Source organism: Sorangium sp. So ce385, assembly GCF_051474135.1.
In the GTDB taxonomy this organism is placed as follows: domain Bacteria; phylum Myxococcota_A; class Polyangia; order Polyangiales; family Polyangiaceae; genus Sorangium; species Sorangium cellulosum_D.
Map to the genome: position 1 here is coordinate 13244460 of NZ_CP150337.1, position 230686 is coordinate 13475145.

The window sequence follows — 230686 nt, forward strand, 5'->3', positions numbered from 1 at the left end:
CGCGAGGTGATGCACGACTTCGACAACCGGCACGAGACGGGCGTGCTCATGCGCAAGGGCCTGGGGCGCTTCGTCATGCCGAAGCCGAACCGGCTCGTGCTCGTCGGCGCGGGGAATCCGCACATGGTCGCCAAGATCTCGCCGGCGGCCGGCGACAACGTGCGCGCGTCGTTCGCGGGCTTCTTCATGAAGCCCAAGGGCGTCGAGCAGCTCCTCAGTCCGCTGCGCCGCCCATGAGCGCCGGGCTAGGCCGCATTTCTGCGGCGGGATGCGATGGGGAGATTCTTTTTTTTGATCCGCAATTGAAAAGGACTTTCAAGTTCGACGAGGAGTGACGATGAGCTGGGATGACGAGGAGGCGACCTTCAAGGTCGTCGTCAATCACGAGGAGCAGTACTCGATCTGGCCGGAGTCGATGGACCTGCCGAGGGGCTGGCGAGCGGCCGGCAAGGCGGGCAAGAAGCAGGAGTGCCTCGCTTACATCAAGGAGCGCTGGACGGACATGCGACCCTTGAGCCTGCGCGAGCACCTGGAGCGCGCGCGCTCGTAGCGCGGCCGGAGGAGAGCGCTGGGGGCTCTCGGCCGCCGCCGTGAGGCGCTGGCGCCCCCTGTTCTGCCGCGTCGGCCGGCAGACGTCCTCGGGAGCTCGATGCTCCGGGGCGATTCACATCTTTTTTTGATGAGGTGAGCCATGCGTCCTGGTGTCGAGATGGACTCTTCCAAGATTGTTGCGTTTGAGGCGAAGCCCTTCGCCCTGTCTGCCAACTACGCCCTCGGCGAGAACGAGCTCCTGGCGAGCCAGAGCCGGAGGGAGTCGAACGCGCGGAGCTACCCGCGGCGGATCCCGATCGCCTTGCGGCGCGCGCGGGGGATCTACGTCGAGGATGTCGAGGGCCGGGTGTTCATCGATTGCCTGGCCGGCGCCGGGACCCTGATCCTGGGCCACAACCATCCCGTCGTCATCGAGGCGATCCAGCGGGCGCTCCGCGAGGAGCTGCCCATGCAGACGCTGGATCTCACGACGCCCGTCAAGGAGCAGTTCATCGACGATCTGTTCTCGATGCTGCCTGACGAGCTCGCGCGCCACGCGAAGATCCAGTTCTGCGGCCCGACGGGCACGGACGCTGTCGAGGCCGCGCTGAAGCTCGTGAGGACGGCGACGGGCCGCGGCACGATGCTCGCCTTCCACGGGGCGTATCACGGGATGTCGCTCGGAGCGCTGAGCCTCATGGGCAACCTCGGCCCGAAGGCGGGGCTGGGCGGCGCGCAGACAGGGGTCCAGTTCCTCCCGTACCCGTACGATTACCGCTGCCCGTTCGGGCTCGGCGGCGAGGCGGGGGAGGCCGCCGGACTCCACTACATCCGGAACATGCTCCACGATCCCGAGAGCGGGGTGCTGCCGCCGGCGGGGTTGATCCTCGAGGCGGTGCAGGGCGAAGGTGGGGTGATCCCCGCCTCCGCGTCATGGCTGCAGGGGATCCGGCAGGTGACGCGCGAGGCCGAGGTGCCGCTCATCCTCGACGAGGTCCAGACCGGCCTCGGCCGGACCGGGAAGTTCTTCGCCTTCCAGCACGCGGACATCGTGCCGGACGTGCTGGTGCTGTCCAAGGCCATCGGCGGGAGCCTTCCGCTCTCGGTCGTGGTCTATCACGAGTCGCTCGATCGCTGGAGGCCGGGCGCGCATGCGGGCACGTTCCGGGGCAATCAGCTCGCCATGGCGGCCGGCTCGGCGACGATGCGCCTCGTCAAGAAGGAGCGCCTCGATCTGCACGCGGACGCGATGGGCCGCAGGCTGAAAGGCCACCTCCAGCAGCTGCAGCAGCAGCTCCCGTGCATCGGCGAGGTGCGCGGCCGAGGGCTGATGCTGGGCGCGGAGATCGTGGACCCCAGCGGCCGGACCGACGCGCGGGGGAAGCGCCCCGCGCACGCGAAGCTCGCGTCCGCCATCCAGTCGGCGTGCTTGAAGCGCGGGCTGATCCTGGAGCTCGGAGGGCGCTTCGGGAGCACGATACGGCTCCTCCCGCCGCTGATCATCACCGAGCCCGAGGTCGACCGGGTCGCGGAGATCCTCGCGGCGGCGATCCGGGCTGCGGTGGAGTCGATCGATCGCGTGGCGTGAGCCGCCGAAGACGAGCGCGATGAGACGGATCGGCAAAGCCCTGCTCGCGCTCCTCCTGGTGGTGGCGCTCGCCGCCGGAGGAGCGCTCCTGTTCGTCCGCAGGTCTCTCCCGGCGTTGTCCGGTGAGGTCGCGGTGATCGGCGCCTCGCAGCCCATCGAGATCTTCCGCGATCGCCACGCGATCCCCCATATCTACGCCCGGAGCAGGGAGGACGCGTATTTCGGGCTCGGTTACGTCCACGCGCAGGACCGCCTGTGGCAGATGGAGGTCAACCGGCGGCTCGGCTCGGGCACGCTGTCCGAGGTCTTCGGGGAGGACGCGCTCCCGCAAGATCGGCTGTTCAGGACCGTGGGCCTCCGCCGCGTCGCCGAGGAGAACGTCAATCACCTCTCCCCCGAGACGCGCGCCGTGCTCGAGGCGTACGTGCGCGGCGTCAACGCCTTCCTGTCCGAGGATCCCCCGCTCCCGCCCGAGTTCCTGCTCTTCGGCGTGGAGCCGCGCCCGTGGACGCCGGTCGATTCTCTCGTGTGGCTGAAGGTGATGGCCTGGAACCTCTCGGGCAACTGGGAGCGCGAGCTGTTCCGGGTGCGGCTCCGGGACCGGCTCTCGCCGCAACAGGCGGCCGAGTTCCTGGCGCCGTACCCCGGCGACGAGCCCCTCGTCGCGCCCGCGCCCCCGGAGCAGCACGGGGCGCTCGAGGCGCCGGCGAAGGCGCTCCGGGCGGCGGTGCCCGCGCCGATCGATCGCGCGATCGGCTCGAACAACTGGGCGGTCGACGGCACGCGGACCGAGAGCGGCAAGCCGCTGCTCGCCAACGATCCGCACCTGGAGCTCTTCGCGCCGTCGCTCTGGTACTTCGCGCACCTCAGCGCCCCTGGGCTCGACGTCATCGGAGCGACGCTGCCGAGCCTTCCCGCCGTGCTGCTCGGGCGCAACGGCCGCGTGGCCTGGGCGTTCACGAACACGAGGTCCGACACGCAGGACATCTTCATCGAGCAGCTCGTCCCCTCGGATCCCTCGCGCTACCTGGCGCCTTCCGGGCCGCTGCCGTTCACGACCGTCCGCGAGACGATCAAGGTGAAGGGGCGGAGCGACGAGGTGCTCGAGGTCCGCATCAGCCGGCACGGGCCGGTCATCTCGGACGTGAGCGACGTCGCGAAGCGATCGATGCCCGGCGGACAGGTCCTGTCGCTGGCCTGGACGTCGCTGCGCGCCGATGATCGCACGCTGGAGTTCCCGGTGAGGGCGGCGGAGGCCCGGACCGCCGACGACCTCCTGTCGGCGACGCGCGATTTCCACTCTCCTCAGCAGAACATCGTGTATGCCGACGCGTCCGGCGCCATCGGGTTCATCGCCGCCGGTCGCGTCCCGATGCGACGGCCCGAGAACGACGTGAGGGGGCTCGTCCCCGTGCCGGGGTGGGTGGAGAAGTACGACTGGCTCGGGTTCGTGCCCTGGGAGGAGTTGCCGCAGTCCCGCGCGCCGGCCTCGGGGCGCATCGTGACCGCGAACCAGAGGATCACGCCGCCCGAGTATCCTCACTGGATCTCCGCCGACTGGGATCACCCCTCTCGGGCCGAGCGCATCGAGGCGCTGCTCGACGGGAGCCCCGCGCACTCGGTGCGTCGCTTCGCGGAGATCCAGATGGACGTCCGGAGCGGCGCGGCGGCGCTGCTCTTGCCCGGGCTGCTCCGGGCCGCCACGGCGAGCGACGAGGAGCGGCGCGTCGTCGAGCGGCTGCGCGCGTGGGACCTGGAGATGAGGGCAGACGCCGCAGAGCCGCTGATCTTCGCGACGTGGGTGCGGGAGCTCTCGCGGCAGATCTACGAGGACGAGCTCGGAGAGCTGTTCCGCGAGGGCTTCAGCGAGCGGATCGCCTTCCTGCGCGGCGTCCTGTCGGACACGGGCGGCGAGGGGCGCTGGTGCGATGATACCCGGACACCGGACAGCGAGTCGTGCGACGCGGTATCCGGGCTGGCGCTCCGGCGGGCCCTCGCGTACCTCAAGGCGGAGTACGGCGACGACCCGTCCCGCTGGTCGTGGGGCGAGGCGCACCCCGCGATCTCGCAGCATGCGGTGCTGGGCGGGATTCCGGTGCTGTCACGCTGGTTCGACGTCACCGTGCGGAGCCCGGGCGACAATCACACGGTGAACCTGGGCGGCTACTGGATCAACCAGGAGGACGACCCGTTCGTCAGCCGCGATGGGCCGGGCTTCCGGGCGATTTACGACCTTGGCGACCCCGAGCGCTCGGTGTTCGTGCTGAGCACGGGCCAGTCCGGGCACCCGCTGTCGCCGCATTACAGGGACCAGAGCGAGCTGTGGGCCGCCGGCGGCTACGCGCCCATGACCACGCAGCGGAGCGCCGTCGAGAGGGACGCCATCGGCAAGCTTGTGTTGATTCCCCGCTGAGGGCGGGCAGAGACGAAAGGACCATGGGTCATGAATGTCGTTTGTGCGAATTCTCAGTTCGCCGTCCTCGACGACTTCCTGCCGCAGGACGAGTTCGAGAAGTTCTGGGCCATGTACCGGAGCAGTGAGCTCAAGAGCGTCCATGTCCAGCCCCTGCGCGCCGGCTACCGGGCGAGCGACGGCAACCCGTACGTCGGAGAGGACGTGGTGTGGACGCGGAGCGCGATCGAGCCGCTGCTGCCGCCCGGCGTGCCCGCGAGCGCCTTGCCGGCCCGCTTTTGCCCGACGGGGAAGGCGTACGACATCCTAATCGAGCGGATCCGCGGGCTCGCGCTGCCGGCGTGCGAGGGCCTCATCGGCCGAGAGGGGCGCGACTGGGCGGGCATCCACGGTCGACTGTACGCCCACCCTGCCGGGAGCAGCGTCACCTGGCACAGCGATCCGCTCGAGGTCGCCGGCTCGTTCCTCTTCTCCGCCCACCCCGAGTGGGACGTGCAGTGGGGCGGAGATCTGTACGTGGCCGACGAGTCCACGCGCGGACAGATGATCGACGACCCCACGACGATCCGCTTCGACACCCGGCGCGAGACGGAGGTGCTTTTGCGCGCGGGGACGGGCCATTACATCATGCCGAAGCCAAACCGGCTCGTGCTCCTCGGGGCCGGCAACCCGCAGAAGGTGTCCAAGGTGTCTGCGGCGGCCGGAGATCAGATGCGCGCGTCGTTCGCCGGGCACTTCCTCACGGAGCTCGGCGTGGGGCAGCTCATCGATCAGTTGCGCCCCACGTGAGCGCTGGCAGGGAGGGCCCGTAGGATGAGGCGCAAACCGCGCCCAAGTGCCTGGAAAGCAAGGCTTCGCGCGATCGAATCGTCAGGGCGAAGTGTCAGCGCATCGCGCGGCTGAGCTCTATCGAGGTCGAGGGCGCCATGCTGAGGGGCTCCGCCGACCACGACGAGGGCGCCGAGGTCGAGGGCGACGTCGCGATCCAGCACGCGGCGATCGGCAGGCGCATCCGCCCTGAGCCAGCACGGCCAGGTGGTCGACGGACACCAGCGCCAGCCCGACCGCCAGGCCCGATGCCAGGGCGGCCGGCGAGCTGCGGTAGAGCGAAGCATCCCCGGCCCATTCGCGCGCCGAAACTCAAGCCAGCGAACTCCACATAAATTCAACACCGGGTTCGATTCCCGGCGCCTCCACCACGAAGACACGGCGAGAGCCGTGTCTTCTGCTTTTTGTGTGACCTGCGTGTGACATGACAAATTTCGGCGACGCTGGATCGCTGCGCGGCCGGATGTCGGCGGGACCACCGGAGGCGGGCGCGGCGGGTGACGCCAGGGTACGGGGCTCCACGAGGCTCCGCGACAGGCGAGCGGCTGACACCGGGCCGGCGGGCAGATCCCGGGTCCGGGCCCGCGTGTTGGCGTACTGGCGCAGCCCGGAGCCGGGCGAGCGGATGCCGCATCAATTCCGCCCCAATGGGAACACCAGCGGGGTAGCCATCGGTCTCCGCCGAACCGACGCCCTCAGACCACTGCGCCAGGTATGATGGCGACATGGTACGCCGCCAGATCCCACACGCACTCGTCCCTGGCCTCGCCCTCCTCCTGACCGGGTGCAGCGGGACCGACGAGGACTCAAGCTCTTCAGGCACACAAGCCAACGTAGCCATCGCTTGTGATGCCGTTACCTGCGAGCAGATCTGCTGCCCTTCATCGGGGAGTTGCGCAGAAGAGGTTGTTGAGAGTCAAACTGGTTGATGCTCTCTCGCTCGGGCTGGCTGATGGCCATCGCGACGGTGAGCGGGCCTCGGTCACGGGCGTGATGGTCGGCCCATCGAGTCCTGAGCGTGCCGGGGTGCTCGGACGCGTCAAGGGTTCCCTCGCAGGGCTCGGCGGCTGCGCCGCCCTTGACGCGCCCTGCGCGCCCCGGCGGCCGCGTCGCGCGGGCGATGGGCGGACGGAGCCTCCGGCGGGAACTCCGCGCACCGGATGGGTCGGCGATCACCATCGCGCGCGTGAGCGAGCCATCATCCTGCGTGAGCGAAAAGCGGCCCTCACCCATCATCTACCGCGAGCGCCAACAGCCACCCGCAGCAAGCAGCGCCGCACCAAGAAGCACTGAGCGGCTCTTCACCGGTGAACTTCACCGGCACCGGGCGCGGACTTCACCGGTGAAATTCACCGGCATCCGGCGTGCTCTTCACCGGCATCGGGCGCGGATTTCACCGGTGAAATTCACCGGAATCCCGCGGGTTGCCGCGATCATCTACACGAGGAGTTCCCGGGCGTCACTGACGACGGCGAACCGGCGGCTCCAGCGCTCCAACTCGGCGAGGTCGGTACTGGCGAGGACGCGCTCCCGCGCCGCCGCGGGCCGGAGGTCTCGGCCCGTGCCCCCGGGCAACGCGGTGCAGGCCGGTCCCCCTGCCCAAGGCTGGTCGTTACAGCCGAGCGAGCCGGCCGTCTTCGAGCAGCACCCAGGGGGCCGAAGCTGAGTACGCCTCGGTTCCGGCGACGGGCAAGCGTGGCGCCTCCGAGAGTTGATCGAGCCCCTTGTCCCGGAGCCGCATCCCACGCTGGGTGAGGCGGTAGACGCTCGAAAGCATCGGGTAGCCAGCGCCAGGCGGCTTTGGGCCAGGCCCGCGCTCCACAGCCGCACTCGAGTCGTGGTCTGCCCAGTGCTCCAGCCGGCGCGGCAGGAACAGGTCGCCCGTACAGAAGAGGAGGTGCCACATGTCTACCAGCGTCTCCGACTTCTGGGCGGCCACGTCCGCCGGAGTCTGCCAGTCGGACGACAGGCGAGAAAGCGTTATCTCGTCGAATCGACTCAAGCGCAAGGCGCCTTCCGTGGTCCTTCTTGGAAAGAAGGAAGAGAGGAACGCCCACAGGGGAGCAAGCTCTGGAAAGCCTTCGACACCAGCAGAGCAGCTCTCTACGAACAGCAAGGGGTCCTCGTCGACGTAGCTGTTCCAGAGGCGAACGGCGCGAGCGTAGCGTTCGGGCGGCCAGGGGCTCGCCTTCTTGATACGCGCGAGAAGGGCGTCGTCAGGATGGTCGGACACCGATTGACTGCAATCAAACGGACGCTTCGCTCCCTCGTGACTTCTTGCCCTTGAACGGGTGACGGGCTCAAGCTCGAGGATGAGAATGTCGTCGCAGGCGAGCCCCACGTCGCGCAACCAGCTACAGGTCCGCCAGAGGTTCACCCGCTCGTGGAGGCTCGATGATACCCACGTTATGACAGGCAACTCCCACCGGGTCTCCGACGAGTAGAGGTCATCCCATAGCTCGTCCGAGTTCCACCAGATCTTACGCTGCCGAACATGCTCGAGAGGACTCGGGTGGCTCGGTCCGGTAAGAAGGCGGTCGGAAGCGAGCACGATACTGGTCGCGCCGATGCGCAGCAGTTGTTCTGCGGTCGGCGCGTCAAAGGTAACGTGCGTTGCCGTGCGGATGTCAGCGAGGGGTGCCATGCTCAGCGAAACCCACAACGATAACACTCTCTGAACTTGTAATCATTTTCCTGCCAGCAGTTGTCCTGACAAATGGAGCAAAGGGTGTAACCCGCATTGACGTATCGGTTACACGGATGGCCCTTTGCGACGCAAGCCTCATACATCTCGGTGCATTTGTTAATTGGTGAGCACCCCCCCGCCATCTCAAGCTGTGCGCTACCCACTTCTTCGTCTTCCGGCTCGTCATCCGCGCCGTTGCTTGGATAATCTCCCGCCCCTACGGATCCTGTCGGATATTCATCACCCGCACCTCCCGGCTCCACCGTGTCGCAGGTGTAGGTCAAGTCGCATGCCGACGCGAGCACCATCGCGAGCCCGCCGCACAGCACGAGGGCGCTCGCCTCCACCTTCAGGCCGTGTCCCATATCCTCTCCCCGTTCCTGATGCGCGCGTCTGATCTCCCAGCAGAGAGGCGGCGTCAACAGGTGATCCAGACCACATTGCGTACGTGCGGTCCTTGCTCATGTTGGCCGGGCGCGACCTGTCGAGGCGATGGATCAGGGCGCGCAGCAGCGAGCTCGGCGGCATCTCGTCCACCCGCTGGCTCGCTACGTCCACAGCGGATCGATCAGCGGCTCCGGCCCTGGTTACCGGCAGCCCTCAGGATTCGCCACGCCGTGTGACCTCCGTGTGCCCCGACTCCAGGGCACGGGGCTCCACGAGAGGGCACTCGGGTATACGAGAGGAATCGAGACATCGATGGCCTCTGACACCGCTCCGACGCGTCCGACGCGGCGTCTGCCGCATCTCTCGCGCATCCACCCCTCAGATTCAGCTCCGGGTTCGATTCCCGGCGCCTCCACTCAGAAGACACGGCGAGAGCCGTGTCTTCTTGCTTTTGTGTGACCTGCGTGTGACCTTACAAATTTCGGCAGCGGTGGATTACTTCGCGGTCGTTCCAGGCGTCGCACGTGGATGCGACCGGCGTGCGGCTCGTGCTCTTCAACGGGGTGGCGGTGCTGGAGGGCGCCCGCCACACGGGCGCCCCGCCCGTTCGCCCCGTCCCGGGACCGGTCTAACCGCTCTAAGAGAGCAGGTCGCCGCGGCCCCGCTCAGGTCGCCGCCGGCTCCGCGGATCCGGCCTTGCGCCGCTCCTGTCCCCGTGCCCTCGCCGGGTCGCGGCCGAGCAGCACGAGCGCCGCAATCAGCGCGAGCGCCCCGTGCGCGACAAGGATCCCGGCGCCCGGCGCGACCCGCGCGAGGACCTGCCTCGCGTCCTCTTCGCGGAAGCGAAAGCGAGGGACGGCGGCGAAATCCGCCGGGCGCAGCGACTCGCCCTGCAGGACGCGCGGAAAGAAGAACGCCCGCATCTCGCCCAGGAACGCATACGCCTGTTCGGTGAAGCGGTCGTGCCGCTCCTGGCCGCTGCCCGCGAGGTCCTGGAGCGCGCCGTGGACGACGATCGCCGGCGACAGCAGCTGGTACCGGCTCACCACCGCGTTCTGGCGCGCGAGCGCGGCCTTGTACTCCGCCTGCACGGGCAGCGTGCGGGCGTCGATCGCGTCCTCCACCGCGAGGTAGCCGGCGATCCAGGACGGCACGTCCTTGGCCTGCGCGTTCGGGCGGAGCTCCGGGTGGTCGTGGAGGTAATCGGCCAGGATCTTCGCGCCGCGCTGCTCGGCGTCGTTCGCGGCCGCGCGCATCTCCTGGGTGAAGAGGAGCCGCGAGGGCGCCGGATGCGCGAGCGAGGCGGCCAGGTTGGTCGACGCGGGGACGACGACGACCATGCCGAGCCACAGGCACGCGAGCACGATGGCGTTGGCGGCGGAGCTGAGGCCGAAGCCGTTGACGACCGCGGCGAGCGCGACCCAGAACGCGCCGTAGAGGGCGACCACGAGCAACCACAGCGCGAGCCGCCCCGCGCCCTCCGCGCTCGCGAAGGCGCCCCCGGCGAGCGCGGCGCCGGCGACGGACGCCAGCACGGCGAGGCCGATCACCACGGCGCCGCGGAAGATCGCCTTGCCCGCGATGAGCCGCCGCAGCGAGATCGGCTGGCAAAGGACCATGGCGAGCGTCCCTTGCTCCCGCTCCCGGGAGACGAGATCGAAGGTCAGCGCGAGGGCGACCAGCGGCAAGAGATAGATGATCACGAACGCGAGATCAAAGCGGCCGGCGAGCAGGTTCAGCGGATTCTGCACCTCGCGGTTCCTGAGCAGCGTCCGCGCGTTCGACCACAGGTTCGTGGTGGCCCGCGACGTCAAGAGATCGCTCTGCCCGATGGCCAGCGCGGTGAGCGGGCCCGGCGGCAGCAGCATCTCCTGGTACTGGCGCCCCACGTACAGCGCGCTGCTCGGGTTGCCGTAAGGATCTCCGCCCTTCGCCGGCCCCTCCTCGGCCTTCGCCTTCAGCGGGGCCAGGGTCTGCTCGTACGACGCGCTGGCGTTCCGGACATCGGCGTCGAGCGCCCTCGTCCAGGCGATCCCGTTGCCAATGGCGTAGACCGAGATGACCAGGAAGAGCCCAATCACCCAGAACAGGGTGCGATCGGCGGCCATCTGCCGGAAGTCATGGTGGATGAGGCGGGTCAATCGAACAGGTCGCATACGGTTCACACCACTTTCATCTGGCTGGCCGAGCGGGCAGCGGCAGCCACGGCGACGAGGAGCCAGGCGGCGAGCACCGCGAAGGGGAGGAGCTGGCGCCGCGCGACGTCGGCGAGGCCAGGAGCGCTGTAGGCGAACACCGGGGCCTGCTCCCACAGGCCGCGCCCGGCCATGTAGCTGGGGTCCCGGTTGCGGGCGAGATCCGCGTTGAGGAAGCGCTGGAGGTCGCGCCGGTGCTCCTCGGCGGCGGTCGCGAAGTGCACGTGGTGGTGGACGTCGGTCCCGGCGAGCCCCATCGACGCGCTGCGCACCGCGAGCAGCGGCGCCGCGATCGACCCGAGGAGCTGGAGATGCGCCTGGCGCTCGTAGGCGCCCCACAGCCGGCCGAACTCGCGATCGAGCACCTGATTGCCGTGCTCCTCCCCGGCCTGGAGCTTGAGCCCGGCGAAGTTGACCGGCAGATCCTCGACCCGCTCCACTCCATACTTCGCGAGGACCTGGGCCTTGAACTTCAGCACCTCAGGATCGTTCGGGTTGTGGCTGCCGAGCCCCGTGGCGAGCTGCTCGCGGACCGGCACCCAGAAGGCGCTCGCCGACGGCGTCGGCTCGATCCGCTCCGAGAGATCCGCGAAGACCCGCGGCAGCATCAGCCCGTTGCCGATCCAGAAGGCGAGCAGCACGACGAGCGCGGTCCGCGACGACGGCGCCCTCGCGGACACGGCGAGCGTCACGGCGACGAACGCCGAGAGATAGAGGACGTAGGCGAGCATCATCAGCGCCATCCGCGCCGCGAGGTCGGACGGCGCGGCGTCGCCACGGACGAGCAGCAGCGCCGCGCCGCCGAGGACGGCGGCGGGCACGAGCACGAGCGCGAGCGCCAGCGCCACGCCGAGCGCCTTGCCGAGGGCGAGCCTCCCCGGGGGGACGCCCAGGCTGGCGAGCTGCCGCAGCGTGCCGCGCTCGCGCTCGCCGACCAGCGCGTCGGCCGCGAGGAACACGATGAGCAGCGGCAGCAGCAGCTGGAGGACGGCCGCGGCGGTGAGCTCGCCGAAGCGCTGGAGCGCCGTCCGGTCCTCGGCGGGCCGATCGTGCGCGAGGTTCTGGGTGTGCGCCTCGAGCCAGACGGCCTGGCCCGCGTACGCGTCGACCCCGCGATCCGCGAAGGCGAGCGGCGAGCTCGGCCGCGTCGCGTAGACGCCGTAGTGCGCGGCGGTGTGCGGGTCCTTCTCGCCCTGCTCGACCCAGGTCTGCCGGTCGAGCCGCTCGGCGAGATCGCGCTCGGCGGCGTACCGGCGCTGATGGACGATGCCGGTGACGAGCGCGGCGAAGAGGAGCACGAGGCAGACGCCCGAGCACCAGCGGAATCGCCGGTCGCGGACCATCTCTCGGAGCTCCTTGCGAGCGACGGTGAGGATGAGGTCCATGTCAGTCCTTCATGTGCTCGAGGTACGCGCGCTCGAGATCGGCGTGGCCGATCTCGCGCGGATTCAGCATCTGCACCATCCGGCCTTGCCGCATGATCCCGATCCGCGTGCCGGTCTCCTTGGCGCGGAAGAGATCGTGGGTCGCCATGAGGACCGCCACGCCGCGCGCGCTCAGCTTGAGGAGCAGCTCGGAGAACTCGTTCGACGCCTTGGGATCCAGCCCCGAGGTGGGCTCGTCGAGGAGCAGCGCCTCGGCGTCCTTGGCGATCGCGACGGCGATGCCGACCTTCTGGCGCATCCCCTTCGAGTACGTCGACACGCGGCGGTCGATCGCCCCCTCCGGCAGGCCCGCCTCGAGGAGGTGGGCCCGGAGCGCCGCGCGGTCCTTCTCGACGCCGGCCAGCGCGCAGAAGAACTCGAGGTTCTCGAGGCCGGTCAGGCTGCCGTAGAGCATGACCTGCTCCGGGATGTACGCGAGGTGGCGCTTCGACTCGAGGGGCGCTTGGCCGACGTCGACCCCCTTGACGAAGGCGTGCCCCGAGGTCGGGGCGATGAAGGAGAGGAAGAGGTTGATCGTGGTGGTCTTGCCGGCGCCGTTCGCGCCGAGCATGCAGAACACCTCGCCTGGCGCGATCGCCAGATCCAGGGAGCTCAGCGCGAGCACCTCCCCGTAGCGCTTGGTGAGGCCTCTGGCCTCGAGCACGGCGGCCGTCGGCTCGGCGCGCTCCCGCCGGCCGGCGGCGCCGCCCCTGCTTTGCTGGTGTTCTGCGGTGTGATCCATGCTCGTCACGGTAGCTCCCATGTTGGGGTGAACGGTCCTTGGCTCGTGCGTCGCGCGAGGCGCCGGGCGCGGGCTGCGCGCTCGCCTTCAGGCTCAGGCGAGGATGCGCCGCAGCGCCGGGATGCGGTCGACCAGCAGGTGATCGAGCGCCAGCACGGCGATCAGCGAGAGCCCCATCAGCGGAAACACCGCTCCGAGCACGATCATGATGGCCGCCGCGCCGCGCCACAGCGGCATGTCCCTGGGCGCGGCGGGCGCGCCGATCCGCCCTTTGGGCCGTCGAATCCACCACATGACCACCCCCGTGAACGAGAGCAGCACCACCGCGGCGCACGCGCCCAGCATCAGCAGCTGGTTGGCGAGGCCGAAATACCGGCCTTCGTGGAGCGCGAGCCCGAGCTCGACGGCCTTGGGCAGCACGCCATAGTCTTCCCAGCGGACGTCCGCGAGGACATCGCCGCTGTACTGGTCGATGTGCAGCATCGCCTCGTTCGCCGGATCGTCGGGGAATACCGAGACGGTATAGACCCCCTCGGGCCCCTGGGGCAGGCTGACGCTGTACCCCGGCACGACGCCGCGCCGCTCCGCCGTCGCGACCACGGCGTCGAGCGTCGCGCGCGCGGCGGCGGGGGCGCTGCGCGGGCCCTCGCGATCGGCCCGGCCGCCCTCGGACGGCGGCGCCGTCGACTTTGGCACGTCGTCCCACATCTGCTCTGGAAAGTGGTGCCAGACGCCGACGAACTGCTCACCCCAGAAGCCCGTCGCGGGCAATCCGGTGATCAGCATGAAGAGCAGGAGGAGCGCGCCCCAGAAGCCGGGGACGGCGTGCAGATCGCGGTAGAAGACGCGCCTGTTGCTCGGATCGAGCCGCGGCAGGAGCGTGCCCCACACCTTGAAGCCGCGGCGCGGCCACCACAGGTAAAGGCCGGAGATCACAAGGACGATCGCCCAGCACGCCGCGAGCTCGATCGCGCGGTCGCCCAGGTCGCCGGCGAGCAGCTCGGTGTGCAGCTTGAGGGCGTAGTGCTGGAGGTTGTTCTTCTCGTCGCGCTCGCCGAGCACCCGCGCCGTGTACGGGTCGACGAACACGGTCAGATCGCGGCCCGCCTCGCTGGTGAGCATCACCTCCGCGCTCCGGTCGGCGGCAGGCGCAGGCTTGAACTTTGTGACGGTCGCGCCGGGATAGGCCGCCTGCGCCGCGGCGACCTGCTGGCTCGGGAGCAGCGCTGTCGCCGCGGGCGCGACCGTCTGCGGATACATCCACCGATCGAGCTGCGGCTTGAACAGGTAGACGCCGCCGCTCAGCGCCAGCACCACCAGGAAGGGAACCACGAAGAGGCCGGCATACAGGTGCCAGCGCCACGCGACGCGATAGAGGTGGGTCGCCGGCACCGCCGCCCGCGCCGCCTCCGGACGACGTCCGATGTCGGGCGCAACGGTCGCTTCGTTCGAGGTGAATGACATGACGGCGTTCCCTTTCGCAACGCAGGCGCACGCGGCGAAGCCATGCCGGCCCCAAACCCGTCGAGGATGTGAAGTTGAAAGTTATTTTCTTTATCAATACGCACATCGTGAGCTGGCTGTCAATCGCATTCGTCGGCGATCTGCGCTGCCGCGGGGGCCCAGGGGTCGCCGGAGGCCGTCTGCAACGGATTTCGGGGTGTTGGCGGCGTTACGGGGGCCGGGGGAGGCCGCCGCGTCGTGCGGCTCGACGGCGAGCCGCAGGGGGCTGCACGTCCAGCTCTGCTTCGCGCTCCGCGGGCGCAGCTGCGGGCCTAGGCGCGATTCGTGACGTGCCCTGGCGTAGGGGCGCACGCGGGTCACACGGCGTGACGACGCGAGGGAGGTACCCGGAACTGAAGAGGTGGAGACGGCTGCTCCGGCCCCTGCGGCCCGTACGCCCAGGGCCCGGCACCGCTGCCCGACGTGGCTGCTGATCGTGACGATCGACGCGGAGATCGCGCGGTGGTGCTCGCGGCCGATCGACGCGGGCCACCCCGGCTTGACGCTGACGCCGCTGGTTCTCGGGCCCGCGGGCGTCCCGGTCGTCACCGATGCCGAGCAGGCGAAGGCGGCGCCCGAGGTGGTCGTGCTCTCGGCCATGGCGCACGGGCAGGGCGACGTGGGGGAGGCGATCGGCGTGGCGTTCCTGGGGGCGGCCGCCGGGCTCGATGAGGAGCGCCGCGCCGTGTACGGGGACCTGGTGCTATCCTCGCTGAACGCAGCGGCGAGGCGGACGTTGGAGGCGATGATGAAGAGCGGATACGAGTTTCAGAGTGAATTCGCGCGCAGCTACGTGGCCAAGGGCGTGGAGCAGGGCCGGGAGCAGGGCCGGCAGCAGGGGATCCTCGAAGCCAAGGCGCAGGCCGTGCTCGCCTTCCTCGAGGCCCGCGGGCTGGAGATCCCTGCCGAGGTCCGGGAGCGCGTCCTCGCGAGCACCGACTTGGCCGAGCTGGACCGGTGGATCCGCCGCGCTGCCGCCGTCAGCGACGCCCGGGAGCTGCTCGCGACGGCCGGCTCCTGAGCGCGCACGGCCCCGGCGCGGTAGGAACGCGCGCGAGCGAGCTGGATGCTGGAGGTCGAGTAGCCCACGGCCGGACCGCCCGCGATCGGCACGCGGCCATGGGCCTGCTTTCCAGTCGCGCCAGCTGCCGAACCCACTCGGCCGCCAGGCTGCGCGAGCCATAAGAACGGCGTCACGGCGGCTCAGCGCCCACCCTCCGAACGAGTCGATCGCCGTTCACCCTTGCCGGACCGATCAAAGCGACTTCAGGTATTCCACGAGATCGCGCTTCTCGTTGGGATCGAGCCCGAGCGCGAAGCGCTCGTTGTAGCTCCGCACGACGTCCAGCAGCGTCGCGAAGCGGCCATCGTGGTAGAAGCGGCCCTTGTTCTCCCGCTTCATGAACAGCCCTCGCTCCCGGACGAAGAGCGCCGCCAGGTTCATCGTCTTGTACGAGTTGCCGGGCGCTCGGTCCGCCTGGAAATCGTCGATCCTCATCTCTTCGGGCGTGTGCAGGTTCCAGCCGGCGTCGGTCCAGAGCGGCTTGTTGTGGCAGCCCGTGCACTTCGCCTTGCCGACGAACAGCCTCTTGCCGCGCTCGGCGGCCTCCTCGTGGAAATCGACGCCGGGCACCGGCCTCGGCGCCGGGAGCGCGAGCTGGTAGAAGTGAAGCGCGGGGAGCTTCGACGTGACGAGATCGTCCTCGGGTTTGACGACCACGTTCCAGATCCCGGTGGCCGCCGCGTTCGGGTACTTCTCGGGGTCGCTGAGCCGTGGATCGAAGAAATTCCCGATTCCATGCATCTGGGTCACGGCGACGTACGCGTTCCAGTAGGGGACCGAGCCCCAGTTGCCGGTCCAGGTGTGCTCGTTGATTCCACCCATGTCGAACGCGTTGGGGAGCAGGGTCGCCCCGGACATCCCGTCAGGCCGGAACGCCTTGCCATCGAGGAGCAGCTCGGCGTCGTACTTGCCCGGACCCCAGCTAAGGAGGACCCTCCTCACGCCCTCCTCGGTGATGCCCGCGGGCACCCTCGGCAGCAGGTCGACGATCGGCTGCAGCGTCGGGGCCGAAGCGACGATGGCGCCGACGTTCAGATCGCGGTTGGCCCAGCCGTCGAGGCGCGTGCCGATGCCCGGGGCCACGGAGTCGTTGACCGTGGAGTGGCAGAAGGCGCACTGGAGGCCGATCGAGGTGAGCTCACCGCGGCGGTCGAAGAAGCCCGTCACTCCGAGGATCGCGTCGAGCCGCAAGAGGCTCCGCGTGACGGCGGGGTCGCCGAGGTCCACCTGGCCGCGCTCGATCTGGCCCCGCAGCCCCGGCGGGAGGGCGTCCGCGTCGACCTTGAGCCCGAGCGCCAGCGCCTGCGCCGGCGTCACGTTGGCGATGCTCTCGTGAAGCCGGAGCTTGCCGCCCCAGAACTGCTCGTCGCCGAAGGTGTCGAATCGAAAGATCTCCCGGCCCCGCCGGAGCAGCTGGTCCGTGTTGCGCTCCGTGAGGGCGTCGAAGTTGCTGAACCGCGGGCCGCGGGGCAGATCGTCCTCGGCGGAGGCGATGTGCTCCGTCCCTTCGCTCCGGTCGGCCGAGCTGCAAGAGAGCGCGGTCGCGCCGAGCGGAATCGCCGCTCCGACGAGCACGAACACCGTGGTGAGATGTGTCATCATGGCAAGCCCTTTCGAACTCCTCGCGTCATGCGGTGAATCCAAACGTGATGGGTGCCTGCGTTGCTGGGCAAGTAAGAGATTTCATGATCGTCTCATCGGGTGAGCGTCTCACGCGCGGATCGCTGGCGGCGACAGGCGTCGTGCGCCCGAGATGCCATCGCGCTCGTGGGCGAGGATTCATGCTCATGCCGACTGCGGATTTGCCGGGATCCGGAGCCCGCGACGACGCCGCGGGCGATGGCGCGCCTTGCGCCTCGCACACACGGGCCCGTGCTCGATTCGACCTCGACGGCCTCGTGGTCTGAAAGAAAGATATCTTACGTCGATGCGCCGCCGCGTGGCGATTGCCCTCGGCCCACGGCGGTCGACAGCACCGAGTTGTTAGCCGGGTCCTTCCCGCCGTCGTCGAACTGGAAGAATCCTGACCCGTGAGGATGCTCCATCGAGCGAAACGATCGCGCCGCGGTCGAGCTCCTCGGCATACTGGCGTAGGAGGCCCACGACATCGGCGCCGATGGCGCTCGGGAGTAAATCCAGCGTTCGGACTTGCAGGACGCTGGGACCGTCAGCGCCCGTGGTGGCGATAAGGATGCTGAAGTCGAGATCGTGTGTAAAGACGACATAGCCGCGCTCGCGCGCCCACGCCATCAGCTCTCGATCCGGCGCTCGAGGGTCACCTACTTCAGACCAGTGGACGGACTCGAACCCAGCGTCAACAAGGAATGACACCCAGGTCGGCGACAGGTTCATGTCCACCAGCAGCTTCATGACGCTTTCAGTGGGAGCTCGACCTCCTCCGTGCGCCAGGCTGCATACGAGAGCGCCGCCAGCACATCCTCCTTCTCGAGATACGGGTAGAGCTCGAGAACCTTCTCCATCGAATGTCCGGCTGCCAGCAGTCCTACGATGGTGCCCACCGTGACCCTCATCCCCCGGATGCACGGGCGGCCTCCCATCACGGCAGCGTCCTGAGTGATTCTTGCGAGCAGCTCCGTCGCCATGCGCTTGAGCATACCCCATCCTCGGCCATCTGGCACCGATCCGGCTGGTTCCCTCGGAGAGACGCGTGATTCACCGGACCGCCGAGCCGGGCGGCCTTTCGTGCGGGCTTGGCTGCCAGGATGCCGCGCGAGCCCTCCGGTCCGCCGGCAGCCGCCAGTGGCCGGCGCACTCGGCGCAATCGTCGCGCATGGCTATCTCCGCATTCTCGCGAGTAGGCCACGAATCGTTGCGACATCTCTTCATGTTCCAGCAGGTCGGTCGGTCATCACCGACGCCGAGCAGGCGAAGGCGGCGCCCGAGGTGGTCGTGCTCGCGGCCATGGCGCACGGGAGCGCGTGCTCGGTCGCTACGCCGGGTCGGGCGAGCTCCGCCAGCGGCTCGTGACGAGCCACCTGCTCCGGTCCCATCGCACCCGGTGAGCTCGAAATGACCTCCGCAGCCGCCCCCCGGACCGCGAACCGTGGTGTAATGGCCGCGCTCACCCCCGGGCAGCGACATCTGCCTTCCGGGGACGACCCGCGGTGCCCCCCTTGAGCGATTCAGCCCCGAAAGCGACCATCGCCGTGCTCGAGCGGAACCGGGTCGTCGGCCAGCGGATCGCGCGCGTCATGTCGGCGGCGGCCGGCATGCAGGACGTGCCCGTCGCCGGCGATCCGGCCGAGCTGCGCGCGCGGCTCTCCGAGCGGCCCCTGCTGCTCGGCTGCGACGCCGCCGACCTCGACCTCGCCCTCGAGTGGGCGGCCGAGCGCTACCCGAGCCTGCACCTCGTCGTGTGGACCTCCGGCAGCACCGACGCGGTCCTCCGCGCCGCCCTCAAGGAGCCGCGGCTCTCCAGCATCGTCGGCTGGCCGAGCTTCGCCTCCATGCCCCGGCCGTGGGAGATCTCGCTCGCCGTCCGCCGCATCCTCAAGCCGCTCGCGCTCCCGCCCCGCCTCGCCGACCTGCTCTCCTGGGGCGCCACCATCGTGAAATGGCGCCCCCGCACCAGCGAGGACCGCGACCGCACCGTCGGCGAGGTGGCGCACTGGGCCGAGCGCGCCGGCGCCCCCGCGCGCGTCGCCGAGCGGCTCGCCGCGCTCGCCCACGAGCTGCTCATGAACGCGATGTACGACGCGCCCGTCGATGCCCACGGCCGCCCGCGCTACACGCACGACCGGCGGTCCGACATCGTGCTCGAGGAGAACGAGATCCCCACGCTGCGGCTCGGCACCGACGGCGCCCACATCGCGCTCCAGGCCCACGATCCGTTCGGCGGCCTAAGGCGCCACCACGTCTTCGAGGGCATCACGCGCGGCCTGAGCGCCCGCGGCGCGGACGCGGCGCGCGCCGCCGTGCTCGACACCTCGCGCGGCGGCGCCGGCCTCGGCATGCTCAAGATCTACGCGGCCGGCGCGGTGCTCGTCATCGACGTCTCGCCCACCTCCTCGACCCTGGTCACGTCGTTCTGGGACCTCGACGTGAACCCGCGCGAGTTCCGCTCCCTGCCGGCGTCCGTCCACTTCTTCGAGCGCTCCACCACCCCGGCGGTGGAGACGCTGGAGCCGGCCGGGTGGTAGCGCGCCGGCCCGCCGCGCGCCCAGCGCTGCCCCGCCGAGGCGGACGCCATGGCTGAGATCGATCCGCTCCTCGCGCGGCAGCTCCGGCGCCTCGGCCTGGAGGACCTGAGCGAGCCGCCCGACCGGGAGACCTGGCACAAGGTCGTCGCGCGCATCAGCGAGCACTACCGCCACGTCGCCGACGACCGGAGCCTGCTCACCCGCTCGCTCGACCTCTCCACGAACGAGATGGGCGCGCTCCACCGCAAGCTGCAGGCGGAGCGGGACCGCCTCCGCAGCGTCGTCGTCGCGATCGGGGACGCGCTGACCATCTTCCACGACGCCGCGAGCTCGCAGGTCGAGCCGGCGCGGCCGCTCGACGTCGACTCGACCATCTCGATGGCCAAGCGCCGCTTCGCGTCGAAGCTCGGCGATCTCCTCTCCCTGAGCGGCGCGGCGCCGGGCGGCGAGGCCCCGGGCGCGCCCCCGGCGAGCGACGCGGACGAGGCGATCCACGAGGTCCGCGTCCAGCTCGTCGCGCTCGGCGACCGGCTGGTGCAGCTGCTCCACGACACCGCCGAGCGGGCGTCGCTGAAGAAGCAGCTCGAGGTGGCGCGCGCCGTCCAGCAGATGCTCGTGCCGAGCGAGGACGTGATCGAGCGGCGCTCGCTGCGGCTCGCCAGCCACTTCCAGCCCGCGGCGGAGTGCGGCGGCGACTGGTGGACCTTCCACGACCTGCCGGACGGCAAGCTGCTCACGGTCATCGGCGACGTGACCGGGCACGGCATCTCCTCGGCGATCATCACCGGGGCGGCGAAGGCCGCGTGCGACGTCGCGCGCACGTTCACGCGGGAGGAGCTCAGCGCCGCGCAGCTGCTCCGGCTGATGAACTGCTCGATCGTCGAGGCGGGGAAGCAGAAGTACCTGATGACCTGCGCGGCGTGCATCTTCGATCCCGAGGCGCGCACGCTGACGCTCGCGAACGCCGGCCACCCGTTCCCGTACCTCGTGAGGAACAACACCGTCCGCCAGCTCGCCGCGCAGGGCTCGCCGCTCGGGGCGGCGAGCTCGGCCGAGTACGCGTCGAGCACCGTGCACCTGGAGGGCGGCGACGCCCTCCTCTGGTTCACCGACGGCGTGACCGAGTGCGAGAACGCGTCGAGCGAGCAGTTCACCGAGAAGCGGCTGCGCGCGCTGTTCCAGAGCGTCGCCACGTACGCGCCCGAGGAGGCGCGGGACGCGATCGTCGCGGCGGTCTCGAGGTTCCGCGGCGAGCGATCCCTCGACGACGACATGACGCTCGTCGTGGCCCGCGTGCTGTAGCCTGGGGGCGGCGAGCCCCATGATCCTCGAGACGTTCCACTACGATCGGGACACCCAGAAGTGGTCGGTCCGGGTGCTGCCCGTGCTCGACAGCGACCGGACGCTGGTGCTTGTGTTCGGCGCGCCCGAGTTCCTCGATGACCCGGGGGCGATCCGCGAGCTGCGGCGTGCGTACCCGCGGTCGCACATGGTGGGGTGCTCGAGCGCGGGGGAGATCGCGGGCACGGCGGTGCGCGACGGCACGCTGTCGGTGGCGGTGGCGCGGTTCGAGCGCACGACGCTGTCGGCGGCGCAGGTGGAGGTGGCGAGCGCGTCGGAGTCGTTCGCGGCGGGGCAGGCGCTCGCGCGCAAGCTGGACCGGCCGGGGCTGCGCGGGGTGCTCGTGCTGTCGGAGGGGCTCGGGGTGAACGGCAGCCAGCTTGTGGCGGGGCTGAACGCGGTGCTGCCCGAGTCGGTGGTGGTGACCGGGGGGCTGTCGGGGGACGGGACGCGGTTTCAGCGGACGTGGGTGTGCGTCGGGGACACGGTGCGCAGCGGGCTGGTGGCGGCGGTGGGGCTGTACGGCGAGCACGTGGTGATCCAGCACGGGTCGAAGGGGGGATGGGACAAGTTCGGTCCGGAGCGGGTGGTGACGCGCTCGGCGGGGAACGTGCTGTACGAGGTCGACGGCAAGCCGGCGCTGTCGCTGTACAAGGAGTACCTCGGGGACAAGGCGGCGGAGCTGCCCGCGTCGGCGCTGCTGTTCCCGCTGGCGCTGCGAGCGACGGCGCGTGACGAGAAGTTCCTGGTCCGCACGGTGCTTGCGGTGGACCACGAGCAGCAGTCGATGACGTTCGCGGGGGATGTGCCGGAGGGCCACCTCGTGCAGCTGATGAAGGCGGACTTCGAGCGGCTGATCGGGGGCGCGGAGGATGCGGCGCGGGCGGCGAGCGAGGCGGCGGCGGCGGGCGAGGGGGCGCTGGCGATCGCGATCAGCTGCGTGGGGCGGCGGATCGTGCTGGGCGACCGGACCGAGGAGGAGGTCGAGGCGGTGCTGGACGTGCTGCCGCGGGGCACGCAGGTGACGGGGTTCTACTCGTACGGGGAGATCTCGCCCTACGCCTCCGGCCACTGCGACCTGCACAACCAGACCATGACCCTCACCGTCCTCTCCGAGTCCCTCACCCCGCTGCTCGTGCGGAGCGAGGGCCCGCGGGAGCGGAGGCCGCGCCCCGCGAAGGGGACGCCGGCCGTGGCGGCGCGCGTCGTGGCGCAGCCGGCCGGCGGGATGGCGGAGTTCGAGGAGATCGAGATCGCGTCCGACACGGGTTTCGACCCGCAGTCGCCGGCGTCGAGCGCGGCGCTCGGGATGCGGCTCGCGACGTTCTCGTTCTCACGCGCGACGGGCAAGTGGTCGGTGCGGGCGCTGCCCGCGCTCGACGGCGACCGGACGCTGGTGCTTGTGTTCGGCGCGCCCGAGTTCCTCGATGACCCGGGCGCGATCCGCGAGCTGCGGCGTGCGTACCCGCGGTCGCACATGGTGGGGTGCTCGAGCGCGGGGGAGATCGCGGGCACGGCGGTGCGCGACGGGACGCTGTCGGTGGCGGTGGCGCGGTTCGAGCGCACGACGCTGTCGGCGGCGCAGGTGGAGGTGGCGAGCGCGTCGGAGTCGTTCGCGGCGGGGCAGGCGCTCGCGCGCAAGCTGGACCGGCCGGGGCTGCGCGGGGTGCTCGTGCTGTCGGAGGGGCTCGGGGTGAACGGCAGCCAGCTTGTGGCGGGGCTGAACGCGGTGCTGCCCGAGTCGGTGGTGGTGACGGGCGGGCTGTCGGGGGACGGGACGCGGTTCCAGCGGACGTGGGTGTGCGTCGGGGACACGGTGCGCAGCGGGCTCGTGGCGGCGGTGGGGCTGTACGGCGAGCACGTGGTGATCCAGCACGGGTCGAAGGGGGGATGGGACAAGTTCGGGCCGGAGCGGGTGGTGACGCGCTCGGCGGGGAACGTGCTGTACGAGGTCGACGGCAAGCCGGCGCTGTCGCTGTACAAGGAGTACCTCGGGGACAAGGCGGCGGAGCTGCCCGCGTCGGCGCTGCTGTTTCCGCTGGCGCTGCGAGCGACGGCGCGTGACGAGAAGTTCCTGGTCCGCACGGTGCTTGCGGTGGACCACGAGCAGCAGTCGATGACGTTCGCGGGGGACGTGCCGGAGGGCCACCTCGTGCAGCTGATGAAGGCGGACTTCGAGCGGCTGATCGGGGGCGCGGAGGATGCGGCGCGGGCGGCGAGCGAGGCGGCGGCGGCGGGCGAGGGGGCGCTGGCGATCGCGATCAGCTGCGTGGGGCGGCGGATCGTGCTGGGCGACCGGACGGAGGAGGAGGTCGAGGCGGTGCTGGACGTGCTGCCGCGGGGCACGCAGGTGACGGGGTTCTACTCGTACGGGGAGATCTCGCCCTACGCCTCCGGCCACTGCGACCTGCACAACCAGACCATGACCCTCACCGTCCTCTCCGAGTCCCTCACCCCGGTGCCGCGGAGCCACGGCGCCGCGCCGGGGACGCTGCGCGCGGCGCGCGGCGACGGGGAGGAGGCGCGGCCGCTCGGCGACGCGGCGCGGCCGCTCGGCGAGGAGGCGCGGCCGCTCGGCGAGGAGGCGCGGCCGACCGTCCGCGTGCCGCCGAACGGCCAGCGGGCGGCGCGCCCGCGCATCCCCGGGCCGCCGTCGGGGCCGCTGCTCGCCGGGCCGCGCTCGGGGCCGCTGCTCGCCGGGCCGCGCTCGGGGCCGGTCTCGTCGGGGCGCCTGCCCACCACGGTGGACCGGCCGTCGCTCTCCTCCTGGTCGCAGCGCGCCGCGCCGGCGCGGATCGTTCCGCCCGCCGGCGCCGCCGGCCGCCTCGACGGCCTCGCGTTCGACCGGCGCAGGATCGGCGACGTCGTCGTCGTCCGGCTCGCCGGGCGCATGACCGAGTCGTTCAAGGGGGCGGCGCTCGCCCGGGAGCTCGACGGCAAGGTCCTGCTCGACCTCGCCGGCGTCGAGCGGATCACGTCGTTCGGCGTGCGCGAGTGGCTCCAGATGATCCAGGCGGCCCAGCCCCGCCTCCGCGCCCTCTACCTCGCGCGCTGCTCCGAGCCGGTCGTCAACCAGCTCAGCATGATCCGCAGGTTCGCCGGGAGCGGGCAGGTCGTCTCGTTCTACGCGCCCTACTGCTGCGAGTCGTGCGGCGCCCAGTTCGAGCGGCTCGTCGACTGCGTCCACGACGCGGCCTCGCTCGCCGAGGGCAAGGCCCCCGAGGCGGTGTGCCCGCGCTGCCGCGGCGCCGGCGCCTTCGACGACGACGCGGCGACCTACTTCGGGTTCGTCGCCCAGCACGGCGCCGGCGCCATCCCGCCGGAGGTGCGGGAGATCCTCCTCGAGCTCGAGAAGGGCGACGAGCCGGCCGCCGGCGACGCGGTGGAGAAGTCCGTCGAGGGGCGCGTCACGCGGGTCAAGGTGGGGAGCAAGCTGACCGCCTCGCTCCGCTGGAGCCGCATCATCGACGGCCTCGAGGGCCAGGTCGTCTTCGACCTGAGCAGCGCCCCCGGCGTCACCGCCGACGGCGCGGCGCGCTTCGAGTCGGCGCTCCGCAAGCTCGACGGCGCCGTCGAGGCGGTCCGCATCGAGGGCTGTCCCCGGCTGCTCGCCGAGCGCATGGCGAGCCCCTCGTGGCCCGAGCTCGCGCGGCTCGCCTCCGCGGTCGTCGAGGGCCGCTGCGCGTCCTGCGGCGCGGTCCGCGCCGCGCTCATCGAGGTCGACAAGCACGATGCCCTGCTCCGCGGCGGCCACGATCCGCGCGTCGCCTGCAAGCGCTGCAACACGCCGCTCGCCTTCGACGACGGCGCCCGCGCGCTGCTCTCGCTGCTCGGCGCCCGCGCGACGCGCCCGCCCTCGGCCCCGCCGCCGGCGGGCGCCCTGCCGCCGGCGAGCGCCTCGCCGCCGCCGGGCGCCCCGCCGCCGGCGAGCGCCTCGCCGCCGCGGTCGGCCTCCCCCGCGGCGGCGCAGCCCGGCGCGGGCGCCAGCGCGGCCTTCGTCGGGCTGCTCGCCGGGGTGGCGGTCGTGGCCGCCGGCTTCGCAATCTGGCGCATCGGCGCGCGCCCCGCCGAGGCGCCGCCGGCCCCGGCGCCCGCGGCCTCGGCAGCGCCCGCGGCCTCGGTACAGCCCGCGGCCCCGGCGGCGCCCGCGGCGGACGCGCGCGCGCCGGCGCCCTCGGCCAGCGCCCGGGCGCGGGCGGGCTGGTCGGCCATCGACGATCTCCCGCCCGCGTGGGTGGAGCGGCCGTTCGTCATCGAGGGCGACAGCGTCTTCGTCGTCGGCCGCGGCGGCCCCGCGGCCAGCGACGCGGACGCGCTCGCGGAGGCGCGCAGCAGCGCGATCGAGCGCCTCGCGTCCGGCCTCGCCGCCGAGCTCGCGAGCTCCCCCGTGGCCCACCTGCTCGCCGCGCACCCGCGCGAGGTCGACGAGGCCCGGCCGGAGCAGCGCGCGGAGGTCGTCGAGCGCGTCGCCCGTCGGTTCCTCGCCCAGGTCGGGTCGCTCGCCACGCCCGAGCGCGTCGACGCCGTGGTGCGGCGCGAGGGCGGACGCGTCCTCGCCTTCGCGCGCTACCGGCTGACGCGGCCGAGCTTCGAGGCGGCCGCGGCGAGCTACCGCCAGACGGCCACGTTCCAGGGGATCACCGTCGCGCGCTTCTTCCCGCTGCTCGAGGCGAGCGCGCGCACCTCCGGCGAGCTCGTCGTCGTCGCGGTGGAGCGCCCGCAGCGCGGCGCGGATCCGGGCATTGCCGCGGGGGACGTCGTCCTCTCGGTCGACGAGCGCCCGGTCCACTCGGTCGAGGCCTTCGGCAAGGCCGCGGCGGACGCGTGGGCGCGCACCCCGCCCGGTGGTACGATGGCCCTCCAGATCGAGTCGCGCGGTGAGCGCCGCAGCGTCAGCTTCGCGAAGCCCCACGCCGAAGGCCCTCGATGAGCACCCTGATCGCCCGCCGCGCTCCCTCCGAACCGACGGTGCCGGCCCGCACGGCGGAGGCGAGCGCATGACCGAGCGCCCCGCCGCGGGCCCCCTGAGCGCCGCGTCGCGCCGCCCTACCGCGCTCGGCAAGTACCGCCTGCTCAAGAAGATCGGCATGGGCGGGATGGCCGAGATCTGGGTGGCCTCCGTCGCGGGCATCTCGGGCGTGAGGAAGATCTGCGTCGTCAAGCGGATCCTCCCGCACCTCGCCGACAGCCCCGAGTTCGTGCGGATGTTCCTCGACGAGGCGCGCATCGCCGCCACCCTGGACCACCCCAACCTGGTCCAGATGTACGACATCGAGGAGGTCGACGGCGTGCCGGTGATCGCCATGGAGTACCTCCACGGCGAGGACCTCAGGACGATCAAGAAGTCGCTCCGCTCGGCGAACCGGCGGATGCCGGTCGAGCACGCGATCACCATCGCGGCCTCGGTCGCGGCCGGGCTCCACTACGCGCACGAGAAGGTCGGCTTCGACGGCAAGCCGCTCGACATCGTCCACCGCGACGTGTCCCCGCACAACGTGTTCGTCACGTACGACGGCGCCGTGAAGATCCTCGACTTCGGGATCGCGAAGGCGGCGAACCGCGTCAACGAGACGCGCGACGGCGCGCTCAAGGGCAAGGTCCCGTACATGTCGCCCGAGCAGTGCACGAGCGAGAAGCTCGATCGCCGGAGCGACATCTACTCGGTGGGCATCCTGCTCTACGAGATGTCGACGGGCAGCCGGCTGTTCCGGCGCGGCGCCACCGAGTTCGAGCTGATGCGGGCGATCGTCGAGGATCCGGTGATGCCGCCGAGCCAGGTGTGCGACGACTACCCGCCGGAGCTCGAGCGGATCGTGCTCAAGTGCCTGGAGCGGGACCGGGAGAAGCGGTACGCGACCGCGCGGGACCTCCAGATCGACCTCGAGGCGTTCGCCCGGGAGGAGCGGCTCGCCACCTCGTCGCTCGCGCTGTCGTCGTTCATGGCGGAGCTGTTCGGCCAGCGGGTCGAGGCGTGGCGGGGCGCGGTCGCCTCGGAGGCGGAGCTCCTGTCGCACATCGTCCAGAAGCAGGAGTCGACCCAGAGCGACGACTCGTCCGCGGGCGATCTCGACGTCGTGGGCGCTGCGCCGCAGGGCGCGCTCAGCACCCAGCGCCCCGGCGGGGTCGCGACGAAGCTGTCGGCGCCGCTCTTCTCATCAGCGTCGCGGATCGAGGCCGCGCACGACCCGGATCCGCCGCCGCCGCGCTCGAGGAGGCTCCCGTCGCTCGTGGACGCCGGCCCCGGGGCCGAGCCCGAGGGGGCGCACGGGCCCCGGGCCCTCACGGTGACCAAGCGCCGGCTGGGCAGCCTGCTCATCGTCTCGATGTCGGGGCGGATGACCGAGGAGCTCCATGGCCTCGCGGTCGCGCGGGGCATCGCTGGCCGCGTGCTCTTCGACCTGGGCGGGGTGCAGCGGGTCACGTCGTTCGGCGTGCGCGAGTGGATGGCGATGCTGGCCGAGGTGTCGCTGCACGCGCCCGAGATCTACGTCGGCCGCTGCACCGAGCCGATCGTGAACCAGGTCAGCATGATCCGCCGCTTCTTCGGCGACGGGCGCATCGTGTCGTTCTACGGCCCGTACCGGTGCGAGCGCTGCGGCGCCACGTTCGATCGGCTGTTCGACTGCGACCGGGACGCGCACCTCGTCAGGACGCACGATCCGCCCGTGAGCCCCTGCCCGCGCTGCGGCGGGGCGGCGGTGTTCGACGACGACGCCGAGAGCTACTTCGCGTTCGCGGCCGCGCACGCGGGGATCCAGCTGCCCGAGGACGTGCGGGCCGCGCTCGACGAGCTCGCGCGGCTCGACGCCGGGACCCACGAGGCGATCGAGAAGACCGTGGACGAGCGCGGGACGCGCATCCGCGTGCGCGGGAGGCTCGACGCGCACGTCCGGTGGAAGCGCGCGCTCGACGGGATCGAGGGGGATCTCGTCCTCGATCTCACGGCGGCGGCGGGGGTGACGCCCGAGGGGGCGCAGGCGCTCACGCTCTCGCTGCGCGCGCTGGGCGACGAGGTGACGTCGATCCAGATCGAGGGCTGTCCCGTCGCGTTGCTCGAGCACCTCGCCGCGGCGAGCCCCCCGCTCGGGGCGGCGGTGGTCTCGGCGCTCGTCGACGGCGCCTGCGAGCGGTGCAGCGCGCCCCGGCAGACGCTGCTCGACGTGCGGGAGGCGGCCCAGGCGGCGCTCGAGGACCGGGAGCCGTACATGCCGTGCAAGCGGTGCAACGCGCCGCTCTCGTTCGCGGCGCTCCTGCCGGTGCTGAAGCGGCTCGGCGGCGCGCTGGAGCCGGCGCGCGCGCCCTCCGGCGCGCCCGGGCCGGCCGCGACGAGGCGCTCCGCCGAGATGGCGCCGGCGGCGGGGGCGCCGACGGCGGCGGCGGGGGCGTCGGGAGCGCCGGTGGGGGCGCCGGCTTCCGGGGCAGCGGGGGCGCTGGCCGCGAAGGCGCCGGCCTCCGCGCCGGCGGCGAGGGCGCCGGCTTCCGGGGCGTCCGGGGCGCCAGCGTCGAGGGGGCCGGCGTCGGGCGTGTCCGGGGTACCGTCGTCGGAGGCGGCGACGGCGCGCCGGCGGGCGCGGTCTGCTGCCGCGGCCGGCGGTCCTGGGTCGCGCTGGGCGTTCGCGGCGGTCGGGGCGGCGGCGGCGCTGCTGGTCCTCAGCGTGGGCTACGCGTACCTGGGCTGGGGCCGCCCGCGCCCCGCCGCCGGCCCGGGCGCCGCGCCCGCGGCGAGCGCGAGGTGGCGCCCGGCGCCGTCGGCCGACGAGGTGCCTGCCTGGATGCAGCAGCCGTTCGCCGCCGAGGGCGACGCGATCTTCGTGGTCGGCGAGGGCGCCGGCGAGACCCGCGAGGCGGCGCTGTCGGTCGCGCGCGCCGACGCGATCTCCCGGCTCGCGAGCAACGTCGTGCCCGCGCTCGCGGGGTCGCAGGCGTACGCCTTCCTCGAGGCGCGCGGCGGCGGCGCGCGGCGGCCCGGCATGGCGGAGGCCGAGGCGAACCGCTACCTGAAGCAGGTCGGCGCGTTCGCCACCCCCGAGCGCGTCGACGCGCGCTTCCAGGAGCGCGACGGGGCCGTGATGGCGGTGGCGCGCTACCGCATGCGCAAGGAGAGCTTCGACGCGGCGGTGCAGAGCTACCGGCGCACGGCGAGCGCCTTCGGCCTGACCGCGGCGCCCGTCTTCCCCCTGCTCGAAGGCGAGCTGAAGACGAGCGGCGACGCCGTCGTCGTGGCCGTGGACGAGCGCAGCCCCGCCCAAACCGCGGGCGTCCGCGTCGGCGACGTGGTGGTCGCCGTCAACGGCCGTCCGCTCGCCAACTTTGATGCGTTGCGTTATTCGCTGTCGAGCCTGCCGGAGGGCGCCGCGGTCGAGCTCACGGTCGAGTCGGGCGGCGCGCGGCGGACGATCGCGATCAAGACGGCGAGCGGGGCGCGCAAGGGCGGCTGAGCCGGCCATTGCGACGAGCGCCGCAATGGCGGCGCGGCGAATACGGCGGCGGCGCGGGAGTGAATCGTCGGCGCCCCGCGGCGGCGGTGTCGCTCTATGGCGTCGCTGAATTTGAGGCTGTCGGCCCATCGGTCGCCGCGCCGCGGATCGACTGCGGTATGCTGGGCACTGCGGCGCGGTGCTCTCGGTCGGAGGCTTCGGACATGCGCGGCCTGGAAGAGATCCAAGGGCTGGAGATCGGGGCGCTGATCGCCGGCAAGTACCGCGTGGATCGCCTGCTGGACAAGGGCGCGATGGGCGCGGTGATCGCCGCGACCCACATGGATCTCGGCGAGCTCCGGGCGATCAAGCTGCTGCTCCCGGCCACCGCGGCCGATCCCGAGATGTGCGAGCGTTTCCTCCGGGAGGCGCGGATCGCGGCGCGGCTGAAGAGCGAGCATGCGGTCAAGGTGCACGACGTCGGGCGGCTTCCGAGCGGGCTGCCCTTCATGGTGATGGAGTTCCTCGACGGCCGTGATCTCCGGGTCATCCGCAAGAAGCGGGGCCCGCTGCCGGTCGAGGAGGCGACGCTCTACGTGATCCAGGCCTGCGACGCGCTCGCGGAGGCGCACGCGCTGGGGCTCGTGCACCGCGACGTGAAGCCGGCCAACCTCTTCTTGACGCACACCCGCGAGGGCGCGCCGTGCATCAAGGTGCTCGACTTCGGGATCTCCAAGGTCTCGGAGGCGGCGTCGCTGGGGGTCTCCGAGATGCGGACGAGCACGGGTCAGATGCTCGGGACGCCGCACTACATGCCTCCGGAGCAGATGCGCGGGCAGCGCGACGTCGACGCGCGCGCGGACATCTGGGCGGTGGGGTCGCTGCTGTATGTCCTGCTCACGGGCCGGTATCCGATGCACGCCCGCTCGGTGCAGACGGTCTCGCTGGTGCTCGGCGGCAAGTTCGTGCCGCCGCTGCCGTCGCAGGTCCGCCGCGGGCTCACGCCGGAGATCGATCCGATCATCATGCGGTGCCTCGAGCGGGATCGCGACCGGCGCTGGCCCGATCTGGCGGAGCTCACGCTGGCGCTCCGCCCGTTCGCGCCGCCCGCGGCCGAGCCGCTCGTCGAGCGCATCCAGCGCGTCCTCCGCGGGGGCCTGCGCGACTCGACGTCGGGCGCGCGCGCCGGCGTGGACGGCGGGGGCGAGGGGGAGCGCGGCTCGAGCTCGGCGGCCACGGGCTCCGGTCCGCCTTCGGGCGGCGCGGCGTGCGCGCGGCCCGCGGGGGGGCTGCCTGCGCCGGTCCCGCCCCCGTCGGCGCCTGGGGACGAGGTCGATCCGGTGGAGCAGAGCGAGGTCGCCACCTTGCCGGATACGCCGCGCGCGCGGGCGGAGGCGGCGCAGGCGGCGGAGGGCGAGGCGGCGCTGGCGGCGGGGGGCGAGGCGGCGCTGGCGGCGGGAGGCGAGGCCGCGGGGGGCGAGGCGGCGGGCGAGGCGGCCCCGGCGGCGGGCGATGCGGCCCCGGTGACCGCCGCGTCGTGCGCGCAGGCGGCCGACCCCATGGCGCCAAGCGAGGCGGTCACCGTTCCGGCCCTGACGCGGGTCGATGTCGACGAGGACGTCGAGATGGCGCTCGCCGACGCGAGCTGGCGCGACAGGGACTCCTCGGCGACCTGGGAGCGGCGGTTGCGCTCGCCCTCCCGGGCGAGCTTCGTCGTGGCGGCGCTGGCGGCGGTGATTGTCGCCGCGCTGCTCGTGAGCGGCGCTCAGCCCGGGGAGCCGCCGCCGGGTCCTCGCGCTTCCGGTGCGACGCCCGCGGTCGCCCCTGCGCACGAGGCGCGCGGCGCCGCTGCTGCGGGTCAGGCCCTCCCGTCCGCCGTGGCGTCCTCGGCGCCCCTGCCACCTCCGTCCGGGCCGGTGGCGGACCTCCAGCGCGAGGCGCTCCGGGATCCGATCGGGCGCATGCCTCGCGAACCCTCCGGGCGCACCGCGGCGGTGCCGGGGCTTCCCGCGAGCCGGAGCCTTCCGGTTCCGGCGTCGTCCCCGCGGAAACAGGGGATACCGGTCAGCGCTCCTCCTCGATGACGCGGGAGAGGGCGACTCCCGTGCTGCTGGGAGGCGCTCTCGAGGCGCGGGGGATGAGCCGCCAAGAGCGGTGAGAGAGAAAGAGGAAAGGACCAGAGCGGTTTCAGCTGGGGCTGATGCGCCGTCTTCCGTCCCTCGTCCCTCGTCTCCCGTCTCCCGTCTCCCGTCTCCCGTCTCCCGTCTCCCGTCTCCCGTCTCCCGTCTCCCGTCTCCCGTCTCCCGTCTTCCCTCTTCCGTGCGCGTGCGCGTGCGCGTGCGCGATTTCCCGGAGCCAGCGCGCACGCGCACGCGCACGCGCACGAAGGACGAGCACGAAGACGGGAGAGGGGAGAGGGAAGACGGGAGAGGGAAGACGGGAGAGGGAAGACGGGAGAGGGAAGACGGGGGAGGTCTGCATGACGCCCGATCGAAAACCGCTCTAGCGCACCAAACCCCCAGAGAGAAACGGCATACCGGCAGTCCTCCCGACGTCCTTGGCGCCTCCGCTTCGGGCGAAGAGGACTCAACGCATCCTGAGCGCGCCGCGGCGGCCGCTCACTTGCTCTGCCCGATGACGCCGCAACCGATGCGCCCACCCGCGTTCCCGGCAGGCTGGCTGCCATCGTCCTGCTTCTCGTGGACGATGATGGCGCGCCCGAGGAAGGAGTTCGGCGCGCCCTGCTTGAGGTTCGCCCCCTTGGCGACGATCTCGTGGGTCCCGGTCCCGTCGGCCTTGACCTCGATGTTGCCGAGATCGCCGAGGTGGCGCGCCGCGCCGTCAGGCAGGCCGTGCGGGTGGTTCTCGGGGTTGTAGTGCGCGCCCGCGCTCTTCGCGTCCGGCGCGCTGCAATCGCCGGTCTCGTGCACGTGCACGGCGATCTTGCCCTTCGGCGCGCCCGAGACCTGGACGGCGACCTTCACGCCGCCCTCGACCTCGGTGAAGGTCGCGGAGCCCTTCAGCTTCGACTTGCTCCGCGCCTCGATGGGCACCTCCACGGTCACAGGCGCCGCGGGCGCAGGCGCCGCGCTGCCGCCCTCCGGGGCGGCCGCGGCCTCGGGGGCCGCCGGCTCGGGCGCAGGCGCCGGGGTCGTCTCCGGCGCGGGCTGCGGCTGGGCGGGCACGTCGGGGACCGCAGGGGCCGGCTCGGGCGAGCCGCCGCAAGCGGCAGCGACCAGGACGAACGAGGCGAGCAGCGAGAGACGATGGGCCGGTTTCATCACAGCGGAGACCTCCAGGTTCGTGAGGCGTTGGACCTCCGCCGTCTCGTAGGCCGGACCCGACGAGCGATCAACCGGCGAGCCCAACAATCGTCCGCCGCCGCCGGCGCCCTGGCCCCGCGTAGACCCGAGGACTCAGGGCCCGCCCGACGCCGGCCCCGGCCCCCGAAATGAACGAGGCGCGGAGTCCACCTCCGCGCCTCCGGCGAGCTCAGCGGCGCGAGCTCGAGATCACTTCTCGGCCGGGCAGCCGATGGGCGCGGTGCCGATCACGACGTCATCGATCCACATCGCGCGGGGCGCGTCGGACTGGTACGACTCCCAGCCGAAGCCGATGCTGGTGAACTCCGGCGCGGTCCACTCGTAGTTCGCGATGTCGTTGGCGCAGCCCTGGCCGGTCCCGGACATCGTGAGCTCGGGGATCTCCGTGCCGTCCAACGAGAAGCGCATCTCGTTGTTCGGCCCGTCGAACGTGAACTCGACGCACGTCCACTTGCCCACCGGGACCACCTTCCCCTCGGCGTGGTGCCAGCAATCCGTCTTCGGCCCGGTCGGAGGAGTGGTCCACTGCCCGGGCGTATCGTAGTTCGCCATGAGCTGGTTGCCGCCCTCGATCGCATACTGGCCGCCGTAGCGGTACACCGCCGTGTAGGGCATCCCCTCGAAATCCTTCCCCGGAACGGTGCCCGCGCCATCGATGATGGTCCAGTGCACGTCCGTGTCAGGCGCGGACTCGAGGAAGAACATCATGCGTCCATGGATGACGTTCCCATCGACGGGCAGGGCCGCCGCGTCCTTGAACTGGATCATCGCGGACTTGTAGTTGTCCTGCCCCGAGCTCTCGGGCGTGCTCACCTTGACGGACTTGGTGCCGCTGTACGCCATCGCCGTGTCGACGGTCACCGCGGACCCCGTCATGGCCTTGTAAACCGTCCACTTGCCGCTCGGCTCGCCCTGGGCCTCGTACGACTCGAAGTCGTCGCAGATCAGCGCCCCGTCGGCACAGGCCGAGTCGCTGCCGCCCTCGCCGCCCGCGCCGCCGGTGCCCGTGGTGGCGCCGCCGGTGCCCGTACCGCCGCCGGCCGTGCCGGTGCCGCCGCCGCCCGTGCCTGTAGCGCCGCCGCCCGTGCCGGTGCCGGTCGAGGTCGTCGCCGTCGTCCCGTCGCCATCGTCATCCGAGCACGCGCCTGCGCCCACTCCAGACGTCACGAGCAGGCCCAGCAAGATAATGCCATGTCGAAGCTTCATGTCGGTTCTGTCCTCCGCGGCGACTATTGCACGAGCGCCTCGCGTGGTTCAAGACCGAACGTTTTTTGCAGATCTGGCAGATCGACCGATCCACGGGCTCGATCCCGCGCGGCCCCGCGGGCGCGGTGACGCCCGAAACACCCTTCTCGTACCGGCCTTTGCGCGGCTCCCAGCGAGCGAGAGCCCTCAGGCGCCGTCGGCCCCGCCCCCGGAACGCCCCATGTTAACGTTCACCAAGATCGCCTCCGGCGCCATCGCATAGAGCTTCTCCTCTCCCTGCTTGCCCCGGATCCGGACGAGCGCGGGCATCGCCCCTGTCGGGCTCCCGGCCGCGGCGAACGTCGCCTCATCCATCAGCAGGCCACCGGCCTTCGCCTGCGACTGAATCCGAAACGCGGTGTTCACACGATCGCCGATGATCGTGAACTCCCGCCTGCCGCTCGACCCGATGCTCGCGAGCAGGACCGGCCCTGTCGCGAGCCCGAGCCGCGTCGGGAACGCGGGCCGGCCCTGCGAGCGCTGGTGTTCGTTGAAGGCCGCGATGCTCCGCTGGATCCGCTGCGCCGCCGCGAGCGCGTCCGGCGCGCTCCGGAAGAACGCGAGCATGCCGTCGCCCACGTACTTGTCGACCTCGCCGTCGTGGTCGTAGACGACCTGCGCCACCGTCGCCATGTACAGGCTGAGATCCGCGAGCAGCGGCCCCGGGTCCTCCTGCTCCGAGAGCCGCACGAACTCCTCGATGTCGCTGACCAGCACCGTCAGCACCTCGCGCGCCGGCGCGCTCGGCCGGTTCGACGACACGCTCTCCTCGATGCTCTCCCACGCCCGGTCCGAGAGGTACCCGCGCAGCGCCGCGTGCATCTGGCGGACCTGCGCGTAGCGGTCCTCGAGCTCCTTGCGCTGCCGCTCGAGCTCCCGGCGCTGCCGGTGCAGGAGCAGCTGCGTCCCCACCCGCGCCAGCACCTCGCGCAGCTCGAACGGCTTCGTCACGTAATCGACGCCGCCCGCGTCGAACGCCATCACCTTGTCGCCGATGCCGGTCATCGCGCTCAGGAAGATGACCGGGATGTCCGCCGTCCGCGCGTCCGCCTTGAGCCGCCGGCACACCTCGTAGCCGTCCATGTGGGGCATGCTCACGTCGAGCAGGATGAGGTCCGGCGGCACCGCCGACGCCGACATCAGCGCCATCGCGCCGCTGATCGCCGCCCGCACCTCGTACCCCTGCGCCGTCAGCATCGACGTGAGGAGCGACAGGTTCGCCGGCATGTCGTCCACGATCAGGATGTTCGCGGGCTCCTCCCTGGGGCGCTCCGGCCGCGCGCCCGAGGCCGCCCCGCGAGCGAGCGGCTTTGCGTCCGTGTCCGTCATGACGGCTCCTCCTCGTCGGCGCTCGATAGCGCCAAGATGCTGTCGAAGCGATACCCCCGCGCGAGCTCGGCCACCGCGCCCGCGAGCTCCGCGTCCTCCGGCCGGAACCGGTCGATCGCCGCCTGGACCGCCTTGGCGTCGAGCCGCGTCGCCGCCCGCCGGAGGTCCTTGCGCAGCGACGCCGGCAGCCCCGCGGCCGCGCGCGCGAGGTCGACCGCCGGCGGCCCCGCCGCCCGCCGCTCCGCGGGGCCCTCCTCGACCTCGAAGCGGGCCCCGAGGTGCTTCGTCAGGAGGTTGAAGATGTCGGCGTCGCGGAACGGCTTGCTCAGGAAATCGTCGCACCCGGCCTCCGCCGCGAGCGACCGGTTCTGCTCGAACGCGCTCGCGGTCATCGCGACGACGACGGTCTCCCGCCCGCGCGGGCTCGACTTGATGCGGGTCGCCGCCTCGTAGCCGTCGAGCAGCGGCATGCGGAGGTCGAGCAGGACGAGGTGCGGCGACCACGTCTCCCACTGCGCCACCGCGCCGAGCCCGTTGGTCGCGCTGCGCACCTCGACGCCCACCGAGTCGAGGAGCTTGAGCACGCAGTGGCGCACGTCCCACCGGTCGTCGACCACGAGCACGCGGTACCTCGGCTGCCCCGGCGAGAGCCCCACGATCCGCCGCGCGCGCGCCGCGCCGCCCGGTCGCGCGTCGCCCGCGTCGGCCAGCGTGAGGCGCACGTCGAAGCGGAGCGTCGTCCCGCGGCCGGGCTGGCTCTCGACCTGCATGTCGCCCCCCATCATCCGCACGATGCGCCGGCTGATGTGCAGCCCGAGGCCGGTGCCCTCGCCGGACCTCCGCCCGGTCGCGGTCTGCCCGAACGCCTCGAAGAGCTCCTCGATCTCCTCCTTGACCATGCCCCGGCCGGTGTCGACCACCTCGAACGACACCCGCACCCGCGCCGCCGCCGCGCCGTCGTGCGCGCCGCCCTCACGCACGCCTGTAGAGCGCCGCGCCCAGGCGCGCAGCGTCACCGACCCCCGGGGCGTGAACTTGAGCGCGTTGCCGAGCAGGTTGATCAGCACCTGACGGAGCTTCCCCTCGTCGCCGTGGACGTGCTGCGGCACGTCCTGCTCCCGCTCGATCGCGAGCGTGAGCCCCCGCTTCTGCGCCTCGACCGAGAACATCTCCGACAGCCCCGAGAGCATGGCGTGGAGGTCGAAGTCGGCGTCGACGAGCGTCATCCTGCCGGCCTCGATCTTCGCCATCTCGAGGATGTCGTTCACGAGGCCGAGCAGGTGCTCGCCGCTCTTGCAGATGACCATGAGGTTCTCGCGGTGGCGGTGGCCGAGCGAGAGGTCGCGCTCCATGAGCTGCGCGAAGCCGAGGATCGAGTTGAGCGGCGTCCTGAGCTCGTGGCTCATGTTGGCGAGGAACGTGCTCTTCGCCCGGCTCGCCGCCTCGGCCTCCGCCCGCGCCCTGCGCGACTCCTCCTCGGCCCGCCGCGCCTCGACGAGCTCCTCGCCGAGCCGCTGCTCCGCGGCGCGGCTGACCGCGAGCTCCTGCTCCTTGCGCTCGAGGGCGCGCTCGGAGGCGAGGAGCCGCCGGCGGAGCGCCCAGAGGACGACCATAAGGAGGGTCCCGACGACCACCAAGGCGGAGATCCCGACCAGCTGCATGCGATAAGCCCCCCACCCACCTGCTGGACTGCGGGATGGACCGGAGCGCCGATCCCGCTCGAAGGCAGAGATCAGCGTACAGGAGTTCGGGACAGCGCGTGCGGCCCGCGTTCGGCCGCGCCGGGCGGCTCCGTCACGGAAGCGGCGCGCTCGTCAGGCGGACCACGGAACCGCCCCGCCGCAGCGCGGCGCGGCGGCCGCTGTCCTGCGACCCGGGTGCATCGCTGCGCGCGTTGCCGGCATCACGGCGCGCCGGCGTCGTCCGGCTTCGACCGCGTCCGGGGCGTGATGATCGCGTCGGGCGGCGGCGCGCCGGCGTCCCCGCGCGGCGCGGCGCCCTCGCGCGGCGCGGCGTCCCCGCGCGGCGCGGCGCCCTCGCGCGGCGCGGCGTCCCCGCGCGGCGCGGCGCCCTCGCGCGGCGCGGCGGTGCCCCCGAGCGCGGGCGGCTCCGCCGGCGCGGGCGGCTCCGCCGGCGCGGGCGGCTCCCTGGGCGCGAGCGACGGCTGGCGGAGGCCGCGCAGCGAGGCGAGCCGCTCGACGAGGGCGCCGGCCTCCTCGGCCGACAGCTTGACGCGGGCGTGGAGCGCCTTGCCGTCGGCCGCGATCGCGACGCGCTCGAGCACGGCCCCGAGGCCGATGAGCCGCGTCGCGAGGTCGCCCGCGCGCGCGTCGCGGGCGGCGCGCAGCTGGGCGCCGAGCTCGGCGCAGGGGGCCTCGGCGTCGCAGAGGACGGCGCCGTGGACGGCGATCTCGGGGCCGAGCGCGACCGCGGCGCCGCCGGCGACGATCGACGCCGCGGGCGCCCGGCCGGCGCCGCTCGGCGCGAGCTCGCGCCCGAGCTCGGCGCGCTGCTCGGGCGTGAGGACCACGGTGACGCGCGCCGCGCCCTCGCCGACCGCGCGGGCGATGTCGTCGTGCGCGCCGCTCGCGCCGACCGCCGGCGCGCGCCCCTCGGCGGCGTCGACCATGGCGCGCAGGTACGCGCCGCCGCCGAGCAGGATCGGCCCGCCGGGGCGCACGGCGATCTCGCCGCGGCCCTCGGCGCTCGAGTCCCGCACCGCGCGGAAGCTGCCGAGCCCGGCGACGACGGGCTTGCCGCCGCGGGCCTCGATGACCTTCGAGGCGCACGCGAGCAGCGCCTGATCCTGGACGGCGCCGGCCGCGACAAGCCCGAAGTCGCCGCTCTCGCCCGCCGCCGGGATCGCGATGGCCACCTCGGTGAGCCCGGCCAACGGGTCGAAGCCGCACACGTCGCGCACCTTGCCGAGCCCCGGGATCTCGCGCTCCTCGCGCAGGAACGAGGCGAACGCGGGAGAGGCGCGCAGCGCCGGCAGGTCGAGCGTCGCGACGAGCAGCGCGCCCGCCGGCACGGCGTCGAGGGCGCGGGGCGCGGCGGGGGGGCTCTCCCGCCGCCGGCCGAGCAGCCAGGCGAGCCCGCCGCCCAGCAGGACCCCGACGAGCAGGAGCACGAGGCCGTCTCTGGTCCGCGTCTGCACGCGCGACCCGTTAGCACACGGGCGCGGCGGGCGCCCCGTGCGCGGCCCCTACGCCCCGGTGCGCGGCGGCGGCGACCAGCGCGTCCCGTGGACGACGTCGAACACGGGCACGGTCACGTTGAAGTTCCAGCGCTTCATGAGCCGCGGATCGTGGTGCCGCCGGTGGTGCTCGCGGAGCCGCGCGAGCCCCGGGACGCGGTACACAGGGCTCTCCGCCGGCAGGTGATACGCGAGGTGCAGCCACTCGTAGCCGACGAAGAACGCCATCGCCGTCGCGAGCCCGAGCAGCGCCGCGTCCCGCGAGACCAGGAGCCCCGCGCCCGCGGCGAGCGGCAGCAGCAGGGCGAGCACCAGGAGCGCCGAGTAGGGCGGCGTCAGCACCAGCCAGAGCTCGCGGGCGCTCCGCAGCGCCATGTCGTCGGCGGTGAAGGCGAGGTGGTGCTCGCGCTCGTGCCGCTCGCACAGCGCGCCGAGCAGCGGCGCCCGGCGGTGCAGCACCGACCGGTGCGCCCACCACTCGAAGGCGAAGGCGAGCAGCAGCGTCGCCGGCACCGCGAGGAGCTCGACGGCCTCGACGGCGTCGAGGAGCCACACCGCCGCCGCGAGCACGAGCGCGCCGAGCGCCGTGGGCGCCGCGAGGTGGAGCGCCGGGGAATACCCGCGCGGGATCCGCGCCGCGATCGCCGCGCGCCGCGGCCGCCGCGACGGAGCGCGCTCGTTGACAGCCATCAAAAAACTATGAATTTCAAAAAAACAGAACGCAAGCGCAGGCGGGGGCGCCGGCGCGGCGGCGCGCTCAGCTTTCCTGGCGCTCTTCCTGACGATCCGCACGATCCGCACGATCCGCGCCGTCCTCGGGCGCGTCTCCGTCCGCCGCGGGCGCGTTCCGCTCGAACAGCGCGCCGATGGCCTCGCCGATGCGGCCGATCTTCGCGGCGAGCAGCACCACGATGAGCAGGAAGGCCGCCAGGGCGATCTCGTTCTGGGAAGCGCCGAGCACCATGTGGCGAGGTCTACCACGCGATGGGCGCGCCGCGGGGCCGGAGCGGCGCCCGCCGCGCTCGGCGAGACGGCGCCCGCCGCGCTCGGCGAGGTCGCGCCCGCGCGCCGCGAGCGCCCGGCCAAGCGCCCGCGCGCCCGCGCCCGCGCGCCGCGAGCGCCCGGCCGCGCGGCGGCGATCTTCGGCGGAAGCGCCGCTGCGCGGCGGGAACCCCCGAGAGGCCGCGAACCCGTTTGACAGCCCGCCTGCGACCGTTGAGAGTCCAGGCGATACGGGGGCCTGGGTGCTGCTCCGCTGGGCCGCCGCCACGAGATGACCGCCGTGTCCGAGCTCCGCGACGACCACGAAGCCGTGCAGGCGCGCCTGCGCGCGGGCGCCATCGTCCTGGCCGACGCCTCGGCGGAAGGGGCGGCGATCGGCGCGGCGCTGCGCGCCCGGGGCTTCGAGGTGATCGCGGCGCCGATCGACGCGCTCGAGGCGCGCCTCGCGAGCGACGCGCCGCGCGTCGTGATCGTCGACATCGACGAGCCCGGCGCGATCGAGGCGCTCGAGCGCCTCTACCTCCGGGCGGGCGGCGTCGCCGCGTCCGTGCTCCTCGTGGGCGATCCGGTCCGCTCGGCGGAGCTCGATCCGCAGCTGTTCGGGCAGGTGTTCGAGCGGCCGGTCGACATCGCCGAGCTCGCCGCGCACGTGAGCGCGGTCGCGGAGCCGGGCCGCTTCCGCGGGGATCAGGCCGCCGCGGCGCGCATGCCGTCGGGCTACTCGAGCCCGATCGACAACGAGGTCCCGTCGAACCCGGACTTCGCCAGCGATCTCGACCCCCTCGACGTCGGCTCGGTGCTGCCGCCGCCCGAGGACGGCGAGGCGGTCGGCCCGCGGCTCCTGCCGGCGCGGATCAGCCCGGAGCTCGAGGAGATCCTCGTCGCCGCCGAGCAGCGGGTCACGGCGAAGGCGCACCCGTCGAGCATCCCGGCGGCCGAGGAGGACGTCGACCTGATGCTGTCGCCGGAGCTGCTCTCGGCGCTCGACGAGCCGCTCGATCCGGAGGACGACGAGCAGCACACCGGCGCGAGCGCGGGCCAGGCGCCGCTCGGCGCCGGCGCGGCGTCGCAGCCGAGGACCAGCTCCGATCCGCACGGCGCCGCGGCCGCCCTGCACCCGCCGGGCACGCGCGCCGAGCACACCGGGCCCGGCGACTTCCTCGCCGAGCTCGCCGAGCCGGGCGAGGACGAGCGCGACGGCGAGCTCCACGCCGATCCGTCGCTCGACGCGCCGTTCGCGACGAAGCGCGCCGGGCTCGAGCTCGCGGCGTTCTCGATCGACCTGCCGGGCAGGGAAGAGCGCGATCACGGCGCCCCGGCGCGCTGGAGCGGCGGGCGCGACGCCGCGCCGCCGACCCCGCGCGAGGCGGGCCGGCCCTACGGCTTCGGGTCGCCGCCGCCGCGCGCCGAGACCCCGTGGGAGCGCTCGCCCGCGCCTTCGCCGGCCCCGCGCGAGGAGCCCGCGTGGGACCGCGCGCTGCCCTCCGCCGCGCGCGGCGAGGACCTCGACTGGCGCGCCCCGTCGGCGCGCCTCGAGCCGAGCGTGCGCCAGCGTTACACCGAGCCGCCGCCGACCCGGTCGCGCGGCGCCCGCGACCCGCGCGCGCCCGGCTTTCCGCCGCCGCCCCCGCCGCCGCCGCCCCCGCCGGGCGTCGCGTTCGTGTCGCCGCCCTCGGTCGAGGTGAGGACCGCGCTGCTGCCGCCCAGCGGCGGGGCCGAGCCCGAGCCGCTGCCGCCCGCGCCGGTCCGCTCCGCCGCGGGGGCGCGCGCGCCGGCGCCCCCGGGCGGGCCCGCCACGCTGGGCGCCGGGACGCTCGGGCGCGGCCTCCTCCCGCCCATCCCGCCGAGCACGCCGGGGGCGCTCGGCCGCATGCCGCTGCCGGCGCCGCCCTCCCTGGCGATCTCCGGCGCGGGCTTCCGCGGGCCGGCGCCCTCGCCGCCGATGCCGCCCGCGCCCGCGCCGCCGATGCCGCCGATGCCGCCGGTGCCCTCCGCGCCCGCCACGGTCAGCACGGGCGCGCTCGGCCACGCGCCGCCGCCGCAGATCGTCGAGGAGGCGCCGATCTCGAGCGACGCCTCGTCGACCACGGTGCTCGGCCCGGGCGACGCGCCGCGCGCGCTCGCCCGCGCGGTGGGCAGCCGCGCCTCCGGCTCCCTCGCGATCACGACCGAGGAGGGCGCGCGGCGGATCGTCCTGCACGAGGGCGATCTCGTCACGGCCGGCTCGAGCGTCCCGGAGGAGACGCTGCTCGCCTTCCTGGTCGGGCGCGGCGACATCGAGCGCGAGGTCGCGGCGCGGCTCGCGGGCAAGCTCCCCGCGTCGGGCCGGCACGCCGGCGCGGCGCTCATCGCGCACGGCCACCTCGGCCAGGACGACCTCTGGCCGGTCCTGCGCGCGCACGCCGAGTGGGTCATCGGCCACGTCGTGCTCGTCGAGGCCGGCACGTGCGACCTGGAGGCCGAGCCGCCGGGCCGCCTCAAGGCCGAGCCCAACGTCTTCGGCGGCGCGACCGGCGCCGAGGTCTTCGTCGAGACCATCCGCCGCGTGATCGCCCCCGAGGTCGCCCTGCGCCGGCTGGGCGGCCCCGGCGCGCGCCTCGACGACGGGGCCCGGCGCAACCTGCTCGGCGAGTGCGCGCTCCGGCGCGAGGAGGAGGAGCTCGTGCGCACCGCGCGCGGCCGGAGCGTCGGCGAGCTCGTGAACGCGGCGGAGCCCGAGAACGCCAGCGTGCTCTACGCGCTCGTCTGCCTGGAGGTGCTCGACGTCCTCATCCCGCCGTCGATCACCGAGGCGCCGCCCCCGCCGGTCGAGGATCCGCTCGACGAGGAGGCGATCCGGCAGCGCGTCCGGGCGCGGCTCGCGCTGGTGGAGGACGGGGACTACTTCTCGATCCTGGGCATCCCGCGCGACGCGACGAACTACGAGATCCGCCGCGCGTACCTCGCGCTCCGGAAGGCGTTCGAGCCGTCGACCCTGCTGACCGCCGCGACCGTGGACCTGCTCGACGACGTGCGGCTGGTCATCGAGGTGCTCGACGAGGCCTACGAGATCCTGCGCGAGCCGCACCGGCGGGAGCGGTACCGGCGGGCGATCGAGGCGGGTCCGCCGTAGCGGGCGATCGAGGCAGCACCGCCGCGGCGGGCGATCGAGGCGGGGCCGCCGTAGCGGGCGATCGAGGCGGGGCCGCCGTAGCGGGCGATCGAGGCAGCGCCGGCGCTCGTCGAGCGGGCCGAGGTCCGCCCCTTGCAAGCGCCCGCGCTGCAGGAGGCATCATGTCCAAGGCGAGCGCATTCATCGAAGCCCTGCGCCGACTCGAAGAGAGCGGCGACGTCGAGCCCATGGCGCGGCTGTTCGCGCCCGACGCCGAGCTCAGCAACTCGACGATCTCGAGGCCGCTCCACGGCCCCGACGGAGCCCGCGAGTTCTGGCGCGGCTACCGCCACACCTTCGGGGAGGTGCGGTCCGAGTTCCGGTGCATCGCCGAGTCCGACAGGGCCTCTCTCCTCGAGTGGAAGAGCCACGGAACGCTGGCCCATGGAGCGGTGTTCTCGTACGAGGGCGTGAGCGTCATCGAGCACCCGGCCGGTCTCATCAAACGGTTCAAGGCGTACTTCGATCCGAGGGCCCTCGGGCTCCAGCTGGGGCGCGCGGCATAACGCCTCGCTTCCGCGGGAGCGCGCCGCGGAATGCCATGGCGCGGCGGCGATCGCCGTCCGCGGCCGCCCGGCTCGCCGCCGAGAGCGGGCCGCTGGGCGCGGCGGCATGGCGTCACTTCTGGAGCGCGGCGGCGATGAGCCTCGGGTTCAGCCGCGCCTCCGCGGGAGCCGGGGTGTTCTCGAGCATCTTCGCCTTGTTCATCGCCTGGGCCGTCGCGTCGTAGGCGGCCCAGAGCGACGGCCCCCCGGCGGATCGGTCGAAGAGCTGCCGATTGCGCGCGAGGTCGAGGAGGCTCAGGCCGGTCATGCTGCTCTCGAACTCGTCGACCTTCATGCCCTGGGCGCGCGCCATGAGGCCGAGCGCCTCCGACGGCCGGGCCCGCCAGAACTCGAGCGCCCGATCCCATCCGCGCAGAAATGCGACGGTGTCCTGTCCGCGCCGCGCGGCGGCCTCCCGGGTCATGAGGAGCACGTCCGTGATCTCGTTCGGGAGCTCGGCGCTCGAGAAGATCTTCTTGGCCCCGTCGGCGACGGCCTGGGAGAGGAAGGGCTCCCAGCTGACGGCGGCGTCGACGTTCCCCGCCCGGAGCGCGTCGGTGGTCTGCTCGAGCGTGAGGTTGACGATCTCGACGTCGGACGTCGACATCCCCGACCTGTCCAGCGCCCGGATCAGCACGAGGTGGCTGATGGTGGCCAGGTCGGCGGCCACGCGCTTGCCCTTCAGGTCGCGCATGCTCGCGATCCCGTCGCGGGCGACGATGCCGTCGGCGCCGTCCGAGGTGTCGAGCGCCATGACCGTCTGTAGATCGATCCCCTGGTCTGCCAGCCGCAGCGCGCCGAACAGGGTCGACGCGATGATGTCGAGCTTCCCGTCGATGAACGCGCGCTCCATGTCCACGCCGGTGCTGAAGGTGATGATCTCCGCCTCGACGGGGGCATTCATCTTGTGCTCCGCCGCGATGTAGAGCGGCGAGTATCCCACCCAGACGAGCAGCCCCACGCGGAGCGGCGCGGGCGCTGGCTCGCTGCACGCCGCCGCGAGGAGCGCGAGCAGGGCGAGGCAGGCGAGGAGGCGAGGAGCGTGCATGGGCGTCTCTGATGCTCGTGAACCGCCAAGAGCGCCAAGGACGCCAAGAAGAGAAAGACGAGCACGGACGACGAACAACGTTTGCATGAAACCCATGCGAAAACCGCTCTAGGACAAGGGCGGAGGGGGCCGGGGCTCGCCGCGGCGCTCCTCCAGCGGACCGAGGATCGCCTCGCGCTCCTCGGCCCTGTCGTCGAGCGACCTCGGGGGCGGCTCGATCTCGTCGCCTCGCGGCGTCCCGCGCCGCCGGCCGCGCGAGCTCGCCGGGGCGAGGAGCGCGATCGAGGGGCGCACGAGCGTGGCGCGCAGCACGAGGAGCACGGCCGCGAACAGGCCGAGCGACGCGGCGCCCGCGATCGCGAGCATCCGGAGCGCGGCGGCGGTCGCGATCGCGTCGACGTCCCGCCGCTGCATGACGAGCTCGATGGCCCCGACCACGTGCTGGGCGGTGATGCCCCCCGCCGGGCTATGGTACATGGGCCGGACGATCGTCAGCTCGCTCCGCTCGTCCAGCAGCTGGACCATCGGCCTGCTGGCGCCCTCGTCGAGGAAGCTGCGCAGCAGCGGCGAGGCGCTCGACGTCCCGACCTCGGGGCGATAGCTGCTCGCGAGGATCTTGCCGGAGAGATCGGTGAGGCGCACCCGGCGCACGCTGGTGACGAGCGCGCAGTTCGCCAGCACGCGCTGCATCGCGTGCGGCGCCCCCTGCTCCAGGAGCGCCCGCGCGCTGTAGTTGAGGAGGTCGGCGATGGCGTCCCCGTGCCGCGCCAGCGCGGCCGCCTCCTCCTGTCGCGCCTGATGGTACGCCGCCCCGGCGACGACGAGCGGGAAGGCGACGAAGAGCACGCCGACGCGCAGCGCGACCCTGGACAGGAGCCCGGCGCGCTGCCCGATGGCCGCGCGTCCCCGCTCCTCTCCCGCGCGCGTGGGCTCCCCCATGCGCGGCATGATACACGAGCGCGGCCGAGGGGGACCGGCTCCCCGGGCGAGGCCTCGAGGCGGGCGGAGCAGGCCGCGGGCGCGGGAGCTCAGGGCGCGCGGCGCTCGGCGGCGGTGAGCGCATCCGAGAGCTCGCGGCTGACGATCCTCGCGCGGAGCGGCGCCTCGGCCGGGAACGTGACGGCGGTGCCCGTCTGCGACGGCGCGACGTCGGCTCCCAGCCGATCGAGGAGCTCCTGGAGCGCCTTGTCGTCGAGCCCGGCGCCGCTCACCCTGGCCCGGAGCGCGCGGACCCGCAGCGAGGTGAGGGCGGCGAACGCCGACGGCGCCGGCTCGGCGCGCATCTCCATGTGATAGAGCAGCGCGGCGGCGGCGCCGCTCGCGTCGCGGCCGCGGAACCAGACGCCCAGGTCCGGCACCTCGAGCGCGGCGCAGCGGGCGTAGAGCGCGCCGAGCTCCGCGCCGGCGGCCTGGTAGAGGCGCTCGGCGACGGCGATGAACCTGGGCCGGACCTGCGCGTCGAAGAAGGCGCGGCCATAGCCGTCGCCGAAGGTCACGGTGATGTGGCTGAAGGCGCGGGAGCTCGGGGGGCCGCCCTCCTTGACCGTGACGGTCCCGTCGGTCACGCGGCTCAGCGCCGCGTCGAGCGCGGGCGTGAGCCGCCGGCCGGCCGCGATGTCGCCCAGGGACGCGGCGGAGAGCGGCGGGGCGTCCGCGCCGAGCGCCGGGGCGGCGTCGCCGCCGCGCTCGCGCGCCGGCGCCTCTGCAGCGCCGTCCGGCGAGGGACGCTCCTCGGCGCCCGGCCCGCCGCCGCGGGCGAGCCAGAGATCGACCTCCCAGCCGACGCCTTCCAGGGGGCCCAGCGCCGCGCCGCTCTGGAGGCGTACGCGGCTCTGCTTGCACGCCTCGCTGACGAGCTGGCGCTGCTGCTCCCGGTGGTGCGGCTCGCTCTTCATATTCGGCTCGCGCTCACCCGACCTCCGGAGCGCGAGGACGCCGAGCCCCGCGAGCGCGACGGCGGCGGCTCCGAGGAGGACGTGGCGCGCGCCCACGGACGGGCGCCTGCTCCGCGTCGTCGCCCTCGCCCGGTCCTCGTCGCCGCCGAGGTCCTCGGGCGCGCGCCGCGCCGGCGTCGCGCTCTCCCAGAGCTTCGCCGTGCTCACCGTCGTCGCGTATCGCCGCGCCGGCGCGCCCCCCGCGGCCGCCCCCCGCGGCGGGTCCGGCTCCGCCGCGTCGCGCGCCGGCTCGGCCCGCGGCTCCGGGAGCGGCGCCGAGGGCGGGGTGATCCCGGCCGCCTCCCGTCGCTCGGCGAGCTCCATCGTGAGCGTGGGGCCCTCGACGTTGACGGGCTCGTGGGCTCTGGCGGGGACCGTCCGCGCGGTCGGGACGCCCGGGCCGCTGCAGAGGATCCGCTCCAGGGGCGCGCGGGCGCGCTCCGGCGCGAGGGGCGCGAGCGACCGCGCGAGATCGGCGACGGTCTGAGGGCGCAGGTACGGGCGCTTCTCCAGGCAGCTCAGGATGACGCGCTCCAGCTCGTCCGGGATGTCCGCGCGGTGGCGGCGCGGCGGCGTGGGCGGATCGGCCACGATGCTCGCGAAGATCGCGGACGCCGCCTCGGCCTCGAACGGCCGCCTGGCCGTGAGCATCTCGTAGAGGATCACGCCGATGGCCCAGATGTCGGTCCGGGTGTCGACGTTCCGCGCGCTGCGGACGTGCTCGGGCGACATGTACGGCGGAGAGCCGAGGACCATCCTCGTCGCGGTCAGCTTGCTGTCGGCGCCGAGCGCGCCCGCGTCCAGGGTCTTCGAGATCCCGAAGTCGATCACCTTGATGTGGCTCGATCCGTCCTCCCGCTCGGCGAGGAAGATGTTGCTCGGCTTCAGGTCGCGGTGGACGATGCCGAGCGCGTGCGCCTCGGCGATCGCCTCGCACACCTCGAGGACGTAGCCCACGGCGTCCTCGATCGAGAGCGGCCCGCGCTGCTCGATGAGCTCGGCGAGGTTGATCCCGCGCAGGAGCTCCATGACGAAGTACGGCACGCCCGCGTCGGTCGTGCCGACGTCGATGACGTGGGCGACGTGCTGGCTCGTGATGGCCGCCGCCGCCTGCGCCTCGCGGAGGAAGCGCGTCACGTCCTGCGCATCGCGGTTCTCCTCGGGGAGCAGGAATTTCAGCGCGACGCGCCGCTTCAGGGTGGTGTGGCGCGCCGCGACGACGACCCCCATGCCTCCCTGGCCGATGACGTGCTCGATGCGGTACTTGCCCCCGACGATCTCGCCGGGTCTCGGGAGCCCCCGCAGCGAGCCCGGTCGGTGGGGGCCGCCTCCCGCGCTGCTCATCGACGGGCAGCTTACACGAGCGATCGGCCGGGGGAGACCCTTTCGCGCGCGCGGAGCGTGCTTCGCGCGGCGCTTCGACGCGCGGATCTCCGCCGGATCTCTGCTTCAGCTCGAACACGCGGCGTAGCGCCGCTCGCCGGCCCGCGCGATCGCGTCCACCACGATCTCGCCCTGCTCGACGCCGATGAGCGCCGCGGACCCTTCCTCCAGCTGGCCGCGCAGGATGAGCTCGGCGAGCGGCGCCTCGATGAGCCGCGCGATCGTGCGCTTCATCGGCCGGGCGCCGAGCTCGGGATCGAACCCGCCGGCGTCGAGCAGCGCGTCGATCGCCGCCGGCTCGACCTCGAGCTCCACGCCGCGCGCCTCGAGCTCGCGCTCGAGGCCGCCCAGCAGGCGGCGCGTGATCTCGGCGACGTCCGCCCGCGTGAGCGGCGCGAAGCAGAGGACCTCGTCGATGCGGTTGTAGAGCTCGGGCGGGAGCGCGGCGCGGGCGGCGGAGAGCATCGCCTCGCCGAGGCGCTCGGGCGACACGGCCGCGGAGGCGCGCGCGAAGCCGACGGCGCGCTCGGACCGGAGCGCGCCGGCCTCGGCCGCGCCGAGGTTCGAGGTCATCACGAGGACGGTGTTCGTGAAGTCGACCCGCCGGCCTCGGCCGTCGGTCAGGCGGCCCTCGTCGAAGACCTGCAGGAACGCCTCGAGCACGTCGCGGTGCGCCTTCTCGATCTCGTCGAGCAGCACCACCTGGTACGGCCGCCGCCGCACCGCCTCGGTGAGCTGGCCGCCCGCCTCGTGGCCGACGTAGCCGGGCGGCGCGCCGACCAGGCGCGCGACCGCGTGCGACTCGGCGTACTCGGAGAAGTCGAGCCGCGTCATGGCGTCCGGCGAGTGGAACAGCGCCTCGGCGATCGCCTTCGCCGTCTCGGTCTTGCCCACGCCGGTCGGGCCGAGCAGGAGGAACGATCCGATCGGGCGGCGCGCGCGCAGGCCGGCCGCGTTCCGGCGCAGCACCCGGGCGATGCGCGCGAGCGCCTCGCCGTGGCCGACGACCTTGTCGGCGAGCAGCGTCTCCAGCGCGAGCATCCGCTCGCGGTCGGTCTCGAGCAGCCGCTCGACCGGCAGATCGGCGAGCTCGGCGACCACCTCGGCGACCTCGGCGGGCCCGACCTGCCGCGCGGGGTCGCGGAGCTCGGCGCGGGCGCTCTCGGGCGGGCGCGCGCGCCGGCGCGTGCGGGCGCCGGCGAGGTCGAGGATCGAGAGCGCCTTGTCGGGCAGCGCGCGCCCGGGCAGGTAGCGCACCGACCAGGCGACGGCCGAGGCGAGCGCCTCGTCGGTGAAGGCGAGCCCGTGGTGCGCGCCGAGCCCGACGGCGACGCTCTGGAGCAGCAGGAACGCCTCGTCCTCCTCGGGCTCGTCGATCTCGACGACGGTGAAGCGCCGCGCGAGCGCGGGGTCGACCTCGATGCTCTTCCGGTACTCCTCGGGCGTGGCGGTGCCGATCAGCGTGAGCTCGCCGCGGGCGAGGGCGAGCTTGATCTCGGCCATCGCCTCGTCGAGCGCGCCGCTGCCGAAGAGCTCCGACATGCCGTCGATGAACAGGATGACCCGTCCGCCCGCCTCGCGGAGCTCCGCCCGCAGCGCGGACAGGCGCTCGCTCAGCGCGCCGCGGGCGCCGGTGCCGGCGAGCAGCTCCGACGGCACGAGCTCGACGACGATGCGCGGCTCTCGCTCCTCGAACGCGAGCCGGTGCGCGATGCCGCGCGCGACGGAGGTCTTCCCCACGCCGGCCGGGCCGAGGAGGCAGGGGTTGTTCGCGTGGCGCTTGGCGAGGACGTCGAGCGCCTGCTCGATCTCGCGCTCGCGCCCGACGATCGGCTCGAGCTCGCCCTGGGCGGCGGCGAGCGAGAGGTTGTGGCCGAGCGAGGTGAGGGCCGGGAAGCGCGCGCGGTCGAGGGTGAAGCGCGCCGCGACGGAGCTCGCGGCGGCCGGGAGCCCCGCGAGCGGCCGCGCCACGGAGGGCGGGACGGGCGAGGCGGCCGCGTCGTCCGCCGTGAGGGCGCGCCGGGGGGCGGGCGTGAGGGCGGCGGCCGGCTCGGCGGGGAAGGGGGCCTCGCCGGCGCCCGGGGCCGCGACGGGCCGGCGCGGCGGCGGGAACAGCGGCACGGTGACGCCCGGGCCGGCCGCCTTCGAGGGGCGCGGCTCCGGCGCGGCGACGCCGGCGGCCTTCGAGGGCCGCAGGTCCGGCAGGGCGACGCCGGTGGCCTTCGAGGGCCGCAGGTCCGGCACGGCGATGCCTGTGGCCTTGGACGGCCGCAGCTCGGCGGAGGGGCGCGGCGTGCGTTCCGGATCGACGCCTTCGCCGCGGGCGCGGCGCGCGGGCGCGGCCTTGGCGGGCGCGGCGGGCTTCTCCGGCGGGCCGCCGTCGTGGACCACGCGGATCGGCGTCCGCCGCGCCTGGACCACGCCGAGGGCGATCTGGAGCGCGGCGGTCCTGAGGCGCGCGAGGTCGACGCCCGACTGCGTGAGGGCCCGGTGCGCGGCGGAGCTGCGGTCGGAGAGGAGCGCGAGCAGCAGGTGGAGCGCGGCGGGCTCCTTGGCCGTCGCGCGCTTGGCGACGTCGCGGGCGCCGCCCATGGCCCGGCCGATCGGGTCGGGGCCCTCGTCGTCGACCGAGCGGCTCGCCTTGAGCAGGGCCTCGTCGTCGAGCCGCCGATCGCGGAGCAGCTCCGCGGCGGGGCCTCCGCTCAGGGCGATGGCGGCGAGGAGGTGCACGCTCGACAGGCGCTCCTTGCGCTGGGCGGCGAGGTCCTGCGCGAGCTTGCGCAGCGTGACGAGCTCGGCGTGGGAGCGAGGGCTGGTCATCCTTGCAGAGGTCTCCAGGCCCCGGGTTCGCATGCCGGGGGCGGGAGGGCCAAATTTCGGATCGGAGGTTCCGTCCCGCCGGGGGGAGGGGGCGACGGCGGCTCGGCGAGGTGGCCGCCGGTGTTGGGCATCCCTCAGCGAGCGAGCGGCAGACGTGCCAGACGAGGTGTCTGCCGAGCCGGATGGTGCCACGCCGACGGCTCCGCCGCGCCCGGGACGCCGGAAGCCCAGCCCGACGTTAGATCCGTAGATCCGGCCGTTTCGAGAGCTTGCTGCAAGCATTGAAAAGATCACTCGGGCGTCGGGCCGGTGATTTCAACGCTTGGAGAAGAGCCGACTCAGCGCGCGAGCGTGGGCTGAAGCCTGGGATGCTGGCCTCCGCTGACGGCCCGCTCGTCAAACTCGCCGGAGCCGGCGTCAGAAAAGGGATGCCGGCCCTGGCCCGTGGCGATGATACCGCTCCCGCTGCGGCGAATGCATAACCCGCAGAGGATCGGTTGGCCATGCGTTGAGCCACGATTGAAGAGGAATCGGCCGATGGTCAGCCGAAACCGATTGAATCACATTTGCTTCCGGTGCTCATGCGCGGGTTGCCAAGGAAGAGGCGCAAGGAGGAATTGCGGCGGCGAACCAGGGCGATTCGTACTTTCCGACGGAATCTCGAAAATGTGTGACGATGGATCGCAGCGCCTCGAAATGCATGTATCCAACACGGGCCCAACCGGCGAGCCCCGAGGCTGGAGAGAGCGCGATGGCCGCCCCGTCGCCTCGCCGCGGTTGCCGAACTTGCAGGCATCCTTGAGCGGCGCAGTCGCGCTCGGACATGTGGGGCGCGTGCTGCCGGCTCACTTCGATAATCATTGTTGCTTGGTGCTTGAAGATACTAACGTGGTTGTTCGTGCTGATTGAAGCACGTGAACGGCTTTCCGTGCGTCACGATCCTTATGGTTGAGAAAGAGAATAAACTCGGCAATGCCGCGCAATTGGTTCAGGCGGTCCTCGCAAAGAGAGGGGCGTCGATTCTCATGGCCTGCGAGACCAAATCGCTCGATGAAATGCACTTCTTGCCTTAAGGTGCGCCGAAGTTTTCGAGGGGCTTGTAATCGCTGATTGACGACGACCCCAGTCACTTCCTGTCGTTCGTGTGGTAGCATCAAGCGCGTTTTAGCTTCGTTCAAGGCGAGGTTGTTGTCGCCAAGCACTTTGCGAACGGTGTCGATCACACGCCCAGGCTTGAACCAGCCAGAAAATGTCATGTCGTCTGCGTAGCGTGAGTAGCGGATAGAAAGGCTGGTCGCATAGCGAGAAAGTCTTTCATCGGCTTTGACCATCACCAGGTTGGAGAGCCCCGGGCTCGTGGGCGCCCCTTGCGGCAAACCATGGTTGAGCACGGTCAGATCCTTGAGCGCACTTGCCACATCTTCCGCATAGCCGAGGCTCCTAAAAAACGCCATGACATGCGCGCCGCCGATGGATGGAAAGAAGTCTCTCACATCGAGCGAAAGCACCATTGGTTGTGCCAGGTGTGGCTCCGCATTTTGCTTGATCGAATGCCCCCTGAAGAACGCCGTCGCTGCGTCGTGTGGACGGCACTTGTTTAGGATTCGGTCTTTGATCCAGTCCTGAATTTGCCTCAATGACGGCACTGGCTCATGGATCTGCCGATAACCCGCCGCCCGCTTCGGAATAAAATACGATACATATAAAGAGGCTGACTCCTGTAGGGCAGCACGAAGCGCCAGCTCGTCGAAGCCGAGGAGTTCACACAAGTGGGAGAAATCATATATGATTGGAAGCCCAGCCTTCACCAAAGGTTCGGCATACGCAAGGGACTTAGTCACAAACGATGCCGGTTGTCCCTGCTGATGCGCCAACTGTTCGAAATTGCGCCGATAGTCATCCCAATCCATATTGTTAAACGTGTGGTCGCCCCGCTACGTACCGTACTGTCTTGTCCGAACGTCCGATGTCCATATTGCCGAGAAGCGAGCCCAGCGGAGTCGTACTCTGCCAATCTGTGACGTGCTCGTTTTCCCTCGCGGCAATCTCGCTCAAACACTAAAAGTGCTTCCCAGGGCGGCGACTCGCCGCCCCCACAGCGTAGGCCTGTGTGGGGCTAGCGAGGCGACCACCCGGTTAGCCTACCACGCCTCGTGGTAGATGTACAACGTCCGGCTCCTTGCTCTGAGCTCGAGCTGCTTGCAGTCGGTCTGGGGTAAGTGCGACTGCTGCCGGACCCTTGGGATTTGGCGGATCTGACATTGCCTCTTGTCCAGCTTGGGTCAGCAGGAGCATTGTCCCATCGTATACGACTAGTCTTTCATCCAGGACGGATCGAAGAAGTGCAAGAATCTGCGAATACTGCATCGGCAGATTCACGAGCTCGTCGATGTCCCGTCCGGCGTTGATCAGACGTAGTAGTCTATGGCGATCGAGATCAACGGCCACGATTAAACCTAAGTTCGCTGACTCTGGTAAACGGAGAATCCCATACCTTGCCGCCAACCTTTCTGTCTGTCCAGTACACTGGAAATGTGTTGTTTGGGGTGCGAGTTAGGGTGGCGAGGGCTTCTGTATGACTATATCCGAACCGATCGGCTTTCTTTACACCAATCCGTTTTCCGATGCTGTCCATTATTTGCATTGCATTAGGGATTGCGCTGGCCAGAATTTGATTGTCTGAGATCCCTCGATTTAACATTTGGTCGGCAACCAACAGGCAGCCCTGGGCCGCGAGCGGAGCGATGGCCTCTGTTTGTGCAGCTAGGGCCAGTACAATCGTTATGGCCGGGTTGGTATTTGGAAAGTCTTTCCGAAGTTGTGCGAGTGCCTTGATGGCGGTGTCGCCCGATCCAACGTAATCATCGACAAGCACGAGTGCTGCGTTGTTTGCGTTGCCGCACTTTTTTGCGAATGTCGACGTTGATTTGCAAAATTTTAATTGGCGCGGTTTGATGGTGGAGTCAAGGTTGGCGTGGTGCCCCTGGGCTATGTAATAGATACTATCGGAGCTCTTGGGTCGTGTGCTTGCGGGTTTTAGTAGTGGCGTCACTACTATGAATTGTGCCGATGGGGGCAGTTGCGTAATCATCTTTTTCCACGCTGTGATGAATACTGAAGGTGTTGCCTGTGGCTTGATCCAAGTGTAAGATTTGGTGAGTTCTAGCAAGAGCGCGCGTTGTTGCTGGTCTAGCCTGCTGAACATTCGGCAGAATCGCTCGAAAAGGTCGGGGAATTGGCTGTGCTCGTCTACCTCTGTCGGCCATCCGAGTGAGTTGAAAAGCTGACCGATAAGCAGTAATTCTTCGGCTTTCATGGGCGCATGATACCATGGGTGCCTGTGCCAATTCAAGATCCGGGCGTTGTGCAACATCTGGAATACCGCGGATGACGGAGGATGAGAGCAGCCCGTTCTCCGACCTAGACGCCTGTGAGCACGGTCCCGACCTTCCCCCCGGCCACGCACACAGCCTGCTCGTCGATCGGAAGCAGGCAGCCGACCTCGCCGTCCCCGCGCCGGAGCGAAGAGCGGCGGATGGCGATCGCGTCGCGTGGCGTTGAGCTTCAGGGCGTTGCGGTATTGAAAGACTCAGCCGGCAGAGACGAGGGCGGTGTCGAGGGTCTCCGGACGGCGTCTTCCGGGCGCGGCATGAGGCCAATTCGGGAGAGTTGCGGCGCGACCACCGTCACTCCGCGATGCGGCTCCGCCGGCCGCCGGCAGGCGCTTGGCTTTCCGCCGCGGACCTCTGAATTCGCGGTCCCACCGTAGACACACGTCCGCTCTCGTGAAAGGCAACTCGATCCGCGCCGCTGGTAGGATGGCTGGTCGATGTCGACAGGGGAACCGTGATGGCCCTGGCGCTGCGCTTCGGCGAGGCCGGCGGAGCTCGGGATCGTGGAGGGAAGCGGGCAAACGGCGGCGCGCCGGCGCACCTCCGTTTGCCCGCGGCATTATCTCCGGCTCATGCGCCTCGCGCGAAAGATCCGGCGGCTACGAGCCGGGATGAAGGGGGCCCGTGGTCCCGACTCGGAGACGGTCCCCGCCCAGCGGAGAGGAGCGGGTGATTCGGGACCGCCGACGACCCGGCCTCAGATGATCAGGATCACATCGATATCGCCGTCGCCCGGGAGCGCCGCCCCCGCGGGCACGTGAGGCGCGTTGGCCGGCGCCAGGCGGAGCGCGCCGCACGACCGCGGCGCCGAGCTCTCGGGCGGAGCCCCGACGGCGTCGGCGTGGCCGCCGTGCGCGCGCTCCGCGCAGCCGGCGATCGCGGCGCGGACCGCGCGGAAGACGCTCTCCGCGTCGAGCCCGCCGAGCTCCCGAGCCGCCGTGGCGAGGCGCTCGTCGACGCACCGGGCGCACGGCGTGGAGCTCGCCGCGAGCCGCACGATGAGCGTCGCCTCCGGACCGGCGAGCTCTGCCTTGTCGAACGGCACCGCGAGCGACGAGCCCCTGCCGACATCGACGCTGACGAGGAGAGTGTCGCCGTCGCGTACCACCACGGTTTCGCGCGGATGTCGGCCGCTCACGCGTTCTGGAGCTGACTCACGATGACTTGTGTTGACGAGGATCCACAGGCGATCCGAGCTCGCCTGCCCGCTCTTCTCCACAGCGTCGCTGGTGCGGCTCTCTGCCATTCGCACGCCCTCCGAGGAGGCGAACCTATCGCCGCCGGAGGCGGACGGCGATGGGTCCACCGGACAGACAATGTCCCGACCATCAGGTCCGCCGGGGACGCTGCTGCCCCCGGGCGAACGCGCGAGAGCAGCCAGGGCTCGCTGCGTCCGTTGCGCCTTCCGGCGCGAGGCGGTAAGCACAACCACCGACTGGAGGCTGAAGCGTGGATGAGCCGGAGCGACGCGACGAGGACCCGGAGCAGGGCGCGGGCGAAGGCGGAACGGACCGCGCGTCGCTCGGCATCTTGTTCCTCGCAGCGGCGTTCGCGCTGGCGCTGCTGCTGACGGTGGTGGGCCTCCTGGCCTTCGCGGCGATGAGCCCGCGGTCGCCGCCCGCGCTGCGCGGCGAGCGGGACGGCGCCGATGCCGCGCTGCTCGGCGATCGGGTCTGCGCCGCGCCCCTCCTGCGCGGCGGCGGTTCACGGGCCGCCTGAGGGCGCGCGGGCGCAGCGCCGAGCTCGGCTGCTGCACGGGAGCACGACGCCGCGCGAGCTGGCCGCCGCGCGGGAGCGTGAGCGCCGCGCGCGCTCGGCTGCTGGGTGTGCTCGGTTGCTGCGAGGGGCGCGAACGCCGCGCGCGCTTGGCTGCTGGGTGTGCTCGGCTGCTGCGGGGGTAGCGAACGCCGCGCGCGCTTGGCTGCTGTGTGGAAGCGTGACCGCCGCGCGCGCTCGGCTGCTGGGTGCGCTCGGCTGCTGGGTGCGCTCGGCTGCCGCGCGGGCTAGCCGCAGGTCTTCTGGACGACGGCGAGCAACGCCCCGAAGTCGACAGGCTTCTTCAGGTAGGCCGTGCCCTCGGGCGGGCCGTCGTGGCCGGAGACGATGGTCACCGGAATGGCCGCGAGCGCGTGCACCTGCTTCAACGCGGCGAGCATCTCCTCGCCGGTCATCACCGGCATCATCAAATCGAGCAGGATGAGCCCGGGCGGCGGATCTGCCTCGTGCAGCAGATCGAGCGCCTCCCTGCCGTTGCTGGCGCAGTAGACATCGTAGCCCGAGGCTTCGAGCATCTCGCGGAGCATCTCGCGGAGCTCGGCGTCGTCGTCGACCAGGAGGACGGGGGCGCGCGGATTCGGGGGAATCGGCGTCAGGCGCGGCGCGCCGGGCCCGTCGGTTGGCCGTGGTTCACTCATTTCTGTCACCTCTCCCAGCCTGCGCGAGCATGTCGAAGCGATAGCAGGCGCAGGCCGCGCACGCATTGCATGGTCTCAGCATCTTCGGATCTTCTCCGGATCCATGGTCCCGGGCTGCGCGAGGCGGCTCCGGCTCCACGCCCCATCGGAGGGCAAGGGGCGTGGCGGGAGCGCGGGCGCCGCGAGCGAAGCCATGCGAAGCGCCGAGGGTTACGGGAGTTGCGCCGCGGGTCAAGCTTCTCGGCTCGCCGAGAGCGACACGGCGCCCGCCGCGCCGCTTTCGCCGGCGCCGCCGCGCTCGCTGCCGCCGCCACCGCCGCCGCTTTCGCCGGCGCCGCCGCGCTCGCCGCCCTCGCCAGCGCCGCCGCTCCGGCCGGCGCCGCGGCGCCCGCTGCCCTCGCCAGCGCCGTCGCTTTGGCCAGCGCCGCGGCGCCCGCTGCCCTCGCTGCCCCCGCCGCTCGCGCCCTCACCGGAGCCGGACCGGAACCCGAGCGCGCGCGCCTGGGCGGGGCGCGTGTGGCGACGGCGCCATATCACCGCGTCGAGCATGTAATGGGTCGCCTGCGGGAGCGCGAGCAGCGGCACGAGCAGCGCGCGCGCGCGCGGGCCGAGGAGCGGCTCGTCCACGGCGCCGCCGAAGAGCTCCGGCCGGTCGTGCCAGACGAGCCGATCCCAGAGCATCTCCTCGACGAACGCGAGCGCCAGCGCGAGCCCGAGGAAGGCGAGGAGCCCGCCGGCGAGGACCCGCGCGAGCAGCGAGCGCGGCGCCTCGCGGGCCCGCTCCCGCGCGTACGCGAACACGAGCGCCATGTACGGCACCCCGTGGACGATCACGTTGGTGACCGTGAACTGGAAGTCGCTGTCGGTCGCGACGATGCCGACGTACCAGGTCGCCGCGGTCGTGCCCACGACCACGTGCTTGCCGAGGTTGAGCGGCGCGCGGGCGACGCAGGCCCTCTGGATCGCGCGGGCGACGTACGCGACGGCGAGCGCGGCGTACACCGCGCCGAGCGGGCCCACCGCGGCCGCGAGCCGCGGCGAGCTCACGAAGTCGCCGTCCACGAACCACGTGAACGCGCGCGGCGGGTGCGCGTGCCAGTAGAGGAGCGGCCACCCCGTCGCCGCGTAGACGAGGGCGTCGTCGAGGAGGCGATCGACGCGCGAGCGCTCGCCCGCGAGCGCGCGGTAGATCGCGACCCACCCGATCTGCTGGCGCACGAAGTGGAGCACGGCGGCGTAGGCGAGCGCGCGCCAGAACGAGAGCTCGGAGGCGAGGTGCAGCGCGACGCCGGCGGCGTAGCAGGCGAGCGGCACGGCGGCGTAGAGCGCGGGGTGGCGGCGGAGCTCCTCGGGATCGAGGTAGGTGCGGAAGAGCGTCGTGTGCACGTGGGCCACGTCGACGCCGACCACGAACAGCAGGAAGCCCCACGCCGGGAGCGCGCCGCCCGAGGAGAGCGCCGCGAGGGCGAGCGCGACCGCCGCGGAGCCGCCGAAGACCGCGAGGTCGACGCCGCGGCCCCACAGGAAGCCGCCGCGGGCCGCGGCGGCAGGCGCGGCCGGCAGCGCGCCGAGGAGGTCGGGCCCGGCCGTGGCCAACGCCGAGACCCGCGCGTCAGCCGTGGATGGCCGCGGAGATGATCCAGGCGAGGCCCAGGATCACCGATCCGATCACGATCGCGAGCGCCGTGTTCTGGTCCTCCTCGATCTCCTTGCGGATGGAGAACGGGGTCAGCTTCGTGATCAGCACGAACGCCAGCAGGAAGACGAGCAGCCCCAGGGCGACGAAGATCAGCGTTCCGACTACGGCTTTCATCAGGTTTTGGGCGTCGGGCATCGGCGGTTCTCTCTGAGCGCGGGGCGGCGCGCGGCGCGCGCTCGCGACCTCGGAAGCTGCGGCGTGAGCCTACGCGAGACCGCCGGCAGCGTGAAGCGCGGTCGCCGCGTCGCGCGGCGGGCGCGCCCGGCCGGCGACGTGCTATCGCCCTGCCGTGTCCACGACCGCGAGCCGAACCCTGCTCCGCGGCGCCCTCACGGCCGGGCTCGCGGCGCTCGGCCTGCTGAGCGCAGGCGCGCCGTGTCCCGCCGCCGCGGCGCCGCCCGCCGACAAGCCCGCGCCGGCCGCGGCGAAGCCCGCTGACAAGCCCGCGCCGGCCGCGGCAAAGCCCGCCGACAAGCCCGCGCCGGCCGCGGCGAAGCCCGCCGACAAGCCCGCGCCGGCCGCGGCGGCGAAGCCCGCTGACAAGCCCGCGTCGGCCGAGGCGAAGCCCGCTGACAAGCCCGCGCCGGCCGCGGCGAAGCCCGAGCCAGCCGCCGCGGCGAAGCCCGCCGACAAGCCCGCGGCGGCTGCCGCGACGAAGCCCGCCGACAAGGCCGCGGCGAAGGCCGCCGACAAGCCCGCGCCGGCCGCCGCGGCGCCGCCCGCCGACAAGCCCGCGCCCATCGCCGCAACACCGCCCGCCAGCAAGCCCGCGCCCGCGCGCCCGCCGCGCGCCGCCGCCGCCTCGCCGAAGGGCGCCGCGGCGGCGCCCTCGGACGCGCCGATCGAGCTCGCGATCCCCGTCGAGCGCGCCACGCTCCAGAACGGCCTGCGCGTCGTGATGAGCCCCGACAAGAGCTCGCCCACGGTCGCCGTGGCCGTCACCTACGACGCCGGCTCGCGCGACGAACCGAACGGCAGGAGCGGCCTCGCGCGCCTCGTGATGGGGATGATGGCCCGCGGCAGCCGCAACGTGGCCGCCGGCGAGCACCTGCGCCTCGTGGCCGAGCGCGGCGGCGAGCTCCACGCCGAGACGGAGGTCGACCGCACCACCTACGCGGAGACCCTGCCCGCGAACGAGCTCGCGCTGGCCCTGTGGCTCGAGGCCGATCGCATGAGGTCGCTCGACCTGAGCGCGCAGGCCTTCGAGGCGCAGCGCAGGGACGCGCAGGAGCGCCGCGGCGCGATCCTCGGCGCCGCCTACGGCTCGGGCGGCACCCGGCTGCGCGAGCTCGTCTTCCAGGGGTACTGGCCCCACGAGCACCCCGCGCTCGGCGACGCGGACGACCTCGCCGGCGCCGAGCTCTCCTGGGCCCGCGACTTCCACGCCGCCCACTACGGCCCGAACCGCGCGGTGCTCGCGATCGCCGGCGGCTTCGACCCCGGCGAGGCGATGGAGCTCGTGCACCGGTACTTCGACGGCATCCCCGCCGTCGCCGCCGCGCCCTTCAAGGACGTCCCGTTCCCCGAGCAGACGAGCCAGCGCACCGGCGTCGTGAGGGACCCGGCCGCCCGCGCTCCGGCCATCCTCTACGGCTGGGCCGTGCCGCCGCTCGGGCACCCGGATCACCACGCGCTCTCGCTCGCGGCCTTCGTGCTCGGCGGCGGCGAGAGCTCGCGCCTCGAGGCGCTCCTCGTCGGCGACAAGGCGGTCGCGCAGTCGGTGCGGGTCGCCATCGACGGCCACCGCGGGCCCGACCTCTTCTCCATCGACGTGCGGCTCGCCGACGGCGCCCGCGTCGGCGACGTCGAGAAGCTCATCGAGGGCGAGATCCGGACGCTCGCGACGGCGGGGCCGCCGGCGGCCGAGCTGGCACGGGCGCGCCGGCAGCTCCAGTCGGCGTTCGTGGCGGGCCTCGCGGGCGCGAGCGCGCGGGCGCGGGCGCTCGCCGAGCACGAGCTCCTCTTCGGGGACGCGAGCCGCCTGAACGGGGAGCTCGCCCGCTACTTCGCGGTGACCCGGGAGGACGTGCAGCGCGCCGCGCGCGATCACCTCGGCCCGACGCGCCGGACCATCGTGGAGACCTACCCGCCGGCGACCCCGGGAGCCGCCCCGCCGCCGCGCGCGTCGGCCGGCGCGCCGCGGGCCGCGACCCCGGCCGCGCCGGGCAAGGACCAGGACAAGGCCACCCCGGCGAAGGCGCGCGGCGCGGCGGCCCGCCCCGCGCCGAAGAAGAAGCCGGCGAAGACGGCGAAACCCAGGAAGAAGTGACGGCATGAGCGAGGGAATCCACCGACGCGGACGGCGCGCGCGACGGACAGCGCGCCCCTTTCTCTCCTGGGCCGCGGCGCTCGCCGCGGCCGTGGCGTGCGGCTGCGCGCCGGCCGCGCGCGCCCCGCGCACGCCCGCGCACGCGGCCGCGCAGGCCAAGGGCGCGGCGGAGGCGCCGCCCCCCGACGTCGCGCGCCGGGAGCAGCCCCCGCCGTCCGGCCCCGCGCGGCCCGCGCGCATGCCCCCGATCGCGTGGGCCGAGCTCCCGAGCGGCCTGAGCGTCGCCACCGCGGTGAACCGCGCGCTGCCGCTCGTGGAGGTCCGGGTCGTCGTCCACGGCGGGTCCGCGGCCGACGGCGAGCGCACGGGGCTCGCCGCGCTCACCGGCCAGCTCCTGCTGCGCGGCGGCGCCGGCCACCTCCCCGGCCGCGAGCTGCTCGCGCGCCTCGAGTCGCTCGGCGCCTCCGTGTCGGTGGACACCGGCCTCGACGCCACGGTGATCCGCCTGCGCACGACCAGCGATCGCCTCGCCGAGGCGATCGAGCTGCTCGGGCTCCTCGTGCAGCGGCCGCGCCTCGACGCCGCGGAGCTCGCCAAGCTGAAGGCCCGCGCGGCCGAGGAGGCGCGGGACCGCGCGCACGCGGACGGCCGCTGGGGCGCGATGATGATCCTCTTCCGCGACCTCTACGCGCTCCCGACCGAGCTGCACCCGTACGCCTCGTTCGGCGCGACCACGGCGGAGCTCGCGAAGATCACCGCCGCCGACTGCCGCGCGTTCCACACGGCGTGGTACGTCCCGAAGAACACCGTGGTCGTGGTGGCGGGCGACACGACGCCCGAGGCCGCGCGCGCCGCCGTCGAGAAGGCGTTCACCGACCGGAGGGCCGACGAGCCGCCGGCGCTCTCGTTCACCGATCCCATGCCCCGGGGGTCGCTCAAGCTCACGGTCGTCGATCGCCCGAAGAGCGCGGAGACGGAGCTCTTCCTCGGCGTCCTCGGCCCCGAGCGCGGCGCCCGGGACTTCCCTGCGCTCGCGGTCGCGAGCGAGGTGCTCGGCGGCCCCTCGGGGCGCTTCTCGCAGGATCTCCTCGAGCCGCGCGGCGCGGCGCGCGCGGCGTCCGCGACGACGCTCGACGTCGCGCACGGCCCGGTCCCGCTCCTGGCCCACGCGAGCGTCCCTGCGGCGCGCACGGGCGCCGCCGCGCAGGCGATGCTCGAGCACATCGAGCGGCTCGCGACCACGGCGCCGTCGCAGGAGGAGGTCGACGCGGCGGCGCGGCGGCTCGCGGTCGGCCTCGGGCTCGGCGTCGAGACGGCCGCGGGGCTCGCGGACGAGATCGCGCGGCTCTCGGTGCTCGATCTGCCGGACGACCACCACGACGGCTACCGCAAGGAGCTCCGCGACATCACGCCGGCCCTCGCCGGCAAGGTCGCGGCCGACCACGTGCAGCCGGCGCGCGCCGTGGTCGTCGCGGTGGGCGACGCGCAGGTGATCGGCCCGATGCTGAGCCGCTTCGGCGACGTGAAGGTGGTCGACCCGACGCGCGCCTTCGAGCGGAAGCGCACGATCCCGCGGGACGCGAGCGCCTCGCCCGCAGCGGGGCAGGGGTCGGCGCTCGACGCGGGCCGCGACGCGCCGGCGCAGGAGCAGCCGTGACGGCCGCCGGGCGCCGCGGGCGGGCGCGCGCGCTGCGGGCGGCGCGCGGAGTCGCGCTGCGGGCCGCGCGCGCCCTCGCGCTCGCGGCCGGGCTCGCGGCCGCGTCCTCTCCGGCGCGCGCGGACGCGCAGCCGAGGCCCGCGCCGGTGGCCGCCGCGAAGGCGGCGCCGGGCCTGCGCGCGGGGCCGCTCGACGGCGCGACCTACGACTACGAGCGCCCGCCGGCGAGCGGCGCGGCCGAGCAGGGCGCGGCGCAGGCCGGGGCTCCTGCGGGCGCGGTGCCGCCGGAGCAGCGCTGGCTGGGCCGCGCGTTCGTGCACCGCCTGGCGGCCGCCGAGCCCGCGCGGCCGCTGCCGATCCTCGTGTTCCTGCACGGCACCAACGCCGCGCAGATCAAGTACCGCTGGATGGGGGGCGGCCAGGAGGGCGACGTCCGCCGGATCGCGGCGCAGCTCATGGAGGCGGGCCAGATCCCGCCGCTCCTCGTCGCCGCGCCGAGCGCCGTGCTCCCGGCGGCCGTGGCCGTGGCGCGGACGAGCTGGCCTGCCTTCGACCTGGACGCGTTCCTCGACGCCACCGCCGCCCGGCTGCGCGGCGTCGCCACGATCGACCGCACGCGCGTCATCGTCGCGGGCCACTCCGGCGGCGGCTGCAACCGGGAGGGCGGCGTCGCGACCGCCCTGCGCGCATCCATTCCCGTGCACGCGGCGCTCGTGATCGACACGTGCATGGACGTCGACATCGCGCTCCCGCTTTCGCAGTCGCCTCCGGCCACGCACGTCGTCGTGTCGTGGCAGACGATGAGCTGGGCGAAGCGCCCCATCGCCGACTTCCGCCGCGCCTTCCAGCGCGGCGTCGAGGCGCACCCTGCCGCGCCCGGCGTGCTCCGCGAGCTGGAGCAGCTCCAGCCGACGGAGCCCATGCCGCACGACGCCATGGTGCCCCTGGTGCTGCGGCGGTGGTTGCCGCCGCTGCTCTCGCCGGACGCCGCGCCGGGCGTGCCCTGCGTCTCGCCGTGACCGCCGCGGGACGCGGCGCTCCGGCGCCGCACCCGCGCGCGGCGGTCCGAGGCCGCGACGCGCACAAAAAAAAAGAGCGCCTGTCCGACGGTTGGGGGGGGGAAACCGTCCCTCAGGCGCTCGCCGTCCTGTAGAAGCAGGAGCTGGGCCAGGGCCCTCCTGACGAGATATCGTGCGTTTGCGCAGGCTTCTTGGGGCTTCGGCTTTCGTTTTGGCCGGGGCGGGTTTCGCCGGTGAAGTCTGGCCGCGCCCGCTCGCTCGAAGCTGCTCCCCGGTGGCGCCGCCGCGGAGCCCCTGGATGGCGGCGGCGCTGCCTCGGGGCTCTGCCGCGGCGGCGCTCGCCTGGGCGCCTCGCGCCGGGGGCTAGGCCGGGCGGTGGGGCGTGCCGGCGACGGCCCCCACGCGGCGCGTCTTGGCCACGCGCCTCGCCTGCTGCCGGATGTGCTCCACGGCCTTCTCGAAGAACGGCTCGGGGGCGGCCTTGCTGACGGTGATCTGCTCGCCGCCGACGAGGACGACGAGGAGGCCCCGGTCGGTCCTGCCCACCGCGAAGAAGTCGACGGTGAACGGCAGCTCTTCCTCGACGGTGAGCGACAGCTGGCACTTCAACACCTCGCCGACGCCGGGGTGATTCTCGACGACGAACCGCTGCAGCAGCCCGTTGGTGTGGACATCACCGGCGATCCGGTTGAGCGCCCACTTGTCCCGCGGCCAGGCCATGTGGTCCCGCAGCTCGTATATCCAGTGCAGGAGCTCCTCCGCGACCTGGCCGATCGCCGCCTTCGACGCCTCATAGGACAGCTTGATCTGCTCGTATTTCGTCATCGGGACTCCATCGCACTCCGGCGCGCCCCCTCGAGGCTACCAGAACGCCGCGCCCCGCCGCACGCAGATCGGGGCTGTCGACCCCGCCCGCGCCGCAGGATCCGAGGGCGCGGCTCGCCCCGCCCGGCGGTCATCGAGGCGCGGCGCGCCCGGGGCGGCGCCGGAGCTCGCTCACCGTCCACACCGGCGGCGCTCCACGCCCACGGCGCGGGCGGTTCGTCCACGCCTCACCCCCGGGCTGCGCACCGCTCTGTGCTCGAGTCCGCCGGGTTGCCCCAGCGCGACGCGCGGGCGCGAGCGCGTCGACCGCATCGAGCGGCCGGCGTCGGAGATCGTCTCCGACCGAGGCGACGGGTTCTACCGGTCTTCTGCCCCGCGGGCCCACGTGGAGGAGCAGCGGACGACCCACTCGGGGAACGGCAGCGTGGGCTTCTGGCGATGCCAGAGCATCGGCGCGAGCGCGTCGAGCTGTTGTTGTGGAAGCGCCTCGATCCCTTCGGACGGCGCGTCGCGCTCGAAGCACAAGCCGCCCGAGAGATGGTCTTCCGATTTGGCGTTCAGAGAGACGAACCCCCTCATCGGGTTGTTTATCCAACGAAACCAACACGACATCCCAACGCCGACGCACTTGATGTGCGTGCCCCGGAGAGGCCGAATACGCCTTGCGACCAGACCGTGCGGTCAGCGTCGTAGTCCAGCCCGAGCTGGATGTGCTCGGCGACGCGGAGCCCTTCCACCGATGAGCCGCCGCGCGCGCTCAGGCGTATTGCTGCAGCAGCGCGCCGCGCATCGGGTTGTCGCACGCGCTCACGGCCGCGCGGACGGCGTCCCGGTCGACCGGCACCCGGTGCAGGCTGACGCTCACCGCGCCGCCGCGCGCCTCCACGATCGCGTACTCGGCGTGGTGCAGCAGCGTCGGCGGCCCGCCGTTCGCGTACTCCTTGAACGGGAGCCCGACGCTCCCCGGGTTCACGAGGAGCGCGCCGCGGTGCTGGCGGAGCATCTGGAGGTGCGTGTGCCCCCCGGCCATCACCGTCGCCGCGTGGCCGTCGAGGCGGCGATCCAGCTCCTCGGCCGGCGTGCTCGAGAGGAGATCCTCCATGTGAGACCGGGGCGAGCCGTGAAACAGGAGGAGCGTCGCGCGATCGTCGAGCGGGATCGTGAGGCGCGCCTGGAACGTGCGCAGGAAGTCGAGGTCGTCCGCGGACAGCTGATCACGGCACCAGTCCACCGCGTCGATCACGATGGGCGCCTCGGTGTAGGTGCGGATCAGCCCCCGATCCAGCATGAACTCATCGTGGTTGCCGAGGATGCACGGACACCCGAGCTCCCGCAGCATGTCGAGGATGGCCCGGGGCCGCGGCCCCAGCGTCGCGACGTCCCCGAGGCAGATCACCTGATCGACGCCGGCCGCCTGGATGCTGGCCAGCACGGCCCTGAGCGCCACTTCATTGCCGTGAATGTCGGATATCAGGGCGACGCGCATGGGAGGACCTCTTCGCGGGCGGCCGTCGGGGCGCTGGAGCGGCCCTCGGCGCCGCGGTGGTGCGGCGGTTGGTCGAGCGACAATACGACAGGCTAGACCATGTCCGGCGTCGCCTCCAGCCCCTCGCGGCCGCCCGAGCGGGGCGTGCGGTCCCGCGTGGCGATCTCGGCTCGGGTCGACGGAACCAGTCGACGTCTCGCTCACCGGGCGCGCTCGCGCTTCGGGCGAGAGGGCCGGTGCCGGCCCGCTCGCCCGCCCTTGACATCCTTACAAGAAGAGGGTCTTGGTGTCCGTGAACACGAGGACGAAGCGCGCGTCCGCCGCCGCGCCGCTCGCGTCGAAGCAGGCGACGTAGGCCTGCGTCTCCGCCCCGTCGCCGGACCAGCTGACGACCTTGCAGTGCTCCGAGCCGGTGCCGTAGGCCGTGACCTGCACGTTCGAGCCGGTCGCCGCCATGCCGGGGAGGTTGACGACATAGCGGCCTGCGGACGTGCGCCCGGCGGTGATGTCGGTTGTGACGTCGCCCACGTCGCCCGCGATGTAGCCTTTCTGATAGGAGAGGCTCGGCGTGTACGCCGCGGCCGTGGCGTCGTGCGCCCAGGCGTAGCTGTACGACATCGCGCCGTTGACCTGCGTCGAGCGCGCGAAGTTGAGGGTGAAACGCCCATCCGCCGCGGCGCCCGAGCTGTCGAAGCAGCGCACGTACACCACCGTGTCGTCTCCGGACTGCGCCCAGCTGCCGACCTTGCAGTGCTCGCTGCCCGGGCCGTAGGCGGTGACCTCCACCGTCCCGCCGGCCGCGGTCTGCGACGGCAGGGTGACGGCATAGCGACCCACGCCCTGGCGCTCGATCGTGTTGCTGTCGCCGCTCGAGTTGAACTGGTACGTCAGGTTCGGCGTGTACGCCGGCGCCGTCGGGTTGTCCGCCCAGACGTACGCTTCGTGCGAGGGCCCTGTGCCCGACTTGCGGACATACGCGATGCTGAAGAGGGTGTCGACCGGCGCGCCGCCGGCGGTGAAGCAATTGACGCGGACGTCGACGGCGCTGCCGCTTGCGTTCCAGCCCTCGACCTTGCAGCGCTCGGAGCCCGGACCGTAGGCCGTGACCTGGACATTGCCGCCGGCATCCGCGCCGATGCCTGGAAACCGCACGCGATACCGCCCGGTGCCGAGCTGCGTGACGGTGTTGTCCACCCCCTCCCCGAAGAGGTCTCCGGAGGAGCTCCGCGAGTAGCTCGCGCTCGCGGTGAACGAGCCCGTCGCCTGCTGCGCCCAGGCATACGCCCAGGTGCGAGAGATGAGCGCCTGCTGGGCGGAGTCCACCCCGTCCTCCTCGGTCCCATCGTGGGCTTCACCGCAACCTGCGTTCATGATGCCAGCGACGAGAGAGCCCACGAGCAGAGCCTTGCTTTTCATGACCAGTCCCCTTCCTCGATTCCGATGTTGACAGCGATCGTGGTGTGATCGCGGAAGGGCGACTGCAACGCGCATGCCGCGGGCGCGGTACGGCGAGACCCGCTCTGGCCAAGCCTCGTGTCCGGCGTCGCGAGAGGCGCTGATCGAGGGCGATCTGGCCTTGCGCGCCAGGCCGCGGCGTCGAGCGGCCCGGCTTGTCACGAAGAGGGGAGACCCAGCGGCGCTGTCGCGCGCGCGTGACAGCTCGCGTCGCGGGCGTGTGACACTGTCGTGGACCCGTTCCGCGGCGACCGGCCGCGGTGGCGCGCGGACTGCGAGGAATCGCGCACGCGCACGCGCACGCGCACGAGGGACGAGCACGGGAGAGGGGAGAGGGGAGACGGGAGAGGGGAGACGGGAGAGGGGAGAGGGGAGACGTCTGCCTGAAGGCCGAGCGAAGGCTGCGTTACGCCTTGGGGGCTCGGGGCGTGAACTCCCAGACGAACTTCCCCTTGCCCTTGTTCTCATCCGCCGGCGTCAGGACGAGCCCCTCGATCGAGTCGACGACGCAGCTCGCCACCTCCTTCGAGGCGGTGGTGCCCTCCGGCTCGACGACGATGTCCACGAGGCGGCCGCTGTCCTCGAGCACGAGGAAGCTGACGGTGACCTTGCCCTCCGCGCCGGGATTCCGCGCGAGCTCCGCGTCGTAGCACGCGCGGATCTGCTCCTCTCTCGTCGCGAGCAGCGCGGCCGTGTCGTCTCGGTACATCTCCGGGCTCCGCAGCGCGAAGGAGCACCCCGTGGACGCGCCCGACGAGGCCAGAACGACAACACCCAAGAGCCAGTGCTTCATGCGCGCCTCCTTGCCGGGAGCAGCGTTCGTGGATCGACCCCGGATCAGCATCTACTGCCCCTCCGCCGCGGGCTTCGCGGTGTCCTGCTCGACGATGTTGAACTCGACCCGGCGGTTCTTCTCACGCCCCTCCTCCGACTCGTTGTCCGCGATGGGCTTGGTCTCGCCGAAGCCCTTCGCGGTGAGCATGCCCTGAGGGATCCCGTGCTGGACGAGGTACTCCATCACGGCCTTCGCGCGCCGATCCGAGAGCTTCAGGTTGTGCTCGTCCGCGCCATCGGAGCTCGCGTGCCCCTCGATGGCGATCTTCTTGATGTGCGGGTGCTTCTTGATCGTGTCGACGACCTCGTTGAGCAGGCTGTGCGACTCCGTCCGGATCACCGCCTTGTCGTGCTCGAAGAGGATCTTCTCGTTGATGACGATCTGCTTCTCCGTCACCTCCACGCGCTTCTTCTCGGGCGGGGGCGGGGGCGGGGGCGGGGGCGGCGTGCCCGCGATGGTGAAGGCCCGCCCCCCTTCGAACGCGGTGACGCCGCCGCAGGCCGCCGAGCCGAGGCTCACGCCCACGAGCAAGGCAAGGGCGAGTCGAGGCCCGAGGCCCGCGGGGCGCCGCGACACGCGATGGGCGCCGGGCCAGGAACGAGGGCCCGGACGGCGCCTCGCGCTTTGGTTGTCGGAGAGTTCGTTCATGGTCGAGACTCCATGGGCCGCTGTCACGGGCCCAGGTCGCTGGGAGGCGCGCCCAGCGCGAGCACGACGAACACCCCGGAGACGGGTGGGGCCGGCTCGCAGGCGAGCTCCATGCGTCGCACCCTAGCCCAGATCAGGCGCGGCGAGCTAGCCCGGATTTTCACCAAACTGGCCCCGCTCCAGGGCGCTCGCGGCGCCATCGCCGGACCCGGGGCCCCGGCGGGGAGGTGCTTCGCTTCAGGTCGCATCCCTTCGAGCGGTGCCCAGGTCGGCGCTGCGTCCGCCGATCTCCTCCTGTGAAAATCCAGTCTGACCGCGCGGAGCCGCCGCAGGATGCAGCATGCTGCACCCTGCGGCGCGATACGCTGTTCAGGCCGACAGGCGCGTCAAGGGCAGGAGGGGGCGCCCTGCCGGACGAACACGCGGCCTTGCTGGGGCGGGATGACGCAATCGTTCGGCAGCGGGGGCGCGCTGCTGCAGTCCACGGGCGCGTCGTACGCCTCCGAGATCGGGTTCCACTTGGTGAACGTGCCCGCCGGGAGAGGGACCGTGACGCTGTCCGCAGCGGGCACGGTCGGGGTCGGGCGGAAGTTGACGGCCGCAAACCCGCGCGAGAACCGCCGCGTGACCCCGACCCTCGTGCCCGCCGGCGCCTCGATGAAGTCTGGAGCGCCGCACGCGGCGCCGAGCTGGGCCTCGAGATGCGGGAAGTCCGACGCGCCCGAGGCGTCGGTCCAGGGCGTGACGTACAGGCTCGCGAGCCCCGCCTCGGACACCAGATAGTTCGCGATCGCCCATTCGATATGCGCATCCCTCTCCGCGCCGACGCTCAGGTCAGGGATGGACGTCTTGAGATAGAAAGGCTTCGAGCGGCTCTGCACGCCGAGCATGTAGCCGTGCATGTTGCTCCAGTAGTTGACCGCCGCGCCGCTCCAGCAGGCCGGGGACGCGTCGAACGAGAAGTTGTTGCACAGGCCGAAGTTGAACCCCGCCTCGGTGAGGACGCCGTCGAGCGTGTCGAAGACCCCGCCGGGCCCGGCGAGCGTCGGGTTGCTGGCCGGGATCGTGTAGATGGGCGCGATCGAACCGGTGAAACCGAGGTTCGCGGTGATGCGCTTGCCGTCCTTGTGCATCTCGTCTCGCATGCGCTTCACCCACCTGGTCACGTCGCGCGTGAACTTCCAGTCGCAGAAGCCCTCCCGCGCAGCACACTCCGGGTCCTCCGGGGCGCACGTCCCGGCGCAGGCCACGGGATCATATTTCTGATTGCCGTTGTACTTGGGGACCCACGTCGTCCCGTTCGCATAGACGCCGCACGCCCCGGCGTAGTTGGGCAGCTTCACCATGTCGAACGCCAGCGCGCCGTACCGGCGCCCCGTCGCCCACCGGCCGCGGATCTGCGCGAGCATCGCGCTGATCACCTCGGGATTCGTGAAATCGAAGGCCGGGTTCTCGGATGTCCACCGCACCACGTTATCGAGCTGTCGCTTCGTCGGATCGGCGATGTTCTCGCGCCCGTCCTTCGGCTCGCCGTGCTGGTCGCAGCGCCGGAGGAGCCAGTCCGGATGGGTCGCGTCCCAGTACCTGGTGTTGATCACGCCCCTGAGCGGGGTCGAGTAGAAGCACTTGTAGGGAGCGTTCGCGGCGCTGCTGATCTTGTTGCACACGCCGGCGATCGATTGGCCGTACATCGTGATGTCCGGGTTCGCCTTGCAGGATTCGTCCTGATACCTGCCGTTGAAGGTGTCGGGCGTCGTGCCATCGAGCCCGGCGTCCGGCACGCAATCGCGCATCGTGGCGTAGGTGTGGTCGCACACGGTCGCGCCCTTGTAGTAGTCGTACGTCACGTCGTTCGCGTACCTCGAGGCCTCGAACGGGACGCAGCTGTATCCTTCCAGGACGCAGTCGCTGCTCGTCTGGCAGCGCGCCAGGCGGCCGTCGTCGACCCCCGACAGCGGCATGTAATGACCGACGATGGCGTCGGGGTTCGCGTCCGGATCGGTCCACCTGTTCGTGTGGCGGTCGCCGACCCACACGAAGGTGCTCTCCTGCGCGGCGGCCGGGACCGAGGCGGACGTCATCCTGTTGTCCCAGATGACGAACCGAGGCACGCCGGAGGTCATCTCCGCCGTGGGGATCGGCTCCTTCAGACGGAAGAGCGCCACGTGGGTCGCCGCCTGGCCGGTCGCGTCCGCCTCGAGGTCCCCCGCGTCGGCGCCGGTGAAGTGCTGGGAGGAGCAGTCGAAGCCCGAGCAGGAGCCGTCGTACAGCAGGCCGCCCCAGTCGGGATCGCCGGGCGGCAGGTTGACGAAGACGCTCTTGACGTCCCCGTCCCAGCGGTTGCCGGAGGTCCCGAGCGGGATGTCCGCGAGGTCCAGCGTACCCGTCCCGTGGAGACAGAGCTTGTTCGGGGTGACGTAGCCGGCGGGCACGTCGTAAAGCACCACGGTGGGGGAGCCGCAGCCGCCGACCGAGAGCTTGTCCGGTCCCAGATCGACCACGGGGAGCAGCGCGCCCATCTCGCCCGGCTCGTCGCCGCAGTGGGGTGACGAGCCAGAGCAGCCGGGGAAACCCAGCGCGCCGCCGGTGGAGTCACCCCAGCACTTGATCTCATCGGTGTTCAGGAGCGCGCACGTGAAATAGGCGCCGGCGGCGATCGCCTTGGCGGTGAGGCCGGGACCCAGATCGACCGCCGCGAGGCCCGCGATCTCGCCGGGATCGTCGCCGCGGTTGTCCCAGTCTCCGAGGCCCAGCTGGCCGAACATGTTGTCGCCCCAGCACTTGACCGTGTCGTCGCCGAGGATGGCGCAGGTGTGGAATGTGCCGGCAGAGAGCGCCTTCACCGGGCCGCCGAGCGGGATGGGCGTGAAGGTCTCCGGCGTGGTCGACGGGGTGCCGCCGAGGTTGCTCGTGTGACCCTGGCCGAGCTGGCCGAGCTCGTTGTTGCCCCAGCACTTGACCGTGTCGTCGCCGAGGATGGCGCAGGTGTGATAGCCGCCCGCGACGATCGCCTTGGCCTTGTCGTCGAGGTCGTCCAGCGGGACCGTGGAGACGAGCGCCGGCTTGGTGCCGGCGGTCCCGCCGCGCGGGGTCAGGTCGCCGAGCCCGAGCTGACCGGCGTTGTTCTGCCCCCAGCACTTGACCCTGTCGTCGTCGAGCAGCACGCAGGTATGCTGTGACCCGGCAGCGACGGACTTGGCGGTGTGGCCGCCGCCGAGCGGGATCGCGGGGACGATGTACATCTCGGTCTCCGCGTCGCCGCGGTTGTTCAGGTCGCCGAGCCCGAGCTGACCGGCGTTGTTCTGCCCCCAGCACTTGAGCTGGCCGCCGTTCAGCACGGCGCACGTGTGGTTCGCGCCCGCGTCCGCGGACGCGACGGTGGCTCCCTCGCCCAGGTAGCTGTAGAAGAGCCCCAGCATCTCGTCGGGGTCATCGCCGCGGTGCTCCGGCAGCTCCGGCTGGCCGAGCTGACCGAGGTCGTTGCGCCCCCAGCACTTGAGGCCCACGTCGGGCGAAGAGGGCTCGCGGAGCAGCGCGCAGGTATGCTCGTGCCCGGCGGTGACCGCGGAGATCCCCTGTCCGAAGCTCGCCGGAAGCGCGGCCCCCATCTCGCCGGCGCCGTCGCCCCGGCTGGCGACATCGCCGAGGCCGAGCTGGCCGCGCGCGTTGAGGCCCCAGCACTTGAGGGCACCGGTCTTCAGGACGGCGCAGGCGTGGCGCAGGCCCGCGCCGAGCCCTTGCGCCTTGTGGAGCGGGGGATCGAGGGCGCTCGGCGCGGAGCCGAGCGCCTCCGTCTCCTCGGGGGCCCCCTGCGGCGCGGCGCCCTCGTCGGCGCTGCAGGCGGAGAGGAGGATCGCGGCGAGCGCGGTCGCGGCGTGCAAAGGAGAAACGCGTAAACGACGTGCCATCACCATGAAGTTCACCTATCGCAGCCGCTCGGGCTGCCAGAGCGCGAGACGCACGCCGCCGCTCCGGCGCCGAGGCGTGACGGGGCGTCACGGCGATCGCTCGCGAAGATCAAGCACCGGAGCGGAGCGGCGCTGCCTTTCGCAGCGACGCTCCGCTCCTGTTCCTGTCGGCCCGATGGACATCACGGACCGTGCCAGACTCGTGGCAGCAGCGCGGTTGCGCGCTCGAAGGCCGGGAGCATCGCGGCATGGCCGCTGGCCACGTGCGCGGCAACGCCTCCGGCGTGAGCCTTCCAGCGTGACATGTCACGCCCCGGAGCGAGACATGTCACGCCCCGCAGCGAGACATGTCTCGCCCCTGGAGCGTGACATGTCACGCCCCGCAGCGTGACGATCGCGGTCCCCTCACCCAGCGTGATCCAGCGCGGTGGTGAGCGAGCTGGAGCTCGTCCGCCGCGTCACGCGTCACGAGCGCCTCCAGTTTAGCAAAATAAAGCAAAAATAATGCCACCGTCTCGCCGGGGGTGGACGCTCTTTCGACCAGCGCGCCGATGAGATCCGCGCGCTCCGGCAGTCCATGCTCCGAGCCCGTCCCCGGGCACCGCCCGCACCGGGCGAGGCCCATTCCCGATCACCCAGGAGACGTACCCATGACCCGGATCGAACTACCGCGCGTCGTCTCGCGCGCCGAGTGGCTGGAGGCGCGCAAGGCGCTGCTTACCCGCGAGAAGGAGCTGACGCGAGCGCGCGACCAGCTCAACGCGGATCGGCGGCGCCTGCCGATGGTCGAGGTGACCGAGCCCTACGAGTTCTCGGGGCAGCACGGCAGGCTGCGCCTGCTCGATCTGTTCGAGGGCCGGCAGCAGCTCATCGTTTATCACTTCATGTGGCTGTTCGAGGACGGCAAACCCAAGGACCGCGGCTGCCCGAGCTGCTCGGGCTACGCCGATCAGATCTCGAAGGGCCACCTGCGGCACTGGCACGCGGTCGACACCACGTTCGCGTTCATCTCGCGCGCTCCGTGGGAGAAGATCGCGCCGTTCAAGGCGCGCATGGGCTGGCCCGTGCCCTGGTACTCGTCGGAGGGCAGCCGCTTCAACTACGACTACCACGTCACGCTCGACGAGTCGGTCGCGCCGGTGGAGTACAACTACCGTACGCCCGCCGAGCACGAGCAGGCGGGCTCCGCGTATTATCTGGGCGGCAAGCAGCCCTTCGACCTGCACGGGCTGAGCTGCTTCCTGCGCGACGGCGAGCGCGTGTACCACACCTACTCGACCTACGGGCGCGGCACGGAGTCGACGGGCGGCTCGTACTACTTCCTCGACCTGACCGCGCTCGGGCGCCAGGAGGACTGGGAAGAGCCCAAGGGGCGGAGCGCCGGGCAGGGCGCCAAGGCCGGCGACGAGCGCATCCGCTACCCCGACGAGCAGGAGGATCTGTCCGACTCGAGCGGCGCGCGGCCCGCGCTCACCGCCCCCGAGGCCGACGACTGCTGCTCGCGGCTGCGGCGCTGAACCGCGCCGGATGACCCCTCACCGCGCGCCGAACCTCACGTCCAGGTCCGGGTACTTGCGCGCGAGGTACTCCAGCGCCAGCGACGTGTGACAGCGCCGAACGTCGGGCTGGCGCGCCGTGGGGCAGTTGCAGCCGAGGAAGACGTCGCCCTCCCGGGCCTCCTGCGCCAGCGCGTCGAAGCGCGACGCTTGCTCCGCAAACCGCTGATCGAGCACCGCGATGTAGGCGGCGCGAAACCGCTCGAAGCTCGCTTGCGAGGGGTCGGACAGGAGCGCTTCGACGATCTCCGGGGTGGGCCTCAGGACGTGCTGCGTGTGCTTGCGCGTGTCGTACCGTCTGCCCTCTGGCAACGGATCGCCGTCCCGACGGCGCCCGCGGACGATCTGGTAGCGTGCGATCATGCGCCCGATCCTACGCTCGTAGGCGCTGTACGGTCCGCGCGCGCGTCACGGAGCTCGCCCTCCGTTCTCGCGCGCCACGAGCGCCTTCAGCTCGTCCAGGCCGTGAAGGGTGTACGTCGCGCCCTCGCCTCGAGGCACGCCCGGCCGCAGGAGCTGCGCCGTCCTGATCCCGAGCCGGTTTCCCGCCTCGATCTCCGACGCCAGGTTGTCGCCGACCACGAGCGCCTCTCTGGGGTCGAGGCGGTGAGCGCGCAAGATCTCCTCGAAGATCCCCTGCTTTCCCTTCCTGCCCGGCTCATCGATGGCGTCGACGTGGATCTCCACGAAGAGGCGCGCGAGCCCGAGCGCCCTGATCTTGCTCTCCTGGAGCCGTCGAAAGCCGGACGTCACCAGGAAGCGCAGGGTGGGCAGCTCCGCGAGCGCGCCGAGGTCGGGGTAGCCGCGCATCGGCGCCGTCACCTCCAGCTGGGCGCACGCCGCCCAGCCGGCGGCGAGCATCTCCGCGGAGAAGCCGTGCTCCCGGGCGACGAAATCGAGCGCGTGGCGCCAGCAGTCGGAGAACGCCCGTTCGAGCGCCTCCTCGGACAGCTTGCCCCGGTTCGCCCGCCGGATCGCCGCGAAGACCGGATCGAGGAGCTCTCTCCCCACCTCGTCCGCTGCGCTCAGGCAGTTGTCCAGATCGAAGAGGATGGCTTGGATCATCCCGCAGGTTCCCTCGCGCGCGAGCGTAGGCGAGCGGCGCCGCCGGCCGCAACGGCGAGCCCGGCCGCCCGTCCGGCGGAGCCGCGCTCCGCGGCGGTGCGCCGCCCTCATGGCGCGCGCGCCGCGCGATGGGGGCGCGGCGCGCGCGCCACGCGGCCGCCCACGACCACCATCTCGATCGGCGTGTCGACGAGCGAGCGATCGGGCGAGAGATCCCGGCCGAGGACCGTCAGATCGGCCACGTAGCCCGGCGCGATCCGGCCCCGCTGGCCCTCGGCCCAGGCGGCGTACGCGGGCGCCGCGGTGAAGGCCACGAGCGCCTCGTCGAGGTCGAGCCGCTCCTCGGGCATCCACCCGCCCGGGGGCTGCCCCGAGAGATCCTGCCGGGTCACGGCCGCGTAGATGCCGAGCAGCGGCGAGGGCTCCTCCACCGGGAAATCCGAGCCGAACACGACGCGCGCGCCCGACGCGAGCAGCGAATGCCAGGCGTACGCGCCCTTCAGGCGGTGGGCGCCGAGCCGCGCGGGCACCCACGGCATGTCGCTCGTCGCGTGGGTCGGCTGCATCGACGCGATCGCGCCGAGCGCCGCGAAGCGCGGCAGATCGTCGGGCGAGACGATCTGCGCGTGCTCCACCCGGAACCGGAGCGCCGCCGCTCGCCCCGGGCCGAGCGCCTCGAACGCGTCGAGCACGGCGCGGTTCGCGCGGTCGCCGATCGCGTGCACCGCGAGCTGGAAACCGGCGTCGGCGACGAGCCGCGCCGCGCGCGCGAGCGCCTCGCGATCCATCAGCAGGAGGCCGCTCGTCGAGGGCTCGTCCGCGTACGGCGCGAGGAGCGCCGCGCCGCGCGAGCCGAGCGCGCCATCGGCGAAGAGCTTGACCCCGCGCAGCACGAACATCGCCGTGCCCGCCGCGTCCGCGTCGGGCGCGCGCGCACTCAGCCCCTCGAGCCGCCCCGCGCCCGCGAGGTATGCGTGGACGCGGATCGGCAGCCGCCCGGCGGCGGCGAGCGCGCGGTAGACCGCCACGGTCTCGTCGTCGATGCCCATCTCGTGCACGCCCGTGAGCCCGGACGAGAGCGCCTCCTCGGCGGCCCGCAGGATGCGCCGCTCGCGCACGGCGGGCGGATCGGCGGGGATCTTGGCCTCGACGAGGTCCATCGCGTTATCGATGAAGACGCCCGTCGGCTCGCCCGCCGCGTCGCGCAGGATGCGCCCGCCCGGCGGATCCTGCGCGCCCCTGCCGACCCCGGCCGCGCGCATCGCCGCCGCGTTCGCCCAGAGCGCGTGCCCGTCGACGCGGCGCAACGCCACCGGGTGCTCCGGCGCCGCGGCGTCGAGCGGGGCGTGCGTGGGGAACGCCGCGCCCGGCCAGAGGTTCTGGTCCCAGCCGCGCCCGGTGATCCACTCGCCCCTCGGGCGGGCCTTCGCCGCCTCGGCCACGACCGCGGCCGCCGCCTCCGCGCTCCTCGCGCCGCGCACGCTCGGCGTCTCCAGCGCGACGCCGAGCCCGTAGAGGTGGGCGTGCCCGTCGACGAGCCCGGGCACGACCGCGCGCCCCGGCAGCTCCACGACGCGCGTCGCCGGCCCGACGAAGGCCTTGGCGCCTGCCGCGCTGCCCACGAAGACGATCCGCTCGCCGCGCACGGCGACCGCCTCGGCGCGCGGGCTCCCGGGGGCCATGGTCCGGACGACACCGGCCCTGATCACGAGATCTGCGGGCGCTGGGGGCTCTGCGGGCGCCCCGGGCGCCGGCGCGGCGGCGGGCGGGCCAGGGGAGGCACAGCCGAGGGCGAGGCTGCCGAAGAGGCTCAGGAGCGCCGCTCGGAGCACGTTCGACATGAGCGCCACCCTAGCACCCGCGCGGGGCGCGCAACGGCGGTCAGGGCGTCGGCCTCCCCTCGGCCGAGCCAGCGCCGCAGGAAGGGGATGGGGAGTCCCTGAGGAGCGGGTTGCGCTCCCCAGAGGCATTCCGGCGGCTCATCGCGCAGGGAGGCGTCTCGCCCCGGCAAGCGGGTGGGGCGCGCTCAGTCGCACAGGACCTCCTCCGGGGCACACGTACCGTTCACGCAAACCTGGCCACCGCGCTCCGGATCCGCGCACTGGATATCCGGGCAGTCCTCTGCCGTCGTGCACGGTATGCCGTCTTCCTCCGGCTCCCCCATGATGGCGCCCTCTTGGGCGGCCATCATGGACAACGCGTAAGCGAAGGCGCAGCCCTCCGCCTTCTCGGGATCCCGCTTCTTCGCCTCATCCAGGGCCTTCGTGGCGCGCTCGTACTCCTCGAAGCACGGTTGACCCTTCGAGGGGCCGCCTTCTTCGGAGGTGGCGCTGTCGAGCTCCTCACAGGACATCTCTTGCGACAAGCAGGCCATGGCCGTCTGGTACTGTTGGACCAGAGGACCGCAGACGTTGTCGTTCTGCATGGCGTCGTAGACTTCGTCGAGCGTGGTCGCGCACAGCTGAACGGTCTGGCCCTCGCCCAGCTCCCCACACGCGTCGAACTTGGCGCAGATGGCCTGCGCTTGCTCCGCCGGCGTTTGCTCCACAGGCGCTTCGCTCTCGCCTGGACACCCAGGCATGGCCATCACGACGAGGCCGAGGAAGGAGGCATGGAGGAGGACGTTCTGGATCTTGTTCATGGCTTATTCTCTCTCTGTCATCACCGGCGAGCCCGGCTGGCAGAGCTTCATGGCAACCGACGTGCCGCCCTGCCGAGCGCGTGGCCCATCGAGGAGAACGGGCGGCGCGGCGCACCGATCGCGCCGCACGGAGCGGTTGGCGCGCCAGCGAGCCCGCCTGCGGGTCCAGCGTGCGCATGGCAAACTTTGCCGTACTGGCAACGATTGCCCCCACGTCTGGGCAACAAGCAGCAAGGATTGCCATCGTGCGCGCCGAGGAAGGAATCCCGCGCCGAAGGCGTAGTTCCTGGGGAGTATACGATGACGTAGTTCCTGGGGAGTATACGATGACGTGTGCCCAGCATCGACGGCGAACGCTGTCGATGGATCCCCGCGCCGCACGCCCGTGGCGCCCTCGCGGCGGCCTGTGCCGCGCGCCGATCAATCAGCGGGGCACGCGGCTATTTCAGGTAAGCGCCGCAGCGCCCATCGCCGCTCTCGACGTCGTTCGCCGTCGCCTTTCCTGGAGGGAACGCCCCGCGATCGCAGAGAGCGGCCAGGATATCGAGGATCTCCTGCGCCATCTCCTTGCCTGTGCTCCCGCGGACCTGACGCTCCATGGGCGAGCCCGGCTGTTCGTTCAGGCGCAGCCCAAGGGGCGCAACACCGGGCGGGGCGCCAAGGCCGGCAACGAGCGCATCCGCTACCCCGACGAGCAGGAGGATCTGTCCGACTCGAGCGGCGCGCGGCCCGCGAGCTACACCTACCTTCGTATGGAATCTACCAAGAGGCTGGCCGGAGGCTGGTGGTCCTTGCACGCCGTCCCGGATCACCTCGTATCGCGGCTGCCGAACGTGAAGGGCATGACTCCACAGACGTGGGTTCGCCAGCGGTCGAAGCACGTGTTTCCTGCCTGGGTGGAGGATTGGTTCCGCAAGACCTGATCGGCCCCGGCGCGCCACCATGGGTTCATTGCTTCCCACCATCGCACAACGTGCTTGCCGGCTCTCGGCGGGGCTGCGCGTGGGGTGCACGAGCACCGCGGGACACACGGGGGAGATCGCGCAAGACGCCGGGGTCGGAGCGCGCCTCAGCGACGACAGCCGATGCGCTCGGTCGCGACGACGACGTCGTCGTACAGGATGGTGCGCGCGTCGGAGACCGCCAGCCCGCGCGCCTCCATCTCCGCCCGCCGGCGCGCGTCCGAGTCGCGCTCGTAGTACGCGTCGAGCACGAAGCTCTTGAAGCGCACGTCGCCGCTCGAGCGGAACTCGAAGCCCTCGAACGGGCCGGGCGGCGTGCACGCGCTGAAATCGCACCCTCCCGTGTGGAACTCGGCGCGGAGCCAGGTGCCCTCGGGGTGGCCAGGGCGATAGTCGCCGATCGCCACGCCGTCGATCCAGAACGCGAGCGCGCCGTCGCTCGCGCCGACCGTGTTCGCGCGCGCGTGCATCTCGACGCAGAACCAGCGGTCGCGCGGGAACGGCGCCTGACCCGGCGGCTGGAAGACGTTGCCGTAGTAGTACGTGCTGCCTTGATCGCCCGCGCAGCCGGGCGTGGCGGTCCCGTCGTTGCAGCGGCCGGAGCGCATCTTGTACCAGTAGACGTAGAAGTTGAAGACGTCGTCGGTGTTCGTGTCGAAGTCGAACCAGAACCCCTCGTCTCCGGGCGGCACCGTATTCGCGAGGCCGCTCGCGTCCCACCCCTCGACGCCCGCCGCCATGCGCACCCAGTGGTGCGGGTTCGGGGCGAGCTCGGGGAAGCGCACGTGGAAGCGCCAGTAGATCGCGTCGGCGCGCTCGTGGGTGACCCACGTGGAGGAGGAGACGTACGTCTCCTCCTCCAGCTCGGCGGTCGTCACGGTCGAGCGGAGATAGCCCCGTCCACCATGAGCCGTGGCCGGGTCGGCCTCGATGTGCAGGGTGCGCGTGTCGGCGGTGGGCCCGTCCCAGCGCCCCCACCCTGCCTCGAAGTCGTCGTGGAAGAGCACGGCCGGGTCGCCCCCGATCCCCACGTCGTCCGGATAGCGCGCGCTCAGCGTGTCGCCGGGCGGCGGCGCCGATGCGTCCTCGCCGGTTCCGCCGCCGTCCTCGCTGCCGCCGTCCGCCGGCGGGGGGGACGCGTCCGCCGGTGCGCCTGCGCCGCCGGCGGCGTTCGGCGGGTCGTCGCAGCCGGCGAGGATGAGGGCGACCGTCAGCGTCAATTTCAGAGGGTTCGTCATCCTTCCATGCTACCCGCACCTCACGCGCAGGCGGTCGCTCGGAGCGCCGGCCGACAGCGCTTCAATGACATCGCGTAGGCCACGTGGCTCTGTCACGCGATGTGCGCGGCGGCGGGCCTCGGGCTCCCGGACGCGATCGGCGACGCTCCCGCGCATGCAGGCGGACTCGCGGCGCGGCTCGGGCTGCACGGCCCGTCGCTCTATCGCATGCTCCGGGCGAGGCCGACGATTGTTGCTCCCGGCTGCGGCGCTGAACCGGGCGCCTCGCGCCGCGCCCTTATTTCAGATAAGCGCCGCAGCGCCCGTCGCCGTCCGCGACGTCCTTCGCCGTCGCCTTCCCGGGAGGGAACGCCCCGCGATCGCAGAGGGCGGCCAGGATATCGAGGATCTCCTGCGCCATCTCCTTGCCTGTGCTCCCGCGGACCTGACGCTCCATGGGCGAGCCCGGCTGTCCGTTCAAGATCTTGAACCAGTCCTCGTACGCCTTCTGCCGCGCGTGCGAGCCGAGCGAGTAGGCGCCGTCGTCGAAGAGCACCTTCGTCCCGTCGTCGCCGTGGCACGACGTGCAGCGCTCCTTGATGTGAGCCTTCCCACGGGCGGCGTCGCCGCCCGGCAGGAGCGCGTAATGCCCTTGAGCCGGCGGCTTGACCGTGAAGATCTGGTCGGGGTGCGGGAGCGCGCCGTCGCGGACGCCGGTCACGAACGCGGCCATGGCCTCGATCTGAGGGGGCGTGAGCACGTCGCCGTACGCGGGGATCTCGCGATCCCCCTTCGTGAACAGGAGGACGAGCTCCTCTTGCGTCTCGCGTCCCCCGAGGAGGTTCCTCGAGACGGCGTACCCCTTCGCCATCGCGCTCGGCCCATAGATGCCCTCGCGCCCTTTGAGATCCCAGCCGAAGAAGTTCTTGAGCCGATAGTCATGGCCAGCGTCGTTGCTCATCGTCTCCCCGGATCCGAGCTTCAGCGTCCCATTGCCCGAGGGACCGCCTTGGCCGTCCAGGGCCCCTTTGGTCTTCGAGCTATCGGGGACGAAGGCCGAGAACGGGGGCTCTTTCCCATAAAACTTGTCGAAGAGCCGGCCGCCGAGCGCCGTGTCGACAGCGGGCGTCGCCGGCGCAGGCTGCGTGGGGACAGCGGCGGGTGCGGGGTTCGCGGAATCCGAGGACGGTTGGGGCGGCTCGTTCGCCGGCGCGGCCGGGCCGCAGGCCGCTGCGCAGGCGAGGAGCGCGGCGAGCGAAGTCGAGAGGGCAGCGCGACCTGGAGCGAGCGCGCGCGAGGGGGCACGGTTGAACAAGACAGCCTGCTGACGAGGGGGGATCACGCGGGCACTGTATTCACCTCCGGCCTGGCGCCGCAACGGCGGCGCAGCTCCGTCGACTCACGAGCGGACGAGCGGCTCGCGCAGATCTCCCGTCGCAGGCCAGCGGCGCGGCCCGGCTTGGAGGGCCTCTGCGGCCAGGCCGCCGGCGGCCCTCGTCAAGGCAGCCTGCACACGTAGGGCAGCTCGGCGTCGCAGGGCATGTCGTTCCACAGCCCGCTGGCCCAGCTCGCGATCTCCACGCAGTTCTCCCCGTCGCCGGCGTTGTTCGGCTCGCCGCCGGCCCAGCGCTCGTCGTCGTACGGTGTGCCGTCGGTCCACGCGAAGTCTCCCTCGGACTCGGCGTCGGTGAGCCCGATCCAGTAGTCGCCCGGCTGGATCGCGTCGGTGCGCGAGACCACGAGATCCTGCGTCTCCGCGTCGTGGATGGACACGAGGTGCCCGCCCTGCGCGACGCAGTCGAGCTCCGCGTCCTCCCATGTCGCGGGCGCGAAGCAGAGCGCCAGGGAGCCGCCCTCCGGGAGCGCCAGCAGGCCGCAAGGCGGGCACGACGGGTCGTCGTCCACGCGCCCATCGCAGTTGTTGTCGATCAGGTCGCACAGCTCGGGGGCGCCCGGGTGCACCGAGGCATCGCCGTCGTCGCAGTCGTCCCCGCAGCCGGACGAGCCGTCGCCGTCCGCGTCGACCCCGGCAGGGTCCGCGCAGGCGAGCGACGCCCGCACGTCGGCCGGGCGGTCGTTCAGGAAGGCGATGGTGGCGTCGATCTGCGACGCGACGACATCGGCGCTCACCTCCCGGCGCGGATCCGCGAGCACGTCGGCCCAGATGAGGTCGCGCGCCGCCTCGGCGTCGCTCACGAGGTCGAGCGCCGACGCGCGCTCGAGGACGCGCTCGAACGTCGCGGCGAGCGCCTGCAGGCACGGCGGTGAGGCGGTGCACATCCGCTGGAGTCGGGCCTCGCCGCCGAAGGGATAGAGAGGGTCCACGAAGGTCTGGTCGACGCCCCACGGCAAGAAGGTCCAGCGGCCATCGTCCGGGCGCCGCGCGATGAAGTAGTTGTTGCGATACCAGGCATAACCGTCCCAGTGGCCGATGAAGGTCTCCGCGGCCGCGAACGCGAGGTACCGCTCCATGTCGATGCGCCGCGACGCCTCGGCGAGGAACGTGTCCGGGCTCTCCATCTCGTCGAGCGCCTCCACAAGCTCCACCAGATCGGCGAACCCGACGTCGTCGCCGTTGTCCTGGTCGAAGGTCGCGATGCTCGAGCGCTCGAGATCGCTCCCGTAAGCCCCCTCGTACAGGCTGCCCTTGTGGCCGCCGAACCATCGATCGAGGAAGCGAGGGTTATCCGCGGTCTCGACGGTGGCATACAGGCCGTAGAGCGAGCCGTTCACCCAGACCGTCGCGTGGGCCGAGCGCGGCGCGGGCACGTCCATCGCGCGGAACAGCGCATAGGCCAGGCGCTCGTGGATCATGCTCGGGTCCTGAACCATGTTGTTGAGCGCGAGCTTCTCCACCCCGAGCAGGGTCTGGTCGTCGGTGAACTCGTCGAATTTCAGCAGGAATGCGGCCTTCTGGTCCAGGGTCCGGAACGAGCCGTGGACGCCCTTGAGCCGCACGCCGACGTCGGCGAGCTCGATCACCTCGCCGTCGACGGTCACCGTGAGCTCCCCGGGGACGTAGTCCTCGGGCTCGGCGTTGAGCCGATCGATCGACACCTGCGACAGCGCGATCTCGAACCGCGGGACGCTCGTTCCAGCGAAGAGCGGCGCCGCAGGATCGGGCGGCGGCTCCTCCCCGCCGGTGCCGCCGGAGCCGCCGGTACCGCCGGAGCCGCCGGCGCCCGTCCCACCGCCCGCGCCGCCCAGCCCGCCGGAGCCGGCGGCCCCTGCGTCGCCGCCGGAGCCGCCCGCGCCCGAGCTGACCGCGCTGCTGCCGTCCGGCCGGGGATCCTCCGCGGCGTCGCCGCAGGCGACGAGCAGCGCAATGGACATCGCGAGCGGACCGGGCCGGCTCCAGGAGGGCGAAAAGGACTTTCTCACGGTCATTCTCTTTTACATGGGTTGCCCGCTCCTTGCACGTCTCCTCGAGTCAGCACGCATCGCGGAGCTCGCGCCCGCCTTCGCGCGACATCCGGAGAGGCGCCGGCGGGGAGCCCGGGTGCGAGGGCTTCATCGTCCACGCCGACCTACACCGGCACAGACGGATAAGGCGATGGTCCCGGCCCGCCGCGCGTCGATCCCGCGTCCACGAGCCTCCACGCGCGGTGCCCCGCGCCCTCGATCTGCGCTCGCCGTGCGAGGAGCACGAAATCGGCGGGGAGAGGAGCCAATCGGCGGAGGTCCACGGCTTCTTCTTCCTCCATCGAGGTGTTCGAATGGACCTTGCCAGATCCCTTGTCCGCCCGGGGGCGCGCCTCGCCGCCATCCTCCTGGCGGCGCTCGCGGCCGCGTGCTCCGGCGCCGATCCCGTCGCTCCAGGGCAATCGCCGCCCGACGACACGCAGCAGCCGCCGCCCGACACCGGGCCGCCCGAGCCCGAGCCGCCGGCGGGCGCGGCGATCGACGTCCAGCGCTACGAGGTGACGGGAGAGTTCGACTGGAGCCGGGAGCGGCTCGTCGCGACGGTCGCGGTGACGCTCCTGCCGGGCGACGACGGCCTGCGCTCTCTGCGCCTCGACAGCGCGGTGGCCGAGGTCAAGGCGGTCCGGCTGGCCGGGGGCGCCGACCTGCCCTACGCGGTCGACGCCGAGCCCGGGGCGCTCCGCATCGACGTCTCGCGCGTGCCCGGCATCGCGGCGGACCAGGCGATCACGCTCGAGATCGACTACGAGGCCGCCGGGAGCGCGGCGCTCCGCGCGATCCCCGCCCGCTGGGGGGACCCCGCCGCGTCGCGCGCGGTCTACACGATCTCGGAGCCGCTCAACGCCGCGCTCTGGATGCCGTGCCACAACACGCCCGAGGACCGCGCCGTCTTCTCCATCGACCTCGCGATGGACGCGCACGAGACGATGATCGCCAACGGCACGCTCGTCTCCGACGAGCGGGGCGCGTCGGGCCGTCGCATGAAGTACGCGACGGACTACACGGTGCCGATCTACCTCATGGCCTTCGCCATCGGCGACTTCGAGGTGGAGGGCACGATGAAGGGGAGCCTCCCCGTCTCGGTCTGGCACCGGCGCGGCGTCCCGGGCGACTACGGCCGCCTGCTCGACGAGGTGGTTCGCTCGATCGGCCTCTTCGAGGAGCTGCTCGTGCCCTATCCCTTCGAGAAGTACGCGGTGGTGCTCGTGCCGGAGTTCGGCGGGGGCATCGAGAACCTCGGCATCAGCTTCCAGGGGGAGCTCGGGAGCACCGCTCCGACGATCTCCGAAGACCTGATGCTCACGATCCACGAGATCGGCCACCAGTGGTTCGGCGACCTCGTGACGGTCGAGAGCTGGGACGATCTGTGGATCAAGGAGGGCATGGCGACGTTGCTCGCCAGCGAGGGCGCGCGCGTCTACCTGGATGAGAGCGGCGAGGGAACGCTGAACGGCGACTCCTTCTCGGCCGGGTCGCACAACCCCATCGTGGATCCGGACCGCGCTCCCGCCGATAAGTACACGTCCGGGCCCTACGGCCGCGCTGCGTGGCTGCTCACCCAGATCCGGAGCCTCGTCGGGGAGGAGGCTTTCTGGGGCACGCTGCGCGACGTCCTCGACGACCACCGCTTCGGCGCCATCGGTACGGACGAGTTCCTCGACGCCTTCGCGGGGCCCCTCGGCCCCGACGCGGCCGCCCGCGCGCGGCGGGCGGTCCGGGCCAGCGCGCTCCCGCACCTCGATCTCGGGCGGTCGCCCTCCGGCGGCGTGCTCGTGACGTTGCGCGATCCGGATGGGGCGCTGGTTGCGCCGATCGATCTCCTCTGGATCGCGGACGACGGCGCGACGCGCTCGCAGGTGCTCGAAGTCGACCAGGGCGTGGACGTCGCCCCGCAGCGGGAGGGCGAGCTGCTGATCCTCGACCCGCTCGACCGCCACGTCTCCTGGCACCACCTGGTCGATTTCAGCCTGCAACCGGACGACCTCCCGGCGCGCCTCGCCTCGTTTCGCCTTCCCACGAGCCCCTCGCAGGTCGCGCGCCTCCTCGAGGCCGGCGGCGTCCACCAGACGGCCGTCGTCGGCGCCGGCTTGCCGGAGCCCGTGACCCCGGACGCGTTCGCGGCCTTCCTCGCCGGCCTCGACGCTGAGGACGCCAAGGCCATGGCGGTCTGGGTGGCGTGCATTCGGGCCGCGGATCCGGCGCTGGATCCAGCGCTGCGGGCGGCGTGGTCGAGCGCGCTCGCGCGGCTGCTCGCGGGGCCTCCCTACGCGCGGTGGACCGAGTTCACGCCGTGGCTGGAGTACGGGGCGTGCGGCGAGGTCGTCGACGTGCTGGCGCTCTACGCGGACGAGTGGTCAGCGCTCGCGGCGGGGCCCCCGGCCGGCGATCTCTCCGACGCGCACCTGAGGTTCCTGTACAACTTCGACCTGCCGCTCGAAACGGTGCTGTCGTCCTGGGGGAACGTCGCCAGGCAGTCCAGCTCGCTGCGCGCGCGCTCGCTCGCCACGACCCGGATCCGCACCGAGGCCGATCGCGCTCCGCCGGAGGATTTCCCCGCCTTCCGCGCCTTTTTCTCCGAGATCGTCGCGTCCACGGAGGTGCCCGATCTCCTCTCCGAGGCGCTCACAGGGCTGAGCCGCACGATGGCGCCCACCGCGGCGGAGAACGCGGAGGCCCTGGCCGCCCTGAGCCAGCAGCTGCGCACGGCGTCGACGACGCCGTTCGATGGATGGGTGGTGTGCGTCGCCTTCGCGCTGACGCAGGGCGACGCCGCCGCGTGGAGCGAGTTCGTCAGCGGCCTCGACGGCGTGGAGCTCTCCGCCGAAGCCGCCGAGATGCTCGAGGACCTCGCCCGCTGCTGAGGGCGACTCCGCGCCTCGGCAACTCCGATCTATCCGCCGTCCTTCTTCCTCAGCTCGCCCTTGAACCGCCACTCCACCGCCGCCTTCACGGCCAGCGTGATCACCGACACGCCGGCGAGGAGGCTGGCGACGGCGAACGCGGGCACGACGCGGACCATGTTGGCATAATAGACGCGCTCGACGTGGAGCGGCAGCGTCACCTGATCCGACGAGCCCGCGGAGACCACGTACACGGCGCCGAACTCGCCCATCGCCCGGGCGGTGCAGAGGATGACGCCATAAAGGAGGCCCCACCGGATGTTGGGCAGCGTGACGCGCCAGAAGATCTGCCACCCGTTCGCGCCGAGGACGCGGGCCACCTGCTCCTCCTCGCTCCCCTGGGCCTGCATCAGCGGGATGAGCTCGCGCGCGACGAACGGGAAGGTGATGAACACCGTGGCGAGCACGATGCCGGGCAAGGCGAAGATGACCCGGGTGGAGACGTCGAGGCTCGTGAACCCGAGGCTCACCGTGTAGGTCCGGTTCACGAACGCCCCGAAGAACCCGTTGGCCCCGAAGAGCAGGACGAAGCACAGCCCGGCGACCACCGGCGAGATCGAGAACGGCAGATCGATCAGGGTGACGAGCAGGCTCCTGCCCCGGAACTCGAACTTGGTGATGGCCCACGCCGCCGCGACGCCGAACAGCGTGTTGAGCGGCACCGCGACGGCCGTGGTGAGGAGCGTGAGCGCCGCCGCGCGGAACGTCGCGCGATCGAAGACCGCCTGTCCATAGGCGCGCAGGCCCTCGCTGAAGGCGTGCCAGAACACCACCCCGAGCGGCAGGACGAGGAACACGCCGACGAGCAGCACGCACAGGCCGATCAGCAGCCGGCGCGCCCCGCGGCCACCGGCGGTGTCGTCGCGGCCTGCCTGGGAGCGGGGGGCGAGCATCGCTCGACTCGGGTCCACCGGCCGCGGGCGTCAGCCCGCCGCCCTGCCCGTGTGGGCGCGCGCGGCGGCGCGCTGGAGCAGGTTGATCGCGAGGAGGAGCGCGAACGACGCCCCGAGCAAGAGGACCGCGACCGCCGTCGCGTCGGCGTAGGTGCCCGTCTCGTTCACCTCGATCATCTTGATGATCACCTGAGACGCGATCTCGGTGTCCGGCCGGTTGCCCGAGATGAAGATCACCGACCCGTACTCGCCGAGGCCGCGCGCGAGCGCCAGCGCGAACCCGGTGAGGAGCGCCGGCGCGAGCTCGGGCAGGACCACGGCGCGGAAGATCTTGAATCGGCTGGCGCCGAGCGTCGCCGCCGCCTCCTCGACGTCGCGGCTCAGGTCCTCGATCACCGGCTGCACCGTGCGCACGACGAACGGCAGGCCGACGAAGGCCATCGCGATCACCACGCCGAGCGGCGCTAGGGAGATCCGGTCGTACACCGTCCACGCGATCGGCGATTCGCGCCACCCGGCCGCGAACCCCCGCCAGACGGGCCACGGGTACCGGAATCCCACGCTGGAGAGCGCCCTGCCGAGCAAACCGCCCTCGGCGTACAGCGTGGAGAGCGCGATCCCGGCCACGGCCGTGGGGAGCGCGAACGGCAGGTCGATCACCGCGTCGATGAGGCGCGCGAACGGGAAGGTGTACCGGCCGAGCACCCACGCGATGAGCAGGCCGACGACGACGTTGATGAGCGCCGCGGCGACCGAGGCGCCCAGCGTGAACCGGACCGCCGCGGTGACCCAGCCGCTCGTGATCACCGCGAAGAAGCGACCCCAGCCGAGCTCCGCCGTCTTCAGGAACAGGGCAGAGAGCGGCAGGAGGACGACGAGGCTCAGGTAGAGCACCGCGACGCCCAGGGAGAGCGAGAACCCGGGGAGCACGCGCGCGCCGCGCGACATCACTTCTTCCGCATCTTGTCGAGCTCGGCCCCCTGGCCGAAATGGACGCTCATCACGGTCGGCCAGTCGGTGAAATGGTCCTTGAACCGGAACAGCGTGAGGGGCCTCAGCCGATCCGCGTGCTTCTTCGCGATCGCCTCGCTGTACGGGCGGTTGTAGCGCTTCGCGATGAGCTCCTGGCCCTCGTCGGAGAAGTGGAACTCCACGTACGCCTCGGCGATGTCCTTGACGCCGTGCCGCTCGGCGACCTTGTCGACGACCGCGAGGGGGACCTCGATCGTGATCGAGTCCGAGGGGACCACGACCTCGAACTGGTCGGCCGTCGCCGGATCGGCCGCGATCTGGAGGATCTCGTTCTCCCAGCCGAAGAGGACGTCGCCCGTGCGCTGCACGATGAAGCGCGTCGACGAGCCGCGCATGGCCGGGTCGAGGATGGCGTCGTCGTAGACCTTGGCCGTGAACTCGCGCGCCGCGGCCTCCGCCTCGGCGTCGTTCCGGCCCTCGGCCTTCGCCTTGCGCGCGGCGTGCGCCCAGGTCGACAGGTAGATCCACCGCGCCCCGCCGCCGGTCTTCGGATCCGGGCACAGCGACACCACCTCGGGCCGCGCGAGGTCCTCCCAGGCCTTCACCTGCTTGGGGTTGCCCTTGCGGACCAGGAAGATGACGGCCGACGTGTACGGCACCGAGCCGTTCGGCAGCCGATCGCGCCAGGTCGCGGGCAGCAGGCCCGCCTTGGCGATGGTGTCGACGTCGAAGTCGACCGACAGGGCGGCCACGTCGGTCTCCTTGCCGGCGGCGATGTCGCGCGCCTGCTTGCCCGACGGGCCGTGATCGGTCTCCACGTCGACGTCCCTGCCGGTCTTCTGCTTGTACCACCGCTCGAACGCCGGATTGAGCTCCTGGTAGAGCTCGCGGGTGGGGTCGTACGACGCGACCGAGAGCTTCGCGACCTGGCCCTCCGCGCTCCCCTCGGCCGCGGTCGTCGTCTTCTTCTCCTCGCACCCGGCGGCGGAGAGGAGCAGGGCGCCCAGCGCGAGCGCGAAACGGAGCGAGGTTGTCTTCATCGTCTCATCCTGGGTGGAAAGGGCGGCAACTCTACCGCCGGACACGGCCCTTGTCGCGAGGAGAGCCCCGCGCTCTCCGGCGGAACGGCGCGGCGGCCGCGGGCGCTCGCGCTCAGGGCGGCGCGAGCCGGACCGCGACCGGCGACGGCTGCTCCGCGACGTCCAGGCCGACGCCGAGCTGCCCCTCGTTGTTGTACCCCCAGCAGAGGACCTCGCCGGTCGTCTTCAGCGCGCACGTGTGATGATGGCCGACGGCGAGCTGCGCTACCCCGTCGATGTCCGCGTAGACGGGCTGCGGAGAGCGCATCGAGCTGCCGTCGCCGAGGTGCGGAGCCCCCCACATCGCGAGCCGCCGCGCTTCGCCGGTCACCGCGCCGCTCCGCTCGAGGCCCGCGCCGATGTGCAACGCCTGCGGCAGCACGACGAGCTTGGGCACCGGCACGGGCTCGAAGTAGCCGATGCCCACCGCGCCGTTGGCGTCGTTGCCGAAGCAGTGGACCTCCACCCCCTTGCGCGCGCAGGTGTGCCGGTCGCCCGCGGCCACCTCGTCGACGCCCGCGCCGAGGGGCGGGTCCACGTCCACCGGGGAGTGCACGTCGTCCTGCGACCCGATGCCGAGCTGTCCGTCGGAGTTCCGGCCCCAGCAGAGGAGGCCTCCGTCAGAGGCCCTGATGGCGCAGGTGTGTTCCTGGCCGGCCGCGACCCGCCGGACGTCGCTCCGGATCAGGACCGGTTCGGGATAGACCGTCTGCATCACGTCGCTCCCGTTGCCGAGCTGGCCCTGGTCGTCGGCGCCCCAGCAGTAGAGCTCGTCGCCCGTCTTCACCGCGCACGAGTGCGCCGCGCCGAGCGAGAGCTGCACGACGTCGATCAGGCCGTTCACCCACACCGGCGCGCTGGCCGGGTGGAAGCCGTTGTCGCCGAGCTGCCCCACCGTGCCGCTCCCCCAGCAGGTGACCGTCGTGTCCTCCAGGATCGCGCACGTGTGCGCGGGGTTCACGCCGAGCTCGGTCGCGCTCGAGTTCCCGCCGCCCGCCGCCACGTGGAGGGCCTTGCCCGGAAGGGGGACCTGCGCTGGCAGGGGGACGACCGGCTCGCTCTCCGACCTCCCCGATTCGCCGAACGTGTTCCTGCCCCAGCACCACACGCTGCCGTCCCGCCGGAGCGCGCAGGTGTGGGCGAACCCGGCCGAGATCTCGACCGGGTCGTTGCAGAAGGCGCCCTCGTCGCCCGCCGCGCACGCCGTCGCGCAGCGGGTGCCGCAGGCGCCGCAGTGCTCGTGGGCGCTCGCGCTCGTCTCGCAGCCCGGGGCCGCGGCGTCGCAGTCCAGGAAGCCGTCGTCGCAGGCGACGCCGCAGCGGCCCGCCTCGCACGTCGCCGTCTGGTGCTCCGCGGCGGGGCAGTCCTCCGGCGAGGAGCACGCCTCGCCCTGGCCGCCCGCGCCGCCGCCGGCACCCGCGCCGCCCTGGCCGGCGCCGCCGACCGCGCCGCCCGCGCCCGCCGCGAAGTTCCGCTCGGAGGGCGAGCAGCCGGCGCAGAGCGCGAGGGTGAGGAGCGCCAGCGAGGTCGTCATCGAGCGGGGCGTGGGCGTCATCGAAGCTCCTGAAGCGGTAGGTTCCCGGAGCAGCAGGTCGCTCCTGGATCGGCCTTGTACGTCGCCGCTCCCCGCACGGAAAGCGGGGCCGGTCGGGAAGACCCTTACGCCGCGCTCGCGCTCAGGGCGCGAGCCTGACCGCGACCGGCGACAGCTGCTCCTCGACGACGTCGACGCCCACGCCGAGCTGTCCGTGGACGTTCTCGCCCCAGCAGAGCACCTCGCCGGTCGTCCGCAGCACGCACGTGTGGTGATAGCCGGCGGCGAGCTGCGCCACGCCGTCGATGGGCACGTCGACCGGCTGCGACGACAGCCCTGGCTTCCCGTGGCCGAGGGCGCCGACGCCCCACATCTTGAGGCCCCGCGCGGCGCCGGACACCGCGCCGCTCCGCTCGCGGCCGACGTCGATGGTCGCGGCCTGAGGCACGGCGACGAGCGTGGGCTCTGGCACGGGCCCGTAGCGGTCGGCGCCCACCGCGCCGTTGTAGTCGTTGCCGAAGCAGTAGACCTCCACGCCCTTGCGCGCGCAGGTGTGCCTGTCGCCCGCGGCCACCTCGTCGACCCCCGCGGTGAGCGGCGCCGCGACCTCCACCGCAGAGGTGGCGTTCTCGCGGGCCCCGCCGAAGCCGAGCTGCCCGTCGAAGTTCCGGCCCCAGCAGAGCAGGCCTCCGTCGGACGCCTTGATGGCGCAGGTGTGCTCCTGGCCGGCGGCGACCTGCCGGATGTCGCTCCGGATGAACACCGGGGTGGCGGTCTGCGGCAGCTCCCCGTTGCCGAGCTGGCCCTCGTCGTCGGCGCCCCAGCAGTAGAGCTCGTCGCCCGTCTTCACCGCGCACGAGTGCGCCGTGCCGAGCGAGAGCTGCACGATGTTGATCAGGCTCGGCACCCGCGTCGGCTCGCGCGACGCGTGGAAGGAGCCGTTGCCGAGCTGTCCCAGCGTGCCGCGCCCCCAGCAGGTGACCGTCGTGTCCTCCATGATCGCGCACGAGTGGGCAGGGAGCGACTCGTCATCGCGCGAGAACCCGCCGCCCGCCGCCACGTGCAGGGCCTTGCCGGGGAGGGCGACCTGCGCCGGCACGGGGACGACCGGCTCGCTGTCCGGCTTCCCCGACTCGGAGAACGAATTCCTGCCCCAGCACCAGACGCTGCCGTCCCGCCGGAGCACGCACGTGTGGGCGAACCCGGCCGAGATCTCGACCGGGTCGTTGCAGAAGGCGCCCTCGTCGGCCTCCACGCACGAGGTCGCGCAGCGGTTGCCGCAGGCGCCGCAGTGCTCGATGTCGTTCGCGCGCGTCTCGCAGCCCGGGGCCGCGACGTCGCAGTCCAGGAAGCCGGCGTCGCAGGTGACGCCGCAGACGCCCGCCTTGCACGTCGGCGTCTGGTTCTCCGCCGCGGGGCAGTCGTCCGGCGAGGCGCACGCGTCGCCCTTGCCGCCCGTACCGCCCGCGCCGCCTCCGGCGCCCGCGCCGCCCGCGCCGCCGTGGCCGGCGTCGCCGCCTTGACCGCCCGTGCCCGTCGCGAAGTTCCGCTCGGAGGGCGAGCAACCGGCGCAGAGCGCGAGGGTGAAGAGCGCCAGCGAGTTCGTCAGCAAGCGAGGCATGTACGTCATCGAAGCTCCTGAAGCGGCAGGTGTCCCGGAGCAGCAGGTCGCTCCTGGAACAGCTTTTTACGATGCCACTGCCCGCACGCAAAGCGGGTCTCTTCGGCAAGATCCGGACGCCCGCCGGCGATGGATCGCCCTGCGCCGGTGCGCCGGCGCGCTGGTTTTTGGGGGAGACGCCCCTGGCGGCGCCGCGTAAGGTCGCTGCGCCATCCGGCAGGAGGGAGATCGCATGCACCGGAGTCGCCTTTGTGCTCTCGTGATTGACTGCAAGGTGGAGGACATCGACGCCGCGGCGGATTTCTGGAGCCGCGCGCTCGGCAAGCCCGTCAGGAAGAACGCGCCGGTCGACAGCGGCTACCGCGAGATCGAGACGCGGGACGATGAGCTCATCATGCTGCTGCAGCAGGTCGAGCACCCGAGCCGGACGCACCTCGACATCGAGACGGACGACCTCGACGCCGAGGTGCGGCGGCTCGAGGCGCTCGGGGCGCGGCGCGTGGAGTTCATCAAGCGCTGGTGGGTGATGGAGGCGCCGACGGGCCATCGCTTCTGCGTCGTCCGCCCGCAGCGCGGCCCGCTCGAGGCGCACGACAACGCCAACGTCTGGAGCGACGATCCCGGCAAACCGGGCGCGCGGTGAGCCGGGGCGCGCGGTGAGCCGGGCGCGCGGTGAGCCGGGCGCGCGGTGAGCCGGGCGCGCGGTGAGCCGGGCGCGCGGTGAGCCGGGCGCGCGGTGAGCCGGGCGCGCGGTGAGCCGGGCGCGCGGTGAGCACCGCGCGCAGATCGCGGCTCGGCCGGGCGTCCGCCGGAGATCGGGACCTGCTCCGACGGCCGACATGAAGTAACCTCTCCCCCGCGCCGGTCGACGCGGCGCGCTGTGCATGCGCCACGCCGAGCTCCCCCGCGACATGACATGCAGCGCATGAGCACCGACGGCCGGGATCCCGGCGCAGCGGCCCAGTTCGACTGGAATCGCGCGGAGCCCGCGCCCGCGGAGCGCCGGCTCCCGCCGGGCGGCGTGCCCGCCGAGGCCTGGGCCGCTGCCCGCGCCGAGGACGAGGCGTGGCTGCCCTTCGAGCGCGCGGCCCGGCCGGTCGAGGTGCTCGACGAGACGCTGCGCGACGGCATCCAGGGCGTCTCCACGGTGAACCCGCCGATCGCGCAGAAGATCGAGCTGCTCCAGGCGATGGCGGGCGTCGGCGTCGACGCGGTGAACCTCGGCATCCCCGCGGCCGGGCCGCGCCAGTTCGAGGACGCGTGCCTGCTCGCCCGCGAGATCGTCTCGTCCCGGCTGCCCCTCGCCCTGACCGCGGCCGCGCGCACGACCGCCGCGGACATCGAGGAGGTCGCCCGCGTGGCCGAGCGCGCCGGGGCGCCGATGGTGGTCTACGCGTTCATCGGCAGCTCGCCGATCCGGCATTTCGTCGAGGGGTGGGGGCCCGATTTCCTGGCCCGCAGCGTCGAGGCCGCCGGGCGGGCCGCCGCCGCGGCCGGCCTGCCCTTCTGCCTCGTCGCGGAGGACGCGACCCGCGCGCCCCCCGGCATGCTCCACACGCTCTTCCGCGCCGCGGTGGACGCCGGCGCGGCGCGCCTCTGCCTCTGCGACACGACCGGCCACGTCACCCCGCCCGGGGTGGCGGCGCTGGTCGCGTTCGCCCGGCGCGAGCTCGCGGCCCTGGGCGCGCCCGGGATCGAGCTCGACTGGCACGGCCACAACGACCGCGGGCTCGGCCTCTCCGCCGCGCTCTGGGCGGCGGCGTGCGGGGTCGAGCGGGTCCACGCCACGGCGCTCGGCGTCGGGGAGCGGGTGGGCAACAGCTGCCTCGAGCTGCTCGTCGACAACCTCGGTCGCCTCGGCGCGCGCGCCCCGGTGCCGCGCGAGCGCCTCGCCGCGTACTGCGCGGTCGCCTCGCGCGCCCTCGCCTGGCCCATCCCGCCGGACCACCCCATCGCGGGGGCGCTCGCTCGCCGGGGGTGACGTCGTCCCTCGGCGGCGTGTGACGTCGTCCCTCGGCGGGGCCCGACGGCGTTCACCCGCCGGGCGTGGCCTTGCCGCCGCCGACGCGCGCCAGGGCGGCGTGGACGATCGGCGCCGCGGGCGCGAGCGCGTCCGCGAGCTCGCCGACGCGGGCGGCGGCGCGCTCGGCGCGGGTCCACGCCGACGAGAAGCCGAGCGTGCCGGGCGGGTGGGCCGCGGCGAGGGCGATCGCCTGCCGCAGATCGTCGCCCACCGCGGCGATGGCGTGGAGATCTGCCACGCTCGCCCCCCGCGCGCGCGCCGCGGCGTAGAGCGCGCGCACGATGCCGAGCAGGTCGCGAGCGGCCTCCAGCGGGAAGGGGTCGTGGCGGATCGAGAGCACGCCGGCCGCAGATCACGGATGCCGGGGCGGGGCGTCAAGCCGGTGCCGCTCGTGCGCTGCGGCTTGAAGATTGCAAATGCGCGTGAACTGCGCGGTGGCTCGACGGTTGCACTGGAGGAGCATCATGAACAACCGCACGCATGAGCTCGCAAAGACGGACGTACCCGGCGGCGACGAGGAGGTCCCGCTGCCGCCGAACCCGGGTGACCCGGGGCCCGAGCAGCCCGAGCCGCCCTCGCCCGACCCCACCCAGGACCCGCGCATCCCGCCGCAGGGCGACTTCCCGCGCGGGGTCTGAGCCGCGCGCATCTCGATGCTGCGCGTTTGCCGTGGAGGAAGCGTATGAACGAGCGGAAGATCCAGGAGATCAAGAAAGAGGCCGCGCGTCAGGCGGCGGTGGGCGCCTCGGGCGGGAGGGAGGGGCCTGACGAGCACGAGGCGCCGAGCGACATGCCCAAGCCGCCGGTGGCCATCGAGGCGTCCACGGCGGCGCAAGAGGACGGCGGCCGGCAGCCGAACGGGACCGGGAACGTGCCCGCGGCGTCGAGAGCGGCCGAGCGCGGCCCCGGACCGACCCAGGGCGCGCCGGCGGTGAAGCCGCAGGGCGACCGCTGAACGCGGCGACCCCGCCGGGCCGTCACGCCGTCACGCGCCGGCCCGCTTCTTCTTCCCTCTCCGGGCCGCCGGCGGCCTCACCGGAGGCTTCGGCCGCGGCCCGTACGCGCGGAGGAACATCTCCAGGTTCTCGTCGACGATGGCGTCGATCTGCGACGGCGCGAGCGGGAGCGTGCCGTAGACCGAGACGTCCTGCGCCTCCGCCGAGAGGAGCGCGATGAACTGCCGCGCGGCGCGCTCCGGCTTCGCCACGTCGAGCCGGCCGCGCTCGGTCTCGCGCGCCAGGTAGCCGACGAGGCGGATCATGAACCGCAGCGGCCCACCCTGAGCCCACGCGAGGCGGAGCTGCGGATAGCGCGCGACCTCGGACACCACGAGCCGCCGGAACGCGGAGAGATCCTCGCGGAACACCCACGCGAGCAGGCGCCGCCCGAGCTGGCCGAGCGCGACCGCCGGCTCGGCGTCGGTGGCGAAGAGCTCGTCGAGCGCCCGCTCCTGCTCGGCCGACGCCGCGCCCTGCACGCCCTCGATCACCGCGAAGAACAGGCGCTCCTTGTCGCCGAAGTGGTTGTAGATCGTCTGCTTCGACACGCCCGCCTCGGCGGCGATGGTGTCGACGCTCGCGCGCGAGACGCCCTCGCGCAGGAACACGCGCTTCGCCGCCTCCACGATGGCGGCGTGCTTCACGGGCGAGCCCGCGGCGGGGGGAGCCGAGGCGCCCCCGGGCGCAGGCCTGGGGTCGAGCCGCTTCCGGGTTGACATTTGGACTCATCAGTCCAATTTGTTGGACTGCCGAGTCCAACCGTAGACCATCACCGCCGCGCGCTCACCCGAAAAGCGCGCGCGCCGGCCTGGGCTCGCGCTGCGCACCGCCACCCTGCGAGCGAGGTGAAGGCATGGATCACGAGCCTACCGAGAGCGAGCCGCCGGTCCCCGTCCTGATCGTCGGTGGAGGCGTCGTCGGCCTCTCGGCCGCGCTGTTCCTGCGCCGTCACGGCGTCGACGTGACGCTTGTCGAGCGCCACGCGGGCACGTCGATCCACCCGCGCGCCCGCGGCGTGAACGCCCGCACAATGGAGCTCTACCGCGAGCTCGGCCTCGAGCCGGCCATCCGCGAGGCGGGCGAAAAGACGCCGATCCACCTGGGCTTCCTCTTCGGCGAGACGCTCGCGCAGGCGATCGACGCGCCCCTCGGCAAGCTCTTGCGCCGGCTCTTCCGCGCGCTGCTCGGGCGTGAGATCGGGCTCGGATCGGCGAGCCCCACGCGCGCCTGCCGGATCACGCAGGATCTGCTCGAGCCGGTGCTCGCGGCCGCGGCCCGCGAGCGCGGCGCGCGCCTCTCGTTCTCGACCGAGCTCGTCTCGTTCGAGCAGGACGGCGAGCGCGTGCGCGCCGTGCTGCGCGACCGGACGACGGGGGCCACGCGGCGCGTCCGCGCGCGCTACCTCGTGGCGGCGGACGGCGCGAAGAGCCCGGTGCGGCAGGCGCTCGGCATCTCCACGAGCGGCCGCGGTTCGCTGGGCCATCTGCTCAACGTCCTCTTCGAGGCCGATCTCGCCGACTTCGTCCGAGATCGGGAGTTCAGCCTCGCGATCGTCCACCACCCCGAGGTGCGCGGCCTCTTCGCCGCCATCGACAACCGCGCGCGCTGGGTGTTCCACCTGGTGTACGACCCGGCGCGCGAGTCGCCGAAGGACTACCCGCCCGAGCGCTGCGCCTCGCTCGTTCGAAAGGCGCTCGGCGCGGGCGATGTGCCGATCCGGATCGAGAGCGTTTTGCCGTGGGAGTCGGCGGCCCGCGTCGCCGATCGTTACCGGGTCGGGCGCGTCTTCCTCGCGGGGGACGCCGCGCACCTCATGCCTCCCTGGGGCGGCATGGGCGCGAACACCGGAGTCGCCGACGCCCACGATCTCGCGTGGAAGCTCGCGTTCGTGCTGCGCGGCGAGGCGCGCCCCGCCCTGCTCGACACGTACGAGGCGGAGCGCCGGCCCGTCGCCGTCGTGGCGGCGGAGGACTCGGCGAACAACGCCGACGAGCAGGGCCTCATGGCGCGCGCCGCGTTCTCGAAGACGCTCGGCCTCGATCGCCGCTCGATCTGGGGGCGCCTGACCGGCCGAACGCCGCCGAGCCCGGGGCGCTGGCACAAGCTGCTGGGCGTCGGATACCGAGTAGAATCCGCGGCGATCACGGCGGATGGGCGCGCGGCGCGCTTCCGGCTCGACGGCCGCCCGGGCACGCGAATGCCGCACGCGTGGATCGTGCGTGACGGAGAGCGGGTGTCGACGCTGGACCTGATCGACGGGCGCTTCTCGCTGCTCGCCGGGCGCGACGCAGCGGCGTGGGGCGAAGCGGCGCGCGCGATCGGGGCGCCCCTCGGCGCGCTGCGCGCAGGGGTCGATTTCGAGGACGAGCGCGATCGCTGGCAGCGGCGCGCGGGGATCGGGCGGCGCGGGGCGCTGCTGGTGCGACCCGATGGCGTGGTGGCGTGGCGGGCGCGGGGCGAGGAGCAGGACGCAGCGTCGGTGTTGAGAGGCGCGCTCGCGCGGGCGCTCGGGGGGTAGAGCCCTCGCGCTGCGGGCATCTCGGGTCGCCGAGGAGCGCCTCCAGCTCGGCCCGGCGCCCGCTCGATGCCGGTGCGCCGTTTGGAATTGACACGGGTATTGTTAACGTTAACATATCGCCCAGGCCGCTGCTTTGGCTTTGCCCAGGACACGGGTCGGCTGGGGAAGATTCTCTTATGAAAAGCATCCTTCGAGGTACGCCCGGGCTCATCCCCTCGTGCGTCGCGTTCTCGCTGATCGGGGCGCTTGCCTGTAGCGAAGCGGACGTCTCGGCCGGAGCGACCGGACCCGCGGGCACCGGCGGGGCTGGCGCGACGAGCGGCGCCTCTGTCGGCGCTGGCTCCGGGACCACCTCGGCGGCGGGCACCGGGTCGGGCGGCGCGCCTTCCGATGCCGCGTCCTCGGCGTCCTCGGCGTCCGCGGGGGGCGGGGGAGGCGGAGAGGCCTCGGGCGTCGGCGGCGCGGGTGGCGGGACCGGCGGCGGAGCGCCGGCCGAGCCCGTGTTTCATGTCTTCCTCCTCCTCGGGCAATCGAACATGGCCGGGTACCCGAAGGCCTCGAACGCGGACAAGGTGGAGAATCCCCGCATCAAGGTCCTCGGCTTCGACGACTGCGCCGCGACCGGGCGCGTCGAGGGCGAGTGGGACATCGCTGCCCCGCCGCTCCACGAGTGCTGGAACGGAGCGATCGGGCCCGGCGACTATTTCGCCAAGACCATCCTCGACCGCTACCCCGCCCAGGACAGCATTGGCCTCGTCCCGTCCGCCCTCAGCGGGGAGAAGGTGGAGACGTTCATGAAGGCGGGGGGGAGCAAGTGGAACTGGATCCTCTCGCGCGCGAAGGCGGCGCAGGAGGCCGGGGGCGTGATCGAAGGGATCTTGTTCCATCAAGGCGAGTCGAACTGCGGCGACCCCGCGTGGCCCGGCAAGGTGAAGACGTTCGTCTCCGACCTGCGCGCGGACCTCGGTCTCGGCGATGTGCCGTTCCTCGCGGGGGAGCTCCTTTATTCGGGGTCGTGCGCGAGGCACAACTCGCTCGTCGGCCAGCTCCCGGGGCTGATCGCCAACGCCCACGTCGTCTCGGCGGAAGGGCTCGCCATCGATCCTGCCGACACGTGGAATCTCCACTTCGGCCACGACGCGCTGGTCACCCTGGGCACCCGCTACGCCGAGAAGATGATCGGCGTCCTGGGTCTCTGAGCGCGGATTTCACATCGAGAAGAGCGCTCGGATCGAGGCTGGCGCAGCGCCATCGGTCTGGGCATCATCGTCCCTCGTGGCGCTCGCGCGTGCGGCGCCGCGCGGGATGGCCGCGCGGATGACACACCGGTACCCAGGGGTGATGATGAGCTTGGCAGCCTCGCTGTTGCGGATCGATCCTCGAGACGATGTGGCCGTCGCCGTGCGCGGCCTGGCCGCGGGCGACCCGGTGGCCGAGGCGATCGCCGCCCGCGCCGACATCCCGGCCGGGCACAAGGTGGCGCTGCGCGCGGTGGCCGCCGGCGCGCCGGTGCGGAAGTACGGCTGGCCGATCGGGCGGGCGACCGTGGACATCCAGCCGGGCGACCACGTGCACACGCACAACCTGGCCACCGCGCTCTCCGGCCTCGACACCTACACCTACGAGCCCACGAGCCCGGAGCCCCTCGCCGCGACCGATGACCGCACCTTCCTGGGGTACCGGCGGAGGAACGGGCGGGTGGGCACCCGCAACGAGATCTGGATCCTGTCGACGGTGGGCTGCGTCGCGCGCACCGCGCAGAAGGTGGCCGCCGAGGCGGACAGACGCTTCAAGGGCCGGGTGGACGGGGTCTACGCCTTGACCCATCCCTTCGGCTGCTCGCAGCTCGGGGGCGACCTCGAGGCCACCCGCCGGATGACCGCGGCCCTGGCCGGCCACCCGAACGCCGGCGGCGCGCTGATCATCGGCCTGGGCTGCGAGAACAACCAGCTCGGCATGCTCCTCGAGAGCGCCCCGCAGCTCGATCGCGAGCGCCTGCGGTCCTTCGACGCCCAGGCGGCCGAGGATGAGCTCGAAGCGGGCCTCGAGGCCGTCGAAGCGCTGGTCCGGGTCGCCGAGCAGGACCGCCGCGAGCCTTGCCCCGTCTCCGACCTGGTGATCGGCCTCAAATGCGGCGGATCGGACGGCTTCTCGGGGCTGACCGCCAACCCGCTGGTGGGCCGCATCGCCGACATGGTCTGCGCCGCCGGCGGCTCGGCCATCCTCACCGAGATCCCGGAGATCTTCGGCGCCGAGCGCCTGCTCATGGCCCGCGCGGAGAGCGAGGTGGTCTATGCGGACGTCGTCGGCGTGGTGAACGACTTCAAGCGCTACTTCATCGCCCACGGCGAGCCGGTGTCGGAGAACCCCTCGCCCGGCAACATCGCCGGCGGCATCACCACGCTGGAGGAGAAGTCTCTCGGCGCCGTGCAGAAGGCCGGCCGCGCCCGGGTGTCCGAGGTGGTCCGCTACGGCGGCCAGATCCGCGGGAAGCCGGGCGTGGCGCTGCTGGAGGCCCCCGGCAACGACGCGGTCTCGTCCACCGCGCTCGCCGCCGCCGGCGCGACCGTGATCCTCTTCACCACCGGCCGGGGCACGCCGCTCGGCTTTCCCGTGCCGACCCTCAAGCTCGCTACCAACTCCAGCCTTGCCCAGCGCAAGCAGCGCTGGATCGACTTCGACGCCGGCCGCGTCGCCTCGGGAGAACCGATGGACGCGGCCGCCGACGGGCTGATGGACCTGGTGCTGGCCACCGCCTCCGGCCGGAAGACCCGCGCCGAGGAGAACGACGAGCGCGAGATCGCGCTCTGGAAGCGGGGCGTCACCCTCTGAGGCTAGGCCGCCTCGCGGCGCTCGCCGTCGAGCCGGAGCGGCTCGATCTTGCCGACGATGACGAGATAGCTGAACGCGCCGAGCAGGCAGAAGCCGCCGGCCACGACGAGCGGGATCGTGAACGAGCCTTTGGTCAGCGAGACCATCGCGCCCGTGAACGTCGTGATGACGATGCCGGCCAGGTTCGACGCGAAGTTCTGGATGCCGCCGATGGAAGCCACGTGGCGCGGCGTGGGCGCGACGTCGCCGGGGAGCGACCAGACGCTGGCGCCGGCGAACGCGAGGCTCGCGTACGAGACGCCGAAGAAGATGAGCATCAGCGTGATGTCGGACGTCAGCGCCGACAGCGTGATCGCCGACGACATCAGCATGCCGCCGACCATGCAGGTCTTGCGCGCGGCGGTGAGGCTGAAGCCGCGGCGATAGAGCGCGTCGGAGACGAAGCCGCCGATCCAGCCGCCCGGGATCGCCATCAGCGCGGGGATCATGCCGAGCGTGCCGAGCGCCTTGAGCGAGAAGCCGCGCGTCTGCACGAGGTAGCTCGGGAACCACGTGATGAAGAAGTAGTTGGTGAAGTTGAGGCAGAAGAAGCCGAGCATCATGCCCCAGAGCGTGCGGTGGCGGAAGAGCGACGCCCACGTCACGCCGCCTGGCGCGTCCTTGGCGGGCGCCGCGTGGACGACGTCGGTCTCACCCGTCATGTCGCCGTGCGCGGGGCCGCGGTAGATGACGACCCACCCGAGGATCCACACCGCGCCGAGCAGGCCCGTGATGATGAAGGCCGCCTTCCATCCGAGCGTGTCGACGATGAGGGCGACGAGGGGGATCGACAGCGCCGAGCCGACGCGCGCGCCGCTGTCGAAGATGCCCGTCGCGAGGGCGCGCTCGCGCGGCTTGAACCACTGGCTCACGAGCTTCGCGCAGGCCGGGTACGCGCCGGCCTCGCCGGCGCCGAGCAAGAGCCGGCAGCCGAACATCCCCGCGACGCTCGACGCGCCGGCCGTCGCCGCGGTGAAGAGCGACCACCAGCCGACGGCGAACGGCAGCGCGCTGCGCGCCCCCACGCGGTCGATGAACCAGCCGAACGGCATCTGCATGAGCGCGTAGGTCCAGAAGAAGCCGCTCATGATGAGCCCCATCTGGGCAGGGCCGATGCCGAGCGCCTTCTCGATCTGGGGCGCCGCGACCGCCAGGTTGGCGCGATCGATGTAGTTGAGGGCGACGGCGAGAAAGCACAGCAAAAGCACGACCCAACGCATCTTCCTCATCTGCATGCCTCCCTGCTCGCGCGGAGCGCCAGGTGCAGCCGGGGCTGCTCGATCGTCAAGCCGAGCTCGCGCGCGAGCTCGACCACGGGGGCGAAGCGCCGCCGCTTCTTCTCGCCGTGGTTCTGCGAGATGTCGGACAGCCGGTGATCGAGGAACGGGTTCTCGAAGCGATCGCGCACCTCGTCAAGGTAGGCGCGCGCGGCGGCGCCCTTGCCGAGCGCGTCGAAGACGGGCACCACCTCGTCGCGCCAGAGCGCCTCGAGGTCGGCGCGCAAGGCCGGATCGCGCATCGCGCTCCGCGTGTTCTCGTCGGCGGGGCGCCCGTCCGTCTGCCAGCGCTCGGCGAGGTAGGTGTGCCCGAGGTTCAAGAGCAGCAGCTTCAGGCGCTCGTAATGGGGCAGGTCGTCCGTCACGACCATCGCCTCATGCCGGCACGGCAGCACCATGCCCTCGCGCCGCTCGATCGCCCAGAGCGCGTAGGGCTCGGCGATCGCGCCGACGGGGCGGATCGGCTCGGAGACGATCCGGTCGACGAGCGAGTTCACCCAGACGCACGTGCGCTCGATGTAGCGCAGGAAGTCGGCGTCGGCGCCCCACCGGCGCGCGATGCCGGCGACGAGCGCGCGCAGCGTGTCGCCGTTGTTCGACACGAGCTCGCAAGGCAGCAGCGTGAGCGGCGCGGCGCTCGCCTCGAAGCGCGCGCGCAGCAGGACGACGAGCTTCGCGGCGAACCCGCGCGGCGCGCGCGCGCCGGGCGCGAGCGACGCCGCCGTGTCCTCGTGGAAACAGGCGTATCCGCTGTCGCTCGTGTTCGAGAGCACGACGCGCGCGTCGCGCGTGAACCGCTCGCGCACGAGCGGCCAGTCGGTGTTCGCGTCGAGCGCCTCCGTGATCGAGCTGCACTCGATCGTCGTATCGACGACCTCATCGCGCCGCAGCCCGCGGATCCGCACGGGATAACGCCCCTTTGCGCGCAGCGCGTCGATGCGCGCGCGGCTGTCGGGGTTCGACGTGGTCTGCACCACGGTGACCGCCCCGAGCGCGTCGCCGGCGCCGAGCGCCTCCGAGACGAAGAGGTCCGCGTGAGCCTGGAGGAACCGGCTCGTACCGAATTGAAGGATCGGATTGCCCATGTCAGCGCTCCGGCCGCTCACGATGAGGGGATGTTTGAAGTCGCAGCTCGCCCTCGAGCAGAGGGCTCTTGGATCGTCGTCGTCCGAAATCCGTTCAGGGGAGGCGCCGCGCCGCGCGCGCTCACGACAGGCCGACCATGATCTTGGCCGTTCGGCCGGGGTGCGCAGCCCAGTCGGCGAGCGCGTCGGGCACGCCTTCGATGGGGATCGATTTCGAAATCAGGATGTTCGCGTCGAACGTGCGCCGCTCGAAGAAGGCGATCACGTCCGAGAACTCGCCCATGCAGTTGCGCGACCCGAGGATGTCGAGCTCCTTCATCACGAACAGCTTGGTCTCGTAGCTCACCGGCTCTTTGCCGTACCCGATGTACACGACGCGACCGCAGAACTTCACCCACTCCACGGCGTCGCGGTACGTCGCGACCGCGCCAACGGCCTCGATCACGACGTCCGGGCCGTCGCCGTTCGTCAGGTCCATGACGCGCTCGCGCGCATCGGCGTTCGACTGCACCGCCTCGCGCGCGCCGAGCGCCCTGGCGAGCGCGAGCTTCTCTTCCTGCGTGTCGAGCGCGATCACGCGCGCGCCGCGGCTCACCGCGCCGGCGATGGCGCCGAGCCCCACGCCGCCGCAGCCCATCACGAGGACGGTCTCCTCGGCCTCGACGCGCCCTCGCGCCGCCGCGTGAAAGCCGACGGAGAACGGCTCGACGAGCGCGAGCTCGGTGAGGCTCAGCTTCCGTGACGTGAACAGCTTCTGGTACGGCACGGCCACGAGCTCGGTGAGCGCGCCGTCGCGCTGGACGCCCATGGTCTTGTTGTTCCGGCAGGCGTTGCGCCGCCCCGCCCAGCACGAGGGACACACGCCGCACGCCGTGTACGGCGTGAACGTGACGTCGGTGCCGACGCGCCAGTCCGCCTCGACGCCGGAGCCGAGCTCCACGATCGTGCCGGCCACCTCGTGACCCAGGACCCGAGGGTACGTGACCATCGGGTTCTTGCCGAGGAACGTGTTCAGGTCGGAGCCGCACAGACCGACCCGCTGCACGCGGACCAACACCTGGTCGTGCGCCGGTCTGGGCTCGCTGATCTCGGTCACCTGTGCGACCGACGGACCGGTGATCGTCAGGGCTTTCATGCTGTCATCACCTCGCGGAGCGACCTCGTTCACTCGCGGCGCTCACGGCGCGCTCCGACGCCGGGCCGCTTCGTTCGGCGAGAAAAGGTACATGGCCGCGTCGAACGGCCGGCGCGGAGCGACGTGGCGTCGCTCTACGACCCGTGGTCGGGGCGACCGCCGCCTCCGCCGTGGCGCCGCTGTTCAGGGCCGGCGCGCATAGAACTTCTGTGCGTTCGTGTACATCACCTTGTCGCGCACTCCCTGACCGAGCTCCTTGAGGTAAACCTCGGCGATCGCGATCTCCGAGGCCAGGCTGCCGCCCATGTCGACCACGGGCCAGTTGCTGCCCCAGATCAGCCGGTCTTCGCCGAAGGCGTTCATCAGCACGTCGAAGTGCGCCTTGTACGCCGCGAGGTCGGTCGGCGCGTTCCAGGGATCGTCCTCGGTCGCGGCCGGGTTGTACATGTCGAAGAACGACGAGAATTTGATGTAGATGTTCGGGTGCTTGGCCAGCCGCTGCATCGCCTCGACCCAGGCCGGATCCGGCGTCGACCCCTTCGCGCCCGCCAGGTGGTCGATGATGATGCGGAGCTTGGGCACCGCGGTCGCGAGCGCCTCGACCTTGTCCTTCGGGTTCAAGGCGCCGCGGCTGATGATGTCGAGCGTCATGCCCTTGGCCGCGAGCTCCTGCAGCGAGGCGATCTGCTTCTCGTCGAGCGTCAGCTTCGGGCTCCAGAGGAATCCGCGAATGCCGACCACGCGCGGGTCGGCGGCGAGGCGCGCCAGATCGGCGCTGAAGGTCGGCGAGCCGATCTCGAGCTGCGCGACGAGGAACTTGAAGAAGCCGTTGCCCTTCATCATGTCGAGGACCTTGAAGTTGTCCTCGACGACGGGGCTGGCCTCGACGACGCCGGTGCCGACGATGCCGTTCTGCATCGCGATGGCCTGGTACTCGTCGGGCAGCACGTCGCGGTAGATCGGCTTCTGCTTGGCTTCCGGCCAAACGACGCCGCCTGGCCGGGTGACCTGGTAGAGATGGATGTGCGTGTCGAGGATCGGGCCGCGCGGCGCCGCCGGCGCGGTGAGCGGGGCCGCCGCTTTGCCGGTGTCGTCCGCGGTCTCCGGCGCCGGGGCGGCGGTCGAGGAGGACGACGCGCACGCCGCGAGCGGCGAGAACGCCGCCATCAGGCACAACCTGGCGACGGTGGTCCTGATGCTCGTGAGCATGCGCAGGTGGAGCCTTTCGGAACCGGCGGCGGACCCGGTCCCGACGGCGATGATGCCGGTATGCATGACGATCCCCTCAGGGCAAAGCAGAAGTACGAGGTCCATATGTTAACGTTAACAATCTGGATGTCAACATCGATTCGTTCGTCCGTGCGACAAGCCTGGGCGGCCCCATGGACCAGGCGATGAGGTGCGCCCACGAGGGGGCGTCAGCACCCCAATGCGGCCGCGTGGGCCTGGAGATCGGCAGATCGCGTAGAATAAGAATGTTCTATCGGCCCGGCGCAGGTCCCGTGGTCGAAGCTTGACGTCTCGGAACCGTTTGGGTTTTCTTCTCCACGTGAACGTGAACACGGGAGCGCCGCGATGACGATGAAGGGGCAAAGCTTCGAGGCCATCTTCGGCCGTCCGGCGAACGTCGTGGCCGAGGCGCCGGGGCGCGTGAACCTGATCGGCGAGCACACCGATTACAGCGGCGGGTACGTGCTGCCGACGGCGATCCCGCAGAAGACGCGTATCGAGATCGCGCCGCGGGGCGACGGGCAAGTCCACGTCGCCACCATGAGCGTGAATCGCGGCGGCCAGCGCTGGTTCCGCGTCGGCGAGGAGTCGCGCGGCGGCCTGTGGCTCGACTACGTGCAGGGCATCACCGCGGTCCTCCGCGGACGGGGGGTGTCGATCTCGGGCTTCGACGCAAGGATAGAGTCGTCGGTGCCGCTCGGCAGCGGCCTGTCGTCGAGCGCCTCGCTGCTCGTGGCGCTCGCCCGCGCCCTGCGGCAGATGCTCGACCTCTCCATCGACGACGTGGAGATCGCCCGCGTCGCGCACGCGGCGGAGCACGACTTCGTGGGCGCGCCGGTCGGGAACATGGATCAGATGGCCGCGAGCCTCGCCGACGAGCACACCGCGCTGTTCATCGACACGAGGACGCTCGCGTTCGAGCGCATCCCGCTGCCCGCCGAGGCCGAGCTGCTCGTCGTGAACTCGGGGGTGGCGCACCAGCACGCGAGCGGCGACTACAAGACGCGGCGCGCGGAGTGCGAGCGCGCCGCGGCGCTGCTCGGGGTGCCGCAGCTCCGGGACGTCGACGCGGCCGCCGAGCGGCGCATCGCGTCGCTGCCGGCGCCGCTCGACCGGCGCGCGCGCCACGTCGTCACCGAGAACGCCCGGGTGCTCGCCGCCGTGGCCGCGCTCCGCGCCGGGGATCTCGGCCGCCTGGGCGAGCTGTTCGACGCGTCGCACCGGTCGATGCGCGACGACTTCGAGGTGTCGGTGCCGGCGGTCGACGCGCTGGTGGAGAGCGCGCGGACGCAGCCGGACGTCTTCGGCGCCCGGCTGACCGGCGGCGGCTTCGGCGGCTCGATCGTGGCCCTGGTGAAGCGCGGCTGCGCGGCGCGGGTGGGGCAGGCGGTCGTGGAGGCCTACGCGCGAACGCCTGGGCGCGAGGCGACGGTGCTGGTGGGAGGGCCCGCCTCGTGACGGCGCGCTACGGCGCCGCGGCCGCCGGCGGGCGCACGGCGCGCAGCCTCGGCGCGGCCGCGGGGCTCGTCAACCGGGATACCAGGTGACCCGCGGGTCTTCGGGCGCGCGCACGTAGTCGAAGGCGGCGTCCGTGAGCCGCGCCAGGTCGTACTGCGGCCGCCAGCCGAGCAGGAACTTCGCCTTGGTGTTGTCCAGCCAGGTCGAGCGGTACGGCGTCTTCACCCGCACGCTCGGCAGGCCCCGCGTGGTCTCCAGGTAACGCGCCAGCTCACCGTAGTCCACCGGCTCATCCATGCAGATGTTGAAGGTCTGCTGGCGCGCCTTCTCGTGGTCGATGGCCTTGAGGATCGCGGCGACCAGATCCTCCACGTGCACGAAGTTGCGCTTCACGGGCTCGCCGTCGGGGTCGAGCATCACGGGGACGGCGCCCGAGCGGACGTAGCGATCCGCCGCCTCGGCCCCGACCAGATCGCGCCACCTCGGCCCGCCGAACACGTCGTCACCGAAGGAGAGCTGCGCCTTGAAGTCGTCCTTCTCCATGATCCACGGCGCGCGCAGGCAGCACCCGTTCATGCCATACTGGATGTAATACTGCTCGAGCATGACCTCCTCGAGCACCTTGGACAGGGCGTAACAACCCGGGTAGGCGCTGTGCTTCTGCGCCTCCGTGACGGGGACCGGGTGCGGGTAAAAGAAGTGACCCATCCCGGCGTCGCCCCCGATGAGGATGAATTGCTCGAACGCGGTGCTGACGCGGCACGCTTCGAGCAGCCAGAACATGCCCTTGATGGCCACGTCCATGATGCTCTCGGGCGTCTCCTTGCAGGTCGCCAGGTGCAGCACGTGGGTCACGCCGTCCACGGCCTCGTCGACCACGGCCCTGTTCTCGATGGACCCGCGCACCACCTCCATGCGCGCCGTCGGCTTCAGCATGCGGTTATGGCACAACGCGCGGACCTTCCATGCCTCGAACCTGGGGTCGGACAGGAACCTGCGGATGAACGCCTGGCCGACCTTGCCCGTCGCCCCGGCGACCAGAATTCGCTTCGTCTCGCCCATTCTATCGCTCCTCGCTCTCCTGCATCATCGATGAGACCGCGCTTCACCACCCCTGGCCGCGGGGGCCGAGCGGATCAGGAGCTGCTGCATGACGATGAAGCCGAGCAGCAGCAGCCCGATGCTGATGTGGTGCCACGGCGACGGCAGCCGCCCATCCAGGTTGATCACCGCCCGCACGATGCCCGTGATCATCACGCCCATCACGGTGCCGACGACGCTGCCGGCACCCCCGGTCAGCAGCGTCCCGCCGATCACCACCGAGGCGATGGCCTCGAGCTCCAGCCCGGCGCCGATGTTCGGCTTTCCGGCGCTGTCGATCAGCGCCGTGGTGACCCCGCCGAGGCCCGCGCACAGACCGCTGAACGCGTACAGGCCCACCGTCGTGGCGCCCAGGGGCACCCCCATGAGCAGCGCAGCCTGCCTGTCCCCGCCGATGGCCAGGACGTTCCGGCCGAAGCGCGTGCTGCGGTGAAGGACCACGCCGATCGCGAGGACGATCAAGAACAGGAGCGCCGTCGCCGGGACCCAGGTCCGGCCGAGGCCCGGGATCGCCACGCTGAAGCCGAGCTCATCGACGATCCAGTCCAGCGCAGGATGATCGACGCCGATGGGCTGCATGCTGACGAGGAACGCCGCGCCGCGCGCGAAGAACATGCCCGCGAGCGTCACCAGGAACGGGGGCAGCGAGAACTCATGGATCAGGTACCCCGTCATCGCGCCGAACGAGACCGCCACCGCGAGGCCGACACAGAACGCGAGCAGCGGATGGCAACCGCCCGTGATCAGCGTGCCCACGACGACCGTCGTCAGCGCGACGACGGACCCGACCGAGAGGTCGATGCCCCCCGACAGGATGACGAACGTCATGCCCACCGCGCAGATGCCCATCGCCGCGTTGCCCTTGATCAGGTCGACAAGGAAGCGCAGGCTGCGCGCCGACTCGTAACCGACCAGCACCCCCGCGTACAGCGCGACCAGGAGGACCGCGGTCGCGACGAGCGGCACATCTCGCCGATCCAAGCTCCGCATCGCTATTGCCCCCGCTTGAGCCCGAGCAGCGCCATGAGCCGCCGGCGCGACTCCTCCGAGACGAGCAGGCAGCTCACCAGCATCACGCCGGCCTTGGGCATCGGCTCGATCTCCGAGGGGACGTGCTGGATGTACATCGTGGTGGAGAGGGTTTGGATGAGCAATGCTCCTATCAGCGTGCCGCCCAGGTAGAAGCGCCCGCCGGTGAGCGCCGTGCCGCCGATCACCGCGGCGAAGATGGCGTCCAGCTCCCGCAGGCGCCCCACGCGATCGGGGTCGGCCGTGGAGATGTACGAGGCGGCCACGAGCCCGGCGATGCCGGCGCACAGGCCGGAGAACCCGTACAGCCAGAGCTTGATGCGGCGGTCGCTCACACCCGCGAGCCGGCTCGCGCGCTCGCTGTCGCCGATCGCCTCCATGAACAGGCCGAGCGCCGTCTTCCGGCAGAGCAGCGCGGCGACGACGAACACGGCGGCGACCAGCAGCATGGAGAACGGCAGGCCGCCGACGTGGCCGTTGCCGATGAACGCGAACGTCGCGTCCACGTGCGTCACGGGCTCGGCGCGGGTGATGAGCATGGCGATGCCGCGGACGCCGACCATGCTGATCAGCGTCACGACGATGGGCTGGATGTTCAGCGACGTGACCAGCGCGCCGTTGAACAGGCCGACGCCGCCGGCGATCGAGAGGGACAGGAGCGCCGCGACGAGCGGCCCGTAGCCGGCGTCCTTCATCAGGATGACGCAGGTGGCGCCGGAGAGCGCCATGACCGAGCCGACCGACAGGTCGATGCCGCGGACGGCGATCACCATGGTCAGGCCGATGGCGAGGAGCATCACCTCCGCGCCCTGGTTGAGCAGGTTGATGGGTGTCCCGTAATACGCCCCGTCGCGCTCGACGATGGAGAAGAAGTTCTTGGACAGGAAGAAATTGAACAGGAGGAGCGCCAGGAGGCCGAGCAAAGGCCAGGCTTCGCGGCGGCCGCGCCTGAGCAGCAGGGCGCCGGCGGCGCCGGTGACGAGGATGATCCCGATGCCCATGGGGCTCGCGTTCGTGCGCGCGGCTTCAGCGATCTTCTCGAGCATCGCGCGGCGCCTCCTTGTGCTGAGCAATGGCCTGAATGATCGACGAAGGGGTCACCGACGCTCCCGCGAGCTCGCCCTGCTGCTTGCGGTCCCTCAGGACGACCACCCTGGAGCAGTTGCGCGCGATCTCCTCGAGCTCCGACGAGATCAAGAGCGTGGCGACCCCCTTCTCGCCGAGCGACCGCACCAGCGCCTCGATCTCCAGCTTGGCGCCGATGTCCACGCCGCGCGTGGGCTCGTCGAGCAGCATGACCCGTGGCTGCATGGCCATCCAGCGCGCGAGCAGCACCTTCTGCTGGTTGCCGCCCGAGAGCAGCTTGACGGGCGTCTCCGGGGACGGCGTCTTGATGCTCAGGGCCTTGATGTAGTGCTGGACCAGCCGGTCCTGCTCGCTGCGCGGGAGCACCCGCAGCGCACCGCGGGAGGCCTGCAAGGCCAGCACGAGGTTCTCTCGCACGGAGAGGTTCGGGACGATGCCCTCCACCTTGCGGTCTTCCGGGCAGTACGCGAGGCCCGCCCGGATCGCGCGCCGCGGCGTCTTGATGTCGATCCCGCGGCCGTCGACCGTGAGCTCGCCGCGATCGGCCGGCTCGATCCCGAAGAGCATCCTGGCGGTCTCGCTCCGGCCCGAGCCGAGCAGCCCCGAGAGCCCCACCACCTCGCCGGGCCGCAGCGCGAGATCGATGGGCCCGACGACCCCGCTCCGCTCGAGGCCGCGCGCGGCGAGCACCGGCTCCGCGGCGCTCGCGTCCTCGCCGGCGCCGGCGGGGCCGCCCCTCGCGGCCTTGTCCTCGTCGCCGAGCTCCACGCCGAGCATCGCCTGGACGAGCGCCAGGTGAGGCAGCGCGCTGCTCGCGTATTGCCCGACCAGGCACCCGTTCCTGAGCACCGTGATCGTGTCGCTGACGGCGTAGACCTGATCCAGGAAGTGGGTCACGAAGAGCACCGCCAGCCCCTGCGCCTTCAGCCGCCGCATCACGTCGAAGAGCCGCTGCGTCTCCGCTTCATCCAGGCTGGAGGTGGGCTCATCGAGGATGAGGAGCCGGGCGTCGACGGCGAGCGCGCGGGCGATCGCGACCATCTGCTGCAGCGCGGTGGAGAGCGACGCCACCGATCGCGACACGTCGAGGTCCAGCGAGAGGCGCGCGAGGGCCTGGCGCGCCTTCGCGCGGACGGCGCGCTGGTCGATGAGGCCGAAGCGCCGAGGCTGCCGGCCCAGCATGATGTTGTCCGCGATGGAGAGGTGCGGGATGAGGCTGATCTCCTGGTGCACCGCGCTGATCCCCAGCGACTCTGCGTGCCGGGGGGAGGTCGGCCGGATCGACGTCCCGTCGAGCCGCAAGGCCCCCGCGTCCGGGGGATACACGCCGGTGAGCAGCTTGATCAGCGTCGACTTGCCGGCCCCGTTCTCCCCCATCAGGGCCTGGATCTCGCCCGCGTGCGCCTCGATGTGGACGTCGTGCAGCGCGCGGACGCCGGGGAAGGATTTGCAGAGGCCCTCGACGGAGAGCAACGCTTTCGAACCAGGCATGCGGCTGCTACTCCGTGGGTGAGGGCCGCTCGATCAGAGGGCTCACGTGCGTGGGGGTGCTCGCGCCGCCGCGTCAGCGCGCCGGCGCCGGCTCCTCTTCCGTAGGTTCAGTAGGCCCGCGAGCCGATGGTCGCCGCCGCCTGCTCGCGCTCGAAGACCTGGCCAGGGACGACGGTGCGCTTCGGCACCGCCTCGCCGCGCACGATCTTCTCGATGGTGTCGAAGAGCAGGGGGCCGTGCAGGGGGTTGCACTCGACCGTCGCGTTCAGCTTCCCCTCCACCATGGCCTCGAAGGCCGGCTTCACGGCGTCGACCGAGACCACCACGATGTCCTGCCCGGGCTTCAACCCCGCCGCCTGGATCGCCTGGATCGCGCCGAGCGCCATGTCGTCGTTGTGGGCGTAGACGGCGTTGATCTCCCCCTTGTGGGCCGAGAGCAGCGTTTCCATCACGGCTTTGCCCTTGGTGCGCGTGAAGTCGCCGCTCTGGCTCGCGATGATCTTCATGTCCGGATGCTTCGCGATGGCCTCGGCGAAGCCGGATTTGCGCATCACCGCCACGTCCGCCGCCGGCGTGCCGACGAGCTCGATGATGCGCGCCTTGCCGTTCGTCTGCTTCGCGAGCCACTCGCCCGCCTGGCGCCCCTCCCAGACGAAGTCCGCGACCATCACCGTCGCGTACAGATCTTCTTCGGCGTCCACGCCCCGGCTCGTGAGCACCACCGGGATCCCGGCGCGCTTGGCCTCCTTCAGCGTCGGCTTCCAGCCCACGGACTCTTGCGGCGCGATGACGATGACGTCGACGCCCTTGGTGATGAACCCGTTGACGGCGTTGACCTGGTTGTTGTGCACGTTCTGGCCGTCGGCGAAGAGGAGCTGCACGCCGCGCTTCTCCGCTTCCTCCTGGATCGACTTGCTGTGCGCGACCCTCCACGAGCTCTCGGCGCCCGTCTGCGAGAAGCCGACCACGATCTCGGACAGCTTCTTCGGCTTCTTTCCCGCGGGCTCGGTGCCCGATGCCGGTTTCGGCGCGGCGCCGTCGGCCTCGCTCTCCCCGCGGGAGCAGCCGGCGCCGATGGATAGTGCGCCCAAGATGGCCAGGAGCGCCCTCCGTGACACGTGGTTCTGGCGGTGCATGCTCTTCTCCCTCTCCTGCTGTCCCTTCGGACGCGGTTCGATGGCCGGCCCAGCGCGGGCGCCGATGCATCGCTGTCGATGCAGCCCTCGGGGCCGAAGGGCCCGGGCGCACACGAGTCTACCCAGCGCGAAGCGAAAGGATACCAGGAACCGTTGTGAACGTTAACATGGCCGATGTCAACCAAAATGGATCGGCCGCGCCGAGGGCGCCGCGCTCGCCGGCGTCATGCTCGGCGCCGCCGCGCTCGGGGTGACCCGCTGACCCGCGCCGCTCTCGCACCGCTCTAACGCGCCCCCCGAGCAGCCCCCTCGTGACGCGCCGCTCCGGAGGAGCCCCGCCAGCCGTCGGTGTTCGAGACCACTGACTAAGTAAATAGTGTTGACTTAGTCTTTGTGATCGTTAACATCTCAAATCGTCCTTAAGGCTTGCTCAGCAGGGCCGTTATGCGAACCGGGAATTTTCTGGATCGGTCGCGGCGTCGACTCCGTTCGTTTGGCCGCCGCCGACGCGCGACACCTCGCTCGCCGACGCAGCGGTCAGGCCCTACCCGCGCCGGGCACACGAGCGCTGGTGCGATTGGCACGCGCACTGGCACCGTTCCAATCCGACTGCCCTGAAAATACTGCGCGTATCAAAAACTTACCCAATCACTGAAGGGGAAGTCCAACGTGAACAAGAACCGCTCTTCTCGATGGCTTTGCAACTCGGCCTGGATCGCGCTCGGAATCGCGGCGCTCGCTGCCTGCGGTGATGGAGGCGATGGGGGTGGCGACGGCGGCGGCGGCGGCGCGGGGGCGGCGGGCAGCACCGGCACCACCACCAGCGCCAGCACGACCTCCAGCGCGAGCACGACAGGCGCGAGCACGACCAGCGCGAGCACGACCAGCGCGAGCACGACCAGCGCCGGCACCGGCGGGTCGAACGAGGGCGGCGGCGGTTCGGACGCCTCGAGCACCACCTCCACCGGGACGGGCGTCCCCGAGCCCATGGGGAAGTTCGTCGGCAACATCACGACCAACGGCAACGTGCGCGACGGCTTCGCCAAGTACTGGAACCAGATCACGCCCGAGAACGAGGGCAAGTGGGGCTCCGTCGAGAGGTCCCGCGGGAACAGGGACTGGAGCGCGCTCGACAGGATCTACAAGTACGCCCAGGACAACAACATCATCTTCAAGCACCACGTCTTCGTGTGGGGCGCCCAGCAGCCCGACTGGGTGGGTCGCCTCTCCGGGGGGGAGCAGCAGGCGGCCGTGCGGGACTGGATGAAGGCGTTCTGTGAGCGCTACCCCAAGACGAAGTACATCGACGTCGTCAACGAGCCGCCGCCCCACACCACGCCCTCGTACAAGAACGGCATCGGCGGCGACGGCGCCAGCGGCTGGGACTGGATCGTGAACTCCTTCAAGTGGGCGCGCGAGTTCTGCCCGAACGCGGTCCTGATCCTCAACGACTACAACAACATCGAATACGAGAACGACCACAACAACTTCATGCGGATCGCGCGGGCCGTCATCGGCGCCGGCGCCCCGGTCGACGCGCTCGGCGCGCAGGCCCACGACGCGTACAAGATCAACACCAACACGGTGAAGGGCTACATCGACAAGATGGCCTCTCTGGGCAAGCCCGTGTACATCACCGAGTACGACATCGGCATCGCGGACGACAACCAGCAGAAGCGGGTGATGGAGGAGCAGTTCACGATGTTCTGGAATCACCCCTCGGTCCCGGGCATCACCCTGTGGGGCTACATCGTCGGCGCCACCTGGAGGGACAACACCGGCCTCCAGCACCCGGACGGCAGGCTGCGTCCGGCCATGCAGTGGCTGATGGACTTCCTGGATCGGTGACTGACCCTGCGGGTCGCGGAGTGCGTATTCCGACGGACGTGACAACTCGTTCCGGAGCAACGCGACGGCCCAGTCCGGCGTGACGTGGACCGGAGCGTAGCGACGAGCGCGGTCAGGTCTTCGTCTCGGTCCAGCCGCTTCACGTCGCGGCGCAGCCGCTGCAGTTCCTCACACTCCGGCGTCGTCAGCGCCCCAACGGGCCGTGGCTGTCAGAGCCCGGCCTCATGGACCACGACCCGATCGGCAGAACGGATCACGACTGGAGCGGTCAAGAATTCCCGCCCGGACCTCGTGCCTGCCCTTCCACCGCGCGGCGCGCAGCTCACGTTAAGGGCCCGAATCTGTTAGGATTTCCGCGGAGCGGACCCTTGACGTGAGCGAGCACCGCGTCCCGCTCCTCGCGGGGTCCGAGCGGGGCTTGCCTGCGATCCACTTGGCCGGTCCGGGCGCGATCCGATGGGGCGGTCCGTGACACCGTGGCCCGCGTCGATGTCCGCGCGCTTGCCCCAGTCGCCCAGCGCCGTCTCCGTCAGGTCGAGGTCCTTCGCCACCCGGCTGATGCTCTGGTCGCCCGCCTTAGCCAGCCGTGCCGCCTCCGCCTTCAACTCGGGCGTGAACGCCCGCCTCTTTCTCCGTCCCATCCCTGTCTCCCGGTGCCTTCGGGGGTGTCCACGGAAGAGGAGGAGGGACCGACCAACCGCAGGCCTCCAGTGACACTCACAAATACTGCACTCTGGCAAGTCAGGAAGATCCTTACTAACTGACAGATCATCGCAGGCTGGACAGAGCGCCATCCGTGCTCCGTGAGTCCGATATGCTTCGTACACTTGACCTCGCCGGGCCGTTGGGACCTCATGGCGTCCATGAACGACGGCTCTGTTCGGCCTGGCGACATCGTGGCGGGCAAGTACCGCGTCGAGCGCGTCCTCGGTGCAGGGAACATGGGGGTGGTCGTTGCGGCGACACACGTGGACCTCGGTCAACTCGTCGCGCTCAAGCTTATGCTGCCCGGCAGGGCGGCCGGCCCGGAGCAACGCCAACGGTTCCTGCGCGAGGCGCGCGCAGCCGCGCGCCTCAGGAGCCAACACGTCGCCCGAGTGCTCGACGTCGGCGCTAATGAGAACGCTGCGCCGTACATCGCCATGGAATTTCTAGAAGGCCAGGATCTCGCCGCCTTACTCCATGCGCGAGGACAGCTCCCCTTCGCGGAGGCAATCGAGTACATCCTCCAGACCTGCGAGGCGGTAGGTGAGGCGCATGCCGCGAGGGTCGTACATCGCGACTTGAAGCCAGCGAACCTCTTCCTGACGAAGGACGTGAGCGGATCGTCCTGTATCAAAGTGCTGGATTTCGGCGTCTCGAAGCTCATCGGCGATCTGACCCTCACGGCTGATTCACAGGCACTCGGCTCGCCGCTCTATATGTCGCCCGAGCAGATGAACTCGTCGAGAGACGTCGACACGCGTAGCGATATTTGGGCACTCGGCATCATCTTGTACCAGCTCGTTGCCGGGCGGACACCGTTCGATGCCGATACTATGCAGGGACTCTGCTCGCGCGTCTTCTTCGGGCAGCCGACGCCGTTGTGCGAGTTCCGCAAAGACGCACCGCCTGGATTCGAGGCAGTGATCCTGAAGTGCCTCGAGCGAGATCGAGATCAACGATGGCGCAATGTCGCTGAGCTGGCAGCTGCGCTTGCTCCCTACGCGAGTGGGCTAGCGCGCATCTATGCCGAACGCGTATCGCGCGTTCTCACCGTTAAAGCGACGCCTACGGCTTCGGCCCCAGAGCTGCCGGTCACCGTACCGACCACAGTTGGAGTGTCGTCTACCGTTCCAGGTTACGCCGTGCAACCCACCGAAGCCGGTGATGATTCTCCAACTGGAATGAACCAAGGCACACCGCCCGTCACTGCGACGTCAAGCACACCCGGAGCAAACAGCGACGTATCTACTGCCCTCTCAGCCACGCGGAGAACCTCGGCCTCGTCGAGGCAACAGCGCGCGAACTCACGTAGCCGAGCTCCATTTGTCCTGATCGGCATCCTCATCGCACTCGGCATACCCGTGGTCGTTCTCGTTCTGTTCGTTGTGATAAGCCACCGGGACGAATCCGCGCGATCGGTCGCGGCGGAGGCTCGTCGCGCGAAGACAATGGCGGAAGCGCTTCGAGCGAAGACGTCAGCCTTGTCGGCCACCGAACCGCTCGCGGAGCCCGCCGTTGTTACACCGCCTTCAGTAAGCTCATCCGCTAGTACGCCCCCCATAGAGGCCCCCTCCGTGCAGGCCTCTGCTGCTCGTGTGGGGAGACCCCCGCGACACACAGGTCCTAAATCCGGTGGATCCAGGGCAAGCTCAGCTCAGTCGCCGTCCACTTCCTCGCTGAATGAGCATTCAGAAACGACACCGAGCATTTCTAAGGGCAAACTTGACGTCAACATCAAGTAGCGCGAGCGGCGTGTAGAGGACCCATGGGATATAGACATCGGCTCATGTATGGTGTTGCTTCCTGTACGCTCGCAACGTTCCTGTCAGCCTCGTATGCGCGTGCCCAATATGAGGATGAAGAGGAGCCAGTTTATACGACTCCGAAAGCGTCGAAGCCAAGAACGTTATCTGAGTCTCTGACAGGAGTAGCGAAGGACGAATATGACGCTGGAAAGACATTGTACTTAGATAACGATTATGCCGGTGCGCTCATTAAATTTCGTCGCGCCTATGAGCTGTCCAAAGACCCCCGCCTGCTCTGGAACATGGCGGTTTGTGAAAAAAATCTACGACGATACACGCGTGTGCTCTCACACCTGCGCGAACTCGTGAATGATCCTTCACCTCTACTTACCGCGCAGGACAGGAAGGACGCCACTGATCTCGCAGAGACGGCTCAGGCTTTCGTGAGCGCGCTCAAGATTACATCAAACGAGGATGGCGCATCTGTCGTTATCGATGAGGAAAACGTTGGTGTGACACCACTCGCAAAGCCTGTACTGCTCGACGTTGGTCTTCGCAGAATTCGCGTTTCGAAACCGGGGTTTAAAGAGCGCGTGCACACCTTGGAGGTTGCAGGTGGAAGCGATGTTGTGTTCAATGTAAATCTCGAGAAAGAGATACATGAAGGTCGGTTGTTGATCAACGCAGGATCAGGAGACTCGATCCTAATTGATGGCAAGATCGCAGGGGTGGGCCGGTGGGAGGGGAAGCTACCAAGTGGCGGTCACTCACTCCAGGTCACTAGGCCCGACATGGTCCCATATCAATCCGAGATCTTGATCCAAGACGACAAGCTCCGAACCGTTAACGTGACCCTGCACCCCGTTCCGTTCTCCATTGCCCGATCAACGTGGCTCTGGATTGGTGGGGGCGCCATCGTGACTGCGGGGGCAGTAGTCGGCGCAATATTACTCTTTCGGCCGGAGCAGGAGCCGGCTGTACAAGGAACACTGCCACCCGGGACGGTTCAGCTCTCGTTCGGGGGGCGACGATGAGCGCGGCTCCCCATGTTAGCATGTCTAGTCGTGCCATCTGCAGCTAACGGAGTTAATCTGCTGCATCGTTCGTAAACAAGTTATTGTGTTGACTGCTGATGCTGGCTAGTTCGACGGAGGCAATCTCTCTACATGTGCTCATCGCCTTCTCGTCGAGGGTGAAAATGAATGCGGCGTATCGCTCTGTGTTGATGTTCGTCGTGCTCTCAGCGTCTGCCGTGATGGCGAACTGCCTCGTGCCGTCGCGCGGCGAATTGATGATCGTGGTGCAGACGGACATGTCGTTGCCCAAGGACATCGACGCGATTCGGGTTGAGGTCCTGATTTACGGTGTCCCCAAGTATGCGCAGGACTTCGAAGGTTTGGGCGATTCGGCGGCGGCGATCAAGCTACCTGCGACACTCGGCCTGCTCGCCCCGAAGGACTCCTCCGAGCCGGTTACAATCCGCGTGAGCGCCAGACGAGGCGGCAAAGATGGTGATGTGCGCGTACTTCGCGAGGTGGTCACCACCGTCCCGGCGGACCGCATCGCGATGCTTCCCATACCTCTTCAGTTCCTCTGTGACGGGTCGGGTCAGGTAAAGAACAGCCGTGTCGAGACGACCTGTGAGGATCCAACGCTCACCTGCATAGCCGGCACTTGTCGCCCTCGCAACGTGGATTCGTCGTTGCTGCCTAGCTATGCCCCCCCGCTGATCTTCGGCGGCGGCAGCAGCAAAGAAAACGGCTCATGTTTCGATGTAGAAGCGTGCTTCGCGAGCTCGGAGCGTGCCGATGTGGACCTTGAATCTTGTACGGTCAATCGAGGTGGAGAGAGCGTCAACGTGGCGATCAGGACCGAAGCTGACGGTATCTGCGGGACTATGGGCTGCTTTGTTCCGTTAGATGCAGATAGAACGGTGGGGTGGACATCAGAACCTGGTGGCGGAATCTCGCTGCCGCCCGCGGTGTGCACCCAGCTCATGTCAGGCAAGCTGCTCGATGTAGTCACGGCGCCTGTCAAGGAGGTTTGTCCCCAGAAGAGCTCCTCCCTGCCGCCCTGCGGTCCGTGGTCTTGGGGTTCTAGAAGCTCGGCGGCGTCGACCTCTACGTCAGAGAGCGCTACATCGAGCTCTACAGTGGGCGCCGGCGGCTCCGAAGCGGTGGGCGGATCAGGTGCGACTACAGGGATCGGTGCGACAGGGGAAGGTGGCGGCACAGGAGGCGGTGGAAGTGTGCCGTCCTATGGGCAGTGCACTAAAGGATGCTCCACTGAATCAGATTGTTGTTCGCCCGGTCAGAGCAACTGCCCTTCGGCTGCCTATCCGACGAACTTCGGGTGCTACAACGGAGCATGCACTCCACCTCAGTGTAGTGAAGACGGCGATTGTGTAGGCAGTTCGTTTGACAGACGCTGCATGCCCATCAAAGGGTGGCGGCAGTGTGCAACGTGGTGCCTATCCAGCGACGGGTGCCCTGAAGGAATGGAATGTGGTGGCGTCAACGATGTTGGTGATATGTACTGCATGGTACAGTCGTCCTGTCGTAGTAATGCAGATTGCGGTGGATTTGGTCAATGTGTAAGTGGCGACTGTGTGTGCCAGGATAGCTCCGATTGTGTCGATCCATCCGCCACCGTGTGTGTTCGCTAGGAGTATACGTGCTATAGCACATGTTATATACTGCCGGCCGAAACGGCCGGACTCTCGCTCGGAGGGGGAATGATGAGTGCAATAATCCGTACTGCATTCTTGCGGTTCGCGGTTCTCGCGGCAGCGATGGCGACGTCGGACTGTTCCGTGCCATCGCGCGGCGAGCTGATGATCGTGGTGCAGACGGACATGTCGTTGCCCAAGGACATCGATGCGATTCGGGTTGAGGTCCTGATTTACGGTGTCCCCAAGTATGCGCAGGACTTCGAAGGTTTGGGCGATTCGGCGGCGGCGATCAAGCTACCTGCGACACTCGGCCTGCTCGCCCCGAAGGATTCCTCCGAGCCGGTTACAATCCGCGTGAGCGCCAGACGAGGCGGCAAAGATGGTGATGTGCGCGTACTTCGCGAGGTGGTCACCACCGTCCCGGCGGACCGCATCGCGATGCTTCCCATACCTCTTCAGTTCCTCTGTGACGGGTCGGGTCAGGTAAAGAACAGCCGTGTCGAGACGACCTGTGAGGATCCAACGCTCACCTGCATAGCCGGCACTTGTCGCCCTCGCAACGTGAATTCGTCGTTGCTGCCTAGCTATGCCCCCCCGCTGATCTTCGGCGGCGGCAGCAGCAAAGAAAACGGCTCATGTTTCGATGTAGAAGCGTGCTTCGCGAGCTCGGAGCGTGCCGATGTGGACCTTGAGTCTTGTACGATCGATCGAGGCGGAGAGAGCGTCAACGTGGCGATCAGGACCGAAGCTGACGGTATCTGCGGGAGTATGGGCTGCTTTGTTCCGTTAGATGCAGATAGAACGGTGGGGTGGACATCAGAACCTGACGGCGGAATCTCGCTGCCGCCCGCGGTGTGCACCCAGCTCATGTCAGGCAAGCTGCTCGATGTAGTCACGGCGCCTGTCAAGGAGGGTTGCCCCCAGAAGAATTCCTCCCTGCCGCCCTGCGGTCCGTGGTCTTGGGGTTCTAGTCCGGCTTCAACACAATCTTCAGCCGGTGGGGGCGCCGGCATGACTGGCGCCGGCATGACTGGCGCCGGCGGAGCTGGCACTGGCAGCGACGGCTCCGCTACAGGCGGCTCCGGAGAGCCTGGAACGAGCAGCTCCGGGGCTGCCGGTTCAGACGCCTCGAGCAGCACCTCCACCGGAACGGGCGTCCCCGAGCCCACGGGGAAGTTCGTCGGCAACACCACGACCAACGGCGCCGTACGCGACGGCTTCGCGAAGTACTGGAGCCAGATCACGCCCGAGAACGAGGGCAAGTGGGGCTCCGTCGAGAGGTCCCGCGGGAACAGGGACTGGAGCGCGCTCGACAGGATCTACAAGTACGCCCAGGACAACAACATCATCTTCAAGCACCACGTCTTCGTGTGGGGCGCCCAGCAGCCCGACTGGGTGGGTCGCCTCTCCGGGGGGGAGCAGCAGGCGGCCGTGCGGGACTGGATGAAGGCGTTCTGTGAGCGCTACCCCAAGACGAAGTACATCGACGTCGTCAACGAGCCGCCGCCCCACACCACGCCCTCGTACAAGAACGGCATCGGCGGCGACGGCGCCAGCGGCTGGGACTGGATCGTGAACTCCTTCAAGTGGGCGCGCGAGTTCTGCCCGAACGCGGTCCTGATCCTCAACGACTACAACAACATCGAATACGAGAACGACCACAACAACTTCATGCGGATCGCGCGGGCCGTCATCGGCGCCGGCGCCCCGGTCGACGCGCTCGGCGCGCAGGCCCACGACGCGTACAAGATCAACACCAACACGGTGAAGGGCTACATCGACAAGATGGCCTCTCTGGGCAAGCCCGTGTACATCACCGAGTACGACATCGGCATCGCGGACGACAACCAGCAGAAGCGGGTGATGGAGGAGCAGTTCACGATGTTCTGGAATCACCCCTCGGTCCCGGGCATCACCCTGTGGGGCTACATCGTCGGCGCCACCTGGAGGGACAACACCGGCCTCCAGCACCCGGACGGCAGGCTGCGTCCGGCCATGCAGTGGCTGATGGACTTCCTGGATCGCGGTTGACACCGCGCTGATCCGATCTCGCGTCGGGGGCGCCTCGGCAGGCCGCCCCGCGCGACGAGCTCCCCCCCACGGGAGCCGGGTAGATCCACGAGACCCCTCTACCCGCGATCCTCCTCGCGACGCACCTTCACCGCGCACGCCTTGTACGACGGCTGCCTCGAGTACTGGTCGAACGCCGGGAACGTCAGCTTGTTCGTGATCTCGTAGTGCATCGGGATGAAGATCTCCCCCGGCTGCACCGAGTTCGTGACGAACGCCCGCGCCTTGATCTCCGCGCGGCGCGACGCGATGACCACCCACTCGTTCATCTCGACGCCGAGCTTCTTCGCGTCGACCGGGCTCACCTCGGCGTAGATCTCCTTCGGATAGAGCCGCTGCAGCACCGCCGACTTCTTGGTCCGCGTCTGCGTGTGCCACTGGCTGGAGCTCCCTCGCCCGGTGAGCAGCGTGAACGGATACTGCTCGTCGGTCGGCTCGGGCAGCTGGCGCGGCGCCTGGAACGCGAACTTCGCCCTCTGGTCCGGCCGGTAGAACGCGCCGTCCTCGAACAGCCGCCGCTCGTTCGATTCGAACGACGCCCCCTCGGGGTACGGCCACTGGATGCCGCCCCGCTCGTCGATCATCGCGTAGTCCTCGATCCCCGTGATGTCGCACGGCTGCCCCTTCGAGAGCCGCTTCAGGATCTGGAAGACCGCCTCCGGGCTCTTCCACTCCTTGAACAGATCGCCGCAGCCCCAGTACTGCGCGACGAGCTGGAAGATGTGGAAGTCGGCCAGCGCCTGCCCCGGCGCCCGCGCGACCTTCTTCACGAGGCCGATGCGCCGCTCCGAGTTGATGAACGTGCCCTCCTTCTCGGCCCACGAGGCCGCCGGCAGCACGAGGTGCGCGCGCTCCGCCGTCTCGGTCGTGGCGTACATGTCCTGCACCACGAGGAACTCCAGGCGGCCGAGGAGCTCGTGCAGATCCTCCTGGTTGATCCACGAGTGGGCCGGGTTCGTCGCGATGATCCAGAGGCCCTTGATCTTCCCCTTCAGGATGCCTTCGATGATCTGATCGTACGCCAGGCTGTTCCGGGTCGGGATGACCTCCTCCGGGACGCCGAGGATCCCGGCGATCTTCTTCCGGTGCTCCTCCTTCGTGAAGTCGTGGCCGGCGAACAGGGCCGTCGTGTTGCTGAACATCCGCGAGCCCATCGCGTTGCACTGGCCCGTGATGGAGTTCGCCCCGGTCCCGGGCCGCCCGATGTTCCCCGTCATCAGCGCGAGGTTGATGAGCGCCTGCGCGACCCGCACCCCCTCGTGGCTCTGGTTGACGCCCATGGTCCACCAGAACGACACCCGCTTCCCGCTGTGGATCGTCTCCGCGAACGTCGCGAGCTGCTCCTCGCCGATCCCCGTCGCCGCGGCGACCCGCGCCGGCGTGAACTCCTCGACGTGCGCCTTGAACTGCTCGAACTCGACCGTGTGCGCGTCGATGAACTCCCTGTCGATCCACCCGCGCTGGATGAGGATGTGCGCGATGCCGTAGAACAGCGTCAGATCCGACTTCGGCTTCAGCGCATAGTGCGCCGTCGCCGCCATCGCCGTCTCGGTCTTGCGCGGATCCACGACGAGGATCGCCGGACGGTTCTTGTTCTTGCACAGCCGCTCCCACATGATCGGGTGGGCGATGCAGAGGTTCGAGCCGACGAGCACCACGACGTCGGACTCCTCGAAGTCGCGGTACGTGTAGGGCGGCGCGTCGAACCCGAACGACTCCTTGTAGGCGACCACCGCCGTCGCCATGCACTGCCGGGTGTTGCCGTCCCCGTGCAGCATGCCCATCCCGAACTTCGCCAGCGCCCCGAGGAAGGCCATCTCCTCGGTGACGATCTGCCCCGTGCTGATGAAGGCGACCGACTCCTTGCCGTGCGCGTCCTGGATCGCCTTGAACCGGTCGACGAACGTGCGCAGCGCGACGTCCCACTCCACCCGCTCCAGCTTCCCGCGGGCGTTCCTGAGGAGCGGTGCGGTGGCGCGGTCGCTCGCCCGGAGCGGCGTGAGCGCCTCCCAGCCCTTCGGGCACGCCATCCCGAGGTTGACCGGATAGTCGGTGTTCGGAGAGAGGTTGATCGCCTCGCCGTCCTTGAGGTGGACGTTCAGCCCGCACCCGGTCGAGCAGAAGCCGCACACGACCGTGGTCGTCTGATCGGGCTTCAGCCGCGCGGGCACCCGCCCGAGGCCGAACTCGCCGGGGGTGAGCAGGAGCTCGCGCGTGAGCGGCCCGTTGCGCTGGAGGAGCAGGTTGTCCGCCTTCTTGGGCTCCGCTTCCGTCTTCTTGGCGTCGGGGGTGGTCATCAGGAGAGCCCTCCAGGCATCTTGGACGCGGGCGCGGCGGCGAAGAAGAGGTACCGCTCGAGGAACTCGCCCGCGAGGCAGAACAGGAACGCCACGACCGCCATGGCCATCAGGACCTCGGAGCTGACGCCGCTGTTCGGCGCCGAGAAGAGGCTGAGCGCCGGCAGGACGATGCCGCCGAGCGCGCCGCAGGCGAACCGCCAGCCCGTCGCGCCCTTCAGCTCCCCCGCCATCAGGATCGCGCTCCGCTTGAGCGTCGAGTGGCTCCGCTTCCGGAGGTGCCGGAACATCGAGAGCTCCACGAGCAGCTTGAGCCCCATCGCCACGCACAGGAACCCGCTCAGCGCGCGGAAGCCGCCGGTCAGGAGCAGCGCCGCGTGCTCGTCGCTGAGGAGCAGCGCCACCATCAGGACCGTCGAGCTCCCGAGCACGGCCGCCGTGCTCGCGAACTTGAAGCCCGTGAGGCCGCCGCTCCAGTGGTCTCGCTGGGTCGCCGCGTAGACCATCACCGAGCAGAACACGCCGAGCATCCCGCTCAGCGCGACCGCGTAGGACAGCGGCGTCTGCAGCTGGCCGAGCGGCGAGAGCGGCGCGAGCGCCGGGATCGAGGGCACCCAGAACGAGGCGGCGTAGGCCGTCCCGGCGCCGGCGAAGAGCGAGAAGCCGAGGATCTCGCGGCTGAGCCACGACGTCTTGAGCCCGAGGAACGCCCGGAACGCGAACTGCGGGCGGCCCAGGTGGAGGAGGCTCGCGCCCAGCGCGGCGAGCCCGAAGACGAGCGCGAAGGTGGCGCTGTGGCCGCCGAAGCCCCGCGTCGCCTGCGCGCCGAGGAGCTCGTTCAGGGCGAGGCTCACGCAGAACGCGCCGACCGAGAGCTGCGTGAGCACGAGCATCGCGACGAGCGGAGGGTGGGAGTGCTCCCGGCTCACCTGGTAGAAGTCCGCGGGGAGCATGTTGCGCGGGAGCGACTTCTTCGTCTTGTAGCTGGTCGTCGGGATCGTGATCTCCGGCGCCGCCGCCCCCGGCAAAAAGACGTTGGTCTGGCTCTCCTGCACGGCCTGCGCCTGATCGACCACCGTGATGCGGATGGCGCCGTTCGGGCACGACTGCACGCACGCCGGGGCCTCGTCGTTGGCCAGCCGGTCGCTGCACATGTCGCACTTGCGCACGATCCCCCGCTCCGCGTTGAACTTCGGAGCGTCGTAGGGGCACATCAGGATGCAGTACTGGCAGCCGATGCACTGATCATCGAGGTGCTTGACGATGCCGGTGACCGGGTCCTTCTCGTAGGCCTTGACCGGACACCCCGACATGCACGCCGGGTCCAGGCAGTGGTGGCACGCCGTGGTCACGCTCTGCTGCGCCGGCGTCTGGGGCGTGCCGCCGTGGAGGAGCCCGACCGAGCGCCACACCTCGTCCTCGTCGAGGCCGTTCAGGCTGTGGCAGGCGGTGACGCACGCCTTGCACGCGGTGCAGGCGTCCAGATCGACCTCGAAGGCGTACTGCTGCCCGGGCTTCGGCTTCTCGAACGGGATGAGGTCGCGGTAATACTTGGACTGGGCCGGGAGCGCGTGCTCCTCGTGCAGCTTGGAGAACCGCTCGACCGCCGTGAGCTTCTGCTGGTCGGCGAGGAGCGCCTGGAGCAGGTTCTTGTTGCTGTCCTGGATCTTCGGCGGCGAGTTGACGATGGGCAAACGAAAGTGAGTGTCCGACACCTTTGCAACGCTCATCGAGATTCCCTGTCTACCCGGCGCGGAAACCCAGCCCGGAGAGCTCCAAGAGGCACAAAGAAAGCAGCGACGCGACCGTCGCGGAGCGGAGCGCGGCGCTGCACCGAGCGCTCACGCGGTCAGCTCGCCGCGCCGGGCGGCTGCGCCGGGCTGTGGACCTCGACGCGCCCGTTCCGGATCCGGGTGGGATACACGGGGATGCGCACGGTCGGGTCGTCGAGGCACTGGCCGGTGCGCAGGTCGAAGTTCTGCTTGTAGATGGGCGAGGCGATCTTGGGCACGCCCCCCTTGTCGCCGACGATCCCGCGGGAGAGGACGAACGCCTTGCTGAACGGGTCGAAGTTGCTGATGGCGTAGATCTCCTCGCCCTCGCCGACCCGGACCACCGCGACCTGGCGCTTCCCCACGAGCGCGCAGACCCCCGTGTTCGGGATGATGTCCTCGACCCCGCAGACCTCGACCCAACCCTGGCCCGCGCCCTCGCTTCTAGGCGATTCCGACATGTGCAGCTCGTTCATGGCGATTTCCCTCGGAAGAGGCCCCTCGGCCCGCGGTCAGATCATCTCCTCGACGAGCGTCGACTTTTCCTTCCAGGCCGCGGGGCGGTGCTGCGCCCGCTCGCTGACGAAGACGATGCTCCGGTCGGGCTCGCCGGCGTTCACGAACGGGCGGAACTGCTTGAGCTTCTCGGGATCGGAGACCGCGGCCTTCCACTCGCACTCGTAGGTCGCGATGAGGTGGGCCATCTCCTTCTCGAGCTCCTCGCAGATCCCGAGCGAGTCGTCGATGATGACCTGGCGGAGGTAATCCATGCCGCCCTCGAGGTTGTTGAACCACGTGGCCGTGCGCTGGAGCCGGTCCGCCGTGCGGATGTAGAACATCAAAAACCGGTCGAGGTACTTGATGAGCGTCGCCTCGTCGAGATCCGCGGCGAAGAGCTGGGCGTGCTGCGGCTTCATCCCGCCGTTGCCGCAGAGGTAGAGGTTGTAGCCCTTCTCCGTCGCGATGATCCCGAAGTCCTTGCTCTGCGCCTCGGCGCACTCGCGCGCGCAGCCGGACACCGCGGACTTCAGCTTGTGCGGGCTGCGCAGCCCCTTGTAGCGGTTCTCGACCGCGACCGCGAAGCCCACCGAGTCCTGCACGCCGTAGCGGCACCAGGTGCTGCCCACGCACGACTTCACCGTGCGGAGCGCCTTGCCGTAGGCGTGCCCCGACTCGAAGCCGGCGGCGATGAGCTCGCTCCAGATGTCGGGCAGCTGCTCCAGCCGCGCCCCGAACAGGTCGACGCGCTGGCCGCCCGTGATCTTCGAGTACAGGTTGTACTTCTTCGCGACCTGCCCGAGGGCGATGAGCTGATCGGGCGTGATCTCGCCGGCCGCCACGCGCGGCACCACCGAGTAGGTGCCGTCCCGCTGGACGTTGGCCATGAAGCGATCGTTCGTGTCCTGGAGCGGGAGGTGCTTCTTGTTCAGGATGTGCTCGTTCCACGTCGAGGCGAGGATCGAGGCCACCGCCGGCTTGCAGATCTCGCACCCCTTGCCCTTGCCGTGGCGCTCGATGAGGTCGTCGAAGGTCTTGATCGCGTGGACCCGGACGAGGTGATAGAGCTCCTGCCGCGAGTAGTTGAAGTGCTCGCAGATGTAGTTCGTGACCGCGACGCCGGCCTTCTTGAGCTCCTTCTTCAGGATGTCGGTGATCAGCGTGGTGCACGAGCCGCAGCCGGTGCCCGCCTTGGTGTGCCCCTTGATGGCGGCGAGCGTGACGTGCTTGTCGTCGCAGATGGCCGAGCAGATCGCCTTCTTCGTGACGTTGAGGCACGAGCAGATCGTCGCGGTGTCGGGCAGCGCCTCGACCCCGAAGCCGGCCGGCTTCGCGCCGTCGCGCGCCGTGACGATGAGGTCCTCGGGGTTCGGCGGCAGGACGATCTTGTTCTGCACGAGCTGGAGCAGCTGCCCGTAGTTCGAGGCGTCGCCGACCAGGATGCCGCCGAGCAGGTGCTTGCCGTCCGAGCTGACGACGAGCTTCTTGTAGACGTTCGACGTCGCGTTCATGAAGCTGACCACGCGCGCGCCCGGCTGCGCCGCGAACGCGTCGCCGAAGCTCGCGACGTCCACGCCCATCAGCTTGAGCTTGGTGCTCATGTCGAAGCCGGCGAAGGTCTCCTTCCCGCCGGTGAGGGCGTCGGCCGCGACCTTGGCCATGTGGTAGCCGGGCGCCACCAGGCCGTAGAGCTGGCCTTGATAGCTCGCGCACTCGCCGATCGCGTAGATGTCCGGATCGGACGTCTGACAGCGCTCGTTGATGACCACGCCGCCGCGGCTGCCGATCGCGAGGTCGCACGCCCTGGCGAGCTCGTCCCGCGGCCGGATGCCGGCGGAGAAGACGATCATGTCGGTCGCGAGATCGGTCTGGTCGGCGAAGAGCATCCGCGCCACGCGGCCGTGCTCCGCGACGATCTCCGTGGTCGAGGTGCTCGTGTGCACGTGGACGCCGAGCGACTCGATCTTCCGGCGGAGGATCGCCCCGCCGGCGTCGTCGACCTGGAGGGCCATCAGGCGCGGGGCGAACTCCACGACGTGGACCTCGAGCCCCATGTTCTTGAGCGCGTTGGCCGCCTCCAGCCCGAGCAGGCCGCCGCCGATGACCGTGCCGACCTTGGCGCCCTTCGCGTGGGCCGCCATGGCCTCGAGATCCTCGATCGTGCGGTAGACGAAGCAGCCCTTCGTGTCCTTGCCCTTGATGGGCGGCACGAACGGGTACGAGCCGGTGGCGAGGATGAGCTTGTCGTAATAGACCGTCTTCCCCTTCGCGGAGGTCACGGCCTTCTTGCGGCGGTCGATCGATACGGCCTTGTCGCCCAGGTGGACCTGAATCCCCGCCTCCTCGTAGAGGCCGGGCTTCACCATCGAGAGGTCGTCGGCCGATTTGCCGCTGAAGAAGGCGGACAGGTTCACCCGATCATAGGCGAGCCGAGGCTCCTCGCAGAAGGTCGTGATGTTCCATTCGCGCAGGAAGCCACCGAGGACCATGTTCTCGATGAGCTTGTGCCCGACCATGCCGTTGCCGATGACGAGGAGGTCCTTCTTCTTGCTCATGCAAACCCACCTTTGGACCCGGTGAGTCATCCTCACCGTCACTGCCGCACTGCCGTCCGAGCGCGGCGCAGGCCGTAGTCTCGGACAGGATCTTGTCTACTGTGGGCTCTGTTTCACAACTGTTTCGCTGGAATAAATTGTGTGTCCAATGGCGCGCTCGATCCCGGACATTCCCTCTGTTTCCTGCGCGTTTCGCGGCGCCCGGCGAGCGCAACAAGGCTCCGTGCGAGGGCGATCTCCACAGCGCGAATGAAGGGAAATGGGCGATTCTCGCGAATCAGGAGGAGTTTGTTTCGTGCGTGTGTCGCGCCGCCGGGGCGACTGCATTGCAGTTATGAAAGGCGGCGGGCCGGTCACCCGCGCGGGGCGGCCTCGGCGACGAGGGCGAGCAGCTGCGCCGTGGCGACCGGCTTGGTCAGGTGCGCGTCGAAGCCGGCCTCGCGCGAGCGGCGGCGGTCCTGATCCTGGCCATAGCCGGAGACGGCGGCGATGTAGGAGCCCCGGAGCTCGGGCTCGGCGCGCAGGCGCCGGACGACCTCGTAGCCGTCCATCCCGGGCAGGCCGATGTCGAGCAGGACGAGCTCGGGCTTCGAGGCGCGCGCGGCCTCGAGCGCCGCCGGGCCGTCGTGCGCCATCGCGACGGTGTGGCCGTGGAGCTGGAGGATGCGCCGCAGGCCCTCGGCGGCGTCGACGTTGTCGTCGACGAGGAGGACGCGGAGGGCGCCCGCCCCGGAGCGCGGGATCTCGGTCGAGGGCGCCGCGGCGCTGTCCGCCGTCGCGCCCGCGAGCGGGAGCCAGACGCTGATGGCGGTGCCCTCGCCGGGGCCGGCGCTCACGGCCTCGACGCGCCCGCCGTGCAGCTCGGTCAGCCGCTTCACGAGCGTGAGCCCGACCCCGAGGCCCCCCTGCGAGCGATCCAGCGTGCGCCGCGCCTGCATGAACGGCTCGAAGACGCGCGGCAGGAGCTCGGCGGAGATGCCGACGCCGGTGTCCGTCACCCGGATCCACGCGTCGCCGCCGCTCGCCGCGCAGGAGAGCGACACGCGGCCGCCCGGGTTCGTGTACTTGATGGCGTTGGTGAGCAGGTTCACGACGATCTGCTCGATCCGCACCCGGTCGCCGTGCACGAGCACGCCCGGCTCGACCGACAGGACGAGCTCGTGCCGGCGCTGCGCGAGGAGCGGGCGCACGGAGTCGACCGCGGTCTCGACCACGGCGCCGACGTCGAGCCGCTCCCGCTTCAGCTCGATCTTGCCGCGCGTGATCCGGGAGACGTCGAGCAGGTCGTCGACGAGCCGCACGATCGTCTTCACCTGCCGCTCGAGGGTCGCGAGGATCTGGCTGTCGTCGCGGTCGCCGCGGTCGCCCGTGCTCATGCGCAGGAGCTCGAGGCCGGTGGTGATGGGCGCGAGCGGGTTGCGGAGCTCGTGCGAGAGCATCGCGATGAACTCGTCCTTGCGCCGGTCCGCCTCGTGGGCCTCGCGGTACAGCCGGGCGTTCTCGAGGGCGACGCGCCGCTCGCGCTCGATGATGGCGGCGCGCTCCTCGTGCAGGCGGGCGCGCTCGAGGGCCTGCGCGCACTGGCGCGACAGCGCGAGCAGGAACTCCTGCTCCTCGTGATCGAACGGGCGCGGCTCCGCGAAGCTCAGCCCGAGCGCGCCGATCGGCCGCTCCTGGACGAGGAGCGGGAGGCAGCAGAGCGAGGCGGTCGTGGAGGTCAGCGCGGTGGCCGCGAAATCGGGGTACCGGGCGGCGCACTCCTTGCGCGTGCGCAGCCAGACGGGCGCGCCGGTCCGCAGGGGCTCGGTGAGGGGGAGGTCGTCGGCGACGGCCATCCTCCGGAAGCGCTCGACGGTCTCGGGCTCGTAGCCGACCGCCTTGAGGCACTCGATCTCGTCGCCCGCCGTCACTACGATCGATCCGGCGTACGCGCCCGCGGAGGCGGCGCCCTGATCGACGGCGACCTCCGCGACGGTCTCGCAGGTGAGCGCGTCGGCGAGCGCCGCGGTGATGCGCTGGAGGCCGGCCATGCGCTGCGCGGCGCGCTCGGCGGCCCGGCGCGCCTCCTGCTCGGCCAGGAAGCGCCGCCGCGCCTCGGCCTCGGCGGCGCGGGCCATGTCGTAGAGGCGCATGCGCTGCAGGGCCACCTGGATGCACTGCGCGAGCTCCTCGGCGAAGGCGAGATCGGCCGCGGTGTAGGTGCGGCCCGACTCGGCGGACGCGAGCGTGAGCGCCGCGAGGACGCACTCCTCGCCGCGGATCGGCACGATCACCGCCGAGCGGCAGCCGAGCGCGCGCAGGGCGGCGAAGTGCTCGGCGTCGCGCGCCACGCCGGCGAACACGCTGTCGGGGATCTCGGACAGGAGCCGGCCGGGGCCGCCGTGGAGCACCTCGTGCAGCGGCGTCTCGGCCTCCGGCGGGATCCGGCTGCGCTCGGCCAGCCTGGACACGAGCTCTGCCTTGGCCGGGTCCGCGTGCGCGATCACCCGGGCGCGCAGGGCGCCGTCCGGCTCGATCGTGTGGACGGCGCACCAGTCCGCCACGGAGGTGACCGCGAGCTCCGCGACGCGCCGGTAGCTCGTGTCGCGGTCGAGCACCGGATCGAGCAGGGCGGTCGCGTCGGCCAGGAAGCGGCGCGCCTCCTCGGCGCGCTTCTGCTCGCTGATGTCGGCGACGAGCGTGAAGAAGCCTTGCACCTCGCCGCTCGCGCCGAAATGAGGGATGTACTGGATGCGGACGTGGCGCCTGCCGCTCTTGCGGTACACGAGCCTCGACTCGAAGTCTTGCGGCTGCCCGGCGAGCACGGCGTCGATGCGCGGCTTCACGGCGGCGTAGGCGGAGTCGCCGATCACCTCGCGCACGCGCCGGCCGGCGAGGGAGGCGTGATCCTCGCCGAACCAGCGCTCGTAGGCCCGGTTGACGATGCGATAGCGCTCCTCGTCATCGATATAGGAGATGAGCGCCGGCAGGGCGTCGAGCAAGAGCTGGATCTGCTCGGCTTCCAGCGTCGCGCTCGGCTCGCCGCCTTCGGTCATGCTGCCGCCGGCGTGAGCCGTGGTGGGGACGTCCGGCCTTTGCATCTGGGCTCATGCATATCCGCAATCCGCGCTGATCGCCACCTGTCGGTCCTCTGCGCTCGGTCCGAGCGTGCTATGGTCGCCGCCGATGCGGATCCTCGTTGTCGGCGCGGGCGCGGTGGGCGGTTATTTCGGGGCCAGGCTCGCCCTCGCGGGGCAAGACGTCACCTTCGTCGCGCGGGGCGCGCACGCCGAGGCGATGCGGTCGCGCGGGCTCGTCCTCCGCACGCCGGCCGGCGAGGTGCGCACGCCGCCGCTCCGCGTGGCCCCGCTCGACGGGCTGCGCGGGTCGTTCGATCTCGCGCTCGTCGCCGTGAAGTGGCCGTCGCTCGGCGACGTGAGCGCGAAGCTCCCCGGGCTGCTCGCGGCGGACGGCCTCGCTCTGCCCCTGCTGAACGGGCTCGACTCGGAGGACGCGGTCGCGCGCGAGGTCGGCGCCTCGCGGGTGCTGGCCTCCATCGCGTACATGTCCTCGGGCCTCAGCGGCCCTGGCGAGATCGAGACGCTCGCGCCGACGCGCGCCGGCCTCGCGCCGTACCGTCCGGGGCAGGAGGCGCGGGTCGAGGCGACCGCCGCGCTGCTCGAGCGCGCCGGCATCCCCGTCCGCCGGGGCTCGGACTACCGCGCGATGCTCTGGGAGAAGATGGTCTGGAACGCCCCCTTCAACGCGATCTGCGCGCTGACCGGCCAGCGCGCCGGGGTGGTCGTGGAGCGCATGGAGGACCTCCTCCGGGCGGGGATGCTCGAGGTGATCGCGGTCGCGCGGGCGGAGGGGGCGGACATCTCCGAGGCGACGGCGGACGCGATGATCGCGCTCACGCGCTCGGAGTTCCCGCTCACCGAGCCGTCGATGCTGCAGGACGTGCGCGCCGGCCGCGCGACCGAGGTCGACATCCTCCAGGGCGCCGTGGTCGATCGCGGGCGCCGGGCGGGGATCGACACCCCGGTGCTGCGCACGCTCGCGACGCTCGTTCGCGGCCTGTCGCTCCGGGCGAGCGCGCCGCCTGTCGCCGGGTAGGCCCCGGGCCCGCGGCGGGGCCGGGGCGGGCTCACGACGTCCCATCTGGGCATCTGGGCTCAGAACACCGTCCTGGCGGCGAGCCCCTTGCCCATGGGAATGATCTGCACGCTCCCGACCTCGGTCACCGTGCGCTTCGCCGGGAAGATGAAGCCGCTCAGGATCTGCAGCGCGCCGATGGCCTGACCGAGCCCGTCGGCCACGAGCAGCACCTTGTTGGTCGCCTCGGTGTTGCACGCCCGATCGCCGCTGCACTTGCCGCGGGTCCCGAGATCGATCCAGGGCCCCGCGATGGGCACCCACAGCGCGCGGTCCGCGGGCTTGTCGCTGAACGTCGCGACGACGGTCGAGATCCCGTAGGTGGTGCCGAGCACGGCGACGCCGCTCCAGATGAGCCCGCGGTTCGGCACGGAATCGGTGATGGTGACCGTGTCGCGCGTCCTTTCCTGAGCGTGCGCGGCTTCGGTGAATCCCATTGTCGCGACCGCCATGGCGGCGGCCGAAGTGAAAAGAGCGAGCTTGTTCATGCGGTCCTCCTGGCCGCATGGCGCATGAGCAAACGGGGTGCCGGCGCGGCGAGCGTCGACGGACGGCAAGCGTCGACGCGCGGCCGGCGCGCCACGCCGGTCGTCTCGTGTGGCGAACTGCCCCGCGTGGGACGGCGCGCCTCGTGGTGCTCGCGCCGAGAGGCGCGATCTGCGCGGGAAACCGCGTCGCGCGCGCTCTCCCTCGTCGGCCGCGGGCTTGACGCTCGCGGGTACGTCACAGGCCGAACGGCCCGAGCGCTCCAACAACGCTGGAGCCCCCGAACGGACGGGCTCGCGAGGGCGCCGATCCGCGCGGAGAAATGGAGGTGGAAGGAGAGGAGGGGAGAGCGTCGCGGGCGTTCTTCCCGTCTTCCCCTCCTGTTCGAGCCCGGCGCTCAACCTTGATGGTGCAGAGAGGGTGACGCGACGAGAGGAGGGGAGTTCGAGAGCTGGAGAAAGCGTGTGGACCGGAGGGCCTCATCCGCGTTGTCCGCGGCGCCCGATGGGGGGAGAGGCCCGTGTCCGGGGGACCTGGCGATCAGGCGCCGCCAGCACCGCCCGCGCCGCCAGCAGCGCCCGTGCCGCCCGCGCCGCCAGCAGCGCCCGTGCCGCCCGCGCCGCCGGTGCCGCCAGTGGCGCCCGTGCCGCCCGCGCCGCCGGTGCCGCCGGTGGCCCCAGTGCCGCCCGCGCCGCCGGTGCCGCCGGTGGCCCCAGTGCCGCCCTCGCCGCCGGTGCCGCTCGTCGCGCCGGCGCCGCCCTCACCGCCGCCGCCGCCCGTGCCGGCGGCAGCACCACCGCCGCCGTCGCCGCCGGCGCCACCGCCGCCGCCGCCGCCGCCGCCCGTGCCGGCGTCGTCCAGCGGGAAGGCCGGATCGAGGCAGAAGAGGCCGTCGGGCGTCTCGCTGCAGACGGTCCCATCTTCGCACTCTTCCCCGACGTCCTCGCACTCGGCCGGCCCGAAGAGGCAGAAGCCCATGGCGGCTTCGGCCGTGCCCAGGTTCACGCACGAGAAGAGCGGCAGGAAGCAGTCGCTGTGGGCCTTGCACGCATTGACGCAGAGCCCGATGTCGCCCGGACCGCCGTCCCGATCGAGCGGGTAAGCGCAGAGGCCCTTCTGCGGACCCCCGCAGTCGAGGTCGGGATCGCCATTGAGCCCGCAGAGCTCGGCGCACATGGCGACTTCTTCGGTGATGCCGACGCACCACCCGGCGCAGGGATCGTTGCCGTCCTCGTCCAGCGCGCACTGGGTGCCGTTGGGCAGCCCCTCGTTCGCCTCGTCGACGCAGACGCTCCCGCGGGGGTCGCACACGCGGTCGGTGCACTGGACGTCCGAGCCGCAGCCCGGCAGGCAGACCGTCGCATCCTGGAAGCTCTCACACCGCAGCTCCTCGCGCCCCTGGCACTTGTCCGGATCGACGCTCGGGTCGCCGTCCGTGAACGGGGGATCCCCCGGAACGCAGCCCAGCAGGCAGAGGTCGCCGATGCACACGCTGCCTTCCCCCTCGCAATCGTCGTCTCCGCCGCACGACTTCGTGCAGTACCCGCCCGCAGGGCCGCCGCCGAAGAAGTCGCTGGCCGACTCCAAAAAGCAGATGCCGTCCGGCCCGCAGTCGGCGTCCGCTTCGCACGCGGCGCCGAGGAACTTCGCGAGATCCGGGCCGCCGCTGCTGGTGCTCACGGCGACGGCGCCCGTGGTCGACGAGGACGTGGACGAGGCCGAGCCCGAGGCCCCGGTCCCGCCAGCGCCATCGTCCGGATCGTCAGAGCCACAACCGATGAATCCTGCCGAGGTGGCGACCGCGGTGAGCAAAACCGCCGAAATGCGTTGGATTTTCATGCCTGTCTCCGGAGCCAAGAGGCGCTGCCCAGGTCGGGCGCCTGCATGTGGTTTCCGGACAGTAACGGAATCGGTGAGGCTCCGCCATACCTGGGAACCGCGAAGCTCGCGAAATGGAGCCTCCGCAAAAGCGGACGACGCTCCGGGGTGGAGCCGCTGGCAGCACCGCAATCGGCGCGACTGCCGATTTTCTCAGGGGGCGCCCGACCGGGCGATCAGGCATTCTTGGTGGCTTCTGGCAGATACCGCACTGCCCGTCGCTCGGCGCCGGTGAGCGGCCAGCGATACCGGAGATCGATCGCGGGCGCCCAGCCGGCGTGCGCCGGCGGCTCGTCGCGGGCGAGCAGGACCCAGATCTCGCGCCGCTCCGCCGGCTCGCGCGCGGTGAGCGCCGCGCCGAGGGGCAGCCACGCGTCCGGCGCGAGCGTCGCGCGGGAGATCGCCACCTCGAACGACCTCCCTGCCCGCACGAGGTCCTCGCCGCGCGCGCGCTCGACCCGCGGTGCCTTCTTGAGCTCGCCTTCCTGCACCAGCGTGCCTATCGCCGTCCGCAGGAAGGCGACGCGCTTTTGCAGGGGCTCGACCAGGGTCACGTCCAGATCCGGCCGCAGCAGCGCGAGCGGCAGCCCGGGCGCGCCGGCCCCGGTGCCGACGTCGACGACGCGCCGCCCCTCGGGGACGTGCTCCGAGAGGAGCCGCGCGTCGGCGAGCATCAGGTCGGCGAGCTCGTCGGCGCTCCGCGCGGCCGTCAGATCGACCTTCGCGTTCCACCCCTGGACGAGCTCGAGCCAGCGCGCGAGCGCCTCGCCGGCGCGGGCAGGCAGGCTCGGCTCGCGGCCGGCGAGCACCGTGGCAATTTTCTCCGTCATCCGCGCCGCGGCGCCCGCAGTCATGGGCGCAGTGGAGCACAAGACCCGGGGCGGATGCACCCGGCGGCGCGGCGCGACCCGCGGATCACCGCGCGCGGCGCGGGCGCGCGGGCCGCGCCGGCGCGGGGGCGCGCCCGGCGCCGGCGCCGCCGAGCGGCAGCGCGCGCTGGGCGCCGACGTCGTAGACGAGGCGGCCGGAGCGGTCGATCCGCGCCGCGGGGTTCAGCGCGTGCGCGGCCCGCGAGCCGGGGCCGAGCAGGTGGACGACCGCGAGGCCGCGCGCGACGAGGGCGTCGGCGATGAGGCGGCGGTGGCAGCGCCACCAGAGCGTCTCGGCGCACATGACGGCCATGCGCCGCCCGGCCCGGGCTTCCGCCTCCACCTCGGCGAGCGCGCGCTGGAACTCGGCCGTCTCCATGTGGTCGGCGTAGGCCCGGAAGCTCGGGTTCTCCCAGGCGACGTGGGGCGAGCCGTCCCGCCCGGTCCGCCGGCCGCCCAGCGTGTCGCCGCGGAAGACGTAGGTCACCCCGAGCGGCGGCAGCGCCTCGGCCAGCGCGGGGCGGCCGAGGTGCGGCGAGCGGCTGGATCCCGGGAACCTCCGGACGTCGACGAGCGTGTCGGCCGGCCCCTCGCCGAGCAGCTCGATGAGCTCCTCCAGGCTGCGGGTGCCGTGGCCGATGGTGAAGACGGTGTCCACGGAGAGAGCTTTGCGTCCCGGCGGCGCGCGGGCAACGTGCGGCGGAGGCGCGGGGCGGGCTCTGCCGCGCCGGCGCCGGCCTCGCGTCCCGGCGGCGGCGCGCGCTACCGGCGGCGACGCGCGCTGCCTACCCCATCCAGCGCAGCAGGTGCTCGAGCGCCCGGCGCTCCTCCGCGTCGGTGACCGATTTGAGCGCGCGGTTCACCTCGCCGACGGCGGCCGCCGCCAGCAGCGCGACGGCCGCCGGGTCCGGCGCGCCGCGCCCGCGCAGCCACGCGAGCGCCTCGTGCTCGGTGTTGACGACGATGTGGCACCGGCTCGCGTCGTAACGGACCGGCCTCCCGGAGCGGCTCTCGACGACGGCGCGGACCGGGGACCCCGCGAGGCCCATCCTGGCGATGGTCTCGCCGAGCGCGGCCGCGAGCGGGCTCTCGGCCGCCGCGCCGCGCCGCTCGGGCGAGGCGCCGGGCAGCGCCGCCGCCTCGCCGCCGATGAGGCCGCGCACGCTGCGCCACAGCGCGCCGACCCACGCGCGCGCGCGGCTCGAGTCGGGCGCGCCCGCGGCGGCCTCGGCGCTGGATGCGCCCGCGACGGCGCGCGCGCCGGGCGCGCCGCGGGAGCTCGGCGGCGCTTCGGTGACCGCGGCCGCGTCGCCGCCGGGCGCGCCGCGGGAGCTCGGCGGCGCTCCGGCGACCGGGGCCGCATCGCCGCCGGGCGCGCCCGCGGCGGCGCGCCCGGCGCGGGAGCTCGCGGGCGCCTCGGCGTTCGCCGCGAAAGCGACGACCCCGGCGGCGACCCCGACCTCCGCCGCGCCGGCGCCGGCCGACGCCGGCGGCGCCGCGGGCGCGCCGAGCTCGCGCAGCGCGCCCGGAGCGGCCCGGTGGCGCAGCACCTCGACGAGCGGCGAGCCGTCGTCGAGCAGCACGAACGCCGGCGTCCCCTCCGGGAAATCGCCGTCCGCGCTCCCGCGGCGATCGGTGATCCACAGGCAGCCGCGCGCCGCGAGCTCCGCGCGGACCTCCGCCGGGCCGACGGCCTCCCCGCCGGCGGTCCGCGCGGCGAGCCTGCCGCCGGAGAGGCGGCCGAGCAGGTGCAGGTTCCACAGGTACGGCGCGGCGGCCGCCGCGTCCGAGAGCTCGGCCGCCATCGAGGCCGCCGCCGCCATCGCGAGCTCCGCGACCGCGTCCCACGGCGCCGCGTGGAGCGGCCCCACGAGGAGCATCCCCTCGACCGGCGCGAGCCCGATCACGCCGCCGGCGCCCGCCCCGGCGAGCAGCGCGCGCGGCGTGAAGCCCTCGCCGTCGCCGCGGCCCTCGTCGAAGATCGCCGCGGACGGCGCGCCGACGAGCACCCGCGGCGCGCGGGGCCACCGCGCCGGCAGCCAGAGCGCGCCGGTCACGAACAGCGGCCGGGGCCCGCCCGTGGCGACGTCGATCCACCGCGTCGCGAGCGCGTCCCCGGGCGGCGCGAGCCGGCCGCGCAGCCACCGCGCGGCGGCGTCGCGCACCGCCTGCCGGAGCCTCGCCGCGTCCGCGCTCGCCTTGAGCCCGTCGAAGGCGCGGTTCGGCTCGATCGCGTCGTCGTCGACGGCCGCGCACAGCGGCCACCCGTCGCCGGCCTCGATCGCGCAGAGCGGGCGGCGCCCGACGTGCACCGCGATCCCGGCCGCGCCGGCGTGCTCCGGGGCGAGCAGGCCGATCTCGCCGTGCGCCGGCGGCGCGCCCTCCTGCTGGGCGAAGGGGAAGGTGGCGAAGCACGCCGCGCGCGCGGCGTCGTCGAGGCCGACGACGGCGAGCGGCGGCGCCGCGAGGCGCTCCTCGGTCGCGCGATCGCGCGCCACGACGTCGGTGATGTCCTTGACGAGCACCGCCGTCGCGAGCTGCAGCCGCTCGGGCGTGCTCAGCGCGAGCACCGGCCGCTCGTAGCGCTGCTGCGGGTAGGGAGGCGGCGTCGAGGTGCACAGCCACGTGGCGCGCGGGTTGAGCCGGAGCTCGTCGAGCGACCAGAGGGTCCCCTCGATGTCGGGGAACAGCGGCGCGCTCGCGGCGCCCGCGACAACGCGCTTGCCCTGGGCGAGCGTCCGCAGGACCGCGCGGCGCGTGTGGCTCCGGACGAACGGCGGCAGCTCGTCGAAGTGGGGCGCGAGCGAGATCAGGTAGCGGCCCGCGCCCTTCGCGAGGCGCGTCAGCAGCGCGTGCACCTCGTCCCTCGGCGGGTCCGCGGCGGAGGCGCGCGCCACGATGCGCAGCGGGATCGGCAGGTCCACCTCGACGCGCCGCTCCTCGCCGCCCGGGCCGACGAGGCGGGCGTCCGACGCCGGCCCCTCGACGATCTCGACCTCGCCCTCGAGATCGCGCACGCCGAGCGCCGCGGGGCTCACCCGGAGGCGCGGGTGCGACGGCGCGCCCTGCAGCGCGAGCGGCGCGGGCGGCGCCGCACCCGCGCCGCCGCCCGCCCCGCGCTCCTCTTGCGTCGCCTGCGTCGCTTGCGTCCCCTCGGCGTGCGTGCGGCGGTTCTGCTCGACGGCGGCGCGGAGCCGCCGCGCCGGCACCGCGCCGGCCGCCGGGAGGACGCGGCCGCCGGCCCACCGCAGGAGCGCGGCGCGCTCGCGCGGGTCGCGGACGACGAGGGGATGCCAGGCGAGCGTCTCGAAGCCGGGCGCCTCGTCGAGCACCGGGATCGGCGCCGGCGGCGGGTGCGTCCGGTCGAGGGCCTCGAGCGAGCACGCGACCTCCTGGCCGCGCGGGTCGAGCATCGCGAGCAGCGGCAGGCGCCGGATGCGCGCCGCGAGCCCGCCGGGGCCCGCCTCGGCCGGCGTGCTCCGGGCTCGCTCCGCGAGCGCCCGCGCGCTGTCGAGGAGGTAGGCGGCGAGGCGCGCGTCCGGCCTGCCGCCGTGGCGGAGCGGATCGTCCCGCAGCCCGAGCCGCGCGCGCGCCGCCGCGTCGCCCTCGAGCGCGGCGACGATCGCCTCGCAGAGCGCGCGCTCGACCTCGTGGACCGCGGCGTCGTTGCGGGGCGACACGACCCCGTTCCACGCCCGGTTCGGCACCGCCGCGTCGTCGTCGATCGCGACGTGGGCGGGGCCGATGAGCGGCGCGGCCTTCAGGGTGGCGAGCGGCTGCGACGCGTGGTGCCACACCTCGACCATCGCGTCGCCCGGCGCGGCGAGGGCGAGGAAGCCGGCGCCGGCGACCTCGAGGACCGGCGCGCCCGCGGCGCCCTTCGGCGCGAGCTTCTCCAGCGACGCCGCGAGCGCGCGCCGCCGCGCCGGGCCGCGCGCCGCGAGCTCGTCCTCGCCGAAGAGCCCCGGCGCGTAGGGGACGAGCTCGCACCCCGGGATCGCGGCGGCGATCCAGTCGAGCTCGCGCTGCGAGGCGGCGAGCACGGGCCGCCGGTCGGCCGCGCGCCCCCGCGCCTCGGGCGGCGCGGTGCAGAGGCCGCCCGCCGCCCGCGCGAACGCGGCCAGGCCCTTGAGGCTCATGAGCCGGCTCGACCCGTGCAGCGGCCAGAGCCGCGCCTCCAGGAGCCCGCCGAAGCGCGACGGCGCGAGGTCGTCGCCGCCGCGCCGCCCCGCCGCGCCGCGCCGCCCCTGCCTGCCGCCGGGCGCGCCGAGGCGCGGAGGGGCGCAGAACAGCGCGCCGATCGCGGCGCGCAGCGGGCCCCGGAGGCGAGCGAGCTCGCGCTCGGGCGGCGGCGCGCCCTGGTGCGCGGCCCTCGGCCCGAAGAGCCGCCGCGCCTCGGCGTCGGCCGCGGCGAGCGCGACCCCGAGCGCGTGGCGGACCGCGCGGAAGAAGCGCGCGTCGCGCTCCACGCCGTCGTACCCGAACCGCGGCCGCACGCGCCCCTCCCACGCGAGCGCGATCTCCACGGGCAGGGGGACGGCGGCGGGCTCGAGCGCCACGGTCTCGAGGTGCCGCCCGTCGACGAACACCCGGACCTCGGCGCCGCGCGGGGCCTCGCCGCCGTCGGCGAAGACGGCGAGCTCGCCGCGCAGCCCGTCGAGCGGCCCCTCGTCCACGTGGAAGGCGGCGCGGAAGGCGTGCTCGGGCGACGGCGGCACCACGGGCTCGCCGGTCGCGTGCAGGAGGAACGCCCTGCGGCGCCCGGCGCCGAGCTTCGCCTGCTCGAGCATCGCCTCCGTGTCGGCGAGCGGGAGCCCGGCGAGCGCGCGCTCGACGAGCGCCCCGCGGCTCCAGATCACGTCGCTGGCCCAGGGGGAGAGCTCCTCCGGGAGCCTCGCGTCGCCGCGATGGAGGAACAGGGTCGTCGCGTCGCGCGCGTCGAGCGCCGCGAGCGACACCGGCCGCCCGTGCCCGTCGCGGAGCAGCGGGAGCTCGCGCGCGGCCTGCGCCTCCGGGGGCAGCCTCCCGCCCGCGCGCGCCGCCCCGGTCGCGACGCACGCGAAGGCCGCGAGCGCGTCCTCGATCCGGCCGCGGTCGTCGTCGAGGACGACCGCTCCCTCGGGGATCGTGCCCTCGCCGCGGGCGAGGGCGGTGAGCGCCGCGAGCGCGTCGAGCAGCGCGCCGCTCGCCGCCTCGCGGAGGCGCGCGCAGAGGGGCGCGTCCTCGCGCAGCGCCGAGCGCGAGGCGTTGGTGGGCAGCTCGTCCGCGTCGACGACGAGGCGGACCGGGAGCTCGACGCCCTGGTAGGGCGCCGAGGGGAACCGCGGCTCGAAGTGGAAGCGCTCGCGGACGAGCCGCACGCCGTGCTCGAGGTAGTCGACGGCCGGGAGGCCGGAGAGGGGCGGGAGGGGCGGGAGCGCGGGGAGGGGAGGGAGGGCGCTGGAGAGCGGCGACGAGGGCGGCGCGGGCAGGGGCGTGGCGGCGGCCGGCGCGGCCGCGGGGTCGCGGGGCGCGACGATCTCGAGCGCGGCGCGGCGCGCGCCGTGCACGTGGAAGGGCACGCGCACGAGCGCCGCGGGCTGGCTGCCCGGGAGGGCGCGGCGGAGCGGCTCGCCGGCGAGGGTGATCGGGATCGGGAAGTCGACGGTGGCCGCGGCCAGGTGGGCGAGCTCCGGCGGGGTGTCGCCGGTGATCGCCCGGCGCAGCACCGACCATCCGAGCCGCCGCCGCACCTCGACGCGCAGCCCGGCCGCGGGCATCCCGGGCGGCCTCGGCACCTCGTCGCACGCGGGGGCGGCGGCCGGCGCGAGCGGGTCGGCGGGCGGCTCGAGCAGGGCGGGCGTGAAGCGCACGCGCGTGCAGGTCGCCCCGGAGGCCTCGCCGGACGGCCCGCGGCCGGTCGTGATCAGGTCGACGCGCGCGGGGCGCAGCCCGAGCGCCGCGTTCACGCCGAGCGCGAGCAGCCGGAGCCTCCGGGACGGCGCGTCGGGCGCGGCGTTGAGCACGTGGTCGAGCAGGCGCGTGAGGACGGGCGCGTCGGGCGGCGCTCCGTCGAAGGTCACGGCGACGTCGTCGGCGTCGTACTCGAGGTCGATCCGCGTCGCGCCGCCGGCCGCGGCGGCGCGGACGAGCTCGAGCAGGTAGAGGTCCAGGTCGACGAGCAGGTGCTCCCGGAGCTTCTGGACGGCGCGGCGGGCATCGACGCGGATGGCGCCGCGGGCGACGACCCGGCTCACCGCGGCAGCCCCCTCGGCGCGCGCGCGGGCGGCGGCGGGCTCGCGGCGAGGTCGAGGAGCCGGTCGCTGTCGTCCGGATCGAGCGGCCCCTTGGCCTCGACGAGCAGCGCGCGGGCGAGCAGGTTGCCGGCGGTCACGGGGTCGACGGCGGCGCGCCTGCGGGCGAGCGCCACGGTGTCGCTGTCGACGTTGAGGTAGAGGGCGTGCCCTGGCCGGAAGCGCGCGGCGCGCCGCACCACGTCGCGCGCGGCGTGGCAGCTCCGCTCGGGCCCGCCGCGCTCGCGGGCGGGCAGGAGGATCGCGCCGCGCTCGCGGAGGGCGCCCTGGATCTGGCAGAGGCTCACGCGGGCGACCCCGTGCCGGGCGCGGGCGAGCGCGCCTTCGACCACCTGGAGCAGCGGCGCGTCGGCCGCGCGGGCGCTCTCGGGCGCCTCGTGCACGAGCAGGTAGGCCGCGCGCGCGTGCTCGATGCGCGCCGCCGGGAAGCACCGCTTGAGCAGCGCGACGGTGGCGGGGTGGTTGCACAGCACGACGGGCAGGCCGCCCTGCGCCATGGCCTCGGTCAGCGCGTCGGCCCGATCGGCGACGAGCAGCGGCTCGCGCCCTGGCGCGAGCGCCCGCAGGCCGGCGCGCGCCCGGTCGCCGGCGACGGGGCTCGCGAGCGGGAACGGGATCTCGTCGGGATCGAGCGCGGTCGGCGGCGACAGCGCCGCCTCGAGCATGGCCGCGTAGGTGGCGGCGGCGCCCTCGCTGGCGGCGGCCCTCGCCGCGGCCTTGGGGAGGCGGGCGGCGAGCTTGCGGCGGAGCGGCCCTTTGACGAGATCGCGCACGCGGGCGAGCGCCTCCCAGAAGGCGTCGTCGCGGCGCACGTTGTCGCGGCTCAGGGTGTGCTGGAGGTGGGGGCTCATCACCTTGAACCGCACGCCCGACAGCCCGCCGAAGAGCTCGTCTGCGGTCTCGAACAGGGTGAGGCCGCGGTTGTAGAAGCCGGCGAAGCTCTGGCCCTGCTCCGCGGCGGGCTCGCCGCCGGTCGGGGCTGGGAGGTGCTGGGCGCCGGCGGAGGGGCCGACCACGAAGGTGGTGTCCTCCTCGACGGCGGTCACGGACACGGGGGCTGCGACGGAGAGCGGGGCGTCGATGCGCTCGACGCTGGCGCGCGCGTTCCCTTCGTGGTCGGCGATGCTGAGGGCGATCTCGCACTCGGCGTGGCGGCACCAGCGGCGGAGCGCCGCGCGCGCGCGCCGCGCGTGCTCCACGAACGCCTCCCGGCTGAGCCGCTGGATCAGGGTCACGCGGGTGCCGCTGCCCTGGCGGGGTCCGGCGTCCTCGAGCTCGTAGCTCGTGTCGCTGTTCAGGCGGAGGAGCCAGGCCTGGCCGTCGCGCCACGTCTCCACGTCGACCTGCTCTGGCTGGATGGCGAACACGGAGACGAAGCCGACGCCGTATTTGCCGATCTTGCTGGGGTCGCCTTCCTTGGACGAGCTGAAGAGGGTGAGGAGCGGTCCCTCGATGTCCTCGCGGCGCATGCCGCTGCCGTCGTCGGTGACCGAGGTGGCGCAGGCGCCGGGCAGCGTCTCGACGCGCACGGCGATCTTCCGCGCGCCGGCGTCCATGCCGTTCTGCACGAGCTCGCGGAGGAAGGCGTACGGGTCGGCGAACTGCTGCACCATGTCGGCCACGGGGCCGGGGGGCGGCGCCTTCGGCGCGGCGCGGTCCTCGCGGGACGATCGGTAGGGGGCCATGCGCTCTCCGAGGCTATCACAGGGGAGAGCTGGGATTTGGAGGGGGGCTGGGGCGGGGAGAGGTCGAGTCGGCCGAGAGGGCCGGAGTTTCGGGGGTGGGGAGGCTGCGTGGGGGTCCTCGTTACCTGCTCTCGGTGGAGCGCTGTCGCGGTCTCGCGCGCTGTGGTTTCGGGCCGGCGCTCTGTCGGCGCGCGCTGGTGGCTTGCGCCAGCGACCGGCGGGGGTGGGCGCGGTGTTCTTCAGGGAGCGGAGCGGCGCTCGGGCTCCCGGGAGCAGGATGGTGGCGCTGCCGAGCCCACGGCAGGGGCCGGTGAGCGCGCGCACGGGTCTGCTCGTCGCGACTGCGGGTCTGAAGACCGCCGCGGCGGGTCTCGAGAGGGCGCGGCGGGGGTCGCGCGGGTCTCCAGACCGCTGCGGCGGGTCTCGAGACCCGCTTGGCGGCTGTCGAGATCCCCCTCGGCAGGTCTCGAGACCCCCCTCGGCGGGTGATCAGACCCCCTCGGCCGGTCTCGAGACCCCCTCGGCGGCTCCTGGGAGCCGCGATCGCGATCTCGGGACCGCCCTGCGCCGTTCATCGGACCGAGCTTCGGCTCCTTGCCACCTTCGGCTCGGCGCGAGGGGCCCGGTGCCCAGGTCGCAGCGCCGGACGTCATCGCCGGGGAACGTCGTGGAGGACCTGCGCGCTGCCCTGGAGCAGTTCGAGGCGGTGGAGGTCGACCTGAGGGCGTGAGCGTCGGCTGGGAGGTTCGATGAGACGTACTACGACGCCTGCATCGCGCTCAGCCAGGCCGCGCTGCGCGGACCCCGCTCCGAGGAGGCGAAGGCGCTGATCGAGCCGATCGAGGCCGCGCTGGGCGGCAAGGTCTCGCTCCAGGGCGGCCGCTTCTATCTGCTGCGCAAGGACGGGAGCATGGAGGCGCACCTCGTCGCCGAAGGGCTGCGCAAGATCGCGTGCCTCGCCCACATGGTCTCGAACGGCTCGCTGACGACGAACGGCATCCTCTTCTGGGATGAGCCCGAGGCGAACCTGAACCCGCAGCTCGTCTCGCTGGTCGTCGACATCCTCCTCGAGCTCGGCAAGCGCGGCGTGCAGATCTTCGTGACGACGCACGATTACCTGCTCTCTCACAAGCTTTCACTCCTCTCCGAGTACAGGAAGCAGCCCGACGTGCCGATCCGGTTCTTCGCGTTCTACCGGAAGGAGCCGCACGGGCCGGCGCTCGTCGATGCCGGCGATACGATGGCCGAGCCGCTGACCAACCCGATCCTCGACGAGTTCTCGCGCCACTATGATTTCGAGCGCAAGCTCTTCGACGAGGCTCCCGGCCAGGAGGGCTCCGCGGCGTGAGCTTCGTTCATGACGAGGGCAAGCTCCGGTTCGCCTTCGACGGCGACTGGAAGGTCCTGAAATGGGGCAATCACGACGCGTATGTCGGCGGATTGCAAAGGTTTCAGGAGACCAAAGCAGTCGATTTCTTCGGCCTCTATCTCGGCGAGCCTTGCTTCATCGAAGTCAAAGACTTCCGCGGTTACCGCATAGAGAAAAAGGACGCGTATGGAGCGGAGAGCTCGCCCGAGAGGTCGCGTACAAGGTGCGGGATACGGTCGCCGGCATGGTGTGGGCCTGCGGCCGCTCGCCGCTCGACGGCGGCGAGCTGCGCCTCGAGGTCACGAGCGTGTCGTGACGTGACCGGCAAATCCGCCGCGCCGCACCCCTCACCGCCTCTGCGCCGCACCTGTCGACGCAAGTCGAGGCTCCGCCGCTCTCCTCGTAACGCGCCGCTGAGCTGGCCCGCTGTCGCCTTGCGTAAGCCGGCACGCTGATGCCGCGCGCATTCTCATCTCAATCGCATCGCGCCGACCCGGGAAGCCCTTCCCCCGCGCGCTTCGTCCACGGTATAATTTAGCTTCTTGCCCTCGAGGAGATGTGAGCCTGATGGAATCTGCCCCCAGCGCGTTGCTCGGCGAGCTCTTCGCCCGTTCTCCCGATCTGCTCTTCATCGCCTCGGCCGACGGGGCGCTGCTCCACGGCAGCGGTGGGCTGCGCGAGGCGCTGGGCCCCGGGGTCGAGGGCGGCGCGCTCCTCGCGGATCTCGCGCACCCGGACGATCGCGCGGCGCTCGCGGCGGCGTGGTCGGCGCTCCTCCAGCGCGGCGAGCCGGTCTCGTTCGACGTGCGCCTGCGCGACGGCGGCGGCGCCTACCGGCCGCTCTCGTGCAACGCCAGCCGGTCGTCGTCCGACCCAGGCGCCGTCCTCGGCTCGCTCCGCCCCGCGCCCGCCGCCGCGCCCGCGGAGACCGAGGAGGAGCTGAGCGCGCTCCGGCTCAAGGCGAGCATCCTGGACGCCATCGCCGAGCACATGGACCCCCTCGCGATCTATGTGACCCGCCCCGACGGGGTGTGCATCTATCATCAGGGCAAAGCGGTCGCCAAGCTCGGGATGAAGCCGGGGCAGCTCGTCGGGGTCAACATGGCCGAGCTCTACGCCGACGACCCCGGAAGCGCCGAAACGGGGCGGCGGCTCCTCGAAGGCGAGGTGTGCCGCTTCCGCAGCGAGGCCGGCGGCGTCGACTGGAACAACTGGCTCATCCCGTTCGGCGAGCCGTCCGGCGGGCGCGCCGGCGCGATCGGCCTGGCCATCGATATCTCCGAGTCCAAGCTCGTCGAGAACGAGCTGCGCATTCAGCTCGACCGGATCGCCGCGCAGCAGAAGGTGATTCGCGATCTCTCCACGCCGATCATCGAGGTCTGGGACGGCGTGCTCACGCTGCCCATGGTCGGCACCGTCGACAGCATGCGCACCGCCGAGGTCATGGACAGCCTGCTCCAGCAGATCGTCGAGAAGCGGGCGAGCTTCGCCATCCTCGACCTCACCGGCGTCGAGGTCGTCGACACCAAGGTCGCCTCCCACCTCGTCGAGCTCGTCACCGCGATCCGGCTCCTCGGCGCCGACGGCATCGTCGCCGGCATCAAGCCGACCGTCGCCCAGACCATGGTCGCCCTCGGCCTCGACCTCACCCAGCTCAACACGCAACGCAACCTGCGCGCCGCGCTCAACTACGCCATCCGGACCATGACCCGCGCCCAGGCCGCCTCGCTCGCGCCGAGCCACCCGGCGCCCGGCAAGACGTCGTCCCCCTGAGCGCCGCCCGCGCGCGGCCGCGGCGCCCCGGGCCCGCGCAAGCGCGCGCCTGGCCCGGGCCCGCGCAGCCGCGCGCCTGGCCCGGGCCCGCGCAGCCGCGCGCCTGGCCCGGGCCCGCGCAGCCGCGCGCCTCGCCCGGGCGCCGCGCGCGGCTCACTCGTCCACGAGATCGAAGACGATGCCCCCCTGCGTCTTGATCCGGTGGGTCGACCGGTTGGCGCTGTTCACCGGAGAGGGCGTCAGCGGGTTGGGCGCGGCGCCCACGATCACCGGACGATCGGGATCGCCGTTCACGAAGGCGATGAGCACCTCGGTCCCCGGCTTGAGCGGGAAATGCGTGCCGTAGTTCGCGCCGGCGTGGTTCTGGAGCATGCGCACCGGCCTCGACGTCAGGCCGCCGGCCGCCCCCGTGTCGAACAGGAACCGGACCATGTACCTGCCCTGATCGTCGATCTGCGCGTCGTTGCCCCCGCCGCCCGGCCCCGCGTCGACGATCCCCGTGACCACGCCGCTGATCCGGGGGACTGGCGTGACGCGCGGCGGCCGATACGTGTTCTTGCTCGGGATCGCCCGGAAGGTGTTCACGTAGCGCTGGGGCGCCTCGCCCCCGCCCCAGCCGCCCGCCGGCTGCGTCGCCTGGTGCTCCACCTCGACGAAGAGCAGCTCGAGCCCCTCGAGGTTCGGGTGCCCTTCCAGCGTGGACCGCGCGCCCGCGCCGATCCCGCACACGGCGCTCCTGCCCGTGTAGACGAGCTGCGTCGCCTGCCGCTCCTCGGCCCGGATCTGCGCCAGCACCTTCCCCTCCGCCGGCGTCTTGTAGTGCCCGCCGAACTCGATCACGCCCCCCGCGTACCCGGCGGGCAGGACGTGCTCCGACGTCAGATCGAGCATCGGTTGCCGGTAGTTGTAGTCGCGGGCCACGAACACGCTCGGCACGAGCCGCGATGTCGCCGAGATCTCGAAGACGTCCCGGGTCTCCCCGCGCTCGCGGAACTGGACGGACGCGGCGGCCCCGGCCGCGGGCTTGAACCCGCTGGCGTCGTCGGTGAAGACCATCGTGTCCTGACCGTCCTGGTGCTCGAAGAAGAAGCTGATCCCGACGTGCTCGGCCAGGCGGCTGATGAACGCGAAATCGGTCTCCTGGTACTGCACGCTGAACTCCCGCTGCGGATAGGTGCCCATCAGCCGGAAGTCCACGTCGCTCCCGCTCAGGCCCACGAGCTCGAGCTTCTGCTTGATGATCTCCGGCACCGCCTTGTTCATCGTGATCTCGGTGGTCTCGACGAGCGTGAGCCGGTGCGCGCGCGGGACGATGCGCAGCCGGTACGCCCGGTGGTCGAGCAGCGTCGCGAGGCGATCGTGCACCTCGGCGACCATCCCGTGGATGCGCCGCAGCTCGACGCCGTCCCGCTCGAAGACGAGCGCGACGCTCTCGCCCGCGAAGGCCTGGCCGTCGACCGCCGCCTCGTTCGGGCACGCGACCTCGACGTCGAACGCGAACAGCTGCGAGATCGCCTCGCGCCCCGAGAGGCTGTTGAGCTGGAGGACGTCGGACGAGAAGCCGGCGAGCTCGATGCGAATGTCTACGGATTCGTGCTGGGTGGTCATCGTCGCAGCTCCATCCATGGTGCTGTGGGAGAGGATCTCCCGCCTCGGTGCGCCGTCCGCCGGCGCGCCCGTCGAGGCGGGCCTTCTGGGCTATCGTTTGCGCTCGAACCGTTCGTAAAGGCTCCTCCTCAAGGCGGGTGACGGGGTCGGCAGCGACGGGCGCTCCGGCGGCGGGGGCGGCGGCCGCCGGGGCGGCGGGGCCGCCGGCGGCTCGTCCGGCTCGAACGACCGCGCGGGCGAGGCGCTGATCACCGGCTGCGGCGGCGGCGACGGCTCCGGAAGCGCGGGCGCCGGAGGCGGCAGCGGCTCCGCAGGCAGGAGCTCCGGGGACGACGGCTCCGGGAACTGCGCGAGCGAGGGCTCCGCCGCGCCCGCGGGCTCCGGATCGAGCGGCGGCGCCGCGGGGGCGGCGCCGCCGGGCGCGTCGGCGCGCGGCTCCCAGTCGTCCTCGAACGAGAGCGCGAGCGTGCCCGAGCCCATGCGCTCGTCGGCCGCGACCGGCTCCCGGGCGAGCATCGACGGAGGCAGCCCGGCGCCCGGGGGCGCCGGCTGGAACGGGAGCGCCGGCGCGTCCGCCGCGTCGTCGGCCTCGGACAGCAAGGCCAGCGTCGTGAGGGGAGACCCCGCAGGGGCGTCTTCCGCCGAGGAGAGCGAGAGGGTCCCGGTGTCGAGCCGGGGCGCCGGCGCCCCCGCGCCCGCGGCGTGCCCGGCGATGTCGCCGGGCCCGTCGCGGAACGGCGTCGCCGCCTGGACGAAGGCCGCCACGCCGTCTTCCGCGAGGCTCATCGTGCGCGACCCGGCGGCCGGATCGGCCTGGGTCGCGCCGAGGCCGCCGTCATCCAGGCCGAGCGCGCGGCCGGCCGCGCCGGCCGCGCCGACCGCGCCGACCGCGCCGGCCGCCCGGGCGAGGTCGGGGCCCGCGGCGCCCGCCTCGGCGGGCCGCTCGGGCCACTCGAGCGGCGCTCCGGGGAGCTCGACCCCCGCCACGATGGCGGCCGCCGCGAGCGCGGCCTCGTCGGGGACGGCGAAGCTGCCGCGGAAGACGAGGGTGCACCGCTGCTCGTCGCCGTCGATGCGCAGCGTGTCCGCGTGCAGATCGAGCGGCTGGCCCTCGCTCACGCCGAAGGCCGAGAGGCCGTGGATGCGCGCGCGGCCGCGCGCCTCGGGCAGCCGCATCCGGAGGCGCGGCAGCGTGGGGTGCAGCCCCTCCAGCTCGATCCACTCGCCGCCGCGGAGGTAGCGCGTCCGCTGATCGGGGGGCGCGGCCTGGTAATACGCCCACGCGAAGGCGTCGGGGATCTCGGCGATGGGGGCGTCGAGCGCCTTGCGCGGGGTGGCGCCGAGCAGCCGCCTGCGCGCCGGCCAGGCGCGCGCGATCGGGCCGAAGCCGGCCGCGCGCGCCGGATGGAGCGGATCGAGGATGTTCGCCTCGGGATCGGACGGGTCGCCCGTCGCCTGCACGCCGAGGAAGTTCTCCTGATCGCTCTCCCCGCGGAGCGCCCGCTCGTACACGATCGGCATCCGCTGGAACCCGGCCCTGTCCTGGACGAGGAGCTGCTTGTCGAGGAGGACCTCGCCCTCGTCGGAGATCGTGAGTCGCACAGGCAGGGAGTGCACGGGCGCGCCCGGCGGCGGCGCGTGGGCGTGGCCGGTGAAGAGCACGTCGGCCTGGTCGAGGTGCGGCGCCAGATCGCTCGTGAGCTTGACGCTCCGGCCCGGATTGTTGCCGTGATGGACCTCTCCGTGGAGGATCTTCTGCGGCTCGACCCTCGGCATCTCCGCGTCCGCCGCGAAGGCGAAGGTGGCCTTGACGATCACGGTGATGCGGAGCTCGCCCCGGCTACGCCAGGCTACCGAGGTCGCTGCTGCTCCGTTCAGCGGCGTGACCCTCTCCGGCGCCGTCGCACTGTTCGCCATTCCACGGGTGTATAGCACAGCCGCCGTCGCGCCCCCGGCCGAACGCGCGCCGCGACGAGCCGATCTGCCGGCGGTGCGCGCGCGGCGGCCCTGCTGTAGGGCGCCGCGAGGGCCGGCCGGTGCGCCGCGAGGGTCGATGGCGGCGTCGGGAGGGTCGATGGCGGCGTCGGGAGGGGCGATGGTGGCGTCGGGAGGGTCGATGGCGGCGTCGGGAGGGGCGGTGTCGCCATAAGAATGACTGGGGGAGAGCGCTGCATCGGCCGCTGCGCGGGGCGGCGGAGCGCAGAAACTTGCGGCCGCCCTGCGCCCATGCGACCCACTGCGATCATGAAGCTGGCTGGAACCGCTCGCGCGCTGGCGGCGCTCGCCGTCCTCGTCATGATTGGCTCGTTCGGCTGCGACACGGTGGCCACGCTCGTCGCGCCCGCAGTCCCGGTGGTCATCGAGAAGGCGACCGCGCCCGGAGACCCGGCCGCGCCCCAGGATCCGGCCGCCGCGCCCGAGCCGCCCGAGAGCCGGAAATGCTGCTTCCGGAGCGGCGAGAGCGTCGCGAAGGTGTGCGAGAGCAAGGACCGCTGCTGCTCGGGCAGGTATGACCGCAGCGAGTGCGAGGATTCGGGCGGCCTCTGGTTCCAGAGCGCCGACGGCTGCGCCGGCGCCTGCTGAGGCGCGCGGGCGGTGACGCCGCCGCGCCGGCATGCGGGCGGCCGCGCCGCCGCGCCGGGAGGCGATCGCGCGGGGAAGGCTGGCGCCCGCAGGGCCTGCCGGCGTACGAAGGGGCGTGCGCGAGCTCGACCCCGACGCCCTGCACCGGCTCGTCCAGCGGGTCACGGGCCATGTTCCGTCGTCGCTTTCGCCCCTGCGCGGCGGCGTGTCGTGCCGGCGCTACCTGCGCGTCGTCACGCCGGCCGGCACGGCGGTCGCGATGTTCGCGCCGGGCGCGGACGGCGATGGCACCGCGGCCGGCGCGGCTCCCCCGCGGTGGCCGTTCCTGGAGGTGCACGCGCTGCTGCGCGAGCGCGGCGTCCGGGTCCCGGCGCTGCTCGCGGAGGACTGCGAGCACGGCCTGCTCCTCCTGGAGGACCTCGGGGACCGGACGCTCGCGGCCTTCGTCGAGGGCGAGCCCGCGCGTCGCGACGAGGTTTACGCGCTGGCGGTGCGCGATCTGGCGCGGGCGCAGCGGGCGCTCGCGGCGCTCCCGCGCGGCTCGGTCGTCGACGCCTGCGCGCTCGACGCGACGCTGCTGCGCTGGGAGCTCGACCATTTCCGCGCGTGGGCGCTCGACGCGCGCGGGCTCCGGCTCGACGACGCCGCGCGGGTCGAGTTCGACGCGCTGGCGGATCGGCTCGCCCGGCGCATCGCCGCGTGGCCGCGCGGCTTCGTCCACCGCGACTTCCAGAGCCGCAACCTCATGGTCGTGGACGTGCCTTCCGGGGGCCTCGAGCTCGCGTGGCTCGACTTCCAGGACGCCCTCCTCGGCCCGCGCGTCTACGACCTGGTGACGCTCCTCAACGACAGCTTCCAGGACCTCGATCGACGGTTCGTCGAGGCCCGCCTCGACGACTATGCGGCCGCCGCCTCGCTCGATCGGGCGGCGCGCGAGGCGCTCGGCCGGGAGTTCGAGCTGGTCACGGTCCAGCGCAAGCTCAAGGACGCCGGCCGCTTCGTCTTCCTCGACCGCATCGGCGCCGAGCCGAGCTACCTGCGCTACGTCGAGCCCGCGCTGGCGAGGGCGCGCGCCGCGCTCTCGCGGCTCGGCGATGACGCGGACATGCGCGCGCTCTCGAGGATCGTCGCGCGGGCGTGAGGGAGGATTCAACGTCCCGTCCCCCGTCCCCCGTCCCCCGTCTCCCGTCTCCCGTCTCCCGTCCCCCGTCCCCCGTCTCCCGTCCCCCGTCCCCCGTCTCCCGTCTCCCGTCTTCGTGCGCGTGCGCGTGCGCGTGCGCGATTCACCGGAATCAGCGCGCACGCGCACGCGCACGCGCACGAAGAGCGAAGACGAAAGACGGGGACGAGAGACGGAGACGAAAGACGGGGACGAGAGACGGAGGACGATGCATCAATCCCAGCCAAAAACGCCCTAGCCCCACCCCTCCGGAACCCTCCGGCTCAGAGGTCCGACGCCTCGAGGAAGCGCTGAAGGAACGTGACGACGCTCGTCCCCCCGGCCTCCGGGACGCCGCCGAACATCGCGAACTGGTGCCATACCCAGTCGGCGTTCAGATAAACGTCCTTCTCGTCGTCGTCGAGCGAGGAGCACACGTGATCCCAGCGCGGGTTGACCCCGGGGAGATACCCGCTCTTGTCGGCCGGCAAGCACGAGACGCGGGCCCCGTCCGCGTTGCCCGCGAGCCTCCGCTGGATCGCCGCGTTCGCGTCGAGCTGGTGCCCGCCGGTCATCCGCAGCCGGCGCGAGGCGTCGCCGCTGTACCAGCGGAGGATCGTGGCCTCGCTCTTGGCGATGCCGCGGGCGTCGAAGGCGAACACCTCGCTCACCCGCCCCAGGTTGGCGGCCAGCGCCTGCCACAGCGGCAGCCCGCCCGCGCTGAAGCCCGCGAGCCCGAGCTTCCCGAGCCGCGCCCCGCCCGGCCCGAGCCCGATCCTGCGCGCGCCCCCGAGGAAGCGGAGCGCCGCCTCGGCAACGCCAGGCAGGCCCGCGGTCGTCGCGGCGCCGAAGCTCGTGCCGCTCGGCCACGGGTGCAGCATGACCACCGCCCTGCCGCTCGCGGCCAGCGCCTCCTCGAAGCCGCAGCGGAGATACACCCAGCGGGACTGGTCGCGCGGATCGCGCTCGAACACGTCGCGCGCCCAGTACGAGGCGCTCGGATCCGGGTCGGGGCTGAGCAGGTACCGATTCAGACCGAACATCTCGTGGCGCTGGTCGACCCGGGTATACGCGTACCCTTCCGGCCGGTAGAACACGAGGGCCGAGACCCCGGCGTCCGGCGGCGCCTTGCAGGCCTCCGGGATGCTCGCGAACCAGATCTTCGGCTCTCCCGCGGTGGCGCCGAGGGCCACGAGCTCCGTGCCTGGCCGGTGCTCGCGCTGGTACTCGTCCGAGTACCGCGCATAGGCCATCCAGAACGGGGTGATGTCGACGAAATCGGTCCTGATCTGCGCGAGCGCGAGGCCCGGCGTCGACGTCACGTCGACGAGCGGGTGCGCCTGCCCGAGCGCCGGGTCCGGGGCGGGGCCGAGCGCCGTCCCGGACCTGGCGACGTCGAAGGCCTGCTCGACCGACAGGACCTCTTCCTGGAGGGCCGGGACGTCCTCGAAGGCGCCGAAGGCCGCGGAGAAGCGCGCCCTGAGCGCGACGCGCGCCGCGCCCGCGGGGACGTCGAACTCGCGCAGCCCGGGGCCCGCGCGGGCGAGCGGCAGCGGCGCGCCGTCGGCCGTCGCCTGCACCTCGGAGAGCGCGTCCGGCAAGAGCGGGCTGCCCGCGTTGCGCCAGGTGACCCGGAGCTTCAGCGGCATGCGGCGCTCCGGTCCGGACGACGCGCGCGCGGCGCGGCGGCGCGGGTGGTGCGGCTCGGGCCGTCGCCGGCGAGGAGGCAGCGCTGCGGGGCGGGTGGCACGGTGCGCCCAGGATACCAAAAGGCGCGGGGCGCGGGAGAGCGGGAGAAGCGGGGAGTCCGGCGGGGCCTCAGGCTCCCCGTGTCGATCCGCCGTTCTTCGGGCTGGCGCGCCGCGCGGCCGTGAGGCGCTCTTCGCCTCCGCGGCCGCGCGGCGCCCTCGATCCGTCCGTCAGCGGTTCGCGCAATATCCGAAGCTGGTGCCCGCGCCGGCCGAGAGCTTGGCGTTCCACGTCCCAGAGAACACGAAGTTGGTGCTCGTCGCGTCGGCCTTGACGTTCCAGCTGTTGTAGATGGTGCCCTCCCTGGGCACATAGAGCGTCCACGTGACCTCGCGGGTGTCCTTGTTCGTCAGCGTGACGTCCTTGCAGTACCCGCTGGACCACGACGTGGACGTCTTGATGCTGACCTCGACATTGCCGCCCTCCACGCGCACGCCGGTCCCGGTGCCGCCGCCGGAGCCGCCGCTGCCGCCGGAGCCGCCGGAGCCGCCGCTGCCGCCGGAGCCGCCGGAGCCGCCAGAGCCGCCGCTGCCGCCGGAGCCGCCGCCGCCGCTGCTGCTGCTCGTGGTCGTCGAGCTGCTGCTGGAGCTGCTGCTGCTGGAGCTGCTGCTGCTGGAACTGCTGCTGCTGGAGCTGCCGCCCTTCACGCTGGCGATGAAGCGGTCGTAGGCGGCGACGTCGCCGGTCTGCGAGAGCATGACGATGGCGACGCCCATGTCGACCGCCTTGGCGACGTTGTTCGCGTTCAGCCAGGTGGTGTCGATGTTGATCGGGCCGCCGCCGAACGTGTATGCGTCGACGATGACGAGCGGCAGGGCGAGCGCGGCCGTGATCTCGCGGTAGGTGAAGTTGTCGATCTTGCCCTCGGTGAACGGGAACTGCTTGCCCGTGAGGCCGACGTATTTGACCACGCTGCGGTCCCAGCCGTCGTAGAAGTCGCCGACCGACGAGGCCCACTTGGTGGCCCCCGGGCTGAACCACGGGCTGAAGTCGATGACCACCTTGCACGACGGGCAGCCGGAGCGGATGGCGCCGAGGATCTGGTTCATGAAGCTGTCGGACTCCGTCTCGGTGAGCGCGTTCTGCTGCGCCGTCTGCGAGAACTGGTACCAGTCCGGCTCGATGTGGATGAGCGCCTCGACCGACCGCCCGCCGAAGGACGCGTTGATCGACTGCGCCGCCTGCTTGTAAGCCTCCACCATCTTGCCGATGTTGCTGCGCACGTACGCCGCGCCCCGCTGGCACAGCGGCGCCCCGGCGTCGCCGTCGCAGTCGCGGTCGGACCCGAGGCCCTTCTTCGTCATGTCCGTGGCGATGTAGCCGAAGAAGTAGGGGGTCTTCGCCTGGTTGACGATCTGCTGAAGCTTGCTCTTATGTGTGGAAGTGAAGCCGTTCGACTGCAGCCAGTCGCCCACGGCGACCACGTCGACGTTGGCCGGCCCGGACGAGCCCGCCGACCAGTTCTGGCTCCACTGGGGAGCAACGCCGAAGCGCATCTGCGACGCCGCCGCGGCTGCTGCGACCTCATCGGCGAAAATCTCGTTCTCTTCCGAGACGCTGGAGCCGTCGTCCGCGGCGACGATGCACCCGCCGAGCGCGGCGAGCACGCACGAGACCGCCCCAGCACCGAAAAGCGAACCCTTGATCTTCGTCATTGCGTCAATCTCCAAGTGGCCGAGCGGCTCGGCGCCGCGTCGGATTTTTTTCACTCCCGAGCGCCAGCATCGGCTTGGCGCGGGGCACTTGTTGAAGGTGCCAGGGTGACTGCAACGACCGGGCCATCGATCTCTCGAGATCGTCAAACGCCAATTCACGCGCAGATTTTCGACGGTGCCTGTCCGCGAGAGATGGTGAGTGATCGCGCGAGTGGATCGCTGATCCGGGGCACGGACGATCCACCGCGAAAACCCTGATTCCATTGGGAAAAGCGCGGGGAAAACGCGGAAAAAACCGTGGGGGAAGCGCGGGAAAACAGGGGAAAATTCTCGCAAACACAGGAGAATGCGATCGTGGCAAAGGGTCACATCAGGGGATCGCGACTCGGGTGCTCGGCGCGGCGCGCACCCAGGAACGTTCGCTGCCCCACCGGGTGAAGCGCCATCTCGCGCGCCGGTAGCAGAAGATTCCACGAAAGAGGGCTTAAAGACGCAGCCTGCCAGTAATATTCAAGCTGACGACGCTCGGTCTCGCCGCATCACATCGCGCGTGTATGACATGCGCCGACATGTAAGAGACGTGTAAGAGACATGTAAGATCCGTGTGCCGCCCGTCAAAAGCGCTTGAATTGCGAGGTGTCGCTGGGTAGAATGTACACCTTTTATCCAGCTCAGCACTCCAGTAGTCTGCGCGGCATGAACGCGAACCGTGGAGTGGACCGATGAGCGCGCCCGCGCTCATCGAGATCGAGGACGCCGAGGTGTACCGCGGCGATACGCGCGTCTTCGAGGGGCTGTCGCTGCGCATCGAGCAGGGGGAGAGCACCGCGATCCTCGGGCCCAACGGGGCCGGGAAGTCGACGCTGCTCAAGCTGCTCTCGCGCGAGATCTATCCGGTCCACCGCGAGGGCTCGGGCGTGCGGATCCTCGGTCGCGAAAGGTGGGAGGTCTTCGCGCTCCGGCGCAGGTTGGGGCTCGTGTCGTACGAGCTGCAGATGGCCTATCCGCGGGAGGTGCGGGGGGTCGACGTGGCGCTCTCCGGCTTCTTCGCGAGCGCCGGGCTGCACGAGCACCAGCCGCCGACCGGCGCGCAGCGCGGGCGCGCCGAGGCGGTGCTCCGCGAGCTCGGCGTGGCGCACCTCGGGGACAAGCCGATCGCGGAGATGTCCGCCGGCGAGCAGCGGCGCTGCCTGCTCGGGCGCGCGCTCGTGCACGACCCGGAGGCGCTCGTGCTCGACGAGCCGACGACCAGCCTCGACCTGAAGGCCGCGTTCGAGCTGGTCGACCTGCTCAGGCGCCTCGTGCGGAGCGGGAAGACGCTGATCCTGGTGACGCACCACGTGCAGGAGATCCCGCCCGAGATCGAGCGGGTCGTCCTGCTGAGGAAAGGCCGCATCTTCGCCGACGGCCCGAAGCGCGCGGTGCTGACCGACGAGAACCTGTCGCGCCTGTTCGACGTGCCGCTCTCCGTGGTCGAGCGGGACGGCTTCTTTCAAGTGTTTCCCCGCTCCTCCTGAGACACGAAGTCACTAGGGGGAGAGATTGGAACCACAGAGGCACAGAGGGCACAGAGGGAAGAGAAGAGAGATTTTTTTCTCTCTCTCTCCCTCTCTCCTCTGTGCCCTCTGTGCCTCTGTGGTTTTTTATCTCATGAAACCAGGGGCAGCCCGGGCGAAGCGGGACTACCCGATCTCCACCTTGCTCCACATGTCACGCCGCATCCGCTCCTTGCGCCGGTCGGTGCGGGTCACGAGGCGCGCCGCGCCCCACGCGGCGAGCAGCTGGCCCTCCTGGCCGAGGCCGGGCAGCACGCTCCGGCCGACGAGCAGCGTCCGCTCGATCGGACCGCGGATCGGCTCGCCCGCGAGCCCGAGGTAGCCGGGCGGGTCGACCTCGAGCTGGCGCACCATCGGCTCCGCGCCCGGGGCCGCGCCCTTCAGGGCGGCGCGCTCGATCAGGCGGCGGCGCTGGCCGTCGTAGAGCCACACGGGCAGGCCGTCGTGCACCGAGTCGACGAGCACGAGGTGACGCTCGAGGAAGGGGAGCTCGGCCGTGAGCGCGTCGAGCACCGCCTGGCGCGCCTCGAGCAGCGACAGCGGGCTCCGGTCGGGGAGCAGGATCTCCGCCACGAGCAGCGTGTCGGTCGACGGCGGCGGGAGATCGCAGCGCTGGAGGTGGATCACGGGGCGCCCCGGCCCGGACGGCCGCGTGGCGCGCGGCGAGCTCGGCCGCCCGGAGGCGTCGCCCGGCGCGCGCGGCGGCGGCGGGACGAGCGAGCGGCCGGCGGGCACGGAGGGGAAGGGGAGCAGGAGCGACTCGGGGCCGAGCGGCTCGGGCAGGCCCTCGCGGCGCACGATCAGCGACACGACGAAGCGGCCGACCGAGGAGGTGATGCGGGGCCACTCGCGCAGCGCGCGCTTGTGGATGCCCTCGCCGCCCGAGAGGCTCGCGAGCGTCTCGCCGTCCATGTCGGTGATGACGAAGCTGCTGCCGTTCGGGTGGTCGTCGCCGTCGAGGACGACCCCCGCGGCGGTGCCGCGGCGGACGTGGACCGACGCGGCGCGCTCGTCGAGGAGGCAGCGGCCGCCGTGGGCGAGGATGCGCTCGACGAGGAACTCCTCGAGCTCCTCCTCGCCGCGCGGGAGCATCATCAGCCCGCGCGTCCACGCCCCGTGCAGGCGCGCCACCGCGAAGGGGGGCGGGAGCGCCGAGAGATCCGTGGCGAAGAGGACGGACTGCGTGACGATCGAGCGGAACAGGTGGCCGCGCGGGAACTCGACGAGCAGGTCGGCGTCGGGCTCGGCGCGCGCGTACGGGAGCATGGCGGCGTAGCGCGCGGTCTCGCGCCGCTCCCAGAACGTGCCCGGCGGCCAGACGGCGTCGTGCGAGAACGCGTCGTCGGCGGCGCCGTTGACGTGGGCGAGCTCGGCGTAGAGCTCGTCGACGACGCGCCGGAGCTCGGGGAACTCGCGGTCGATCTCGCGGCCGAAGAGGACCATGTCGGGCGGCACGTCGAGGCGCCGGCGCGGCGCGACGACCTGCAGCATGGGCGTGGCCGGGACGATGCGGCGCTTCCAGGTCTGCGACTGGGCGAGCTCGACGAGGAAGCGGCGCCACGCGGGCGAGGGCTCGGCGAGCATGGTGAAGGCGCGCCGGCGGAGGACGTGCTGGTCGAGGCGGTAGGTGGGCGGGCGCTCGCCGTGCCCGACGACCATGACGGTGAAGTCGCGCCGCGCGAGGAGCGCCGCGGCGGTGAGCGCGCCGATGGAGCGGCCGAGGACGATGACGTCGTAGTGCTTGTGGATCACGCCCCTTCCCCGACCTGTTCGGGCGCGCGGCCGCCCTGGGCGAGCCCGAGCGCGGTGTCGACGCCGGCGATCGTCGCGCGCGCGCGCCCGCCCGGCGCGGCGGCCGGCGCGACCCGGAGGCGCCCCTCGGCGATCCACGAGAGGGCGCGGACGAGCAGGGCGTGCTCCTCGACGAGGATGCGCGCGGCGAGGGTGTCGCGGTCGTCCCCGTCGAGGACGGGGACGGCGGCCTGCGCGAGGATGGGGCCGGTGTCGGTGCCGGTGTCGACGAGGTGGACGGTGCAGCCGGTGATGCGCACGCCGTGATCGAGCGCCTGCTGCTGGGCGTCCACGCCGGGGAAGGAGGGCAGGAGCGAGGGGTGGATGTTGACGACCCGGTGCGGGAAGGCGTCGAGGAAGGTCGGCGTGAGCAGGCGCATGAAGCCGGCGAGGACGACCCAGGCGGCGCCCGCCTCGCGGAGGGCGGCGACGACGGCGGCGTCGAAGCTGTCGCGATCGGCGAACCCCTGGTGCGGGATGACGCGCGTCGGGATGCCGGCGCGCTCGGCGCGCGCGAGGCCCGCGGCGCCTGGCCGGTTCGAGAGGACGAGCCGCACGCGGGCGTCGAGGCGGCCGGCGGCGATGGCGTCGAGGATCGCCTGGAGGTTCGAGCCGCGGCCGGAGATGAGGACGCCGAGATCGAGGGGGGGCATGGGGGGCAGATACTACGGCGGGGGCGGGCGCGGGAGAGATCCGGGGCGGCCGGGGCCGCGCGGCCGGCCGGCTCCGGAGCGGAGGCCCCCGCCCCGGGGCGAGGGCGCGCGGCCCTTCGCGCGAGCGGCGCAAGTGCGCCGCGGCTCGCCGCGGAGCGTCGCTTGCGGCCTCGCCGCGGCCGCCTATCCTCAGCCCATGGTCGCCGTCGCTCCGCTGTCCGAGCCCTTGGCACCCCTGTCCGAGCCCTTGGCGTCCCCGTCCGGCCAGGGCGAGCAACGGTTCGTGATGTTCAACGTCTCCTGGGACGAGTACGTCGCGCTGCGCAAGCTGCTCGACGATCACCCGGGGCTGCGGATGACCTACTGCGAAGGGGTGCTCGAGCTCATGAGCCCGTCGGCGGACCACGAGGATGTCAAGAAGCGCATCGGGCGCCTCGTCGAGCTGTGGGCGCTCGCGCGCCGGGCTCGGCTCTACGGCTACGGCTCGACCACGTACCGCCGCAAGGAGAGGCAGCGCGGCCTGGAGCCCGACGAGTGTTACTGCGTCGGCAAGGTGAACGAGAAGCGGCCCGACATCGCGATCGAGGTGTTCATCACGAGCGGCGGCATCGACAAGCTCGACGTCTACCGGGGGCTCGGGGTGCCCGAGGTGTGGATCTGGAAGGAGGGACGCATCTCCGTCCACCGGCTGGGGGAGGGCGGGTACGAGCCGATCGAGCGGAGCGGGATGCTCCCCGGGCTCGATCTGGACGAGCTCGCGGAATGCGCGCGGATCCCCGATCAAGCGGACGCGGTCGACGCCTACTGGGCGCGGCTGAATCGCGGGGGATGAGCGCCGAACGCCGCCCCGCCGGGGGTCGGTCCCCGCGGGTCGGCCACCTACCAATGCCGCGCCGCTCGGGTTAGGGTGGCGCCGCCACGATGTCGGAACGCCCGCCCGAGACGCCCCTGACCCCCGAAGAGGCCGCGAAGCAGCGGGCGGTGTCCTACCTCGGGCGGGTGATCTCGAAGCGCTACCGCATCGACGAGGTCATCGCGATGGGCGGCATGGGCGCGGTCTACCGCGGCGAGCACGTGCACATGCACAAGCGCGTCGCGATCAAGATCCTGCACCCGGACACCGAGCGGCTCCCCGAGCTCGTGCAGCGCTTCGAGCGCGAGGCGATCGCCGGCGCCCACATCCAGCACCGGAACGTCGCGACGGCGACCGATTTCGGCGAGGCGGAGGACGGCTCGTTCTTCCTGGTCCTGGAGTACGTCCGCGGCACGACGCTCCACGAGATCATCCGGCGGGGGCCGATGCCCGTCGCGCGCGCCGCCCTGATCGCCCGGCAGATCGCGGCCGCCCTCGGGGCGACCCACGCGATGAGCATCGTCCACCGCGACGTGAAGCCGCGCAACGTGATGGTCGTCGAGCCGCAGGGCGACCTCGTGAAGCTCATCGACTTCGGCCTCGCGAAGGTGAGCGTCGATCAGCTGCGCCGCTCCGTCGCGTCGCCGGAGTCGACGCGGATGGAGGGGGAGCCGCTCCCGGTCCGGCTCACCACGGCCGGGGTGATCTTCGGGACGATCGCCTACCTCGCCCCCGAGTCGGCGCTCGGGATGGATTTCGTCGACGAGCGCGCGGACCTCTACGCCCTCGGCTTGATCTTCTACGAGATGCTGGCCGGCAAGCACCCGTTCCTGGCCAAGGATCCGGTCGAGCTCTTCAACCAGCAGCGCAGCGCGCCCGTCCCGGCGATCGCCGAGCACGCGCCCGGCGTCGCGGTCCCGCCGGCCATCGAGGCGGTCGTGCGGCGCCTCCTCGAGAAGCAGCCGCGCGCCCGCTTCGAGGGCGCGGCGGAGCTGATCGCGGCGCTCGACGCGGCGTGCGCGGCGTCGGGGATCGTGATGGACGAGCCCAGGGCGGAGATGGGGTCGAGGGCCGAGATGACGTCGGTGCCCGCGATCGGCGAGGGGGCGCGGGTGCCGAGCAACCGGCCGCCGCTGCCGAGCGCCGCGCCGCCGCGCGAGCCGAGCAACCGGCCGCCGCCGCTGCCGAGCGCCGCGCCGCCGCGCGAGCCGAGCAACCGGCCGCCGCCGCTGCCCAGCGCCGCGCCGCCGCGCGAGCCAGAGGCGGGCTCCGGCGGCTCTTCGGCGATCCTCCTCGGGGATTCGTGCCTGGTCTCGCTGACGGACGTCGCGGACGAGCTGGAGCCGGCCGCGCAGCGGGCAGCCGGCGAGCCGGCCGGCGGCGGCGCGAGCGCGCCGGAGCCGGCGCGCGCGGGCGTTGAGGCGGAGGCGACGGCGCGGCCGGAGGGCGAGGACGAGGAGGACGCCGAGAGCTACTCGCGACCGACGCCGGTGCGCAACACGCCGACCCTCGTCGCCGAGCTGACGCGCGACTCGCGCCCGACCGCGGTGGGCGGCGCGGCGTTCATGGCGCAGGTCGCCTTCTCGCGGCAGGAGGACGCCGGCGATGCTCCTGCCGAGGCCGAGGCGGCGCCGCTGTCGAGCGACTCGCGCCCGACCGCGGTGGGCGGCGCGGCGTTCATGGCGCAGGTCGCCTTCTCGCGGGAAGAAGCCGCGCGAGAGGCTGCTTCCGGGGCGGGCGCGCCTTCGCCGCGATCGGGGGAGCAGACCGCGTCGCAGGAGCCGGCGCCGCTGGCCTCGACGCCTCCGCCGGAAGAGGCGCCGTCTCTGGCGCCAGCGGAGCCGGTACGGTCGCTGGAAGAGCCGGTGCACGAGGAGCGGGAGGGAGCGGCCTCCACGCGGCCACCGATGGGGGCGACGCCGCCCGAGCCGTCGGAGCGTGGCCGGTCGGCGCCCTCGCCGGAGAAGCCGTCGCAGCCGGGCACGGCGGAGCTGCCAGCGCACGCGGTGGAGCGGGCGTCGTCGAAGCCGCCGTCGTCGCCCGCAGCAGGGCCGGCGTCGTCGAAGCCGCCGTCGGCGTCCGCGGGGGAGCGGGCGTCGTCGAAGCCGCCGTCGTCGCCTGGAGCAGAGCCTGCGCCGTCGAAGCCGCCGTCGTCGCCCGCGGCGGAGGCGGCGCCGTCGAAGCCGCCGTCATCGCCCGCGGCGGAGTCGGCGCCGTCGAAGCCACCGTCGTCGCCGGCAGCGGAGGCAGCGCCGTCGAAGCCGCCGTCATCGCCCGCGGCAGAGGCAGCGCCGTCGAAGCCGCCGTCGTCGCCCGCTGCGGAGGCGGCGCCGTCGAAGCCGTCGTCATCGCGCTCGGCGGAGTCGGCGCCGTCGAAGCCGCCGTCGTCGCCCGCGGCGGAGGCGGCGTCATCGAAGCCGCCATCATCGCCCGCAGGGGAGCCGGCGCCGTCGAAGCCGCCGTCGTCCCCCGCAGGAGAACCGGCGCCGTCGTCGCCCGCGGTGGAGTCGGCGCCATCGAAGCCGCCGGCTCCCTCCGCAGAGGACCCCGCGCCCGCGAAGACGCCCGTCTCGCCCGCGAGCTCGCAGCCGCCGGTGACCGAGCCGCCTCCCGCCACGGCGTCCGCATCGCAGCCGCCGGCGTCTCCGCCCCCGGAGGACGACGCGCCCGCATCGGAGCCGACCTCCGAACGAATGAGCGGCTCGCGGCCCGCCTTCGCCCCCACGCTGCTGCGAGAGCTGGAGGCCGCGGAGGCGGAGCGCGTCGCCCGGGAGCGCGAGGAAGAGGCCAAGCGAAAGCTCGCCGAGGAAACCGAGCGCGCCGCCAAGGAGCGCGAGGAAAAAGCCAGGCGCAAGCGCGCAGCCCAGGAGGCCCGCGCGTCGCGACGGCGCGACGAAGGCGCCGGCGGCCGCCTGGGCCGGCTCGCCCCGTACCTCGGCGGCGCCCTCGTCGCCGTCGGCGTCATCGCTGCGCTCGCCAGCAGCGGGCGCGCCCCGCCCGAGCCGGAGCCCCAGCTCGGCCAGGCGGCGCCGGCCGCCAGCGCGCTCGCCACGAGCGAGCCCGCCCCGGCCGACGCGGCCGCCACCCCGGAGCCCTCCGGGCCCACCGCCGCGGCGCCCGAGGACGCCGCGCAGGCATCGCCCGCGGCGCCCGAGGCGCCGGCCGAGCCACCGCCCGACGAGGCGACCCGGAAGGCGCTCACCGACGCCGCCCGGGCGCGCCGATGGGTGAAGGCCGCCGAGGCGCTCAACCTGCTCGCCGAGCGCGACCCGAGCGCGCTCCGCGAGCGCCCGATCGCGATCGCGGCGCGCAACCTCGCCATCGCCATCTCGAAGACGGGCGAGGAGCTCGCCGACCAAGTCTTCGATGCGCTCGCGCGCCGGTTCGGGACCGCCGGCCTCGACGTGCTCTACGAGATCGTGGAGACCCGGGGCCGCTCCACCCCGGCCACGCGCGCGGCGAAGCTGCTCCGCGATCCGGAGGTCGCGGCCCGCGGGACGCCGGCCGTCCGGATCTCCTTCGAGCTGCGCGACGCCACCTGCGGCGAGAAGATGCAGTTCCTCGACCGCGCCGTCTCCGAGGGCGACCAGCGCACGCTGGTCGTGCTCGAGACGGCGGTGAGGCCCTGTTACACGAAGAACCGCACCATCGACGAGGCGATCAAGAAGCTGAGGGCGCGGCTCGAAGGCGGGTGAGCTCGCGCCGGCGCCCGGCTCCCTCGGCCGCCGCGCGGGGCGCTCGCGGGCGCCTCGCCGGCGCCGTCAGCCGAAGCGCACGCGCTCCTCGAAGGGCACGTCGCCGACGGGGACGATCTCGCCGAGGACCCACGCGCGCTCGCCGCTGGCGGCGAGCGCGTCGATGGCCTTGTCGGCGGCGGACTTGTCGACGACTGCGACCAGGCCGACGCCGAGGTTGAAGGTGCGCCGCATCTCGGCCTCGTCGACGGGCCCGCCGCGCTGGAGCACGTGGAAGATCGCGGGCCGCTGGTAGGAGCCGAGGTCGAGCTGAGCGCCGAGGCCGTCCGGCAGCACGCGCGGGAGGTTGCCCGGCAGGCCGCCGCCGGTGATGTGCGACAGCCCGCGGACCGCATCGCCGCAGGCGGCGAGGAGCGCGGTGATGGCGCGGGCGTAGATGCGGGTGGGGGTGAGCAGCGTCTCGCCCACGGTGGCGCCGAGCTCGTCGACGCGGTCGCCCATGCGCAGCCCCATCTCCTTCTCGAGCACCCGGCGGGCGAGCGAGTAACCGTTGGAGTGCAGGCCGCTGGACGCCACGGCGAGCACGGCGTCACCGGGGGCGATGCGCTTTCCGTCGAGGATGCGCGAGCGCTCGACGACGCCGACGGCGAAGCCGGCGAGGTCGTACTCGCCGTCGGCGTACATGCCCGGCAGCTCGGCGGTCTCGCCGCCGATGAGGGCGCAGCCCGCCTGCTTGCAGCCGTCGGCGATGCCGCGCACGACGGCCTCGCCGACGTCGACGTCGAGCTTGCCGGTGGCGAAGTAGTCGAGGAAAAAGAGCGGCCGCGCGCCGACAGTGAGCACGTCGTTGACGCACATGGCGACGAGGTCGATGCCGACGGTGTGGTGAACGCCGGTGGCGAAGGCGACCTTGAGCTTGGTGCCTACGCCGTCGGTGCCGCTGACGAGGACCGGCTCGGAGAGCCCGCCCGGCAACGCGCACAGGCCGGCGAAGCCGCCGACGTCGGCGAGCACCTCGGGGGTGCGCGTCGGCTTGGCGAGCCGCTTGATGCGCTCGACGAGCGCGTCCCCTGCATCGATATCGACCCCCGCTTCCCGGTATGTGACGCTCATGCGAGGCGCCATCCCATACCTCGGCGGCAAAGGGAAGCGGGCTCGCTCCCGGCGAGGCCGCCGCCCCGCTCCCGGCGAGGCCGCCGCGCCTGCTCCCGGCCAGGCGACCGCGCCGCTCGCCGCGGCCGGCGAGCGCGGCGGCCTCCGGCAGAGACACACCTCGCTGCGCCGCCGCCGCGGGACGGCGCAGCGCCGCACGCCCCCCTCGAGCGCGGCCGCTCCTCGCGTCGAGGGCCGCCGCCCGGTTGCCCACACCGCGGCGCGCATTCTCTTTGCGCGCCTTTCCGCATCCCGGTGCGACTTTCTCGCTGGATCTGACCATCTCCGGCCGACGTCGATTCTTCGCTGCGGTGCTGTCGTGAGCGGCTCTCCGGCCTTGTCTTCTGCGCCGCGGTCGACATCCTAGGCGCCCATGTCCGCCGCCCCCGCTCCGCCGCCTGCCCTCGTCCTCGTCGCCGCCGCCGTGGTCATCGAGCGCGGTCGCGTGCTGCTCACGCAGCGCAAGGTGGGCGCCCACCTCGCGGGCGCGTGGGAGTTTCCGGGCGGCAAGGTCGAGGCCGGCGAGGATCCGCGGGACGCCCTCGTCCGCGAGCTGCGCGAGGAGATCGGCGTGGAGGCCCGCGTCGGCGACATCGTGGAGGTGACCTATCACCGCTATCCGGCGAAGCCGGTGCTGCTGCTCTTCTACGAGGCTTCCTTCGCCGAAGGGTCTCCCGCGCCGGCCGCGCTCGACGTCGCCGCCGTGCGCTGGGCCGAGTCGGCCGAGCTTCGAGACGAGCTCTTTCCGCCGGCCGACGTCGCGGTGCTCGCCAAGGTGCGCGCGCGCCTCGCGGGAGCCTAGCCCCGCGTCGCCCGAGGGCGGACCGGCACGAGCCGCCGCGATCGTCGCTTCCGTCAGGCGCGTGCTCGCAGCCTTCGTCGGTGGCCCATCCGCGCGTCGACGGAGAGCGCTCCTGCGCCGCCGAGCGCGAGGGCGACCAGCCCCGCGATATACACCAGGTTGAGCTCGTACCCGGGCGGGCCGAACACAGGCCCATCCGCCGTCAATCCGATGGTGTTGACGGCGCTGAACCCATGCTTGAGGTGAACGGAGAACATCGCCGTCAGCATCGTGGCGATGAGGGGAACGGCGACGATCGCGGTGAACGCGCCCGCGAGGACGGCGATGCCGCCGAGGAGCTCCACGAACGGCACCACCCAGGACATGAGCTTCGAGAACGGGACGCCGAGCTGCGTGAGCAAGGCCTCGAATCTGGCGGGCCCTCGGCTGAGCTTCACCCAGCCATGCACGATGAATCCATAGCCCATGACCAGGCGCAGGAGCAGGGGCGCCCATTGGCCGGCTCGCGCTTCGGGGATCGATGGTTTGTTAGCCATACTAACGATGTCTCCTGCCCGAGCGGGTACGAGGCACCCCGCGAGGCTCGGGTGGCTGGCGGGGCGGATGAGGGAGCGAGCCCCGCGGTTGGCTGGCGGGGCGGATGAGGGAGCGAGCCCCGCGGTTGGCTGGCGGGGCGGATGAGGGAGCGAGCCCCGCCGTGGGGGCTCGCCGTGGGGAGCTCACAAGGCTGGGGGGCAAGCCTCGCCGCGGACGTCGCCGAGCAGGCTCGCGAGCCGCTGGCGGGGGAGCTCGCCGACGGCGCGCTCCACCTCCTGACCGGCGGCGTCGACGGTGAGGAACGTCGGCACGAAGCGCACGCCGTAGTGGGCCGCGAGGGCCTGCCCGCGAGGATCGTCGACCCGGACGCGCAGGACGGTGCCGGCCTCCTTGGCGCAGCGCGCTTCGAGCTCCTTCACGAGCGGCGCCATGCGCTCGCACACCGCGCAGTGCGCGCTCTCGAACTCGATCAGCCGAGGCATCCCCTCGGGCAGCGCGGCGTCGCCGGGCTCGACGGCGCCCTCCGGGGCCGCGCACGCCGACGCGGGGCCGCTGTCGCAGGGCGCGCCTGCGGCCACGGCCGCCGCGGGCGCCGGCGAGAGGGCGCCCAGACGGCCGGTCGCGAACGCGATCCCGAGGACCACGAGCAGCGCCCCCGTCACGCGCTGGAGGACCGGCGTGGCCGGCATCACGCGGCGCGCGAGCGCGACGGCCGCGGGCCCGACGAAGGCCGCGACCACGAGCGGCGCGGCGAGGCCCGCGGCGTAGGCGCCGAGCTGAACCGCGCCGGCGAGCGGGCTGGCCCCCGCGCTCGCCGCGTAGGTCAGCGCGGCGCCGAGCACCGGGCCGACGCACGGCGTCCACCCTGCCGCGAAGGCGATCCCGAAGAGCATGCCTCCCCAGAAGCCGCCCGCGGCCGGGAGGCGGGCGAGGAGCGGGCGCGCCTCGCGCTCCAGCCACGGGAGGCGCAGCACGCCGAGGAGCTTCGCGCCGAAGAGCGCCAGGATCGCGCCGGACGCGAGGGCGAGCGCGCGCCGGTGGGGCGCGAGGGCCGCGGCGATCGCCGACGCGCCGGCGCCGAGCGCGACGAGCACGAGCGCGAGGCCGATCGCGAAGCCGACGCCGGCGAGGCGCACGCTGCGGTTCACCGCCGCGCGGTCGGGACCGCCGAGCGCCCCGGCGCCGCCGAGGGCGGACAGGTAGACCGGGAGCATCGGGAGCACGCAGGGCGACGCGAACGTCAGCAGCCCTGCGCCGAAGAGCGTCAGCAATGAACCGAGCGTCATGGGTCCTCGTGGTGCACTGGATCAGGGCCTGCCAAGCGCCGGCGCGAGCGCCGTCACGTCCACCTCGGCGACCGCGAGCACCGGCTGCTCCACGCTCCTCGCGCAGATCGCGTTGCCGAGCGGCCCCCGGGTGCACCCCACGCCGCGCCCCGCGAGCGCGCGCGCCGCCGTCGCGGCGTCGGAGCCGGGGGGCGGCACGAACACCGTGAGCGGCTTGTCCCCGCTCTCGTACATGAGCGCCGCCGTGCGCGTCTCTCCGATCTGGCAGAGGCGCGCCCCGAGCAGCCGGGCGCCGGACACCGCCGGGACGGTCACCGCGTAGCCGAGCTTCCCCTCGAGCCACCCGGCGACCGCGTCCGGATCGGAGGACTCGAAGTCGCACGGGCGCTCGCGCGCGAAGCCGCGCACGTGGTGGCTCACGAGCTCGTCGGCCATCGCCGCGCCCACGCCGCGGCTCGGGCTGCCGACGAGCAGCGCGGCGGCCGCCGCGGCCGCGGCGAGGGCGGCCGTGATCGCGAAGGGGCGGCGGCGCGGCGCGCGCGCGCTCCGCGCGGCGGCCTCCGCCCGATCGCGCAGGCGCTTCGGGACCTCCCCGTCCGCCTTCGCGACGAGCGCGCGCCGCACGCCGCCGAGGACCTCCGCGGCGCGCCGGCAGGGCCCGCAGCCGGCGACGTGCGCCTCGATGCGCGCGGCGTCCTCCGGCGTCACCTCGTCGTCGTGCCACGCCGAAATGTTCTCGAACCACTCGCGGTTGCACCCTGCCATGACGTCTCCTCGTGCCGTTCGGAGAGGCCCTCGGTGAGCGCGAGCCGCGCCCTCGAGAGCCGTGATCGCACCGTGCCCACGGGGCACCCCTGGAGATCCGCGATCTCCTCGTAGGAAAGGTCCTCGACCTCCCGCAGGAGCAGCGCCTCGCGCCACTCCGGCGGCACGCGCGCGAGCGCGCGCTCGACCTCGTCCGCGAAGCCGCGTTCGAGGAGCTCCGCCTCCAGGTTGCCCTGCGGCTCCGGCACCGACTCGGCGCCGCGGCCGCCCTCGATCACCTCGAGGCGCTGCCGGGCGCCGCGCGTCGCGTTGAGCAGCACCGATCGCTCGATGCGGAGCAGCCACGCCCGCATGCGGCCCTCGTCGCGCAGGTCGGCGTGCCGCTCGATCGCGCGCACCACCGTCGCCTGCGCCAGATCCTCGGCGTCCTGCTCCGAGCGCGTCAGGCGGCGCGCCGCGCGCAGGAGGCACGGGAGCTCGGCGAGGAGCCGATCGACGAAGGAGGTGTGGGGAGACGTGGGCATGGGCTGGATCGAGAGCGGGAGGGCTGTGCGCGGCCTCGTTTCCCGGACACTCCCAGGACACGTCGAGCCCCGCGAAAAGTTCCTGACCCGCGGGCGGCGATCCGACCACGTTCACGATCCAGGATGTGCCCGCGTTCCGCTGACAGACCGCCCCTGTGACCTCCCCTGCTCCTGCACCGGTTTTCCCTTCGCCCTCAGCAGGTCCTCCTCTCCGCGGAGCGCGGCGACATCGGGCGCGATCGCGAGAGCGTCGCCCGCCGGCTGGCAGAGCGCCATCGACCGCTGTTCGCCTGCTGCGGCGCTGACGATCGGCTCGGGCACGCCGTCATGAGGGCGGGAATGGTCCGGAAGACGGTACGCCAGCATGAAGCGGCCCCTCGCGCGCGCCCTGTGATTCCGTTGCAGATGGTTCTATTACGACGCGTGGGGCTCGTCGTCCGCGGGGCGCGGGCTGGGCTTCAGTCCGCCGGTGCCATCGCAATCCTATGCCTACGCGAGGGTATTTTCTTATGGCTGGCCGTACTGCGTACCGGGTGTGGATGCGGCGAAGAGAACTACGGTGACTCGTCCACCCCCGCCTACGCAGACGCGTGGACGATTCGATTCCCGGGGTGCTCGCTCTATCTGTATTCCTGGGTCTCGCCGGCATGCCAGGGCGCGTTCCTGTCGCTGAGCGAGATTGGAGACTGCAACGACTTCTGAGGCGGAGGAAGCGCGCCCACCTGCCATCCCACTAGCTCGTCGCCGGGCCAGGCCCGAGCTGCACGGGCGGCGGGGTCCGCGTGATGCTCCGCCAGGTGTCGACGGCCCAGTCCCGGTCCGACTCCTCCTTGCAGACGATGGTGCAGCGCGCGAGCCGGCCAGCCTCGGGGCACACCATGATGGCCATCAGCACCCAGCACGGCTCCGGCTCGTCATCGCTCTCGCCGTGCATCCACAGCGCGGCGCCCGCGACCTGCCCCTCCTCGTGCTCGTAGCGCAGCCCGGACATCTCGTGCGGCGGGAAGGTGTCCAGCACCTCCTTGGCCGTGAAGGGCGCGCCGTCGTGCCGCCGGTAGATCATCGACGAGAGCGAGACCTCGCGGCGCTCGCCCGGATCGAACATCCGCAGCGTCTCCCCGCCGTACAGGAGCTCGGACTCGAAGGAGGGATCCACCTGGATGGCCCAGCCGCAGTGGAAGTAGAACCGGATCGGGATGAGCTCGCAGGTGGGCGGCATCGCGGCGCTCAGCGTAGGCGCTCCGCGCGGCGAGCGCACGTGAACCTGCCCCGCCAGGCCGCTGGGGGCGCGGCGCGCCGCCGCGCGGTCGCCCGCGCGGTCGCCCGCGCGGCGGCGGCGATGGGCCGGCGGTCGCCGCGCTCAGCCGTCGACGGCGGCTGCCGCGCTCAGCCGGACGACGGCGGCCGCCGCGCTCAGCCGGCGATGCCGGGCCGCCCGGGCGAGAAGGGCGACAGATCCAGCGGCGGCTGCTCTCCCGCGACCAGCGCCCCCACGATCTTCGCGGTCACCGGGGCGAGGAGGACGCCGTTGCGGAAATGCCCGGTCGCGAAGACGAGGCGCTGGAGCTCCCCCTCGCCGAGGATCGGCAGATCGTCCTTCGTGTGCGGCCGGAGCCCGGCCCACGTCCGTCCGATCGGCGCGTCGCCGAGCGCGGGCATGAGCCGCAGCGCCGCGGTCAGCAGATCGCGCACCGCGCGCGAGGTCACGGCGGGGACGTAGCCGGCGAACTCCATGGTCGCGCCGACCAGCACGCGCCCGTCGTCGCGCGGCGACAGGTAGCACCCGGGCCCGTAGATCACCTGCGTCAGCACCGGCGACGCCGGCGTGAGCTCGACGATCTGCCCGCGCGCCGGGCGCACCGCGGCGGGCGCGAGCCCCGAGGCCTCGAGCAGCGACGACCAGCTCCCCGCGGCGAGCACCGTCCAGCGCGCCTCCACCTTGGTCCCGTCCTCGAGCTGCGCCCCGCACGCCTGCTCGCGGTCGACGAGGACGCGCCGGACGGTCGCCCCGGTGCGGAACTGCACGCCGGCGCGCTCGGCCGCGATGCGCAGCGCGCGCATGAGCGACGGCGGATCGATCCGCGCCTCGTCGGCGAACCACACGCCGCCGGCGACCTCCTGGCAGAGCGCCGGCGCGCGCGCCCGCGCCGCGTCGCCGTCGCAGATCTCCACGGCGAGGCCGGCTTCCCGCTGCCAGGCGACCTCGCGCGCGATCTCGTCGCGCCCGGACGGCGTGAGCGCCACGCGCAGCGCGCCGCACTGCCGGAAGCCCACGTCGATGCCCGTCGCCTCGGCGAGGGAGGCGGCGAGCTCCGGGTAGAGGCTCCGGCTCGCGAGGCAGAGCCGCGCGAGGGGGCCGTCGCCCGCGGCCTCGAGCTGGGGGCCGATGATGCCCGCCGCCGCCCAGGAGGCGCCCTCGCCCGGGTTGCGCTCGAGGACGCGGACGGACAGCCCGCGCCGCGCGAGGGCGAGCGCCGACGCGCACCCGGCCACGCCGCCGCCGATCACCACCACGTCGCTCATCGGCGCGTGCATAGCACGCCGGGCGCCGCGGAGAGGCGTGCGGGAGCGCTGCGGGCGGCTGGCGCCGGAAGGAGCGACCCGACGCGTTGCGCGATCACCGCTTCCGCGGCTTCGGTGAGGGGAGACCGGCCTCGGCCAGCGGTCGATGCTGGCGGGCGTGGAAGAGGCGCAGCAGCCAGAGGTCCGCGCCGGGGTCGGAGTCGTCCGCGAGATACCAGACGACGTAGGGGAGCTTGCGCAGGAGGAGCTTGCGGACGACGGCTCGGTCTTCGTTGTCCTTGGCCTCGGCAGGGCCGATCGCGGGGAAGCGGGCGACGAGCGCGATGGCCTCGTCGAGGCCGCTCCGCAGGCGCTCTACCCACTCGATCCCGCGGTTTTCTTCGAGCCAGCGCACCTGATCGCGGAGGTCGCGGGCGAACTCCCGGCGGAAGCGGACGCGGCGGCCCACGGGGCGCCTGGCCTAGCGGGCGCGGCGACGAGGAGCGGCGCGGAGCGCCTCGTCGAAGATGGAGTCGAGCTCCTGGCGCGAGGCCTCGTCGTGGTCTCCGGCCTTCATCCGCTCCCAGACCGCCCAGACCTGGGCGCGCTGCCACTCCTCCGCCCGGCTGAGCTGCTCCGCGTCGTCGAGCTCCTGGACGCGCTCGTTGAGAAGCGCGCGGATCGCAGGGGAGAGCTTGAGGCCGCGCTTCTTCGCCTCGGCCTGGACCCGCGCCCGGAGCTCGGGCGGGAGGACCACGCTGACCGGGCCGCTGTCCTCGTCCGGGCCACGCCCGGGCGGATCGCGCTCCTCGCCCTGGTTCCGCCTCGCCGCTCCCGCACCTCTCATCTGCGTTCCTCGCGGGGAAAGGATAGTGGAATCCACTATGATGCACAACCGGGCGGCTCGGCCCGTGCGAGGAGGCCTCGGGAGGCCTCTGGAGAGAGCCGCTGCCGGGCGCCGGCAGGGGTGAGGGGAAAGCGCTGCGGACGCCCGGCAGGGTGCGGGAAGGGCGGACGGGCAGGTGGACGGTGTGCTGGCGCGGGAGAAGGGGCTAGGGTGCTGAAGCAGTAGGAGGCTCGTATGCGGATCGTCATGGAAATCCCCGAAGATGCGTTTCGTACGCCCAAGACCCCGCAGCAGGTCGCGGACGAGATGCGGCAGGCAGCGGCAGTTTTCTGGGTCGCTCGAGGGGACGTCGCGCCGGAAGCGGTGAACGACATTGCCAGGCCGTCCGTGCCCGAGAAGGAGGGAACGTTGATGGACCTCTTGTTGAGCATGCCCGACGTCGGGGACGACGTCGACTTTGAGCGACCTGTGGACTACGGCCGGCCGGACGTCGAGTTCGACTGAGGCATCACTGCCGCTGGAGCTTCCGGGATGAGCTTTCTGATCGACACCAACGTGCTATCGGAGATGCGCAAGAAAACGCGCGCGAACAGCAACGTTCTCCGGTGGTCGGCGCAGAACCGTGCGAGTGAGCTGTTTCTGTCGGCGCTGGTCATCGGCGAGGTCCGACGTGGCATCGAGGGGGTGCGCGCGCGGGATCCCGTTCAGGCGGGAGCGCTTGATGCGTGGCTCGGCACGGTCATCGTCTCATTCGGTTTACGAGTCCTTCCCGTCACTGTGGAGATCGCAGACGCCTGGGGGCGGCTCTCGGTCCCCGATCGGTTGCCCGAGATTGACGGCCTGCTCGCCGCCACGGCCATCGTGCACAACCTGGTCCTTGTTACGCGCAACACGCGCGATGTCGCTCGCACCGGTGTGCGGCTGCTCAACCCCTTCGAGCCTGTGCCTCAGGGTTAGCGCAGGGCTCGATCGCCAAGACAAGACCATCTCGGTCCGCACGACAATTCGAGGTATGCCGCCTTGACGCCTCTGCGCTCACCCGTGCGGCAGGGAGGGAGTGCGCGCGCAGTGACGCTACTCCGACGCCCTTCCGTCGCGCTCCTTGATTGTCGCTGTGGGGCCACTCGCACTCGCCTCGGCATCGAAGGGTTCTGCCGCGATTTCCGTGGCCGCTGAGGCGGTTTTCGGGGCTTCGGTGGCGGTTTCTTGAGCCGTTGAGGCGGTTTTCGGAGCCTCGGTGGCGGTTTCTTGAGCCGTTGAGGCGGTTTTCGGAGCCTCGGTGGCGGTTTCTTGAGCCGTTGAGGCGGTTTCCGGAGCCTCGGTGGCGGTTTCTTGAGCCGTTGAGGCGGTTTTCGGAGCCGGGGTGGGGGGGGCCCCAGCCGTCGAGGCAGTTTCCGCGGTCGGGGTGGGGAGGGCCCCCGCCGTTGCGCCCCCCTCGGCCGCCGGCGCCGCCTCGGCTGCCGGCGCCGCCTCGGCCGTCGTCGCGGCCCCCTCCGCGCCCGTCGCCGCTGCCGCGGTCCTGGGCGCCTTCGCTGCAGCAGCCTTCGGCGCCTTCGTCGCCGGCTCCGGCGCCGCGGTCGCCGCCTCGCCGCCCGCCGTCGCCTCCGCGGCCTTCGCCGGCGCCGCCTCCGCGGCCTTCGCCGGAGCCCCCGCCGCCTTCGCCTTCTTCTCCTTCGCCGCCTTCGCCTCGAGCGCGCCCGCCGCGATCGGCTCCCGCTTGCCGTGCCCGACCGCGCGCGGATCGCCGTACGGGAACGCCGCGCTGCCGCTCGCGTCGATCGGCTTGCGCGGGGCCTCCGCGTCGGTCGCCGGGCTCGGCGGCGGCGCGATCGGCCGCGGCGCGCGCAGCCGGTTGCCAGGGCCGGCCTGCGTCCAGACCTGCACGTCGCCGAGCACGCGCGTCCGGTTCGCCATCCGCCGCTGGCCCTTCGCGCCGAGCAGCCGCTCCAGGAAGGTCGGCGGCGACGTCGCGCCGGGCTCCCCCTTCACCCAGCACGTGTAGTCGCCGATCCCCGTGCCCCGGAACGTCTCGCGGCAGACCGCGATCCCGAGCTCGGCCGCGATCTCGCTGAGGAGCCGACCCGGCTCGGTCTCGACCGTCCTGTGCTCGTTGACGAAGGTGACCCTGGGCATCGGTGGACCGGCAGCGTCCTGCTCCCCCGCGGCGAGCGCGTCAAGAACCGCCGCGCGCGCCCCTCGCGTCCCTCACGCGCCCCTTGCGTCCCCTCACGCGCCCTTCGCGTCCCGCACGCGATGGAGCACCCGCGCGATCCCGAACAGATTCCAGCCCGCGAACCCGAGGAACAGCGCGAACAGCGCGACCGCCCAGCGCGACGCGCGCGGCGAGCTGCCGTCGATCAGCAGCCACGCGTCGTCCGTGACGGCCGTCCCCGTCTGCTCCTCGACCTCGGCGGCGAGCCGCGCGTGCCGGATCCCCGCGGCCTTGAACGGCACGAGCCGCCCGGCGAACGAGCTCGGCGGCACGAACCGCGGACCCTCGAACCCCTCCGGCACCCGGATCTCCACCCACAGCCCCGGGTTGCCGGCCACCGGCGCCAGCCGGAACGAGTCGCCCTCCGCGGCGCGGCCGTACCGGATCGCCCCGCGCGTCCCGAGCAGGCCCATGGCCCGCACGTACCGGTTCGCGAGCTCCGCCGTGGGGCGCAGCGGCGCGAGCTCCCCCACGTCCACGGGCCGGCCGGGCGACAGCGCATAGCGCGCCTCCCCGAACAGAGCGACCGCCATCCACAGCGCTGCCACCGCGGTCACCGCCATCAGCACCACCGTGACCGTGCGCTCCTGCCGCGGCGGCGACGGCAGCGCGAGCAGCTCCGGATCCGGCCCCGTCACGTCGAGACCAGGGCTGCCAGGACCGCGCGGGCCGTGCGTCATGGATTCCAAGGTCGAGGTCGGGTCGGTGGGCACGCTTCGCCGAGTATACAGCCGGAGCGCCGGCCGCGGTGCAGGGAGCCGCGCCGCGCGCTCCCTCCTCATCCATCCCGCGCCGCGCGCGGCCCGCATCTCCTCGCCATCCCGCGCGCGGGGATGGCGAGGAGATGCGGGCGCGGGCCTCGCGGCACCCCGTCCGAGACAACCCGCGCCCGGCGCGGTTCCGGTCGACGCGCGCTTGCCCGCCCGCGGCGGCTTGCCTAGCCTAGCCGCGATGGCCTCGAAGAACGACAGCTCCATCGTCTGCCCGTCGTGCGGCGCGAACAACGCCTCGGTGACGGCGAGCGGGCGCTGCGTCGCGTGCGGCGCCCGGATGGGCTCGCTGCAGCCTCTCCGCGACGCCGACCTCGACCGCCACCGCCGCTACCAGCAGGAGGGCTTCTCGATCCTCTGGTGCCTCATCGCCCTCGTCCTCCAGAGCGTGCTCACCGCGGCCCTCGTCGGCGGCCTCCCCATGATCGTGCAGCAGCTCGACTTCGAGGGGTCCAACGGGATGATCGTCGCCATCCCCGTCTGGTTCATCGGCGGCGTCCTCCTCGGCATGATCTCGCCCGGCAAGACCTTCCTCGAGCCGGTCGTCGCCTCGTTCCTCGTCGCGATCCCGACCGTCTTCTACCTCCTGCAGAGCCAGACCGTCCGGACGATGCCGCTCTTCATGTACGTGATCATGGCGCTCATCGGCGTGCTGTTCACGCTGATCGGCTCCTACCTCGGCGAGCGCATCCAGATGGGCCCGCCCCCCGCGAAGCCGGCCGACTGAGGGCGCCCGGCGTGACGGCGAGGCCCGGCGCGACCAGGAGCGCAGGCGCAGGTGGTGGCCGAATTTGCCCCGGAGCGATTCCCATGAAGGCGGGAAGACAGGAAGATCATTGATCTTTTCTCCCCGCCTTCCCGCGTTCATGGTCAAATCCGGCCACCATCCAGGCGCAGCAGGGACGGCGGCGCGGCGGGTCGCGGCGGCGCTCGCCGCGGTCGCCGTCCTGGCTGCCGCCCCCGCGTGCGGCCGGTCGGCCGAGGAGCAGGAGGCGGACGCGCTCCTGCACGCCATCGACGCCCTCCGCAACGCCCCGAGCGAGCCGCGCGCGGGGCGCGAGGCGTTGCTCGCGGAGCTCGAGCGGCAGCCCGCGTCGACCCCTCCGGCCGCGAGCGCCAGGGATACGTGCGCGCGGGCCTACCGCCTGCTGCTCGAGGCCACGGCCGCCGAGGCGCGCGTGCGCGCCCTGCTCGAGGCGCCCGAGGGGTCCGCCGGGCCCGCCGGGCCCGCGGCGCTGTCCGACCTCGCCGCGGCAGACGCCAAGGTCAAGGAGAGCACCGAGGTCATGCCGAGGTGCGCCGAGGCGCTCGCGGGCCTCCGCCGCGCCCGGCGCGGGATGTGACGGCCCGCGCCGCGGCGCCCGCGGGCCTCCGCCGCGCCCGGCGCGGGATGTGACGGCCCGCGCCGCGGCGCTCGCGGGCCTCCGCCGCGCCCGGCGCGGGATGTGACGGCCCGCGCCGCGGCGCGCGCGGTGCGTCGTGGGGGGCGCGCGCGGTGCGTGGGGGGGGCCGCGCCGCCAAGAGAGATCGCTTCCCGCCGGGCAAGGGATCCGCGCTCGCGGTCCCCTGTGCTAAGACCGCCCTGCCATGTTCGACACGCTGACACGGGGCTTTCGTCAGGCCAGAAACCGCCTCGCCGGGCTCACGGAGCTCACCGAGAGCAACATCGACGCCGCGCTCCGCGAGGTGAGGCTGAGCCTGCTCGAGGCCGACGTCGAGATCGGGGTGGTCAAGGCGTTCCTCGCCCGGGTCAAGCAGGCCGCGGTCGGCCGCACCCTGGAGACGCGCGTGAAGCACGCCGGCGAGGTCCACCAGGTCTCGGCGAGCGACCACTTCATCAAGATCTGCCACGACGAGCTCGAGGCGATGATGACCCACGAGGGCGACGAGATCGCCTGGGCCGACGGCGGGCCCACGGGCATCATGATGGTCGGCCTCCAGGGCTCCGGAAAGACGACGAGCTGCGCGAAGCTCTCGCGCTACCTCGAGAAGCTGGGGCGCAAGCCGCTGCTCGTCGCCGCCGACATGCAGCGCCCCGCCGCCGTCGAGCAGCTCAAGGTGCTCGGCGAGCAGCTCAAGATCCCCGTGTTCAACCTCCCCGGCGAGTCGCCGGTCGCGATCTGTGCCGCGGCCCGGGGCGAGGCCAAGCGGCTCGGCCGCGACGTCATCATCTACGACACCGCCGGCCGCCTCGCGATCGACGAGCCGCTCATGCAGGAGCTCGCCCAGATCAAGGAGGCGACGTCGCCCGAGAACATCTTCCTCGTGGTCGACGCGATGATCGGCCAGGACGCGGTGAAGACGGCGCGCGGCTTCAACGAGCGGCTGTCGATCAGCGGCGTCGTCCTGACGAAGCTCGACGGCGACGCCCGCGGCGGCGCGGCGGTCAGCATCAAGGAGGTCACGGGCGCGCCGGTCCTCTTCAGCGGCATCGGCGAGACGGCGGACAAGTTCGAGCCGTTCCGCGCGGACGGCATGGCGAGCCGCATCCTCGGCATGGGCGACGTCGTCGGCCTGATGCAGGACTTCGAGGAGGTCGTCGACCAGAAGAAGGCCGAGAAGGACGCCGCGCGGATGCTCCAGGGCGACTTCACGCTCGACGACTTCCTCGACCAGGTGCGGATGATCCAGAAGATGGGGTCGCTGAAGGACCTCGTCGACAAGCTGCCCCTCGGCGGCATGTTCCCGGGCGGCCTGCCGCAGGACGTCAACCTGGACGACCGGGAGCTCGTCCGCATCCAGGCGATCATCCAGTCGATGACGCGCTTCGAGAAGGGCGACCCCTACGCGCTCGTCCGCGAGCCGAAGCGGGTGGAGCGCATCGCCAAGGGCTCGGGCTCGAAGCCCGAGGCCGTGACCGAGCTCGTCCAGAAGTTCCTCTTCATGCGCCAGATGATGAGCGGCCTCGGCCAGAACATGGGCCTCATGGGCAAGCTCCCGGGCATGAAGCAGATGGCCATGGCCAAGAACATGCGCGAGATGCAGAAGCAGATGATGGCCGGCGGCGGCATGCCCGGGATGGGGATGCCGGGCATGGGCCTCCCGGGCATGGGCTTCCCGGGCATGGGCTTCCCGGGCATGGGGATGCCGGGGATGGGCGGCTTCCCGGGCGCCGGCGCCGGGGGCCCGACCCTGACGAAGATGAAGACGCTCAGCGCCAGCGAGCGCAACGCCAAGAAGGCGCAGCGCAAGCGCGAGCGCGACGCCCGCAAGAAGGGGCGGAAGTAGCGGCGGCCGCGATGCGCCGCCCCTGCAGCCAGCGGCGCGCTGTCGGCGAGGCGCACGACGCGGGCGCGCGCCGGCGGGCCCTCGGCCTGGTGGCCGCGGTGCTCGCCGCCTCGTGCGCCTCGTGCTCCCGCGGCGGCGGGGGCGAGCAGGACGCGGCGCCCCCCGGGTCCGCGGGCCGGTCGCCGCCGGCGAGCAGCGGCGCGGGCGCCGGCCAGGGCCAGCGGAGGGCGCCCGCGGCCGTGAAGGAGCTCGAGGTGCGCAAGCTCTCGCCCGGCGCGGCGGTCACCATCGACGGCCGGCTGGACGAGCCGGCGTGGCAGGCGGCGGCGAGGACTGGCCCGTTCGTCAACGTGGGCACGGGCCGCGAGGATCCGTCGCTGCCGACGCAAGGCGAGGCGCGGCTGCTCTGGGACGATGGATTCCTCTACGTCGGATTCGACGTCAGCGACGCGACGATCACCGGGGGATTCCCGCAGGACGCGCGGGATCCGCACCTGTGGGAGCGGGACACGGTCGAGGTGATGATCGACCCGGACGGCGACGGGGACAACAAGGACTATTACGAGATCCAGATAAGCCCCCAGAACCTCGTCTTCGACTCGCAGTTCGACGACTACAACGCTCCGAGGGGCGGCCCGAGCGGGCCTTTCGGTCATCAGGAGTGGAGCGCGGGGCTGACGAGCGCGGTGGAGCTGAGAGGGACGATCGACGACGGCTCGGACCAGGACCGGGGGTACGTGGTCGAGGCGAAGATCCCGTGGCGCGCGTTCGCCAAGGCGAGGTCGGCGCCGCCGTCGCCGGGGGACGCGTGGCGGATGAACTTCTATGCCATGCAGAACAACGGTGGCGCCGCGTGGTCGCCGATCCTGGGCGAGGGGAACTTCCACCGGGCGCGGCGGTTCGGGCGGGTCCGGTTCGTCGGGGCCGGGGGTGAGACGGGCGGCGCGGGGGCGCCCGCGCGCGACGCGGGCCCGGCGCCCGCGACGGCGCCCGCGCGCGACGCGGGCTCAGCGCCCGTGACGTCGCCGCCCGGCGCGCCGAGCGCCGCGGGCGAAAGGCCAGGCGCCGCGGCGCCCTCCGCGCCGGCCGGTCCGAAGCCGGGCTACCGGGCCGATCCGCCGGACCGCTGAGCTGCGGAGCCCAGCAGGCGTTCAACCCTCCGCGCGATCGGTGCCTGCGCCGCGCGACGCGCGGGCTCAGATCCGCGCGGCGTGGCTCGCCCCCGGGCGAGGCGCGCCCTGCTGCGTGCCCGCCAGCGCGGCGTCGCCCATCGTGCCCGCCGTGGCGGTCGAGCGGGTCGTCGGCTCGAGGGCGCGCTGGACCCGGATCCGGTTGTGGACGTCCTCGACGCCCCGCACGCCCTCGGCGACGTGCTCGATGATGCGCTTGTGGTGGCGCTCGGGCACCGTGCCCTCGAGCGTCACCTCGTTGTTCTCCACCCGGACCGTGACATCGCTCACGTCGATGTCGCCGCGGTCCGAGAGCATCTCGCAGATATCCTCCTGGATGCGCGCGTCCGAGCGCTTGTAGCCCTTCGGTCCACGGCCGAACGCGCTGCGCACGCGGTCTTCGATCTTGTGGAGCGCGTGGCTGACGCCCTCCATCGCCGAGTGGCCGGACTCGCGGGCGGTGCGCGCGAGATCGTGGCTCTCCCCGTAGTACGGGGCCTCGCGCCAGGCCTGATCGACGTGGGCATCGGGGCTCACGACGCGGGTCATGCCGAGGTGATACGCGCCGCCGAGGTTGAAGCTGTACGCGCTGGCCGAGGGGGGAAGGGGGTTGCCGCCGAAGCTCCAGCTGGCATCGCGGCCGCCCACGTAATCGCCGCCGCGGTCGTCATGGGGAAAGCCGCGGTCCTGGTCGCCGAGGCCACGGTCGCCGCCGGCGAAGCGACCGTCATCGAGAGAGCGGCCCATTTCGTCGCGCTGCGTCGTGGGCCTGTACGTGCGGCCGTGCTCACGACCCCAGTCGCGGTGGTCGCGCGTGGCGGCCCCGTGGTCGTACATCGGGAGCGCGTTGCGGCGCTCGTCGCGAGCCCAGCCGCGCTCGGTGGAATGGCTCCGGTCGTCCCCGTAGCCCTGCTCCCAGCGGCGCTCATTCCGTCCGTGGTCCGTGTCCCTGTCGAATCGATCTCGCATCCTGTGCCTCCTTTCTTCCTTGCGAGCAATGGGCGTCGAACACGCCTCCGACGCGCGACTGCGCTGCGCGGCAGATCTCGCCACCCAGGTAGCGTGGAGCACGAACATGGGTCACGTCGGCGCCCCTTGCCACCGGGGAGAACCCTTCGTCTCGTGCCGGGGTGATCCCGAAGATGGCGAGTCACCGGAGCAGCACAGAAGAGCCTGCTTTGAGGGCTGGACATGCCCGGCGCCGCCGGCAGGACCCCGGGATCCGCGCCCGAGCACGCGCTCGATGCCGCGCGGGGGCCTCCTCGAACGGCGACATCGCTACTGCTCTGCGCCGATCTCGCCGAGGAAGTCGTTGTAGGCGTCGACCTTGTCCGACGGGACCACGCCGACGCCGAGGTCGAACAGGCTGCCTTCGACGAGGTGCGGCGCGAGGATCTTCTTGATCGCGTCGAGGCCGATGCTCTTGATGCCGTAGACGATGTAGGGACCGAGGTACCCCTCGTAGTACTGCCGCTGGACGTGCGTGGCCCTGATGCGACCCTGGCGCATGTAATCGGCGGTCTGCGGCGCGAAGTCGAAGGTGACGATGGGGAGGCCCGTCGCGCGCGCGGCGTCCGCGGCCAGCACGCATCGATACGAGTCGCTGAACATCCCCATCAGGCCCACGACGGGCGGGTCCGCGTCCTCGATCTCGCCCCTCATCACCTCGACGTCCCTGGCTTCGTCATCATAGATGGACTGATGCACGATAACGTCGTAACCGGCTTTCTCGAGCACGTCCCTGGCGCCGTCGGTTCGATGGACACCGTCGAGCCAGATCGGGTCGGCCCAGCCGTGGATGAGCACCGTGCCCGGCCCCTCGGACAGCTCCCTGAGCAGGGTATTCCCCGCCGCTTCCCCGGCAGAATAGCTGCGTATCCCGACGTAGAACGAACGGTTCGAGCCCGCCAGATCGGTGTCGAGCGTCACCACGGGGATCCCCTCCGCGACGGCCTCGGCGAGCGCGGCCGCGTTGCCTTCGCCGAAGGGCGTGATGGCGATCCCCTCGGCGCCCTCCGCCAACGCACGTCGTATCTGCTCCGTCTGGAACTCCGTCAATTGCTCTTGATCTGGCGAAGCATCGGTGGACCCGAGCACGTTCCCCGTGGCCCTCCCGGAGGCCCCGAGCTCACCCATGGCTCGGTTCGCGCCCGTGGCGATCGGCGCAAAGAAGTCGTGGAGGGACTTCAGCAACACCGCGATCTGCATCGGCTCGATCGAGCTCTTGTTGATCTCGGCGACGAGCTCGTCGATCGTCGCCTCGATCTTCTCCGGGATGAACTCGTTCGGAGGGAGCGGTGTTCGCTTGATGGGTGCGGCTGCCGACGCCGCGTCCGTATCGCTCGCGCCGCACGCCGCCGTCGTCAGCGCGAGCCCGATGGCGGCTGCCCAATCTCGCCCAGTCATCGTCATGAGACCCCTCCTCGTACGTCGTCGCTCGTTCGTACGTGGTTCGTACGGCCGCGCGCGCTGCCCCCGCGCGCAGATCAGACCTGTAACGAGCTCAGAGACACGGCATCACAGCGAGGCGCGGCCTGTCAAGTAGCGCCCAGGGAAGAAACTTCAGATCTGGATTGGGGATCACGCAAGCTGCTGTGGAAACCCATGTGGCCAGGATCCATCCTGGGACATCGCGGTACGTGTACGTGGTTGGCGGCCCCTCTGCCAGCGTCGCGGCGCCGCTCATGGACGCCGCCATGAGCGGCGAAGGAGCAGCGGCGCGCGCCTCGGGCCTCCAGCCGGCGAGCGCGCGGCCCATCGAGGCGAGCGGCCTGCGCAGCGGCGCGCCGGCGAGGTGCCGCGCCGCCGCCGGCGCTCGCGGCGCGCGGGGCGGTGACAGCGCCCTCGCAGCAAAGCGGGCCCATGCGGCGGCCGCTGCGCTAAGCTCCGCGCCCTGTGCCCGTCCTCACCGCTCACGATCTCCACAAAGCCTTCGGCCCGCAGACCATCCTCGACGGCGTCTCCGTCACCATCCGCACGGGCGAGCGCGTCGGCCTCGTCGGGCTGAACGGCTCCGGCAAGAGCACGCTCGCCCGCATCCTCGCGGGCGTCGAGCAGCCGGACGGCGGCACCATCTCCCGCCGCCGCGGCGCCGAGATCGGCGTCCTCTCCCAGGACCCGGTCTTCGAGCCGTCCGACACCGCGCGCGACGTCGTGCTCGCCGGGCTGTCCGCGTGGCACGCCGCCAAGGCCCGCCACGACGAGGTGAGCCGCGCGCTGGCCGCCGGCTCCGGCGACGCCGAGGCGCTGCTCGCCGAGCAGGCCGAGGCTGCGGCCGACGTCGAGCGGCTCGGCGGGTGGGACATGATGCACCGGGTCGACGCCATCATCGGCCACGTCGGCGTCACCCGGCCCGACGCGCCCATGAGCGTGCTCAGCGGCGGCGACCGCCGGCGCGTCGCCCTCGCCCGCCTGCTCGTCTCGCGGCCCGCCCTCGCCGTGCTCGACGAGCCCAGCAACCACCTCGACGTCGAGACCGTCGAGTGGCTCGAGCGCTACCTCGTCGAGGAGCACCCCGGCGCCCTGCTCCTCATCACCCACGATCGCTACCTGCTCGACCGGGTCGTCGAGCGGACGCTCGAGATCGACAAGGGCAAGGTCTACAGCTACGACGGCGGCTACGAGGAGTACCTCGAGCAGAAGGCCGAGCGCCTCGCGCTCGAGGCGCGCACCGAGTCGAACCGGCAGAACTTCCTGCGCACCGAGCTCGAGTGGCTGCGGCGCCAGCCGAAGGCGCGCACCGGCAAGCAGAAGGCGCGCATCCAGCGCGCCGAGACGACCAAGGCCGCCCCGCCGCCGAAGGCCGAGCGCACCGCGCAGCTCTCGGTCGAGTCGGTGCGCACCGGCAAGACCATCCTCGAGCTGAAGAAGCTCGGCCTCGCGGTCGACGGCAAATGGCTCGTGCGCGGCCTCGACTTCTCTCTGACCAAGGGCGAGCGCGTCGGCATCGTCGGCCGCAACGGGACGGGCAAGACCACGATGCTCCGTGCGATCCTCGGCCAGCTCGACGCCGGGGGCGACGGCGCGGCGCCCTCCGACGCGGGCGGGCCCACCATGGAAGGCGAGGTCGTGCTCGGAAAGAACACGAGCGTCGCCTACTTCGACCAGCACCGCAGCGGGCTCGACCTCGACAAGTCGATCTTCGAGAACATCGCGGGCTCGCACACGCGCGTCGAGGTCGGCGGCCGATCCATGGACGTGCGCAGCTACCTGGAGCGGTTCCTCTTCGATCCGAACAAGGCGCGGCAGCCCGTGGGCTCGCTCTCCGGCGGCGAGCGGGCGCGGGTCGCCCTGGCGAAGATGCTCACCCAGAGCGTCAACGTGATCATCCTCGACGAGCCCACGAATGACCTCGACGTGATGACCCTGGCCGCGCTCGAGGAGATGCTCATCGAGCTCGACGGCTCGGCGCTCGTCGTGACCCACGACCGCTGGTTCCTGAACCGGGTGGCGACCTCGATCCTCGCGTTCGAGGGCGGCGGCCGGGTGGTGCGGTACGCGGGCAACTACGACGCCTACCGCGAGCAGCGCGCCCACGCCGCGGCCGAGGCGGAAGCGGAGGCGGCGGCGCGGGCCGCGAAGGCGCAGGCCGCGGAGGCCCGGCCCGCGCAGGCGGCGGCGAAGCCCGCGGCGCGGGCCGGCGACAAGCCGAAGCTCACGTTCGCCGAGCGGACCGAGCTCGAGGGCATCGTCGGGCGGATCGACGCGGCCGAGCAGAAGGTCGCGGAGCTCGAGGCCAAGCTCGCCGATCCGACGCTCTACGCGAGCCGCGGCGCGGACGTCGCGGGGCTGCTCGCCGAGCTCGATCGCGAAAAGCAGGAGGCCGCGCGGCTCGTCAGCCGGTGGGAGGAGCTCGAGACGAAGCGCGAGGCCGCCGGCAAGGGGTGACCGGCCGCGCGGGCCCATGCGACGGCCCTTGTCGGCGCTCCGCCGCCCGGCGACCATGGCCCCATGATGACCGTGTTCGAGGTGTACCTCGCCCCGGGGACCGGCAGCGCCGACCTGCTCAGCGCCGAGGTGCTGCGCGAGACCGGCGCGCAGATCATGACGCTCCAGGAAGCGGAGCAGGTCGGCTTCCAGGGCCTGCAGGCGCTGGAGGGCGCCGGCGACGTCCGGCTCATCGCCGTGCGCGCGCGCGACGCGGCCTGGATCCACCGCTGCCTGGAGACCAGCGGGGCGGTCGCCTCGTTCCGGGCCCACCAGGTCGACTGAGCCGCCCCAGCGCGGCCCGCGCGACCGGCCCCCCGGCACCCATGGCGGCCAGCCGATGAGCGCAGCCCGAGAGCTCCGGCGCTCGCCGCCGGCGTCGCTGCTCCAGGCGGTCGACCGCCATCGAGCGCAGGCGTCGCTGCGCCTCGACCCCGCCCGGCGCTCCGAGCTCGGCCAGTTCCTGACGCCCCCCCGCGTCGCCTCGTTCATGGCGTCGCTCTTCCAGCGCCTCGGCGGGTCGGTCCGCGTCCTCGACGCCGGCGCGGGCGTCGGCTCCCTCACGGCGGCGCTCGTCGCCGAGGCGTGCGCCCGGCCCGACCCGCCGACGGACATCCTCGCCGTCGGCTACGAGCTCGATCCGGCGCTCGTAAAGCGTCTTTCCCAAGGCATGCGCGCGTGCGGCGACGCCTGCCGCGCGGCGGGCATCGCGTTCCACGGGCGCGCCGTCCGCGCCGACTTCATCGCCGCGGCCGTCGAGGAGCTCTCCCTGCCCGGGCCGCGCGCGGGCTTCACCCATGCGATCCTGAACCCGCCCTACAAGAAGCTCGGCGCCGGCTCGGCGGCCCGGCGCGCGCTGCGCCGCGCCGGGATCGAGGCGAGCAACCTCTACGCGGCGTTCCTGGCGCTCGCGGTGCGCGTCCTCGAGCCCGGCGGCGAGCTCGTCGCCATCACGCCGAGGAGCTTCTGCAACGGCCCTTATTTTCGCGCCTTCCGCGAGCTGTTCCTGCGCGAGATGTCGCTCTTCAGGGTCCACGTCTTCGAGTCGCGGACGGCGGCGTTCGCGGAGGACGACATCCTGCAGGAGAACGTCGTCGTCTGCGGCGTGAAGGGCGCGCCGCCGGGCGCCGTGCTCGTCTCGTCGAGCAACGGCCCGGACGACGGGCCGATCGCGGCGCGGAAGGTCCCCCTCGCCGAGGTGGTGCGGCCGGGCGACCCGGAGCGCTTCATCCACGTCGTCCCGGATCAGGCCGGGAAGGACGTGGCGGACGCGTTCGCGCGGCTGCCGGCGCGCCTCGCCGATCTCGGCCTCTCGATCTCCACGGGCAAGGTCGTGGACTTCCGCGCTCGGGCGCTCCTCCGCGCGGACCCCGCGGCGGACACCGCGCCGCTCATCTACGCCGCGCACCTCGACGCCGGCGTGGTCCGCTGGCCGAGGCCCGGCAAGAAGCCGAACGCCCTGGTCGATTGTTCCGCGACAGCCCACCTCTGGATGCCGAGCGGGACCTATGTCGTGGTCAAGCGCTGCTCCTCGAAGGAGGAGCGCCGGCGCATCACGGCGGCCGTGTTCGATCCGGAGCTGGTGCCCTGCGCGCGCGTGGGCTTCGAGAACCACCTCAACGTCTATCACCGGGGCGGCGCCGGGCTGCCGCCGCTCCTCGCCCGCGGCCTGCGCGCGTTCCTGAGCTCCACGCTCGTGGACACGTATTTCCGGCAGTGGAGCGGCCACACGCAGGTCAACGCCGCCGACCTCCGGCGGCTCACGTATCCCTCGCTCGAGGCGATCGAGCGGCTCGGCGCCCGCGCCGGCGATCGCGCCCTCGGCCAGCGCGAGATCGATCGCGCCGTCGAGGAGGCGCTCGGCGCGGGCCCGTGAGGCGCCCTCCCCGAGGGCGGCTCGCCGGCATGCCGTGAATGCCAGTCCGGCGCCGGACGCAGAGAACATGGCTTTTCGGCGAGCGCGCCGAAGCCGGCGAACCTCGCCTTCGGGGACATCGACGAGAGCCGGTGTCCATCGCCACGAGGGGAATGCTCTCTCCGAGGAAAATAGCGCGTCTCCTGCGCGCGTGTGGCTCGCTTCACCGCATCTCGCGCTGTGCGAAAGATGCCGTGTGGTTGCTTTATCGACCGGCGATGGTAACAACACCGCATGTTTCATTCCTCTCTGCGTGGTCACGCGCTCCTCGCGCTCTTCGCTCTCTCCGCGCTCGCGCCGGGCTGCGGATCGGAGCGGCCGCAAGCGGGCGATACGAAGCCGCCGGCCTCGGGGCCCGGCCAGGGGACGCCGTTCGAGAACCCCGGCGGGATGTGGATGCCCGAGCAGATGGCGCAGCACAAGGAGCAGCTCGAGGCGCTCGGCCTCGAGATCGATCCGGCGTCGCTCGCCGATCCCACGGCGTCCCCGCTCGGCGCGGTGGTGAGCCTGGGCGGCTGCTCGGCGTCGTTCGTCTCGCCCGACGGGCTCATCGCGACGAACCATCACTGCGCCACGAGGGCGCTCCAGTACAACTCCACCCCGGAGCAGGACCTCCTGACGAGCGGCTACCTGGCGAGATCCCGCGCCGAGGAGCGGTGGGCCGGCCCCACCGCGCGCGTCTTCGTGACCCGCGCCTTCCGCGACGTCACCGGCGAGGTGCGGCGCGGCCTCGAGGCGATCTCGGGCGATCTCGAGCGGTATGAGGAGATCGAGCGGCGCAAGAAGCGGCTCGTGTCCGCGTGCGAGGAGGGGCGCCCGGAGATCCGCTGCTCCATCGCCGAGTATTTCGGCGGCGGCCAGGTCTCCTTGATCGAGCAGCTGGAGATCAAGGACGTCCGCCTCGTCTACGCCCCGCACGAGGCCATCGGCAACTTCGGCGGTGACATCGACAACTGGCGCTGGCCGCGCCACACCGGAGATTTCGCCTTCTTCAGGGCCTATGTCGGCAAGGACAACCGTCCCGCGGGCCACGCGGACGACAACGTGCCTTACCGCCCGGCGCACCACCTGAAGCTCGCCTCCGCGCCGCTCCACCAGGGCGACCTGGTGATGGTCGCCGGCTACCCCGGCACGACGAACCGGCTCCGGACCGCGGCGGAGGTGGAGTCCGCCGTGTCGTGGCAGTACCCGAAGCGGGTGTCGTTCTACGAGGAGTCGATCGCCCTCCTGGAGGGTCTCGGCAAGAACGACCCGGCGGTGCGCATCAAGGCGCAACCGACCATCCAGGGCTACAGCAATTACCTGCTCAAGACGCGCGGCCTCCTCGAGGGGCTGGTCCAGGGCGGCCTGGCCAAGGAGAAGGCCAAGCTGGAGGGCGAGCTCAAGGTCTGGATCGACGCCGACCCGGAGCGCAAGGCGGCCTACGGCGGCGCGATCGAGAAGATCGCCGCGCTGCACGACGACCAGCGGAAGACGCGCGACCACGACGCGGCCGTGGGGGAGATCCTCTCGTCCGCGCGGCTCCTCGACGCCGCCGTGACCCTCGTGCGCATGGCGGAGGAGCGGTCCAAGCCCGACGCCGAGCGCGAGGCCGAGTACCAGGAGCGCAACTGGGAGCGGCTCGAGCAGGCGCAGGTGTCGCTGCAGAAGTCCTACGACCGCGCGATCGATCGGAGCACCTTCAAGCTGGCCCTGAAGCGCGCGCTGCGGCTCGATCCGAAGGACAGGCCGGCGCTCGTCGGGAGCCTCGCGGGCGGGGTGCCGCCGACCGAGGCCGCCCTCGGCGCGGCGGTCGACGCCCTCTATGAGAAGACGGCGCTCGAGGACGCGGCGACCCGGGTCAAGCTGCTCAAGACGGCGACGACCGAGGAGCTCGACGCGAGCCGCGATCCGATGATCCGCCTGGCCCTCGCGCTCGCGCCCGTGGACAAGGCCATCGAGGCCCGCGACAAGGCCTACGCCGGGGCGATGACCCTCGTGAAGCCGCGCTTCGTCGAGGCGCTCCGCGCGTACCGGGGCGGCATGCTCGCGCCCGACGCGAACGGCACCCTCCGCATCACCTACGGCACGGTGCGGGGCTACCGCCCGGAGATCGACAAGCCGGTCTATCGGCCGTTCACCGTCCTCAGCGAGGTCGTGAAGAAGACGACCGGCAAGCCGCCGTTCGACACCCCGGAGGCCCTGCTCGAGGCCGTCCGCGAGCGGCGGTTCGGCCCGTACGTGGACGGCGACCTCGGCGAGATCCCGGTCTGCTTCCTCAGCGATCTCGACATCACGAACGGCAACTCCGGCTCCGCCACGCTGAACGCGCGCGGCGAGCTCGTCGGCCTCGCCTTCGACGGCAACTACGAGGCGATGGCGTCCGACTGGCTCTTCATGCCGTCGATCACCCGGACCATCCACGTCGATCACCGCTACATGCAGTGGGTGATGGACGCGGTGTCCGGCGCGGACGCCGTGCTCAAGGAGATGGGCGGCACGCCCGTCATCGACTGAGGCGGCCCGAGCGGCGCCGGCGCGCGATCCGATGCCACCCCATCGTCACGCGCCGGCGTCGTCGGACGAGATCTGCACCTCGCCCTCGGCCACCGTCCACAGGATCGACGTGCAGCTCCTGCCGAACGCCCGGTCGTGGGTGACGAGGAGCAGCGCGCCCGGGTAGTCGGCGAGCGCGCGCTCCAGCCGCTCGATCGAGGGCAGATCGAGGTGGTTGGTCGGCTCGTCGAGCACCAGCGCCCACGCGTGCTGCCCGAGCCCGAGCGCGATCATCAGCTTCCGCGCCTCGCCCGGCGACGGCCGCGCCGACGCGAGCAGCCGGCCCGGCTCCACCCCGAGCGCCGCCACCAGCGACATCACCCGCCCGCGCTCCTCCGGGGGCAGCCGCCGCGCCCGCGCGAGCAGCGCCTGCTCCTCCGCCTCGCCGAGCTCCTGCGGCACATAGAGCACCTTGTCGGCCGGCACCCGCGCGCCCTCGAGCAGCGCCTTCACCAGCGTGGTCTTGCCGGTGCCGTTCGGGCCCGCGATCCGGATGCGGTCCTCGCGGCCGACGCTGAGCCGCACGTCCCGGAGCAGCGCCCGCCCCTCGCCGCCGGCGCGGATCTCGGGCGCGTCGAGCACGAACAGCCACGGCGCGGGCGACCGCTCGTAATCGACGAACACGCTGCGGCCCACGGCCTTCTCGAACTCGAACTCCCCCGCCTCGGCCGACACCTTCTCGAGCTTGCGCCGCGTCACGCCCACGGAGCGCGACAGCCGCGCCTCGGCCGCGGCCACCCGGATGCCCGCGAGCATGCCGCGGGCGTCGTGATCGCGCGGGCCCTTGACCCGGTTCTTCGTGCTCCGCTCCGCGTCGGCCGCGGCCTGCGTCCGTCGCTCCTCGCCGAGCCGGCGGCGGAGCTGCCGCTCCTCGGCGCGCAGCCGCTGGTGCGCCTCCTCGCGGCCGCGCGTCTCCGCCTCCCAGTGCTCCTTGGCCGCGCTGTAGCCGCCGGGGTAGAGCCGCGCCGCGGCCCGGTCGACCCGGATCGTGCCGACCGTCAGCGCGTCGAGGAGCTCGCGATCGTGCGAGACGCACGCGCCGATCCCCTGGAACCCGCCGAGCGCGCCGACGAGCAGCGCCCGCGCGTCCGCGTCGATGTGGTTGGTCGGCTCGTCGAGCAGGAGCACGTCCGGCTCGGCGGCGAGCGCCGCGCCGATCTGCCACCGCTTGCGCTCGCCCGGCGACAGCGTGGCCCAGCGCTCGAGCTGCGCCGGGTCGAGGAGGAGCTCGCCGCGCAGCCGTCGCGCGAGGCCGTCGTCGGCCTCGGAGAGCGCGCGGATCGCCGCGTCCGCGTGCTCCACGGCCTGCGGGCAGACCGCGATCGTCGCGCCCCGCGGCTCGACGCGCAGGCTCCCGGCGTCGGGCTCGAGGTCGCCGGAGAAGAGCCGGAGCAGCGTGGTCTTGCCGGCGCCGTTCGGCCCGACGATCCCGTACCAGCCGGGCGTGAGGCAGAGATCGACGTCGGTGAGGATCGGGGACGCGTCGGAATAAGCAAAGGAGAGGCGGTGCGCGCGCAACGACGACATACAAGCTCCTGAATCCAAGGGCCACGCGGCCCGGTCACGGGACGGGCAGGCCGCGCGTCGCGCCAAGGCTCATGCGACCTTGTGCGCTCGCGGCCCGCGACGGAGACCGATTCAGGAGCTGATCTTCACCGGAGCACTCTCCTCTTGCGTCAGCCGCACTCTGTAACAGACGGCCCCGGCTCACGCAACCTCCGCCCCGCGGGAGGCGCGGCGCGGCGTCGCGGCGTCACGATTTCGCGCCGCGCGCGTCGGGCACGTCGCCGCGCGGACAGGGCCTCAGGGAAACAGCTTTGCCGCGAGCTCGGGCTTTCCGGCCAGGAGCTCCCGCAAGCTCGGCGTCACGCTCTCGAGCAGCGTGGGCCCGAGCTTCGACGCCTCGACCCAGCGCCAGTCGATGGGGCCGAGGGGCGGCTCGGGGTCGTACTCGATGAGGCTCTGGATCGTGCGCGCCACCTCGTTGCCCGCGAGCCGCGCGACCAGGGCGAGCGCCATGTCGATGCCGGCCGACACGCCCGCGGCCGTGATGACGTTGCCGTCCTCGACCCACCGCTTGCGCACCGGGACCGCCCCGAGGCGGCCGAGGTGCTCGAGGAACGTCCAGTGCGTGGTCGCGCTGCGCCCCTCAAGCAGCCCCGCCGCGGCGAGGATGATCGACCCGGTGCACACCGAGCCGAGCACCTCGGCGGTCCTCCCGGCGGCGCGGACGTACGCCATGAGCCTGTCGTTCGCGATGGCCTTGATCGGGCCGGCGAGGCCGCCCGGGACGACGAGCCCGAACGGCTCCGGAACCTGCTCGAACGTCCGCTCCGGCTGCGCGCCGAGGCCCACGTCGGTGGGCACGGGCTCGAGCCGCTCCCCGACGGTGACGACGTCGAACGCGCCGAAGCTCTCGAGGTTCTTGATGACCTGGAGCGGCCCGACGAGGTCGAGCAGCGTCATGTCGGGATACACGAGGAACGCGATCTGCCTGGCTTGCATGGGGGCTCCGTGGTGGGTCTTCGAGATCCTTACGCGGCCAGGAAGCCGCCGTCGACCGGGAGCGCGGCGCCGGTCACGTAGCCGGCGCCCTCCGAGCAAAGCCACAGCGCGGCGCCCGCGATCTCGTCCTCGGTCGCCATGCGCCCCAGCGGGTGCTGCGCCACGAGCGCCCGCACCAGCTCGGGCGCGAACGCCTCGGCCTGCTCCATCGCGGGCGTGCGGGTGACGCCGGCGCAGAGGGCGTTCACGCGGATCCCCCGGGGCGCGACCTCAAGCGCGACCGACCGCGTCATCCCGATGACCGCGTGCTTGGACGCGACGTACGCGTGGTGCGCCGCCTTCCCGGCGACGCCGTAGATCGAGCTCATGTTGACGATGGCGCCCCCGCCCGACCCGAGCATGGCCGGGATCTCGTGCCGCATGGCCAGCCAGACCCCGCGGGCGTTGACCGCCATCACGTCGTCCCACACCGCCTGGTCGGCGTCCTCGAGGCGCGCCATGTCGCCGCCCACGCCCGCGCAGTTCGCCGCGGCGTCGAGCCGGCCGAAGCGCTGCACCGTCTGCTCCACGGCGCGCCGCACCGAGGCCTCGTCCCGCACGTCGGTCGGGACGAACAGCGCCGGCGCGCCCTCCCGCTCGATCGCCGCGCAGGCCCGCCGCCCGGCGTCGTCGCCGCGCGCAGCCACCGCGACCCGCGCCCCGCCGCGCGCGAACGCCCGCGCCGTCGCGAGGCCGATGCCGGAGGTGCCCCCGGTGACGAGGGCGACCCGCCCGGAGAAGTCGTACCTGATCATGACAGCTCCCTTCCTTGTGAAACCACGCGGCGTCCGCGCCGACGCCGCGTGGCGCTACGCGGCGTCCGCGCCGAGGCCGCTCCGGATGAACCGCACCGCCTGCTGCGCGAGGCGGCGGCGGCGCTTCGGGCCGAGCTGCTTGCGCAGCGCGTCCGAGGCCAGCACCTCGTGGAGCTCGGCCCCGAGCTCCTGCAGCACGACCTCGGTCAGCCCGGGGCCGACGACGGCGGAGACGAGGCGCGTCGCCACCTCGAGGCTCGTGTCGGTCGCGCGCAGGGCGCCGCTCGCGACGCCCTGCTCGAGCAGGGCCCGGAGCTCGGCGACGCCCGCGTCGCAGATGGCCCGGTGCAGGCCGCGGACCTCGGCGTCCGCCGTCGGGTCCGCGGCCGCGGCCGACAGGCGGGCGAGGCGCGGGTGCTCGACGAGGAACGCCATGCCGCGCTCGATCTGGGTCTCGAGCCGCGCCCAGAAGTCGCCCTCCAGGGTCGCGGCGCCCACGAACTCGCGCTTGCGCCGCGGCGCCTCCTCGGTGAGCAGCCACCGATACAGATCGAGCTTGTCCTCGAAGTACTGATAGAAGCTGCCCTTCGGGATGCGGGCGCGGCGCGCGATCTGCGACAGCGACGCCTCGGCGTAGGTCCGATCCGCGAACTCGGCGATCGCCTCGCGCACGAGGCGGTCCCGCCGCTCCTCGGGCAGCCCAAAGAACGTGCTCTTCGGCATGCGACCGATCAGTCATATGACCGATCGGTCGCATGGTCAAGGAGGCCCGCCGGCCGGTGGGCGGGATCGCGGACGCGACGCGGTCGCCCGTTGCGCCGCCAGATGGGCGGTGGCGGGCGAGTTGGGCGATGATGGAGGCGTGAGGGCGGCACCCGCCCCGCGCACCCCCTTTCTACCAAGGACCGATCCGTGACCAGCACCCAGCCGATGATCCAAGGAAGCGTGGCCCCTGGCTTCGAGCGCGTTCGCGACGCGTTCGTCGAGAACCTCACGCGACAGGGCGACGCCGGCGCGTCGTTCTGCGCCTACGTCGACGGCGTCGAGGTCGCCCACCTCTGGGGAGGCGAGGCCCGCCCCGGCGTCCCGTGGACCGCGGACACCCTCGCGTGCGGGGCCGCCGTGGGCATCGGCATCGCCGCCCTCGTGGTGCAGCGGCTCGCGGACCAGGGGAAGCTCGACGTCGACGCGCCGGTCGCCGCGTACTGGCCGGAGTTCGCGGCGGAGGGCAAGGGCGCGATCACGGTGCGCATGGTCCTCGGCCACAGCGCCGGGCTGCCCTGGTTCCCCGACCCCGAGCTGCGCGTGCGCGTGGACCGCCCCGAGACGCTGCTCGACGGCGAGGCCATCCTCCGGCTCATCGAGGCCGCGCCGCCGGTCTGGGAGCCGGGGACGCAGTGTGGTTACCACACGACCACCTACGGCTGGCTCGTCGGCGAGATCGTCCGCCGCATCACGGGCAAGAGCCTGGGGACCTACCTGCGCGAGGAGATCACGGGACCGCTCGGGGCCGACTACTGGATCGGGCTGCCCGAGTCCGAGCACGACCGGGTGGCGTGGATGAGCCCCGATCCGATCACGGATACCGACCAGTTCTACAAGTTCATCAACGCCGACACGCCGCCCGGCAAGGCCATGTTCATGAGCCCGGGCCGCCGCTTCGGCGACCTGATCCGGGACGGGATGAACCACCCGACGTTCTGGCGGGCGGAGCTCGCGTCCCGCAATGGAGTGGGGACCGCCCGCGGCGTCGCCCGGCTGTACGCCATGCTCGCCTCGGGGGGAGAGCTCGACGGCGTCCGGGTGGTCTCGGCCGACTCCACGGCTCGCCACATCCAGGTGCAGTACGACGGCAACGACTTCATCTGGGGGAACCCGCTCCGGGTCGGCCTCGGCTACATGCGGCCCTCGGCGAGCGTGGGCATGGGCCCGCACGACGAGGCGTTCGGCCACCCCGGCTTCGGCGGCGCGATCGGCTTCGCGGATCCCGTCTCCCGGGTCGGCTTCGCCTTCCTCCCGAACCGCATGGTCCTCGCGCTCACGACCGACGCGCGGGCCGAGACGCTCGCGGAGGCGCTCTACGCGTGCCTGAAGACCGCCGCCTGAGGGGCGGTGGTCGTCGCATTGCCGGCGTGCGCGTTACCATGGAGTGACGGAGATCCATGATCTCCCGTTCCCGCCCTCCTCCCGCTCTCCCGCGATCCTGTTGAAATCTCACCGCCGCCGGAGGCGCTGGTCCTCGGCGGCGCGACGTCGCGCCCCGTCGACGGCCCGCCGCCCCGCCGACGCGGCGGCGCGCGCGGGTGCGGCCGGCGGCGCGCGGGCTCGATCGCGCCGCGTCACGGCCGCCGCGACGACCTCCGGGAACGGCGATCGCGCTCCGGGCGGAGCGGGGCGTTCATTTTGCATAGCGAGCGAGCGCGACGGCGTGCAGTGCTGTCTCGCTGCAATGCGCGTCACATCGAAAGTGAATTACTTCGCCGTCAGCATCTCTGGAGAGGGCCACGGGCGTTCGATCCAACGCGCGCCTCAGGCTCTGTCCTCGATGAGGCGCGCTCCATGGAGCGCGCGCCGAGGCGATGTGCCCGGGCCGCGCGTCATGCATTCAGAGATGAAACCCGAAGTGAGCTCGGCTTTCATTGCTGCACAGTCGCTCCCGAGATCTCATGCGGATCATCCGGCCGTCACGGGCCAGGGGTCGCAATGCATCTCCACCGCATGGCCACTGCAGTGTCGTCCAGGTGCAGCACGTCTCGTCGACGCCGCCTCCATGAGGACAAACGCGCGTCCGGCGCGAAGAAATGTATTTTTATTTACGCTGCCTGGCTGCCGCCGTCGGCCACCGCGTCTGCAGACTCGGTATGCCCGCCGCTTCGAACACGCGACTGAACGCGAGCCCGAACGCGCGCCCGAACGCGCGAACGACCTCGTGAGGAATTCTCCTACAAAGAATACAGTTGCGCATTTGTCCGCATGGTATATACCACGCTGTCATCAGATGGAGGAGCACCGACGAATCATCGGACGTCCGCAGCAATGAAGAGAGCTTAACGGTTCTCTCGTTGGCTCTGGTCTCATGATGCACCGGGAGATGCCCTCGCTGCAGTCCAGGCGATCGTGAGTCGCGCGCTCGCATCATCGCGAGCGTGACGACGACCGAGGAGCGCGGCCGCGCCGTGCGGGAGCCGAGCCACTGGCTCGTGCCGCGCGGCGGCCGCGAAGCGCCTTGCAGGCGAGCGATGCGCCCAGGTGGCCACGCACCAGAGTATCGCGGATATGCGTCCTGAGTCGTCCGATTCGTGCTCTCTCCAGCGCTAGGCGAGCTGCGCTCGGAGCAGCGCCGACCAACGCCCTAGCGCGGCCCAGAACGGCATCTGAGGCAGTACGAAACTCATGCTGGTGGACGTGCGCCGCCATGGCGTCGCGGCCGTGTCCTCCCCACGTCACAGGAAGAGCGCAATGACTCGACTGAACTTGTTCGCCCCCGATGTGCGAGAGAACCCGTACCCCTTCTATGCGGCGCTGCGGCGCGAGTCGCCCGTGTGCCAGGTGGACCCGAACGGGATGTGGGTGGTCACCCGGTACGACGACATCGTCTCCGCGCTGAAGGATACGCAGGTGTTCTCGTCGGCGGGGATGCGCCTGGCCACGGAGCCTCCCTATCTGAAGCGCCCGAATCCCCTGTCCGACTCTCCGATCCTCGCCGACCCGCCGCGGCACACCCAGCTGCGCAACCTCATCAACCGGGCGTTCACCGCGTCCACCGTGAGCTCCGTGGAGCCGCACATGCGATCCACGGCCGCGAGGCTCGCCGACGAGCTGGTGCAGCGCCGCACGGCCGACTTCATCTCCGCGTTCGCCTGTCGCGCGCAGATCCGCGTCCTCGTCCAGCTCATGGGCCTGGATCCCTCGCTCGAGAGGCAATTCGTCCGGTGGACCGCGGACATGGTCAGCGTCGGCACCACCTCCCCCGATGACCACCAGCGGCATGACGAGCTGCGCCAGACCATCGACGAGATGGAGCGGTTCATGCAAGAGCTGCTGAGGAGCCGTCGTGACCGGATGGAGAACGATCTGGTGAGCAGCCTGCTCCGCTCGCAGGTGAACGACGCCGTCCTCACGGACAAAGACGTGATCGCCCTCCTCTTGCTGATGCTGGTGGCGGGGCTCGAGACGACAGAGACGCTGCTGACGCACATGGTGCTGATCCTCGCGCAACGACCAGCGTGGATGGATCGCCTCCGGGCCGAGCCCGCGCTCATCCCACGTTTCATCGAGGAGGTGCTGCGGTTCGAGCCGCCCGTGCACGCCGTCATGCGGCTGACCCTCGCCGAGACGGAGCTCGGCGGCGTGCGCGTGCCCGCCCACGCGATCGTGGCGTTGCTCCTCGGATCGGGGCTGCGCGACGAGGCGCGGTTTCAGGACCCGGACTGCTTCGATCCAGAGCGCCGCGCGCAGGCCAGCCTCGCGTTCGGCCACGGCGCCCACTTCTGCCTCGGGGCCTCGCTGGCTCGGGCGCAGGCGCGCGTGGCGCTGGAGGAGCTCCTTTCGCGATGTAGGCGCATCGAGCTCCGCGCCGAGCGCCTCGAGTGGAATTCGGCCCTCAATACCCGCTGCCCGCGCGCGCTCCCCATCGAGGTGATCGCCGCCTGACGTGACCGCCGCGATCCGCGGCCAAGCTCCCTCCGCCACTCGTCTCGCACCTGCCGCAACGTGGCGCGCCGTGCTCTCGACAGCACGAGGACGCCCACGGTTCGCGATGGAGTCCACGATGTCCTCTGATCGAACCAGCGTCGTCGTAACCAAGAGCGAAGCTGATTTTTTCGAGTACCCGTTCCCTGCGTCCCGCCACCCCAAGGTTGACGTCGTCGAGCGCCGCACGTTGCAGTGGGTCCGCCGTCTGCGGGTGGCGACCGAAGGCCACGCGCTATCGCGCATCAAGGCGGCGAGCGTGGCCCACCTCGCCGCGTGGGTCTTCCCCTCGGCGAAGCTGCAAACCCTGCAGCTAGCGTCGGATTTCACCGCCGTGTTGTTCCTCCTGGACGACGCGTACGATGAGGGCAGCCTCAGCGCAGATCCCGGGGCCGTCGCGAAGCTCAACGAGAAATACCTGGGCGAGCTCTTCGGGTATGTCGACGCGGACATGGATGATCCCATCACGCGCGGCCTGCTCGACATCCGCGATCGCATCCGGCGCGATCATCCACACTTCTTCCTGAACCGCTGGCTCTCGCATTTTCAGTATTACTACGAGGCCAACCTCTGGGAAGCGAACAACCGGATGCAGCGCAGGGTTCCGGGCATCGACGAGTACATCCGGATGCGCCGTTACAGCGGCGCCGTCTACCCGTATTGCGATCTGCTCGAGCTGCTCCTGGAACAACCGCTGCCGCTCGAGGTCGTGGAGCACCCTACGCTCCAGGGCGTCCGCGAGATCTGCAACGATATCCTCTGCTGGACGAACGACTATTTCTCGCTCGAGAAGGAGCTGAAGTCCGGCGAGGTGCACAACCTGATCGTCGTCCTCCGGGAGATCGGCGGCCTCACGCTGCAAGGCGCCGTTGCGGAGCTCAAGCGCATGCACGACGAGCGGATCGCAGAGTATCAATACCTCAAGTCGAGGATGCTCGCGGCGTGCCCGACGAACGGGATCCAGCAGTACCTGGACGCAACAGACGCCATGATCGCCGGCCATCAGCGCTGGGCGCTCGCGGCCCTGCGCTACTCGGAGCTAGGGGACATGGTGGCGCACGCCGGATGACGGCGGGCGAGGGGCCGCGACGACAGCGGAGCGCCGAGCCGGCAGCGCCGGGAGGGCAGCCTCGAGCTGGACGGGCGGCGACGAGACCCGCGCCGCTCAGGCGTGCAACCTCGCCGCGGTGCGCTTCATGGCGTACGCGATGCCCGCCTTGAGGTTGGCCCGCGTCTCGATTTTGCCTAGATCCACGCCGAGCGCGACCAGGCTCTGCGCCACCGCGGGGCGGAGGCCGGTCAGGATCGCCCGGCTCCCGAGCAAGCCCACCGCGTGGGCCAGGCTCATCAGCCTGCTCGCCACGCTCGAGTCCACGCTCTTCACCCCGGTCACGTCGACGATCACGACCTTGGCAGAGCTGGCCGCGACGCCCTGCATCGCGGTCTCGATCATCTGCGCGGCGCGCTTGTCGTCGATGGTCCCGATGATCGGCATCACCATGATGTCATCGGTGATCGGGATGAACGGGGTCGACAGCTCGAACAGCCGATCACGCTGGCTCCGGATGATCTCTTCTTGCATCTGGACGCGCTCCTCTTGCAGTCGGACGCGCTCGGCGAGCTCCACTTGCAGCCGGCCGTTGACGGAGCGAAGCTGCTCATTGGACATCCGGAGCTCCTCGGTCCGCGCGGCGACCTCACGCTCGAGCCCCTCGTACAGCTTCGCGTTCTCGATGGAGGTCGCGATCTGCGCCGAGAGGAGGCTCAGGAGCTCGAGGCGGTCCTGCGTGAACGCGCCGATCGACAGATTGTTCTCGAGGTACAGCACACCCACGAGGCGGCCCCGACGCAGGATCGGCGCGCACATCAGCGACTTCGTCCGCTTCTCTTGGATGTACGGATCCGCAGAGAACTTCGCTTCCTGAGCCGCGTCGTCCAGGAGGACGCTCTTGAGCGTGCGCTGGACGTAGCTGATCACCGACTGGGGGGCCCCGCGGAACGAGCCCAAGGCCACCCCCTGGAGCACGCTGACGTGCTTCGGCTCGACGGTCCCCTCCGCCTCGACGACGAGCGCATCGCCGCGCGCCAGGGCCAGCACGCCCGACTGCGCGCCGACGTATTCGAGGACGATCGTCATCAGGCTCTCGAGCAGCCTCTCCAGGACGATCTCGCTCGCCATGGCCTGTGAAGCCTTCACGACGCTGAGCAGGTCGAGCGAGGCCCCGTCGTGGGTGGACGTCACCGTCACCGACGCGGATTGCTCGGGCATTCCCTCGAGGATGAGGTGAGGGAACGCGGAGACGAGGCTCTGGCACTTCGCGTCGGCCCCCCAGAGCGCATAGCCGCGGTAGGCCATGGTCATGTAGTGCTGAGCGATCTCGCGGCGGCCCAGCCCCCGGTAGAAGGCGGACGCGAGCTCGCACGCCAGCGCCTCTTCCTGGATGTAGCCGTGCTTCCGAGCCCCCTCGATCGCGCGATCGTAGAGGTCCATCGCCTCGACCACGGCGTGCTTCACCCGCGCGAGCTCGGCGCGCACCAGGTCATGCTTGTGCTGGCCGTTCTCCGGCGCGAACCGCGCCCACAGCTCGAGCCTCTGTTGATTCGCGTCGACCTTGCGGAGCAGCTCCTGCCGAGCGTCCTCGGCGGCCACACCCACGACGGCGAGCGTCGAGAGCGAGCCGTAGAAGTTGTGCTCCAGGACGATGGCCATGCCGCCGACCGCGTCCTGGTACTCCTCGGCGGCCCGGAAGCAGTCGTAGGCCTGCTCCGGCTCGCCGAAGTAATACAGCAGCATGCCCTTCGCCAGGTGCAGCGAAAACAGGGAGTTCCGGCTCTGCCCGAGGCACGGGATCATCGTCGTCTCGTCGAAGCTGTCGCCCACGAGCTTCAGCTTCTCCGCCGACGGGGCCCTCAGGCTGTGTACGAGCTGCTTCCAGATCCTGCAGGTGTAGAGCGAGTACTGATTGTTCAGCCGCTGCGACAGCTCCACGGAGTGCCTCATCCGCTGCTCGGTCACCGCCAGGTTCTCTCCCACGAGGAACGAGTGCAATGAATGGTGAGCCGAGCTGTACACGGAGTACTCGATGTCGCCGGTGTCCAGGCCCACCTGGACGGCGTGGATCATGGGCTCGAGGGTGTCGCGAAGGTGCCTCTTCCAGTGGTAGATGAGGACGTTCACGGTCGCGTAGATCTTGCACTCGAGCTCGACGGCGCCGAACCGTTGGATGAGCTCGATGGCGAGCTGCCCCAGATCGAACGCCACGTCGATGTTGTCCGCGAAGTACTGGATGACGCCGTACGTCGCGTAGACGAGCGCGGCGAGGGGCGAGTTGCCGTACCGCGTGCAGATGTTGACCATCGTGAACGCGTTCACCGGAAACAGGGCCGGCCTGGCGAGATACACGGCCGGATTGACGGTGGTCAGGATCCGGATCCCGGCCTTCATCCGCTTGTCCGTGATGGCAGGCAGCTGCGCCAGTCGAGCTACGCTGACGTCGGCCGGCGGCGCCTGGCACACGGGCACCTCGAGCATGGCGATGACGCTCAACGCCAGGTCGATGGCGTCGGGCATGCGGTTTTGCGATATGTAAAACTGAATGCGCGTCTCGTAGACCCGGATCTTCTCGAGCACGTCCCTCGCATGGTCCTCGACGATCTTCGCGCACGCCTCCGCGCGTTCGAAGTTGATCGTCAGGTACTCCAGCTCGACCAGATCCGTGTAGATGGCGAGCGACAGATCGTGGTTCGCCTCCCACGAGTCCTCCGGCAAGAACGCCGCCGCGGCGCGGAGGCACTGCACGCCGGGGCCGTACGCCGTGGAGCGCCGCGCCTTCTGACCAGCCTTCAGGTTCAAGAGCGCCGCCTCGTACCGCTCTCGCCGGTCCACGATCAGCTCCGCCCCCATGTTGAGGTGCAGCACGATGTCGTAGATCCGCTCCTCGATCGACTCGATCGGGGTCTCGCTGATGAGCAGCCGCCCGAGCTCCAGGTGCGTCCTCTCCTGCTCGATCTGCGTGAGCAGCTTGTAGGCCGCCTGCTGCACGCGGTCGTGCAGGAACTTGAACGTGACCGGGCCCTCGTCGTCGTCGTCGAGGAAGCGCGCGATCTTGTAGTCGCCGTCGACGGGCACGACGAGCCCCGCGTCCAGCGCGTCCCAGAGATCCTCGTCGGTGGCGCGCACGTCCTTGTGGTGGAGGAGGGCGAGGAGCCTCAGATCGAACTGGTTGCCGATGCACGCGGCGAGCTTCAGGACCCGCTGCGTCGACGCGCGGAGCCCCTGGATCCGCCGGACCATGAGATCGACGACGTTGTCCGCGACGTCCATCCGCTCGATGTCGGCGATGTTCCACGTCCAGGCGCCCGTCTCCGAGCTGAAGCGCAGGTGACCGTCGCGGCAGACGCTCTCGAGGTACTGGATGGTGAAGAACGGGTTGCCGTGCGTCTTCGCGAAGATGATGTCCGAGAGCGGACGGCACTCCTCGGGAGGCGCGTCGAGCGTGTCGGACACGAGCTGATTCACGTGCTCGGGCGCGAGCGGCTTCAGCGTGATCGTGCGCACGCGCGCCCCGCTGCGCGGCAGCGCGCTCAGCATCACCCGGAGCGGGTGCGCGTCGTCCACGTCGTTGTCCCGGTACGACCCGAGCAGGAGCAGGTGGCGGATGTCGGCGTCCTCGAGGAGAACGCTGATGAGGTTGAGCGAGCCCGTGTCGGCCCACTGGAGGTCGTCGAGGAACAGCACGAGCGCCCGCGTCTTCAGCGCGATCGCGCCGATGAAGCTCCGGAACGTCAGGTTGAACCGGTTGCGCGTCTCCATCGAGCCGAGGGCCGGGACGGGCGGCTGCTCGCCGAGGATGAGCTCGATCTCCGGGATCACCTCGGCGATGACGCGGCCGTTCGGGGCCACCGCCGCGAGGATCCGCGCCTTCCAGTCGGCGAGCTCCTCCTTGCTCTCGGTGAGGATCTGCCGGACGATCTCCCGCAGCGCGGCGATGACGGCGGCGTACGGGACGTTGCGCGTGAACTGGTCGAACTTGCCCGCGGCGAAATAACCCCCCTGCTTCGCGATCGGCTTGTGGATCTCGCTCACCACCGCCGACTTGCCGACGCCGGAGTAGCCGGCCACGAGGACGAGCTCCGACGGGCCCCCCGCGCCGCTGATGCTCCTGAACGCCGAGAGGAGCGCGCCCACCTCCTCCTGCCGGCCGTAGAGCCGCTGCGAGATCTGGAGCCTCGTGGGCTTGTCCTTCCTCCCCGGCACGAAATCCAGCGCTGGCGCGTCGTGCTCCAGCATGTCGAGGCAGGCCTTGAGATCCGCCTTGAGGCCGAAGATGCTCTGATACCGCTCCTCCGCCGTCTTCGACAGGAGCTTCATGATGACCCTGGAGAGCGCCTCCGGGATCTCCGGCCGGATGAGGTGCGGCGCGACGGGCGTCTTCGCGATGTGATGGTGCACGAGCTCCAGCGGATCCGTCGTCTCAAAGGGGAGGCGCCGCGTCGTGAGCTCGTAGAGCGTGACGCCGAGCGAGTAATAGTCCGAGCGGAAGTCGATCGAGCGGTTCATCCGGCCCGTCTGCTCGGGCGAGATGTACTGGAGCGTGCCCTCGCCGGCCGACCAGGGGTCGTACACCGCCGCGCGCTCGCCCGGCAGGAGCGAGGCGATGGAGAAGTCCGTGAGCTTCGACGTGCTCACGCCGCTGTCGACGATGATGTTGCTGGGCTTGATGTCCTTGTGGATGATGTTCCGCTCGTGGATGGCGCCGAGCGTGTCCGCGAGCTGGAGCGCTATCCGGACCGACTGCACGAGCCCGATGCCGCGGCCATTGCCGCCCTCGCCGATGCCCTCGTCGATGCCCTCGTCGATGATCGAGCGCAGCGAGCGGCCCGCGAAGTACTCCATGATGAGCGCGGCGTAATCGAGGCGGACCTCGAGGTCGTAGACCTTGACGACGCCGTCGAGGTCGAGGTTCCGCGTGATCTCGTACTGGCGCTTCAGGATCGCGACGTTGCGGGTGCCATTGACGCCCTTGCGCGCCACCTTGATGACGCACATCTTGCCCGTGCTCTTCTTCCGGCCGAGGTAGACGCTGCTGCGAGCTCCGTCGTGCAGCGTGTCGAGCAGCTCGTGATTCAGTAGTTCCACCATGACGGCTACCCCCTGGAATGATAAGGCTATCGATCCGGCGCGGCGTTCGGTCTGGTTCGAGGAGAAGGCCCCGGAAAGACGGCTGTCCTCGGGGGCGCGGAGATCGGCTGCGTCGTTGGAAGTGCGCGCGAACCGCGCGAACCGCCTGAGGAGCGGACGTGCTCGGCGGGGCGCATCACCGTAAGCAATCGAAACGAGCGGCTTGTGTCAAGGTCGAACCGCCGCTTCTCCACCGCACGGATCGTGCGCTCTCCCGCGGGGCTCCGCGGCCGAGACGCCGCGCGTCACGGCTTCGGCGCGCGAGCCCGTTGGAGCGCCGGAGCGAATGCGACGCCGGCCTCTCCTCGCTGTGCGAGCGCTCACGGCCCCACGCGGCGCACGCGCGCTCGACGGCCGTGACCATCATGCGATGACGGCCTCTCCCCGCGAGGGCCACGATGCTTTGGCCTCACGCGCAGGCAACACCATGGAACATCAGGATGGACGGAACCCCTTAGGGGAGCTCCTGATGTCCGCGACGAGTCCGCATGTCCACAGGTCATTGCGTTAGAGCGCAATGGTCCTTTGACATCGGGCGGGGCGCGGCGTGATCCACGCGCGGTCGCGGCGGCGACGCCGCGGGCGCGGGCCGGGGGACAGGGAACGACGCTGAGCTCGTGGTGGGAAAGGTGGGTGTTGCGTGAGCCCATGTGGGGAGAGCGGGACGACCGCGGGCTCGGTCAGGCGTTGCACCCGCCGGGCCCGCGCGGCTCCGGCAGCGCGGTCTCGCCGCGGGAGAGCGCCTCGAAGCGCGCCAGGATGACCTGCCAGCCCTCGTCGTGGCGGGCGCGCATCGGCGCCGCGCGCTCGCCGGCCCGGTCCCAGCCGCGGTGCACGACGTCGACCCGCGTCTGCGCCGCCACGAGCTCGACGAACTGCACCTCGACCTCCTGCGCCGAGGCGGGCGCGCGGCCCGGGTGCCACGTGAACGCCAGCCGCCACGGCGCGTCCCAGGCGACGACGGTCCCCCAGAGCGCCTCGGTGCCGTCCCGCGCCCGCTCGAAGACGCGGCCGCCGACCGACGGCTCGATGTGGCACGACGCCGCCGCGCCGCGGCCCACCGAGTGCGTGGCGAGCGGCCACCAGTCGCCGATCCGCCGGACGAACAGGTCGAAGGCGTCGGCCTGCGAGAGCGGCACGATCAGCGAGCGCCGGATCGGCGGGACGACGTCGAACGACATCGCCGGCTACTTCCCCGCCGCCGCCTCGGAGCCCGGCCGCCGCGGCTCCCGCGCGCCCGCGAACGCGGCGCCCTCGCGGCCGATCGCGGGCGCGTCGGCGATGTGCCCGCGCTCGTCGAAGGCGTGGCCCATCGCGCCGAGCGCGCTCCGCAGCTCGTCGGGGAAGCCGCCCTTCTCGATGAACAGCTTGTCGGGGTAGTCCTGCTGGTGGAAGCGCGGCGCGTTGACCGCGGTGGTCACGTCGAAGCCGAAATCGACCACGTTCGAGAGGATCTGGAAGACCGCCGTGAGGATCGTCGGGCCGCCGGCGGCGCCGAGCACGAGCTCCACGCGCCCGTCCTTCCCCGTCACGATCGTCGGCGACATCGACGAGAGCATGCGCTTGCCGGGCGCGACGGCGTTGGCTTCCCCCTGCACGAGGCCGAACTGGTTCGCGGTGCCGGGCACGGTGGCGAAGTCGTCCATCTCGTTGTTCAGCACGAAGCCCGCGCCGGTCACGGTCACCCCCGAGCCGTACCAGCCGTTCAGCGTCGTGGTCAGCGCGACGGCGTTGCCCTGCGCGTCGACCACCGAGAAGTGCGTCGTGTGCGGGCCGCGGCCGCCCGAGTCCTTGGCGCCCGCGCCGCGGGTCAGCTCGTCGGTCGGGGTCGCGCGGTCCGGCGCGATCGTGGCGCGCTGCTTCTCGGCCCACGCGACCGAGAGCAGCTCGTCCACCGGGTTCTTCACGAAGTCGGGATCCCCGAGGATCTCGTTGCGCGCGAGGAAGACGCGGCGCATCGCCTCGGCGACCACGTGCACGTGCGACGGCGAGTGCCAGCCGAGCTTCGCGACGTCGAGCCCCTCGAGCTGGTGCGCGATCATCGCGAGGGCGAGGCCGCCCGACGAGGGGAGCGGCATGGAGGCGACGCGGCGCCCGCGGTACTCGAACACGATCGGCTCGCGCCACTTCGCCTTGTAGCCCTTGAGGTCCGCGGCCGAGATGATGCCCTTGCCGCGCCGCATCTCGGCGACGACGAGCTCGGCGGTCTTGCCCTCGTAGAAGCCCGCGGGCCCCTTCTCGGCGATGCGCTCGAGCGTCGCCGCGAGCTCGGGCGACTTCCAGGTCGCGCCGACCTGGATGGGCGCGCCGCCCGGCAGGAACAGCGCGGCCGAGGCCGGGAAGCGCGCGAGCTTGCCCGAGGCCGACTTGACCGTGGTCGCGAAGTTCTCGTCGACCGGGAAGCCCTCCTTCGCGAGGCGGATCGCCGGCGCGATGAGCTCGGCCCAGGTCTTCTTCTTGGAGCCGAGCTTGTCGTACGCCTCCCAGAGCCCGGCGACGCTGCCGGGCACGCCGGCCGCGAGGTGGCCGACGCGGGAGCTCTCGGTGGGCTTGCCGTCCTTGCCCTTGTACATGTCGTGGGTCGCCTTGGCCGGCGCGGTCTCGCGGAAGTCGAGCGCGTGCTCCTTGTCGCCGACGCGCGCGACGAGGAACCCGCCGCCGCCGAGGTTGCCCGCCGTCGGGTGCACCACGGCGAGCGCGAACGCCGTCGCGACGGCCGCGTCGACGGCGTTGCCGCCCGAGGAGAGGACGTCGGCGCCCACCTTCGTGGCGAGCGCGGCGTCGCTGGAGACCATCGAGGGCCCCCGCACCGGCGGCGCGCCCTCGGGGTAAGGCCACCCGGCGGGGAACCGCGACACCGGCGCGGCCGGAGGGGCCGGCGCGGCCGGCGCGGGCGCCGAGGCGGCGGCGCTCGGCGACGGGGGCGGGGGCGGCGCGGGCGGCGGCGGCGGGACGGCGGCCTCGCAGCCGGCGAGGGCGAGGAGGACGACGGCGAGCAGCCGGTGAGAGGCGCGGAGCTTCATCGCGGCGGCTTATAACCCAGGCCCAGCGCCGCTCGAAGGCCGGAGGCACAGCCGCGCGAGCGCGACCGCGCGCCGGCGCGGGCGCGGGTTCTCCACACGCCGCGCGGCGCCCGCGCGCGGGCGCGGGTTCTCCACACGCCGGCGCGCGGGCGCCGCGTGGATCGCGCGGCGTCTCCTCCGCGCGCCGGCGCGGCGCGGAGACGCGCGGCGTCCGGGAGGCGCGCATCCCGCGGGTCTCCGCGCCGGCGCGCGCGCGGCGGAGCGTGCGCCGTAATCCGTCACAGCTGTTCGGGTTTCTGCTGATCAGCTGTACCGCTCTCCCGCGAACGGGAGAGCGACGCGCCGTACAGGGCGCGTGGAGCAGGGCGTCTTACCGAGGCGCCCGGAGACGCCTCTCGGCGCCGCGAATCGATCCGTGTTGGTCGTTGGCTTGGGGGCTTCGCCGCGCTTGGGTATGATCGGCCCCGGATGTTTCCGACGGAGCCCGCTCCCGAGACGATTGGGGCCTACAAGATCCTCCGGCGCCTGGCCGGTTCTGGGCCCACCAGCGTCTATCTCGGGCGGCTGGACGGCCCGCTCGGGTTTCGCCGCGTCTGCGTGCTGAAGCTCGTCCCGAATACGGCCGAGGGCGATCCGCGCTTCGCCGACGAGCTCGCCCGCGAGGCGTCGATCTGCGCGTCGATGAACCACCCGGCCATCGTGCGGATGTTCGACTTCTTCGAGCACGCCGGCCGGCTCGTGCTCGTGCTCGAGCACGTCGAGGGCGTGAACCTCAATCGGCTGCTCCAGCACCTCGCGGCGCGGCAGCAGAAGCTCGCCGACGCGGCGGTCTACTACCTGGTCCACTGCATCGCCGGCGCGCTCGCGCACGCGCACGGGCTGACCGACGAGCACGGCAGCCCCGCGCCGGTGATTCACCGGAACCTCCACCCGGAGAACATCGTGATCGGGTGGGACGGGCAGGTGCGCCTGACCGGCTTCGGCATCGGCAAGATCCTCGGGCGCACGCCGGACACCATCGCGGGCGTGGTGAAGGGGGCGCCGGGCTACATGGCGCCCGAGCAGGTGCGCGCCGAGCGGGTCACGGTCAAGGCCGATATCTACGGCGTGGGGCTCCTGCTCTGGTCGCTGCTCTCGGGGCGGCGGCCGCCGGCGGACGGCACCAAGCCGCCTGGAATCGCGTCGATCCGCCCCGAGATCCCGCGCCCGGTCGTGGCGTTGCTCGACACGGCCCTGGCGCTGTCGCCGGACGATCGGAAGACCACCACCCAGGAGATCGAGCAGACGCTCGCGAAGGTCGCGCGCCCGGAGAAGGGGAAGGCGGAGCTCGTGACGCGCGTGCAGTCGGCGCACGCGACGATCGAGATCGAGGACGCGGATCCGGAGGAGGACCGGCGGCCGACGATCCCGGTCAAGGGCAAGGGCGGGCAGACGGCGCGGCCCGCGGCGGACGCGGCGAAGCGGCTCGCGAAGGATCTCTTCGCGAAGGATCAGGCCGCGAGGGAGGGCGGCGCCGCGAGGCTCCGGCCCGGCGCGCGGGCGGGGACGACGCCTCCGGCGCCGGCGCCGTCCGAGGCGCTGGCGGCGGCGGCGCGCCCGGACGGCAAGCTGTCGGCGCGCGCGCCTGGGCCCGAGCCGATCACGATCCCGGTGCCGGCGGATCAGGCGCCGCCGACGCCGGTCGCGGCGGCGCTGCCGGCCGCGCTCGGGGTGAAGGGCGCCGACGGGCGGAAGCCCGCGCTGCCGGATCGCGAGACGTTCGGCCGGCTGTACGAGGCGTCGAAGCGCGCGGCGGAGCGCGACGCGGCGGCGGCCGAGGAGGTGCTGGCGGGGGGCGGGCCGGCGACGCTGCCCGAGGTGGAGCCGGTGTTCGAGGAGGACGACGCGACGATCCCGGGCACGGGCGCGCCGTCGGTCCGCTTCGGGACGTCGATCTCGGCGATCCCGGAGGCGATCCGCTTCGGTCCGCCGCCGGCGCTTCCGGCGGATCTCACGCCGGCGTTCTTCGCGCCGCCGCCGCCAAAGCCGCCGTCCGGCTCGCCGGTGACGCCGTCCGGGGTGACGGTGCCCATGGGCACGACGGGCCTGACGCCGCCCGGGGTGACGGTGCCGGTGGACCGCACGGCGGGCGGGACGCCGCCCGGGGGGGTGCCGTACCCGAGCGCGGCGGGCCTGCGCGGCCCCTCGGCGGAGTCGTCGCCGCCGCCGGGCGGGTCGATGCGGCGGCAGCGTTCGCCCACGATGGGCTGGCAGGCGCCGCGCTCGCTCTCGCCGGTCGGGACGATCGCGGTCTCGGCGATCACGGCGACGGTGGTGGCGGCGATGTGGATCTACGTCGCGCGCCGGGATCGGCCGGTGCCGGCCGCGGCCGCGCCGGTCGAGCAGGCGGCGACGGCCGCCGAGCCCGTCGTCACGGCCACGGCGGCGCCGGCGCCGCCGCCGAGCGTTGCGACCTCCGCGAAGCGGGCGCCGGGCGCGAAGGCGCCTTCCGCGAAGGAGCTGGCGGCGCAAGAGGCCGCGGCGGCGAAGGAGGCGGCGAGGGAGGCCGCGGCGGCGAAGCAGGCGGCGGCGAAGGAGGCCGCGGCGGCGAAGGAGGCTGCAGCGAAGGAAGCCGCGGCGAAGGAGGCGGCGGCGAAGGAAGCCGCGGCGAAGGAGGCGGCGGCGAAGGAAGCCGCAGCGAAGGAGGCGGCGGCGAAGGAAGCCGCAGCGAAGGAAGCCGCTGCGAAGGAAGCCGCAGCGAAGGAGGCGGCGGCGAAGGAAGCCGCGGCGAAGGAGTCTGCCGGCCAGGGGCGGGATGGGGTCAACCCAGCCACCCTGCCCAAGGGGCAGGGCGTGCTCACGGTGGGGTTCCCCGATCCGGGGGGCGTCTACGTGACCGGCAAGTACGCGGGGGACGTCAACGAGCCGCTGGTCATCCGCTGCGGTCGTTTCTTCGTGCGCGTCGGAAAGCCTGGCAAGACGAAATTCCCCGAGTGGCTCAGCGCGGGCGTGACGGCGCAGGTGCCGTGTCAGGGGGCCACGGCCATCGATATCAAGCCGACCGCCCCGCCGAAGCCGCGAAAGAAGCGGTAGCGCGGCGCCGGCGAGCGGCGCTCGGACGAGGAGGGGTTGAATCGCCGCGGCGCCAAGGAGAGGGGGCTCCGTTCTACCGGCGTCCAGACCGTTTCTCGAGCAGGGCGGTTCAGCGCCGCGTTGCCCGGGTTCTCCCTTGGTTTCATGAGAGAATGAACCACAGAGGCACAGAGGGCACAGAGGGAAGAGAAGAAGAGAGAAAGGCTATTTCTCTTTCTCTCTCTCCTCTGTGCCCTCTGTGCCTCTGTGGTTCAAATCCTCTTCATCAGAGCCTTAGTTAAGGGCGTCATCGCCCGAGCCGATCGAGCCTGTCCTCGGCCGCCTCGAGGCGGCTCGCGCCCTCCGCCGCCTTCTGCTGCGCCTCCGCCGCCCTTCGCTCCGCTTCGTCAGCGCGCTTCCTCGCGGCCCGTGCGGCCTCCTCGGCCTTCTCTGCGGCGCGGCTCATCCTGGCTGCCTCTTTCGTGAGGCGATCTGCCTCCTTGGCAGCCCGCGATGCCTCGCGGCTCGCCTGATCCCGTTCTTTCTCTGCCGCCGCGAGCTGCGCCTTCTGCTGGCGCTGCTCTGCCGCGAGCCGCTCCCTCCGCTCCCGCCGTTCGGCGGCGAGCTTCGCCTTTTGCTCGCGCTCGTCGGCCGCGCGCCGCGCCTTTTGCTCGCGCTCCTTCGCGGCGCGCTGCTTCTCGCGCTCGCGCTCCTTCGCGGCGCGCTGCTCCTCGCGCTCTTCCGCAGCGCGCTTCTTCTCGCGGGCGCGCTCTTCCGCGGCGCTCTCTCGCTCCTTCGCGGCGCGCTGCTTTCCGCGCTCCTCTCCCGCCCGCTTCCGCCGCTCCGGCGGCTCCTTCTCCGCGCGCCCCCGGCGTCGCGCCGGCGCCTCTGCCTTCGCCCCCTTGCTCCCGCGGCCCGTCCCGGCTTCGGCGGGCCTCTCGGAGGGCCGCCCTCGCAGCAGCCCGAGCATGTCCGAGAGATCCCCCGGCTCGAGCTCTCCCGACAGCCGCCCGCGCGCGAGCAGCTCCAGATCGGACGGGCTCGCGGTGGGGGTCGCCAGCAGCGAATCCCGCAAGCGGTCCATGGGATTGCCCTTCTCCCGATAGCCCCCCTCCGCGAAGAGCGCCGGCGCCGCCCGCAGGAGCTCGTTCACGATCGCGCGGTGCTTCTGGCTCGCGTCCTTCAGCCCCTGCGCGCCGCCCGGCCCGAGCGCCCCCCGCTGGGCCTCGCGCAGCCGCTCGCCCGCGTCGAGCAGGGCCTCCATCCGCTGCGGATAGCGGCGCGCGAGCTGGTTCAAGGTCCAGGCCGCCGCGGTCGGCCGCCGCAGCGCCTTCACGCGATCGGACGCGCCCTTGTCCCCGGCTTGCCGCAGCCGCTTCGCGAGCTCGTCCCGGGCGCGCGTGAAGTCGGCGAGCGGCTTCTTGTAAAGAGCGTCGACCTCCTCCTCCTCGTCATCGACGCCACCCGGAGGAGGAGCACCGCCGCGCGTTCCCTTGGTTCGAGAGGCCATTCCCGCGCAAGCTCAGCCGAGCTCCCGCGAGCTTACTCCGCTCAGGCGGCCTCGGCCAGCGTCGACGGCACCTCCGGGAGCTCCCAGCCGCGCGTCCGGATCTCCTCGTTGATCCAGCGGATATGGCGCCGCTCGTCCTGCCAGTTCGCCTCCACCATCCGCCGGACCTCCTCCGGCAGATCGCTCGCCAGCGCCGAGGCATAGGCGTCGTTCGTGAGCTCCTCGTTGCCGCGCATGGCGACGAGCGCCGTCCGATCCTCGCGCGCCGACAGCTCGGTGTAGCGGCGAATGCACTGGCCGCGCTCATCGGCCTCGTCCGGGGGCGAGGCGCCGAGCGCGTCGAGGAGCTCGCGCTCGTGCCGCTCGTGATCCGCCCGGAACCCCTCGAGCTGCTTCTTGATCTCCGGCGTCTTGCACGCGCCGATCGCCACGCGGTACGCCTCGGCAGCCGCCCTGTCGAGCAGGATGAGCCCCATGATCTGCTCCAGGGCCGTCGCGTCGCCGAGCTCGCCGCCTTCGCCTTCGGAGGAGCGCCGCTTCGTCGCCGAGCCCGGAGCCGCCTCGGCCGCTTCTCCGGCGCCGGCCTTCGAGGCCTGGGCCGCGCCGCCCAGCGAGCCGCTGCGCTGGAGCTTGCCGAGCATCACGCCGTCGATGCCGGGCACCAGGTGCAGATCCTCCCAGCTCCGGAAGGGGCCGCGCTCGCTGCGGTGCTCGATGATGAGCCGAGCCCGCTCGCCGTCGACGCCCTCGATCGCGGTGAGCTCTTCTTCCGTTGCCGTGTTCAGATCGACGCGCGCTTCACGCGATGCCTTCTTGGTCATGGTCGAGCCTCCCCCGGCCGTTTGTAGGGCCGACGGAAGCCTGCCGAAAGCTGGTATGGCGGCCAATCCAGCGTGGAGCTCGATTGGCCGGCGCGCTTCACCGGCGCGCTGTGAGGAGGGGTCGAGTCAGCGTTGCTGCTAGGGAGAGCGATGTGCCATCTCGCCGCGAACGCCCGAGCTGGCCAATTGATGTTTGTGCTCGGCGCTCCACGCGCAGCGACGCGAGCGCGGGTCGCCCGAGCCAGCGTGCGCGGGGAGGCGAGGGCGGCCCGCGGATGTGCCGGGAGGGGGCGTTCCAGACGTCAGGAGCTGGTCGTGTCGAAAAGCGCTTTCGCGTCGGCGATGAGAACGGCGCGGCGGAGCCAGCGGTCGAGCTCGGTCATGTCGACGCTCGCGAGGACGCGCTCGCGGACCTCCGGGGGGATCTCCAGGCCCCGCGCTTCGAGCACCTTCAGCACGGCGCTCGCGGCCTCTTCTCGCCGCCCCTCCAGCTGGCCCTCCAACCGACCCTTGGCAACGTAACTGCGTGCGAAATCGCTCTGGAACTCGTAACCGCTCTTCATTTTCGCCTCCAGGCTCCGCCTCGCCGCCTCGTTCAGAGAGGATAGCACCACATCGAGGTAGAGGGCTTGCTGCTCCTCATCCAGCCCGGCAGCGGCCGCCAGGGCAGCCATCGCGATCGCCAGGCCGGCCGCGCTCTGGCCGTGCGCCATGACCGACAGCACCGCGACCTCGGGCCTCGCTCGGGCGTCAGCCGGCGTCAGCCGGCTCGGTCACGACCGGGACGGCGCTGGGGCCGAGCACGTAAGGCCTGAGCATCCAGTCGGGCGGACCCAGGTCGATCGGCTGGGCGCTCCAGGTGGCGATCGCGTCGTCGGTGGTCACGACGAGCAAGCAGGCCCGGCACCGGTAGCGCGCGCGGACCGCCACGAGATAGGAGGAGCGACCGATTTGCTTTTGTGCCCTGCCCGCCACGCTCCGGCGTCGCTAGCGTGAGCTCCGCCTGGGTCACCGAGACCGTCTCTCCGCTCCGCCGAGCACCCCAGCTGGCGGGCGCGTCGACGCGAGCGGCGGAAGACGCAAGGGGCCCCGGCGCCGCAGCCAGCGTGGTCCCCCGCCGGCCGTGGGCTCCCTCGAGGATCAGGTCGGTGATCCCGAGGACCTTGCCGCCGTCCTCCTCGCGGGGCCCTCGACGATCTGCGGGCCATCGTCGGCGCGGCCGAGGCAAGCCATGCCGTCGTCCGCCCGCGAGGGGCATGGCACATTCCGTCTCACCCCATCACAGCTTGAGCCATTTCGCGGGGGTGATCGGCGCCAGAGGCCGTGATCTCGTCGTGTCGGCACTGGCACACGGGTTGCGAGCATGCCGCCCTATGAGGCGCACCTCTTCTGCTCTCGCATTCATGTCGCTCGTCCCCCTCTGCATGGCGTTCGCGTGTGGTCCCGTCGAGACGTCGCAACCCGGCATCCCGGACGACGTCGACGACCCGACGAACCCGGAGCCGACGTCCGCTTGTGAGCCCCGACAGGCCGGGCTCTCGGCGGATTTCGAGCTCACGATCGAGGGCTGGCCGGGCGACACGAACGGTTACTTTCTCTACAACGTCGCCGCGCCCTGCCAGGTGGAGGCGGCCACCCCGACGTCGCGCGACCTTCGCTGCACGGACGGAGACGACGAGCACAGCGTGACGCTCACCATCGCCGATTCCCGCATCGCCGGCGCCGTTCCCGAGAGCGGCCCCGTGTTCCTGCGGGCGGCGCGGACCGACCCGGAGTTCGGCGAGAATCAATGGTTCGTGGTGCGCGCCGGCTCCGAGGTCACGGGCGCGCTGCTCGCGGGGGGCCTCCGAGCTGGATACGTGACGCCAGAGCCCGGCGACGGCTATTTCTCGCCGATCCGGATGGTGACCGGCACGGAGGAAGGATGCCCCGTGGAGGTCGAGGACGAATGCTTGAACCGCCGCAGAGCGCGGATGGGCTTCTGGGTCGACGACGTCCAGGGAGCGTCGATCCTCGACGGTCACGAGGGGGATATCGACGCGAGTGGGACGTATCGTGCGGTCGTGGGCGAAAGCGTGGACGACATGATGGGAAGCTTGCCCCGCTGCGGGGGCGACGATCCGCGCTACGCGGACAATCTGCGCGTCTTGATCGGAGCAAAAGCGCAGGAAGGACCTCCGGGGACCGCTCGATGAGCTCTGCGACCGGGGCGCGGCGGCTGCGCCGCCCCCGCGTGCGTCAGATACCCTCCTATCGCAAGGCTCAACCGCCCGGGTCCTTGCTCCTCGAGGTGCGTCCCGGGGACCGCCGTCGCCTCCGACGGACGTGCGGTTTCCCAAGGGACCGCGGCGACCCCGCGCCGCGCGCGAGCTGCACGACCGCTCCGACGAGCCGTTCCCCTGAGCGGCGCCGCGGGCATTGGGGCCGCCCCGTGCGTGCGCAGAACGACTACGGCTTCAGGCAAACCGCTTCCAGGTTGTTGCCGTCGGGGTCGTGCAGGAAAGCGGCGTAGTAGGTCGGGCTGTAATCGGCGCGCACGCCGGGCTTGCCGTTGTCGCGGCCGCCGGCCGAGAGGCCCTCTCGGTAGAACCGATCGACCGCGGCACGATCCGCGGCGCGCAGGGCGATGTGCGCGCCGGGGCCCCGGGGGCCAGCGTCCGCTTGCAGGTAGAGGGCCGGTGCGCCCTCGGGGCCGAAGCTCGCGGAAGCTTCGTCGCGGGAACACAGCACGTGGCCGAGCGGCGCGAGCGCGGCGGTGTAGAAGCGCACGCTCGCGTCGATGTCCTTCACCTTCACGCCGATGTGATCGTACATGGTGTCTCCTCGGGAGGACGGCCCACGATGGGTGGCCTCCACGTCGAGGACCCTAACGACGGGGCGCGGGGCGCTCTTGGAGAAACTTGCGGTCCATGCGCGCCGTGACGTCTCTCCGCCGTGTGCTCACGCCACCGAGCCGGCGATATCGTGGCGGTGCCACCGAGCTCGCTCGCCTGACTCACAGGTCATAAGGACTGTTCCGGAGTTCACCGGTCATCGGGGGCGAGCTCCGACGTTTCTGCGGTTGCCGGAGGAGCTGAGCTTGCTTGGCGCACGTATCGCCGTCTCGAGGCGGCGGCTGGTGCCGTTCGCTATTCTACTCTTCTGGGCGGTCCTCCGACTCACCCCGCCCCGTCCCACGCCCCCCGCAGCGCCGCCGTCCGCGCGTGCTCCGGCACCCGCTCCACGAAGCTCGCCCGCCACGCCGGATCCGCGATCTTTCCCGCCCGCTCCCCGAGCCGCGCCTCCGCCTCGGCCAGCGCCGCCCGCGCCCCCTCCCGGTCGCCGGCCGCCCACAGCGCCTCGGCGAAGACCGCGCGCACCAGCGCCTCCCCCTCCTCCAATTGCCCGATCTCCTTCATGATTTCCGCCGCCCGCCGCGCCTCGGCGAGCGCCTCGCCGCGACGACCGGCCGCGAGCAGCACGTCGGCCAGCGTCGCGAGCGCGTGCGGCAACAGCGGCCTCGCGACCTCCAGCATCCCCACCGCGCGGCGCGCCTCCTCCTCGGCGCCCGCGAGATCGCCGGCCGCAAGCAGGACGCCGGCCAGGTACGCGCGCGACGCGCCCTCCATCCGCGGCTCCCGCATCGCCGCGAACGACCCCACCGCCTCGGCCTGCACCGCCCGCGCCTCCTCGAGCTCGCCGAGCCGCCAGAGCGCCACCCCGAGGTTCTGCCGCGCCGACGCCGCGATGTTGCGCAGCCCCATCCGCTCGGCGTCCGCGAGCGACGCGCGCAAGAGCGCCGCCGCCTCGCCGTACGCGCCGAGCTCGTTGCACGCGAAGCCCGCGTTCGCCCGCTGCCCGCACGCGCCCCGCAGATCCCCGCACCGGTCGAAGCACGCGATCGCCTCCTCCAGCCGCGCCCTGTGCCGGTTCAGATCCCCCTCCACGAACAGCGCCGCCGCCGCGCGGCTCCAGGCGATCGCGCCGGCGATCGGCGCATCCCCCGCGAACCGCTCCGCCACCCGCTCCACCCGCGCCATCAGCGACCCGGCGTCCGGGTACCGGCCCGAGAGGAACAGCAGCGCCGCCGCCCACGCCACCGCCGCGACCTGCGCCGGCTCCGGCGCGCCGTCCGACCAGCGCGCGACCAGCGCCGCGAGCGCCGAGGTGAGCCGCTCCGGCCGGTTCAGCTTGAGCGCGGCCGTCATCGCCACCTTCAGCGCCGCGTACCAGCCCGGGCTCGCCTCGCGCAGCAGCGCCTGCGCCTCCGCCGCCCAGAGCGCCGCGTCCTCGAGCTCGCCGCGGAACCTGTGCGCCTCGGCCCGCGCGAGCGACGCCGCCCCGAGCGGCTCGCCGGCCGCGCCGCAGCGGATCGCGCGATCCACCGACCGGAGCACCCCGCCGAGATCGTTGCCCGCGAGCGCCTGCTCCGCCGCACGGACGTAGCAGGCCGCCGCCCGGCCGAGCTCCCCGCCGCGCTCGAAATGCTCGGCCAGCACCGAGGCGTCGTGCTCGCCCGCCGCCTCGAGCCAGCCGCCCGCGAGCCGGTGGCCGAGCGCGCGATCCTCGTCGGTCAGCATGTCGTAGGCGGCCTCGCGCACGAGCGCGTGGCGAAAGGCGTACTCGATCTCGCCGTTCAACGACGGCGCGGGGCGGCGCGCGATCCACTCCCGCGCCGCGAGGCCCGACAGCCACGCGTCGAGCGCGGGGGCGCGCTCCTCGCCGCCGAGCAGCGCGAGGGCCGCGCCCCGCCAGAACACCTGGCCGAGCACCGACGCCGCGCGCAGCACCCGCCGCTCCTCGGGCGCGAGCCCCTCGAGCCGCGACTGCACCATCGCGAGCACCGTGTCGGGCAGGCGATCGCCGCGCCCCTCGGCCACGGCGCGCACGAGCTCCTCCAGGAAGAACGCGTTGCCCGCGGCCCGCGCCACGACGCGCGCCACCGTGGCGTCGTCCGCCGCCGCGCCGAGCGCCTCGCGCGCGAGCCGCTCGCACGCCCTCGGCGGCAGCGCGCCGAGGCGCATCGCCGTGGCCTCGGCGTCGGCCCAGAGCTGCGGGAAGAGCGCGTCGACCTCGGGCCGGGCGAAGCCCACCACGAAGAGCGGCCGGTCCGCGAGCCGCCGGAGCGCCGCGCCGACGTGCTCCAGCGACGGATGGTCGCCCCAGTGCAGGTCCTCGAGCAGCAGCACCACCGGCCGCGCCCGGCACTCGGCGTCGAGGAAATCGATGAAGGCGCGGCGCAGCTGGTCGCCCATCAGCACCGGATCGCGCCGCGCGGCGCGGAGCTGCACGCTCCCGTCGTCGGGGAACGGCACCCCCACCATCTCCCCGAGGAACTCGGCCACCCGGCCGCGATCGGCCTCGGCCACGCGGCGCGCCACGCGCTCGTTCAGCTTCTGCCGTCGCGCCTCGAGCGGCTCGCCATCCTGGATCCGCGCGATCTTGCGGACGACCTGCCCGAGCAGCCCGAACGGCGCGCCCGCGCGCATCGGCTCGCCGCGGCCGAGCCAGATCTCGACCGGACCGCCGCGGCGGTCGGCGCGCGCGACGCGGTCCTCGAGCTCGCTGCGCAGCCGCGACTTCCCGACGCCCGCGCCCGCCGTCACGAGGACGGCGCGGGCGGCCGGCAGGTCGACGCACTCGTCGAGGAGGTCCTCGAGGGCGCGCAGCTCGCGATCCCGCCCCACGCACGGCGTCCGCTTGCCGAGCAGGGTGCGCGCCGCCTCGGGCGCGTCCCGCTCGGCCCGGAGCAGCCCGCCGCCCGCCGCGCCGTCGATCGCGAAGCGGCCCTCGAGCAGCCCCGCCGTCAGCGCGTCGACGCGGATCGACGGGCCCGCCTCGCCCGCGGCGCGGGCGCGCCGCGCGTCCTCGACGAGGCGGGCGGCGCGGTCGATCGCCTCGCCCGCGGACGAGCGGCCGCGCACCCGGCCGCGCCCCGTCGCGAGCGCGATCGGCGCGCCCGGCAGGAGCGCCCTCATGGCCAGCGCGCAGCGGGCCGCCTGGCCGGCGTGATCCATCGCGGCCCCGCCGGTGCTGGGCGGCCGCTGGCCCTCCTGCGCGTCCGGGCCCGCGCCCCGCGGCGCGCCCAGGAACGTCGCCATCCACGTCCGGTCGGCGAGCCGCTCGAGCTCCCCGCCGTGCGCCGCGACGAGGGCGCGCAGCGCGGCCTCCGCGCCGTCCCGCGCCGCCCCGGCGGCCTCCTCGGCGCCGCCCTCGCCCGCGAGCAGCACCGACAGGAACCGCTGCTCGCTCCCGGTCAGCGCCGGCCGCGCGCGGCCCTCCGGCGCCCGGAGCGCGCCCTGCTCCGGGCTGAGCGGGCGCAGCGCCGCGAGCTCGGCGAGGAGCGCCGCGCCGTCCGCAGGGCGGCCCGCGGGCTCCCGGCTCAGCATGCGCTCGACCAGGTCGTCGAGCTCGTCGGGCAGCTCGGGCCGCTCGTCGCGCGCCCGCGGGGGCGACGCGAGCAGCAGCTTCGCCAGCACCGCCATCGGGTTGTCCCCGGCGTAGGCCGGCTGGCCCGTGAGGCACTCGAAGAGCACGCACCCGAGGGAGAACACGTCCGCGCGCGCGTCGACGGCGGCGCTCCCGCGTGCCTGCTCCGGGGCCATGTAGCCGAGCGTGCCCACGGTGGCGTTCGTGCGCGTGACGACCGCCGCGGCGCCCTGCGGCCGGGCGATGCCGAAATCGATGAGCCGCGCGAGCTCGGCGCGCCCGTCGCAGAGAAAGATGTTGCTCGGCTTGATGTCGCGGTGCACGACCCCGAGCGCGTGCACCGCGGCGAGCGCGCCCGCCATGCGCCGGACCAGCGCGAGGCTCTCGGCGAGCCCGAGCTCGGCGCGGGCCAGGCGGGCGGCGAGGTCCTCGCCCTCGAGCCACTCCATCACGAGGTACGGGCGCGAGGCCCCGGTGACGCCGTGCGCGATGTACCGGACGACCGCCGGATCCCTGAGCTGGTCGAGGATCCTCGCCTCGCGGGCGAAGCGCGCGAGATCGGCCTCCTGGCCGTGGTGGAGGAGCTTCACCGCCACGGGCGCGCCGGTCTCGAGGTCGACGGCGCGGAAGAGGGCGCCCATGCCGCCGGCGCCGGTCTGGCGCTCGAGCTCGAAGCGGTCCGCGATGCGCTGTCCCGGCATCATCGCCCGCGCGTACCACGCCGCCCAGAGCGCGCGAAGCGCGCCGGCGCGCCCCGCCCGACGCGGCAGCGCGCGCACGTCAGGCGGCGCGCGCACGTCAGGGCGCGGCGGCGCGGTCGTGCCGGCGCGCGACGGCCGCGATGGCGACGGCGATCAGCGCGGCGAGCAGGAAGCCCCCGCCGAAGGCGAGGACGATGATCCAGGGCTGGATCGCCCTCCCCAGGCCGTCCGCGAAGCCGGCGGCGGCGGCGCGGCTCGCGCGCTCGATCGCGGCGCTCGAGCAGCCCGGGTCGTCGGCGGGGCAGCCGGCGAGCTGCTCCACGAGCTCCGCCGTCCCCTCGCGCGCCACCGCCCTCGCCGCCGCGCCCGAGCCCTGCTCGACGAGGGTGACGAGCGCCCGATCGTGCTGGAGGGCGCCCTGGACCACGGCGCTGCTCACCGCCTCGCTGGTCTGCGCGATGACCGGCGACAGGCGCTCCGCCTGCAGCCCCATCTCCGCCGCGCCGGCCCGGACCGCGTCGTGGACGAGGTCCCCCACGAGCGGCCGCTCGCGCGCGCCCTCGGCCGGCGCCCCCTCGGCCGATCCGCCGGCGGGCGCGGACCGGCCCTGCGCGCCGCGATCGAGCGCCTCGAGCGTGCCGCGGGTCGCTTGCTTCGCCGCCTCGCGGACGCACCCCGGCGCGAGCGCGAGCGCGAGCAGGAGAGCGGCGAACAGCGCCGCGGCGGCTCGACCGGAGCGCGCCGGCTCGCCCGCGCGCCGCGCGGCGGGCGCATCCGGTCCACTGGAGAGCGCGCCTTGCACAGCCGCGATGGCCTTCATCAACCGTGCCCGCCGCGCCCTGCGCAACGCGCGTCGCCCCGGCCCCTCGCTCCCCGCCCTCGCCTCGGCGAACGCGCGTCGCCGAACAGGAGACCGAAAGGAAGGGACAGCGGAAATTCTTCACATCTCCCCGCCTGCCCGTGGGCTATCTCTCCCCCGGCGCAGATCGCGAAACTAGGGAGAATCCATGTACGAAAGAATCATCGCTGGGCTCAGCTGCCTCGGTCTCCTGGCCGCGTGCGGCGACGATCCCGACGTGGGGCCGGGGCCGGTCGGCCAGGGGGACTATCAGGCCACCATCCGCTGGACGAGCCACGGCGTCCCGCACATCCTCGCGGAGGACATCGGCAGCATCGGATTCGGCCTCGCCTACGCCGGGGCGCGCGACTTCGTCTGTACGCTCGCCGATCAGGTCGTGAAGGTGCGGAGCGAGCGCGCGAAGACGTTCGGCCCCGGCGAGGACGACGCGAACGTCGACAGCGATTTCACCTACCTCGCGCTCGGCGTCGTCGACCGCGCCGAGGCCCTGCTGGGGCAGCTGTCCCCCGACGGCAGGGCGCTCCTCGACGGGTATGTCGCGGGCTACAACCGGTATCTCGACGACACCGGCGCGGAGGGCCTGCCCGAGCCCTGCGCCGGCGCGGCGTGGGTCAAGCCGGTCAGCGCCGTCGATCTCGCCGCCTACTACCTCCACATCAACATGTTCTCCGGCAGCCTGCAGCTGCTCGATTACCTCAGCCGCGCCGCGCCGCCGGAGGCCTCCGGCGAGGACGCGGGGGCGTCCGGCGAGGACGCGAAGGCCCCCGGCGACCGGGCCCGCGCGCGCGATCTCGAGCTCCCCGACTTCACCCGCCTCCACCTCGGCAGCAACGCCTGGGCGATCGGCCGCGATCGCGCCGAGGGCGGCCGGGGGATGCTCGTCGCCAACCCGCACTTCCCCTGGGAGGGGGAGCTCCGGTTCCACGAGGCCCACCTCACCATCCCCGGGCAGCTCGACGTCTACGGAGCTGCCTTGACCGGAATGCCGATCATCAACATCGGGTTCAACGAGCATATCGCGTGGACGCACACGGTCTCTCCGGCCAACCACTTCACGGTCTACCGGCTCTCCCTCGATCCGGGCGACCCCACCGCCTACGTCTACGAGGGCGAGACGCGGGCGATGGAGCGCCGCGAGCACACCATCGACGTCCTCGGGGACGACGGCGCGATCTCGCAGGTGTCGCGGGTGATGTACCGGAGCCACCACGGCCCGATGCTGGGGGCGTCGGTCCTCGGCTGGTCCACGAAGCAGGCCTTCGCCCTGCGCGACGCCAACGAGGACAACGGGCTCGCCCTCGACCAGTGGCTCGCGATGGACCGCGCGAAGAGCCTCGACGAGCTCCGGCGGGCGCACGAGGAGCTGCGCGGGATCCCGTTCGTGTTCACGACCGCCGTCGACGCGGAGGGGCAGGCCCTGATCATGGACGGCTCGCGCGTGCCCCACCTGAGCGCCGAGGCGGTGAGCGCCTACGAGCGCGCGCTCGAGCGGGACGGGCTGACCGGCGTGCTCGCGAGCTCCGGCATCGTGCTGCTCGACGGGAGCGAGGAGCGCGACGAGTGGGTGGAGACGCAGGGCGCCGGCGCGCTGGTGCCGTGGGGCGACATCCCCTCTCTCTCTCGGACCGACTTCGTCATGAACGCCAACGACACGGCGTGGCTCGCGAACCCCGCCGCGCCGATCACCGGGTATTCGCGGCTGTTCGGCGCGCCGGGCAGCCCGATCTCGGCGCGCACGCGCATGAACCTCGTCATGCTCACCGAGCAGGGCGAGGACGGCGCCTCGGGCGAGGACGGCCTGTTCTCGCGCGACGAGCTCAAGGACGCCATCCTCAGCAACCGCGGGATGACGGCGGAGCGCCTCCGCGCCCAGGTGGTCGAGCGCTGCGACGGCGCGGCGCCGGTCGACGTCGAGGGCGAGCTGATCGACATCGAGGGCGCGTGCGCGGCGCTCGCGGCGTGGGACGGCCGGGTGGACCTCGAGAGCGTCGGCGCCGTCGTCTGGCGCGAGCTGCTCGGGCGGTTCTCGGCCCCGGACATGACGGACGCGGGCAAGCTCTACGCTCAGCCGTTCGACCCCAAGGATCCGATCGAGACCCCGCGCGATCTGGTCGAGCCCCCGGCCGAGGGCGCGGATCCGATCCTGGTCGCGCTGGCCGAGGCCACGCTCGCGCTCGCGCAGGCGGGGCTCGACCCGACGACGCCGCTCCGCGAGGCCCAGTTCACCATGAAGGACAGGGCCATCCCCGTCCACGGCGGCACCAACCGGGAAGGGGTGGCCAACATCGTGCTCTTCTCCACGGCGAGCCTCAACAGCACCCTCTTGCCCAGGCTCAACACGGGCGAGATCGTCTCCGCGACGACCGGCCTCACCACCTCGGGTTATCCGATCAACTTCGGCACGAGCTTCGTCATGGCCGTCGAGCACACGAGCGGCGGCCCCCGCGCCGAGGCGCTGCTCAGTTACTCGCAGTCGACCGACCCCGCGTCGCCCCATTTCGCCGATCAGACCGAGCTGTTCTCGCGCAAGGAGTGGCGGCCCGCGCTGTTCGCGCAGGAGGAGATCGCCGCCGATCCGGAGCTCGTCGTGAAGGAGGTCTCCGGGCGCCGCTGACCCGCGGCTCCGCTCGCGCGGGCGGCTCCGCTCGCGCGGGCGGCGCCGGCGCGCGGCGCGGCGGCCTCACGCGGCGTCGATCGTCCGGAGCAGCGCGTCGAGCTCGAACGGCTTGCTGATCACCTCGCGCGCGTGCGGCGGCATCGCCTGCTTGATGTTCGACGCCGCGGTCATGATGACGACGGGGATGTCCTCCAGCCCGGGGACCGCGCAGAGCTCGTCGCACACCTTCCATCCGTTCATCTTCGGCATCATCAGATCGAGCAGGATCACCCCCGGCCGCGCGCCGTCGTGGAGGCGCTCGAGCGCCTCCCGCCCGCTGAAGAAGGGCGTGGCCTCGTACCCGAGGTCGCACAGCGCCTCGGCCAGGGTGGTCGCCAGATCCACGTCGTCATCGATGATCAGGACTGACTTGCTCATGGGGGAGGGGGAGTTCGACGGTGAAGGTGGAGCCGGCGTCGAGCTCGCTCTGCACGGAGATGCGGCCCCGCATCCTCTCCACGAGCTGGCGTGTCAACCACAGGCCGAGCCCGAGGCCGCCGTAGTTGCGCACCGAGACGGCGCGCTCGAATTGCTGGAAGATGCGCGCGTGGTCCGCCGGGGCGATGCCGATGCCGTGGTCCCGGACGACCATCCGCGCGGCGCTGTCGCCCCGCTCGACGGAGATCTCGACGGGCGCCCCGCGGCCGAACTTCCACGCGTTCGACAGGAGGTTCACGATCACCTGCTCGATCCGGAAGCCGTCCCCCTCGCAGATCACCGGGCCATCCGCGTGGATCTCGACCTCCGGCGCGACCTCCGCGACGCCCTCCAGGAGCCGGCCCACGACGTCGCGCACGGTCTGGGTGAGGTCGACCGGCGCGCGCTCGACCTCGATCCGGCCGGACAGGAGCTGCGTGGCGTCGAGCAGCTGCTCGACGAGCTTGAGGAGCTTCTTCCCCTGCCGCTCCAGGTTGCCCAGCTTGGGCGCGATCTCCTTGAGGGGCATCGACCCCGCCGCCCGCTGGAGCCGCTCCAGCGAGGTGATCTGCAAGAGGAGGGTCGCGATGGGCGTCTTCAGCTCGTGCGAGGCCACGGTGAGGAAGTTGTCCCGAGCGCGGAGCGCGTCCTCGATGCGCTCGATGCTGCGGCTGCGCTCGATCGCGATGCCCGCGAGATCGCGGGAGATCTCGAGCAGGGCGAGATCGTGTGGGCTGGGCCCGCTCGGCTCGCGGTAATAGAAGGCGAACGTGCCGAGCGGCTCGCCCTGGCCGTCGAGGATGGGCGCGGAGGTGCATGCCTTGAGGCCGTGGGAGAGCGCGAGCTCGCGCGCCCGCGCCCAGAGCGGATCGTGCTCGATGTCCGACACGATCACGGGCTGCTTGCGGTGGACGGCGGTGCCGCACGAGCCGCTGACGGCGCCGATGCGCAATCCGTCCACGTCCTGGTTGTACGCCTCAGGCAGGCTGGGCGCCGAAGCCCAGCGGAGGTGCGTCTTCGACGCGTCGACGAGGAGGACCGAGCAGAGCGCTTTGCCGGACTGGGCTTCCATGAACCGGATCAGCGCGTCGAGCACCTGGGAGAGCGGCTCTCCGGCCGCGACCATCCTGAGAATCCGGTTCTGCCCGCGAAGCAGGGGGCCGGCGCCCCGCGCCGGGCCGTCGGCCCAGGCAGGATCGCCCTCGTCGAGCCCCACCGCCGGGCAGGGATCCATGGGTCTCAACGCTTGCATGCGCCCCCAGTTGCATTGCGTAGTCGGGCGTCGCGCTGTCGCAAGGGGAAACGCTGCTGCGCAGGCGCCGCTTTTGCCTTGCGACGGCGAGCGGACCGCCCGCTCCCGCGCGGCGGCCCGCTCCCGCGCGGCGCGCGGACGTCGCCATGGACGCGCTCGTCGGGTGTGGAGGCCCGCGCCTTTGCTCTATGCTGCGGCGCCATGCTCGACACGCGGGAGCTGCCCCTCCTCCGCGCCCTCGCGGGCCGATATCCGACGACCGAGGCCGCGCTCTCCGAGATCGGCCACCTGCGGGCGATCCTGTCGCTCCCGAAGGGGACGGTGCACGTGGTCAGCGACGTCCACGGCGAGCACAGGAAGCTGAAGCACATCATCAACAACGCCTCGGGGAGCCTGCGGCCGCTGGTCGAGCGGGTCTTCGGCGACCGGCTCACGGCGGACGAGGAGCGCGCGCTGCTCTCGATCATCTACTATCCTCGCGAGAGCTACGCGAAGGTCGCGGCGCGCGGCGAGGCGGAGCGGCGGGCCTTCTTGCTCTGGGCGCTCGCGCGCGAGATCGAGGTCATCCGCGAGCTGTCGCTGCGCTACACGCTGCGCCAGGTCGAGCAGGTGTTCCCGGACGACATGCGCGGCCTGCTCCGCGAGCTCGTCTCGGCGCGCGCCGCCCTCGGCGAGGGCTCCTACGTCGACGCGCTCATCGACCCGTTCGTGCAGCATTGCCGGGAGATCGAGATCCTGCGCGCCACGGCGCGCGTCATCCGGAACCTGACCGTCTTCGAGCTCGTGGTCGCGGGCGATCTGGGCGATCGCGGCCCCCGGCTGGACAAGGTGATCGAGTACCTGATGCGCCAGCCGCGGGCGCGCGTGGTGTGGGGCAACCACGACGTGAGCTGGATGGGCGCCAGCCTCGGCCAGGAGGCGCTCATCGCCACGGTGGTCCGCCTCTCGCTCCGGTACGGGCGCCTGTCGCAGCTCGAGGAGGGCTTCGGCATCCCGGTCGCGCCGGTCGATCGCCTCGCGCGCACCGCCTACGCGGACGACCCGGCGGAGCGCTTCGCGGTGCGGGGCGAGGGGCTGCGCGACGCGCTGCTCCTGGCGCGCATGCAGAAGGCGATGGCGGTCCTGCAGTTCAAGCTGGAGGGGCAGCTCTGCCGGCGGCGCCCGGAGGTTGCCCTCGGGCACCGGTGCTTGCTCCACCGCATCGACCCGCGGGCGGGCACGGTGGAGATCGACGGCGAGGTGTACCCGCTGCTCGACGCGCGCTTCCCGACGGTCGATTTCGCCGATCCGTACGCGCTCACGCCGGAGGAGGCGGCGTGCGTCGCGCTGCTCAAGGAGTCGTTCCTGAAGAGCCCGGTGCTGTCGCGCCAGATGCGCTGGATGGTGCAGCAGGGGACGACGTGGCTGCGGCGCGATCGGGCGCTCGTCTTCCACGGCTGCGTCCCGGTGGACGGCGAGGGCGCGTTCTTGCCGTTCGAGGTCGACGGCGAGCCTCGCCGCGGCCGGGCGCTGTTCGACGCGCTGGAGCGCGTGGTGCGCCGGGCATTCCGGACGGGCGCGCAGGAGGACCTCGACATGCTCTGGTACCTCTGGACCGGCCCGCTCTCGCCCATGTTCGGCAAGGACCGGATGACGACGTTCGAGTCCTATTTCGTCGCCGACGCGAGGACGCACAAGGAGACGAAGAACCCGTATTTCCACCTGATCCACGACGCCGGCTTCTGCGGCCGGGTGTGCCGCGAGTTCGGGCTGGACGAGGAGCGCGGGCTCATCGTGAACGGGCACGTGCCGGTGCGGGTCGAGCAGGGGGAGTCGCCGATCAAGGCGTCGCACCGCGCCGTGACGATCGACGGGGCGTTCTCGGAGGCCTACGGCGACAAGGGGTACACGCTCGTGCTCGAGGCGAGCGGTGCGCGGCTCGCGCAGCACCACCATTTCACGTCGGTCGAGCAGGCGGTCGAGGCGGGAGAGGACATCATCCCCGTGATCTCGGACGTGGAGGTCTACGAGGCCGAGCGCCGGGTGGGCGACACCGAGAAGGGGGAGGAGCTGGTGCGGGAGATCGAGATCCTGGAGCGGCTCATCGCCGCCTATCGAGACGGAGCGCTCCTGGAGCAGCCGAGGTAACGTGAGGCGCGGCGGTGGCCGCCGCGCCTCATCGGGTCACGGGAGCATGCCGTCCGCGATCCAGGCCTCGATAACCAGCTCCTGGTCCTCGGTCAGGCACTGGGGGTTGCTGTCGTCTCCCGCGTCGCCGGTGCAGCCGCGGCCGGGCGGCATGGCTCCGCTGTTGATGAGCTCGAGGGCGCACTCGCCCTTCGTGAGCGACTGCTCCAGGCAGACGGCGATGATGGCGTCGAGGATCGCCGTGTTGTAGTCGGTGACCCTGAACCCGTTGCGCGGAGGCTCCCGGGTGGTGTGGCAGGCCCCGCAGCGCGCTTCGAGGATCGGCTGGACGTCCTCCGCCCAGCTCGTGAGCCCGGAGCCCTCGCCGCCAGCGCCGCCCTCGCCACCGCCAGCGCCGCCCGCGCCGCCGACGCCGATGTCGCCGCCCGCGCCGCCCGCGCCGGTGTCGCCGCCAGCACCGCCAGCGCCGACCGCCGATGCACCGCCGTCGCCACCGGCGCCGCCAGCGCCGACGGCGACGGTGGTGGACTCACCGCCGGCGCCGCCAGCGCCGACCGCGACGGCGGTGGACTCGCCGCCGGCGCCGCCCGCGCCGACCGCGACGGTGGTGGACTCGCCGCCGGCACCGCCAGCGCCCCCCGAGACGGAGGTGGACACGCCGCCCTCGCCGCCCGCGCCGACGGTGGTGGACTCGCCGCCGGCGCCGCCAGCGCCGACCGCGACGGTGGTGGACTCGCCGCCGGCGCCGCCAGCGCCGACCGCGACGGTGGTGGACTCGCCGCCGGCGCCGCCAGCGCCGACCGCGACGGCGGTGGACTCGCCGCCGGCGCCGCCAGCGCCGACGGTGGTGGACTCGCCACCGGCGCCGCCCGCGCCGACCGCGACCGTCGAGGACTCGCCGCCCGAGCCGCCGACGCCGGCGCTCGTGGTGGTGGTCGTGGGATCGCCGCCCGAGCCGCCGACGGCGGCGCTCGTGGTGGTCGTGGGATCGCCGCCCGAGCCGCCGACGGCGGCGCTCGTGGTGGTCGTGGGATCGCCGCCCGCGCCACCGACACCCGTCGTGGGATCGCCGCCGGTGCCGGTCGCGCCGCCCTCACCGCCGGTGCCGGTCGCGCCGCCCTCACCGCCGGTGCCGGTCGCGCCGCCCTCACCGCCGGTGCCGGTCGCACCGCCCTCACCGCCGGTGCCGGTCGCACCGCCCTCACCGCCGGTGCCGGTCGCGCCGCCCTCACCGCCTTCGCCGCCGGTGCCGCCGCCCTCACCGCCTTCGCCGCCGGTGCCGCCGCCCTCACCGCCTTCGCCGCCGGTGCCGCCTTCGCCGCCGGTCCCCGTGCCAGTTCCGGTTCCGGTGGTGCTGCCGCTGGTGCTGCCTGTGCCGGTGGTCGAGCCTGAATCGTCGTCACCGCACCCGGCGAGCGCGACGAGCAGCGCGCCCGTGGTCATGAACAGACGGATGGAAGTACGTGGAATAAAAACCATGCGCGGAGAATAGGCGTGCGTTGCGTCGCGGGTAAATGCCGCTGACAGCGCATGCAGGATTTCAGCATTGCCATCTCGGCGGATTACGCTTCCGCTGCATCCGCATCACCTGGCGCCCGTGCTCGGCCGGCGGCTCGCCCTGCGATGACGTGACGCCGCTCGGCCCGGCTGGCCTCGAGCGGCCGTATCGGGGGCGTGACGCCGGGCCGCGTCCTCACAGGTCCTCTCCCGAGGACCGCGCCGGGAGGGCGGCGGCGGTTCGTGCTCGCGGGCGCCGGTCCGCCACCGTGGTCGCGCGCCGCGCGGCGGCGCCATCATGGCCCGGGGAGGGGTCGCGCGACGTTGCATGACATAGATAGTTAGGCATACGAATCGTTCTGCACGCCTTCGCCCGCCCCCGCGCGCACGGGCGCCGCGCCTGGCCGCGGTCACTTCGCGCGGACGCCCTCCGGAGCCCCCGTCGCGTTCGGGAACCTGGACTTGAGATCGTCCACGCCCCGCTGCGGGTTCGCGATCGCCGCGAGATCGGCGCGCTCCTTCCGTTTCTCGGCGGTGTCGATCCCGGCGCGCTTGTCGCGGGCCTCCACGAGGGCGGCCGGCATCTCCCCATCGCGGTTGTACGACCACGCGAGGAGCGGCTGGCCGACCGGGAGGTTGTGCGCGGCGGGGTGCCCCAGGTGTCCGGTGTCCCAGATGTGCCACGTCTTGCCGTAGCTGTTCATCTTCTTTTTGAGCGCCGCCTTCTCGGCCACGGACGGCACGCCGGGCAGCGTCAGCTGGCCTGAGAGGATCTCGTAGTTGTGCGGGTGCCAGCGCGGCTTCTCGTCCTCCGGCAGGCCCTCGAACATCGCCTCGGAGATGATGTACTCGACCCCGATGATGTTCGCGTCCTTCGTGTTCCCGTCGAAGATCACACACTGCGTGAACTCTTCATTGATCCCTTTGCAATAATGGTGGGCCTCCATGTGATGGTCCGGGTTCTCCTTCATCACGTGGAATCCGTCCAGGTAGTGGTCGATCGCCCGCACGGGGCTCAGGTCCTGGAGCGCTTCTGCGCCCTTCTCGAGGATCTTTGTATCGATCTTCTTCTCCTGTCCCGGCGGCGCGCCTTGATTCGAGGGCGGCGCGTCCGCCTGGCCGCAGCCGGCGGAGAGCCCAGAAGCAAGCACGAGCACGGCAATCGCAAGGTGAGGACGTCTCGCCATCGTCAGGATCTCCCCGGAAATGCGGCCTGCGCGATCGTCAGGATCTCCCCGGAAATGCGGCCTGCGCGATCGGCCAATCGGCCAAAGTAGCCTGCAAATCTGCGGCCACCCGCCGAAAAAAGCGCGCGTCACCGGATCGCGGGGCAGGCCGTGGCCCTCTTGCGCAGGTTGTGGCGTTCTGCCACGGGTGAATTACCGCGCCGCGCCATCGTGTTTACGTATTGCCGCGCGAGTCAGGCCATGGTTAACCGGTGAGCGTTCCAGGACGCGCCGTGTCATCCAGCGCGCCACGAGCGCCGGCCGGGCTCGAGTTCACGGCTGCGGCTGCGGCTGCGGCTGCGGCGGTGACGCGTGCGCGCGACAACGCTCGACGCGCGACTACGCCCGACTGCGCGGGTGCGGCGCGGACACGGTGCGGACATGGTGACCGAGTGCCGGCGATGGATCCGTCGCTCGGGGCGCGAGGGGGGCTTGCGTGCGGGTGGAGTCATGGATTAGAACATTCCCATTCTGTCTTATGTTTTCTTACACCCATCGCGTGGAGCTCGTTTCTCCGCATGTTCAGCAGCCCGAGCGGCTCTCGGCCTCGCTCGGGCGCAGCGCAACGGCGCGAGGGGCTCACCCCGATCGACGCTTTGCTTGACTGTCACGGTTCACCTCGGAACCCATCCTTCATCTCATTGACAAAAAGGGGAGCACCTATGCGCCTCACACGGTATGCGACATGGATCATGGCGGCGGCGGTTGTCCTCGCGCCGGCCGCCTGCGGGGACGACACGTCCGACAATCCGAGCAGCTCCTCGACCGGAGCGGGCGCCGGCAGCGGCACGAGCGCCAGCGGCAGCGGTAGCGGCAGCGGCACGGGCGGCAACGGCACCGGCGCGGGCGACAGCACCGGCGGCGGCGGCAACGGCACCGGCGCGGGCGACAGCACCGGCGGCGGCGGCAGCGGCGCCGGCGACAGCGCGGGCCTCCTCCCCTGCGACGCCGGCTGGCCCGAGGTGGAGAGCGCGATCGCAAAGGATCCGGAGATCGAGGCGGCCGTGGCCGAGCTCGTCGGCAAGATGAGCCCCGAGGAGAAGGTCGGCCAGATGGTGCAGGCCGAGATCGGCTCGATCTCGCCGGACGAGGTCAAGCAGTACAACATCGGTTCGGTGCTGAACGGCGGCGGCTCCTGGCCGGGCCGCAACAAGGGCGCGACGGCGGCGGACTGGGTCGAGCTCGCCGACGCCTTCTACAAGGCCTCGGTGGACACGTCGGGCGGCCGCGCGGGCATCCCGATCATCTGGGGCATCGACGCCGTGCACGGGAACAACAATGTCCGCGGCGCCACGCTCTTCCCGCACAACATCGGCCTCGGCGCGGCGAGGGACCCCGGTCTGCTCGAGCGCATCGGCGCCGCGACGGCCAAGGAGGTCGTCGCCACGGGCCTCGACTGGACCTTCGCCCCGACCCTGGCGACCGTCCGCGACGACCGGTGGGGCCGCACGTACGAGGGCTACTCCGAGGATCCCGAGATCGTGAACGCCTACGCGGGCCGGGTCGTGCAAGGCATCCAGGGCGCGGCGAAGAGCGCCGACCTCTTCGGCGCTGCGCGCGTCATCGCGACGGCCAAGCACTTCATCGGCGACGGCGGCACCGACAAGGGCGATGATCAGGGGAACAACCTGTCGAGCGACACCGAGCTGTGCGAGATCCACGCCCAGGGCTACCTGTCGGCCAT

General features: G+C 72.1%; 164 protein-coding genes and 1 pseudogene (2 of these 165 only partly in view). 59 read left to right on the forward strand and 106 right to left on the reverse strand.

What is annotated here, in order from left to right:
• The 5 genes from WME83_RS48445 to WME83_RS48465 all read left to right on the forward strand — a co-directional run.
• A protein-coding gene (locus WME83_RS48445) for a 2OG-Fe(II) oxygenase (protein WP_437316492.1) crosses the window boundary here: on the forward strand, nucleotides 1-237 show its final stretch. 516 nt of this gene lie to the left of the window's left edge; 237 of the gene's 753 nt are visible here — the last part of the coding sequence; its start codon lies off the left edge, out of view; the stop codon is at nucleotides 235-237.
• Nucleotides 238-337: 100 nt separating this feature from the next.
• The gene (locus tag WME83_RS48450; RefSeq protein WP_437316493.1) at nucleotides 338-550 is read left to right on the forward strand and encodes an MbtH family protein; all 213 of its coding nucleotides are present in this window, start codon (nucleotides 338-340) and stop codon (nucleotides 548-550) included.
• Nucleotides 551-709: 159 nt separating this feature from the next.
• Nucleotides 710-2119: a diaminobutyrate--2-oxoglutarate transaminase gene (locus WME83_RS48455; protein ID WP_437322128.1), complete on the forward strand. Its 1410-nt coding sequence runs from the start codon at nucleotides 710-712 to the stop codon at nucleotides 2117-2119.
• 19 nt (nucleotides 2120-2138) lie between these two features.
• The gene (locus WME83_RS48460) at nucleotides 2139-4532 is read left to right on the forward strand and encodes a penicillin acylase family protein (protein WP_437316494.1); all 2394 of its coding nucleotides are present in this window, start codon (nucleotides 2139-2141) and stop codon (nucleotides 4530-4532) included.
• 30 nt (nucleotides 4533-4562) lie between these two features.
• Complete coding sequence (locus WME83_RS48465) at nucleotides 4563-5321, forward strand: hypothetical protein (RefSeq protein WP_437316495.1); 759 nt, start codon at nucleotides 4563-4565, stop codon at nucleotides 5319-5321.
• Between the two features lie 1651 nt (nucleotides 5322-6972).
• On the opposite strand, the gene WME83_RS48470 is transcribed toward WME83_RS48465, so the two are convergent.
• The 6 genes from WME83_RS48470 to WME83_RS48495 form a co-directional block, all read right to left on the reverse strand.
• Entirely contained in the window at nucleotides 6973-8004 is a 1032-nt protein-coding gene (locus WME83_RS48470) for a hypothetical protein (protein ID WP_437316496.1), read from the reverse strand.
• A 2-nt stretch (nucleotides 8005-8006) separates the two neighbouring features.
• Nucleotides 8007-8411: a hypothetical protein gene (locus tag WME83_RS48475; protein ID WP_437316497.1), complete on the reverse strand. Its 405-nt coding sequence runs from the start codon at nucleotides 8409-8411 to the stop codon at nucleotides 8007-8009.
• Between the two features lie 687 nt (nucleotides 8412-9098).
• Nucleotides 9099-10589, reverse strand: coding sequence for a DUF3526 domain-containing protein (locus WME83_RS48480; protein ID WP_437322129.1), 1491 nt, complete (start codon nucleotides 10587-10589; stop codon nucleotides 9099-9101).
• 5 nt (nucleotides 10590-10594) lie between these two features.
• Complete coding sequence (locus WME83_RS48485) at nucleotides 10595-12013, reverse strand: DUF3526 domain-containing protein (RefSeq protein WP_437316498.1); 1419 nt, start codon at nucleotides 12011-12013, stop codon at nucleotides 10595-10597.
• A gap of 1 nt (nucleotide 12014) precedes the next feature.
• On the reverse strand, nucleotides 12015-12716 hold the full coding sequence (locus WME83_RS48490) for an ABC transporter ATP-binding protein (RefSeq protein WP_437322130.1): 702 nt from the start codon (nucleotides 12714-12716) through the stop codon (nucleotides 12015-12017).
• 171 nt (nucleotides 12717-12887) lie between these two features.
• Nucleotides 12888-14258 (reverse strand): PepSY-associated TM helix domain-containing protein, encoded by a 1371-nt coding sequence (locus tag WME83_RS48495; protein ID WP_437316499.1) that lies wholly within the window; start codon nucleotides 14256-14258, stop codon nucleotides 12888-12890.
• A 475-nt stretch (nucleotides 14259-14733) separates the two neighbouring features.
• Here WME83_RS48495 and WME83_RS48500 point away from each other — a divergent pair, with 475 nt between their 5' ends.
• On the forward strand, nucleotides 14734-15318 hold the full coding sequence (locus WME83_RS48500) for a hypothetical protein (RefSeq protein WP_437316500.1): 585 nt from the start codon (nucleotides 14734-14736) through the stop codon (nucleotides 15316-15318).
• A 234-nt stretch (nucleotides 15319-15552) separates the two neighbouring features.
• Here WME83_RS48500 and WME83_RS48505 read toward each other — a convergent pair whose 3' ends face one another.
• The 3 genes from WME83_RS48505 to WME83_RS48515 all read right to left on the reverse strand — a co-directional run bounded on the left by WME83_RS48505 (nucleotide 15553) and on the right by WME83_RS48515 (nucleotide 17975).
• Nucleotides 15553-16962, reverse strand: coding sequence for a hypothetical protein (locus WME83_RS48505; protein ID WP_437316501.1), 1410 nt, complete (start codon nucleotides 16960-16962; stop codon nucleotides 15553-15555).
• 381 nt (nucleotides 16963-17343) lie between these two features.
• Complete coding sequence (locus WME83_RS48510) at nucleotides 17344-17730, reverse strand: DUF5615 family PIN-like protein (RefSeq protein ID WP_437316502.1); 387 nt, start codon at nucleotides 17728-17730, stop codon at nucleotides 17344-17346.
• Complete coding sequence (locus WME83_RS48515) at nucleotides 17727-17975, reverse strand: DUF433 domain-containing protein (RefSeq protein ID WP_437316503.1); 249 nt, start codon at nucleotides 17973-17975, stop codon at nucleotides 17727-17729. Before WME83_RS48515 ends, WME83_RS48510 begins: the two co-directional genes overlap by 4 nt.
• Nucleotides 17976-18494: 519 nt before the next feature.
• Between WME83_RS48515 and WME83_RS48520 the strand changes: the two genes are divergently transcribed.
• The 5 genes from WME83_RS48520 to WME83_RS48540 all read left to right on the forward strand — a co-directional run bounded on the left by WME83_RS48520 (nucleotide 18495) and on the right by WME83_RS48540 (nucleotide 31362).
• The gene (locus WME83_RS48520) at nucleotides 18495-19520 is read left to right on the forward strand and encodes a hypothetical protein (RefSeq protein WP_437316504.1); all 1026 of its coding nucleotides are present in this window, start codon (nucleotides 18495-18497) and stop codon (nucleotides 19518-19520) included.
• 48 nt (nucleotides 19521-19568) lie between these two features.
• Nucleotides 19569-20822 carry a PP2C family protein-serine/threonine phosphatase gene (locus WME83_RS48525; RefSeq protein ID WP_437316505.1) on the forward strand — a complete coding sequence of 418 codons (1254 nt, stop codon included), beginning with the start codon at nucleotides 19569-19571 and terminating at the stop codon, nucleotides 20820-20822.
• A 19-nt stretch (nucleotides 20823-20841) separates the two neighbouring features.
• On the forward strand, nucleotides 20842-25791 hold the full coding sequence (locus WME83_RS48530) for an FIST N-terminal domain-containing protein (protein WP_437316506.1): 4950 nt from the start codon (nucleotides 20842-20844) through the stop codon (nucleotides 25789-25791).
• 67 nt (nucleotides 25792-25858) lie between these two features.
• Nucleotides 25859-29299: a protein kinase domain-containing protein gene (locus WME83_RS48535; RefSeq protein WP_437316507.1), complete on the forward strand. Its 3441-nt coding sequence runs from the start codon at nucleotides 25859-25861 to the stop codon at nucleotides 29297-29299.
• Between the two features lie 203 nt (nucleotides 29300-29502).
• Nucleotides 29503-31362 (forward strand): protein kinase domain-containing protein, encoded by a 1860-nt coding sequence (locus WME83_RS48540; protein WP_437316508.1) that lies wholly within the window; start codon nucleotides 29503-29505, stop codon nucleotides 31360-31362.
• A 534-nt stretch (nucleotides 31363-31896) separates the two neighbouring features.
• Here WME83_RS48540 and WME83_RS48545 read toward each other — a convergent pair.
• The 7 genes from WME83_RS48545 to WME83_RS48575 all read right to left on the reverse strand — a co-directional run bounded on the left by WME83_RS48545 (nucleotide 31897) and on the right by WME83_RS48575 (nucleotide 39335).
• The gene (locus WME83_RS48545) at nucleotides 31897-32559 is read right to left on the reverse strand and encodes a superoxide dismutase family protein (protein ID WP_437316509.1); all 663 of its coding nucleotides are present in this window, start codon (nucleotides 32557-32559) and stop codon (nucleotides 31897-31899) included.
• A 231-nt stretch (nucleotides 32560-32790) separates the two neighbouring features.
• Entirely contained in the window at nucleotides 32791-33807 is a 1017-nt protein-coding gene (locus tag WME83_RS48550; protein ID WP_437316510.1) for a hypothetical protein, read from the reverse strand.
• A 186-nt stretch (nucleotides 33808-33993) separates the two neighbouring features.
• A complete protein-coding gene (locus WME83_RS48555) occupies nucleotides 33994-35175 on the reverse strand; it encodes a response regulator (RefSeq protein ID WP_437316511.1) in 1182 nt (393 codons plus the stop codon).
• The gene (locus WME83_RS48560) at nucleotides 35172-36836 is read right to left on the reverse strand and encodes an ATP-binding protein (RefSeq protein WP_437316512.1); all 1665 of its coding nucleotides are present in this window, start codon (nucleotides 36834-36836) and stop codon (nucleotides 35172-35174) included. The genes WME83_RS48555 and WME83_RS48560 overlap by 4 nt, the downstream gene beginning before the upstream one ends.
• A gap of 242 nt (nucleotides 36837-37078) precedes the next feature.
• Complete coding sequence (locus WME83_RS48565) at nucleotides 37079-38332, reverse strand: hypothetical protein (protein ID WP_437316513.1); 1254 nt, start codon at nucleotides 38330-38332, stop codon at nucleotides 37079-37081.
• Between the two features lie 48 nt (nucleotides 38333-38380).
• The gene (locus WME83_RS48570) at nucleotides 38381-39061 is read right to left on the reverse strand and encodes a sterol desaturase family protein (RefSeq protein WP_437316514.1); all 681 of its coding nucleotides are present in this window, start codon (nucleotides 39059-39061) and stop codon (nucleotides 38381-38383) included.
• Between the two features lie 67 nt (nucleotides 39062-39128).
• Entirely contained in the window at nucleotides 39129-39335 is a 207-nt protein-coding gene (locus WME83_RS48575; RefSeq protein WP_437316515.1) for a hypothetical protein, read from the reverse strand.
• 318 nt (nucleotides 39336-39653) lie between these two features.
• Between WME83_RS48575 and WME83_RS48580 the strand changes: the two genes are divergently transcribed.
• Both WME83_RS48580 and WME83_RS48585 read left to right on the forward strand, forming a co-directional pair.
• Complete coding sequence (locus tag WME83_RS48580; RefSeq protein ID WP_437316516.1) at nucleotides 39654-42485, forward strand: hypothetical protein; 2832 nt, start codon at nucleotides 39654-39656, stop codon at nucleotides 42483-42485.
• Nucleotides 42486-42646: 161 nt separating this feature from the next.
• Nucleotides 42647-43030, forward strand: coding sequence for a nuclear transport factor 2 family protein (locus tag WME83_RS48585; protein WP_437316517.1), 384 nt, complete (start codon nucleotides 42647-42649; stop codon nucleotides 43028-43030).
• Between the two features lie 112 nt (nucleotides 43031-43142).
• Here the strand turns inward: WME83_RS48585 and WME83_RS48590 are convergent, their stop codons facing one another.
• The 7 genes from WME83_RS48590 to WME83_RS48620 form a co-directional block, all read right to left on the reverse strand.
• Nucleotides 43143-44117, reverse strand: coding sequence for an ABC transporter substrate-binding protein (locus tag WME83_RS48590; RefSeq protein WP_437316518.1), 975 nt, complete (start codon nucleotides 44115-44117; stop codon nucleotides 43143-43145).
• A gap of 108 nt (nucleotides 44118-44225) precedes the next feature.
• On the reverse strand, nucleotides 44226-45056 hold the full coding sequence (locus tag WME83_RS48595; RefSeq protein ID WP_437316519.1) for a hypothetical protein: 831 nt from the start codon (nucleotides 45054-45056) through the stop codon (nucleotides 44226-44228).
• Between the two features lie 89 nt (nucleotides 45057-45145).
• Complete coding sequence (locus WME83_RS48600; protein ID WP_437316520.1) at nucleotides 45146-47395, reverse strand: serine/threonine-protein kinase; 2250 nt, start codon at nucleotides 47393-47395, stop codon at nucleotides 45146-45148.
• 105 nt (nucleotides 47396-47500) lie between these two features.
• Nucleotides 47501-50254, reverse strand: coding sequence for an AAA family ATPase (locus tag WME83_RS48605; RefSeq protein ID WP_437316521.1), 2754 nt, complete (start codon nucleotides 50252-50254; stop codon nucleotides 47501-47503).
• Between the two features lie 857 nt (nucleotides 50255-51111).
• Complete coding sequence (locus tag WME83_RS48610) at nucleotides 51112-52164, reverse strand: reverse transcriptase family protein (RefSeq protein ID WP_437316522.1); 1053 nt, start codon at nucleotides 52162-52164, stop codon at nucleotides 51112-51114.
• A 527-nt stretch (nucleotides 52165-52691) separates the two neighbouring features.
• On the reverse strand, nucleotides 52692-53570 hold the full coding sequence (locus tag WME83_RS48615; protein ID WP_437316523.1) for a phosphoribosyltransferase-like protein: 879 nt from the start codon (nucleotides 53568-53570) through the stop codon (nucleotides 52692-52694).
• A gap of 773 nt (nucleotides 53571-54343) precedes the next feature.
• A complete protein-coding gene (locus tag WME83_RS48620) occupies nucleotides 54344-54757 on the reverse strand; it encodes a hypothetical protein (protein WP_437316524.1) in 414 nt (137 codons plus the stop codon).
• Nucleotides 54758-55095: 338 nt separating this feature from the next.
• On the opposite strand from WME83_RS48620, the gene WME83_RS48625 reads away from it, so the two are divergent.
• Nucleotides 55096-55365 (forward strand): hypothetical protein, encoded by a 270-nt coding sequence (locus WME83_RS48625; protein ID WP_437316525.1) that lies wholly within the window; start codon nucleotides 55096-55098, stop codon nucleotides 55363-55365.
• A 284-nt stretch (nucleotides 55366-55649) separates the two neighbouring features.
• Here the strand turns inward: WME83_RS48625 and WME83_RS48630 are convergent, their stop codons facing one another.
• From WME83_RS48630 to WME83_RS48640, 3 genes are all read right to left on the reverse strand, one after another.
• Entirely contained in the window at nucleotides 55650-56060 is a 411-nt protein-coding gene (locus tag WME83_RS48630; RefSeq protein WP_437316526.1) for a response regulator, read from the reverse strand.
• A 231-nt stretch (nucleotides 56061-56291) separates the two neighbouring features.
• Entirely contained in the window at nucleotides 56292-57656 is a 1365-nt protein-coding gene (locus tag WME83_RS48635; RefSeq protein ID WP_437316527.1) for a hypothetical protein, read from the reverse strand.
• A gap of 16 nt (nucleotides 57657-57672) precedes the next feature.
• The gene (locus WME83_RS48640; RefSeq protein ID WP_020741644.1) at nucleotides 57673-57873 is read right to left on the reverse strand and encodes a DUF350 domain-containing protein; all 201 of its coding nucleotides are present in this window, start codon (nucleotides 57871-57873) and stop codon (nucleotides 57673-57675) included.
• Nucleotides 57874-58048: 175 nt separating this feature from the next.
• Between WME83_RS48640 and WME83_RS48645 the strand changes: the two genes are divergently transcribed.
• The 3 genes from WME83_RS48645 to WME83_RS48655 are packed head-to-tail and all read left to right on the forward strand — an operon-like array spanning nucleotide 58049 to nucleotide 62704.
• Nucleotides 58049-60028, forward strand: a complete 1980-nt coding sequence (locus WME83_RS48645; RefSeq protein ID WP_437316528.1) for a M16 family metallopeptidase — start codon at nucleotides 58049-58051, stop codon at nucleotides 60026-60028.
• A 4-nt stretch (nucleotides 60029-60032) separates the two neighbouring features.
• The gene (locus WME83_RS48650) at nucleotides 60033-61685 is read left to right on the forward strand and encodes a M16 family metallopeptidase (RefSeq protein ID WP_437316529.1); all 1653 of its coding nucleotides are present in this window, start codon (nucleotides 60033-60035) and stop codon (nucleotides 61683-61685) included.
• Nucleotides 61682-62704 carry a hypothetical protein gene (locus tag WME83_RS48655; protein ID WP_437316530.1) on the forward strand — a complete coding sequence of 341 codons (1023 nt, stop codon included), beginning with the start codon at nucleotides 61682-61684 and terminating at the stop codon, nucleotides 62702-62704. Before WME83_RS48650 ends, WME83_RS48655 begins: the two co-directional genes overlap by 4 nt.
• Before the next feature lie 363 nt (nucleotides 62705-63067).
• Here the strand turns inward: WME83_RS48655 and WME83_RS48660 are convergent, their stop codons facing one another.
• The 7 genes from WME83_RS48660 to WME83_RS48690 form a co-directional block, all read right to left on the reverse strand.
• The gene (locus tag WME83_RS48660) at nucleotides 63068-63529 is read right to left on the reverse strand and encodes a hypothetical protein (RefSeq protein WP_437316531.1); all 462 of its coding nucleotides are present in this window, start codon (nucleotides 63527-63529) and stop codon (nucleotides 63068-63070) included.
• 357 nt (nucleotides 63530-63886) lie between these two features.
• Complete coding sequence (locus tag WME83_RS48665) at nucleotides 63887-64108, reverse strand: hypothetical protein (RefSeq protein WP_437316532.1); 222 nt, start codon at nucleotides 64106-64108, stop codon at nucleotides 63887-63889.
• Nucleotides 64109-64286: 178 nt separating this feature from the next.
• Nucleotides 64287-65015, reverse strand: a complete 729-nt coding sequence (locus WME83_RS48670) for a metallophosphoesterase family protein (protein WP_437316533.1) — start codon at nucleotides 65013-65015, stop codon at nucleotides 64287-64289.
• Nucleotides 65016-65282: 267 nt separating this feature from the next.
• Complete coding sequence (locus WME83_RS48675; protein ID WP_437316534.1) at nucleotides 65283-66431, reverse strand: hypothetical protein; 1149 nt, start codon at nucleotides 66429-66431, stop codon at nucleotides 65283-65285.
• Between the two features lie 445 nt (nucleotides 66432-66876).
• Nucleotides 66877-67263, reverse strand: a complete 387-nt coding sequence (locus WME83_RS48680; protein WP_437316535.1) for an AgmX/PglI C-terminal domain-containing protein — start codon at nucleotides 67261-67263, stop codon at nucleotides 66877-66879.
• Nucleotides 67264-67314: 51 nt separating this feature from the next.
• Nucleotides 67315-67824 (reverse strand): OmpA family protein, encoded by a 510-nt coding sequence (locus WME83_RS48685; RefSeq protein ID WP_437316536.1) that lies wholly within the window; start codon nucleotides 67822-67824, stop codon nucleotides 67315-67317.
• A gap of 515 nt (nucleotides 67825-68339) precedes the next feature.
• Complete coding sequence (locus WME83_RS48690; protein ID WP_437316537.1) at nucleotides 68340-71834, reverse strand: RCC1 domain-containing protein; 3495 nt, start codon at nucleotides 71832-71834, stop codon at nucleotides 68340-68342.
• 677 nt (nucleotides 71835-72511) lie between these two features.
• On the opposite strand from WME83_RS48690, the gene WME83_RS48695 reads away from it, so the two are divergent.
• The gene (locus WME83_RS48695) at nucleotides 72512-73378 is read left to right on the forward strand and encodes a DUF899 domain-containing protein (RefSeq protein WP_437316538.1); all 867 of its coding nucleotides are present in this window, start codon (nucleotides 72512-72514) and stop codon (nucleotides 73376-73378) included.
• An 18-nt stretch (nucleotides 73379-73396) separates the two neighbouring features.
• Here the strand turns inward: WME83_RS48695 and WME83_RS48700 are convergent, their stop codons facing one another.
• The 4 genes from WME83_RS48700 to WME83_RS48715 all read right to left on the reverse strand — a co-directional run bounded on the left by WME83_RS48700 (nucleotide 73397) and on the right by WME83_RS48715 (nucleotide 77123).
• Nucleotides 73397-73780, reverse strand: a complete 384-nt coding sequence (locus WME83_RS48700; RefSeq protein ID WP_437316539.1) for a hypothetical protein — start codon at nucleotides 73778-73780, stop codon at nucleotides 73397-73399.
• A 45-nt stretch (nucleotides 73781-73825) separates the two neighbouring features.
• Nucleotides 73826-74482 (reverse strand): HAD family hydrolase, encoded by a 657-nt coding sequence (locus tag WME83_RS48705; RefSeq protein WP_437316540.1) that lies wholly within the window; start codon nucleotides 74480-74482, stop codon nucleotides 73826-73828.
• 107 nt (nucleotides 74483-74589) lie between these two features.
• Nucleotides 74590-76323 (reverse strand): amidohydrolase, encoded by a 1734-nt coding sequence (locus tag WME83_RS48710; RefSeq protein ID WP_437316541.1) that lies wholly within the window; start codon nucleotides 76321-76323, stop codon nucleotides 74590-74592.
• Nucleotides 76324-76508: 185 nt separating this feature from the next.
• Entirely contained in the window at nucleotides 76509-77123 is a 615-nt protein-coding gene (locus tag WME83_RS48715; protein ID WP_437316542.1) for a hypothetical protein, read from the reverse strand.
• 362 nt (nucleotides 77124-77485) lie between these two features.
• Here WME83_RS48715 and WME83_RS48720 point away from each other — a divergent pair, with 362 nt between their 5' ends.
• The gene (locus WME83_RS48720) at nucleotides 77486-78046 is read left to right on the forward strand and encodes a hypothetical protein (protein WP_437316543.1); all 561 of its coding nucleotides are present in this window, start codon (nucleotides 77486-77488) and stop codon (nucleotides 78044-78046) included.
• A gap of 146 nt (nucleotides 78047-78192) precedes the next feature.
• On the opposite strand, the gene WME83_RS48725 is transcribed toward WME83_RS48720, so the two are convergent.
• From WME83_RS48725 to WME83_RS48735, 3 genes are all read right to left on the reverse strand, one after another.
• Entirely contained in the window at nucleotides 78193-79323 is a 1131-nt protein-coding gene (locus WME83_RS48725; protein WP_437316544.1) for a hypothetical protein, read from the reverse strand.
• A gap of 277 nt (nucleotides 79324-79600) precedes the next feature.
• On the reverse strand, nucleotides 79601-80263 hold the full coding sequence (locus WME83_RS48730; protein WP_437316545.1) for a hypothetical protein: 663 nt from the start codon (nucleotides 80261-80263) through the stop codon (nucleotides 79601-79603).
• 536 nt (nucleotides 80264-80799) lie between these two features.
• The gene (locus WME83_RS48735) at nucleotides 80800-82683 is read right to left on the reverse strand and encodes a CotH kinase family protein (RefSeq protein ID WP_437316546.1); all 1884 of its coding nucleotides are present in this window, start codon (nucleotides 82681-82683) and stop codon (nucleotides 80800-80802) included.
• Between the two features lie 335 nt (nucleotides 82684-83018).
• Here WME83_RS48735 and WME83_RS48740 point away from each other — a divergent pair, with 335 nt between their 5' ends.
• Nucleotides 83019-85586, forward strand: coding sequence for a M1 family metallopeptidase (locus WME83_RS48740; RefSeq protein ID WP_437316547.1), 2568 nt, complete (start codon nucleotides 83019-83021; stop codon nucleotides 85584-85586).
• Nucleotides 85587-85615: 29 nt separating this feature from the next.
• On the opposite strand, the gene cysW is transcribed toward WME83_RS48740, so the two are convergent.
• The 5 genes from cysW to WME83_RS48765 all read right to left on the reverse strand — a co-directional run bounded on the left by cysW (nucleotide 85616) and on the right by WME83_RS48765 (nucleotide 91733).
• Nucleotides 85616-86518, reverse strand: coding sequence for a sulfate ABC transporter permease subunit CysW (cysW, locus tag WME83_RS48745; protein ID WP_437316548.1), 903 nt, complete (start codon nucleotides 86516-86518; stop codon nucleotides 85616-85618).
• Between the two features lie 30 nt (nucleotides 86519-86548).
• Nucleotides 86549-87466, reverse strand: coding sequence for an ABC transporter permease (locus WME83_RS48750; RefSeq protein ID WP_437316549.1), 918 nt, complete (start codon nucleotides 87464-87466; stop codon nucleotides 86549-86551).
• Nucleotides 87466-88530: a sulfate ABC transporter substrate-binding protein gene (locus WME83_RS48755; protein WP_437316550.1), complete on the reverse strand. Its 1065-nt coding sequence runs from the start codon at nucleotides 88528-88530 to the stop codon at nucleotides 87466-87468. The genes WME83_RS48750 and WME83_RS48755 overlap by 1 nt, the downstream gene beginning before the upstream one ends.
• A gap of 112 nt (nucleotides 88531-88642) precedes the next feature.
• Nucleotides 88643-90124 carry a hypothetical protein gene (locus tag WME83_RS48760; protein ID WP_437316551.1) on the reverse strand — a complete coding sequence of 494 codons (1482 nt, stop codon included), beginning with the start codon at nucleotides 90122-90124 and terminating at the stop codon, nucleotides 88643-88645.
• A gap of 121 nt (nucleotides 90125-90245) precedes the next feature.
• The gene (locus WME83_RS48765) at nucleotides 90246-91733 is read right to left on the reverse strand and encodes a hypothetical protein (RefSeq protein WP_437316552.1); all 1488 of its coding nucleotides are present in this window, start codon (nucleotides 91731-91733) and stop codon (nucleotides 90246-90248) included.
• Nucleotides 91734-91956: 223 nt separating this feature from the next.
• Between WME83_RS48765 and WME83_RS48770 the strand changes: the two genes are divergently transcribed.
• Together WME83_RS48770 and WME83_RS48775 are read left to right on the forward strand one after the other, a co-directional pair.
• Complete coding sequence (locus WME83_RS48770) at nucleotides 91957-92367, forward strand: VOC family protein (protein WP_437316553.1); 411 nt, start codon at nucleotides 91957-91959, stop codon at nucleotides 92365-92367.
• A gap of 282 nt (nucleotides 92368-92649) precedes the next feature.
• Entirely contained in the window at nucleotides 92650-93705 is a 1056-nt protein-coding gene (locus tag WME83_RS48775; protein ID WP_437316554.1) for a 2-isopropylmalate synthase, read from the forward strand.
• Between the two features lie 52 nt (nucleotides 93706-93757).
• Here the strand turns inward: WME83_RS48775 and WME83_RS48780 are convergent, their stop codons facing one another.
• Nucleotides 93758-94087, reverse strand: coding sequence for a hypothetical protein (locus WME83_RS48780; protein WP_129580459.1), 330 nt, complete (start codon nucleotides 94085-94087; stop codon nucleotides 93758-93760).
• A gap of 124 nt (nucleotides 94088-94211) precedes the next feature.
• Between WME83_RS48780 and WME83_RS48785 the strand changes: the two genes are divergently transcribed.
• Both WME83_RS48785 and WME83_RS48790 read left to right on the forward strand, forming a co-directional pair.
• On the forward strand, nucleotides 94212-94385 hold the full coding sequence (locus WME83_RS48785; protein WP_165374560.1) for a hypothetical protein: 174 nt from the start codon (nucleotides 94212-94214) through the stop codon (nucleotides 94383-94385).
• 44 nt (nucleotides 94386-94429) lie between these two features.
• On the forward strand, nucleotides 94430-94702 hold the full coding sequence (locus WME83_RS48790; protein WP_437316555.1) for a hypothetical protein: 273 nt from the start codon (nucleotides 94430-94432) through the stop codon (nucleotides 94700-94702).
• A gap of 30 nt (nucleotides 94703-94732) precedes the next feature.
• Here WME83_RS48790 and WME83_RS48795 read toward each other — a convergent pair whose 3' ends face one another.
• Complete coding sequence (locus WME83_RS48795) at nucleotides 94733-95464, reverse strand: TetR/AcrR family transcriptional regulator (protein ID WP_437316556.1); 732 nt, start codon at nucleotides 95462-95464, stop codon at nucleotides 94733-94735.
• 134 nt (nucleotides 95465-95598) lie between these two features.
• Here WME83_RS48795 and WME83_RS48800 point away from each other — a divergent pair, with 134 nt between their 5' ends.
• The 3 genes from WME83_RS48800 to WME83_RS48810 all read left to right on the forward strand — a co-directional run bounded on the left by WME83_RS48800 (nucleotide 95599) and on the right by WME83_RS48810 (nucleotide 100095).
• On the forward strand, nucleotides 95599-97263 hold the full coding sequence (locus WME83_RS48800; RefSeq protein ID WP_437316557.1) for an FAD-dependent oxidoreductase: 1665 nt from the start codon (nucleotides 95599-95601) through the stop codon (nucleotides 97261-97263).
• A 176-nt stretch (nucleotides 97264-97439) separates the two neighbouring features.
• On the forward strand, nucleotides 97440-98462 hold the full coding sequence (locus WME83_RS48805) for a sialate O-acetylesterase (RefSeq protein ID WP_437316558.1): 1023 nt from the start codon (nucleotides 97440-97442) through the stop codon (nucleotides 98460-98462).
• Between the two features lie 145 nt (nucleotides 98463-98607).
• Nucleotides 98608-100095: a UxaA family hydrolase gene (locus tag WME83_RS48810; protein WP_437322131.1), complete on the forward strand. Its 1488-nt coding sequence runs from the start codon at nucleotides 98608-98610 to the stop codon at nucleotides 100093-100095.
• Between the two features lie 2 nt (nucleotides 100096-100097).
• Here WME83_RS48810 and WME83_RS48815 read toward each other — a convergent pair whose 3' ends face one another.
• From WME83_RS48815 to WME83_RS48830, 4 genes are all read right to left on the reverse strand, one after another.
• Nucleotides 100098-101363, reverse strand: a complete 1266-nt coding sequence (locus tag WME83_RS48815) for an MFS transporter (RefSeq protein ID WP_437316559.1) — start codon at nucleotides 101361-101363, stop codon at nucleotides 100098-100100.
• The gene (locus WME83_RS48820) at nucleotides 101360-102496 is read right to left on the reverse strand and encodes a mannitol dehydrogenase family protein (protein ID WP_437316560.1); all 1137 of its coding nucleotides are present in this window, start codon (nucleotides 102494-102496) and stop codon (nucleotides 101360-101362) included. The genes WME83_RS48815 and WME83_RS48820 overlap by 4 nt, the downstream gene beginning before the upstream one ends.
• Nucleotides 102497-102617: 121 nt before the next feature.
• A complete protein-coding gene (locus tag WME83_RS48825; protein ID WP_437316561.1) occupies nucleotides 102618-103631 on the reverse strand; it encodes a zinc-binding alcohol dehydrogenase family protein in 1014 nt (337 codons plus the stop codon).
• 183 nt (nucleotides 103632-103814) lie between these two features.
• Nucleotides 103815-104840: an amidohydrolase family protein gene (locus tag WME83_RS48830; protein WP_437316562.1), complete on the reverse strand. Its 1026-nt coding sequence runs from the start codon at nucleotides 104838-104840 to the stop codon at nucleotides 103815-103817.
• 366 nt (nucleotides 104841-105206) lie between these two features.
• Here WME83_RS48830 and galK point away from each other — a divergent pair, with 366 nt between their 5' ends.
• Nucleotides 105207-106319, forward strand: coding sequence for a galactokinase (gene galK, locus WME83_RS48835; protein ID WP_437316563.1), 1113 nt, complete (start codon nucleotides 105207-105209; stop codon nucleotides 106317-106319).
• Between the two features lie 69 nt (nucleotides 106320-106388).
• On the opposite strand, the gene WME83_RS48840 is transcribed toward galK, so the two are convergent.
• From WME83_RS48840 to WME83_RS48865, 6 genes are all read right to left on the reverse strand, one after another.
• Nucleotides 106389-107381 carry an NAD-dependent epimerase/dehydratase family protein gene (locus WME83_RS48840; RefSeq protein ID WP_437316564.1) on the reverse strand — a complete coding sequence of 331 codons (993 nt, stop codon included), beginning with the start codon at nucleotides 107379-107381 and terminating at the stop codon, nucleotides 106389-106391.
• 24 nt (nucleotides 107382-107405) lie between these two features.
• Nucleotides 107406-108401, reverse strand: a complete 996-nt coding sequence (locus tag WME83_RS48845) for an ABC transporter permease subunit (protein ID WP_437316565.1) — start codon at nucleotides 108399-108401, stop codon at nucleotides 107406-107408.
• Between the two features lie 11 nt (nucleotides 108402-108412).
• Nucleotides 108413-109495, reverse strand: a complete 1083-nt coding sequence (locus WME83_RS48850; RefSeq protein WP_437316566.1) for an ABC transporter permease — start codon at nucleotides 109493-109495, stop codon at nucleotides 108413-108415.
• Nucleotides 109476-111026, reverse strand: coding sequence for a sugar ABC transporter ATP-binding protein (locus WME83_RS48855; protein WP_437316567.1), 1551 nt, complete (start codon nucleotides 111024-111026; stop codon nucleotides 109476-109478). Before WME83_RS48855 ends, WME83_RS48850 begins: the two co-directional genes overlap by 20 nt.
• A 107-nt stretch (nucleotides 111027-111133) precedes the next feature.
• Nucleotides 111134-112162, reverse strand: coding sequence for an ABC transporter substrate-binding protein (locus tag WME83_RS48860; protein ID WP_437316568.1), 1029 nt, complete (start codon nucleotides 112160-112162; stop codon nucleotides 111134-111136).
• Between the two features lie 632 nt (nucleotides 112163-112794).
• On the reverse strand, nucleotides 112795-113151 hold the full coding sequence (locus WME83_RS48865) for a hypothetical protein (RefSeq protein ID WP_437316569.1): 357 nt from the start codon (nucleotides 113149-113151) through the stop codon (nucleotides 112795-112797).
• Between WME83_RS48865 and WME83_RS48870 the strand changes: the two genes are divergently transcribed.
• Entirely contained in the window at nucleotides 113150-114010 is an 861-nt protein-coding gene (locus WME83_RS48870; protein ID WP_437316570.1) for an endo-1,4-beta-xylanase, read from the forward strand. The genes WME83_RS48865 and WME83_RS48870 overlap by 2 nt on opposite strands.
• 473 nt (nucleotides 114011-114483) lie before the next feature.
• On the opposite strand, the pseudogene WME83_RS48875 reads toward WME83_RS48870, so the two are convergent.
• Nucleotides 114484-114651, reverse strand: a pseudogene (locus WME83_RS48875) (transposase); the annotation flags it as partial.
• A 222-nt stretch (nucleotides 114652-114873) separates the two neighbouring features.
• Between WME83_RS48875 and WME83_RS48880 the strand changes: the two are divergent.
• The 3 genes from WME83_RS48880 (at nucleotide 114874) to WME83_RS48890 (ending at nucleotide 121162) form a co-directional block, all read left to right on the forward strand.
• The gene (locus tag WME83_RS48880) at nucleotides 114874-116457 is read left to right on the forward strand and encodes a serine/threonine protein kinase (protein ID WP_437316571.1); all 1584 of its coding nucleotides are present in this window, start codon (nucleotides 114874-114876) and stop codon (nucleotides 116455-116457) included.
• 344 nt (nucleotides 116458-116801) lie between these two features.
• Complete coding sequence (locus WME83_RS48885) at nucleotides 116802-117494, forward strand: PEGA domain-containing protein (RefSeq protein WP_437316572.1); 693 nt, start codon at nucleotides 116802-116804, stop codon at nucleotides 117492-117494.
• Nucleotides 117495-120157: 2663 nt separating this feature from the next.
• Nucleotides 120158-121162 carry an endo-1,4-beta-xylanase gene (locus WME83_RS48890; RefSeq protein WP_437316573.1) on the forward strand — a complete coding sequence of 335 codons (1005 nt, stop codon included), beginning with the start codon at nucleotides 120158-120160 and terminating at the stop codon, nucleotides 121160-121162.
• Nucleotides 121163-121260: 98 nt separating this feature from the next.
• Here WME83_RS48890 and WME83_RS48895 read toward each other — a convergent pair whose 3' ends face one another.
• The 5 genes from WME83_RS48895 to WME83_RS48915 all read right to left on the reverse strand — a co-directional run bounded on the left by WME83_RS48895 (nucleotide 121261) and on the right by WME83_RS48915 (nucleotide 131403).
• Nucleotides 121261-123498 (reverse strand): molybdopterin oxidoreductase family protein, encoded by a 2238-nt coding sequence (locus WME83_RS48895; protein WP_437316574.1) that lies wholly within the window; start codon nucleotides 123496-123498, stop codon nucleotides 121261-121263.
• Nucleotides 123498-125213, reverse strand: coding sequence for a DmsC/YnfH family molybdoenzyme membrane anchor subunit (locus WME83_RS48900; protein WP_437316575.1), 1716 nt, complete (start codon nucleotides 125211-125213; stop codon nucleotides 123498-123500). Before WME83_RS48900 ends, WME83_RS48895 begins: the two co-directional genes overlap by 1 nt.
• 134 nt (nucleotides 125214-125347) lie before the next feature.
• On the reverse strand, nucleotides 125348-125731 hold the full coding sequence (gene nirD / locus WME83_RS48905; RefSeq protein WP_437316576.1) for a nitrite reductase small subunit NirD: 384 nt from the start codon (nucleotides 125729-125731) through the stop codon (nucleotides 125348-125350).
• Between the two features lie 51 nt (nucleotides 125732-125782).
• Nucleotides 125783-128323 (reverse strand): nitrite reductase large subunit NirB, encoded by a 2541-nt coding sequence (gene nirB, locus WME83_RS48910; protein ID WP_437316577.1) that lies wholly within the window; start codon nucleotides 128321-128323, stop codon nucleotides 125783-125785.
• Nucleotides 128324-128676: 353 nt separating this feature from the next.
• Nucleotides 128677-131403: an ATP-binding protein gene (locus tag WME83_RS48915; RefSeq protein ID WP_437316578.1), complete on the reverse strand. Its 2727-nt coding sequence runs from the start codon at nucleotides 131401-131403 to the stop codon at nucleotides 128677-128679.
• 85 nt (nucleotides 131404-131488) lie between these two features.
• Here WME83_RS48915 and WME83_RS48920 point away from each other — a divergent pair, with 85 nt between their 5' ends.
• Nucleotides 131489-132418: a ketopantoate reductase family protein gene (locus tag WME83_RS48920; protein WP_437316579.1), complete on the forward strand. Its 930-nt coding sequence runs from the start codon at nucleotides 131489-131491 to the stop codon at nucleotides 132416-132418.
• 59 nt (nucleotides 132419-132477) lie between these two features.
• Here WME83_RS48920 and WME83_RS48925 read toward each other — a convergent pair whose 3' ends face one another.
• From WME83_RS48925 to WME83_RS48950, 6 genes are all read right to left on the reverse strand, one after another.
• On the reverse strand, nucleotides 132478-132894 hold the full coding sequence (locus WME83_RS48925) for a hypothetical protein (RefSeq protein ID WP_437316580.1): 417 nt from the start codon (nucleotides 132892-132894) through the stop codon (nucleotides 132478-132480).
• 589 nt (nucleotides 132895-133483) lie between these two features.
• Nucleotides 133484-134623 carry a hypothetical protein gene (locus tag WME83_RS48930; protein WP_437316581.1) on the reverse strand — a complete coding sequence of 380 codons (1140 nt, stop codon included), beginning with the start codon at nucleotides 134621-134623 and terminating at the stop codon, nucleotides 133484-133486.
• Between the two features lie 374 nt (nucleotides 134624-134997).
• Nucleotides 134998-135651 carry a 16S rRNA (guanine(527)-N(7))-methyltransferase RsmG gene (locus WME83_RS48935; protein WP_437316582.1) on the reverse strand — a complete coding sequence of 218 codons (654 nt, stop codon included), beginning with the start codon at nucleotides 135649-135651 and terminating at the stop codon, nucleotides 134998-135000.
• Nucleotides 135652-135736: 85 nt separating this feature from the next.
• Nucleotides 135737-136348 carry a DUF488 domain-containing protein gene (locus WME83_RS48940; protein ID WP_437316583.1) on the reverse strand — a complete coding sequence of 204 codons (612 nt, stop codon included), beginning with the start codon at nucleotides 136346-136348 and terminating at the stop codon, nucleotides 135737-135739.
• Between the two features lie 127 nt (nucleotides 136349-136475).
• The gene (locus WME83_RS48945) at nucleotides 136476-141926 is read right to left on the reverse strand and encodes a hypothetical protein (RefSeq protein WP_437316584.1); all 5451 of its coding nucleotides are present in this window, start codon (nucleotides 141924-141926) and stop codon (nucleotides 136476-136478) included.
• A complete protein-coding gene (locus tag WME83_RS48950) occupies nucleotides 141923-143668 on the reverse strand; it encodes an ATP-binding protein (RefSeq protein ID WP_437316585.1) in 1746 nt (581 codons plus the stop codon). Before WME83_RS48950 ends, WME83_RS48945 begins: the two co-directional genes overlap by 4 nt.
• Before the next feature lie 850 nt (nucleotides 143669-144518).
• Between WME83_RS48950 and WME83_RS48955 the strand changes: the two genes are divergently transcribed.
• The gene (locus tag WME83_RS48955) at nucleotides 144519-145016 is read left to right on the forward strand and encodes an AAA family ATPase (RefSeq protein WP_437322132.1); all 498 of its coding nucleotides are present in this window, start codon (nucleotides 144519-144521) and stop codon (nucleotides 145014-145016) included.
• A gap of 588 nt (nucleotides 145017-145604) precedes the next feature.
• Nucleotides 145605-146810, forward strand: coding sequence for an STAS domain-containing protein (locus WME83_RS48960; RefSeq protein ID WP_437316586.1), 1206 nt, complete (start codon nucleotides 145605-145607; stop codon nucleotides 146808-146810).
• A 153-nt stretch (nucleotides 146811-146963) separates the two neighbouring features.
• On the opposite strand, the gene WME83_RS48965 is transcribed toward WME83_RS48960, so the two are convergent.
• Both WME83_RS48965 and WME83_RS48970 read right to left on the reverse strand, forming a co-directional pair.
• Nucleotides 146964-148418 carry a type VI secretion system Vgr family protein gene (locus WME83_RS48965; RefSeq protein ID WP_437316587.1) on the reverse strand — a complete coding sequence of 485 codons (1455 nt, stop codon included), beginning with the start codon at nucleotides 148416-148418 and terminating at the stop codon, nucleotides 146964-146966.
• Nucleotides 148419-148508: 90 nt separating this feature from the next.
• Nucleotides 148509-150335 carry a DUF2169 family type VI secretion system accessory protein gene (locus tag WME83_RS48970; protein ID WP_437316588.1) on the reverse strand — a complete coding sequence of 609 codons (1827 nt, stop codon included), beginning with the start codon at nucleotides 150333-150335 and terminating at the stop codon, nucleotides 148509-148511.
• Nucleotides 150336-150662: 327 nt separating this feature from the next.
• Here WME83_RS48970 and WME83_RS48975 point away from each other — a divergent pair, with 327 nt between their 5' ends.
• On the forward strand, nucleotides 150663-151001 hold the full coding sequence (locus WME83_RS48975) for a hypothetical protein (RefSeq protein ID WP_437316589.1): 339 nt from the start codon (nucleotides 150663-150665) through the stop codon (nucleotides 150999-151001).
• A gap of 115 nt (nucleotides 151002-151116) precedes the next feature.
• Nucleotides 151117-152142, forward strand: a complete 1026-nt coding sequence (locus tag WME83_RS48980; protein ID WP_437316590.1) for a phosphotransferase — start codon at nucleotides 151117-151119, stop codon at nucleotides 152140-152142.
• Nucleotides 152143-152444: 302 nt separating this feature from the next.
• Here the strand turns inward: WME83_RS48980 and WME83_RS48985 are convergent, their stop codons facing one another.
• Together WME83_RS48985 and WME83_RS48990 are read right to left on the reverse strand one after the other, a co-directional pair.
• Nucleotides 152445-153809, reverse strand: a complete 1365-nt coding sequence (locus tag WME83_RS48985; RefSeq protein WP_437316591.1) for a hypothetical protein — start codon at nucleotides 153807-153809, stop codon at nucleotides 152445-152447.
• 270 nt (nucleotides 153810-154079) lie between these two features.
• A complete protein-coding gene (locus WME83_RS48990; RefSeq protein WP_437316592.1) occupies nucleotides 154080-155564 on the reverse strand; it encodes a hypothetical protein in 1485 nt (494 codons plus the stop codon).
• A 722-nt stretch (nucleotides 155565-156286) separates the two neighbouring features.
• On the opposite strand from WME83_RS48990, the gene WME83_RS48995 reads away from it, so the two are divergent.
• Nucleotides 156287-157081 (forward strand): ABC transporter ATP-binding protein, encoded by a 795-nt coding sequence (locus tag WME83_RS48995; RefSeq protein WP_437316593.1) that lies wholly within the window; start codon nucleotides 156287-156289, stop codon nucleotides 157079-157081.
• A gap of 165 nt (nucleotides 157082-157246) precedes the next feature.
• Here WME83_RS48995 and WME83_RS49000 read toward each other — a convergent pair whose 3' ends face one another.
• Complete coding sequence (locus WME83_RS49000; RefSeq protein WP_437316594.1) at nucleotides 157247-158872, reverse strand: NAD(P)-binding protein; 1626 nt, start codon at nucleotides 158870-158872, stop codon at nucleotides 157247-157249.
• Nucleotides 158869-159564: a phosphoribosylglycinamide formyltransferase gene (gene purN, locus WME83_RS49005; RefSeq protein ID WP_437316595.1), complete on the reverse strand. Its 696-nt coding sequence runs from the start codon at nucleotides 159562-159564 to the stop codon at nucleotides 158869-158871. The genes WME83_RS49000 and purN overlap by 4 nt, the downstream gene beginning before the upstream one ends.
• Before the next feature lie 286 nt (nucleotides 159565-159850).
• Between purN and WME83_RS49010 the strand changes: the two genes are divergently transcribed.
• Nucleotides 159851-160396 carry a Uma2 family endonuclease gene (locus WME83_RS49010; RefSeq protein ID WP_437322133.1) on the forward strand — a complete coding sequence of 182 codons (546 nt, stop codon included), beginning with the start codon at nucleotides 159851-159853 and terminating at the stop codon, nucleotides 160394-160396.
• 89 nt (nucleotides 160397-160485) lie between these two features.
• Nucleotides 160486-164112, forward strand: a complete 3627-nt coding sequence (locus tag WME83_RS49015) for a protein kinase domain-containing protein (protein WP_437316596.1) — start codon at nucleotides 160486-160488, stop codon at nucleotides 164110-164112.
• A gap of 66 nt (nucleotides 164113-164178) precedes the next feature.
• On the opposite strand, the gene purM is transcribed toward WME83_RS49015, so the two are convergent.
• Nucleotides 164179-165225, reverse strand: a complete 1047-nt coding sequence (gene purM, locus WME83_RS49020; RefSeq protein ID WP_437316597.1) for a phosphoribosylformylglycinamidine cyclo-ligase — start codon at nucleotides 165223-165225, stop codon at nucleotides 164179-164181.
• 412 nt (nucleotides 165226-165637) lie between these two features.
• Here purM and mutT point away from each other — a divergent pair, with 412 nt between their 5' ends.
• Nucleotides 165638-166066 carry an 8-oxo-dGTP diphosphatase MutT gene (mutT, locus tag WME83_RS49025; protein ID WP_437316598.1) on the forward strand — a complete coding sequence of 143 codons (429 nt, stop codon included), beginning with the start codon at nucleotides 165638-165640 and terminating at the stop codon, nucleotides 166064-166066.
• A gap of 53 nt (nucleotides 166067-166119) precedes the next feature.
• Here mutT and WME83_RS49030 read toward each other — a convergent pair whose 3' ends face one another.
• The 8 genes from WME83_RS49030 to WME83_RS49065 form a co-directional block, all read right to left on the reverse strand.
• A complete protein-coding gene (locus WME83_RS49030; protein WP_437316599.1) occupies nucleotides 166120-166602 on the reverse strand; it encodes a DoxX family protein in 483 nt (160 codons plus the stop codon).
• 183 nt (nucleotides 166603-166785) lie between these two features.
• Nucleotides 166786-167889, reverse strand: a complete 1104-nt coding sequence (locus WME83_RS49035) for a cytochrome c biogenesis protein/redoxin (RefSeq protein WP_437316600.1) — start codon at nucleotides 167887-167889, stop codon at nucleotides 166786-166788.
• Between the two features lie 21 nt (nucleotides 167890-167910).
• Nucleotides 167911-168654 (reverse strand): zf-HC2 domain-containing protein, encoded by a 744-nt coding sequence (locus WME83_RS49040; RefSeq protein ID WP_437316601.1) that lies wholly within the window; start codon nucleotides 168652-168654, stop codon nucleotides 167911-167913.
• Entirely contained in the window at nucleotides 168594-169178 is a 585-nt protein-coding gene (locus WME83_RS49045) for an RNA polymerase sigma factor (protein WP_437316602.1), read from the reverse strand. Before WME83_RS49045 ends, WME83_RS49040 begins: the two co-directional genes overlap by 61 nt.
• A 733-nt stretch (nucleotides 169179-169911) precedes the next feature.
• Nucleotides 169912-170397: a hypothetical protein gene (locus WME83_RS49050; RefSeq protein ID WP_020741720.1), complete on the reverse strand. Its 486-nt coding sequence runs from the start codon at nucleotides 170395-170397 to the stop codon at nucleotides 169912-169914.
• Between the two features lie 194 nt (nucleotides 170398-170591).
• Nucleotides 170592-171701, reverse strand: a complete 1110-nt coding sequence (thiO, locus tag WME83_RS49055) for a glycine oxidase ThiO (protein WP_437316603.1) — start codon at nucleotides 171699-171701, stop codon at nucleotides 170592-170594.
• A 94-nt stretch (nucleotides 171702-171795) separates the two neighbouring features.
• Nucleotides 171796-172149, reverse strand: a complete 354-nt coding sequence (locus tag WME83_RS49060; RefSeq protein WP_437316604.1) for a type II toxin-antitoxin system RelE/ParE family toxin — start codon at nucleotides 172147-172149, stop codon at nucleotides 171796-171798.
• Between the two features lie 12 nt (nucleotides 172150-172161).
• Nucleotides 172162-172527 carry a hypothetical protein gene (locus tag WME83_RS49065; protein ID WP_437316605.1) on the reverse strand — a complete coding sequence of 122 codons (366 nt, stop codon included), beginning with the start codon at nucleotides 172525-172527 and terminating at the stop codon, nucleotides 172162-172164.
• A 234-nt stretch (nucleotides 172528-172761) separates the two neighbouring features.
• On the opposite strand from WME83_RS49065, the gene WME83_RS49070 reads away from it, so the two are divergent.
• Nucleotides 172762-173031: a hypothetical protein gene (locus WME83_RS49070; protein WP_437316606.1), complete on the forward strand. Its 270-nt coding sequence runs from the start codon at nucleotides 172762-172764 to the stop codon at nucleotides 173029-173031.
• A 27-nt stretch (nucleotides 173032-173058) separates the two neighbouring features.
• On the forward strand, nucleotides 173059-173484 hold the full coding sequence (locus WME83_RS49075) for a type II toxin-antitoxin system VapC family toxin (protein WP_437316607.1): 426 nt from the start codon (nucleotides 173059-173061) through the stop codon (nucleotides 173482-173484).
• A gap of 117 nt (nucleotides 173485-173601) precedes the next feature.
• Here the strand turns inward: WME83_RS49075 and WME83_RS49080 are convergent, their stop codons facing one another.
• A complete protein-coding gene (locus WME83_RS49080) occupies nucleotides 173602-174660 on the reverse strand; it encodes a hypothetical protein (RefSeq protein WP_437316608.1) in 1059 nt (352 codons plus the stop codon).
• Between the two features lie 93 nt (nucleotides 174661-174753).
• Entirely contained in the window at nucleotides 174754-175419 is a 666-nt protein-coding gene (locus WME83_RS49085) for a hypothetical protein (RefSeq protein ID WP_437316609.1), read from the reverse strand.
• Nucleotides 175420-175690: 271 nt separating this feature from the next.
• Between WME83_RS49085 and WME83_RS49090 the strand changes: the two genes are divergently transcribed.
• The 4 genes from WME83_RS49090 to WME83_RS49105 all read left to right on the forward strand — a co-directional run bounded on the left by WME83_RS49090 (nucleotide 175691) and on the right by WME83_RS49105 (nucleotide 179867).
• Nucleotides 175691-176236, forward strand: coding sequence for a hypothetical protein (locus tag WME83_RS49090; RefSeq protein ID WP_437316610.1), 546 nt, complete (start codon nucleotides 175691-175693; stop codon nucleotides 176234-176236).
• 139 nt (nucleotides 176237-176375) lie between these two features.
• Nucleotides 176376-176852, forward strand: a complete 477-nt coding sequence (locus WME83_RS49095) for a hypothetical protein (protein ID WP_437316611.1) — start codon at nucleotides 176376-176378, stop codon at nucleotides 176850-176852.
• A 244-nt stretch (nucleotides 176853-177096) separates the two neighbouring features.
• Nucleotides 177097-178737: a signal recognition particle protein gene (gene ffh / locus WME83_RS49100; RefSeq protein WP_437316612.1), complete on the forward strand. Its 1641-nt coding sequence runs from the start codon at nucleotides 177097-177099 to the stop codon at nucleotides 178735-178737.
• An 11-nt stretch (nucleotides 178738-178748) separates the two neighbouring features.
• Nucleotides 178749-179867 (forward strand): carbohydrate-binding family 9-like protein, encoded by a 1119-nt coding sequence (locus tag WME83_RS49105; protein ID WP_437316613.1) that lies wholly within the window; start codon nucleotides 178749-178751, stop codon nucleotides 179865-179867.
• 66 nt (nucleotides 179868-179933) lie between these two features.
• On the opposite strand, the gene WME83_RS49110 is transcribed toward WME83_RS49105, so the two are convergent.
• Nucleotides 179934-180875, reverse strand: coding sequence for a BON domain-containing protein (locus WME83_RS49110; protein ID WP_437316614.1), 942 nt, complete (start codon nucleotides 180873-180875; stop codon nucleotides 179934-179936).
• 309 nt (nucleotides 180876-181184) lie between these two features.
• Nucleotides 181185-182318 carry a sugar ABC transporter substrate-binding protein gene (locus WME83_RS49115; RefSeq protein ID WP_437316615.1) on the reverse strand — a complete coding sequence of 378 codons (1134 nt, stop codon included), beginning with the start codon at nucleotides 182316-182318 and terminating at the stop codon, nucleotides 181185-181187.
• A 483-nt stretch (nucleotides 182319-182801) separates the two neighbouring features.
• On the opposite strand from WME83_RS49115, the gene WME83_RS49120 reads away from it, so the two are divergent.
• From WME83_RS49120 to WME83_RS49135, 4 genes are all read left to right on the forward strand, one after another.
• Nucleotides 182802-184793: an ABC-F family ATP-binding cassette domain-containing protein gene (locus WME83_RS49120; RefSeq protein WP_437316616.1), complete on the forward strand. Its 1992-nt coding sequence runs from the start codon at nucleotides 182802-182804 to the stop codon at nucleotides 184791-184793.
• Nucleotides 184794-184856: 63 nt separating this feature from the next.
• On the forward strand, nucleotides 184857-185117 hold the full coding sequence (locus WME83_RS49125; RefSeq protein WP_437316617.1) for a hypothetical protein: 261 nt from the start codon (nucleotides 184857-184859) through the stop codon (nucleotides 185115-185117).
• A 55-nt stretch (nucleotides 185118-185172) separates the two neighbouring features.
• Nucleotides 185173-186708, forward strand: coding sequence for an Eco57I restriction-modification methylase domain-containing protein (locus tag WME83_RS49130; RefSeq protein WP_437316618.1), 1536 nt, complete (start codon nucleotides 185173-185175; stop codon nucleotides 186706-186708).
• Between the two features lie 273 nt (nucleotides 186709-186981).
• Nucleotides 186982-189243, forward strand: a complete 2262-nt coding sequence (locus tag WME83_RS49135) for a S46 family peptidase (protein WP_437316619.1) — start codon at nucleotides 186982-186984, stop codon at nucleotides 189241-189243.
• 45 nt (nucleotides 189244-189288) lie between these two features.
• Here the strand turns inward: WME83_RS49135 and WME83_RS49140 are convergent, their stop codons facing one another.
• From WME83_RS49140 to WME83_RS49155, 4 genes are all read right to left on the reverse strand, one after another.
• Entirely contained in the window at nucleotides 189289-190809 is a 1521-nt protein-coding gene (locus WME83_RS49140) for an ATP-binding cassette domain-containing protein (protein WP_437316620.1), read from the reverse strand.
• A 276-nt stretch (nucleotides 190810-191085) separates the two neighbouring features.
• On the reverse strand, nucleotides 191086-191787 hold the full coding sequence (locus tag WME83_RS49145) for a DJ-1/PfpI family protein (protein WP_437316621.1): 702 nt from the start codon (nucleotides 191785-191787) through the stop codon (nucleotides 191086-191088).
• Between the two features lie 29 nt (nucleotides 191788-191816).
• Nucleotides 191817-192581: an SDR family NAD(P)-dependent oxidoreductase gene (locus tag WME83_RS49150; protein WP_437316622.1), complete on the reverse strand. Its 765-nt coding sequence runs from the start codon at nucleotides 192579-192581 to the stop codon at nucleotides 191817-191819.
• A gap of 54 nt (nucleotides 192582-192635) precedes the next feature.
• A complete protein-coding gene (locus WME83_RS49155; RefSeq protein WP_437316623.1) occupies nucleotides 192636-193304 on the reverse strand; it encodes a TetR/AcrR family transcriptional regulator in 669 nt (222 codons plus the stop codon).
• Nucleotides 193305-193493: 189 nt separating this feature from the next.
• Here WME83_RS49155 and WME83_RS49160 point away from each other — a divergent pair, with 189 nt between their 5' ends.
• From WME83_RS49160 to WME83_RS49170, 3 genes are all read left to right on the forward strand, one after another.
• Nucleotides 193494-194687, forward strand: coding sequence for a serine hydrolase domain-containing protein (locus WME83_RS49160; RefSeq protein WP_437316624.1), 1194 nt, complete (start codon nucleotides 193494-193496; stop codon nucleotides 194685-194687).
• A 1353-nt stretch (nucleotides 194688-196040) separates the two neighbouring features.
• Nucleotides 196041-197234, forward strand: coding sequence for a cytochrome P450 (locus WME83_RS49165; protein ID WP_437316625.1), 1194 nt, complete (start codon nucleotides 196041-196043; stop codon nucleotides 197232-197234).
• A gap of 118 nt (nucleotides 197235-197352) precedes the next feature.
• Nucleotides 197353-198342: a terpene synthase family protein gene (locus WME83_RS49170; protein ID WP_437316626.1), complete on the forward strand. Its 990-nt coding sequence runs from the start codon at nucleotides 197353-197355 to the stop codon at nucleotides 198340-198342.
• A gap of 96 nt (nucleotides 198343-198438) precedes the next feature.
• Here the strand turns inward: WME83_RS49170 and WME83_RS49175 are convergent, their stop codons facing one another.
• From WME83_RS49175 to ggt, 3 genes are all read right to left on the reverse strand, one after another.
• Entirely contained in the window at nucleotides 198439-203415 is a 4977-nt protein-coding gene (locus WME83_RS49175) for an AAA family ATPase (RefSeq protein ID WP_437316627.1), read from the reverse strand.
• A gap of 719 nt (nucleotides 203416-204134) precedes the next feature.
• Nucleotides 204135-204635, reverse strand: a complete 501-nt coding sequence (locus tag WME83_RS49180) for an SRPBCC family protein (protein WP_437316628.1) — start codon at nucleotides 204633-204635, stop codon at nucleotides 204135-204137.
• A 6-nt stretch (nucleotides 204636-204641) separates the two neighbouring features.
• Nucleotides 204642-206477 (reverse strand): gamma-glutamyltransferase, encoded by a 1836-nt coding sequence (gene ggt, locus WME83_RS49185; RefSeq protein WP_437316629.1) that lies wholly within the window; start codon nucleotides 206475-206477, stop codon nucleotides 204642-204644.
• A gap of 468 nt (nucleotides 206478-206945) precedes the next feature.
• On the opposite strand from ggt, the gene WME83_RS49190 reads away from it, so the two are divergent.
• Nucleotides 206946-209549 carry a serine/threonine-protein kinase gene (locus tag WME83_RS49190; RefSeq protein ID WP_437316630.1) on the forward strand — a complete coding sequence of 868 codons (2604 nt, stop codon included), beginning with the start codon at nucleotides 206946-206948 and terminating at the stop codon, nucleotides 209547-209549.
• Between the two features lie 286 nt (nucleotides 209550-209835).
• Here WME83_RS49190 and WME83_RS49195 read toward each other — a convergent pair whose 3' ends face one another.
• From WME83_RS49195 to WME83_RS49210, 4 genes are all read right to left on the reverse strand, one after another.
• On the reverse strand, nucleotides 209836-211038 hold the full coding sequence (locus WME83_RS49195) for a hypothetical protein (protein WP_437316631.1): 1203 nt from the start codon (nucleotides 211036-211038) through the stop codon (nucleotides 209836-209838).
• Between the two features lie 41 nt (nucleotides 211039-211079).
• Nucleotides 211080-211859 carry a helix-hairpin-helix domain-containing protein gene (locus WME83_RS49200; RefSeq protein ID WP_437316632.1) on the reverse strand — a complete coding sequence of 260 codons (780 nt, stop codon included), beginning with the start codon at nucleotides 211857-211859 and terminating at the stop codon, nucleotides 211080-211082.
• Between the two features lie 302 nt (nucleotides 211860-212161).
• Complete coding sequence (locus WME83_RS49205) at nucleotides 212162-212584, reverse strand: hypothetical protein (RefSeq protein WP_437316633.1); 423 nt, start codon at nucleotides 212582-212584, stop codon at nucleotides 212162-212164.
• Nucleotides 212585-212609: 25 nt separating this feature from the next.
• On the reverse strand, nucleotides 212610-212789 hold the full coding sequence (locus WME83_RS49210) for a hypothetical protein (RefSeq protein WP_437316634.1): 180 nt from the start codon (nucleotides 212787-212789) through the stop codon (nucleotides 212610-212612).
• A gap of 473 nt (nucleotides 212790-213262) precedes the next feature.
• Between WME83_RS49210 and WME83_RS49215 the strand changes: the two genes are divergently transcribed.
• Nucleotides 213263-214054: a hypothetical protein gene (locus WME83_RS49215; protein ID WP_437316635.1), complete on the forward strand. Its 792-nt coding sequence runs from the start codon at nucleotides 213263-213265 to the stop codon at nucleotides 214052-214054.
• Nucleotides 214055-214307: 253 nt separating this feature from the next.
• Here WME83_RS49215 and WME83_RS49220 read toward each other — a convergent pair whose 3' ends face one another.
• The 3 genes from WME83_RS49220 to WME83_RS49230 all read right to left on the reverse strand — a co-directional run bounded on the left by WME83_RS49220 (nucleotide 214308) and on the right by WME83_RS49230 (nucleotide 219788).
• On the reverse strand, nucleotides 214308-214673 hold the full coding sequence (locus WME83_RS49220) for a VOC family protein (RefSeq protein WP_437316636.1): 366 nt from the start codon (nucleotides 214671-214673) through the stop codon (nucleotides 214308-214310).
• Nucleotides 214674-215017: 344 nt separating this feature from the next.
• Nucleotides 215018-218971: a serine/threonine-protein kinase gene (locus tag WME83_RS49225; protein ID WP_437316637.1), complete on the reverse strand. Its 3954-nt coding sequence runs from the start codon at nucleotides 218969-218971 to the stop codon at nucleotides 215018-215020.
• A 94-nt stretch (nucleotides 218972-219065) separates the two neighbouring features.
• Nucleotides 219066-219788 (reverse strand): hypothetical protein, encoded by a 723-nt coding sequence (locus tag WME83_RS49230; protein ID WP_437316638.1) that lies wholly within the window; start codon nucleotides 219786-219788, stop codon nucleotides 219066-219068.
• A 187-nt stretch (nucleotides 219789-219975) separates the two neighbouring features.
• Between WME83_RS49230 and WME83_RS49235 the strand changes: the two genes are divergently transcribed.
• The gene (locus tag WME83_RS49235) at nucleotides 219976-222441 is read left to right on the forward strand and encodes an acylase (protein ID WP_437316639.1); all 2466 of its coding nucleotides are present in this window, start codon (nucleotides 219976-219978) and stop codon (nucleotides 222439-222441) included.
• Nucleotides 222442-222507: 66 nt separating this feature from the next.
• Here WME83_RS49235 and WME83_RS49240 read toward each other — a convergent pair whose 3' ends face one another.
• Both WME83_RS49240 and WME83_RS49245 read right to left on the reverse strand, forming a co-directional pair.
• Nucleotides 222508-222861 (reverse strand): response regulator, encoded by a 354-nt coding sequence (locus WME83_RS49240; protein WP_437316640.1) that lies wholly within the window; start codon nucleotides 222859-222861, stop codon nucleotides 222508-222510.
• Entirely contained in the window at nucleotides 222833-224152 is a 1320-nt protein-coding gene (locus WME83_RS49245; RefSeq protein WP_437316641.1) for a sensor histidine kinase, read from the reverse strand. The genes WME83_RS49240 and WME83_RS49245 overlap by 29 nt, the downstream gene beginning before the upstream one ends.
• Nucleotides 224153-224353: 201 nt before the next feature.
• Here WME83_RS49245 and WME83_RS49250 point away from each other — a divergent pair, with 201 nt between their 5' ends.
• On the forward strand, nucleotides 224354-226279 hold the full coding sequence (locus tag WME83_RS49250; protein ID WP_437316642.1) for a fructose-bisphosphatase class III: 1926 nt from the start codon (nucleotides 224354-224356) through the stop codon (nucleotides 226277-226279).
• Nucleotides 226280-226315: 36 nt separating this feature from the next.
• Here the strand turns inward: WME83_RS49250 and WME83_RS49255 are convergent, their stop codons facing one another.
• Nucleotides 226316-227722: a hypothetical protein gene (locus tag WME83_RS49255; RefSeq protein ID WP_437316643.1), complete on the reverse strand. Its 1407-nt coding sequence runs from the start codon at nucleotides 227720-227722 to the stop codon at nucleotides 226316-226318.
• Between the two features lie 464 nt (nucleotides 227723-228186).
• Nucleotides 228187-228933 carry an OBAP family protein gene (locus WME83_RS49260; protein ID WP_437322134.1) on the reverse strand — a complete coding sequence of 249 codons (747 nt, stop codon included), beginning with the start codon at nucleotides 228931-228933 and terminating at the stop codon, nucleotides 228187-228189.
• Between the two features lie 761 nt (nucleotides 228934-229694).
• Here WME83_RS49260 and WME83_RS49265 point away from each other — a divergent pair.
• Nucleotides 229695-230686, forward strand: the start of a protein-coding gene (locus WME83_RS49265) for a glycoside hydrolase family 3 protein (protein WP_437316644.1). 1183 nt of this gene lie beyond the right edge of the window; the window shows 992 of its 2175 coding nt (coding positions 1-992); it begins with the start codon at nucleotides 229695-229697; the stop codon falls past the right edge of the window.

Bases quoted from the DNA above. Each gene is read 5' to 3' on its own strand.
- WME83_RS49125 (WP_437316617.1), top strand. From the start codon at position 184,857: ATGATGACCGTGTTCGAGGTGTACCTCGCCCCGGGGACCGGCAGCGCC.
- WME83_RS48720 (WP_437316543.1), top strand. From the start codon at position 77,486: ATGGATCCCCGCGCCGCACGCCCGTGGCGCCCTCGCGGCGGCCTGTGC.
- purM (WP_437316597.1), bottom strand. From the start codon at position 165,225: ATGAGCGTCACATACCGGGAAGCGGGGGTCGATATCGATGCAGGGGAC.
- WME83_RS48865 (WP_437316569.1), bottom strand. From the start codon at position 113,151: ATGGGCTCGGGGACGCCCGTCCCGGTGGAGGTGGTGCTCGAGGCGTCC.
- WME83_RS49045 (WP_437316602.1), bottom strand. From the start codon at position 169,178: ATGCCCACGTCTCCCCACACCTCCTTCGTCGATCGGCTCCTCGCCGAG.
- WME83_RS48785 (WP_165374560.1), top strand. From the start codon at position 94,212: ATGAACAACCGCACGCATGAGCTCGCAAAGACGGACGTACCCGGCGGC.
- WME83_RS48705 (WP_437316540.1), bottom strand. From the start codon at position 74,482: ATGATCCAAGCCATCCTCTTCGATCTGGACAACTGCCTGAGCGCAGCG.
- WME83_RS48585 (WP_437316517.1), top strand. From the start codon at position 42,647: ATGTCCAAGGCGAGCGCATTCATCGAAGCCCTGCGCCGACTCGAAGAG.
- WME83_RS48830 (WP_437316562.1), bottom strand. From the start codon at position 104,840: ATGCTCACGAGCATCAGGACCACCGTCGCCAGGTTGTGCCTGATGGCG.
- ffh (WP_437316612.1), top strand. From the start codon at position 177,097: ATGTTCGACACGCTGACACGGGGCTTTCGTCAGGCCAGAAACCGCCTC.
- WME83_RS48545 (WP_437316509.1), bottom strand. From the start codon at position 32,559: ATGAAACCGGCCCATCGTCTCTCGCTGCTCGCCTCGTTCGTCCTGGTC.
- WME83_RS48610 (WP_437316522.1), bottom strand. From the start codon at position 52,164: ATGGATTGGGATGACTATCGGCGCAATTTCGAACAGTTGGCGCATCAG.
- WME83_RS49220 (WP_437316636.1), bottom strand. From the start codon at position 214,673: ATGTACGATCACATCGGCGTGAAGGTGAAGGACATCGACGCGAGCGTG.
- WME83_RS48495 (WP_437316499.1), bottom strand. From the start codon at position 14,258: ATGTCATTCACCTCGAACGAAGCGACCGTTGCGCCCGACATCGGACGT.
- WME83_RS48840 (WP_437316564.1), bottom strand. From the start codon at position 107,381: ATGGGCGAGACGAAGCGAATTCTGGTCGCCGGGGCGACGGGCAAGGTC.
- WME83_RS48700 (WP_437316539.1), bottom strand. From the start codon at position 73,780: ATGATCGCACGCTACCAGATCGTCCGCGGGCGCCGTCGGGACGGCGAT.
- mutT (WP_437316598.1), top strand. From the start codon at position 165,638: ATGTCCGCCGCCCCCGCTCCGCCGCCTGCCCTCGTCCTCGTCGCCGCC.
- WME83_RS48820 (WP_437316560.1), bottom strand. From the start codon at position 102,496: ATGGGCAATCCGATCCTTCAATTCGGTACGAGCCGGTTCCTCCAGGCT.
- WME83_RS48970 (WP_437316588.1), bottom strand. From the start codon at position 150,335: ATGGCGAACAGTGCGACGGCGCCGGAGAGGGTCACGCCGCTGAACGGA.
- WME83_RS48560 (WP_437316512.1), bottom strand. From the start codon at position 36,836: ATGCAGCTGGTCGGGATCTCCGCCTTGGTGGTCGTCGGGACCCTCCTT.
- WME83_RS49155 (WP_437316623.1), bottom strand. From the start codon at position 193,304: ATGCCGAAGAGCACGTTCTTTGGGCTGCCCGAGGAGCGGCGGGACCGC.
- WME83_RS48475 (WP_437316497.1), bottom strand. From the start codon at position 8,411: ATGGGACACGGCCTGAAGGTGGAGGCGAGCGCCCTCGTGCTGTGCGGC.
- WME83_RS48960 (WP_437316586.1), top strand. From the start codon at position 145,605: ATGGAATCTGCCCCCAGCGCGTTGCTCGGCGAGCTCTTCGCCCGTTCT.
- WME83_RS48460 (WP_437316494.1), top strand. From the start codon at position 2,139: ATGAGACGGATCGGCAAAGCCCTGCTCGCGCTCCTCCTGGTGGTGGCG.
- WME83_RS49050 (WP_020741720.1), bottom strand. From the start codon at position 170,397: ATGCCGCCCACCTGCGAGCTCATCCCGATCCGGTTCTACTTCCACTGC.
- WME83_RS48710 (WP_437316541.1), bottom strand. From the start codon at position 76,323: ATGTCGAACGTGCTCCGAGCGGCGCTCCTGAGCCTCTTCGGCAGCCTC.
- WME83_RS48935 (WP_437316582.1), bottom strand. From the start codon at position 135,651: ATGACGGAGAAAATTGCCACGGTGCTCGCCGGCCGCGAGCCGAGCCTG.
- WME83_RS48750 (WP_437316549.1), bottom strand. From the start codon at position 87,466: ATGTCGCGCGGCGCGCGCGTGCTCCCCGGGTTCTCGCTCTCCCTGGGC.
- WME83_RS49135 (WP_437316619.1), top strand. From the start codon at position 186,982: ATGTTTCATTCCTCTCTGCGTGGTCACGCGCTCCTCGCGCTCTTCGCT.
- WME83_RS48895 (WP_437316574.1), bottom strand. From the start codon at position 123,498: ATGACCACCCCCGACGCCAAGAAGACGGAAGCGGAGCCCAAGAAGGCG.
- WME83_RS49075 (WP_437316607.1), top strand. From the start codon at position 173,059: ATGAGCTTTCTGATCGACACCAACGTGCTATCGGAGATGCGCAAGAAA.
- WME83_RS48605 (WP_437316521.1), bottom strand. From the start codon at position 50,254: ATGACCAGCCCTCGCTCCCACGCCGAGCTCGTCACGCTGCGCAAGCTC.
- WME83_RS49170 (WP_437316626.1), top strand. From the start codon at position 197,353: ATGTCCTCTGATCGAACCAGCGTCGTCGTAACCAAGAGCGAAGCTGAT.
- WME83_RS49190 (WP_437316630.1), top strand. From the start codon at position 206,946: ATGTTTCCGACGGAGCCCGCTCCCGAGACGATTGGGGCCTACAAGATC.
- WME83_RS48470 (WP_437316496.1), bottom strand. From the start codon at position 8,004: ATGGCACCCCTCGCTGACATCCGCACGGCAACGCACGTTACCTTTGAC.
- WME83_RS48800 (WP_437316557.1), top strand. From the start codon at position 95,599: ATGGATCACGAGCCTACCGAGAGCGAGCCGCCGGTCCCCGTCCTGATC.
- WME83_RS49110 (WP_437316614.1), bottom strand. From the start codon at position 180,875: ATGCGAGATCGATTCGACAGGGACACGGACCACGGACGGAATGAGCGC.
- WME83_RS48975 (WP_437316589.1), top strand. From the start codon at position 150,663: ATGAAGCTGGCTGGAACCGCTCGCGCGCTGGCGGCGCTCGCCGTCCTC.
- WME83_RS48480 (WP_437322129.1), bottom strand. From the start codon at position 10,589: ATGCGACCTGTTCGATTGACCCGCCTCATCCACCATGACTTCCGGCAG.
- nirB (WP_437316577.1), bottom strand. From the start codon at position 128,323: ATGAGCAAGAAGAAGGACCTCCTCGTCATCGGCAACGGCATGGTCGGG.
- ggt (WP_437316629.1), bottom strand. From the start codon at position 206,477: ATGAAGCTCCGCGCCTCTCACCGGCTGCTCGCCGTCGTCCTCCTCGCC.
- WME83_RS49240 (WP_437316640.1), bottom strand. From the start codon at position 222,861: ATGAGCAAGTCAGTCCTGATCATCGATGACGACGTGGATCTGGCGACC.
- WME83_RS49245 (WP_437316641.1), bottom strand. From the start codon at position 224,152: ATGCAAGCGTTGAGACCCATGGATCCCTGCCCGGCGGTGGGGCTCGAC.
- WME83_RS49230 (WP_437316638.1), bottom strand. From the start codon at position 219,788: ATGAAGGCCATCGCGGCTGTGCAAGGCGCGCTCTCCAGTGGACCGGAT.
- WME83_RS48450 (WP_437316493.1), top strand. From the start codon at position 338: ATGAGCTGGGATGACGAGGAGGCGACCTTCAAGGTCGTCGTCAATCAC.
- WME83_RS48535 (WP_437316507.1), top strand. From the start codon at position 25,859: ATGACCGAGCGCCCCGCCGCGGGCCCCCTGAGCGCCGCGTCGCGCCGC.
- WME83_RS48715 (WP_437316542.1), bottom strand. From the start codon at position 77,123: ATGAACAAGATCCAGAACGTCCTCCTCCATGCCTCCTTCCTCGGCCTC.
- WME83_RS48915 (WP_437316578.1), bottom strand. From the start codon at position 131,403: ATGCAAAGGCCGGACGTCCCCACCACGGCTCACGCCGGCGGCAGCATG.
- WME83_RS48870 (WP_437316570.1), top strand. From the start codon at position 113,150: ATGGGGAAGTTCGTCGGCAACATCACGACCAACGGCAACGTGCGCGAC.
- WME83_RS49010 (WP_437322133.1), top strand. From the start codon at position 159,851: ATGTTCAACGTCTCCTGGGACGAGTACGTCGCGCTGCGCAAGCTGCTC.
- WME83_RS48775 (WP_437316554.1), top strand. From the start codon at position 92,650: ATGAGCACCGACGGCCGGGATCCCGGCGCAGCGGCCCAGTTCGACTGG.
- WME83_RS48995 (WP_437316593.1), top strand. From the start codon at position 156,287: ATGAGCGCGCCCGCGCTCATCGAGATCGAGGACGCCGAGGTGTACCGC.
- cysW (WP_437316548.1), bottom strand. From the start codon at position 86,518: ATGCTCGCCCCCCGCTCCCAGGCAGGCCGCGACGACACCGCCGGTGGC.
- WME83_RS48510 (WP_437316502.1), bottom strand. From the start codon at position 17,730: ATGAAGCTGCTGGTGGACATGAACCTGTCGCCGACCTGGGTGTCATTC.
- galK (WP_437316563.1), top strand. From the start codon at position 105,207: ATGACGATGAAGGGGCAAAGCTTCGAGGCCATCTTCGGCCGTCCGGCG.
- WME83_RS48985 (WP_437316591.1), bottom strand. From the start codon at position 153,809: ATGCCGCTGAAGCTCCGGGTCACCTGGCGCAACGCGGGCAGCCCGCTC.
- WME83_RS48680 (WP_437316535.1), bottom strand. From the start codon at position 67,263: ATGAAGCACTGGCTCTTGGGTGTTGTCGTTCTGGCCTCGTCGGGCGCG.
- WME83_RS49225 (WP_437316637.1), bottom strand. From the start codon at position 218,971: ATGATGCCGGGACAGCGCATCGCGGACCGCTTCGAGCTCGAGCGCCAG.
- WME83_RS48525 (WP_437316505.1), top strand. From the start codon at position 19,569: ATGGCTGAGATCGATCCGCTCCTCGCGCGGCAGCTCCGGCGCCTCGGC.
- WME83_RS48920 (WP_437316579.1), top strand. From the start codon at position 131,489: ATGCGGATCCTCGTTGTCGGCGCGGGCGCGGTGGGCGGTTATTTCGGG.
- WME83_RS48795 (WP_437316556.1), bottom strand. From the start codon at position 95,464: ATGTCAACCCGGAAGCGGCTCGACCCCAGGCCTGCGCCCGGGGGCGCC.
- WME83_RS49250 (WP_437316642.1), top strand. From the start codon at position 224,354: ATGCTCGACACGCGGGAGCTGCCCCTCCTCCGCGCCCTCGCGGGCCGA.
- WME83_RS49175 (WP_437316627.1), bottom strand. From the start codon at position 203,415: ATGGTGGAACTACTGAATCACGAGCTGCTCGACACGCTGCACGACGGA.
- WME83_RS48990 (WP_437316592.1), bottom strand. From the start codon at position 155,564: ATGACGAAGATCAAGGGTTCGCTTTTCGGTGCTGGGGCGGTCTCGTGC.
- purN (WP_437316595.1), bottom strand. From the start codon at position 159,564: ATGCCCCCCCTCGATCTCGGCGTCCTCATCTCCGGCCGCGGCTCGAAC.
- WME83_RS48890 (WP_437316573.1), top strand. From the start codon at position 120,158: ATGACTGGCGCCGGCGGAGCTGGCACTGGCAGCGACGGCTCCGCTACA.
- WME83_RS48755 (WP_437316550.1), bottom strand. From the start codon at position 88,530: ATGAAGACAACCTCGCTCCGTTTCGCGCTCGCGCTGGGCGCCCTGCTC.
- WME83_RS48925 (WP_437316580.1), bottom strand. From the start codon at position 132,894: ATGGGATTCACCGAAGCCGCGCACGCTCAGGAAAGGACGCGCGACACG.
- WME83_RS48670 (WP_437316533.1), bottom strand. From the start codon at position 65,015: ATGCGCGTCGCCCTGATATCCGACATTCACGGCAATGAAGTGGCGCTC.
- WME83_RS49180 (WP_437316628.1), bottom strand. From the start codon at position 204,635: ATGTCGTTCGACGTCGTCCCGCCGATCCGGCGCTCGCTGATCGTGCCG.
- WME83_RS49215 (WP_437316635.1), top strand. From the start codon at position 213,263: ATGTCGCTCGTCCCCCTCTGCATGGCGTTCGCGTGTGGTCCCGTCGAG.
- WME83_RS49195 (WP_437316631.1), bottom strand. From the start codon at position 211,038: ATGGCCTCTCGAACCAAGGGAACGCGCGGCGGTGCTCCTCCTCCGGGT.
- WME83_RS48555 (WP_437316511.1), bottom strand. From the start codon at position 35,175: ATGACGGACACGGACGCAAAGCCGCTCGCTCGCGGGGCGGCCTCGGGC.
- WME83_RS48615 (WP_437316523.1), bottom strand. From the start codon at position 53,570: ATGAAAGCCGAAGAATTACTGCTTATCGGTCAGCTTTTCAACTCACTC.
- WME83_RS48810 (WP_437322131.1), top strand. From the start codon at position 98,608: ATGAGCTTGGCAGCCTCGCTGTTGCGGATCGATCCTCGAGACGATGTG.
- WME83_RS48695 (WP_437316538.1), top strand. From the start codon at position 72,512: ATGACCCGGATCGAACTACCGCGCGTCGTCTCGCGCGCCGAGTGGCTG.
- WME83_RS49140 (WP_437316620.1), bottom strand. From the start codon at position 190,809: ATGTCGTCGTTGCGCGCGCACCGCCTCTCCTTTGCTTATTCCGACGCG.
- WME83_RS49065 (WP_437316605.1), bottom strand. From the start codon at position 172,527: ATGAGAGGTGCGGGAGCGGCGAGGCGGAACCAGGGCGAGGAGCGCGAT.
- WME83_RS49040 (WP_437316601.1), bottom strand. From the start codon at position 168,654: ATGGCAGGGTGCAACCGCGAGTGGTTCGAGAACATTTCGGCGTGGCAC.
- WME83_RS49015 (WP_437316596.1), top strand. From the start codon at position 160,486: ATGTCGGAACGCCCGCCCGAGACGCCCCTGACCCCCGAAGAGGCCGCG.
- WME83_RS48760 (WP_437316551.1), bottom strand. From the start codon at position 90,124: ATGACGCCCACGCCCCGCTCGATGACGACCTCGCTGGCGCTCCTCACC.
- WME83_RS49035 (WP_437316600.1), bottom strand. From the start codon at position 167,889: ATGACGCTCGGTTCATTGCTGACGCTCTTCGGCGCAGGGCTGCTGACG.
- WME83_RS48515 (WP_437316503.1), bottom strand. From the start codon at position 17,975: ATGCTCAAGCGCATGGCGACGGAGCTGCTCGCAAGAATCACTCAGGAC.
- WME83_RS49085 (WP_437316609.1), bottom strand. From the start codon at position 175,419: ATGACGCACGGCCCGCGCGGTCCTGGCAGCCCTGGTCTCGACGTGACG.
- WME83_RS48550 (WP_437316510.1), bottom strand. From the start codon at position 33,807: ATGAAGCTTCGACATGGCATTATCTTGCTGGGCCTGCTCGTGACGTCT.
- WME83_RS49095 (WP_437316611.1), top strand. From the start codon at position 176,376: ATGGTCAAATCCGGCCACCATCCAGGCGCAGCAGGGACGGCGGCGCGG.
- WME83_RS48790 (WP_437316555.1), top strand. From the start codon at position 94,430: ATGAACGAGCGGAAGATCCAGGAGATCAAGAAAGAGGCCGCGCGTCAG.
- WME83_RS48770 (WP_437316553.1), top strand. From the start codon at position 91,957: ATGCACCGGAGTCGCCTTTGTGCTCTCGTGATTGACTGCAAGGTGGAG.
- WME83_RS48455 (WP_437322128.1), top strand. From the start codon at position 710: ATGGACTCTTCCAAGATTGTTGCGTTTGAGGCGAAGCCCTTCGCCCTG.
- WME83_RS48600 (WP_437316520.1), bottom strand. From the start codon at position 47,395: ATGAGCAGCGCGGGAGGCGGCCCCCACCGACCGGGCTCGCTGCGGGGG.
- WME83_RS48815 (WP_437316559.1), bottom strand. From the start codon at position 101,363: ATGAGGAAGATGCGTTGGGTCGTGCTTTTGCTGTGCTTTCTCGCCGTC.
- WME83_RS49235 (WP_437316639.1), top strand. From the start codon at position 219,976: ATGTACGAAAGAATCATCGCTGGGCTCAGCTGCCTCGGTCTCCTGGCC.
- WME83_RS49070 (WP_437316606.1), top strand. From the start codon at position 172,762: ATGCGGATCGTCATGGAAATCCCCGAAGATGCGTTTCGTACGCCCAAG.
- thiO (WP_437316603.1), bottom strand. From the start codon at position 171,701: ATGAGCGACGTGGTGGTGATCGGCGGCGGCGTGGCCGGGTGCGCGTCG.
- WME83_RS48650 (WP_437316529.1), top strand. From the start codon at position 60,033: ATGAGCGAGGGAATCCACCGACGCGGACGGCGCGCGCGACGGACAGCG.
- WME83_RS49115 (WP_437316615.1), bottom strand. From the start codon at position 182,318: ATGACGATGACTGGGCGAGATTGGGCAGCCGCCATCGGGCTCGCGCTG.
- WME83_RS48640 (WP_020741644.1), bottom strand. From the start codon at position 57,873: ATGAAAGCCGTAGTCGGAACGCTGATCTTCGTCGCCCTGGGGCTGCTC.
- WME83_RS48505 (WP_437316501.1), bottom strand. From the start codon at position 16,962: ATGATGACACATCTCACCACGGTGTTCGTGCTCGTCGGAGCGGCGATT.
- WME83_RS49200 (WP_437316632.1), bottom strand. From the start codon at position 211,859: ATGACCAAGAAGGCATCGCGTGAAGCGCGCGTCGATCTGAACACGGCA.
- WME83_RS48730 (WP_437316545.1), bottom strand. From the start codon at position 80,263: ATGAGCAACGACGCTGGCCATGACTATCGGCTCAAGAACTTCTTCGGC.
- WME83_RS49130 (WP_437316618.1), top strand. From the start codon at position 185,173: ATGAGCGCAGCCCGAGAGCTCCGGCGCTCGCCGCCGGCGTCGCTGCTC.
- WME83_RS48765 (WP_437316552.1), bottom strand. From the start codon at position 91,733: ATGACGTACATGCCTCGCTTGCTGACGAACTCGCTGGCGCTCTTCACC.
- WME83_RS48825 (WP_437316561.1), bottom strand. From the start codon at position 103,631: ATGAAAGCCCTGACGATCACCGGTCCGTCGGTCGCACAGGTGACCGAG.
- WME83_RS49145 (WP_437316621.1), bottom strand. From the start codon at position 191,787: ATGCAAGCCAGGCAGATCGCGTTCCTCGTGTATCCCGACATGACGCTG.
- WME83_RS48485 (WP_437316498.1), bottom strand. From the start codon at position 12,013: ATGGACCTCATCCTCACCGTCGCTCGCAAGGAGCTCCGAGAGATGGTC.
- WME83_RS49105 (WP_437316613.1), top strand. From the start codon at position 178,749: ATGCGCCGCCCCTGCAGCCAGCGGCGCGCTGTCGGCGAGGCGCACGAC.
- WME83_RS48540 (WP_437316508.1), top strand. From the start codon at position 29,503: ATGCGCGGCCTGGAAGAGATCCAAGGGCTGGAGATCGGGGCGCTGATC.
- WME83_RS48855 (WP_437316567.1), bottom strand. From the start codon at position 111,026: ATGCCTGGTTCGAAAGCGTTGCTCTCCGTCGAGGGCCTCTGCAAATCC.
- WME83_RS48965 (WP_437316587.1), bottom strand. From the start codon at position 148,418: ATGACCACCCAGCACGAATCCGTAGACATTCGCATCGAGCTCGCCGGC.
- WME83_RS48725 (WP_437316544.1), bottom strand. From the start codon at position 79,323: ATGACGAACCCTCTGAAATTGACGCTGACGGTCGCCCTCATCCTCGCC.
- WME83_RS49030 (WP_437316599.1), bottom strand. From the start codon at position 166,602: ATGGCTAACAAACCATCGATCCCCGAAGCGCGAGCCGGCCAATGGGCG.
- WME83_RS48465 (WP_437316495.1), top strand. From the start codon at position 4,563: ATGAATGTCGTTTGTGCGAATTCTCAGTTCGCCGTCCTCGACGACTTC.
- WME83_RS48590 (WP_437316518.1), bottom strand. From the start codon at position 44,117: ATGCACGCTCCTCGCCTCCTCGCCTGCCTCGCCCTGCTCGCGCTCCTC.
- WME83_RS48660 (WP_437316531.1), bottom strand. From the start codon at position 63,529: ATGACGAAATACGAGCAGATCAAGCTGTCCTATGAGGCGTCGAAGGCG.
- WME83_RS48805 (WP_437316558.1), top strand. From the start codon at position 97,440: ATGAAAAGCATCCTTCGAGGTACGCCCGGGCTCATCCCCTCGTGCGTC.
- WME83_RS48860 (WP_437316568.1), bottom strand. From the start codon at position 112,162: ATGCACCGCCAGAACCACGTGTCACGGAGGGCGCTCCTGGCCATCTTG.
- WME83_RS48950 (WP_437316585.1), bottom strand. From the start codon at position 143,668: ATGGCCCCCTACCGATCGTCCCGCGAGGACCGCGCCGCGCCGAAGGCG.
- WME83_RS48740 (WP_437316547.1), top strand. From the start codon at position 83,019: ATGGACCTTGCCAGATCCCTTGTCCGCCCGGGGGCGCGCCTCGCCGCC.
- WME83_RS48665 (WP_437316532.1), bottom strand. From the start codon at position 64,108: ATGAGGGGGTTCGTCTCTCTGAACGCCAAATCGGAAGACCATCTCTCG.
- WME83_RS48630 (WP_437316526.1), bottom strand. From the start codon at position 56,060: ATGAGTGAACCACGGCCAACCGACGGGCCCGGCGCGCCGCGCCTGACG.
- WME83_RS49080 (WP_437316608.1), bottom strand. From the start codon at position 174,660: ATGCCCAGGGTCACCTTCGTCAACGAGCACAGGACGGTCGAGACCGAG.
- WME83_RS48850 (WP_437316566.1), bottom strand. From the start codon at position 109,495: ATGCTCGAGAAGATCGCTGAAGCCGCGCGCACGAACGCGAGCCCCATG.
- WME83_RS49090 (WP_437316610.1), top strand. From the start codon at position 175,691: ATGGCCTCGAAGAACGACAGCTCCATCGTCTGCCCGTCGTGCGGCGCG.
- WME83_RS49150 (WP_437316622.1), bottom strand. From the start codon at position 192,581: ATGATCAGGTACGACTTCTCCGGGCGGGTCGCCCTCGTCACCGGGGGC.
- WME83_RS48675 (WP_437316534.1), bottom strand. From the start codon at position 66,431: ATGAAAAGCAAGGCTCTGCTCGTGGGCTCTCTCGTCGCTGGCATCATG.
- WME83_RS48880 (WP_437316571.1), top strand. From the start codon at position 114,874: ATGAACGACGGCTCTGTTCGGCCTGGCGACATCGTGGCGGGCAAGTAC.
- WME83_RS48530 (WP_437316506.1), top strand. From the start codon at position 20,842: ATGATCCTCGAGACGTTCCACTACGATCGGGACACCCAGAAGTGGTCG.
- WME83_RS49255 (WP_437316643.1), bottom strand. From the start codon at position 227,722: ATGACCACGGGCGCGCTGCTCGTCGCGCTCGCCGGGTGCGGTGACGAC.
- WME83_RS49165 (WP_437316625.1), top strand. From the start codon at position 196,041: ATGACTCGACTGAACTTGTTCGCCCCCGATGTGCGAGAGAACCCGTAC.
- nirD (WP_437316576.1), bottom strand. From the start codon at position 125,731: ATGTCGGAATCGCCTAGAAGCGAGGGCGCGGGCCAGGGTTGGGTCGAG.
- WME83_RS48595 (WP_437316519.1), bottom strand. From the start codon at position 45,056: ATGGGGGAGCCCACGCGCGCGGGAGAGGAGCGGGGACGCGCGGCCATC.
- WME83_RS48570 (WP_437316514.1), bottom strand. From the start codon at position 39,061: ATGGCTGTCAACGAGCGCGCTCCGTCGCGGCGGCCGCGGCGCGCGGCG.
- WME83_RS48575 (WP_437316515.1), bottom strand. From the start codon at position 39,335: ATGGTGCTCGGCGCTTCCCAGAACGAGATCGCCCTGGCGGCCTTCCTG.